General features: G+C 43.6%; 221 protein-coding genes, 2 tRNA genes and 2 other annotated features (1 of these 225 cut by a window edge). Of the genes, 52 read left to right on the top strand and 171 right to left on the bottom strand.

The annotated features are described in order from the left end of the window. From ACO03U_RS01115 to ACO03U_RS01075, 9 genes are all read right to left on the bottom strand, one after another. Positions 1-341, bottom strand: the 5' portion of a protein-coding gene (locus ACO03U_RS01115) for a uroporphyrinogen-III synthase (protein WP_204684727.1). Its footprint begins 361 nt before the window's first position; 341 of the gene's 702 nt are visible here — the first part of the coding sequence; the start codon lies at positions 339-341; its stop codon lies beyond the left edge, outside the window. A 227-nt stretch (positions 342-568) separates the two neighbouring features. After that, complete coding sequence (locus ACO03U_RS01110; protein ID WP_204684729.1) at positions 569-1,396, bottom strand: formate/nitrite transporter family protein; 828 nt, start codon at positions 1,394-1,396, stop codon at positions 569-571. Between the two features lie 65 nt (positions 1,397-1,461). Then, on the bottom strand, positions 1,462-1,770 hold the full coding sequence (locus ACO03U_RS01105) for a nitrite reductase (NAD(P)H) small subunit (RefSeq protein ID WP_204684731.1): 309 nt from the start codon (positions 1,768-1,770) through the stop codon (positions 1,462-1,464). Continuing rightward, the gene (gene nirB, locus ACO03U_RS01100) at positions 1,770-4,208 is read right to left on the bottom strand and encodes a nitrite reductase large subunit NirB (protein WP_204684733.1); all 2,439 of its coding nucleotides are present in this window, start codon (positions 4,206-4,208) and stop codon (positions 1,770-1,772) included. The genes ACO03U_RS01105 and nirB overlap by 1 nt, the downstream gene beginning before the upstream one ends. A gap of 318 nt (positions 4,209-4,526) precedes the next feature. Next, positions 4,527-4,967, bottom strand: a complete 441-nt coding sequence (locus ACO03U_RS01095; RefSeq protein ID WP_204684736.1) for a precorrin-2 dehydrogenase/sirohydrochlorin ferrochelatase family protein — start codon at positions 4,965-4,967, stop codon at positions 4,527-4,529. Beyond that, a complete protein-coding gene (locus ACO03U_RS01090) occupies positions 4,952-5,671 on the bottom strand; it encodes a sirohydrochlorin chelatase (RefSeq protein ID WP_204684738.1) in 720 nt (239 codons plus the stop codon). Before ACO03U_RS01090 ends, ACO03U_RS01095 begins: the two co-directional genes overlap by 16 nt. Before the next feature lie 17 nt (positions 5,672-5,688). Further along, positions 5,689-6,324, bottom strand: coding sequence for a response regulator (locus ACO03U_RS01085; protein ID WP_204684740.1), 636 nt, complete (start codon positions 6,322-6,324; stop codon positions 5,689-5,691). Beyond that, positions 6,302-7,345 (bottom strand): sensor histidine kinase, encoded by a 1,044-nt coding sequence (locus ACO03U_RS01080; protein WP_161869506.1) that lies wholly within the window; start codon positions 7,343-7,345, stop codon positions 6,302-6,304. Before ACO03U_RS01080 ends, ACO03U_RS01085 begins: the two co-directional genes overlap by 23 nt. Beyond that, positions 7,332-7,805, bottom strand: a complete 474-nt coding sequence (locus tag ACO03U_RS01075; RefSeq protein WP_423104369.1) for a GAF domain-containing protein — start codon at positions 7,803-7,805, stop codon at positions 7,332-7,334. The genes ACO03U_RS01080 and ACO03U_RS01075 overlap by 14 nt, the downstream gene beginning before the upstream one ends. A gap of 178 nt (positions 7,806-7,983) precedes the next feature. On the opposite strand from ACO03U_RS01075, the gene ACO03U_RS01070 reads away from it, so the two are divergent. Continuing rightward, a complete protein-coding gene (locus ACO03U_RS01070; RefSeq protein WP_204684744.1) occupies positions 7,984-9,477 on the top strand; it encodes an amino acid permease in 1,494 nt (497 codons plus the stop codon). A gap of 163 nt (positions 9,478-9,640) precedes the next feature. On the opposite strand, the gene ACO03U_RS01065 is transcribed toward ACO03U_RS01070, so the two are convergent. Both ACO03U_RS01065 and ACO03U_RS01060 read right to left on the bottom strand, forming a co-directional pair. Beyond that, positions 9,641-11,386 carry a glycoside hydrolase family 35 protein gene (locus ACO03U_RS01065; protein WP_204684746.1) on the bottom strand — a complete coding sequence of 582 codons (1,746 nt, stop codon included), beginning with the start codon at positions 11,384-11,386 and terminating at the stop codon, positions 9,641-9,643. A gap of 103 nt (positions 11,387-11,489) precedes the next feature. Beyond that, positions 11,490-13,475, bottom strand: coding sequence for a beta-galactosidase (locus ACO03U_RS01060; RefSeq protein WP_204684748.1), 1,986 nt, complete (start codon positions 13,473-13,475; stop codon positions 11,490-11,492). Positions 13,476-13,699: 224 nt separating this feature from the next. On the opposite strand from ACO03U_RS01060, the gene ACO03U_RS01055 reads away from it, so the two are divergent. Beyond that, positions 13,700-14,695 (top strand): AraC family transcriptional regulator, encoded by a 996-nt coding sequence (locus ACO03U_RS01055; protein WP_423104367.1) that lies wholly within the window; start codon positions 13,700-13,702, stop codon positions 14,693-14,695. A 232-nt stretch (positions 14,696-14,927) separates the two neighbouring features. Here the strand turns inward: ACO03U_RS01055 and ACO03U_RS01050 are convergent, their stop codons facing one another. Together ACO03U_RS01050 and ACO03U_RS01045 are read right to left on the bottom strand one after the other, a co-directional pair. Further along, positions 14,928-16,631 carry a DUF6119 family protein gene (locus tag ACO03U_RS01050; RefSeq protein WP_204684750.1) on the bottom strand — a complete coding sequence of 568 codons (1,704 nt, stop codon included), beginning with the start codon at positions 16,629-16,631 and terminating at the stop codon, positions 14,928-14,930. Between the two features lie 42 nt (positions 16,632-16,673). Continuing rightward, on the bottom strand, positions 16,674-18,437 hold the full coding sequence (locus ACO03U_RS01045) for a DUF2075 domain-containing protein (RefSeq protein WP_204684751.1): 1,764 nt from the start codon (positions 18,435-18,437) through the stop codon (positions 16,674-16,676). A 270-nt stretch (positions 18,438-18,707) separates the two neighbouring features. Here ACO03U_RS01045 and ACO03U_RS01040 point away from each other — a divergent pair, with 270 nt between their 5' ends. Beyond that, on the top strand, positions 18,708-19,157 hold the full coding sequence (locus ACO03U_RS01040) for a hypothetical protein (RefSeq protein ID WP_204684752.1): 450 nt from the start codon (positions 18,708-18,710) through the stop codon (positions 19,155-19,157). A 91-nt stretch (positions 19,158-19,248) separates the two neighbouring features. On the opposite strand, the gene ACO03U_RS01035 is transcribed toward ACO03U_RS01040, so the two are convergent. The 3 genes from ACO03U_RS01035 to ACO03U_RS01025 form a co-directional block, all read right to left on the bottom strand. After that, complete coding sequence (locus ACO03U_RS01035; protein WP_204684753.1) at positions 19,249-19,800, bottom strand: hypothetical protein; 552 nt, start codon at positions 19,798-19,800, stop codon at positions 19,249-19,251. 61 nt (positions 19,801-19,861) lie between these two features. After that, on the bottom strand, positions 19,862-20,152 hold the full coding sequence (locus ACO03U_RS01030) for a phospholipase D-like domain-containing protein (RefSeq protein ID WP_204684754.1): 291 nt from the start codon (positions 20,150-20,152) through the stop codon (positions 19,862-19,864). Between the two features lie 130 nt (positions 20,153-20,282). Beyond that, the gene (locus ACO03U_RS01025; protein ID WP_423104364.1) at positions 20,283-20,561 is read right to left on the bottom strand and encodes an AlbA family DNA-binding domain-containing protein; all 279 of its coding nucleotides are present in this window, start codon (positions 20,559-20,561) and stop codon (positions 20,283-20,285) included. Between the two features lie 704 nt (positions 20,562-21,265). Between ACO03U_RS01025 and ACO03U_RS01020 the strand changes: the two genes are divergently transcribed. After that, positions 21,266-21,715 carry a hypothetical protein gene (locus tag ACO03U_RS01020; RefSeq protein WP_204684755.1) on the top strand — a complete coding sequence of 150 codons (450 nt, stop codon included), beginning with the start codon at positions 21,266-21,268 and terminating at the stop codon, positions 21,713-21,715. 158 nt (positions 21,716-21,873) lie between these two features. Here ACO03U_RS01020 and ACO03U_RS01015 read toward each other — a convergent pair whose 3' ends face one another. The 8 genes from ACO03U_RS01015 to ACO03U_RS00980 form a co-directional block, all read right to left on the bottom strand. Continuing rightward, the gene (locus ACO03U_RS01015) at positions 21,874-22,215 is read right to left on the bottom strand and encodes an MmcQ/YjbR family DNA-binding protein (protein ID WP_204684756.1); all 342 of its coding nucleotides are present in this window, start codon (positions 22,213-22,215) and stop codon (positions 21,874-21,876) included. A gap of 94 nt (positions 22,216-22,309) precedes the next feature. Continuing rightward, entirely contained in the window at positions 22,310-22,630 is a 321-nt protein-coding gene (locus ACO03U_RS01010) for a DUF1292 domain-containing protein (protein WP_161869790.1), read from the bottom strand. A gap of 140 nt (positions 22,631-22,770) precedes the next feature. Next, positions 22,771-23,205: a Holliday junction resolvase RuvX gene (ruvX, locus tag ACO03U_RS01005; RefSeq protein WP_161869791.1), complete on the bottom strand. Its 435-nt coding sequence runs from the start codon at positions 23,203-23,205 to the stop codon at positions 22,771-22,773. Next, positions 23,205-23,471, bottom strand: a complete 267-nt coding sequence (locus tag ACO03U_RS01000; protein WP_161869792.1) for an IreB family regulatory phosphoprotein — start codon at positions 23,469-23,471, stop codon at positions 23,205-23,207. Before ACO03U_RS01000 ends, ruvX begins: the two co-directional genes overlap by 1 nt. 235 nt (positions 23,472-23,706) lie before the next feature. Beyond that, positions 23,707-24,732 (bottom strand): lipid II:glycine glycyltransferase FemX, encoded by a 1,026-nt coding sequence (locus tag ACO03U_RS00995; protein ID WP_204684759.1) that lies wholly within the window; start codon positions 24,730-24,732, stop codon positions 23,707-23,709. A 16-nt stretch (positions 24,733-24,748) separates the two neighbouring features. Further along, entirely contained in the window at positions 24,749-25,951 is a 1,203-nt protein-coding gene (locus tag ACO03U_RS00990) for a carboxylate--amine ligase (RefSeq protein ID WP_204684760.1), read from the bottom strand. A gap of 224 nt (positions 25,952-26,175) precedes the next feature. After that, entirely contained in the window at positions 26,176-27,048 is an 873-nt protein-coding gene (locus ACO03U_RS00985) for a TIGR03943 family putative permease subunit (RefSeq protein ID WP_204684762.1), read from the bottom strand. Positions 27,049-27,050: 2 nt separating this feature from the next. Continuing rightward, positions 27,051-28,070, bottom strand: a complete 1,020-nt coding sequence (locus ACO03U_RS00980; protein ID WP_204684764.1) for a permease — start codon at positions 28,068-28,070, stop codon at positions 27,051-27,053. A 232-nt stretch (positions 28,071-28,302) separates the two neighbouring features. Between ACO03U_RS00980 and ACO03U_RS00975 the strand changes: the two genes are divergently transcribed. Beyond that, positions 28,303-28,668, top strand: coding sequence for a thioredoxin family protein (locus ACO03U_RS00975; protein ID WP_204684766.1), 366 nt, complete (start codon positions 28,303-28,305; stop codon positions 28,666-28,668). A gap of 108 nt (positions 28,669-28,776) precedes the next feature. On the opposite strand, the gene ACO03U_RS00970 is transcribed toward ACO03U_RS00975, so the two are convergent. Then, positions 28,777-29,421, bottom strand: a complete 645-nt coding sequence (locus ACO03U_RS00970) for a redox-sensing transcriptional repressor Rex (RefSeq protein WP_161869798.1) — start codon at positions 29,419-29,421, stop codon at positions 28,777-28,779. A gap of 458 nt (positions 29,422-29,879) precedes the next feature. Here ACO03U_RS00970 and ACO03U_RS00965 point away from each other — a divergent pair, with 458 nt between their 5' ends. The 3 genes from ACO03U_RS00965 (at position 29,880) to ald (ending at position 34,008) form a co-directional block, all read left to right on the top strand. Then, positions 29,880-31,820 carry an ABC-F family ATP-binding cassette domain-containing protein gene (locus ACO03U_RS00965; RefSeq protein ID WP_204684768.1) on the top strand — a complete coding sequence of 647 codons (1,941 nt, stop codon included), beginning with the start codon at positions 29,880-29,882 and terminating at the stop codon, positions 31,818-31,820. A gap of 150 nt (positions 31,821-31,970) precedes the next feature. Then, positions 31,971-32,750 carry a C39 family peptidase gene (locus ACO03U_RS00960; protein WP_204684770.1) on the top strand — a complete coding sequence of 260 codons (780 nt, stop codon included), beginning with the start codon at positions 31,971-31,973 and terminating at the stop codon, positions 32,748-32,750. Between the two features lie 145 nt (positions 32,751-32,895). Further along, positions 32,896-34,008: an alanine dehydrogenase gene (gene ald, locus ACO03U_RS00955; RefSeq protein ID WP_204684772.1), complete on the top strand. Its 1,113-nt coding sequence runs from the start codon at positions 32,896-32,898 to the stop codon at positions 34,006-34,008. Between the two features lie 101 nt (positions 34,009-34,109). Here ald and ACO03U_RS00950 read toward each other — a convergent pair whose 3' ends face one another. From ACO03U_RS00950 to ACO03U_RS00890, 13 genes are all read right to left on the bottom strand, one after another. After that, the gene (locus ACO03U_RS00950) at positions 34,110-34,970 is read right to left on the bottom strand and encodes a VOC family protein (RefSeq protein WP_423104362.1); all 861 of its coding nucleotides are present in this window, start codon (positions 34,968-34,970) and stop codon (positions 34,110-34,112) included. A 255-nt stretch (positions 34,971-35,225) separates the two neighbouring features. Then, complete coding sequence (locus ACO03U_RS00945; protein WP_204684775.1) at positions 35,226-35,600, bottom strand: HsmA family protein; 375 nt, start codon at positions 35,598-35,600, stop codon at positions 35,226-35,228. Between the two features lie 9 nt (positions 35,601-35,609). Further along, complete coding sequence (locus tag ACO03U_RS00940) at positions 35,610-36,020, bottom strand: DUF2871 domain-containing protein (RefSeq protein WP_204684776.1); 411 nt, start codon at positions 36,018-36,020, stop codon at positions 35,610-35,612. 85 nt (positions 36,021-36,105) lie between these two features. Beyond that, a complete protein-coding gene (locus ACO03U_RS00935; protein WP_204684777.1) occupies positions 36,106-36,660 on the bottom strand; it encodes a TetR/AcrR family transcriptional regulator in 555 nt (184 codons plus the stop codon). Between the two features lie 420 nt (positions 36,661-37,080). Continuing rightward, the gene (locus ACO03U_RS00930; RefSeq protein ID WP_423104360.1) at positions 37,081-37,539 is read right to left on the bottom strand and encodes a GNAT family N-acetyltransferase; all 459 of its coding nucleotides are present in this window, start codon (positions 37,537-37,539) and stop codon (positions 37,081-37,083) included. A gap of 331 nt (positions 37,540-37,870) precedes the next feature. Next, positions 37,871-38,107: a thioredoxin family protein gene (locus ACO03U_RS00925; protein WP_204684778.1), complete on the bottom strand. Its 237-nt coding sequence runs from the start codon at positions 38,105-38,107 to the stop codon at positions 37,871-37,873. Between the two features lie 22 nt (positions 38,108-38,129). Next, positions 38,130-39,116 (bottom strand): permease, encoded by a 987-nt coding sequence (locus ACO03U_RS00920; RefSeq protein WP_204684779.1) that lies wholly within the window; start codon positions 39,114-39,116, stop codon positions 38,130-38,132. A gap of 23 nt (positions 39,117-39,139) precedes the next feature. Further along, entirely contained in the window at positions 39,140-39,556 is a 417-nt protein-coding gene (gene arsC / locus ACO03U_RS00915; protein ID WP_161869807.1) for an arsenate reductase (thioredoxin), read from the bottom strand. Then, the gene (gene arsB, locus ACO03U_RS00910) at positions 39,553-40,629 is read right to left on the bottom strand and encodes an ACR3 family arsenite efflux transporter (RefSeq protein ID WP_204684780.1); all 1,077 of its coding nucleotides are present in this window, start codon (positions 40,627-40,629) and stop codon (positions 39,553-39,555) included. Before arsB ends, arsC begins: the two co-directional genes overlap by 4 nt. A gap of 21 nt (positions 40,630-40,650) precedes the next feature. Then, complete coding sequence (locus ACO03U_RS00905; RefSeq protein WP_204684782.1) at positions 40,651-40,944, bottom strand: ArsR/SmtB family transcription factor; 294 nt, start codon at positions 40,942-40,944, stop codon at positions 40,651-40,653. A gap of 389 nt (positions 40,945-41,333) precedes the next feature. Further along, positions 41,334-42,536 (bottom strand): site-specific integrase, encoded by a 1,203-nt coding sequence (locus ACO03U_RS00900; RefSeq protein WP_137598500.1) that lies wholly within the window; start codon positions 42,534-42,536, stop codon positions 41,334-41,336. A gap of 59 nt (positions 42,537-42,595) precedes the next feature. After that, positions 42,596-42,799: a DUF3173 domain-containing protein gene (locus ACO03U_RS00895; protein ID WP_048720931.1), complete on the bottom strand. Its 204-nt coding sequence runs from the start codon at positions 42,797-42,799 to the stop codon at positions 42,596-42,598. Positions 42,800-42,940: 141 nt separating this feature from the next. Further along, on the bottom strand, positions 42,941-44,173 hold the full coding sequence (locus ACO03U_RS00890; RefSeq protein ID WP_204684784.1) for a replication initiation factor domain-containing protein: 1,233 nt from the start codon (positions 44,171-44,173) through the stop codon (positions 42,941-42,943). Between the two features lie 161 nt (positions 44,174-44,334). On the opposite strand from ACO03U_RS00890, the gene ACO03U_RS00885 reads away from it, so the two are divergent. Next, on the top strand, positions 44,335-45,147 hold the full coding sequence (locus tag ACO03U_RS00885; protein ID WP_204684786.1) for a helix-turn-helix domain-containing protein: 813 nt from the start codon (positions 44,335-44,337) through the stop codon (positions 45,145-45,147). Between the two features lie 228 nt (positions 45,148-45,375). Here the strand turns inward: ACO03U_RS00885 and ACO03U_RS00880 are convergent, their stop codons facing one another. The 10 genes from ACO03U_RS00880 to ACO03U_RS00835 all read right to left on the bottom strand — a co-directional run bounded on the left by ACO03U_RS00880 (position 45,376) and on the right by ACO03U_RS00835 (position 53,654). Continuing rightward, on the bottom strand, positions 45,376-46,932 hold the full coding sequence (locus tag ACO03U_RS00880; protein WP_204684788.1) for a hypothetical protein: 1,557 nt from the start codon (positions 46,930-46,932) through the stop codon (positions 45,376-45,378). A 97-nt stretch (positions 46,933-47,029) separates the two neighbouring features. Next, positions 47,030-48,046: a D-alanine--D-alanine ligase family protein gene (locus ACO03U_RS00875; protein ID WP_204684790.1), complete on the bottom strand. Its 1,017-nt coding sequence runs from the start codon at positions 48,044-48,046 to the stop codon at positions 47,030-47,032. 57 nt (positions 48,047-48,103) lie between these two features. After that, entirely contained in the window at positions 48,104-48,424 is a 321-nt protein-coding gene (locus ACO03U_RS00870) for a hypothetical protein (RefSeq protein WP_204684792.1), read from the bottom strand. 42 nt (positions 48,425-48,466) lie between these two features. Beyond that, a complete protein-coding gene (locus ACO03U_RS00865) occupies positions 48,467-48,784 on the bottom strand; it encodes a DUF3784 domain-containing protein (protein ID WP_204684794.1) in 318 nt (105 codons plus the stop codon). 36 nt (positions 48,785-48,820) lie between these two features. Next, positions 48,821-49,162 carry a hypothetical protein gene (locus ACO03U_RS00860; RefSeq protein ID WP_204684796.1) on the bottom strand — a complete coding sequence of 114 codons (342 nt, stop codon included), beginning with the start codon at positions 49,160-49,162 and terminating at the stop codon, positions 48,821-48,823. A 306-nt stretch (positions 49,163-49,468) separates the two neighbouring features. Then, positions 49,469-50,542 (bottom strand): ABC transporter substrate-binding protein, encoded by a 1,074-nt coding sequence (locus ACO03U_RS00855; protein ID WP_161869810.1) that lies wholly within the window; start codon positions 50,540-50,542, stop codon positions 49,469-49,471. Further along, positions 50,539-51,384 carry an ABC transporter permease gene (locus tag ACO03U_RS00850; RefSeq protein ID WP_204684797.1) on the bottom strand — a complete coding sequence of 282 codons (846 nt, stop codon included), beginning with the start codon at positions 51,382-51,384 and terminating at the stop codon, positions 50,539-50,541. Before ACO03U_RS00850 ends, ACO03U_RS00855 begins: the two co-directional genes overlap by 4 nt. Then, complete coding sequence (locus ACO03U_RS00845; RefSeq protein ID WP_161869812.1) at positions 51,381-52,190, bottom strand: ABC transporter permease; 810 nt, start codon at positions 52,188-52,190, stop codon at positions 51,381-51,383. The genes ACO03U_RS00850 and ACO03U_RS00845 overlap by 4 nt, the downstream gene beginning before the upstream one ends. 12 nt (positions 52,191-52,202) lie before the next feature. Beyond that, a complete protein-coding gene (locus tag ACO03U_RS00840; protein ID WP_204684798.1) occupies positions 52,203-53,294 on the bottom strand; it encodes an ABC transporter ATP-binding protein in 1,092 nt (363 codons plus the stop codon). A 75-nt stretch (positions 53,295-53,369) separates the two neighbouring features. Continuing rightward, positions 53,370-53,654 (bottom strand): hypothetical protein, encoded by a 285-nt coding sequence (locus ACO03U_RS00835; protein ID WP_204684799.1) that lies wholly within the window; start codon positions 53,652-53,654, stop codon positions 53,370-53,372. Here ACO03U_RS00835 and ACO03U_RS00830 point away from each other — a divergent pair. From ACO03U_RS00830 to ACO03U_RS00815, 4 genes are all read left to right on the top strand, one after another. Continuing rightward, positions 53,654-54,628 (top strand): YhdH/YhfP family quinone oxidoreductase, encoded by a 975-nt coding sequence (locus tag ACO03U_RS00830; RefSeq protein WP_204684800.1) that lies wholly within the window; start codon positions 53,654-53,656, stop codon positions 54,626-54,628. The genes ACO03U_RS00835 and ACO03U_RS00830 overlap by 1 nt on opposite strands. Positions 54,629-54,636: 8 nt before the next feature. Next, on the top strand, positions 54,637-55,401 hold the full coding sequence (gene coaB, locus ACO03U_RS00825; RefSeq protein ID WP_204684801.1) for a phosphopantothenate--cysteine ligase: 765 nt from the start codon (positions 54,637-54,639) through the stop codon (positions 55,399-55,401). A 47-nt stretch (positions 55,402-55,448) separates the two neighbouring features. After that, positions 55,449-56,027: a phosphopantothenoylcysteine decarboxylase gene (gene coaC, locus ACO03U_RS00820; RefSeq protein ID WP_204684802.1), complete on the top strand. Its 579-nt coding sequence runs from the start codon at positions 55,449-55,451 to the stop codon at positions 56,025-56,027. A 99-nt stretch (positions 56,028-56,126) separates the two neighbouring features. Beyond that, on the top strand, positions 56,127-56,771 hold the full coding sequence (locus ACO03U_RS00815; protein ID WP_161869817.1) for an ECF transporter S component: 645 nt from the start codon (positions 56,127-56,129) through the stop codon (positions 56,769-56,771). 84 nt (positions 56,772-56,855) lie between these two features. Here ACO03U_RS00815 and murB read toward each other — a convergent pair whose 3' ends face one another. Continuing rightward, positions 56,856-57,755: a UDP-N-acetylmuramate dehydrogenase gene (gene murB, locus ACO03U_RS00810; protein ID WP_204684803.1), complete on the bottom strand. Its 900-nt coding sequence runs from the start codon at positions 57,753-57,755 to the stop codon at positions 56,856-56,858. A gap of 164 nt (positions 57,756-57,919) precedes the next feature. After that, entirely contained in the window at positions 57,920-58,825 is a 906-nt protein-coding gene (locus tag ACO03U_RS00805; protein WP_204684805.1) for a Gfo/Idh/MocA family protein, read from the bottom strand. Between the two features lie 138 nt (positions 58,826-58,963). On the opposite strand from ACO03U_RS00805, the gene ACO03U_RS00800 reads away from it, so the two are divergent. The 3 genes from ACO03U_RS00800 to ACO03U_RS00790 all read left to right on the top strand — a co-directional run bounded on the left by ACO03U_RS00800 (position 58,964) and on the right by ACO03U_RS00790 (position 61,103). Then, positions 58,964-59,719, top strand: a complete 756-nt coding sequence (locus tag ACO03U_RS00800; protein ID WP_204684807.1) for an exodeoxyribonuclease III — start codon at positions 58,964-58,966, stop codon at positions 59,717-59,719. 405 nt (positions 59,720-60,124) lie between these two features. Further along, positions 60,125-60,586, top strand: a complete 462-nt coding sequence (gene tsaE / locus ACO03U_RS00795; RefSeq protein WP_161869821.1) for a tRNA (adenosine(37)-N6)-threonylcarbamoyltransferase complex ATPase subunit type 1 TsaE — start codon at positions 60,125-60,127, stop codon at positions 60,584-60,586. A 1-nt stretch (position 60,587) separates the two neighbouring features. Further along, positions 60,588-61,103, top strand: coding sequence for a GNAT family N-acetyltransferase (locus tag ACO03U_RS00790; RefSeq protein ID WP_204684809.1), 516 nt, complete (start codon positions 60,588-60,590; stop codon positions 61,101-61,103). 154 nt (positions 61,104-61,257) lie between these two features. Here ACO03U_RS00790 and ACO03U_RS00785 read toward each other — a convergent pair whose 3' ends face one another. From ACO03U_RS00785 to ACO03U_RS00775, 3 genes are all read right to left on the bottom strand, one after another. Next, the gene (locus tag ACO03U_RS00785) at positions 61,258-61,791 is read right to left on the bottom strand and encodes a 3'-5' exonuclease (RefSeq protein ID WP_161869823.1); all 534 of its coding nucleotides are present in this window, start codon (positions 61,789-61,791) and stop codon (positions 61,258-61,260) included. A 176-nt stretch (positions 61,792-61,967) separates the two neighbouring features. Beyond that, complete coding sequence (gene pta / locus ACO03U_RS00780) at positions 61,968-62,954, bottom strand: phosphate acetyltransferase (protein ID WP_161869824.1); 987 nt, start codon at positions 62,952-62,954, stop codon at positions 61,968-61,970. A 226-nt stretch (positions 62,955-63,180) separates the two neighbouring features. Then, on the bottom strand, positions 63,181-63,870 hold the full coding sequence (locus ACO03U_RS00775) for a uracil-DNA glycosylase (protein WP_204684812.1): 690 nt from the start codon (positions 63,868-63,870) through the stop codon (positions 63,181-63,183). A gap of 196 nt (positions 63,871-64,066) precedes the next feature. Here ACO03U_RS00775 and ACO03U_RS00770 point away from each other — a divergent pair, with 196 nt between their 5' ends. From ACO03U_RS00770 to nrdI, 4 genes are all read left to right on the top strand, one after another. Beyond that, positions 64,067-64,936, top strand: a complete 870-nt coding sequence (locus tag ACO03U_RS00770; protein WP_204684813.1) for a Cof-type HAD-IIB family hydrolase — start codon at positions 64,067-64,069, stop codon at positions 64,934-64,936. A 112-nt stretch (positions 64,937-65,048) separates the two neighbouring features. Then, entirely contained in the window at positions 65,049-65,573 is a 525-nt protein-coding gene (locus tag ACO03U_RS00765; protein WP_161869827.1) for an LURP-one-related/scramblase family protein, read from the top strand. Between the two features lie 698 nt (positions 65,574-66,271). Then, complete coding sequence (locus tag ACO03U_RS00760) at positions 66,272-66,637, top strand: hypothetical protein (RefSeq protein WP_204684814.1); 366 nt, start codon at positions 66,272-66,274, stop codon at positions 66,635-66,637. Between the two features lie 208 nt (positions 66,638-66,845). Beyond that, positions 66,846-67,295: a class Ib ribonucleoside-diphosphate reductase assembly flavoprotein NrdI gene (gene nrdI, locus ACO03U_RS00755; protein ID WP_161869868.1), complete on the top strand. Its 450-nt coding sequence runs from the start codon at positions 66,846-66,848 to the stop codon at positions 67,293-67,295. A 69-nt stretch (positions 67,296-67,364) separates the two neighbouring features. Here nrdI and ACO03U_RS00750 read toward each other — a convergent pair whose 3' ends face one another. After that, the gene (locus ACO03U_RS00750) at positions 67,365-68,330 is read right to left on the bottom strand and encodes a TDT family transporter (protein ID WP_204684815.1); all 966 of its coding nucleotides are present in this window, start codon (positions 68,328-68,330) and stop codon (positions 67,365-67,367) included. A gap of 305 nt (positions 68,331-68,635) precedes the next feature. On the opposite strand from ACO03U_RS00750, the gene ACO03U_RS00745 reads away from it, so the two are divergent. Both ACO03U_RS00745 and ACO03U_RS00740 read left to right on the top strand, forming a co-directional pair. Then, positions 68,636-69,457 carry a LysR family transcriptional regulator gene (locus tag ACO03U_RS00745; RefSeq protein WP_204684817.1) on the top strand — a complete coding sequence of 274 codons (822 nt, stop codon included), beginning with the start codon at positions 68,636-68,638 and terminating at the stop codon, positions 69,455-69,457. 17 nt (positions 69,458-69,474) lie between these two features. Next, positions 69,475-71,124: a MutS-related protein gene (locus tag ACO03U_RS00740; RefSeq protein ID WP_204684818.1), complete on the top strand. Its 1,650-nt coding sequence runs from the start codon at positions 69,475-69,477 to the stop codon at positions 71,122-71,124. 308 nt (positions 71,125-71,432) lie between these two features. Here the strand turns inward: ACO03U_RS00740 and ACO03U_RS00735 are convergent, their stop codons facing one another. From ACO03U_RS00735 to ACO03U_RS00690, 10 genes are all read right to left on the bottom strand, one after another. Then, positions 71,433-72,821 carry a glycoside hydrolase family 1 protein gene (locus ACO03U_RS00735; RefSeq protein ID WP_161869832.1) on the bottom strand — a complete coding sequence of 463 codons (1,389 nt, stop codon included), beginning with the start codon at positions 72,819-72,821 and terminating at the stop codon, positions 71,433-71,435. Between the two features lie 6 nt (positions 72,822-72,827). Continuing rightward, the gene (locus ACO03U_RS00730) at positions 72,828-73,805 is read right to left on the bottom strand and encodes an acetylxylan esterase (RefSeq protein WP_204684820.1); all 978 of its coding nucleotides are present in this window, start codon (positions 73,803-73,805) and stop codon (positions 72,828-72,830) included. Then, positions 73,805-74,689 carry an ROK family protein gene (locus tag ACO03U_RS00725; protein ID WP_204684821.1) on the bottom strand — a complete coding sequence of 295 codons (885 nt, stop codon included), beginning with the start codon at positions 74,687-74,689 and terminating at the stop codon, positions 73,805-73,807. The genes ACO03U_RS00730 and ACO03U_RS00725 overlap by 1 nt, the downstream gene beginning before the upstream one ends. A 130-nt stretch (positions 74,690-74,819) precedes the next feature. Then, positions 74,820-75,533 carry a GntR family transcriptional regulator gene (locus tag ACO03U_RS00720; protein WP_204684822.1) on the bottom strand — a complete coding sequence of 238 codons (714 nt, stop codon included), beginning with the start codon at positions 75,531-75,533 and terminating at the stop codon, positions 74,820-74,822. 87 nt (positions 75,534-75,620) lie between these two features. Beyond that, on the bottom strand, positions 75,621-77,843 hold the full coding sequence (locus tag ACO03U_RS00715) for an alpha-galactosidase (protein ID WP_204684823.1): 2,223 nt from the start codon (positions 77,841-77,843) through the stop codon (positions 75,621-75,623). Then, positions 77,824-78,441 (bottom strand): hypothetical protein, encoded by a 618-nt coding sequence (locus ACO03U_RS00710; RefSeq protein ID WP_204684824.1) that lies wholly within the window; start codon positions 78,439-78,441, stop codon positions 77,824-77,826. Before ACO03U_RS00710 ends, ACO03U_RS00715 begins: the two co-directional genes overlap by 20 nt. Positions 78,442-78,465: 24 nt before the next feature. Beyond that, a complete protein-coding gene (locus tag ACO03U_RS00705) occupies positions 78,466-79,290 on the bottom strand; it encodes a carbohydrate ABC transporter permease (protein ID WP_161869838.1) in 825 nt (274 codons plus the stop codon). A gap of 3 nt (positions 79,291-79,293) precedes the next feature. After that, on the bottom strand, positions 79,294-80,211 hold the full coding sequence (locus tag ACO03U_RS00700; protein WP_202625849.1) for a carbohydrate ABC transporter permease: 918 nt from the start codon (positions 80,209-80,211) through the stop codon (positions 79,294-79,296). Between the two features lie 238 nt (positions 80,212-80,449). Next, positions 80,450-81,760: an ABC transporter substrate-binding protein gene (locus ACO03U_RS00695; RefSeq protein WP_204684825.1), complete on the bottom strand. Its 1,311-nt coding sequence runs from the start codon at positions 81,758-81,760 to the stop codon at positions 80,450-80,452. Between the two features lie 142 nt (positions 81,761-81,902). Then, positions 81,903-82,835, bottom strand: coding sequence for a glycoside hydrolase family 113 (locus tag ACO03U_RS00690; RefSeq protein WP_204684826.1), 933 nt, complete (start codon positions 82,833-82,835; stop codon positions 81,903-81,905). A gap of 151 nt (positions 82,836-82,986) precedes the next feature. Between ACO03U_RS00690 and ACO03U_RS00685 the strand changes: the two genes are divergently transcribed. Then, positions 82,987-84,174: an AGE family epimerase/isomerase gene (locus ACO03U_RS00685; RefSeq protein ID WP_423104354.1), complete on the top strand. Its 1,188-nt coding sequence runs from the start codon at positions 82,987-82,989 to the stop codon at positions 84,172-84,174. A gap of 328 nt (positions 84,175-84,502) precedes the next feature. Here the strand turns inward: ACO03U_RS00685 and ACO03U_RS00680 are convergent, their stop codons facing one another. From ACO03U_RS00680 to ACO03U_RS00605, 16 genes are all read right to left on the bottom strand, one after another. Further along, positions 84,503-84,700: a CsbD family protein gene (locus ACO03U_RS00680; protein WP_160232011.1), complete on the bottom strand. Its 198-nt coding sequence runs from the start codon at positions 84,698-84,700 to the stop codon at positions 84,503-84,505. Positions 84,701-85,168: 468 nt separating this feature from the next. Continuing rightward, positions 85,169-85,927: an alpha/beta hydrolase gene (locus tag ACO03U_RS00675; RefSeq protein ID WP_204684828.1), complete on the bottom strand. Its 759-nt coding sequence runs from the start codon at positions 85,925-85,927 to the stop codon at positions 85,169-85,171. A 16-nt stretch (positions 85,928-85,943) separates the two neighbouring features. Continuing rightward, a complete protein-coding gene (locus ACO03U_RS00670; RefSeq protein ID WP_204684829.1) occupies positions 85,944-86,900 on the bottom strand; it encodes a LacI family DNA-binding transcriptional regulator in 957 nt (318 codons plus the stop codon). 27 nt (positions 86,901-86,927) lie between these two features. Next, on the bottom strand, positions 86,928-90,227 hold the full coding sequence (locus ACO03U_RS00665; RefSeq protein WP_204684830.1) for a GH36-type glycosyl hydrolase domain-containing protein: 3,300 nt from the start codon (positions 90,225-90,227) through the stop codon (positions 86,928-86,930). A gap of 16 nt (positions 90,228-90,243) precedes the next feature. Beyond that, a complete protein-coding gene (bglX, locus tag ACO03U_RS00660; protein ID WP_204684831.1) occupies positions 90,244-92,391 on the bottom strand; it encodes a beta-glucosidase BglX in 2,148 nt (715 codons plus the stop codon). A 9-nt stretch (positions 92,392-92,400) separates the two neighbouring features. Continuing rightward, positions 92,401-93,162, bottom strand: a complete 762-nt coding sequence (locus ACO03U_RS00655; RefSeq protein ID WP_204684832.1) for an endonuclease/exonuclease/phosphatase family protein — start codon at positions 93,160-93,162, stop codon at positions 92,401-92,403. 13 nt (positions 93,163-93,175) lie between these two features. Continuing rightward, positions 93,176-94,060 carry an acetylxylan esterase gene (locus ACO03U_RS00650; RefSeq protein ID WP_160232017.1) on the bottom strand — a complete coding sequence of 295 codons (885 nt, stop codon included), beginning with the start codon at positions 94,058-94,060 and terminating at the stop codon, positions 93,176-93,178. Continuing rightward, positions 94,050-94,646: a DUF624 domain-containing protein gene (locus ACO03U_RS00645; protein ID WP_161869848.1), complete on the bottom strand. Its 597-nt coding sequence runs from the start codon at positions 94,644-94,646 to the stop codon at positions 94,050-94,052. The genes ACO03U_RS00650 and ACO03U_RS00645 overlap by 11 nt, the downstream gene beginning before the upstream one ends. Positions 94,647-94,705: 59 nt before the next feature. Beyond that, on the bottom strand, positions 94,706-96,307 hold the full coding sequence (locus ACO03U_RS00640) for a type 2 periplasmic-binding domain-containing protein (protein WP_204684978.1): 1,602 nt from the start codon (positions 96,305-96,307) through the stop codon (positions 94,706-94,708). A 17-nt stretch (positions 96,308-96,324) separates the two neighbouring features. Continuing rightward, positions 96,325-97,206 carry a carbohydrate ABC transporter permease gene (locus ACO03U_RS00635; protein ID WP_161869849.1) on the bottom strand — a complete coding sequence of 294 codons (882 nt, stop codon included), beginning with the start codon at positions 97,204-97,206 and terminating at the stop codon, positions 96,325-96,327. An 11-nt stretch (positions 97,207-97,217) separates the two neighbouring features. After that, the gene (locus ACO03U_RS00630) at positions 97,218-98,129 is read right to left on the bottom strand and encodes an ABC transporter permease (protein ID WP_160232021.1); all 912 of its coding nucleotides are present in this window, start codon (positions 98,127-98,129) and stop codon (positions 97,218-97,220) included. Positions 98,130-98,754: 625 nt separating this feature from the next. After that, positions 98,755-99,528: a tRNA 2-thiocytidine biosynthesis TtcA family protein gene (locus ACO03U_RS00625; protein ID WP_204684833.1), complete on the bottom strand. Its 774-nt coding sequence runs from the start codon at positions 99,526-99,528 to the stop codon at positions 98,755-98,757. A 65-nt stretch (positions 99,529-99,593) separates the two neighbouring features. Then, positions 99,594-101,420 carry an LTA synthase family protein gene (locus ACO03U_RS00620; protein WP_423104353.1) on the bottom strand — a complete coding sequence of 609 codons (1,827 nt, stop codon included), beginning with the start codon at positions 101,418-101,420 and terminating at the stop codon, positions 99,594-99,596. A gap of 424 nt (positions 101,421-101,844) precedes the next feature. After that, on the bottom strand, positions 101,845-102,672 hold the full coding sequence (gene nadE / locus ACO03U_RS00615) for an ammonia-dependent NAD(+) synthetase (protein ID WP_204684838.1): 828 nt from the start codon (positions 102,670-102,672) through the stop codon (positions 101,845-101,847). Continuing rightward, on the bottom strand, positions 102,669-104,150 hold the full coding sequence (locus ACO03U_RS00610) for a nicotinate phosphoribosyltransferase (RefSeq protein WP_204684839.1): 1,482 nt from the start codon (positions 104,148-104,150) through the stop codon (positions 102,669-102,671). The genes nadE and ACO03U_RS00610 overlap by 4 nt, the downstream gene beginning before the upstream one ends. A gap of 329 nt (positions 104,151-104,479) precedes the next feature. Further along, the gene (locus ACO03U_RS00605; protein ID WP_161869854.1) at positions 104,480-104,836 is read right to left on the bottom strand and encodes a DUF1827 family protein; all 357 of its coding nucleotides are present in this window, start codon (positions 104,834-104,836) and stop codon (positions 104,480-104,482) included. A 204-nt stretch (positions 104,837-105,040) separates the two neighbouring features. Between ACO03U_RS00605 and ACO03U_RS00600 the strand changes: the two genes are divergently transcribed. Further along, entirely contained in the window at positions 105,041-105,811 is a 771-nt protein-coding gene (locus tag ACO03U_RS00600) for a MerR family transcriptional regulator (protein WP_204684841.1), read from the top strand. Positions 105,812-106,055: 244 nt separating this feature from the next. On the opposite strand, the gene ACO03U_RS00595 is transcribed toward ACO03U_RS00600, so the two are convergent. From ACO03U_RS00595 to groES, 3 genes are all read right to left on the bottom strand, one after another. Next, positions 106,056-106,919 (bottom strand): AAA family ATPase, encoded by an 864-nt coding sequence (locus ACO03U_RS00595; protein WP_204684842.1) that lies wholly within the window; start codon positions 106,917-106,919, stop codon positions 106,056-106,058. A gap of 413 nt (positions 106,920-107,332) precedes the next feature. Further along, the gene (gene groL, locus ACO03U_RS00590) at positions 107,333-108,952 is read right to left on the bottom strand and encodes a chaperonin GroEL (protein ID WP_161869856.1); all 1,620 of its coding nucleotides are present in this window, start codon (positions 108,950-108,952) and stop codon (positions 107,333-107,335) included. Between the two features lie 115 nt (positions 108,953-109,067). Continuing rightward, positions 109,068-109,352 carry a co-chaperone GroES gene (gene groES, locus ACO03U_RS00585; protein ID WP_161869857.1) on the bottom strand — a complete coding sequence of 95 codons (285 nt, stop codon included), beginning with the start codon at positions 109,350-109,352 and terminating at the stop codon, positions 109,068-109,070. Between the two features lie 257 nt (positions 109,353-109,609). On the opposite strand from groES, the gene ACO03U_RS00580 reads away from it, so the two are divergent. Then, on the top strand, positions 109,610-110,236 hold the full coding sequence (locus tag ACO03U_RS00580) for an NAD(P)-dependent oxidoreductase (RefSeq protein ID WP_204684843.1): 627 nt from the start codon (positions 109,610-109,612) through the stop codon (positions 110,234-110,236). 188 nt (positions 110,237-110,424) lie between these two features. Here the strand turns inward: ACO03U_RS00580 and ACO03U_RS00575 are convergent, their stop codons facing one another. The 7 genes from ACO03U_RS00575 to ACO03U_RS00545 all read right to left on the bottom strand — a co-directional run bounded on the left by ACO03U_RS00575 (position 110,425) and on the right by ACO03U_RS00545 (position 117,765). After that, positions 110,425-111,213 (bottom strand): MBL fold metallo-hydrolase, encoded by a 789-nt coding sequence (locus ACO03U_RS00575; RefSeq protein ID WP_161869871.1) that lies wholly within the window; start codon positions 111,211-111,213, stop codon positions 110,425-110,427. Between the two features lie 115 nt (positions 111,214-111,328). Then, the gene (locus ACO03U_RS00570; RefSeq protein WP_204684844.1) at positions 111,329-112,189 is read right to left on the bottom strand and encodes a two-component system regulatory protein YycI; all 861 of its coding nucleotides are present in this window, start codon (positions 112,187-112,189) and stop codon (positions 111,329-111,331) included. Then, positions 112,190-113,503 carry a YycH family regulatory protein gene (locus tag ACO03U_RS00565; protein WP_204684845.1) on the bottom strand — a complete coding sequence of 438 codons (1,314 nt, stop codon included), beginning with the start codon at positions 113,501-113,503 and terminating at the stop codon, positions 112,190-112,192. Continuing rightward, complete coding sequence (gene walK / locus ACO03U_RS00560) at positions 113,500-115,341, bottom strand: cell wall metabolism sensor histidine kinase WalK (protein WP_204684846.1); 1,842 nt, start codon at positions 115,339-115,341, stop codon at positions 113,500-113,502. The genes ACO03U_RS00565 and walK overlap by 4 nt, the downstream gene beginning before the upstream one ends. Before the next feature lie 7 nt (positions 115,342-115,348). After that, complete coding sequence (gene yycF, locus ACO03U_RS00555; RefSeq protein ID WP_161869872.1) at positions 115,349-116,053, bottom strand: response regulator YycF; 705 nt, start codon at positions 116,051-116,053, stop codon at positions 115,349-115,351. Positions 116,054-116,287: 234 nt separating this feature from the next. Continuing rightward, on the bottom strand, positions 116,288-117,148 hold the full coding sequence (locus ACO03U_RS00550; RefSeq protein WP_161869862.1) for a DegV family protein: 861 nt from the start codon (positions 117,146-117,148) through the stop codon (positions 116,288-116,290). Positions 117,149-117,201: 53 nt separating this feature from the next. Then, positions 117,202-117,765 (bottom strand): DUF1836 domain-containing protein, encoded by a 564-nt coding sequence (locus ACO03U_RS00545; RefSeq protein ID WP_204684848.1) that lies wholly within the window; start codon positions 117,763-117,765, stop codon positions 117,202-117,204. Between the two features lie 669 nt (positions 117,766-118,434). Between ACO03U_RS00545 and ACO03U_RS00540 the strand changes: the two genes are divergently transcribed. Together ACO03U_RS00540 and ACO03U_RS00535 are read left to right on the top strand one after the other, a co-directional pair. Then, a tRNA-Lys gene (locus ACO03U_RS00540) sits at positions 118,435-118,507 on the top strand. Positions 118,508-118,644: 137 nt separating this feature from the next. Continuing rightward, the gene (locus tag ACO03U_RS00535; protein WP_204684850.1) at positions 118,645-119,139 is read left to right on the top strand and encodes a YcxB family protein; all 495 of its coding nucleotides are present in this window, start codon (positions 118,645-118,647) and stop codon (positions 119,137-119,139) included. 143 nt (positions 119,140-119,282) lie between these two features. On the opposite strand, the gene ACO03U_RS00530 is transcribed toward ACO03U_RS00535, so the two are convergent. The 5 genes from ACO03U_RS00530 to ACO03U_RS00510 form a co-directional block, all read right to left on the bottom strand. Beyond that, complete coding sequence (locus ACO03U_RS00530; RefSeq protein WP_204684852.1) at positions 119,283-120,578, bottom strand: aspartate aminotransferase family protein; 1,296 nt, start codon at positions 120,576-120,578, stop codon at positions 119,283-119,285. Between the two features lie 29 nt (positions 120,579-120,607). Then, positions 120,608-122,641 (bottom strand): peptidase U32 family protein, encoded by a 2,034-nt coding sequence (locus tag ACO03U_RS00525; RefSeq protein WP_204684854.1) that lies wholly within the window; start codon positions 122,639-122,641, stop codon positions 120,608-120,610. Between the two features lie 139 nt (positions 122,642-122,780). Continuing rightward, complete coding sequence (locus tag ACO03U_RS00520) at positions 122,781-123,743, bottom strand: ABC transporter substrate-binding protein (protein ID WP_204684856.1); 963 nt, start codon at positions 123,741-123,743, stop codon at positions 122,781-122,783. A gap of 131 nt (positions 123,744-123,874) precedes the next feature. Beyond that, entirely contained in the window at positions 123,875-124,747 is an 873-nt protein-coding gene (locus tag ACO03U_RS00515; protein ID WP_204684858.1) for a UbiA-like polyprenyltransferase, read from the bottom strand. Continuing rightward, positions 124,734-126,179 carry a menaquinone biosynthesis decarboxylase gene (locus ACO03U_RS00510; protein WP_204684860.1) on the bottom strand — a complete coding sequence of 482 codons (1,446 nt, stop codon included), beginning with the start codon at positions 126,177-126,179 and terminating at the stop codon, positions 124,734-124,736. Before ACO03U_RS00510 ends, ACO03U_RS00515 begins: the two co-directional genes overlap by 14 nt. A 353-nt stretch (positions 126,180-126,532) precedes the next feature. Between ACO03U_RS00510 and ACO03U_RS00505 the strand changes: the two genes are divergently transcribed. Beyond that, positions 126,533-127,048, top strand: a complete 516-nt coding sequence (locus tag ACO03U_RS00505) for a helix-turn-helix transcriptional regulator (protein ID WP_204684862.1) — start codon at positions 126,533-126,535, stop codon at positions 127,046-127,048. Positions 127,049-127,077: 29 nt separating this feature from the next. Beyond that, entirely contained in the window at positions 127,078-127,764 is a 687-nt protein-coding gene (locus tag ACO03U_RS00500; RefSeq protein ID WP_204684863.1) for a hypothetical protein, read from the top strand. 242 nt (positions 127,765-128,006) lie between these two features. Here the strand turns inward: ACO03U_RS00500 and ACO03U_RS00495 are convergent, their stop codons facing one another. The 10 genes from ACO03U_RS00495 to ACO03U_RS00450 form a co-directional block, all read right to left on the bottom strand. After that, on the bottom strand, positions 128,007-128,171 hold the full coding sequence (locus tag ACO03U_RS00495) for a FeoB-associated Cys-rich membrane protein (protein WP_161870152.1): 165 nt from the start codon (positions 128,169-128,171) through the stop codon (positions 128,007-128,009). A gap of 1 nt (position 128,172) precedes the next feature. Then, positions 128,173-130,347, bottom strand: coding sequence for a ferrous iron transport protein B (gene feoB, locus ACO03U_RS00490; RefSeq protein ID WP_237583962.1), 2,175 nt, complete (start codon positions 130,345-130,347; stop codon positions 128,173-128,175). Beyond that, the gene (locus ACO03U_RS00485; RefSeq protein WP_161870151.1) at positions 130,347-130,817 is read right to left on the bottom strand and encodes a FeoA family protein; all 471 of its coding nucleotides are present in this window, start codon (positions 130,815-130,817) and stop codon (positions 130,347-130,349) included. The genes feoB and ACO03U_RS00485 overlap by 1 nt, the downstream gene beginning before the upstream one ends. A 295-nt stretch (positions 130,818-131,112) precedes the next feature. Continuing rightward, positions 131,113-132,021: a DUF92 domain-containing protein gene (locus ACO03U_RS00480; RefSeq protein ID WP_204684864.1), complete on the bottom strand. Its 909-nt coding sequence runs from the start codon at positions 132,019-132,021 to the stop codon at positions 131,113-131,115. 512 nt (positions 132,022-132,533) lie between these two features. Continuing rightward, on the bottom strand, positions 132,534-133,496 hold the full coding sequence (nrdF, locus tag ACO03U_RS00475) for a class 1b ribonucleoside-diphosphate reductase subunit beta (protein ID WP_161870149.1): 963 nt from the start codon (positions 133,494-133,496) through the stop codon (positions 132,534-132,536). Between the two features lie 63 nt (positions 133,497-133,559). Beyond that, entirely contained in the window at positions 133,560-135,722 is a 2,163-nt protein-coding gene (gene nrdE, locus ACO03U_RS00470; RefSeq protein ID WP_204684865.1) for a class 1b ribonucleoside-diphosphate reductase subunit alpha, read from the bottom strand. A 99-nt stretch (positions 135,723-135,821) separates the two neighbouring features. Further along, positions 135,822-136,046 (bottom strand): glutaredoxin-like protein NrdH, encoded by a 225-nt coding sequence (gene nrdH, locus ACO03U_RS00465; RefSeq protein ID WP_161870147.1) that lies wholly within the window; start codon positions 136,044-136,046, stop codon positions 135,822-135,824. 555 nt (positions 136,047-136,601) lie between these two features. Beyond that, entirely contained in the window at positions 136,602-137,303 is a 702-nt protein-coding gene (nagB, locus tag ACO03U_RS00460) for a glucosamine-6-phosphate deaminase (protein WP_204684866.1), read from the bottom strand. A 117-nt stretch (positions 137,304-137,420) separates the two neighbouring features. Then, positions 137,421-138,518, bottom strand: a complete 1,098-nt coding sequence (locus ACO03U_RS00455) for a PLP-dependent transferase (protein WP_204684867.1) — start codon at positions 138,516-138,518, stop codon at positions 137,421-137,423. Between the two features lie 88 nt (positions 138,519-138,606). Further along, positions 138,607-139,551 carry a homoserine O-succinyltransferase gene (locus ACO03U_RS00450; protein ID WP_204684868.1) on the bottom strand — a complete coding sequence of 315 codons (945 nt, stop codon included), beginning with the start codon at positions 139,549-139,551 and terminating at the stop codon, positions 138,607-138,609. A gap of 696 nt (positions 139,552-140,247) precedes the next feature. On the opposite strand from ACO03U_RS00450, the gene ACO03U_RS00445 reads away from it, so the two are divergent. Next, the gene (locus ACO03U_RS00445) at positions 140,248-140,487 is read left to right on the top strand and encodes a type II toxin-antitoxin system RelB/DinJ family antitoxin (RefSeq protein ID WP_161869952.1); all 240 of its coding nucleotides are present in this window, start codon (positions 140,248-140,250) and stop codon (positions 140,485-140,487) included. After that, entirely contained in the window at positions 140,484-140,780 is a 297-nt protein-coding gene (locus ACO03U_RS00440; RefSeq protein WP_204684875.1) for a type II toxin-antitoxin system RelE family toxin, read from the top strand. The genes ACO03U_RS00445 and ACO03U_RS00440 overlap by 4 nt, the downstream gene beginning before the upstream one ends. Before the next feature lie 92 nt (positions 140,781-140,872). Here ACO03U_RS00440 and moaA read toward each other — a convergent pair whose 3' ends face one another. The 4 genes from moaA to moaC all read right to left on the bottom strand — a co-directional run bounded on the left by moaA (position 140,873) and on the right by moaC (position 143,262). Next, a complete protein-coding gene (gene moaA, locus ACO03U_RS00435; protein WP_204684877.1) occupies positions 140,873-141,958 on the bottom strand; it encodes a GTP 3',8-cyclase MoaA in 1,086 nt (361 codons plus the stop codon). Between the two features lie 5 nt (positions 141,959-141,963). Then, entirely contained in the window at positions 141,964-142,209 is a 246-nt protein-coding gene (locus ACO03U_RS00430; RefSeq protein WP_204684880.1) for a MoaD/ThiS family protein, read from the bottom strand. Further along, complete coding sequence (locus tag ACO03U_RS00425; protein WP_204684882.1) at positions 142,202-142,618, bottom strand: molybdenum cofactor biosynthesis protein MoaE; 417 nt, start codon at positions 142,616-142,618, stop codon at positions 142,202-142,204. The genes ACO03U_RS00430 and ACO03U_RS00425 overlap by 8 nt, the downstream gene beginning before the upstream one ends. Before the next feature lie 158 nt (positions 142,619-142,776). Then, positions 142,777-143,262 carry a cyclic pyranopterin monophosphate synthase MoaC gene (gene moaC, locus ACO03U_RS00420; RefSeq protein ID WP_204684979.1) on the bottom strand — a complete coding sequence of 162 codons (486 nt, stop codon included), beginning with the start codon at positions 143,260-143,262 and terminating at the stop codon, positions 142,777-142,779. A 108-nt stretch (positions 143,263-143,370) separates the two neighbouring features. Here moaC and ACO03U_RS00415 point away from each other — a divergent pair, with 108 nt between their 5' ends. The 3 genes from ACO03U_RS00415 to ACO03U_RS00405 all read left to right on the top strand — a co-directional run bounded on the left by ACO03U_RS00415 (position 143,371) and on the right by ACO03U_RS00405 (position 147,723). Continuing rightward, complete coding sequence (locus ACO03U_RS00415) at positions 143,371-144,411, top strand: HesA/MoeB/ThiF family protein (protein WP_204684883.1); 1,041 nt, start codon at positions 143,371-143,373, stop codon at positions 144,409-144,411. After that, positions 144,408-145,241: an AraC family transcriptional regulator gene (locus ACO03U_RS00410; protein ID WP_204684884.1), complete on the top strand. Its 834-nt coding sequence runs from the start codon at positions 144,408-144,410 to the stop codon at positions 145,239-145,241. Before ACO03U_RS00415 ends, ACO03U_RS00410 begins: the two co-directional genes overlap by 4 nt. Positions 145,242-145,446: 205 nt before the next feature. Next, positions 145,447-147,723, top strand: a complete 2,277-nt coding sequence (locus tag ACO03U_RS00405; RefSeq protein ID WP_204684885.1) for an alpha-galactosidase — start codon at positions 145,447-145,449, stop codon at positions 147,721-147,723. 269 nt (positions 147,724-147,992) lie between these two features. Here ACO03U_RS00405 and ACO03U_RS00400 read toward each other — a convergent pair whose 3' ends face one another. From ACO03U_RS00400 to ACO03U_RS00315, 18 genes are all read right to left on the bottom strand, one after another. Beyond that, the gene (locus ACO03U_RS00400; RefSeq protein ID WP_204684886.1) at positions 147,993-148,838 is read right to left on the bottom strand and encodes a MetQ/NlpA family ABC transporter substrate-binding protein; all 846 of its coding nucleotides are present in this window, start codon (positions 148,836-148,838) and stop codon (positions 147,993-147,995) included. Between the two features lie 104 nt (positions 148,839-148,942). Continuing rightward, complete coding sequence (locus ACO03U_RS00395) at positions 148,943-149,629, bottom strand: methionine ABC transporter permease (RefSeq protein WP_204684887.1); 687 nt, start codon at positions 149,627-149,629, stop codon at positions 148,943-148,945. Beyond that, the gene (locus ACO03U_RS00390; protein ID WP_161869942.1) at positions 149,622-150,656 is read right to left on the bottom strand and encodes a methionine ABC transporter ATP-binding protein; all 1,035 of its coding nucleotides are present in this window, start codon (positions 150,654-150,656) and stop codon (positions 149,622-149,624) included. The genes ACO03U_RS00395 and ACO03U_RS00390 overlap by 8 nt, the downstream gene beginning before the upstream one ends. Positions 150,657-150,815: 159 nt before the next feature. Then, positions 150,816-151,098 (bottom strand) — a binding site (T-box leader). 117 nt (positions 151,099-151,215) lie between these two features. After that, complete coding sequence (locus tag ACO03U_RS00385; protein WP_161869941.1) at positions 151,216-152,676, bottom strand: peptide MFS transporter; 1,461 nt, start codon at positions 152,674-152,676, stop codon at positions 151,216-151,218. A gap of 668 nt (positions 152,677-153,344) precedes the next feature. Then, entirely contained in the window at positions 153,345-153,683 is a 339-nt protein-coding gene (locus ACO03U_RS00380; RefSeq protein ID WP_204684888.1) for a glycine cleavage system protein H, read from the bottom strand. A 2-nt stretch (positions 153,684-153,685) separates the two neighbouring features. Further along, complete coding sequence (locus ACO03U_RS00375; protein ID WP_161869939.1) at positions 153,686-154,042, bottom strand: arsenate reductase family protein; 357 nt, start codon at positions 154,040-154,042, stop codon at positions 153,686-153,688. 40 nt (positions 154,043-154,082) lie between these two features. Beyond that, positions 154,083-155,282, bottom strand: coding sequence for an FtsW/RodA/SpoVE family cell cycle protein (locus tag ACO03U_RS00370; RefSeq protein ID WP_161869938.1), 1,200 nt, complete (start codon positions 155,280-155,282; stop codon positions 154,083-154,085). Positions 155,283-155,532: 250 nt separating this feature from the next. Then, a complete protein-coding gene (locus tag ACO03U_RS00365; RefSeq protein ID WP_161869937.1) occupies positions 155,533-155,769 on the bottom strand; it encodes a hypothetical protein in 237 nt (78 codons plus the stop codon). 327 nt (positions 155,770-156,096) lie between these two features. Next, a tRNA-Thr gene (locus tag ACO03U_RS00360) sits at positions 156,097-156,169 on the bottom strand. Positions 156,170-156,454: 285 nt separating this feature from the next. Continuing rightward, positions 156,455-157,084, bottom strand: coding sequence for a uracil phosphoribosyltransferase (gene upp, locus ACO03U_RS00355; RefSeq protein ID WP_161869926.1), 630 nt, complete (start codon positions 157,082-157,084; stop codon positions 156,455-156,457). A gap of 282 nt (positions 157,085-157,366) precedes the next feature. Then, positions 157,367-159,049 carry a putative ABC transporter permease subunit gene (locus ACO03U_RS00350; protein WP_204684889.1) on the bottom strand — a complete coding sequence of 561 codons (1,683 nt, stop codon included), beginning with the start codon at positions 159,047-159,049 and terminating at the stop codon, positions 157,367-157,369. After that, positions 159,042-159,806: an ABC transporter ATP-binding protein gene (locus tag ACO03U_RS00345; RefSeq protein ID WP_204684891.1), complete on the bottom strand. Its 765-nt coding sequence runs from the start codon at positions 159,804-159,806 to the stop codon at positions 159,042-159,044. The genes ACO03U_RS00350 and ACO03U_RS00345 overlap by 8 nt, the downstream gene beginning before the upstream one ends. 196 nt (positions 159,807-160,002) lie before the next feature. Then, positions 160,003-161,247, bottom strand: coding sequence for a serine hydroxymethyltransferase (gene glyA / locus ACO03U_RS00340; protein ID WP_204684893.1), 1,245 nt, complete (start codon positions 161,245-161,247; stop codon positions 160,003-160,005). A 406-nt stretch (positions 161,248-161,653) separates the two neighbouring features. Further along, positions 161,654-162,688: an L-threonylcarbamoyladenylate synthase gene (locus ACO03U_RS00335; protein ID WP_204684895.1), complete on the bottom strand. Its 1,035-nt coding sequence runs from the start codon at positions 162,686-162,688 to the stop codon at positions 161,654-161,656. 211 nt (positions 162,689-162,899) lie between these two features. Then, positions 162,900-163,754 carry a peptide chain release factor N(5)-glutamine methyltransferase gene (gene prmC / locus ACO03U_RS00330; RefSeq protein ID WP_204684896.1) on the bottom strand — a complete coding sequence of 285 codons (855 nt, stop codon included), beginning with the start codon at positions 163,752-163,754 and terminating at the stop codon, positions 162,900-162,902. Then, complete coding sequence (gene prfA / locus ACO03U_RS00325) at positions 163,744-164,820, bottom strand: peptide chain release factor 1 (protein WP_204684898.1); 1,077 nt, start codon at positions 164,818-164,820, stop codon at positions 163,744-163,746. The genes prmC and prfA overlap by 11 nt, the downstream gene beginning before the upstream one ends. A gap of 85 nt (positions 164,821-164,905) precedes the next feature. Further along, on the bottom strand, positions 164,906-165,526 hold the full coding sequence (locus ACO03U_RS00320) for a thymidine kinase (protein WP_161869919.1): 621 nt from the start codon (positions 165,524-165,526) through the stop codon (positions 164,906-164,908). Positions 165,527-165,669: 143 nt separating this feature from the next. Next, positions 165,670-167,898 carry a phospholipase D family protein gene (locus tag ACO03U_RS00315; RefSeq protein ID WP_204684900.1) on the bottom strand — a complete coding sequence of 743 codons (2,229 nt, stop codon included), beginning with the start codon at positions 167,896-167,898 and terminating at the stop codon, positions 165,670-165,672. Positions 167,899-168,236: 338 nt separating this feature from the next. On the opposite strand from ACO03U_RS00315, the gene ACO03U_RS00310 reads away from it, so the two are divergent. The 3 genes from ACO03U_RS00310 to ACO03U_RS00300 all read left to right on the top strand — a co-directional run bounded on the left by ACO03U_RS00310 (position 168,237) and on the right by ACO03U_RS00300 (position 172,042). Continuing rightward, positions 168,237-169,658: a TrkH family potassium uptake protein gene (locus tag ACO03U_RS00310; RefSeq protein WP_161869918.1), complete on the top strand. Its 1,422-nt coding sequence runs from the start codon at positions 168,237-168,239 to the stop codon at positions 169,656-169,658. Between the two features lie 301 nt (positions 169,659-169,959). Continuing rightward, the gene (locus ACO03U_RS00305; protein WP_204684902.1) at positions 169,960-171,312 is read left to right on the top strand and encodes a Mur ligase family protein; all 1,353 of its coding nucleotides are present in this window, start codon (positions 169,960-169,962) and stop codon (positions 171,310-171,312) included. After that, positions 171,305-172,042: a type 1 glutamine amidotransferase gene (locus ACO03U_RS00300; protein WP_161869916.1), complete on the top strand. Its 738-nt coding sequence runs from the start codon at positions 171,305-171,307 to the stop codon at positions 172,040-172,042. The genes ACO03U_RS00305 and ACO03U_RS00300 overlap by 8 nt, the downstream gene beginning before the upstream one ends. 118 nt (positions 172,043-172,160) lie before the next feature. Here ACO03U_RS00300 and ACO03U_RS00295 read toward each other — a convergent pair whose 3' ends face one another. Beyond that, positions 172,161-173,048 (bottom strand): endonuclease/exonuclease/phosphatase family protein, encoded by an 888-nt coding sequence (locus ACO03U_RS00295; RefSeq protein ID WP_423104352.1) that lies wholly within the window; start codon positions 173,046-173,048, stop codon positions 172,161-172,163. A 322-nt stretch (positions 173,049-173,370) separates the two neighbouring features. Here ACO03U_RS00295 and ACO03U_RS00290 point away from each other — a divergent pair, with 322 nt between their 5' ends. The 3 genes from ACO03U_RS00290 to ACO03U_RS00280 all read left to right on the top strand — a co-directional run bounded on the left by ACO03U_RS00290 (position 173,371) and on the right by ACO03U_RS00280 (position 178,461). Continuing rightward, positions 173,371-175,641: a glycoside hydrolase family 65 protein gene (locus ACO03U_RS00290; RefSeq protein WP_204684904.1), complete on the top strand. Its 2,271-nt coding sequence runs from the start codon at positions 173,371-173,373 to the stop codon at positions 175,639-175,641. 194 nt (positions 175,642-175,835) lie between these two features. Next, positions 175,836-176,855, top strand: a complete 1,020-nt coding sequence (locus tag ACO03U_RS00285) for a LacI family DNA-binding transcriptional regulator (protein WP_204684906.1) — start codon at positions 175,836-175,838, stop codon at positions 176,853-176,855. Positions 176,856-177,099: 244 nt separating this feature from the next. Further along, a complete protein-coding gene (locus ACO03U_RS00280) occupies positions 177,100-178,461 on the top strand; it encodes an MFS transporter (RefSeq protein WP_204684908.1) in 1,362 nt (453 codons plus the stop codon). Between the two features lie 86 nt (positions 178,462-178,547). Here the strand turns inward: ACO03U_RS00280 and manA are convergent, their stop codons facing one another. From manA to ACO03U_RS00265, 3 genes are all read right to left on the bottom strand, one after another. Beyond that, positions 178,548-179,501, bottom strand: a complete 954-nt coding sequence (gene manA / locus ACO03U_RS00275; RefSeq protein WP_161869912.1) for a mannose-6-phosphate isomerase, class I — start codon at positions 179,499-179,501, stop codon at positions 178,548-178,550. A 69-nt stretch (positions 179,502-179,570) separates the two neighbouring features. Beyond that, on the bottom strand, positions 179,571-180,620 hold the full coding sequence (locus tag ACO03U_RS00270; RefSeq protein ID WP_204684910.1) for a serine hydrolase domain-containing protein: 1,050 nt from the start codon (positions 180,618-180,620) through the stop codon (positions 179,571-179,573). Between the two features lie 160 nt (positions 180,621-180,780). Then, positions 180,781-181,617, bottom strand: a complete 837-nt coding sequence (locus ACO03U_RS00265; protein WP_204684912.1) for a VOC family protein — start codon at positions 181,615-181,617, stop codon at positions 180,781-180,783. Between the two features lie 242 nt (positions 181,618-181,859). Between ACO03U_RS00265 and ACO03U_RS00260 the strand changes: the two genes are divergently transcribed. Continuing rightward, positions 181,860-182,063: a helix-turn-helix transcriptional regulator gene (locus ACO03U_RS00260; protein WP_204684914.1), complete on the top strand. Its 204-nt coding sequence runs from the start codon at positions 181,860-181,862 to the stop codon at positions 182,061-182,063. Positions 182,064-182,115: 52 nt separating this feature from the next. Further along, on the top strand, positions 182,116-182,502 hold the full coding sequence (locus ACO03U_RS00255) for a hypothetical protein (RefSeq protein ID WP_204684916.1): 387 nt from the start codon (positions 182,116-182,118) through the stop codon (positions 182,500-182,502). A gap of 360 nt (positions 182,503-182,862) precedes the next feature. On the opposite strand, the gene ACO03U_RS00250 is transcribed toward ACO03U_RS00255, so the two are convergent. Beyond that, complete coding sequence (locus ACO03U_RS00250) at positions 182,863-183,264, bottom strand: DUF4430 domain-containing protein (RefSeq protein ID WP_204684918.1); 402 nt, start codon at positions 183,262-183,264, stop codon at positions 182,863-182,865. Between the two features lie 363 nt (positions 183,265-183,627). Here ACO03U_RS00250 and ACO03U_RS00245 point away from each other — a divergent pair, with 363 nt between their 5' ends. Further along, on the top strand, positions 183,628-184,152 hold the full coding sequence (locus tag ACO03U_RS00245; RefSeq protein WP_204684920.1) for a hypothetical protein: 525 nt from the start codon (positions 183,628-183,630) through the stop codon (positions 184,150-184,152). A 67-nt stretch (positions 184,153-184,219) separates the two neighbouring features. Here the strand turns inward: ACO03U_RS00245 and ACO03U_RS00240 are convergent, their stop codons facing one another. Beyond that, entirely contained in the window at positions 184,220-185,275 is a 1,056-nt protein-coding gene (locus ACO03U_RS00240) for an aromatic acid exporter family protein (protein ID WP_423104351.1), read from the bottom strand. Between the two features lie 583 nt (positions 185,276-185,858). On the opposite strand from ACO03U_RS00240, the gene ACO03U_RS00235 reads away from it, so the two are divergent. Then, positions 185,859-186,161: a rhodanese-like domain-containing protein gene (locus tag ACO03U_RS00235; protein WP_161869905.1), complete on the top strand. Its 303-nt coding sequence runs from the start codon at positions 185,859-185,861 to the stop codon at positions 186,159-186,161. 281 nt (positions 186,162-186,442) lie between these two features. On the opposite strand, the gene ACO03U_RS00230 is transcribed toward ACO03U_RS00235, so the two are convergent. Then, a complete protein-coding gene (locus ACO03U_RS00230) occupies positions 186,443-187,630 on the bottom strand; it encodes an AI-2E family transporter (RefSeq protein WP_204684922.1) in 1,188 nt (395 codons plus the stop codon). Then, positions 187,620-187,994 carry a PTS glucitol/sorbitol transporter subunit IIA gene (locus ACO03U_RS00225; protein ID WP_204684923.1) on the bottom strand — a complete coding sequence of 125 codons (375 nt, stop codon included), beginning with the start codon at positions 187,992-187,994 and terminating at the stop codon, positions 187,620-187,622. Before ACO03U_RS00225 ends, ACO03U_RS00230 begins: the two co-directional genes overlap by 11 nt. A gap of 351 nt (positions 187,995-188,345) precedes the next feature. On the opposite strand from ACO03U_RS00225, the gene ACO03U_RS00220 reads away from it, so the two are divergent. The 3 genes from ACO03U_RS00220 to ACO03U_RS00210 are packed head-to-tail and all read left to right on the top strand — an operon-like array spanning position 188,346 to position 189,992. Continuing rightward, positions 188,346-189,371, top strand: coding sequence for a lactonase family protein (locus ACO03U_RS00220; protein ID WP_204684924.1), 1,026 nt, complete (start codon positions 188,346-188,348; stop codon positions 189,369-189,371). A gap of 57 nt (positions 189,372-189,428) precedes the next feature. Next, positions 189,429-189,773 carry a hypothetical protein gene (locus ACO03U_RS00215; RefSeq protein WP_161869901.1) on the top strand — a complete coding sequence of 115 codons (345 nt, stop codon included), beginning with the start codon at positions 189,429-189,431 and terminating at the stop codon, positions 189,771-189,773. A gap of 57 nt (positions 189,774-189,830) precedes the next feature. Continuing rightward, positions 189,831-189,992, top strand: coding sequence for a hypothetical protein (locus ACO03U_RS00210; protein WP_202625852.1), 162 nt, complete (start codon positions 189,831-189,833; stop codon positions 189,990-189,992). A 674-nt stretch (positions 189,993-190,666) separates the two neighbouring features. Here ACO03U_RS00210 and ACO03U_RS00205 read toward each other — a convergent pair. The 24 genes from ACO03U_RS00205 to ACO03U_RS00090 all read right to left on the bottom strand — a co-directional run bounded on the left by ACO03U_RS00205 (position 190,667) and on the right by ACO03U_RS00090 (position 213,509). Then, complete coding sequence (locus tag ACO03U_RS00205) at positions 190,667-191,098, bottom strand: hypothetical protein (RefSeq protein WP_204684925.1); 432 nt, start codon at positions 191,096-191,098, stop codon at positions 190,667-190,669. A gap of 201 nt (positions 191,099-191,299) precedes the next feature. Further along, positions 191,300-191,611, bottom strand: a complete 312-nt coding sequence (locus ACO03U_RS00200; RefSeq protein ID WP_423104350.1) for an MGMT family protein — start codon at positions 191,609-191,611, stop codon at positions 191,300-191,302. A 337-nt stretch (positions 191,612-191,948) separates the two neighbouring features. After that, positions 191,949-193,340 carry a Fe-S cluster assembly protein SufB gene (gene sufB, locus ACO03U_RS00195; RefSeq protein WP_161869927.1) on the bottom strand — a complete coding sequence of 464 codons (1,392 nt, stop codon included), beginning with the start codon at positions 193,338-193,340 and terminating at the stop codon, positions 191,949-191,951. Between the two features lie 117 nt (positions 193,341-193,457). Further along, positions 193,458-193,940: a Fe-S cluster assembly sulfur transfer protein SufU gene (sufU, locus tag ACO03U_RS00190; RefSeq protein WP_161869896.1), complete on the bottom strand. Its 483-nt coding sequence runs from the start codon at positions 193,938-193,940 to the stop codon at positions 193,458-193,460. Further along, positions 193,927-195,165 (bottom strand): cysteine desulfurase, encoded by a 1,239-nt coding sequence (locus tag ACO03U_RS00185; protein ID WP_204684926.1) that lies wholly within the window; start codon positions 195,163-195,165, stop codon positions 193,927-193,929. The genes sufU and ACO03U_RS00185 overlap by 14 nt, the downstream gene beginning before the upstream one ends. Beyond that, entirely contained in the window at positions 195,162-196,448 is a 1,287-nt protein-coding gene (sufD, locus tag ACO03U_RS00180) for a Fe-S cluster assembly protein SufD (protein ID WP_204684927.1), read from the bottom strand. The genes ACO03U_RS00185 and sufD overlap by 4 nt, the downstream gene beginning before the upstream one ends. A 14-nt stretch (positions 196,449-196,462) precedes the next feature. Beyond that, the gene (sufC, locus tag ACO03U_RS00175; RefSeq protein ID WP_204684928.1) at positions 196,463-197,233 is read right to left on the bottom strand and encodes a Fe-S cluster assembly ATPase SufC; all 771 of its coding nucleotides are present in this window, start codon (positions 197,231-197,233) and stop codon (positions 196,463-196,465) included. A gap of 625 nt (positions 197,234-197,858) precedes the next feature. Beyond that, positions 197,859-198,173 carry a helix-turn-helix domain-containing protein gene (locus ACO03U_RS00170; protein WP_204684929.1) on the bottom strand — a complete coding sequence of 105 codons (315 nt, stop codon included), beginning with the start codon at positions 198,171-198,173 and terminating at the stop codon, positions 197,859-197,861. Positions 198,174-198,312: 139 nt separating this feature from the next. After that, positions 198,313-199,137, bottom strand: coding sequence for a pyrroline-5-carboxylate reductase (proC, locus tag ACO03U_RS00165; protein WP_204684931.1), 825 nt, complete (start codon positions 199,135-199,137; stop codon positions 198,313-198,315). A gap of 251 nt (positions 199,138-199,388) precedes the next feature. Next, positions 199,389-200,276, bottom strand: coding sequence for a LysR family transcriptional regulator (locus ACO03U_RS00160; RefSeq protein ID WP_204684933.1), 888 nt, complete (start codon positions 200,274-200,276; stop codon positions 199,389-199,391). A gap of 67 nt (positions 200,277-200,343) precedes the next feature. Then, positions 200,344-201,279: a hydroxymethylbilane synthase gene (hemC, locus tag ACO03U_RS00155; RefSeq protein ID WP_204684937.1), complete on the bottom strand. Its 936-nt coding sequence runs from the start codon at positions 201,277-201,279 to the stop codon at positions 200,344-200,346. Next, the gene (cobA, locus tag ACO03U_RS00150; protein ID WP_204684939.1) at positions 201,269-202,270 is read right to left on the bottom strand and encodes a uroporphyrinogen-III C-methyltransferase; all 1,002 of its coding nucleotides are present in this window, start codon (positions 202,268-202,270) and stop codon (positions 201,269-201,271) included. The genes hemC and cobA overlap by 11 nt, the downstream gene beginning before the upstream one ends. 386 nt (positions 202,271-202,656) lie before the next feature. Then, entirely contained in the window at positions 202,657-203,682 is a 1,026-nt protein-coding gene (gene asrC / locus ACO03U_RS00145) for a sulfite reductase subunit C (protein WP_161869876.1), read from the bottom strand. Between the two features lie 13 nt (positions 203,683-203,695). After that, entirely contained in the window at positions 203,696-204,547 is an 852-nt protein-coding gene (gene asrB / locus ACO03U_RS00140; protein ID WP_237583951.1) for an anaerobic sulfite reductase subunit AsrB, read from the bottom strand. After that, positions 204,540-205,601, bottom strand: a complete 1,062-nt coding sequence (asrA, locus tag ACO03U_RS00135) for an anaerobic sulfite reductase subunit AsrA (RefSeq protein WP_204684941.1) — start codon at positions 205,599-205,601, stop codon at positions 204,540-204,542. Before asrA ends, asrB begins: the two co-directional genes overlap by 8 nt. Positions 205,602-205,986: 385 nt before the next feature. After that, positions 205,987-206,793 carry an HAD-IIB family hydrolase gene (locus ACO03U_RS00130; RefSeq protein ID WP_204684942.1) on the bottom strand — a complete coding sequence of 269 codons (807 nt, stop codon included), beginning with the start codon at positions 206,791-206,793 and terminating at the stop codon, positions 205,987-205,989. Positions 206,794-207,072: 279 nt separating this feature from the next. Then, positions 207,073-207,810, bottom strand: a complete 738-nt coding sequence (locus ACO03U_RS00125) for a MucBP domain-containing protein (protein WP_204684943.1) — start codon at positions 207,808-207,810, stop codon at positions 207,073-207,075. Between the two features lie 257 nt (positions 207,811-208,067). Then, positions 208,068-208,544: a hypothetical protein gene (locus ACO03U_RS00120; protein WP_204684987.1), complete on the bottom strand. Its 477-nt coding sequence runs from the start codon at positions 208,542-208,544 to the stop codon at positions 208,068-208,070. A 45-nt stretch (positions 208,545-208,589) separates the two neighbouring features. Further along, the gene (locus tag ACO03U_RS00115; protein WP_204684944.1) at positions 208,590-209,921 is read right to left on the bottom strand and encodes a dihydrolipoyl dehydrogenase family protein; all 1,332 of its coding nucleotides are present in this window, start codon (positions 209,919-209,921) and stop codon (positions 208,590-208,592) included. A 190-nt stretch (positions 209,922-210,111) separates the two neighbouring features. Further along, positions 210,112-210,477, bottom strand: coding sequence for a 50S ribosomal protein L7/L12 (gene rplL, locus ACO03U_RS00110; protein ID WP_161869882.1), 366 nt, complete (start codon positions 210,475-210,477; stop codon positions 210,112-210,114). A gap of 58 nt (positions 210,478-210,535) precedes the next feature. Then, positions 210,536-211,039, bottom strand: a complete 504-nt coding sequence (gene rplJ / locus ACO03U_RS00105; RefSeq protein ID WP_161869883.1) for a 50S ribosomal protein L10 — start codon at positions 211,037-211,039, stop codon at positions 210,536-210,538. Between the two features lie 29 nt (positions 211,040-211,068). Continuing rightward, positions 211,069-211,194: a sequence feature (ribosomal protein L10 leader region), on the bottom strand. Between the two features lie 77 nt (positions 211,195-211,271). Next, entirely contained in the window at positions 211,272-211,961 is a 690-nt protein-coding gene (rplA, locus tag ACO03U_RS00100; RefSeq protein ID WP_161869884.1) for a 50S ribosomal protein L1, read from the bottom strand. 103 nt (positions 211,962-212,064) lie between these two features. Further along, positions 212,065-212,487 (bottom strand): 50S ribosomal protein L11, encoded by a 423-nt coding sequence (rplK, locus tag ACO03U_RS00095; protein ID WP_161869885.1) that lies wholly within the window; start codon positions 212,485-212,487, stop codon positions 212,065-212,067. A 299-nt stretch (positions 212,488-212,786) separates the two neighbouring features. Continuing rightward, positions 212,787-213,509: a glucosamine-6-phosphate deaminase gene (locus ACO03U_RS00090; protein ID WP_204684945.1), complete on the bottom strand. Its 723-nt coding sequence runs from the start codon at positions 213,507-213,509 to the stop codon at positions 212,787-212,789. Between the two features lie 314 nt (positions 213,510-213,823). On the opposite strand from ACO03U_RS00090, the gene sdaAB reads away from it, so the two are divergent. Together sdaAB and sdaAA are read left to right on the top strand one after the other, a co-directional pair. Continuing rightward, positions 213,824-214,489 (top strand): L-serine ammonia-lyase, iron-sulfur-dependent subunit beta, encoded by a 666-nt coding sequence (gene sdaAB, locus ACO03U_RS00085; RefSeq protein WP_204684946.1) that lies wholly within the window; start codon positions 213,824-213,826, stop codon positions 214,487-214,489. A gap of 24 nt (positions 214,490-214,513) precedes the next feature. Then, positions 214,514-215,386 (top strand): L-serine ammonia-lyase, iron-sulfur-dependent, subunit alpha, encoded by an 873-nt coding sequence (gene sdaAA, locus ACO03U_RS00080; protein WP_204684947.1) that lies wholly within the window; start codon positions 214,514-214,516, stop codon positions 215,384-215,386. A 73-nt stretch (positions 215,387-215,459) separates the two neighbouring features. On the opposite strand, the gene ACO03U_RS00075 is transcribed toward sdaAA, so the two are convergent. From ACO03U_RS00075 to ACO03U_RS00040, 8 genes are all read right to left on the bottom strand, one after another. Beyond that, complete coding sequence (locus ACO03U_RS00075) at positions 215,460-216,353, bottom strand: ROK family protein (RefSeq protein ID WP_204684988.1); 894 nt, start codon at positions 216,351-216,353, stop codon at positions 215,460-215,462. An 86-nt stretch (positions 216,354-216,439) separates the two neighbouring features. Then, positions 216,440-217,417, bottom strand: a complete 978-nt coding sequence (locus ACO03U_RS00070) for a LacI family DNA-binding transcriptional regulator (RefSeq protein WP_204684949.1) — start codon at positions 217,415-217,417, stop codon at positions 216,440-216,442. A 187-nt stretch (positions 217,418-217,604) separates the two neighbouring features. Continuing rightward, positions 217,605-219,095, bottom strand: a complete 1,491-nt coding sequence (locus ACO03U_RS00065) for a glycoside hydrolase family 32 protein (protein WP_204684951.1) — start codon at positions 219,093-219,095, stop codon at positions 217,605-217,607. After that, complete coding sequence (locus tag ACO03U_RS00060; protein ID WP_204684953.1) at positions 219,096-220,709, bottom strand: ABC transporter substrate-binding protein; 1,614 nt, start codon at positions 220,707-220,709, stop codon at positions 219,096-219,098. Positions 220,710-220,768: 59 nt separating this feature from the next. After that, complete coding sequence (locus ACO03U_RS00055) at positions 220,769-221,656, bottom strand: carbohydrate ABC transporter permease (protein ID WP_161870286.1); 888 nt, start codon at positions 221,654-221,656, stop codon at positions 220,769-220,771. A 16-nt stretch (positions 221,657-221,672) separates the two neighbouring features. Next, on the bottom strand, positions 221,673-222,608 hold the full coding sequence (locus tag ACO03U_RS00050) for an ABC transporter permease (protein WP_204684989.1): 936 nt from the start codon (positions 222,606-222,608) through the stop codon (positions 221,673-221,675). Positions 222,609-222,972: 364 nt separating this feature from the next. Then, a complete protein-coding gene (locus ACO03U_RS00045) occupies positions 222,973-224,586 on the bottom strand; it encodes an ABC transporter permease (RefSeq protein ID WP_204684955.1) in 1,614 nt (537 codons plus the stop codon). Between the two features lie 28 nt (positions 224,587-224,614). Continuing rightward, positions 224,615-225,496 (bottom strand): ABC transporter ATP-binding protein, encoded by an 882-nt coding sequence (locus tag ACO03U_RS00040; RefSeq protein ID WP_204684957.1) that lies wholly within the window; start codon positions 225,494-225,496, stop codon positions 224,615-224,617. Positions 225,497-225,701: 205 nt separating this feature from the next. Here ACO03U_RS00040 and ACO03U_RS00035 point away from each other — a divergent pair, with 205 nt between their 5' ends. Both ACO03U_RS00035 and ACO03U_RS00030 read left to right on the top strand, forming a co-directional pair. Beyond that, positions 225,702-226,316, top strand: a complete 615-nt coding sequence (locus tag ACO03U_RS00035) for a TetR/AcrR family transcriptional regulator (RefSeq protein WP_204684990.1) — start codon at positions 225,702-225,704, stop codon at positions 226,314-226,316. Continuing rightward, positions 226,313-226,822 carry a GNAT family N-acetyltransferase gene (locus ACO03U_RS00030; RefSeq protein ID WP_204684959.1) on the top strand — a complete coding sequence of 170 codons (510 nt, stop codon included), beginning with the start codon at positions 226,313-226,315 and terminating at the stop codon, positions 226,820-226,822. The genes ACO03U_RS00035 and ACO03U_RS00030 overlap by 4 nt, the downstream gene beginning before the upstream one ends. Positions 226,823-227,058: 236 nt before the next feature. Here the strand turns inward: ACO03U_RS00030 and nusG are convergent, their stop codons facing one another. From nusG to ACO03U_RS00010, 4 genes are all read right to left on the bottom strand, one after another. Then, positions 227,059-227,601 carry a transcription termination/antitermination protein NusG gene (nusG, locus tag ACO03U_RS00025; protein ID WP_161870289.1) on the bottom strand — a complete coding sequence of 181 codons (543 nt, stop codon included), beginning with the start codon at positions 227,599-227,601 and terminating at the stop codon, positions 227,059-227,061. A gap of 100 nt (positions 227,602-227,701) precedes the next feature. Then, positions 227,702-227,872, bottom strand: coding sequence for a preprotein translocase subunit SecE (gene secE, locus ACO03U_RS00020; RefSeq protein ID WP_161870290.1), 171 nt, complete (start codon positions 227,870-227,872; stop codon positions 227,702-227,704). Between the two features lie 29 nt (positions 227,873-227,901). Further along, positions 227,902-228,054: a 50S ribosomal protein L33 gene (rpmG, locus tag ACO03U_RS00015; RefSeq protein WP_161870291.1), complete on the bottom strand. Its 153-nt coding sequence runs from the start codon at positions 228,052-228,054 to the stop codon at positions 227,902-227,904. 108 nt (positions 228,055-228,162) lie between these two features. After that, positions 228,163-228,675, bottom strand: coding sequence for a QueT transporter family protein (locus tag ACO03U_RS00010; RefSeq protein ID WP_204684961.1), 513 nt, complete (start codon positions 228,673-228,675; stop codon positions 228,163-228,165). Positions 228,676-229,455: 780 nt separating this feature from the next. On the opposite strand from ACO03U_RS00010, the gene ACO03U_RS00005 reads away from it, so the two are divergent. Next, positions 229,456-230,439, top strand: a complete 984-nt coding sequence (locus tag ACO03U_RS00005) for a diacylglycerol/lipid kinase family protein (protein WP_204684963.1) — start codon at positions 229,456-229,458, stop codon at positions 230,437-230,439. Positions 230,440-230,686 lie beyond the last annotated feature (247 nt).

Below are 230,686 nucleotides of genomic sequence, written 5' to 3'. Positions count from 1 at the left end.
AGTTCGTCTGCCAGCGCTTTTTTATTTTCTTGCGGACTAATTAGCGTGACGGGAAATCCCGCATTGGCAACTGCTTGAGCCGTTTTTGTCCCTATCGCAGCAATCTGCACCCCCAGCTTGGCCTCTTGTAAGACTGGGATCACTGGTGCTTCGCTTGTAAATACGAGCCAGTCAGCTTGGCGGATTGCTGCTGCCATCGTCGGAGTGATGGGCAAGGGGCAAATGACCGACAAAGGAACGGTCACCGTTTGCCAGCCGACCGTTTCAAACATTTGACGGTCGCCTTGATTCAAACCGGCCCCCCGTGTCAGCAATATCGTTGATGATGATTTCTTAGTCATGAGTATGCTCCTGTCACTATCTTCCCTTTATTGTACCCATTGCCCAGATGCTTGTATAGTTATTTATCGTGTATCAAGGGCCGACGCTACTGTTCAACAGCTGCTCCGCTTTCCTCGCATACAGTCCGATGGCGGCTAGCACCATAGCCTGTCTGCTTTTGGCAGCCAATCCCTGTATTTCACAGCAAAGCCCAGATGATTGTTACCATCTGGGCTCATTGTCATCACTATTTATGCTCTAAAATCCCCGCAACATGGTCTTGTTTAACAGCAGCCGTTGTCGTTGTTTGCTTCATGCCAACTTTAAAAGCTAAGAAATAACTTCCTGCCAAAATTACGCCTCCACCGACAAGATTACCGAGCCAGACGAAAAGCATATTTGTCACAAATTGTTCCCAAGTCGCCCCACCAGCCAAAATGCCAGCAACAATCAAAAACATATTTGCCACCACGTGCTGATACCCCGCAATCACAAAACCGGCGACGGGCAAGAAAGTACCGACGATTTTGCCGATAAAGTCTTTAGCGGCCATGTTCATGTAAACACCGGTACACACCAAAATATTACATGCAATCCCTGATAGAAAAGCTTGTAACGGCGCATCTGCCACCCGACCGACTGCCACTGCAATCGTCCGTTCCACAAATGCCCCTTGCAAGGTACCGGAAAAATAACCAAAGAAAACGGCTACCCCGGCTGCACCAACAAAGTTAAAGATGGTCACTAGAAACATATTCCGAGCCCATTGTTTGAAACTGATTGCTTTGGCATAGAAGGCCATGGTGACTGCTAGCATGTTGCCGGTCACCAGCTCGCCTCCTACCAACAACAAACAAATCAACCCAAAAGGAAACATCAATGCCCCCAATAAATTCACCAAGGTCCCCCACTCAGCTGGCATCGACCCCATCGTGCGGATCATCGCAACACCAGCGATACCGATAAAAACTCCAGCCATAATGGCTAAAACCGCCGTCGTCAACAAGCTGTACTCCGCCTTGGCTTTGCCGCGTTTGATGGCTTCATCTACTAAATCTTTTGGTGCTAAACTCATGCTTTCCCCTCATTTCCCAACATTTAGCTATCGACGTTAAGCCTTAACCAATCTGCTAATGTTCTTTAATCTGCTAGTTCGATATAAATCTTGTCACCTGCGACGCTGACTGGATAAACCGCTACCTGCCCTTGGTCTGGTTCTTGAATTTTGCCATCTACTAAGGAAATTTTATAATCCCGCATCGGCTCAAAGACGTATTCCCCAGCCACCATGCCTTCCAACAGCGGCGCCTCCGTCAAAGGACAGTAGTCGTCGATGGCAAAAATCCGGCCATCGGAAATTTCAAACAGAGCCATTTTTTGATCCCCAATTGTCACGGAACGCCCAACTAAAGGCAGTAATTTACTTTTATTAGTAGCAAAGACTTTCATCAGTGGCTTCCTCCTGTCATCACTTTTTCACGATTGTCCAAGGTGTACATTTTTTCTCGTAAGTCAGGACTGTTGACGATTTCCCCCCAAGGATCCCGACGACCTTTGGCAGCCATGGCAAAGCGTAGGGCTTCCCACAAATCTTTGCGTTTGTTTTCGTCTAGCAAGACGGTTTTGACATTGTCAAAGCCCATCCGGTTAACCCATGGTGCTGTCCGTTCTCCGTAGATGCCTGTTTCTCGATAGTATTGCAAGTAAGCCCCACAATAATCGATGACTTCTTCTTCGGTAGCTACTGTGGTCAACAGTTGGGCTTCCACCAACTCCGTGCCACCGTTACCGCCGATATAGATTTGGTAGCCATTGTCCACACCGATAATCCCGAAATCTTTGACCGCCGACTCCACACAACTGCGCGGACAGCCAGAAACCCCGACTTTAAACTTATGTGGGGTATCGATGTATTCAAAAGCTTCTTCAATTTTGACCCCTAGACCCATAGTATCTTGTGTACCAAAACGGCAAAAGGTTTTCCCAACACAAGTTTTTACCGAACGAAAAACTTTTCCGTAAGCTTGGGCGGCCAACATATCTAGTTCTTCCCAGATTGCTGGTAAATCTTCTTTGTTGACACCATAGAGACCAATTCGTTGTGAGCCAGTGACTTTCAACAAAGGCACATGGTATTTTTCGGCAACTTTAGCGATTTGCATTAATTGTTGCGGAGTAGTTTGCCCCCCACGCATCCGTGGAATCACGGAGAATTTCCCATCTTTTTGGATATTGGCGTGCATCCGTTCATTCACCACGCGGGCTGTCCGTTCGTCCTCATGTTCGGCAGGCCAGGCAACGTTTAAATAAAAGTTCACAGCCGGGCGACATTTTGGACAACCTTCTGGATTGCGCCAATCTAAGGCTTCAAAAACAGCTTTAGTGGAGGTTAAGTGTTTGGCATAAATCTGGGTCATCACTTGGTCGCGATTGAGATCGGTACACCCACAAATCCCGGTAGCTGCCGTCACTGCATCCCCTAGCTCGGCTTCCAATAAAGTTTGGATTTCGCCTTTACACTTGCCACAAGAAGTGCCAGCTTTGGTGACTTTGCCGACTTCGGCGACACTACTCAAGCCTTTTTCACGGATTGCTCGTAGGATTTCGCCTTTGGAAACACCGTTACAGCCACAGACGATTTCATCATCCTCCCACTCCAAGACATCGCCGCCAGCAGCCCCATCACAGCCAGGCGCCGTCAAAACGGAGATAGCCTGCAGATCATCAATGGGGGTGCCTTTTTTCATCATATTGTAATAACGACTGCCTTCATCCGTATCCCCGTACAAGACGATACCGACGATTTTGTCCTCTTCCAAAAAGATTTTCTTGTACTTACGATTGGCGCTGTCGAAGGCTTCGATGGTATCTAGCCCTTCCGTATTGGTGACGTTACCTGCCGAATACAAATCGGCGCCAGAAACTTTCAAGGAGGTAAACGTAGTCGACCCTTGATAAGGCTTGATATCGGCTTGATGGGTCAAACGATCTGCCAAGACCTTTCCTTGTTCAAACAAGGGTGCTACTAAGCCATAGCAAGTGCCACGATGTTCGACACATTCGCCGACACCATACACGTCAGGTACATTGGTTTCTAGATAATCATTCACCAGGATACCGCGATTGATTGCGATGCCAGTGTCTCGCACCAAGGCGACTGCCGGACGAATCCCGATGGACATCACTACTAAATCAGTATCTAAGCTACTCCCATCTTGGAATTTCAAACCGGTTACCCTGTCCTCCCCAAGAATTTCAGTGGTCCCATGGGCCATCAAGAAATGCAAGCCTTGTTCTTCCAATTCAGCTTGTAGCAATTTACCGGCTGTCTCATCCAGCTGGGTTTCCATCAGCCATTCCGCCAAATGGACGACTGTTACCTCCATTCCTTGTTCTTGTAACCCTTTAGCAGCTTCCAAACCTAACAGGCCTCCGCCGATAACGACAGCTTTTGTATATTTTTCTGCCGCCTCCAGCATAGCAGTGGTGTCATCAATCGTCCGAAAAGCCACCACCCCCGGCAAATCTCCCCCAGGTATTGGCAACATAAAGGGATTGGAACCCATCGCCAAGATTAATTTGTCATAGCTGATGGTCTTACCAGAAAGTGTTGTGACCGTTTTAGTAGTCGTATCCAAGACTTGAGCTGGGTCGTGATTGATTAATTCAATCTGGTTTTCGGTATACCAGTCAAGAGGATTCGTGATGATCTCCGCTACAGTCACCTGCTTTTGCAAAACATTCGACAACATAATTCGATTGTAGTTTGGGTATTCTTCCTTACCGATAATGGTCACTTGATACCGATCTGGGTCCCGTGCGATGATCTCTTCTACCGTCCGGACGCCTGCCATGCCGTTCCCGATGACAACTAAACGTTCTTTCATTGCTTTCACCTCATAAATTTGTTGATTCTTACCATGTCGACTTGAAGTGGTCAATTGTGAGTCCCACAGCAAAAAATTGCCAGACCACTTGTTACCTTATTCACAATAATCAAAAAAAGCAGAAACGCCTATTAGGGGATTCCCTAGTTTGTGTAAAACCGAGCAAGAATCATTCTCAATTAATCATAAAATGTCTGGCTTCACGAACTAGCTCCCTTCGGAATTAAAGAGGAACCGACTCATGATAAAGAACATCATGTGTCGGTTCCTCTTTAATTCTCGAGAGCCAAACGAGTTCGTTCAGCCTTTCTAACAAGTCTATTCTGCCAATACTTGGCGGATTTTTTCTTTCCACACTTTGGCGGTGGCTGGTGAAGCGCCAAAAGTCGTGATGCCCACGGTGCCAGCCTCATTTTTCACCAAGGCAAGGTTCATAAAATTGCTCCGCTCCTTGGCCGTGGTATCGTTCACCAATTGGCCGGGGGTACGTTCGGTAAACACTGCCTCATTGACGGCTGGCTGATTGGTAGCGATAAAAAGCATATCAAAACCCACCGTATCCCCAGCTGCAAAAGCTCGCTGATAAAGCTGTACTTGCCCCGTTTTTTGCCACTGGGAAATTTCCGGCGTCACTGAAGGCGCAATGACCGTCGCAGTCGCCCCTTCTGCTAGTAGTCCCGCTAACTTGCGAGTAGCAATTTGGCCCCCACCAATGACCAAAATCTTCAGCTGACTGACATCCACTAAGATGGGATACATCCGGCAGTCACCAGCCTCTCTGTCAATGCTTGTACCAATACCGGACTGTCTTCCAAAGTGGGCAACATCATTGCAGCTGGATGATTTTTGGCAATCCAGTGACTGATTTTTTCTACCAAGTGTCCATGGGTTAAAAAGAAAGGTTGAATCACAAAGCTTTCCGTTTGGTGAGCGGTCAAAAAATCTTGATAGCCATTGGCGCCGATGTAGTTGACCCCGACAATCTGCCGCTGGAGCTCTTGGCTCATACGGGAAACGATTTGTTGCAATTCGGCATCCGGTTCCGGGTAATGAGGGGTGCCATGGGGAAGCAAGATACCGCTGCTTTCAGGATGGGCAGCCAGTCCGATCGCCAAGCGTGTTTTCAATTCTTGATAAATGGCTTCTGTCGTCCCTAAAGGCGCCAAAACAGTCACTGCTACCTCACCAGTTTCTCCTAGTATTTCCCGGGTCCGCTTAGGCAAATCCTGATTGACATGGGTAGCGGCGAACAACAGCAAGGGAACCAGCGTAAAATCATCCACCCCGGCCTCTACCAACTCTATCAAAGCGGTTTCCAAGGTTTGGTGTTCCCCTTCCAGCAGTCCGATACGGTAAGGTAAGTTTGCTTTTTTTAAGACCGGTGCCAGTTGGGCCACAGCTTCAAAATTACTTTTGGCAATACGATCGCGCCGACCGTGTAAAACAAATACAATTCCTTTCATCAAGGGTCCTTCTCTCTTTATTTAAAATCCACCAAATGATGCTTCAAACTATAAGGTAGTAAGTCGGCATAATTGGCAAGTTTGAGCTTTTTGCGAATATTGGCTTTGTGAACTTCTACCGTCTTCACAGAAATAAACAGTTTTTCGGCAATTTTTTTATTGTTGTAACCTAAAGCAATCAAGGGGAGGATTTCTTTTTCCCGCTTGGAAAGACTTTCGTACAAAGGATCCACTTCAGAAGCTACCAATTGATGCAACTGGGCTTCTTCATAACCGTCGAAAAACCGCTCTCCCCGTTGGACCTGGCGAATCCCGGTTAGCAAGGTCTCCTCATTGGCACTCTTCAAGATGAAGCCATCTGCGCCAGCTGCCAGTGCTTCTCTGACATATGTCTCATCATCGTGCATCGTCAAGACAATGACTTTGATTTCAGGATGGGCTTCCTTCAAGCGGCGGGTGGTCTGCAAGCCATTTTCTCCCGGCGGCATGGAAATGTCCATCAACAACACATCTACTGGCAGTTGTTCGGCTTTGACGAAGACTTCATTGCCATCAGCAGCATCCCCGACGACTTCCATATCCGGTTGGGCATTGATCATCAGCGCCAGGGCATTGCGAATCATGGCGTGATCATCCGCGATAAATAGTTTCATCCGCACCACCTCCTAGCTCATCTTGACCTACTGCTTTTTCTGGCTGATCGTCTAAACGGATCAAAATCTCCGTCCCACTACCTAAAGCGGTGTGAATCGATAAGGTCCCTCCGACTGCGGTGATCCGCTCTTTCATATTGGCCAACCCATATCCGTGGGCTTGCTCTGATAAGATAAAGCCCGCCCCATCGTCCTTGATAGTGACCGCCATGTAATCGGCTTGATAATCCAAAATCACCTGTACTTGGTTGACCCCTGCATATTTCAAAGCATTGGCCACCGCTTCTTGCACCACCCGATAGATGGCGATACGCCGGGCCTCGCTTACAGGTTGCGGGGTACCGATTTGCTGCAATACCACTTCAAAGCCAGTCATTTCCAACGTTCGCTGGGCAAACTGCCGCAAAGCTGGCTCCAAGCCAAATTCGTCCAAGGTCATGGGCCGCAATTCCCCTGCCAACTCCTTCACCTCTTGCAAAACTTCCGCAAAATGGCGATCGATGCGTTTCATCTGTTCTGGCTGCTCCTCAGTCGGCAGCCATTTCAAGCCCCGGGTTTCCAACATCAAACTATAGATGCTCTGAGCGATGCCATCATGGAGGTCTTGGGCGATTTGCTTGCGCTCTTTTTCACGAGCATCGTTCAAGTAATCAAATAAAGAATGATCCTCAAAAACCCCATGGCTTCCTCGCTGCGGGGTCAATTGCAACAACTGTTGGCCGGTCTCCTCTGATTGCTGGAGGCTCCCCCAAAAATCATAAAGTTCACCACTGGCATCTTTCAAGACGAAAGGAAAACCAGTGGCATCCACCACTCCCACTGGACAATCCAAACAAACGGCTTTGGTACTATGCAGCAGACAGCCACGACCATGAGCGATATCCAGGACTTTTTCGAGGGCCAAGACGTACTGGCTTTCCATCCGTGTCGCCGCTTCTGTTTTGAGCAACACCTGATCCTGCTCATCTAACAACCAGATGGCCTCTTGTATCAAGGGAAATAAGGCATCAGATAGACTCATGTCCCACCCCTCCTTGTAAAAGTTCTGCGACAGCTATTGCCTGCTGACTTAGCTGAGCGACCTCCTCTGGCGAAAAAAAGCGATTCTGACGATACCCTACCATCAGCACCCCAATCACTTCTTGAGGCTGTCCTTCACGACTAGCAGATGGCCTCAAAACTGGTACCGCCAATGCCGCATCGAGTTTTTCCGTACGGGAGATGGGGTAGGCCATCAGTTTTTCTGGCTGTTCTTGCAAATGCTGTTCACTTTGAGGCCGAGCCGTTTTCCAGACTAGTCCAGCAATGCCGCGACCGATGCGGAGGCGAATCTTTTGGTGGGCCAAATCCTCGGGGCCCGCGGTATAGCGCCAGCGAATCTCTTTCGCCGCTAGTGGTTCAGCGACATTCACCGCAACACCAATAAAATCACAATTCCACAGCTTTTTTTCTTTTTTTAACCAAGTATTTATCGCAGTCACCAAAAAGACTCCCATCTTCTAAAATTTGTGCAAAATTACACAATTCTATTGCAAAATTGCCAACTCATCACTATTATAATAGCAGAAATCAACCGGATAACGAAATCTTGGCCTCAGGAGTAATTGACTCCCAAAGGCAATAATTTTCGATCAATCGATAGAAAGTGAGAAACCTTCCATGCCTCAAAAAAAACACGTCTCGTTCCCCCAACTGGTACTGATCATCACCACCACCGTCTATTCTTTTTCTAGCATGTCCACTGCCTTTTATATGATGGGCATCAAAGCCTTGCCTTGGTTTTTGCTAGCTGGTTGTGGTTATTTTATCCCTTATGCCTTGATCGTCGCCCAGTACACCCGCAAATACGGCGATCGCTCCGGTACGGTCTATGACTGGCTAAAAGAAGCCCTTTCCCCCAAAGCCGCTTTTGTTACCGCCTTTTTATGGTACTGTAGCTACTTTACTTGGATGGTCAGTCTCTTTATGAAACTGGTGATTCCTCTGTCAATTCTCGTTTTCGGCAAAGACATCACGGTAGCAGCTACTTGGTTTGGGATTCCTACCCAATGGTTAGTGGCGGCCTTTGGGATTACAGCAGTTTGTTTACTGACGTTTCTAATTAGCCGGGGCTTTGGCACAATCCTCCGTTTTTTGAAAGTTTCTAGTCTGGCTATGGTGGGCCTGTTGGTATTATCAGCCATCAGTAACTTGACTTTGGTTTTCAATCACCCTGGGGAGGTTTGGCAAAATATCCAGCAGAGTTTCAGCGCCCCTAGCTTTTTTGAAGGTACCGGAGACAATTTATTGAGCCAGCTGCCCTTCTTCATCTTTGCCATCACGGCCTTTGGTGGTTTGGATACCGTCGCTTCTCTTTCTGATCGCACCAAGGACAGTCGGCGCCAGTTTCCACGAGGATTGATTTACAGTGGTGTGATTATCTTATCCTTATACATCGGTGGGATTATTCTTTGGAGTGGTGCCAATGATTTAGGCAGTTTGCGCCAAACAGATCAGATGCATCTAGGCAACTTGATGTACGGTTTGATGGGGAGCCTGGCAGGGGCCATCAGTAAAACCCTCGGCCTCAGTGTTGGCGCCAGCACCATCGTCTACCAAATCTATATCCGCTACACTGCCTTTGTTTTATTTGTTTCCTATCTGGGGTTGTTGTCTTCCATCACTTTTGGTCCGCTGAAAAGCTTGATTCAAGGAACACCAAAATCCCTGTGGCCTAAGCGTTTAACCAAGCTCAATAAACAAGAGATGCCTGTCAAAGCCTTGCACTTACAGGCGGGGATCATCATCTTGGTCATCTTAGCTGTGACGGTCAATACTCCCGTGGCCGGTGAGCTCTTCAATCAGTTGACCTATATGACCAACGTCGCCCGGGCGATGCCTTACTTTGTGGTGGCGGCAAGCTTTCCGTATTTCTTGAAAAAACATATCGTAGCCGATAGCGAGCTCTTCGTTAGCAATCGCCGTCTCAGCACAGGTCTTGCGCTGAGTGTGTGTGCCTGCATCGTCTTTGCCATCGCTTTTCAAATTTGGGAACCTTTTTCTTTAGGTCATTACACCGATGCCTTGACCCTGATCCTAGGGCCAATGGTCTTTGCAGCTGTGGCGCTATACTTGTATCATCGCGGAGAAACCCAGCGTATGTTGCTGGAATAAAATGCTGAAGAAATCCAAAAAACCGGTTAGACTTGTTTCCAGAAAAGTCTAATCGGTTTTTTTGGATATTCGCTTGATGATTTTACTATTTTAATCTCTTTTGAAGGCTACCAAAATTTTTCTAGACCTCAGCAGGCTGTAGTCGTGACTTTATGTCATCTTTTCAACCCAAATCCGGTTGATCACTAAATTCAATCGTCTCCCCAACTTTGCCCTCAGACTCAAAGACGATGATTTCGTTAACACCTGTATTCAATACAGGGGCAGGCACATACAGACGCTTTTGGGGACCAACTTCCCAGAAACGACCTAAGTTGAAGCCATTGATGGTCACAAAGCCTTTACCCCAACCAGGAAGGGCCATAAAAGTATCCCCCACTTCATCGATTTTCAGCTCAAAGCGAGTGAAGCTTGGCTGTCCTGCCACGTATTCACCAGTAAAGTCGACCTGATCCAAATCATCCATCGGTAAGCTGTAGATGTCCCACTCGGATTGGAAAGCACCATTAACAATCACACCATCTTTGATTCCTTTGTGTTGGTGGTTCATCTTGACGGAGTAATTCACCCGCCCCAGATTTTCCACCAGTACCCCCAGTTCATTGGTAGCAGCGGTCAATTGAAATGCTTGTTTTTCCGAGATTTCCTGATCGTATAACGTCATCAGTGGTTGCTCATTGACAAAAAGATTGACCCGATCCATCACCGAAATCAGGCGGAAATCCTTGATCATCCGCGGTCCACCGAGATTGCTCCGGTAGTAAATGTAGCCAGCGCCTTGGTTCAACTCTTCCATGGTCAAGGGATAAGCTGAATGCACGGGAGTCGCCAACTTATCCAAGGTACTGAACAAGGAAACTCGATCACTAGCCTTCACTTTTCCATAAGCCTTCTTCAGGATTTTCGTAGACAATTCAAACTGCGGGATTTCCGCGTACTCGCTGATAATCTTTTGGAAGGCTTCGTATTTTGGTGTGATGTCTCCCCACTCCGTCAACAAGGCATCGTAATCGTAGCTAGTCACGTCTGGCGCGAGTTTTTCATAATAATTAGCGCCGGATGTGAAGCCAAAGTTGGTCCCGCCATGGAACATGTAGATATTGACACTGCCTTCTGCCAATATGTCGCTAAACTCTTTCGCGGCATCTTCCACAGAAGTCGTATGATGATGCTCGTCGCCCCATGCATCAAACCAGCCAATCCAAAATTCCATCACCATCAACGGTTTCTTTTCACCATGAAATTCCCGTAGACGTTGGAACCATTCTTTGATCTTGGAACCACAGTTAATCGTCGGCAAAGCCAGCTCAGGAATCGAGCCATTGTCTAGCATGTTATGCCAAGGACCATCGGAAGTCACTAACGGCACGTCCACACCTTGATCGATCATCATTTGAGCCATTTGCCGCAAGTAATTTTTGTCATTGGCATAGCCGCCGTACTCATTTTCCACTTGCATCATGATGATTGGCCCGCCATGAGTGATTTGCAAGTCCGTCACTTGGGGTAATAGATGGGCGAAATAATTTTCGATTTTCTCCATGAAAGGTCCATAGGTAAAGCGCAGTTTCATCTTCGGATCTTGCAGCAACCAATAAGGCAGACCGCCAAATTCCCACTCCGCACAAATGTATGGCGCCGGACGCAAGATGACATACAAACCGACTTCTTGGGCAATCTCGATAAAGCGTCGCAAATCATTGCCCCCTTGGAAATTGAATTCTCCTTCGTTGGGTTCGTGTTTGTTCCAGGCCACGTAGGTTTCCACGGTGTTGCAACCCATCAGACGCAATTTTTCAAGACGGTCCCGCCAGTATTCTGGCACAACCCGGAAATAGTGGATGGAGCCACTGATTACTTTAAATGGCTTCCCTTGCAGATAAAAATCATCTTTAATTTCGAAACTCATGTGTTCTTTCCTCCAAAATGGTTAAATCAGTTTTACAATCAAGCGACGAGACCAATAGACTAACCGCCTCGGTCCCGTCGCTATTTTTTCGTTTATTTGAAGTTTACATCTTCACCAAATAAGTGGTGTATTTCGCTAAGTCATGCTCTTCCAAAACATGGCCCTTCAAGATATCAGTTTTACCGACAAATTCAGCTGGCAATGGCAGTTCTTCGTCAGTGAAGTTCATGATGAAGAAGTAGCGGTGGCCGTCTTTTTCCCGGACAGCAACTTCTAATTTTGTTGGTTCCGCCAAAACTGGTTTCACAGCAGCGGTAGCATCAGCCAAGATTTTATCCAACAAGGCCGGTTCCAGTTCGGTACCGAAGTAGTAGACTTGCCCTTTACCAAAGTTGTTTTTCGTAACCGCTGGTGAGCCGGCGTAGAAATTGCTAGTGTACTCTGCCAAGCTTTCGGCCCCTTCCAAATGAATGATGTCGCACAAAAGATGGCTCGTTCCCGTCGTCCCATCCGCTAACACGACCGTATTGCTTTGTTCTGGGGCTAAGGCATCGATCTCTTCCGCCCAAATCCCACACATTTCCCGCAATGGCCCCGGGTAGCCCCCCAGATGCACATTATCGGATTGGTCCACAATCCCGCTCATGAAGCCCGTGATCAAGGTACCACCATTTTCCACGAAGGCTTGTAAGGCTTCTTTCATGCCTTCTTTCACCATGTACAAGACCGGTGCGACGATGACTTTGTAGTTAGAGAAATCCGCATCCACCGCCAGCATATCCACGGAGATATTTTGGTCGTAGAAGTACCGATAGTATTTGTGAATTTGATCCACGTATTTCAAATCAACGGAGGGTCCGCTAGTGTATTCCAAGGCCCAGTAGTTATCCCAGTCGAAAATCATCCCCACTTCAGATGGTGCAATGGCTCCGATAATTTCAGACAAGCGAGTCAATTCTTCACCCAGTTCAGCGGTTTCTCGGAAGACCCGCGTATTTTCAGTACCCACATGTTCAATCACCGCACCATGGAATTTTTCACACGCGCCGACACTCCGACGCAATTGGAAAAATTGGATGGTATCGGCCCCGTGAGCGATGGTTTGATAGCTTTGCGCCCGCATTTGACCAGGTTTTTTCAACGAGTTGTAAGCTTGCCAGTTTTGTTGAGAAGGTGTTTGTTCCATCAACATAAATGGTTGTTGATCTTTCACTCCCCGCATCAAATCATGGGTCATAGCGACTTGACTCCAAGGGGTATCGTAGGCTGGGTAATTGTCCCAAGAAACGATATCCAGTTCCTTGGCCCATTTGAAGTAGTCCAAGCCTTTGTAGGTTCCCATCAAATTAGTGGTGATGGCGGTGTCTTTGTCATGCTCACGAATCGCTGCTTTTTCCAATTTGAAGGTCTCTAACCGAGAATCTGACATAAAGCGGCAATAGTCGATGGAAATTCCAGCAAAAGCCGTTTTATCATAACCAATACCTTCAGACAACGCATTTGGCACCACAATCTCGTCAAAGTCGTACAAGGTATGGCCCCAGAATTCCATGTTCCAAGCTTTGTTCACGGCTTCAATCGTCTGGTATTTATCTTTGACCCAAACCCGGAAAGCCGCTTCACATTTTTCGCAGTAGCAGTAGTTGCCGTATTCATTATTGATATGCCAGCAAGTCACATGAGGATTGCTGCCATAGCGTTCGGCTAATTTCCCCGCTAGCCGGGAAGAGTATTTACGGAAGATTTCACTAGACGGACAGTTGTTGTGACGCCCGCCAAATTTGTGGGTACGACCATCGTAATCCACGTGGGCTACTTCCGGGTATTTTTTGTACATCCAGCCAGGCATCGCAGCCGTCGATGTCGCCAAGACGATATCGTAGTTTTCTTTGGATAACATCTCGATAACTTCATCTAGCTCATCGAAGTAATATTCATTTTCGGAAGGCTGAATCTTCGCCCAAGAAAACACATTGATAGTAGCAGAATTGATATTGGCTTCTTTGAAAATCCGCATATCCTCAGACCAGACAGCTTTTTCCCATTGGTTGGGGTTGTAGTCCCCACCATATAAAATACGATCAAACATAAGTTTCGCTCCTTTTTGATACTGACGGGCTTTTGGCGTCCTTGAGTCTCATAAAAAGCAGTCTTTGCCAAAGTCGTCAGCTCTACTTAATATCTATATTGTTGCTGAGGACTCGGATATGTCGCGAGCCCTCATGACCCCTTTATTGTAAACGCTAGCCAAAGATGTTAGTATAGATTCCACAAACAAAAAATATCAGAAATCGAAACAAGAGGTACCCAGCCATGCCCATCTATTTTCAACCCATCAGCGAAAGCCTGCCCTTCTCTTTGGAATCCATCGGCAATCACTGGGGACAAGAAAGCATCTCAAGAAAACAAGGCTATGCCCACTACCACTGGCTCCAAACAGAATCCGGCCAAGGCCAGATTCAAGTAGAAGGCAAACTCGTGACCCTCCACCCGGGAGAAGGCGTCTTGTTGCCGCCATATACCCCCCATGCTTATTTCGCTGATGCGGATAATCGAGGCAGACTGATGGAAAGACCACAGACTTTGCGAGAATATGGAATTCGTTCAGATCATGTCCAACCAAAAGATACTACGAGGGATACCGTGGCAACTCAAGAACAGCTGGCGGCAGGTGATGCGACATCAGTTTCAGGGGAGCAGCCTGCAGAAATTGCCACTGGAAGCGCTGCTACAAGCAATATTTGGCAAACTCGCTTTGTCACCTTCAATGGTCTTTTAGAAGATCACTTCGCTGAAATCCTCGGTACCAACCGGGTGCTGTTTTCTACCGATACCCGCGAATTTTCTTTTTCCCGCTGGATCGATGCCGTCGTCAGCGACCTCACCACCCGCACCCTTGATCCCGCTCAGGCATCGGCGGACTGCTACCGCTTTTTGATGTACCTCTCCAAAGGCTACGAAAATCAACTTGCCACCAGTCATCCGTTGTTTCAACAGTTTGTCTTACCTACCATTGAAAAGATTGAAACCACATTTGGCGAGGATTTGACCGTCGACGTCTTGGCAGCCGAACGCTTCATCACCCCCCAATACTTGACCCGACTCTTCCGCCGTTTCACCGGCAAAACCACGCAACAATATTTGCTGGATTTTCGCCTAAACAAAGCAAAAGAGCTCCTGATGAATCATCAGGAACTCTCAGTACAAGATATCGCGGGGCTGGTAGGTTTTGCCAGCGCTAGCCGCTTTGTGCAGGTCTTTCGGGAGAAGAATGGGCGTACACCTAGGAGGTTTCGGCGGGGGGAGTGAGCACTATGAATCTTGAATATGATTTTCTCCATATAATTGAGTAATAACCCATTCTCTAATGCCTTTTTATTTTTCTACTGTATTTCTGTGTTTTAGGCCTTAATTCCTCTAACCTAACAACTACTTTATGAAAAACTATTTTACTATGTTTCTTCTCCATTTTTTCAATTTCACTAAGTAATCTAGTGATATGACTAGTATAATTTTATTACAACAAAAAAATATAATATTTTCACTCTTCAGTTATCGGACTATCGGCAACTAAATATATGTGTGGCTTAAACCCATTGTCCATTACAAAAGAATACCAATCAATAATCTTTACTTTTAAAAGTAGAGATTTAAAATCTTTAAGTGAAAAAGTCTCGGATATTACAGCATGATACACGTAAGCAGGATCTTTATCAATCAACCACAAGATTCCTGTCTTTTTGCATTCAATTATCTCTTTCACTCTATTCTTTCTAATATTCGGATATTTTTGTACATCCGGGTAGGAATCTCTTTTGTTATATTTCAAAAGCTCATCTTCAACATTAAAATCGTTACTATTTGCTAAAGCTTGAATTGATAATATAGATTGATCAAAACTATATAAAGCGAGTGCTGTTTTAGTTCCTCTTTTTATAGCTAAAAGTTCTTTCGATATTCTAGAATAGACATCAGCGATTTCCACCTTAGTTCCGGAAACATTAATGTTTCTAGTGTGCAGTTTATCATAATTTTTATTGGAACATAGTTTTTCTATATATGCTGCTTCACCTGAAAGAGTATCATTCACTGGATACTCTATGCTATACTCATTTGAAAAATTGACTATCTGAGTGATTTCATCCAGTTTTTCGTCTAGGAGATCACGAAAACGTTGGTTAAATTTCCCCCATCGTCCTCGATCTAAAATATAAGTAAATCCCTCATGAGCTATCTCACAATATGCTACCTCCTTTATCGTTGAAATTTTACTGCTTTGAGTACCGTCTTCATTAATTATCTGAATTCTCACATCATTTATATTATCTATAAAATCCTGATGCTCTATAATAAAATCTGTCAAAGAGTTATTGACGGAATCAATCACACACTCAGTTTGAGACTTATGATTTACAACGTAAGCTTTTACTACTTCTTCTCCTGATAATACTTCTACTCTATTAGCTATGCTATGAATCTTATGCATATTAAGAAAGATTGCTGTCTGGTCGCTATCTGCCTTCAATTCTGTTAATAAGATTTCATCCAAGGTCTGTGAAAGTGAATTAGTAGATTTAATATATTCTATACGAGGAAAATTGGACTTAGATTGTAATACTAATGCATTATCAATTTCGTTAAATAATTGTATAAACTCAAATTGCCTAGGTGATGTTTCAATTTTGAAATTTGTATTAAAATTTTTTGAAAAGTCAACCGCTGTACCACAATTAATACTCGCTCCAAAGATATGTTCATCTACCGGCTTTCCTTGAATGTTAAAAAAGGCCTCGCTTGCTTGCGGAAATTCATTTTGTCCTTCCTTATAATGTGTTACACCACGCACCTTATTTCTTTGCACAAATGATACACCTTTAAGAGAAATATCCCTTTGATAAACGGTCTTTTCTCCAAATCTAAGGCCAAAATCCAATTCACAGACACCTTCTACTGTCCAAAATCCTTGCCCTTTTGGGACTAAAAAAATACTTCTCGTAGTCTCTATGACAATAACAGCGTTTACTTGTTTTGGCTCAAAATCCAAAAAATCTTGAATATCAAACATTTCAAGCATTTCCTCATACCACTCTGGTAATGGTCTGGCATGAACGTCCGTATACAACAAAAGTTTAATAGAATGAGATGGAAAGTTCTTCGTTTCCCCCTTTTGTCTATATTCTTTTTGCTCTAAATGATTTGTTATTTCTTCAAGAGTCTTATTAGCTTTGTATACTTTAACTTTCATAAACTTCCCTTCCATTCGTCAATATACACGAAAGTTGTCATTCTATCTCTTCATTCCCAACAACACTTCCCGCAACTCCTCATCCACCGCATACACATACAACCCATTCACTCCACGAGTCAACAACACATTCAACTCATTACGCAACAACTCATCTGACAGAACTTTCTTACTTCCATCTTTCAAAGTCCGTTGTTGCGTAGCTTTTTTATTTTTACTGGCTTCTCGAACAAATTGGATTTTCCCGTCACGGTAAACGACTGACGGACCAATAATCACACCGGCATAGTTTAAATCGAAGCCTTGAATGGTAAATGTCGATCCCACCTCACCAATCGTCTGAGCCTGTTCCGCCCAAGCTTTGCCACGGTTAGCCTTTTTCTGGTCTTTCGTAGGTTCGATTTGTAGATTCCATGGCGCATGCCAATCACCAATCGTTACATCCCAAGTCTTTGGTTCACTACTACCATCAGCTGGTTCTGGTCGGCGTTTATCGACATACTCCCAATCAAAAGTCGCCAACATTCGTGAAATACCATTTTTTTCATTACTGGCTTTTTCAATAATTTTTGCTTGTAGATCTTCAGGCGACTTCATAATCTGTAAATCATAGTTGTCATCATGGGGAATCGGACCAACTTCTTGCTTATCAATCAGGTTCCGAATCCAGTTCACCGTCTCTTCACTAGCATTGATACGCAACTGGTTTTTCAGTTTGAGATAGCCGCCGTCCAGGTTTGCTTTGTGAATTAGAGTATCCAATTGCTCCTCATCAACATACTGCTCCCGAGATAGGATTTGATGTTTATCAAAAACCGCCACGACTACTCGAGCTCGTTTTAAAATATCTTCTAGCTGATTTTTTCCGCGATAAGATTGCTTTCCTTGCGTCCATAGCAAATGAGCCTCATCGATAATCACGATATCAGCCTTTTCATTTTCGGTATGGTTTGTAATAAAATGAGTCGGCTTATTGACTACATCAAATTTTCGACCATTCCTTATGCCTAATTTTTTGGCTAATTGCTGATAAACCGTCAATTGCTGATCATGATTCACTAAGAGATAATGACTCGCCCCTTGCAAAATCACACTCTCAGAATCTTCTTGAGCTAGCTGATCCAACTCATATAACAAACTACTCATCAAGACCGTTTTCCCCGAACCAGCCTCACCATCTACCAAAATCAGCTGACTTTCTTTATTCCGATTCAAAGCAACTTCGATTCTTTGGACGATCCGACCTCGAGCGATCAACTGTTCATCGGTTAGCTTATGAAATGGCGATGCTTTGAACAAAGCGCTATCTCGAATAACGTGTTCTAAGGGAAACAAATCTTTGTTGCGCTGACGAAGTTTTCGCCAGATTTTGGTAAAAATAGTTTCCATTTCGCTAGCGGTATAATAATCCGACTGCTGATTTGTCCGGCGATTCGTTACCTTCTCCACACTAGGTACACTGGTCATGTAGTGCATCAATTTGTTTTCAATATCCAATGTCATGGATTTGTTAAAATGTTCGTGACCAATGATAAACATTTTTGACGTTTCAGACTGCTCAAAGGCTAGCCAATCTTTTCTGGTAGCAGGATCATTGCTCAAATGCTCAATTGTTCGGCGTTTGATATCCGTCGTTTCACCAATATAGACATTGTACTTTTCGCTAAGCTGATCGTTTACCACATAAACTGTCGGATAGGTCACTAAAAATTTCTTTTTCTTTTCATCAGAAAGGGTACTTTCAATATTTGCAATTTCACTTTTTGAAAAGGGAATCTCATGAATGATTGGTGATGGTAAGTTCATAGACATACACCTCGTTATTTTGCTGCTTCTATTGTAGCATGTAAAAGTTGGCTTGGAAGTGTTAACATCAATGCAAATACGCATTTTCGGTGATTTTATCGAGATTACCTACGTTTTTTTTGAGCATTTATAACCTTCTTACATAATTGAACTTCGAAAAATAGATAAACTATGTTCTTCTTTATGTGAGCGTTATAATTCAATTGTAGATTCTTTTGTGAAAATTCGACTGCTTAAAAAGAACGCTGATAACGAAAGCGAGGTTCTCCCATGAAATTTCTCCTCACCATGAACCAAATCGCCTACTTCAAACCCGAAACCACCGCCCGCCGACTGAAGCACTACTACTATCACGGTGAAGGCAATCCCGTCATCTTCCTAGGGTATTTGCGGCTGATTCGTCATCTTCCTCAGCTGGTGGAACGGGTAAAACCTTTGCAACCAGCCCTATACCGCAAAGAAGTCCGCGAGATTTTTCTCGAGACCAACTGGGAATCGGCAAAAACTTGTTGGCTCCAGCTGTTCTTACGAGAGTTTCGTGAGTTTTTCACTGCAGAAGAATGGCGCAGACTACAAATACGCTATCAGGTGTTGCATCCATTTTTGAGTTGGCTGTTGATTGGATATCTGAGAACAGCTCATTTACTTCAGTTGGTTTCACAGCTTGTAAACGGTAGTGCCGAATCGCTTCGCAGGGAAAGACTTAACCTACTGTGTTAGAATCTCCATCAGCCAATAATTCTATCCACAATAAATAACCCGCGTCTGATAAAGACTCGGGCATTTTGGCGTGCTTGCAAACATTTATTTTTCATGCATCAAACAAATAACCAAAGCTATACTCCAAATCAGCACCATATCCCCAACCAATTCCTTGCGATCGTTGATAAAGCTTTTTTAGTCGAGAAAAAAATAACTTCTCCAACTTACCACTCTCATCTTTGGCCATCAGCGTCACAGCATCCTTAAAAATGGTATACAAGCGGTTGTAATAAGCAAGAGGTATATCCCCCAAGTCAAAAGTATATTGTGTAGCCACTTCTAAATAATGCACTTGCAAAGCCATTACCAGTTCTGGCACGTGACACACTTTCTGAAATTCCTTCAAAAGCTGATTTGCCTGCTTCATATCTGGCAGTTTCAACCTCGGCGTAAAAGATTTTTGATAAAAGATTTTGGTCAGTTTTTCCTGATATTCAGCTAATGCTGGCTCCCAAATTTTTTCACCTAGAAAGATTTCATCAACAGTCAAATGCCCATCTGCTGACGTCTTATAAATCTGTGCGATTAACTGAATCAGTTCCTCTTTGTCCATCGTAGCAAGTTGCTTTTTTAGGACTGGTAATGTTAGTTGCTTTTTCATGGATGACTCCTCTCAACTTTTGGTTTTCTTTTTGTTCAGGATACAACATTTTCCAATTTACTCACCCAAATCGCTTCCGAATCCGTCCCGCAATTTGCTTGGAAAAGATTCGCATCGCTACAATCTCACCATCCCCGCTAGATTGTGGCAATAACCACACTAACTCCTCATCGATTACCGCATAACTTCCCGAAAGTCCGTAGCGCTCATGAATTTCAATCCCAAAAGCCACTAGTTTATCAAGACCTTCCCGATAAGCATTGCGATAGTCTTCTGAAATCTTTTTCAGAGGCGTGATGCCAATTCTTACCTTTCCTCGAGTTTCCACGTCCAGTGAAAGGAGGGACTCCACCAATTCTTCTTTTCGAAATCAAGAGCGAGAAAATAAAACATGGTTGCCATTAAACTCAATGTATTTTAGGTTCTAGCATTCTTTCCAACCAAGAAATAAACGGTTCTCCGCCTTTTTTCTCTGATTCAGGTTAAAAAGGCGTTCCAATGATTTGTTTTTCATCAGAAATCCCCCAAACTATATAGGCATATTGCTTACTTAACATAGCAGCGGAATTTGCCAACGCTGATGCATATTTTCCTATTCGATCTGGATCGGTATTATTTCCTTTGTATTCAAGGATTTCAGATTCACTCTGAGCGATAAGCTCCCTTAATTTTCTTTCGTCCATTTTGTTTCCAAGCTCTTTTCTCCAAACACATAAGAACTCTAAAATTACTGCTACATAGCACTTTACCTTATTTTCCAAATTAAATCCAACGAGGTCAGTCCCATTTATTATTGCACTAATCTTATACTCTACTCTGTCACCATTCCTGCAATGGCCCTTTAATACCCAATAGATTTTTGCTCTCTAAATACAAAAGACTCCTGAAGAAATCTTCAAAACTGATAATCAATAAATGTTCTTAATTTGGAAGTCATTATTTCCTATATCTGGTACTAATCTCAAAAGACTTCCTCATTGGTTGTTATAGTTTTCTCATATACTCTTTCTACCAGTTCCCCTTCGTTAATTAGAACTGGTTTCTCACCCAATCAAAATCTTAATCGGTAACATCAAAACCCAGAAAAATATCTTTACACAAACAACAATATATTGCCAAATCATCCCACCAATGAACGGTAGCGAAAAAATACCGACAACGAGTAAAACGAAAAAAATGATCATTAAACAACTACATCCTGTCTCGATACATCCCCCACTGTTTTTCATCTGTCTCCCCTCGTATGTACTTATGCACTGTCTCACTATTAATGATAGCGCAATCCAGTTAAAATTGACGGCTTCAAATAAACTACCTAGTATCAGAAAATAACCTTCGTTAATTATTGATAAACCGTTATAATAGAACTATAGAAAGCCTTTACATTTTGTGTTAGCATCATTTCCATTGAACCTAACCATAAATCAGATAGTTACTACCAATATCAATGAAAGCGAGGCCCTCCATGAAATTTCTCCTCACCATGAATCAAATCGCTTATTTCAAACCTGAAACCACCGCCCGCCGGCTAAGAAATTACTACTACCATGGCGAAGGCAACCCGGTCATCTTCCTAGGCTATCTGCGGCTGATCCGTCATCTGCCCCAGCTAGCAGAACGAGCAAAACCTTTGCAACCGCAATTGTATCGGAAAGAAGTCCGCGCAATTTTCCTTGAGACCCACTGGGAGTCATCCCCAACCTGCTGGCTTCAGCTGTTTTTACGAGAGTTTCGAGAGTTCTTCACCCCTGAAGAATGGCGAATCTTACAATTGCGGTATCAGGCATTGCATCCATTTTTGAGGTGGCAATTGGTGGAGTATCTGAAAAAGGCTCAACAACTTCAGGTGGTTTCCCAGCTTGTCTCTCTCACCCTTCCTTCTCCCCATAAGAAAACAGTCAAACAACTATGCTAGCTCCTCCAATGGTCAGCGAATCCAGCCCACTATAAATAACCCGCGTCTTCAAAAGACCCGGGTTATTTGGCGTGCATTCACTGATAAGGAATAGCTGTCATATTTCAAAAAATTTTACCCCTACCCAAAAAAGACTTTCTCACCGCGTCAATTTAAAGCTATCTTCCACCAATTGCACGACTTCGGACAATTCCGATAACTGAGATAAATCCAAACTGACCAGTGTTGCTTGTCATATGGTATGCCGCGTAGATGCCGGGTTTATTACGCAAGATTTCCCCGAGTTCGGGATTTATTTTGACATTAAGAATGACGATATCTTCATCATCGGCTTCAGATACATACAACTTGCTTCTAGGAATCTCCATCAATACCCCAAACCACTTGCCGCTGATGGGATGACGAAAGACACCAAAACTGGGATGTTTCTCAAATAAAAAATCTTCAGAAGTTCCAAAATTAGTAGAGATATATTCAGAAACGACCGCTCGTTGAATCATTTAATGCCCTCCTTTCAAAGGATAACCCTACCTCTTCCGCTACGTTAAAAAAGGAGAAACCCTGCTACTACAAGGTTTCTCCCACTTTTTATAACTATTCTTCTTCTTCAGACATGAATGTATTGAAGACTTCTTCAATCATATCCCATTCAGCTTCGGTTTCGATTTGTTGCAGTTCGCCTTCTGTACCTTCTTCATTTTCTAGGTAAGCGTAGGCTTGCAATTCGACGTCTTCCTCTTCCGGTACACCGGCTGGATACAACAAGACGTAATTTTTACCGAATTCTTCTTGGCCATCGACGGTCAATAAGATTTCGTATAACGTTTCATTACCTTGATCATCGACTAAAGTGATGTGTTCATGTCCTTCGTGGTCATGATCGTGATCATGGTCGTGGTGAGTATGTTCTGCCATAATATTAGCTCCTTTTTAAGTGATGGAAACGACTGAGGTCTCCTGTCACAATAATGATAACAAGTGATTGTGAAACAAGTATGAACCAAAAATGGGCTTTTATTGAAACCGCCTCTTTGCCATTGGTGAACCACTGGCAATTAGCCTAAAAAGCCACCACTTTGTTGATCCAAATAGTTCTGTAAAATCATGACAGCGGCTACTTTGTCGATGACTTTTTTACGTTTGGCGCGGGAGGTGTTGGCTTGTTCCACCAACATGCGTTCTGCTTGAACGGTGGTGAGACGTTCATCTTGGTAAGCTACCGGCAAACCAAACAGTTCTTGAATCTTTTCCCCATAGGCCATGGAAGCTTCGGCACGGGGACCGATAGAATTGTTCATGTTTTTAGGTAAACCCACGACAAACTTTTCGACTTCGTATTCTTTCACCAATTCTCCTAAGCGTTCAAAGCCAAAGTTTCCCTCGTCTTCGTTGATGCGGATGATCTCGATGCCTTGAGCTGTCCACCCCATCAAGTCGCTGACCGCGATCCCGACGGTGCGGGAGCCGACATCTAAGCCCATGATCCGCATTATAGCTTAATTCCGTGGTTGCCGAGATAGTAACGGATCAAGACTTCCATGATTTCGTCTCGTTCATGGCGTCGAATCAAGTTACGAGCGTCCCGGTAACGAGGTATATAAGCCGGGTCTCCGGAGAGTAGGTACCCGACGATCTGGTTGATTGGGTTGTAGCCTTTTTCTTCCAGCGCTTGATAAACGATGGCCAACGTCTCGCTGACTTCTTTTTTGCGGCTATCGTCAAAATCAAAACGCACTGTTTCATCTGTATACCCCATGCTTCACACCTCTTTTAATTATTTTTTGAAAAAGTGATGACTCACTTTTTGCGGTATAGGTTATTTATTTTACCTGTATTAATTGTACTTCATCCGTGGGCAAACTACAAACAAATGATGAGGGCCCTGTTGAAGTTCTCAATGCTTTACAGATGGTTTCATCCAAGGTCATCCGTAAAGCTCTCAGGTAGTCTCTTGCAATTGCCGGTTGGTAAAGCGATGCAGTCAAGCTGTCTTATGGCAAAAATTGTTGATAAACTTCTTCATTGAAAACAACATCGATTTCCCCAACAAAACGGGTATAATCATCTTTTCTGACAAAATGCCGTTTAAAGAGATACAGTCCGTCCGATTTTGGATCGGTGGAGAAAATCCCCCCCATATCATATTCTGAGGAGCCACGGCTGATAGCGTATTCGATGGCTTCTTGGTTTAGCTGCGTGCTAGCCCCCATATTACGATGGGTATTGCTGCTTCCAGCGTAAATGTAAAAGCTTTTTTTATTGTAAGAAATGACCATACCTGAAGCCAATACTTCGCCATCAGGATGGTAGGTTTCAAAGATTTTGACATCGTCGAAGGCCGCTGTCAAACGTTTCAAATAATCCAAGTTGCGCAAGGCGATGTCCTCCCGCTCTGCTACGACTTGCAAAAGATCGTTTAACCGTTTTAAAGCTTCAGGAAACTCTGGATCCGCTGCTCCAAACATCTTAGTGGTTAAGCCGTCACGATAGGTTCTTCTGATATTGGAGCGATGTTTTTTCAGATAGGATGCCATCACATCTTCCACCGTCATGCCATCTAAATAAAAGATCATATTGTAGGGAGGATTGCTGTGGTGGCCAGTTGCGGCATCATCTGAACTTGCTCGCATGGTAAAGCCGGCTTCTTTGTAGGCAGCCACCAGTTCTTCTGAATAACGGACTTCTGGATCCATTCGCAACAAGAAGGCGTTGTGTTTTTCCACAACTGGTTGGGCTTCTGCTAGTAAGGCTTTGATTTGCCCAATATCGGTGGGGTCACACACCGGGCCTCGTGGTGCATATAAAAAGGCATGTTCTCCATCATTTTTCACAGATAAAATAGACAAAGCACTATTGATTTTGCCATTTTCATCTTCGGTATACACATAGTCGTGTTCCCAATTGTTTTTGACATCTGACCAAGAACGAGCTTGCATCATGTGCCCATAAGGAGATGTTTCGATAAAGTTATCATATTCTGCCACTTTTTCTGTGTCATTTAAATTTAAGATTGGCATGGGAATCTCCTTTCAATTAAAAACTTGCTTTCAAGCGTTTATCATTGGTTTTAAGATATTTTTTCACTGTTTCCCGGCGTAACAACGAATTGTCCGCGGCATAAGTGATGGTAGTATCCACATTTTTGATGTCTTTGATTTTAGCGTATTCTGTTGGATTGATTTTCGCATACTGATCATGAATAAATTTTTCGGTACAATCTAACCAAAGAAAAGCTTGATCCCCATAAATCACATCTCGATCAATGTCGTGCAAGTCATCCACGACGCTAATCGCATAGTTGGCCCCAGCCACGACTGAAAAGAAGCTTGAGCGGCCTTGGCGTAAGTTGAAGTCAAAGGTCTTGAAGGATTGGGTCGTTTCATCCCATTTGAAATCCATGTTGGCCAAACCAGTAAACTTGATGTCTTCTAAAAAGTGAATGACATCCGCGTACAATTGATCGATTTGTTGACTTGGTTTTGGACTCGTAATCGCTAAATAATTGCCCCGGAGTTCGGAATCCGGATTGTCTAATACAATCTGACCAAGGGACAACAAGCGCACTTTGCCTTTTTTATCACTGTAAACATTTAATACATATTCATCGGTGACGGGACCGGCGACATACTCTTGAACCAGCATGTCATGTTGGTAGCCATTGTTATATACGTCAGCGATGGCTTTGTCGTATTCGGCTTGATTTTGTAAGATATAGGCTTTTTCTTTGCCTTCAAAGGTCAAACTGAAATAATCGGTGCTTTCGCTTGGTTTTAAGATGAGGGGGAAGGTTAAGTTTAACTGACTTAAATCGCTGTTTTCCCGACTCACTTGATAAGCTTTTGGATAAGGAATCCCATATTTCTCACATTCTTGGTAGAAGTTGACTTTGTCGCTATAATAAATCCCCATTTTAGGTTCGGCATAAGGAATATGATAATAATTGGACAAAACATCATAATTGGAGAAAATCCGGAACACATAGTTCTCCCCAGAAGCAAACAAGATTAACTCTGTGTCGGTCATGGTTTTGGCATAGTTGACCAAGGTTTCCACCATCACCTCGTCTTTATAAAAGCCGTCCACAACTGTCGTGGAAACAATTTTGGAATGTTTGACTTGCATTAATTCAGCATTCCCAAACGCCTGACTAGTCACCCCGTGAGCCATATGAAAGGCGCGAGCAACATTGTACGCATTTAAATCGGTCCCAAGAATAACCGGTTGAAAATTCTTCATGATATACACCCATTCTTTAAAAATTTTGAATTGATCTGGATTTGGTTAAATAAATAAATCATTCAGAAAAGCGACCTCATTAAAAGAAAAGAAAGCGTTTCTTCTTTTCAGACATCTTTTCTGCTTATTTTCATATCGAAAACACCTGAAAACAATATGTTTATGTTACCCCATCAATGTTGAAAATACAATAAACAACCCCTCAAAACCGCAAAGGAATCCCATTAAAATGAGCGATAGACATATTGATTGTCCGGCGCTTTGATGGTGGTGATTTTTTCAGCCTGAACCAGTGGCAAGGTGCGCTTGAAAGGTTTATAAAAACCGGACTGGATCACTCCTTCCACCCGGACCCATTGATCATTTTCCGCGGAGGTCTTTTCTGGCATGTGCACCCGCAGTCCAAAGACCCCGGAATCCGCCACACAATGAATGATGCCAAAACGAAAAACAAAATCATCTTGGGCCTCATCTTGTTGGGCATGGAAGATAAATCCTTCATAACTAATCTTCCTACCAATAAAATCACTAGGGTAATTGTAAATCAACTCCATGACTTCCAAATAATTTTCATCGGTAATTTTCAACGTGCCACTATCGCCATATTTTTCTTGAAGTTTGTTCATCTGAGCTTGATAGTCCTCTGCATTGAAATACATGCTGGTATTTGGCTGCAGATACTGGGTCTTCATCTGGTCATCCCCCACTGATTCTTTGGCGAGGGGAAACTGAAATCCCTTGGCCTCAACAATGGTCGTGTCCAAGGAAACCGTCGGAAAGAGACTGCCCACGATGATCGGCAAAGCCAATAAGACGTAGGCGATCCCTCGTTGATATCCTTTGTGAAGACCATGATCGTGCTCGTCTTCCAACTCATGGTGCTGCTGCAATTCATGGTGTTGGGAATCCTTAGCCATTTTTGCAGGATCATCTTTCACCCAAAAATACAGTTGGACCAAAGCCAAGATCAGCGCCAAGACTGTGGATAAGGTAGCCAAATATTGGTAATGAACATTGATGAATTGATTCAACTTGCCAGTAACTTGCAAATAAAGCATCAATTCCACGTAACCTGCCAAGATCAAAACTCGTGCCATCTTTACACCACCGATGCGTAACCAGTGACCACGATCAAAATCAAGCCCACCAGTTTCAGAATAAACTTGCCATTAAAATACCGTTTCATCATCAATAAATTCTTGATATCCACCATCGGCCCAAAAACGAGAAACGCCACGACTGGCGCGGTTCCAAATAAACTCAACAAGGAGGAGCCAATAAAAGCATCAGCTTCTGAACACAAAGACATGACCAGCGCCAGCACCAACATCACCAAAATGGCCAGCAATTTCGATGAACCCAGCGTCAAAAGGGCAGCAGTCGGTAAAAACGTCTGCATGCCGGATGCAATCAGAGCACCAATCATCAAATAGCGCCCGGTATCAAAAAATTCATCCAAACTATGCCGCAACACATGCTCAATTTGATCTTTCACCCTCATTGAATGGGTGTGAGGAACGCTACAAGAAGTTGACGCTTCGACTGCTCCTGTTGAATTTGCAACTAAAAGCGTTTCAGCTGGCCGGGCTTCATTAGCCAGCACCGTTGCAGTAGCTGGCCTCCGCTGCTCTGGGACAGCTAGGATCGTTGACATTTTGGTAGCTGCCGCGCCTTTCAAAATACTTTGCTGGTTGAAAAAGGCCAGCCAATTACCTACCACTAAGGCTACAATCACTGCCCCCAACACCCGCAAGGCTGCATAGCGCCAAGTGTTGCCAAAAGCGATATAGGTAGAAAAAATAACAATAGGATTGACGATCGGTGCCGTCAGCATAAAAGCAAAGGCGGTGTGTGTTGGCACACCTTTTTTGACAAATTGATTGACGATGGGCACGATCCCGCATTCGCAGGAAGGAAAGAAGACCCCCATCACACACCCTACCACGACAGAAGCAAACTTGTTTTTCGGCAAAAAGCGCCGGACTCGCTCCGGTGTCAAAAAGACATGCAATGTTCCTGAAATTAAGCAGCCCAACAAAACAAAGGGCAAGGCTTCAATCACAATGGATAAAAAAATCATCCCCATCTGTAAAACCGAATTTGGCAAACTTTGAAACATTCTCAGACCTCCTGAAGTCACTTTTCTTAATATTTGTCTTTAATGAACAACCGCTATAAGTTCCCTCAAACACTATACCCCCACTCATTTTGACTCGCAAGCAATCTCCTAGTCGCTAAAGAAAAATTAGGAAAAAGTCAAGGAGAAACCAAGATTTTGACTTTCTGGAGTAGGAAGATTACATTGCAGATAGGAGGTTGCTTTTAGCGATCTTTATCAAGGAGGTTGAGCCATGATTTCTGTCGCTGATTTTGATACGGGGGTACAACAGCTACTTGCCGAACCCATTGCCCTCGCTTATCTTTCCATGCCCAACTGTAGTGTCTGCCTCGCAGTCAAACCCCAACTGAGGCAACGATTTCAAGGACAGGTACCTATCTATCATTTTGATGCCCACCAACTGCCTCGGGTCGCTGGTACGTTTCAAGTCATGACCGCACCAGCCGTCTTGCTCTTTATCGAGGGCAAAGAAGTCCAGCGACAAGCCCGTTTTATCGACTTTGCTGCATTGGCAAAAACGATTGACGCTTACCAAGAGAGCCAACAACTGGCACCGGTGGATTATCAAGCGCTGTTTGATCAAATCGAAGGACAATAAGCAAGGCGAGTGAGCTGTCCGCTTAGCTAGTTTGTGGCGTCCCGCTGACAAAAGAAAATCGACCGCGTGCCCCTTTTGAATCAGGGGTATCCTGCGGTCGATTTGTTGTTATTTGTTCTCGTCTTGAGAATTGGCATGCAAGAAGTAAATCAGAGTTTGCAACTCGTTGGTCAGATCGACATTTTGCACCAAGACACTCTTAGGAGCATGGAGTCGTGCTGGCGTAAAGTTAAGAATCCCTTTGATGCCAGATTTGACTAGATCATCCACTATCGGTTGGGAAGATTCCGCCGGTACGGTCAAAATCGCAATATCGATTTGTTGTAGCTTGATTTGCTCCGCCATGTCGCTTAAGGGATACACGGGGATGCCATCCACAATCCGACCTACAATGTCTTCATTGACATCAAAAGCCGCACTAATCCGGATGGAGTTGGATTGGTGGAATTTATATTTCAACAAGGCGCTCCCCAAATTCCCGACACCTACTAACGCGACATTTGACATATGATCGTCGTTTAAAGTCTTGGCAAAAAAGTTCATCAAGGCTTCCACGTCATAGCCATAGCCCCGCTTGCCTAGTTCGCCAAAATATGAAAAATCCCGACGAATCGTGGCGCTGTCGACTTGGACCGCTTCACTGAGTTCTGTGGATGAGACTTTTTGTTTCCCAGAGTTGTTTAAAATCCGCAGATAACGATAGTACAAAGGCAGCCGTTTTGCTGTCGCCTTTGGTATTACTTGGTCTTTCAAGGTAGTTCCTCCTTCTTACTGTTAGATGGGCACAAAGGCTCCCAGATTGGTCACCACCAATTTGTGAAACTTTGTGAGACCCCACTGCTCTTTTTTTGAGAACTGTTTATTTGGGCTGCTGGCTCCCTTGTTGCAAGAACCGCAGCTGGATTTGTGAAATTTTCACTTACTAACGGGATAATAACAGGAATTTTGTGAAAAAACAACAGGATTGCTCAAGTAATCACCTGTTCTCACAGATTCCTTCATTCAAGGCGTCGCGTCTTTTTCAAAAATATGGTAGACTTACCAAGAATCAAGGATTTTGCTTGTCTTTTTATCCGCTCTTTCTCCCTCACTAATAAGCAAAATTCGCAAGGAAAAGCCACGGTTTTTAGCCAAAAAAACGGCAATCATTTTTTCACAAGACCGACGCTATTCACCGCAGCTTCACGACTAATCATAAAGGAATTTTGATCATGATTTTATTACAAGCCAATCAAATCGCCCGGCTGTTTGGAGCCGACGTGTTATTCAAAAATATTCAGCTAGAAATCGCCGACCATTCACGAATCGGTCTGGTGGGTCGCAATGGTGCTGGTAAATCCACCTTGCTAAAAATCATCGCCGGTTTGGAAGCCCCTGACGAAGGCCAAATAGCCAAGAACAAAACCGCGACGATGGGTTATTTAGCCCAAGATACGGGATTGGCATCTGACGCGACCGTCTGGGACGAGATGCTAGAAGCTTTTGCAGAAGTCCGGCAAATGGAGTCTCGTCTGCGCATGTTGGAACAAAGCATTGCTGATGCTCAGGACCATACTTCCGACGCCTATACTCGGCTATTAAAAGAATACGACCAACTACAGCACGATTTCACCGAAAAAAACGGCTACGGCTATGAAACGGAAATTCGCTCTGTGCTCCATGGCTTCCAATTCGACGAAAGCTTCTATGAGCAAGCCATCAACACTCTTTCCGGCGGTCAGAAAACCCGTTTGGCCTTGGCCCGGATGCTCTTACAAAAACCAGATATCCTGATTCTCGATGAACCTACCAACCATTTGGATATTGAAACCCTCGCTTGGTTAGAAAACTACCTCCAAAACTACAACGGTGCCTTGCTGATTGTCTCCCATGACCGCTACTTTTTGGACAAAGTGGTCAGCGAGATTTACGAGCTCAGTCGCCACCGGATGCGCCATTACAAGGGAAATTATAGTCGCTATCTCGATTTGAAAGCAGAGCAACTACAAAGCGAATGGAAAGCTTACGAAAAACAACAACAAGAAATCAATAAGCTTGAGGATTTTGTTGCCCGTAATCTGGTTCGCGCTTCCACCACCAAACGGGCGCAAAGCCGACGCAAACAGTTGGAAAAAATGGAACGGATGGACCGTCCTCAAGGGGATGAAAAATCGGCGCATTTCCTCTTTGACATCGACAAGCCTTCTGGTAATGTAGTCTGCCAACTAGAAAACGGCGCCATCGGTTATGATGAGGAAGTCTTGGCCGCACCCATCGATTTAGATATTCGTCGACAAGATGCCATTGCCTTAGTTGGTCCAAACGGGATCGGCAAATCCACCCTCTTGAAATCCCTGATTGGCGCCTTACCATTATTGCAGGGGGAAGTTCATCTGGGGACCAACGTTTCCATCGGCTACTACGACCAAGGTCAGGCCGATCTCAATAGCCGCAAAACGATTTTATCTGAGCTTTGGGACGAACATCCCACCACACCCGAAGTCACCATCCGCAATGTCTTAGGTGGTTTCTTATTTTCTGGTGAGGATGTGGACAAGCCCATCGCCTTGCTTTCAGGGGGCGAAAAAGCACGGGTGGCATTGGCCAAACTAGCCATGAACAAAGAAAACTTCCTAATTCTCGATGAACCTACCAACCACTTGGATATCGACAATAAAGAAGTTTTGGAAAACGCCTTGATTGACTACCAAGGTACCCTTCTTTTTGTTTCCCATGACCGCTATTTCATCAATCGGATCGCCTCCAAAGTTATCGAACTCTCAGAAGACGGGAGCAAGCTTTACCTTGGCGACTACGACTACTATCTGGAAAAGAAACGGGAAGAAGCTGAAATCGCTGCGATGCTCGCTGATTCCGACAATTCTCAACCCAGCGCGCCTTCTACTGGCAAACAAACCTTCCAGCAAAGCAAAGAACAACAAAAAATCCTCCGCTCCTTACAACGAAAAGTCGCCGAAGTGGAAGACAATCTCGCGACCATCGAAGAAACGCTCCACAACCTAGAAAAAGCGATGGCCGAGCCTGATGTTTTGGAAGATCATGTCCGCCTCACTGACCTCAATTCCCAACTGGAAGCTGCCCAGAGTCAACAAGAAAGCTTGTTAGAGCAATGGGAAACCTTCTCTTTGGAATTGGAAGAATATCAAGGATAACTCAACAACAGCCAAAATTCCCTTGTCATGAGGGGTTTTGGCTGTTTTTCAGACTTTGGACCGATGGCAAGCTTGCCTATTTTTGCTTTAATAAGAGGCAAGACAATCAAGGAAGACTAGTTTTTACCAGCCAACCTAAGGAGGTTCATCATGAAGCTGCGAGTTGCTAACCACCCCGTTTTTAAGAAAAGACGCCTACTCCCTCGTCAAAAAAATCGGATACGCCGACCAGGGCTAGTGGTGTTGGGTATCTTTATGATTTTTTGTGGCATGGGGTTATTGGGAGTCCAAGCCTTTAGCTACAGCACCCATTGCGACTCGACGATGGCCTATGTCGAGCCCGAAAGCACCGGACCTACTTATTACGATAGTGCGACAACCTATGCCCAACAAACCAATGATATGTTGGCAACCGAAAACATCAAAACGCCGCTGCTCCTCCAAACAGACGAAAACTGGAGCTATCAAGATTATGGAACTGATGGGGGGCGCACGATCTACGAAAACGGCTGTGCTATCACCTCTTTAGCTATGATCCGTTCTTATCACGAAAAAACCACGGTCACTCCTCCTGAAATTTTGGATTGGTGTCATCAAGAGTACTATGTCGCCGGTTCTGGTACAGATTGGTCCATCTTCCCCGCCTTTGCCAAAGAGTATGGCTACCAATTTCATGACTTGCAAGATGATTTCCAACAAGCCCAAACCTATTTGAAAAATCAGATTCCAGTGGTGGTTTCTGTCACTGAAGGCGAGTTTACCTCTCGTGGTCACATCATGGTATTAGCCGCAATGCAAGACGGCTTGATCAAAGTCTTAGATCCTGCCGATGATGATGAAAAAAATCACAGCTACAACTGGTACACGCCAGAAGAACTCCAATCACAGATTATTCATTATTGGACATTTACTAAAACAACCGCCCTCTAGCCGAGACCTACTAGCCATCGACACCATCGATGGCTTTTTTTGTTGAGGATAGCTAAATTGAGCACCGAAAAAAGAAAATCCGTAGTCACGCTTGCGATTTGCTATAATGAAACTACCATCAATCACAAGTAAAAGAAGTGGTAACATGAAAATCGGAATCGCAAAAGAAATTAAAAACAACGAGAATCGGGTCGCTTTACCCCCATCTGGTGTCGTAGAACTGGTAGCTTTGGGCCATGAAGTTTTAGTAGAAACCAAAGCCGGGATTGGTTCGGCTATTAGCGATGCCCAGTATCAAGAAGCTGGTGCTAAAATCGTCGCTACACCAGCCGAAATCTGGGCCTGCGAATTGGTCTTAAAAGTCAAAGAACCCGTCAAAGAAGAGTATCGCTATTTCCGCGAAGGACTGACGCTCTTCACCTATCTGCATATGGCGGCCAACCGTGAGCTTGCCGAGGCTCTCCTAGCTGCCAAGGTCAACGCCATCGCTTATGAAAATGTCCAAACCGACGATGGTTCCCTGCCCCTCTTAGCACCTATGAGCGAGATTGCCGGCCGCATGGCACCGCAACTAGGCGCACAATTTTTGGAACGGCAAAGAGGCGGAAAAGGCGTCCTCCTTTCAGGTGTTCCTGGAGTCAAACAAGGCAAAGTAGTCATCATCGGCGGGGGGATTTCTGGAACCAACGCTGCCAAGATTGCCAATGGTTTAGGAGCCCAAGTCACCATCATTGACATCAACCTCAACCGTCTGAAAGAATTGGATAACCAGTTTAATGGTCAAATCCAAACCCTCGCCTCCAACCAAACCAATATTCGAGAAGCTCTGAGAACTGCCGATTTAGTTATTGGTGCGGTATTGTTACCTGGACACAAAGCCCCGCAGCTGGTTACTCGAGAAATGGTTGCCGGCATGTCTGAAGGATCGGTAATTGTCGATATCGCCATCGATCAGGGAGGGATTTTTGCAACTGGTGATCAGGTAACCACCCATGATGATCCCACCTATGTCAAAGAAGGGGTCATCCATTATGCGGTGGCTAACATGCCCGGTGCAGTACCCCAGACTTCGACTTACGCCTTGAGTAATGCCACACTACCTTACATGAAACGTTTGGCAGCAAAACCATTGGCCGAAGTCTTGTCAGAAAATAAAGCCCTCTATCGTGGCGTCAATACTTACCAAGGCCACTTGACTCTGGCCGCTGTAGCAGAGGATTTGGGCCTTCCTTCAAAAAATCTAAATGAATTGATTTAGCTAGATAACCTTAAGAAAGTCGTCTAGCTAACAACAAGCTACCAAATAAAAAATGAGGACAAGCCGCTAAAAACGAAGCGGTCTGTCCCCATTTTTTATAATTACTCAACAGTTATCAACAGCTTAATACCGTTGGGATCCGTCATCCAGAGCTGCTCTCCCTGCCGTTCAAAATGCACCTCAGTCGCTTCCAAATGAGCCACCAATTCTTCAAATGCAGGGTGATTTGGCAATAAAAAGCTGTAATAATCCAATCCTAAGTCAGCGTCACTCATGGCAGGCACGTGACTTCCTAGCCAATTATTTGCTCCCAAGTGATGATGATACGCCCCGGCAGCAAAGAATTTCGCCTGACTACCAAAATTGCTAGTCAAGGTCAATCCCAGTTTTTCGGTATAAAACAGGTCACTGGCTTGCAGATCTGCAACTTTCAAATGGACATGACCAACTGTCGTTCCTAAGCCAAAGCCACTCCATTGAGCTGCTCTTGCCGCCAAGACCCCTTCCGTATCCATCGCCTCCGTGACGCCAATAATTGACCCGTCTGCTCGAATATCCCATTGAGCTCTAGGTTTATCCCGATAGACTTCAATGCCATTTCCCTCAGGATCCGTCAAATACAACGCTTCGCTATAGCCGTGGTCGCTAGCCCCAGTCAAAGGAGCAGAGACGCTTAAATAATGAAACAGTGCATTGCCTAGTTCTTGCCGACTAGGGACTAAAAAGGCCACATGATAAAGTCCAGTTTTGCGAGTTAACGGTAACGGATTGGCAATTTTCCTCAACTGCAATAAGACATCCTCGCCAACCCCCAAACGGCTTTCTTGCTCATTTTGAGTCAATACTTGAAGACCGATCACTTCTTGGTAAAAGCGGGTCATTTTTTCCAAATTAGCTACTTTTAACGCGACATAGCCAATTTTAGTTTCTTTAGCGATTTTAAATTTACTTGCTGTCAGCATCGTCAACACAGCCTCTTTTCATCTTTATTTAGGAACAGCTTAACATCTTACTTTTTGTAAGTTAAGTTTTTTGCTCAGATAACAAAAAATTAGTGCCTAAAGATGAAAAAAGTAATTTAGCGACTGTTGACTCAACTTGCGGGTATCCACCAGCGTTTCAACAGACATCCTACACCAAATCAGTGGGCCGTCGCCAGCTCCTCAAAACTTCGCCATCACATACAATATCACCGCTGAAGAATTTTAAAAGTTCCCTCACATCATGCCGGTAAACATCCCCATTACAAAAGGAATCAGCCAAATTACCCATACCCAAAGACTAAACTTATGAAATTTCACCTGGGCTTGTTGATCTTTTTTCAATAAGATAACCGTCGCCCAAACCGCATGGAAGGCCATTAAAAGAATGGCGATCAGCCCAGTAACTCCGTGAAGAGTCAAAGAAAAGTGCCCGCCGGAAATCCTACTCATCAGACTTGTGCCAAGAGAATCACAAAGGAAGCCTAACCAAAAGATTACCGCATGCCACCAAAGCAAACGCCCTTGTTTTCGCTCGGCAAAGACACCAATTGTATAAAAAGACAGAGCCATCACCATGGCCACGATTGCACCGATTAATAAACTTGACATTGTTGGTCCTCAACTTTCTTGAAGATAGTTTTTTCGAATCGCCAATAAAAAATACACCAAGGAAACTGCTAGTAACAGATGCGACAAACCTGCAATTCCTGACAAAGAGGCATCCAAGGCTTTTGATAGACTGATTGCTTTCACCTGGACAATCCCCCGTAACCCCATCGTTATGATCATCATTGGCAGGGCTACTTGGTAGAGTGTAAAGAAGGCATGAAGATGCTTAGGCTGAGTGTTTTTAAACACAAACGCCACAAGCAAACAGACCCCCGTTCCTAACAGCAGCAAATGCGGATGCAACACCCCTAGTGTGGTTTGTCCTGAAAAATGATTTGCCTTCGTAAACTCACGATAAAAAACTCCCGCACCTAAGGCTAAAATCAAGTAAACCAAGGCGCTATTCATTGCTTTTTTCATCTGATTCCCTACTTTCTAGATTTTTTGATCCCTCTTAGTTTTTCTCAAAAAACAATATGAACACGGTTCACTTTTGTGTAAAAAATTAATACAAGCTGTTTTCTACAAATTTTAATAAACTCTCTGGGGATTTTCCTTCGATGATCACCGTCAAAAACAGCGCAAAGATGTAATCCACAGCTTCTTCTTGGGAAAGTTCTGCAGTAAAAACGCCCTGTCTAACAGTAGTATCCGCCCTCAGTCCTTGATAGAGCTTTTCCTTGAGACGTTCCCGATACTTGGCCATCGCTTGTTGTCCCTGCTGTTTCTCATCAAAAGAAAAAGCCAACGCATGCTCTGAAAAGAAATGCGGATAGCGTTTTTTGCCTTCTGCAACACTTGCTAACAGCTCCCGCAAGTAGTCTGTAAAGCGGGGATAGGTTTGCTCTACATCAGCCAAGTGAAAAATTTCAACCCAAATACTTCCGATAGTTTCAATTAATAATTGATTTTTGGAAGAAAAATAATTATAAACGGCACCTGTAGAAATCCCTGCTTGTTTGGCTAATGATCGGATACTTACCCCCTGTATTCCCTGCACCCTCACCAATTCTTTACATTCTGCTATCAGCTGTTCTTTAGAGCTCACCGCATTATTCATTTGACACCTCCTTATGGACAACATGAACACTGTTCACGACGATAGAATAGCTAAGTTATTTTGTTTTGTCAAGAAGTTGCGCTGCTATAATAAATTTGGTTTGTTATTGTCTAGCTATTCATACAAGATCCTTTTGTACCCTCAAACTCGTGACCATTACTGCTATTTTGTTAAACAAGATATAAAGAGAAGAGGCCTTTGGATATATATAAGACCCAAGTCATCGTACCATTTGACTATTGCTACATATTTAACTACCCTGCAGCGAATAGACAGATGTATACCGCCAGATCTATCCCTATTTCAGTTTTTTAATAGCCTGGTAAAAAGAAATCTTCAGATACTATAGTTCTTAATATTTGCTCTCGCTTTTAAAAGATGAGATTTAGACAATGGTTCGCTACTCTATCCTAGTATAGTTCATGACAGTTCCCGTTCCATTTCAATAAAGGGATACTGTCCACCATTCGTTGTTTGAAGAAAACGCCGGGTTTCCTTAAATCCTACTTTTGCGTACAATTTTTGTGCCCGCACATTAAACTCGGCCACAGCTAAACGAATCTTCGGGGCCGTGTAGTGATTACGAATATAAACGAAAATCTGGTTCCAAAAAATCTCACCAAAACCTTGCCCTGTCAAATCTGGACGTAAGCCTAATCCGATATCCAAAACATCTGAAGTCCCATCAACTACGAAGTAACCAATTAAATGGTGATCTTTGGTTACTTGAAAATAGCAATCCTTACGAGCAAGAGGGTCTATGATTTCTTGGTAGTCTTCTGGATCGGCTTGCAAATCATAAAAAGCGTATTGATCAGGGTAATGCCAAGTATCCGCAATGATACGAGCATTCTCATTACTTAACTGCTTAATATCCATTTTTATCTCCTCATTTCTCTACCGTTTATTTTATCAGTAATAAAAAACTTTTCACAGTATACTCTATCTTCATAGTTTCTTCCAAAAGTCTTGTACATTTAGGACACTTTTCAATGGATAGTTGTCCCAGTTTCCTGTTCTTTGTTAGCCCCCTGTTAGAACCGGGGCTTTATTCCTACAGTCCGGCTGCACCTTCCTGCAATAGACAAAACGCCAGATTGGGTAATTCGCTTGTGGCGAAACCCAATCTGGCGTTGATCTTTACAGTATTATTTTGTACTTCTTTCGAATAGCTCGCAACGTCTAGTGATTTTTATATAAATGACCTCTTTCAAACTTCTTGCAATAACTTCTTAATTTCCTTTGGTTTTGCAACTCGGCCACTAACAACTAATTTATCATCAATAATCAGTCCTGGTGTCTTCATCACACCAGTTTTCACAATTTCAGCCATCTCTTCAACTTTTGTAATTGTTGGTGTCATCCCTAACTCTGATACTGCTGTTTCCACATTTTCTTTTAACTTTTGACAGTTTTTACAACCTGGACCTACAATTTTAATTTCCATAATCATCTAATCCCCTTATTTTTTATAAAGCTACACTATTGAAAGTAAAGCCAATCAATAGAATACCTACAATACAAATTGTAATAAAGATTCCTAACAGTTTAGGTTTAACCACTCTGCTTAACATGATTAGTGATGGCAAAGACAAGGTTGTGACAGACATCATGAAAGTCATCAACGTTCCCACAGGTACTCCTTTTGCGAATAGCGCTTCTGCTATCGGGAGAACACCAAAAATATCTGCATAAATAGGTGCCCCAATTAAGGTCGCGATTAGCAGGCCAAACGGATTATTATTGCCTAGTATGCTTTGAATAAAACTGGTTGGAATCCAATTATGAATGAGCGCACCAATCCCAACCCCAATTAATACATAAAGCCAGACTTTACTGGCAACCTCTTTCACTTGCCCCCAACCATAAGCCATTCTTTTCTTAACGGTATAGGTTTCAACTTGGCTAAGACCTTCCTCCATTTCGCGAATATAATCTTGAATTTCATTCTCTAGGTGTAGTTTATCAATGAGTGTACCTCCAATGACAGCTAGTAGTAATCCTAAAAGAACATAGGCTATCGCAAACTTCCAGCCGAAGAATGACATTAACATGATAATTGACGCAATATCAACCATCGGTGAGGAAATAAGGAAGGAGAAGGTCACTCCTAACGGTAATCCAGCAGTTGTGAACCCAATAAAGATGGGAATGCTAGAACAACTACAAAAAGGCGTAACGGTTCCCAAAAGTGCTCCCAGTAAATTGCCCTTCCAACCTTTTAAGCCACCCAACAATACCTTGGTTCTTTCAGGTGGAAAAAAAGTCTGAACGTACCCCATAACAAAAATTAAGATCGTTAATAAAATAAAAATCTTAATTGTATCAAATAGAAAAAACTGAAGACTTGCCCCTATCTTGCTGTCTAGCGAAAGTCCAAAACGCTCAATTAATTTCCCCATCAAATCATTTAGCCAAACCATTTTTAGTAGCTGGTCGCTAATCCAAGTCCACATACCTTACCCCACCCTTTTTTGAATTACACATTTAACTGCTGCGATAATTCAATCATTCTCTTTTCGATTTCATCTCTTGTATTTCGGAAGGCACTGCTAATTTCTGCCTCAGACCCTTTCGCTTTAGCGGGGTCTACTAAATCCCAATGAAGGTGAGTGCTTTTCTTTGAAATCGTGGGGCACTTATCCGCTGCGTCACCGCAAAGAGTTACAATCATGTCGGACTGATTAAAGTAGTCCAAATCAATCAAGTCAGATGTTTGATTCGAAATATCGATTCCAGATTCTTCCATTACGGCCACTGCTCTAGGATTTAGGCCGTGCGTTTCGACGCCAGCACTTCGAATCTCCCAAGAATCATCTAAGTATTTTTTAGCAAAGCCTTCCGCTATTTGGCTTCGACAGGAATTACCTGTACATAAGAAATAGATTTTTTTCATTCATTTTCTCCTTTTGTTGGAAACCAATCTTTCGTTCCATTGATCAATTTGACTAATAACAACATAACAGGCACTTCTGTCAGAACGCCTACTGTTGTCACAAGTACAACTGGCGAATTGACACCGAAAAGCGTAATTGCTACGGCAACCGACAACTCGAAAAAGTCTGAAGCACCAATCAAAGCTGCTGGCGCTGCCACATTATGAGGCTGTTTTGTCCATTTACAAGTAAAATAAGCAAAGTTTGCGGTAATAATATTTTGTAAGACTAACGGTACGGCAATCATGAGAACGTGAAATGGGTTGTTTAAAATAATATCCCCCTGATACGTAAAAATGATTACCAATGTTAATAACAAGCCAATCGTTGTGATGGAGTCAAACTTTGGTAAGAAGCGATTGTTAAAGTAATCAATGCCCTTCCGTTTTATCATGAAGTATCTCGTCAATGCCCCGCCAACTAAGGGTACTAGCACAAAAAGTAATACCGAGGCGAAGAGAATATTCCATGGCACAAACACATTATTTACTCCCAAAAGGAAGGAAACAATTGGTACAAATAGGACAATGATTAATAAATCGTTAATTGATACTTGAACCAAGGTATGCGCTGGATCCCCTTTGGTAAGATTTGACCAAACAAAAACCATAGCGGTACATGGCGCTGCCCCTAACAAAACGGCTCCAGCCACATAGTCTTTTGCTAAGTCTGCTGGGATAAAATTGCTAAAAACAACATAAAAGAAGAAGGAAGCTAAGCCAAACATCAAGAACGGCTTAATTAGCCAACTTGTAATGCTAGAAATCATAATTCCCTGATATGTTTTTCGAACATTCAGTATTGATTTAAAATCGATTTTCATCATCATTGGGAAAATCATAACCCAAGTTAAAACAGCAATTGGAATATTGGTATTTAACACTTGATAGCTTTCTAATCGGTCTGCGACACTGGGTAAAAACTTCCCGATTAGCATACCTGCTGCCATACATAACAATACCCAAACCGTTAGATACTTCTCGAAAAAATTGATTGCAGGTTTTTCAGTTACTTCCGTAGATCCATTGTTCATTCATAAGACTCCTATCGCTTACTAGCTAATTGATTTTTCTTTGATAAGAAGTTCCTTCAAAATTACTAGGAAATCCTCAACAAAATCTTCCTGTAAAGCGTAATGATGCCATTGACTCTTTTTCGTTACTTTGACAATGCCTGCCTTCTCTAAAAGCTTCATGTGGTGTGATAAGGTCGGTTGAGTAAAGTCAAAATGCTCCAACACTTCACATGCACAAAGAGAGTCAGCTGTAGAAAGTAAGTCAACAATTTTCAACCTTTTTGGATCAGCCAAGGCTTTCATGATGGTAGCAATCTGTTCATATTTTTCCATGGAGGACCTCCTATTTAACTGTATATAGATAATTATCTATATACAATATAGATGAACGTCTATATACAGTCAAGCGTTTCTGTCTTTTTATTTTCAACATCGTCTGGTAAAAATCTCTATCGCAAAGTTTTTCTAGCAAAGTATCTCTGGTAGAAAAACGTGGTAGAAAAAATAAAATAACACAAAAAAAGCGGCTTTTCAGCCGCTTTTGGTAGAAGATTGGAAAACTCAGATAGAAAAAGAAGGATTTTTAGCTCTTTAGAAGGTTGATAAATCCCCATTCTTACTGAGTTTTGCCATTATCTCCTATACATCTTCAACAGGAGCAACTCAACTGAAAATACTGGTGCAAAAGCTTTTGTCTATCTTCTGGTAGAATCGTGGAAAACTCAGACTGGCAATAAATCGTCATTTTTCGAAAGAATAGCGCCCTCTTGAACATAATCAATCGCGTTAACTACTTGTTGATCTGACTTTGCATATAAGTGACCGTAAGTTCCTAAAGTAATTTGAATATTCGCATGGCCCAATCGTTCTTGAATAGATAGTGGTTGAATATTCTGTTCAATTAGAAATGCAACATGAGAATGTCGTAGCGCGTGAAGCTTAATAGGTTTGACGCCCGCTTTTTTAGCAGCCTCTTTTAACCAGTTTGCGAAAGAATAAGGTGGCGTAAAGGTTCCGTCCAACTGAGCAACATATTCAAAATTTCCAATACGTTTTTGCAAGTCATACCACTGTCTGAGCTTTAAGGAAAGCTTCTTCCCCATCCCAATCGTTCGATAAGCACATTTAGTTTTTGGAGTCGAGAAGTACCAATCATTTTTTGTATTATAAATTAGTGTCTTCTCAATCGTTATCGTGTTTTTCTCGAAATCTACATTTGACCAAGACAAAGCTTCAAGTTCTCCAATCCGAATGCCAGTATAAAAGAGCATTTCATACACAATCTTCCGATGATGGGTTTGAATCTTATCGTCCTTCAATTCATTCATCACTTTTAGAAACTCACTGTGTTCCCAAAACTCAACTTTCTTATTCTCAGAGGGAAGCGAAGAAACATCTTCAACGGGATTTTTAGCAATCACCCCCTCTTTAACAGCCCGATCCAATACAATCTTTAAGTGTCCCCGAATCCGATTGATATAAGACTTTGATAACGTTTCGCCATTGACTTTTTTCCGTGAATTACGTGACTCTGTCTGGCTTAGTTCAAATAGCCAATCCTCAATATCGTGACTTGTAATATCTCGAACACGAAAATGATAGAAAAACTGCATTCGCTTTTCGAATATAAATTGCGCATTCTCATATGTTTGACTTTTCACCTGTCTCTCATACCATTTTACAAACCTATCCTTGTAAAACTCTTCGAAAGTCATTTGATTGGTAGAACACAACTGATTAGGAACTGTCTTGTTAAAATCATGCGTTTCCATGTACTTGTCATAAGCAATTTTGGCATCTTTTTGTGAAGCATAGCCTCGTTTAGTCTTCTGAACCTTTCTTCCATTTTCATCTATACCTAGATATGCTCGAAAGAACCATTTTTTTGTTTTTTTGTCTTGATAAATATTTTTAATTTTTGGCATCGTACCATTCCTCTCTATACTCGAGAAAAGCTACTTTAATTGTACCGCGCTTGTACTGTTTATTCCGCAACTTGAACGTGGAAAAGATGTTCAATCACTCGAGATGGCACCACACCAACTTGGCGATTGTTATAAAAATCTATACCTTCAACCCTTGCAAGATACGTTTTGCTCTCTTTAATCATTCGTGCAGCTTGACTAGGTTTAAAGCCCATCTCTATCAAAATTGCACGATTTACCATGAAATCACATTTTGTTTCCATTCTCTCACCCCCTGATACTTTACTCCTTTTAAATTAATCCTCTTTATAATCAATTGTTTCTCATTCAATGGTTGTGTTATACTCGTCTTGTCGAGGCGGAGTACGTTGCACAACTTGTTGTGTAAGCAGTACTTTGCTTTTTTAGTAGCTTGTTTTCTCATTTGATATACTTTGTAGTTTTCGTTCATAATATTCAACCTCCTCCTGATAATACTCCGGGTCTGCCTTCATATTTTGGAGAAGTTTAATTTGTCTTGGATTCATTTCCCCTTGTTCAATAATCAAAGATAACAAGGAAGAATGAAACGTTTGGTCCACCTGTGCAATAAAAGCTAGCGATGGCGAAACGCTGTGAATTAACCAATTCATGCTTTTCTCAAAACTTTGAGGAATGGTCTCTAAAGAGATGGTGATTGCGCTGTGATTGCCAATAAAGGCTGCCCATTTTTTATCAACTTTTGCACCTGGATCATTTGGATCACGGTCATAAAAACAAATTGCGCCATTAAGTAACTCAAAGAACAGTTTGGCTAAATCATGGGTTCTTGAAATAATCTTTGCCAAGCTTTGAGCTTTCTCTTTTCGATACCGTAGTTCAAAGCGATTTTTCACTTCTGCCTCTTCTAAAGGAATTCCTCGTCTTTTGCGTTGTTCATAATCCTTCTGATAAAAACAAAAGCGACACTGACTCTTCTTTGAGCCTAAATACAAGGTCTCGCCATTTGATTCATTGTTTGTGATATCCGTCCCACCATGGAATTCACTCACTTGAAACGTGGTCCACACATGGCCTAGTGTTACCTTACGCTTAAGTTCTGGAATGCTAAGACTCCCCACAAAATCATCTAAAGTAAAATCAATCCGTGTAAAATTTCCCTGATAAGCTAATACCTTACGGAAGAACTCTTGCCAGTTGGATTTTGCGGTCTTCAAACGCATGGCAAGATGTTTACAGCCTTGACCTGAAAACTCCATTACGGTTCCTTTTAACGTATCGTCAATGGAATACCGAATCGTGATTACTTGATTCCACACATATTGCCCAATATAGCCCTTTGGTGCATAATCCAGTTCCTCAAAGCGTTCAATGGGCATGCCAATGATTGCCTCAATCAGTTTTAAATGTTGATTCGAGAAAAAGTGAATGGTTAGATAATCAATCAGAACACGATTAACCGGAACAAGCTCTTCTTGCAAACTATCCAATACAAGATTCAATTTTTCTGCACTTAATTGTCTCGTTCCTTTTTCTACTTTCGATAATAACGATCTCGAAATCCCCACTTTTTCTGCTAAATATCGCTGGGTCCACCCCCTTTCTTCTCGAGAAACTCGAATCGATTCCCCGAGATCATGTTGATTAACTTGATTCATAGAAAAACCTCCTTCTGCTATTTACTTGTCAAAGAACCATTGGACTTATTTTAAGTACACATCAATTGTACGCTTGTATTTATTTTAAGTCAATATGTTTTGACTTTTTTTAAGTACGCACGTATACTAAATTTAAGAATTCATCCTGAGGAGGAGTTTTCATGGAGATAGACAAGCAAGCAGTCGGCAATCGAATTCGGCAGATTCGCCAAGAGTTAAAGTTGAGTATGGAGAAATTTGGCAAACTAATTGGTGATCTACCACGAAGCACTGTCAATAATTGGGAACGCGGGATTAATCTTCCAAAAACCGAGACCCTTCACCAAATTGCAGAGGTGGGTCATGTCACCAACGAATATCTTTTGTATGGTGATCAAGAGAATCAATACATTTTAGAAATGCTTCAAAAGAAGGCAGGTAAGCTTGATCCTAAGATTGAAGGACTGATAGTAGACGAAATGAAACAAGCAGGTCTTGTTAGTGAAAAAGAAATGGATCGAATGCTTGAATTTTTTATTACAAACCTCATTCCACCAACTAAACAAGATCAGTTTACTTTCCAATGTATCGATGAGAAAAAGCAGCTTTACCTTGGTTCCACCAATTTTGGTAAAGAAGCGCAGCTCTATTTACACCATGATAATCAAAACCATATTCTGCACATGATGCCCTTTACCTTCTCCAACTTTAGTGTGGATCGCTTACTCGTCTATTTAGCAACTCAAGAATCCTATTCCTATTTTGGAAAACATTTGCCAAAGAAACTAGTTGAAAAAGCCATTCTTCTATACTCAATCAATCAACCAACCGGCGATGTGCGAATTGCTCCGTTGGTCTATTCAAAAGAAACCGCTTCTTATCAGTACACAGCGGACAATCAATACCTACTAGAACAGCAATATCTCTATCTACCATTCGTGATGGAAGTCGAGAAAGAACGTCTGTTAAACGCAGCGTATCCATCATCAAAATAAAGTGACAAGCTCTATAAGCATGTGACAAAGAAAACACTGCTAGGACACTCCCCAATGGGTAGTTGTCACAGTTTCCTGTTCTTTGTTAGCCCCCTGTTAGAACCGGGGGCTTTATTCATGCAGTCCGGCTGCGCCTCCTTGCAATAGACAAAACCCCAGATCGGGTAATTCGCTTGTGGCGAAACCCGACCTGGAGTTTGTCTTTCTATAAAATTATTCCCGTTAAAACTATTCATCTAGTTTAATATTACCTTGTTTTTTTGACGGATTCTCTCTGGAGATTATTTCATATTCTATTTCTAGTTTTTCTAAATTACTACTAAATAGTAAAGCTGTTGGAAAACTTATACTTGTATATTGTTTCAATTCTTTAAAAGAATACTTTTGAACTATATCACCCTCCTCTTCATATTCTTCATAGCAACTTAACCATTCTTGCATATCAAAATACGTTTCTATCATTGATTCATAGCTTTTTTTATAGCGGTACCCAGATAGGATCGGACTTGAAAAATTTGAATTCAAAGCTCTTGTTGGATAGTCAAATGAATTAATTTCTACAGAATTTACATCTCCAAAAAAGTTTTCTACAAAATCATTTTCATTAATCATTTCAATAATATTTTCCCCCGGCGGATTTGTTTCTTTAAATGGTATATAACCGTTTTTAGGAAACTTCAAAAGTACTGTTATATCCGTTTCAAAAATAGTTCCTTGATTAGATAGACTGAGCCTAACTAAACCAATATCTCTGAAGTGGTTAGCATACTCTAACCACTCTAAGTATTCTGTAATACTTAAAAAAACCTTTTTTACCAGACTTTGCTTATTTTTTGCATCCTGTGATCCAGTAAACTCACGTACCACCCCACCTCCACCTAAGACATTCATATATCCTGGCTTATGTTGAATACATAAATCTCCAACTTCAAAAAAGTTGTCACTTAAAACTATTGATTTTTTTTCAGCAAAGCTTCTTATAACTTCAATGTATTCTTCTGGATACTCATAAGGCGCAGTTTCAAAAATATTAATTCGTACTTCTCCTAAGCTAGTTATTACCTTCTTTTCTTCATGAGTAGAAAGTTCTATTTCATTAACTTGCTGTAAAAGCTCTTTAATAACAGATAATCTGGACGTCAAAAACTCATCTATTCTTAAAGAAATATTTTCAAATACCAGTGAATCTATTATTTTTTTATTTTTAACCCCAGATACCACTATATTGGATTTTTGATTTTTCTGATCGATTAAGCTTCTTTTAGAGGATTCGTTCATTTGTATAAAATATAAATTCAAATCAGTTGTAATAACAGATTTAAACTCCTCTAAATCATTATAAGTCTTGTAGTAAGCAATCTGCATTTCCTGGATTTTTTTCTTGAATTCCCTAACACTCGATAACTGCTCAGCATCGACAGCGTTTATCTCTACAGGTGCATTAGAAAAATACAAAAATACTTGTTTACCTTTTTCAATTGCCTCTAGCATCTCTTCAGCCGTTCCAGACTCGTATCTTTCTGTAGGAGTTCCCATTCTCCCCCAAAATATACAGATAATCATATCTGCATCATCAATAAATTGCTTATTTAATAGATTTTGAGCAGGTTCTCCAGATTGAGCAAATGAGTCTGTTGACCAATGTTTTAAATTTAAGTTTATCGATAAATTATTTCCCACTGTTCTATTAAAATCATCAATCACTTTCTTTATAACTTCTTTTTCCTTCTCGACATCTGTCGGACATGACAAAACTATGTCATACGTGGTTGTACTACGCGCCATTTTTACCTCCTATTTATATACTCAATAGCTCGTGATTTTATAGTTTCTCACCAATATATGTTATAACATTACTAAAATAGTCAAAATAAGAGAAATCCTAGTCATCTATTTGATACTTACATAGTGACAATTCTATTATTTTTTCGCATAATTCCTCATAACTTAAACCTAGAGCTTTCGCTTCTTGAGGTAATAGGCTCTGCGGAGTCATGCCTGGCAAGGAATTAATTTCAATAATATATATTTCATTATCTTCTGTAACAATAAAATCTGTTCTTGAATAAACTTCTAAACCTAATATATTATGCAATTCAACTGCCATTCTCTGTAAGGTACTAGTCAATTCTGAACTTATTAGTGCAGGTACAATCTCCTCAGTCATATCCTTTTGATATTTATTATGATAATCATAAAAACCATTTATAGGCCGAATCTCTATAGCTGGTAAACCCTTGTTGCCTAATACTCCGACAGAAAATTCTCTTCCCTCAATTTTGTCCTCAACCATTATCTTACTTGATTTTGTGTAGTCCTTTGTTTCCTCAATAGCTTGTACTAATTTATCCTTAGTATCAACTAAAACTACACCAATACTTGAACCGTTATCCAAAGGTTTCACAACAGCAGGAAGATTTATCGAAAACAAGTCACTTTTCTCTGAAACTATTGTCCAATTCGCTGTCGGTAAACCATTAATTCGCATAATCTCCTTTGAAAGCTGTTTATCCATTGCTAATAAGCTAGCCTGATAACCTGATCCCGTATACTGAATTCCGTATATATCAAACAGTGCAGCTAATTGACCGTTCTCACCAATTCCACCATGTAAGCCCAGAAAAACAATATCTGACGTCAAACAAATTTCTAACACATTTTCTCCGATTTCATTTCCTTCTTGTTTCACAAAGTTTGAGGAAATAGTTGCATCGTAGTGGCTAGTATAATAGTTAATATAAGCCTCATCGAAATTATTAACGTCAGATACCCCCTGTGATAAGTCAATTAATAAAACTTTATGTCCATTTGCGATTAAAGCATTTGCAATCATGCTACCAGATGACATTGATACATCATGTTCATCACTTTTTCCACCAGCTAACACTACTATTTTCATTCCCAATCACTTCCATTTCAATAATTTAACTTGTCACCATGTCTTTATCACTACAAGTTAGTTTGATAAATAATCAGATAATATTTTGCTCTCCACTGTTGTAGGCAAACGACCGCCTTGTATCAGCTCTTGCCATTCATCCTTAGTCATTCCAACTTTTTCAGCCATCTCTTTTGCTAATAAATTTTCTTGTTTTACTTTAGATTCGACATCTGTCATCAAAATGATTGCTTCTATCTCCTCATCACTTAACGAAGCTGCCTCAGATTGCTCATAGTTGATTAATTCTTTTAATGTGTTCTTACTCAGCATCATTCCTAATCCTCGTGCAAGTTGCTTTACTTGCCGAAGAATAAAATCCTTATCCTCTACTGCCATCATCTGTCCTCCCTCTAAATAAGTAATTAACCCTCAAACTAATTAGTAGCCATCTCTAATCCATTTTTTCAAGCTAGAAACAAGAATAATACTACTTAGAATTAGTGAGATGCCCATTACAATCCACAATAGTACTTGATTATCACTAAACAACAGCCACCAAGCAACAAAGAGACAAATGAATGCTGCAAAATACATCATTATCCCTGTTTTTCTCCCTATTCTAGCTGCGTCTTCTTTAGCTATATCACCGAATGTATTGCCCGCAATTAATCTTAGCCATTTACCACGGCGAAACTGTATTCCTATTAGGGTAAATAGAATCATCAAAACTAACAAAAAGATGCTCGCAATAAACAATCTTCTTACCTCCATATTGAATAAATTTGATAAATATTAGTCTGGCTTTCTAAAATAGTTACCTGCCAAATAAATAATGAATAGTAAAATCCCGAGAATTCCAAATCTTTGCAGTAATACATTCTCATGGAAAAGTAAAAGAATAAACAACGTGGGTTGAATATATTTGAATATGAACGTTGAAATTTTTTCTCCCGTGCGTTTCTCAACCTTCTCATCTGGTAAAACTTTTGAAAATAAAAGTCTCGTGAGATCAGTAAAGACAAATCCGTTATTCAGTTTGGTAACATACGCAATAACACAACAAACAAATGTGAAAGCAATCAAAATGTTCAAGAGGCTTTGATTTACCGAAAATGGAAGCAATTGATTGATCATTTTTTTCACTCCTTATTTTCCTACCAAGTGACTTATCTTCAAAATTTTTTTGTAATTCTTGTCTTCATTCTACTCCTTTTAAATTTTTTTAAAACCGCTTTATTTACCATGCTGAAATATCCCCTACCTCATAGTCTTCTCAGCCACTTTTCTCTGGTAGAAAAACGTGGTAGAAAAAATAAAATAACACAAAAAAAGCGGCTTTTTAGCCGCTTTTGGTAGAAGATTGGAAAACTCAGGTAGAAAAAAGACGTTTTTTCGCTCTTTAGAACGTTGATAAATCCCCATTCTTACTGAGTTTTGCCATTATCTCCTGTACATCTTCAGCTCCAAGAAGAGATCATTGTAAATGCCTAAATACTCAGGTCCCAAATCTTCGTAGACCTCCATGTTTTCCAACATATCATCTGTCGGATAAAACTGGGTGTCGCCGGAGATTTCTTTTGGTAAAAGAGCTTCGGCTTTTTGGTTTGGTGTGGAATAGCCGATGTATTCCGCGTTTTGAGCGGCATTTTCGGGATCCAGCATGAAATTGATAAAGGCATAAGCCCCTTCGACATTTTTGGCAGTTTTGGGGATGACAATATTATCAAACCAAAGATTGGAGCCTTCTTTAGGAATGACGTAGTGTAAATGTTCATTTTCATACATCATATCGGCAGCTTCGCCGGAAAAAGTGATGGCCAAAGAGCTTTCTTCATTGGCCATGTACATCTTGATTTCATCAGCGACAATGGCTTTGATATTTGGCGTCAAGCCTTTCAGATACTCGAAAGCTTCCTGCAGCTGAGCATCATCTTTGGAGTTCAAGGAGTGCCCAAAGCTTTGCAAGCCAATCCCCATGACCTCCCGAGCACCATCGATGACCATTAAAGTGCCCCGGTATTTTTTATCCCAGAGATCATTCCAAGATGTGATGGCCCCTTCGTCGATGAATTTGTCATTATAGACAATTCCAAGGGTGCCCCAAAAATAAGGAATCGAGTAGTGATTGCCAGGATCAAAACTTAAATCCAAGAAATCATCATGGATATTTTCTAAGCCTTTGATCTTGCTGTGGTCCAGTTTCATCAAGAGATTTTCTTTCATCATCTTTTGAATCATGTATTCAGAAGGGATGGTGATATCGTAAGCCGTCCCCCCTTGTTGGATTTTGGTAAACATGGCTTCATTGGAATCAAACGTTTCATAATTGACTTTGTAGCCTGTTTCTTTTTCAAACTTGGTAATGAGCTCGGGATCGATATAGTCGCCCCAATTATAAATATTGACGACTTGGGCACCAGCCATTCCTGTGGCGTGTTCCAGCTGTTTGACACCTAAAAATAAGATGACAATGATGGCCACGATGCCGATTACTAATGATTGTAGTCGTTTCATCGGATTTCTGGCACCTCCATTCCCTTGCGGCGTAGACGTCCCGGTTTCTTAACCCGGTTTTCTTTACTGATGAAGTAGTAGCCAATCACCAGAATCATGGAGAACAAGAAGACCAAAGTAGACAAGGCATTAATTTCCAGGCTAATCCCTTGTCGGGCCCGAGAGTAGATTTCCACAGAAAGGGTGCTAAAGCCATTGCCCGTGACGAAGAAGGTCACAGCGAAATCATCTAAGGAATAAGTAAATGCCATGAAGTACCCTGCGATAATCCCTGGTGTCAAAAAAGGTAAGATGATGTGTTGCAAGACTTGCAGGTTGCTGGCACCTAAATCGCGGGCAGCGTCTACCATCGAATCATTCATTTCCTGTAATTTTGGCAAAACCATCAACACGACGATGGGAATCGAAAAGGCGATATGGCTTAGCAAAACACTGACAAAGCCTAATGAAAAGCCTTTAAACACATTGCCAATCATGGTGAAGAAAATCAAAAAGCTCGCACCGATAATCACGTCTGGTGATACCATCAAAATATTATTAGCAGACAACAAGGCCGTCCGGGTCCGCCGTTTTTTTGTATAATAAATCCCCATCGCTCCAAATGTACCGATGACCGTCGCCAATAAGGCAGACAAAAAGGCTAACATAAACGTATTTAACACGATAATAATCAAGCGCGTATCTGCAAATACTGCCTGGTAATGTTGTAAGGAAAAGCCACTAAAATGGTTCATGGTCTCCCCGGCATTGAAGGAATAAAAGATTAAATAAAAGATGGGTAAATACAACAAGATAAAGACTAGCGCCAAATAGAGATTGGACCAGCGAAATTTCTTTTTCATGCTCGGCGACCTCCTTTACGTTTTTCCCCCGTGAGGAGCATCACGATAAACATGGCGATGATCAAAATCACGCCAATCGTCGAACCCATTCCCCAGTTTTGTGTCACCAAGAAATGCTGTTCGATCGCGGTTCCCAAGGTAATCACTCGGTTTCCTCCGATCAAACGAGTCAACATGAATAGTGACAATGAAGGAATAAAGACGGCCTGCACACCACTTTTCACCCCGTTTAAAGAAAGGGGGAAAATCACCCGCCGGAAAGTCTCAAAGCTATTGGCCCCCAGATCCCGACTGGCAAACACTAAGGAAGGATTCAATTCTTCCAACGCGTTGAAAATCGGCATAATCATAAAGGGTAGCTCGATATAGGTTGCTACCACGAGGAAACTAAAGTCGGTAAAGAGAATCTGCTTTGGTGCGATGCCAAAGAGGCTCAAAAAGTTATTGATCCCCCCGTGAACGCCAAAAATCCCAATGAAGGCATAAGCTTTCAAAAGTAAGTTGACCCAAGTTGGCAAAATAATCAACAACAGCCAAAGGTCTTTGTGTTTCAGTTTGGTCAAAAAATAAGCCGTGGGATAGCTAATCACTAAAGTTAAGATCGTGATAAAAAAGGCGTAAACCACTGAGTTTAAGGTCATGGTCAAATACTTGCCACTGGCGAGATAGGTTTGATAGTTGCTGAAGGTGAAATTGCCATTCATATCAAAGAAAGACTGATAGACGATCAATAACACCGGCGCAATCACAAATAACACCAGCCAGAAAAAATAAGGAACGGAATACCAGCGACGCATTTTGGTCATCTTCGCCACCCCCTACTCTTCATAGCTTTCCAAACGAGCATCGAAGTCTTCTTCTGACTCGTTGAAACGCATCACATGGATGTCTTCCGGCTCAAAGGAAAGCCCCACTTTGCTGCCTTCTTGGGCTTTACGGGTAGAATGCACCATCCATTCGTTGCCGTCTGCGTCATAGCAGATAATCTCGTAGTGAACCCCACGGAAAAGCTGCGTATCGACTTTTACCACCAGCTTCCCTCGGTCGACTGTGGTAATGGACAAGTCTTCTGGACGAAGCACGACTTCCACTGATTCATTGGGACGCATCCCCCCATCGACACATTCAAAGCGCTTGCCGACAAATTCCACCAAGTTATCTTCAATCATGGTTCCTTTGACGATATTGGATTCTCCCACGAAGTCCGCTACAAAATGATTGATCGGTTCATCGTAAATATCCACTGGTGTCCCACTTTGAATAATCTTGCCTTTGTTCATGACAAAGATGATATCACTCATCGCCAAGGCTTCTTCCTGATCATGAGTGACGAAGATAAACGTAATACCTAAACGTTGTTGCAGCTCCCGGAGTTCGTATTGCATATCCGTTCGTAATTTCAAGTCCAGTGCTGACAAAGGTTCGTCTAATAACAAGACTTTCGGTTCATTGATAATGGCCCGGGCAATCGCCACACGTTGCCGTTGTCCCCCAGACATTTCTGAAATTTCACGTTTTTCGTAGCCTTTTAATTGGACGAGACGCAAAGCCTCCATCACTTTCTTTTCGATTTCCGCTTTCGGCAGCTTTTTGATTTTCAAGCCAAATGCCACGTTATCGAAAACATTCATATGCGGGAATAACGCATAATCCTGGAACACCGTGTTTACTAGGCGTTTATTGGCAGGGATGTCATTGATTCGTTTTTGATCAAAATAGACGTCCCCCTCGGTTGCTTCGGAAAATCCGGCGATAATTCGCAAAATGGTGGTCTTGCCACACCCGGATGGTCCTAATAATGTGTAAAATTTTCCTTCCTCGATATCAAAACTGATATCTTTCAGCACCGCATCGTCAGTATCTTCATAGCGCTTGGTCACGTGCTCGAATGAAATGATCGGTTTTGCCACTGTCGTCCTCCCCTTTATCAATGATCTGATGGTCTTCTCTAGTCCCTGTGAGGCACCTGACGATCAGTCATTCGTTTACTTGCATCTGCCGCCTATTTGACGGATTTCAGATACGTTTAAAATTTTTTTCGTACCTTCATAAGCATACTGATTTTGTGCAAAAAAACAAGTAAAATTTAAAGGCCCTGACGAACCGGCCATTATAGTAGTATTTTGCTGTTTGCGACTGCTACTATCCTTGTTTAAGATTCTTTTTTCACAAAAACGTATCCTGTCCTGGGTATCTGGTTTTATGGTATCATTGTTTTGCAGTAAAGCGGCAAATCTTGCTTGCTGCAAAAGGATTTGGAGGTTATCCAATGAAAAATCATTCATTACAAGTAAACACTGCGCCAACTTTTCATGTAGACGTAGTGACCACCCCCGCACCAGTGGCTACAGATGATGAAGTCATCGTCAAAGTAGACTGGTCGGCGGTAAATTATAAAGACGCTTTAGCTCAAACCGAAAAAGGTGGCGTGATTCGCAATTATCCTATGACTCCTGGCATTGACTTGGCAGGGACCGTCAGTCAGAGCCAAGACGCTAACTTTCCCACGGGTACTGAAGTCTTAGTGACTGGTTATGGTCTTGGTGTCAGTCATCCCGGAGGTTACAGCCAGTGGCAGCGGATCCCAGCGGCATGGTTAGTCAAACGGCCTACCACTCTTTCTGCTAAAGAAGCCATGATTTTCGGAACGGCAGGGTTTACTGCTGCTTTGGCAGTCCACCAGATTTTGGCCCAGACCACACCTGCGGATCCGATTCTGATCACCGGTGCTTCTGGCGGGGTGGGTAGTCTTGCTTTGGCTATGTTAGCCGCAAAAGGTTACCATCAATTGATTGCTGTCAGTCGCAAAGAATCTGCTCGTCAATGGTTGTTGGATTTAGGCGCCAGTCAAGTAATCCCTCCCAGTGACTTGATCAGTGAACGGCCCCGGCCCCTTGCCAAACAAACCTACGCCGGCGTGATTGATACAGTAGGGGGCGAATTAGTGTCCCAGATTTTACCTTACGTCGCTTATGGCGGCATCGTAGCCCTCTGTGGCAACGCTGGCGGAATCAAGCTCAATACCACGGTCTTGCCTTTTATTTTACGAGGCATCACTTTAGCGGGAATTGATTCGGTCAATACACCGATGCCCCTCCGGCAAGAAATCTGGCAAGAGCTAGCAGCCAACAAACAAATTTTAGAAAAAATAACGATTGACGAAATTTCCCTTGAGGAAGTCCCTACCATCGCTGCAAACTTGTTGGCGGGTACTCATAGTGGGCGCACAATCGTAAAAATGTAGGTGAAAGTATGCGTATTTTAATCACAGCAGGCGGCACTTCCGAAGCCATCGACCAAGTTCGTTCGATTACCAACCATTCTTCAGGACAACTAGGCGTCGCTTTGGCGAAAGCCGCCCTCGCCCAACGAACCACTCAAATTGACTATCTCATCGCAAAAGGTGCCGTCATGCCGCCGCAAGATCCGCGGATTCGACTACATCCTATCGAAAATACCGCTCAATTGGGTGCCACGATGGCAGAACTGTTAGACAGCAACACTTATGATGCGGTGATCCATGCCATGGCTGTCAGTGATTTCACGCCAGCCATCAGTTCCTCCCAAGAAAACTTCCTTGCCGGCCTGAATCGCTGGCTGACCGCCCATCCCGGTACCGCCATTGATGGGCCTGCCTTCAACGATATTTTGGCAGATATCGCGACCCATACCGTTGCTGAGACTAAGCTCTCCTCTAAGACTGAGCATTTGGTGTTGGTCTTGAAACAAACGGAAAAAATCATTGGGATGATCAAAAGAAAACAACCTCAGACTCTTTTGATTGGCTTCAAACTCTTGGTAGCAGTCAGTGAAAGCGAACTTCTACAAGTGGCCCACGAGAACCTGATCAAAAATCATGCCGATTACGTGTTAGCCAATGATCTGACTGCCATTGCTGAGGGGCGCCATCACGGATATCTCATCGATAGCACAAAAATCGTCGGAGAAGCCGATACCAAAGCAGACATTGCCCAATTGATTTTGGATACGGTGGCTAAAAAAGTCCGCCAAGCCTAAGACAGTCCCTTAAATTGAAATGCCTGTAAAGAAAGGAAGAACGCACGATGAAACAAACCCATATTATTTTAGGGGTCTCCGCCAGCATTTCTGCCTATAAAGCGGCTGACCTCACCAACGAACTCACCAAACGGGGCTATGCCGTGGATGTCTTGATGACAAAAAACGCCACCAAGTTTATCACGCCGTTGACCTTACAATCCTTGTCAAAACGTCCGGTGCACATCGACGTGATGGCCGAAAACCAACCCGATCAAATCAACCATATCGACTTGGCAAAACAAGCCAGTCTCTTTCTTGTGGCCCCAGCGACCGCCAATACGATTGGCAAACTGGCTAATGGGATTGCCGATGATATGGTCTCGACCGTGGCGCTGGCGATTCGTCCTGGAACCCCCCGTCTGATTGCACCAGCTATGAACACTTATATGTACGAAAACCCGATTAATCAAAAAAACCTTGCCTACCTGAAAGAAGTTGGGTATAAAGAAGTAGTGCCTAGAGAAGCAATGTTGGCTTGTGGCGATTTTGGTCGGGGGGCCTTAGCCACGATTGAAGACATCATCAAAGACGTAGAAGCTGCGTTAGCCCAAGCACCAAAGAGCCCACAGACGCCTGAAAACTAGGTTGGTTTCATCAAAGGCGTCTGCTGCTATGGCTTTTGTAGTCAAACACGTTGTTCTCGTTTCCTAGCCACATAAAAAATTTGCGACGGGAGTAAACAAATGAAAAACAAAAAAACCTTTCAAATCGTACTAACCGCCTTCTTTTTGGGCATCATGATTTTGATGTCCGCTGTACCCTTTTTAGGGTTCATCCCCATCGGTCCATTGAATGCCACTATTTTGCACATTCCGGTAATTATCGGCTCCATCGTCTTGGGCCCGCGCCTCGGTGCTTTTTTGGGCACGAGCTTTGGCGTGATGAGTGTCATCAACGCGACCACTCGGCCTAGCGCTCTCTCTTTTGTCTTCTCGCCTTTTATTCCGATCATTGGGACGGATCAAGGAAGTTGGCTTGCCTTAATCGTAGCGTTAGTTCCCCGAATCTTGGTGGGTATCGTCCCTTATTACGTCTACAAACTCTGCCGCCACTTGCTCAAAGAAAAAGCTGACGGGCTTTCCCTATTTGTCGCGGGGGTCGCGGGAGGACTGACCAATACCTTATTGGTGATGAACTTGATTTATTTTATTTTCAAAGATGCTTATGGCGAATTGATCAAGAAAGGCGCCGATCAAGTCTATGGTGCCATTTTGCTAGTCATCGGTACGCAAGGTGTACCCGAAGCGATCGTAGCCGGTGTTTTGACCGCAGCGATTGCCAGTATCCTCTTGCGGTTGAATCGGAAAAATAATACCGAGCATTTGTAATTATAACCAGCTATCGCAACCTAAAACTCAAAAGAACACGTCAGCTTTTTGGCTGACGTGTTCTTTCATTTACTAATTTAACGATTATGCCTCTTCACCGATAATCCGGACCTCGGTTTCCAAAGTCACATCGAATTTCTCTTTAATAACTGCTTGGATATGGGCAATTAGCTCTAAATAATCGGTAGCGGTGGCATTGTCCACGTTGACGATAAAGCCGGCGTGTTTTTCAGAAATTTGTGCCCCACCCCATTTCAACCCTTGCAAGCCGGCATCTTGAATCAGCTTGCCAGTGAAATGTCCTTTAGGCCGCTTGAAAACACTGCCACAAGAAGGGTATTCCAACGGCTGTTTTAACAACCGCAAATCCGTCAATTCTGTCATGCGTTTGCCGATTTGTTCATGATCGCCAGGGGCTAACCGAAAACGAGCCCGCAAAATAATCGCCTGCATGTCTTGGACAGCAGTATGGCGATAGCTAAACGCCATGTCTTCTTTCGTCAGGGTTTTGATTTCCCCGGAAGCCAATAAAAGATCGCAGGATTCAAAGATATCAGAAATCTCGCCATCATAAGCACCCGCATTCATGAAGACTGCCCCGCCGATACTGCCAGGAATCCCACAAGCAAACTCAAAACCCGTCAAGTCGGCATCTAAAGCGACATATGTGGTATCAATCAATTTAGCACCTGCCTCAGCCGTCACCAGATTGCCCTCCACGGTTACTTCCGTCATATCAGTCAACATGATGACCAAACCGCGGATCCCACCGTCTTTGACAATCAAGTTGCTGGCATTACCTAAGACCATCCAAGGAATAGCTAGTTCACGACAAGCGTCTACTAAGGCTTTCGTTTCCTCCGCATTTTTCGGGAAGGCTAGCAAGTCGGCGGCACCGCCAGTTTTGGTAAAGGTGTAATTGGTTAAAGGTTCCTCCACTAAGATGGCAATCTCGGGGAAACGTTCTTTCAGTTCATTGTTCACAGTTAGTTTCCTTTCTCAAATCCTAGCGCCCCTCAGGTAAAACTCAAGCGCTAAGAAGTTCTCGTCAACAGACATCTGGTCTATTTTAGCACGAGACAGTAAAAGGCGCTAGTCTAGGGGAATATCCCTTAAGAAAATCAACAAAATCGGCTAACCCCTCCCTATCAATAGCCGGCCTTTTGTAATAACTGTTCACAAATTTGATGGCTAGTGCGTATATTTGCTTGCCGCAAATTAGTCGCATCTCCAGTAGCTACCGCTGCCAAAAAGGCCTCAATCATCGGTTGAAACCCGCGTTTATGCAACGTACTTTCCCAATCATTTCCTCGGATTTCCTTGCGTTGTTGCTTGCTGGTACTAGTCAAATGGATTAACTCCGACAGATTTTGTTGCCCACTAGCCGCAGTCACTTGATAGTGTTCCACATTGGCCCCACCTACTAAGTCCATATGCAAAAAGGCCGTGGTTTTTGCCGTAGTCAGGCGAACATGGACTTGTTGCAAAAGACCTTCTTGAACCAGAAACTGACCCTCGCTGTTCAACACGGGCTCCTCTAACAAATACACCGCCGTATCCACCAAATGCAGTAACAAATCATAAACCACGAAACGCACCGGTTGGGGTTCGTTGACGCGGTTTTTTTGCAAAATCAGTAGATGCTTATCGGCGGTTTCCTTCAAATTTGCCACCAAAGGCACGAAACGCCGGTTGAAGCCAGCCATCAGAAACACGCCACGTTTTTTGGCTAAGTCCAGCAGTTCTTCAGTTTCTTGGAAGGATTCTGCTATGGGTTTGTCCATAAAGACGTGCACTCCTGCTTCCAGACAGGTTTTTGTCAACTGGTAGTGGACCTTGGTAGCGGCATGAATCATCACGCCATCAGGTTTTTCTGCTAATACTTCCTGGATTGAACCATAGACATTTTGAAATTGATAGTTTGCTTGGAGCAACTGTCTGGTCTCAGGGTTGCTGCTGGCAAATAAAAAGGTCGTCTGATGTCGGTTTTCACTATAGACCGGTAAATAAGCCTTTTGGGCAATCCCACCGATTCCTACTACGCCAATTTTCATCTTTTCCTCCTACCTTCTGACTTTTTGCAAGTCGCGAAGTCCTTTTCTTTCATCTTACCTTATTTTTCGCTAAAATGGACAGAGATATGAGTCTGTACCCGCAAGTCGCAGTCAGATTCATGATAGGAGGATCTTAGGATGAAATTTATTTCTTGGAATGTCAATGGTTTGCGAGCAGTGGTTCAGAAAAACTTCATGGAGGCTTTCCATGAGCTAGATGCCGACTTTTTCTGTCTGCAAGAAACCAAATTGCAAGCCGGCCAAATTGATTTAGACTTACCTGGCTATCATCAATACTGGAACTACGCCGTAAAAAAAGGCTACTCCGGTACCGCCATTTTTGCCAAAGAACCAGCTTTGACCGTAAGCTACGGAATCGGGCTTGAAGAACATGACCAAGAAGGTCGCGTAATCACTTTAGAATATGCGGACTTTTATTTGGTTTGTTGCTATACGCCAAATTCGCAAAGCGAGCTACGACGCTTGGACTACCGCATGACTTGGGAAGATGCCTTTCGCCAGTACTTGCAAGGCCTCAACACGAAAAAAGGGGTCATTCTCTGCGGTGATTTAAACGTCGCCCACGAAAATATCGACTTAAAAAATTGGAAAACCAATCAAAAAAATGCCGGCTTTACCCCACAAGAACGAGGCAAATTCACTGAACTTTTAGAAGCGGGCTTTATCGACTCCTTCCGCTATTTCTACCCTGATTTAACCGGAGTCTACTCTTGGTGGAGCTACCGTTTTAACGCTCGTAAAAACAATGCGGGATGGCGGATTGATTACTTTGTTGTTTCAGAAGATCTCAAAGACCGCTTAGCCGACGCCAAGATTCACACCGAAATTTTTGGCAGTGATCACTGTCCCGTGGAATTGGATTTACTATCATAAGCCCATAACCAATCAAATCGAGGCCCTCCGAAAGTTGGGCCTCGGTTTTTTGCAAATAAAAGACTGCCCCCCATTGAAGCATCAAAAAGACTACTATCAACAAAATAGAAAGACTTGCTACAGGCGCCACCTAGTTTTGTCGTTTTAAAGAAATCCGAGAGCAAAAGAAACTTTTACGCATCTAATCCAGCTAATGTAGCATTCCCTAAGCGGATCTAGCAAAATGACGATGGTTCATTAGCTGGCATTTTCGGTCTTTCTACCATCCTGGGAATCTCCAGAAGCAGGTCACCCTTTTTGCTTACCGGCTTGGCTTTTGCGTTGCTTCTGACAAACAGGTATACTGGCGATAGCACCTGTTTCAGAGGTAAATTTTCAAAACACCAGAGGAGAGGATGATACACTGTGGAATTACATAATCTAACAGAAACGGAAGCCTTTGCCGAAATTATCGGTAAGGTGGCTGCCCCTGGAGATGTATTAATATTGACTGGCGAGCTAGGCGCGGGAAAAACGACCCTTACCAAAGGCATCGCCAAAGGATTAGGGATCAAGCAGCTGATTAAAAGTCCGACATACACCATCATTCGGGAATACAATAGCGGCCGCCTCCCCCTTTACCATATGGACATCTACCGCGTCGAATCCGGGGCAGATGATTTAGGTCTGGAAGATTATTTTGAAGGAGAGGGTCTCTGCGTCGTGGAATGGGGTAATCTGCTAGCAGACAGTCGCCCAGAAGACTATCTGGAGTTGACTTTAATCAAAGACGCCAAGGACGAAAACCAGCGTGAAGTTACCCTTCAAGCTCACGGTCCCCAAGCAAGCGCCTTTGAAACGCGGATTCTGACGAGTTGGGAGCCATAACATGGATATTTCACTACGACTTCCCGAAGCGGCGGATGCTTCAGCTCTTTTGGCCTTATTAGATCAAGTCGCACAAGAAACCGAGTTTGTGGCCTTAGATCGCTTAGGTATGACTCTGACACCAGAGCTCTTGGGTCACCAACTTACCGCCATCGCTGAAAGTCCCAACAATTTACTATTAGTCGCAGAAACAAGTACTGGAGAACTGATTGGTACAGCTTCGGTAACTGCTGATAGCGATCCTCGGACTGCTCATATTGGCGACGTGGGAATTGCGATTTTGAAAGAATACTGGGGCTTTGGAATCGGTAGTCTCCTGTTGGATGAAGTCCTCTATTGGGCCGAAACCAGTGGGCTGATTCGCCGCCTAGAGCTGACTGTCCAAGTCCGCAACCAACGGGCAGTCCACCTCTATCAACGATTTGGCTTCCACACAGAAGCGACCCTCTCCCGGGGAGCCCGCGGTGATGACGGGACTTTTCTTGACGTCTATTTGATGAGCTGCCTGATTGACTAGCGACTTCAAAGCTAGCTTTTCGAACTGTCCAAAATGGCTGTCCGCTTCCTTTATGATTCGAATACTATCGCCTTTTGAAATTTTAAGAGCTTGCACCATCTAAAAAGCGGCCTTTCTCATTTTTGAGAAAAGGCCGCTTTTTAGATGGACGGATTTACTGAACCGTCACCAATTTTTTCAAAGGTGCCACGCCAAATTCATCTTCTTGTCGCAATAAAATCTGGGCACAAGCACGACTATCCTCTAAGGCATCATGGTGATTTAACAAAGGAATTTTTAATTGCTCGCACATCGTGTTTAGGCGATGATTCGGAAACTCTGGATATAGTTTTCGGCTGGAGCGAGCAGTACAAAGAGATAAAAATGGTGGTTGTTCCAAGCCATAATAAGCCAAGGTACCCTTCAACACCCCATTATCAAAAGGCGCATTATGAGCCACGATTAGACTGTTTTCATTATAGTATTGCTGAATCTGTTCCCAAACGGTGGGAAATTTTGGCGCCGTGGCTACATCTCTTGGATGAATCCCATGAATTTGGATATTGCGCCAAAAAAAGTCCGTCTCCGGTTTGATCAACGTATAGTATTCCCCGACAATCTGGCTATTACGCACCATGACCAAGGCCAGTGAACAGGCACTGTAGGGTTTTGCATTCGCCGTCTCAAAATCCATCGCGATAAAATTCACTTCAACGCCCCCTTCACTACACTTCTCAAAGAAATATACCATGATTTCCCGGGAAAAGGCAGACAGATTTCTCAGGCTTTACCGAAACTGAAATTTTTCGATACAAAAAGCCCTCACCAAAAGTGGTGAGGACTATTTCACGACATCTGCTAGCTATTAGGCAATGTAGATGTCAATTATTTTTTGCTATCAAGGGCTTGAGCTGCAGTAATCAATGACAATTTGTAGACATCTTCTTCGTTGGCACCACGAGACAAGTCCGAAACTGGTTGATTCAAGCCTTGCAAGATTGGTCCAATGGCTTCAAAACCACCAAAACGTTGCGCAATCTTGTAGCCGATGTTACCCGCCTGCAAATCTGGGAAGACAAAGACCGTTGCTTTACCAGCTACTGGTGAGTCAGGCGCTTTTAAGGCACCCACTGAAGCCACGTAAGCTGCGTCAAATTGCAACTCGCCATCGATTAACAATTCTGGAGCAATTTCTTGGGCGATTTTGGTCGCTTCGGCAACTTTGTCCACTTCAGGAGCTTTAGCAGAACCTTTAGTAGAGAAGCTCAACATCGCCACTTTAGGATCAATATCGAACAATTCAGCTGTTTTCGCAGAATCCACTGCGATTTCGGCTAGTTCTTGCGCGTTAGGGTTGACGTTAATGGCACAGTCAGAGAACAAGTATTTTTCTTGGTCCCGGCCACGAACCATCAAGAAAGCCCCACTTGTACGGCTCACACCTGGTTTGGTTTTGATAATTTGCAACGCTGGACGGACAGTGTCACCAGTTGAGTGAACCGCACCAGAAACCATCCCGTCAGTAATTCCCATAAATGTCAGCATCGTACCAAAGTAGTTGACGTCTTTTAAAATTTCACGAGCTTGTTCTTCAGTGGCTTTGCCTTTACGACGTTCCACGAAAGCGGCAACCATTTCGTCAAATTTATCATAGTTATTTGGATCAAGAATTTCGAAGTTTTCAACAGAGACACCACGATCTTCAGCGGCTGCTTTCACTTCTTCCACGTTACCGATTAAGATTGGTTCCACTAAGCCGTCTGCTTTCAAACGAGCAACTGCTCCCAAAATCCGTGGTTCAGTCCCTTCTGGAAATGCAATCCGGATGTTTTTGCCATAAATTTTGGATTTCAAACTTTCAAATAATTCCACTTGAAATACCCTCCACTAAATTATTGTTTTGTGATCTTAGTCATCACGAGCCTCGACCATCGCTTTTACTTTTTCATAAAAACGACTGTCAAACGATTTCTTCTTCATCATACACTATTCCACTTGAAAAAAACAGTTTCATTTGCTGTTATACAGAAAAAACATGATTTTCGTTACGCTTTTCACATACTCTTCTTTTTATTGTATAACAGTTGAATCTATTGTATCACAAAACCGGAGCTACATCAGGCAAACACCACACTATCGGAGCTTTTCCCAATTTTTCTAAGGCAGCATTGGCCTTGGAGAAAGGTTTTGAACCAAAAAAGCCACGATAGGCTGATAAAGGACTGGGATGTGGTGCAGTAATCACTGGATGCTTCTTAGTATCAATCATTTTTACCTTGGTCTGCGCCGGTTTCCCCCACAAGACAAAGACCACTGGCTCCTCTCGCTGGTTTAGCTTACGGATGATTTCATCGGTAAACTGCTCCCAACCTTTGCCTTGATGAGAATTGGCGGCTCCGCTTCTGACCGTCAGCACCGTGTTTAGCAATAGCACTCCTTGTTGGGCCCAGCTAGTCAGATTACCATGGGCGACTGGTTGGCAGCCAAGATCCGTAGCCATTTCTTTGTAAATGTTTTGCAAACTAGGTGGTGTTTTTACTCCTGGCTGGACGGAAAAAGCCAGTCCATGGGCTTGATTGGGGCCATGGTAAGGGTCTTGCCCGAGGATTACCACCTTGACATCTTCATAAGGTGTCAAATTCAACGCAGCAAAGATTTGTTCTTTTTTAGGATAAACAGTTTGATGGGCAAATTCTTGTTCTAAAAACTGCCACAGCTTTTGGTAATACGGCTTTGTGAATTCATCTGACAAAATGGTCTGCCAACTGTTAGTCAATAATTTTTCCACTGTTACACTTCCTTTTTGACTTGTGACAAGAGCGGCGCAGGCTGCTTGCCGATTTTCTTTAGTTTACGCTAAATCTCTTCTCCTGTCTTGCAAATCCTGATGCCTTCCCTGTCAGACCACCCTGAGAATGTGGTAAACTAGGAATAACCGGGCTACTAGAATTACCCAACACTTTCGAGAAAAATGAGGAACGAACATGATTAAATTAATCGCATCTGATATGGATGGTACTTTATTAGACAATGATATGCAGATTTCACCAGAAAACGTGGCAGCCATCAAGGAAGCCCAGGCTCGTGGTATCGAATTTATCGTCGCCACTGGTCGCAACCGAGAAGAAGCGGTACCAGCTTTGTCCGCTGCCGGAATCAACTGTGCCATGGTTACCTTAAACGGTGCCCATGTTTTTGACCCCACCGGACAATCCTTATTTATCGTGCCCATTCCCTATGAAGAAGCATGTCGCTTATTTGACCTCTTGGAAAGCCGGGGCATTTATTTTGAAGTCTTCACTAATCAGGGGTTGTATTCAGAAAACCAAGAAGAACGCATCCAACTCTTTGCTGAGCATATCGCAGAAATCATGCCCCATCTGACCCACAAGATGGCCATTGCGATGACAGCGGCTCACCTAGAGCAATTGCCCATCATTCATACTGAAAATATTCGCCAAACGCTGCTAGACGAAGAACTGGAAGTCTTAAAAATTATCTGCTTCCACAATGAAGGTCCCGCAATCTTAGGACCTGTAGCTGCCGAAATCGATCGTTACGGGGATTTGGTAGTCACTTCCTCTGGCACCAACAATCTAGAAATCAACCATAAAAACGCCCAAAAAGGAATTGCCGTGGCCCATATCGCCAAAGATCGCGGCATCGATTTGGCTGACGTGATGACTATCGGAGACAATCTGAACGACCTCAGCATGATTCAACTTGCCGGTGTCAGCTTTGCCATGGAAAATGCCCATCTGGAATTAAAAGAAAATGCTAAATACCATACCGACTCCTACCTCAACTCAGGAGTTGGCAAGGCCATTCTTCGTGCCATCAACGAAGAGCTTTAATCAGCGTAGTCAACTAAACCGGCCCTAGCACTAGTCTGATTTCGCTAATTGCTGCAGAAACCTATGATGGATGAACTTTTGATACACATTTGAAGCAAAGGAGGCGGCTGTTGTGTCAGAGTTTTTTATTCAAGATAAACAATTGTCCAGTATCACACGGACAATCGTCAAAAATGAAGCTGGTAAATCCTTGTTTCTTTTAGTCGGCCGCTGGGGGACCAAAGGGGATGCCCTTTCCTTGTACGCCATGGATGGCCAATTGGTAGCTAGTATCAAGCAAGTCAGTTTCACTTTTGGCACCCGTTTTGAAATCTATCAAGATTTTCAAAAAGTCGGTACCTTACAAAAGATCTTCAATTGGCCAGGAGATTTTTATTACATTCAACAATTACACTGGACCGTCCAGGGAGACATATACAATCACCGCTACGGTATCCGTCACTTTAATCAAGTAATCATGACGATGGATAAAGCCACTTTGTTGACGGGGGATTACTATGTTCTAGATGTCACCCACGACGAGGATGCCCCCTTGTGTATCTGTATTGCCGCCATCTTGGATTATTGGCTTTATAATCGCAAAAAAAATACCAAGCAAGAAGATAACTGGCATTTTTTACCTAGCAATGGCTGCTAACTCAATTGAAGAATCCATTAGCCAGTGCTACCTATTTTTTATAAGTGGCACTGGCTTTTTTATTGATAAAGAACTTATAAAAATTAGACGCCAAAAAGGTTGATAGTTCAGGAATTAAGCGGCGTATCATGCCGTCATTTTGATGTCACAAAAAAGATGAGATTTATCAATCCTACTACACAAAATTCCACCTTATTCACGATAAGCTTGCTTTCTTTTTAAGGAAGAAAATAGCAAGTTTTGGGGAGCAAAGTCAACAATCAATAATAGATAAAACAGGGGGGGACTTGCTGGGGGAGAATTCCTCGGGTAGTAGTGTCAAGGATGTCTGAGTACTAAATGATCGTTGCGCACACAGTTCACCTAAGCAGAGTTCGCTAAGATGAACTAGCAAAACGACAACTGTTTTTGGTTGGCATTTACCGTTCCCACTACCTCCTGAGAAATTCTCCGGAAGCAAGTCTGCTCTGTTTCCTTATCATTAAAAAGTGTTTTTTAATTCTCATAAAAATTCTTGCACAAAGTCGAATATTCTGAATCTTTAATCTTGTGTAAAGCCAGTTAAACTAGCTATACAAACCGCTTTTAAGGCGTTACAATAAGGCTGTGAAAAAGGTTAGAAAAAAGAGTTAATAAATAGAAATCCTTGTTTTCTATCTTCATTTTACATAGACCAGATAATTTTAGGAGGATGTACCATGGAACCAACAGAATATCAAAAGAAAGCCGAACGCAGCCAAACCGCTTTAACCAAAAGTGAGTTTAACCCACAAGATCCCTTGTCTGCTTATTGCATTCCTGCTTTAGCCATCGGATCAGAAGAAGTCGTTCCCAACTACGGTGTGTCGGAGTTCAATCAAGGAACGGTTGCCTTCTTCTGTGGCATCATTGGCTTGGCGGTTGGCATCATCCTGATGGCTTTCGTTTTCCCATTGATGCGTTTTGTCAGCCCTGAATTCTACGGCTCATTGCTTTATCTCTTGCTGAGCATTGGTCTTTCTTGGTATGCAGGCGAACGTGTCGGCCATCTTTTGTGCCAACATTATTACAAAAACCACCGTTAAAAAAGCTGATTGCTAATAGTTAGCCAAAACCGCCCTAGTGAACCATTGCTAGGGTGGTTTTGTTGCCTTGAGGAGTTTAGTTGGCTAACCCTAACCCAAAACTGCTAATGAGCAATTCACCTGAGAAACCTCAAAACTCGTGCTATACTTTTTGCTAACGAGTGAGGCACGTTTTAAAGCTTCACTACTTACAGGAGGTTTCATGATGATCAAAATCCTTTATATTTCCATTTCGGGCAATACCCGTTCCTTTATCAAACGACTGATAGACTATGCCGAAGCTCAGCAAGAAAAAGACACTGAGGCACCACGAGTGTTGGCAGTAGAAATCGATGACAATACCCTCCCCGCTTTGGAAGAAGCTCCCTATTTCGCCTTTGTTCCTACGTACCTTGAAGGTGGCAACGGTGTGGACAATGGCGATCAAGAAATCCTCACCGAAAGTTTACGGGAGTATCTAGCCTATAAAGACAATGCTACTCGCTGTCTGGGAGTCGTTGGCAGTGGCAATAAGAATTTCAATCGCCAATACTGCCTGACTGCCAAACAATATGCCCAAGCGTTTGACGTCCCTTTTTTGGCAGACTATGAGCTACGGGGAACCACTTCTGATATCACACGAGTTTATGATATTTTGAAGGGAATTGTCCTAGCATAATATCTTACGAATCAAAAAACGTCTCCCCCATCACTACAAACCAGTAGTCAATCGAGGAGACGTCTTTGATTATTTTGCTAATTCAGAAAGCTTTTGCGTCAAGGAAATTCTTTGTTTGCGCAGGAAGTTGACATAATGGCCTAAAACATAGAGCACCACCATCGCTGCAATCACGGTTTCAATCCCCGCAACTACGGTCAACCACCCCATGTTGTAGCCAGCAGCATTCAAGAAGCGGCTGGCTGCTGTAATCGCCATCGCCGAAATCACCAAGGGGAAGGTGAAAGCCGCGTAACTTGGATAAAATGGCAAGGTAAAGAGTTTCACAATGCGTGTAATGATGAACCAATACAAGACTTGGGACAAAATCAACAAGGGGACAACCAGCCAAGCTTGCGGCTCAGGGAAAGCTTTTAAATAACCGGTCAAAAGCAAAGAACCAGGGGCTGCAATAATGGTAATCAAGGGCAGCGTTGGATCCGGCATATTTTTGACTTTGAAGACCCGATGGATAATAAATGGTAACAATAACAAGTAAAGAAATAACCCAATCCAGAAGTTGACTTGGCCTAACATTGGGAAGAAGTTCGGACTAGTCACTGAGATGACCCCTAACCCTACATAGACGATAAACCAGCTAGGGTACAAGTGATCGATGGCGACAGATGGCTTGATCAAAAAATGATAGCTAAAATAGAACATCAAGCCGTAATGAATCAAAATGGCGACTAACCAAATATATTTCACCAGTGGCGCAATCGTCGTCAACTGCAGCAGATACGTACACAATACCATAACAGCCATGGTAAATGTTGGCGAGACAGAAGCGACGATGGGATCTTTCAAGGTATCTTTCACATGACCAAATGTTAAAAAAATCTTAGTCAAAATTAAAATCATCAACGCACCAGCGACGATCCCCATCCCATTGCCAATGGTTTGATAGCCGTAGTCTTTCACGAGATTTCCCAAAGAGGCTAACCCTAGAATTAAGCCACACATTGGGATTGGTACAATTTTCAAAAACTGTTTCATGCCATAAACTCCTTCATTTTGGTTTTTAAATTTTCCTTGCTTTGTGAAAAGCAACAACGATAGTTTTTCATTCGCTATTTTCAAAAAAGAACGAACAAAACCTTTCAACATCGACTAGTATACTCCCTTTGTTACATTTCGCAAAATAAATAGTATAAATATTTATGATTAAGGAATATAATGAAAGAGCCATCATTCTTTTTGGTAACGAGCACCTTCAAAGTAGGAATTTTTTCGTGTTTTTTCTGCCTTTGTCTGCTCGCAACTGCACTTATTTCAACCTATTTTCCAAGGAGGAAATCCTGATGTTCCAATTGCTAAAAACCTTTATCACCGTCTATGAAACCCGCAATTTTACCCATGCGGCTGAAATTCTCTTTTTGTCGCAACCCACCATCTCTTTGCAAATCAAAAAAATGGAAGAGCAATTGCAAACGAGCCTCTTTGAGCGTAGTGGCAAACAGGAAATTCGCCCGACAGAAGAAGCCGATTTCTTTTATCCGCGGGCGCTACAAATCATGGCCACCTGGGATGACACCGCAAGTCGCATCAAAGAAAAAGAAAATTTCCGAGAACACATCATCATCGCCTGTTCCCATACCTGTGGCGTCTATTTTGTACCAGCCATCATCGCTTACCTGGTAGCACAACACCCGACTGTCGATTTCACTTTGCAAATGATGAACTCTGAAGAAGTGATTCATCAATTGGAACAAAACAAAGCCGATATCGGTTTTATCGAAAAGGCTGGTCGCAGTGAAACGTTACACCAACAAGAAATTTACCAAGATGAACTCGTCTTGGCAGGAAACCCGGATTCGGCTTATTGGCTTTTACGCGAAGAAGATTCTGGCCTGCGCTTAATGAATGAAAACTACTTAAAACTTCATAACCGCAATCCCCATTTGATTCATGTCAATAATAACGAAATGCTCCTTTCCCTACTGGATCAAGGAGTGGGCCAAGCGATTGTTTCCAAGTTGTCCTTACGCAAGGATAGCACTTGGCAGGAATTACCAGAAAATAATCATCGCTTCTTCTATTTAATGACCCCAACTCACGCATTTCGCGATATAATAAAAAACATCCTGGCCAGTATCGCCACCTACTTGGCCAAAAATAGTTAAGAAAGTCGAGAACTGTTATGAATGAATTAAAAATCGCTCTTGCCATCGTCGCCGGGGTCATTGTCTTGTTCTTTCTCATGGACATCTATGGCCGCCAAAAACTAAAACGCATGGTGGCTTATCGCTGGGGTCGCCAGCCGCACCAAACCCGTCTAGACAAAGAAGAAAGCCTCAAGCAAGCATGGCATACGGAAAAAGCCTTCCGCAAAGCCGATTCCGAGGTAGATGACATCACCTGGTATGACTTGGATATGTTTGCTATTTTTGATTTGATTAATGCCACCTACTCTAGCGTTGGTTCCGAAGCCCTGTACCAGCGCCTCCGCAATTTTGACCTAGGGAAAGCAGATAAAACCGAAGCCTTGATTGCCTTTTATGAAAAAAATCCCCATATCCGGGAAAATGTCCAGTACCATTTTGCCCGCCTTGGCAAACAAGACAACAATTTTACCAAAGATTATCTGGCCAATGGTGTCAAAAAAGAGCTGGGAAATTTTTGGACCTTCCTCCTTCTTGGCTGCCTACCGATTCTCGGGATCTTGTTATTGATTTTCCGCCAAGGTCCCGGAATTTTATTACTGATTGGTGCTATCTTGATTAACGTAGTTTATTATCTAATGAAGAAAAACGAACTGGAAACTGAGCTCAACAGTATGCGCTACTTGGTGCAAACCATCGCCTTGGCGGAAAAAATCGCCAAAGAACCAATCCCTGACCAAGCCGCGATCAAGGAAAATCTGAAACCCTTAAAAGGCATCGCCACATGGGGCTTCTCCTTTCGCCCCAAAGGCACCTCAGAAATCGACATGATTATGGATTATGTCAATATGATGTTTATGATTCCTTTTATTGCCTACAATTTTGTGCTAAAAAAAATCAGTAACCATTCCCAAAAAGCCATCAACCTCTGGGAACTCTTGGGCAATCAAGAAGTCGCTATCGCCATCTTAAATTTTCGGACTTATATGCCACTAAGCTGTATTCCCGAGTTTCGTGACGGTTCTGTGAAAGCAGAATCTGTCTATCATCCCTTGGTCAATGGCGCCATCGTCAACCCAGTGGATTGGCATCAAAACACCCTAATCACCGGCTCCAATGCATCTGGGAAGTCCACCTATGTCAAAGCCATCGCCATCAGCTGTGTCTTATCACAAACCATCAATACCGCGGTGGCGGAAAGTTTTGCCCTACAACCAGGACACGTCATCACCTCGATGGCGATTGAAGACGATATTTTTGAAGGAGATAGTTATTTCATCGCTGAAACCAAGTCCATCAAACGCTTGTTGGATTTAGTGCAAACCAACATCCGCTGTTACTGCTTCATCGACGAAATCCTCAAAGGTACCAATACCGTGGAACGGATTGCCGCCTCTTCCAGCGTGGTGGCTTGGATTGCTGATCACCCAAGTCTGGCCTTTGTCGCCACTCACGATATCGAGCTGACGGAAATTCTCAAAAATAAATGCGCCAATCTGCATTTTTCAGAAACCGTTACCGATGAAGAAGGTGTCACCTTCGACTACAAAGTCAAGGAAGGCCCTTCCACCAGCCGCAATGCCATCGCCTTGCTGAAGGTTTTGCAGTATCCGCAAGCCGTCGTCGCCAATGCTCAGAAAGAAGCGGCTTGCTTTGATGAAGAACGCAGTTGGCAAGTGTTGGAATAAACTTTTCTTGATACAACAAACATCCTAGTATGACCAACATCCTTTTGGTTGCGCTAGGATGTTTTTCTGATTTCCTCCCAATGTTCCCATCGATTAAAGATGATTATGATCGCGAGAGCTAGTAATCCCATACATAAGAAAAACGAATCGCCTTGCTTTTCTCCAATGAAGTTTTTCAATCGTTAACATTTCCCCTTTACTTCCACAAAAAGGGCTCTAAGCAAACAAGGCTGAACCTTTTTTTTACAACAAAATAACCTGACACAGCCGAAAGATTGCGGTTGTGTCAGGTTATTCCTTAAAGGCCGTTAAAACCCATTATTCTCCGCCAACGTCTTGAACCATTCCCCAGATTTTTTAATCGTCTTAATCTGCGTGTGGATGTCATTGGCAATCAAGCCATAACGGTTCCGGTAAGCATTGCTCCAAGACCAGCAATCAATCGGGGTCCATAGATGGTAACCAAAACAGTTGGAACCCTCTTCAATCCCTTGATGCAACCATTGGAGGTGTTCTTTGATAAAGTCGATGCGGTAATCGTCTTGAATCTGGCCTTTATCATCCATAAAGCGTTCTTCCCGAGAAACCCCCATCCCATTTTCGGAAACAAACCAAGGAAGATTCCCATAATTATCGCGAATATTGATGGCAATGTCATAGACTGCTTTGGGATAGATTTCCCACCCTTTGTCAATATTCATACGACGGCCAGGCATTTGGTAGGCATCATAATAACGATCAGGCATCCAGGCCCCCACTGAATTCGGCGCAATATCCGGTGCCTTCACTCGGTTTGGGTGATAGAAATTCACTCCGATGAAATCAACTGTGTTTTCCTTAATCAAAGCCAGTTCGGCGGCGGTTGACTGCCACAATACCCCATCTTTGGTCAGCAATTCGACCAATTCCGCGGGAAACGTCCCTTTGATAGCCGGGTCGAGAAACATTTTATTGTTCCACAGTTCGGCAATGCGGGCAGCCTCTTGATCAGCTTCGGCTTCTGATGCAGCGTAAGTCGGCGTCAAGTTTAACACGGTCCCAATCCGGCCACCGGCTTCTGGTTGCCCCATTTCGCGAAATTTGGCCATCACCTTAGCAGAAGCGAGGTTTAAATTGTACGCTACTTGTACCGCCTTCTTGCCATCCACCAGTTTGGGATAGTGGAATTGGAACAGGTACTCGCCATCCACCACCACCATCGGCTCATTGTGGGTCACCCAGTCTTTCACTCGGTCACCAAACAAAGCGAAGCACTGTTCGGCAAATCCCACAAATAAATCGACCACTTTCTTCGATTCCCAACCACCGTATTTATGGTACAGTTCCACCGGCAAATCAAAATGATGGAGGTTAAAAATTGGTCGGATTCCCTGAGCCAAAAACTCGTCAATCACATGATTGTAAAAAGCCACTCCCGCTGGATCCACTTCATTGGTTTCCAAATCCTTGATGAGACGGGTCCATTGAATCGAAGTACGAAGGGAGTTCAAGCCCGTCTGTTTCATCAATGCGATATCTTCTCGGTAGCTATTGTAAAAGTTTGACGCCGTATCTGGCCCCACTTGGTCATAAAAAACTTCAGGCTCAATATCATACCAATGATCAAACATATTGGCATGTTTCTTTTGAAAACGGCCTTCTGATTGGGGACCAGACGTGGCTGCACCCCACCAGAAATCTTTTGGAAATGTCAACATAGTATTCTACTCCTTTTCTTTCAAAACGTCGGCTAAACATTGCCGCATGTGGTCGCCAAATTTTGGCAAGTATTCATGACCATACTCTGGATAAAACAACATTTCTTTGTCAGCTGCGCTACTTAGCTGATTGTATACAGCAAACTGAGTTTTTGGAGGACAGACGGTATCAGCCAGTCCGATTGCCCAATGCACCTTTCCTTTGATCCAGGGAGCGAAGTATTGCAAGTCAATATAGTCCAAGGTCTCAAAGAATGCTGCTTCTCGTTGGTGCAAGGGGTCTTTAAAGCGAAACCAATAAGCCAACTCTTCATAGGCAGAGTTTTCCACATCCAAGCGATAGGCTTCACGATAATCACTCAAAAATGGGTAGCAAACAAATGCTTCTTTGATTTCCGGTGCAACAGCCGCACAAATCAAGGCCAAAGCCCCGCCTTGTGAGGCACCATAAGCATACAGTTGGCTGGTATCCACTTGCGGTTCAGCCACCATGATTCTTGTCAATTGGTAAATATCGAGAAAGACATTTCGATAAAACAAAGCCTTTGGTCCCGACTCCACGCCTCGGATGATATGGCCTTTTAGACTGGTTTTCGTGATCAAGCCTACATCTTCTGATAACCCGCCTTGTCCCCTGACATCCAATGCCACTACCCAAAAGCCTTCAGCAGCCATCGCGACCTTATCGGACCAGTCCCCAGCATCGGTATGGTACCCATGAAATTGAAATAAGAGGGGGGCTTTTTTTGGTGGATGCTTTGGCCGAATGAGCTGACAATGGATAGTCGCTCCTTGAACACCTGTGAAAGTCAAATCAAAGGCTTCAGCTACGGAAGAAGGCAAGGGATGGGGCTCTAGGTGATAGTCCGTCCCCAAAGCGGCTACTTCTTGAAACCCTGCCTGCCAAAAGTCTTCAAAATCAGCTGGTTTTCGCTGACTTCCTTGATAGCTTTGCCACAATTTTTGGGCATCTGTTGCATACATTAAGCTTGCTCCTTTCGTAAGTAATAGTTAGCCACAGCCCCTATCAGATTGGCATCTTGTTGAAACTGACAAATCTTCACTGTAATCTGTTGGTCCTCTGAGTGATGTTGTTGCTGTAGCAAACGCAATTGGGCTTGTACTGGCGCCAATAAATCTTTCCGCCTTGAGAGACCTCCCCCGAGACAGACGACTTCCGGATCGACTACCAAGCAGACGTTGTAAATACCAATCGCCAAAGCTCGATGCAATTGTTGGACTTCTTGCTGGGCTAATGGATCGCCAGTGGCCGCCAAGTCAAATAGTTCTCGGCCGGTAATCCCCGGTACCAAGCCTTTTTGCGTGGAATAGCGCTTTGCTGCATGAACGGGACTTGCCAGTTCACTTAAGGTTTGACCGTTTTCTGTCAGCATGTAGCCAAACTCGCCACCAAATAAACTCTGGCCCTTGACTAGGTTGCCCTCCAACACTACGGCGCCACCGATTCCCGAACCAATGATGAAAGAAACAGCGCTTTTGGCCCCTTTGGCAGCTCCATAAAAAGCTTCGGCTAATCCGGCACAGTTGGCATCATTTTCCACAAAAACTGGTTTTCCCAATAAGTCTGTCAGTTCTGCTACAAAGGGCATCCGGTGAATATAAGGAATCGCACTATAACCACCAATAATCCCCGCCTCACTATCGACAGCTCCCGGCACACTGATCGTCACCGCTTCAATCGGCTCCTGACTGCAACTAGCCAGATTGTGCAACGTGGCTTTGAGTCCGGCCTTCATCTGCTTCCAAGTCGCAGGTGTCACAAAGGAGCCGTTGCCAGTCAAGGCTTCTGCTTCCCAGAGGGCATATTTGACACCCGTCCCTCCGATATCAATTGCTAAAATACTCAAGAACTTCCCCTACTTTCTCAACCAACTTACCTACCCTATTTTTTATCGTAAGTAGTCATTTAAATTTTAAGTCTATACTTTTTGAATTTGAAAATCAAAAGAAAAAGCGGAAAGGTTGTTTTCCGCTTACTTATTCTCTTGTTAAGACGAACTCCACCGAAAAGCTGTCATAACGGTGAACTGAAATGGAGTACTCAAAAGCGACCCCTGTGTCAAAATAGGCGATTTGCTCCGCCACTGCCACCGGATCCCCCGGTTCCAATTCCAGATACTGTTGTTCGATCTCAGTCGCCTTACGCACACTGATGCGTCGATGACCACTTTGGATTTTTAAACCGAGATCGCCTTCGATATATTCATAGATGGAGCCTTCGATATTGGCTTTTTTTAAGCCTGGAATCAAATCGATAGGCATGTACATTTTTTCAATAACGAGTGGCTTGCCGTCGATGTAACGAGCCCGATAAATATCATAGACAAAGGTATCCTCTTGCATATTCAACTTGTTTTTAACCAAGTCATCCGCCTCTACTACCTTAAACTCCAAAATTTGACTTTTAACTTCTTTTCCTGGATTCAGAGCAGTCGTCCCACGAAATTGATTCGCCACCGCGATGCGTTCCATTTCATCAGTGGCCAAATCTTTGACAAAAGTACCAGATCCACGACGTTTGATAATCAATCCCTCTGACACTAACATATCCAAGGCTTTTTTCACCGTCATCTTACTAGCGTCATATTCCACACAAAGATCTTTTTCGAAGGGAATTTGTTGATTTGCTTGATACACACCTTCCAGTATCTTCTTACGGATATCACTGGAAATAAGGATATATTTTTTCATCGTCATGTTTCCTCCACTTATGGCTTGTCCTAACATCTTATCCTATCTGCTACCGAATGGGAAGAGCCGGCCCCTGTTCTTTTGAGATTATTTACCTACTCGTCGTAAATGATACAGCTGAGATGCATAATCTCCGGGCAATTGCCGGGACCAATAGTCTTGTGGGCGACCGATATAATTGCCTCCCATAAGCAAACCAATGCTGGATAGATCCTTACCAGAACGCAATTGGGGCTGTTGATTGATTTGGTAGCTGGCTTCTAAATCTAAACCAGTCAATAACAAACGGCGATATGCCGGATTCGGTTTACCCAACACTTGATAATCCGCCACCAACGCTTCACTCAAATCTTTTGAAACCACCATCCAACTACACTGCGTATCATCAAAGGGGCTATTCAGGCGATAAAAACGTCCTTCATGGATCAGTTCTCGGTATTCTTTAAAGGTAACAATTGCCGCTTTCACCTGCTGCAGCTCATCATCGGACATCTTGGTAATATCCAGCTCCAGACCATAGGTGCCAAACATTGCCACCTGATTACGAAACGTCAGCCCTGGCGAACGTCCTACTTGATGATTGGGGACTTGCGACAAGTGACTACCAATACTGGCTAATGGATAAACTAGTGAAGCCCCGTATTGGATTTTCAAACGCTCGACGCCATCGGTATCATCACTGGCCCAAGTTTGAGGCGCATAGTAGAGTAAACCAGGATCAAAACGACCGCCACCACCAGCACAAGATTCAATCAACAAATCAGGGTATTTAGCTAAGATTTTTTCATACAGGTCGTAAACACCTAAAATATAGCGATGGAACAACTCCCCTTGATTCCTAGCGGCGAGATAATTGGAAAATGGTTCTGAAATATAGCGATTCATATCCCATTTCAAGTAGCTAATTTTGCCACAGGCGAGAACGCCATCTATTTGCTGAAAAATCGTCGCCACCACATCTGGGTTGCTAAAATCCAAAACAAACTGATTTCGTCCATGGGAGATTCGCTTCTCAGGATTGCCGATTACCCATTCAGGGTGCTCTTGATACATTGGGGTATCTTCAGAAATCATTTCCGGTTCAAACCAGAGTCCAAATGCCAAGCCTAATTGATTGATTTTCGTTGCAAAAGCAGCGATTCCCTCTGGTATTTTGGCTTGTTGTACCTGCCAGTTTCCTAAAGAACCAGCATCACTATTCCGCGTACCAAACCAACCATCATCCAACACGAACAGGTCCACACCGATTGCCGCCGCTTTTTTAGCGATTTGCAATAATTTCTCACTGTCAAAATCAAAATAAGTGGCTTCCCAATTATTGATTAAAACCGGCCGTTTTTTATGAGACCAGCGAGGTGAGATCAGGTGCTCTTGGAAAAAATGATGGAAGCTTTGACTCATCCCATTAAAACCGGCCTCACTGTATACCAGTACTGCTTCCGGTGTCAAAAATGAACTTTCAGGGGTCAATTGCCAAGCAAATTCAAAAGGATTGATCCCCATTTGAATTCGCAAAATATCATACGTATCCAACTGCAAGCGCGCCACAAAATTACCACTATAAATCAAGCTAAAGCCATAAACCTTCCCTTGTTCTTCTGTCGCATTGGCTTCACAAACAGCCAGAAAAGGATTGTGGATATGACTGCTGGCGCCACGAGTGCTGCTAACTTCTTGCACACCATAAGCGATGGGACTTCTACTAATCTGGGTTTCTCTCGCCCAAGCACCGTCCAAATGTAGCCAGTCATAGTGCTGATTTGGAAGATCCAAATTAAAACTCAGACAGTCCAACAGCTCATAAGTCGTCTCACTAGGATTGATGATCTTCATTTGTCTGGTCACCACGGCCTCTTCACCAAACAAAGTATAGTAAAGCTCCACCTGCAACGGGGAATAGCGATCTTGCAAAGTGATAATCAAGGTCTCTCCCGTTTCTCCAAAACTGCCAGGTAAACCAGAAAGGGCCTGTTTCCCTGATTCAATCCGATAGTCTTGATAGGTAAAGTGACTAATGCGATCTCCCTCTGGATAGCGCACCCGTAACATCGGATAGCGAAAATCAGTGGTACCATAAACACCCACTTCTTGTTTGATGTGTTCCAAAGACGTGGTGTAGTTTTGCTTGATCTGGTTGTTAGCGGGTCGTATTTCTCTTTCAATCAAAAAATCATAGTGCTCATAATGAGGAATACTGCTACCAAAATACAGTTGTTCTAAAACCTCTAACTCTTCCATCACTCGAAAAATATAACTAATGTGCTGATTTTTTAGGTGAAATTCTTTTCTTTCAGGATTGACATGAATCATGAGTTTTTCCTTCCATTTCACGATATTTTTGCGCGCCTTTTTTCAGTAAATAAGCCACCCCACCAGGAGCCACTAAGAAAAACAACAGGGGACTAACCGGTAGCAACAGGAGCCAAAAGGCATAGGTGCCCAGGATGAAGCCATTTAGCAAACTGGGCCGTAGCGTCTGAAGCAATAGCTGGTAGCCGATCGCAACAGGAGCTCCCTTCGATTCGTCATCCGCCACGGTCCCTAAGACCCAGTGAGCACTGTAGAGCAAGAAAAGAAGCAGTGATAAGCCTCCTATCACTTTAAAAAGCAAGCCTAGCGAAGTGCTGCCGAGCCAAGCACCAGCTAAAAAGAGGGCCAAGGCCAGAAAGATTCCCACCGAAAGAACTTTTTCCCACAGTTTCGTTGCTGGCAACTTCTCAGTCAAGCGCCAGAGCTTTTCTTGTAAAGCCTCTGGATGATCGACACAAAGGACTAACTTTTTCTGGCTACTAACCCAGCCATAAATCAAGCCACCAGTGACTAACCAGCCCCAAAAATGCAAGGAACACTTCACTAGGACATAGAGTAACTCCACTACAGCTACCAATTTACTGGACTTCTCGGTCATCTGTTTGCCTCCTTTTTCAGCAAGTTATTTCACAGAACCAGCCACACCATTGTAAATGTATTTTTGCAAAGCCAAGAAGACAATTAAAATCGGTAAAATAACAATAATTACCCCGGCTAAGATCACTGGCCAGTTGGTTCCATACGGGCCTTTAAATGCGAAGAGGGCAGTGGAGATTACTTTTAGTTTACGATCAGGCATATACAAGAAAGGATTGTAGAAATCGTTGTAAACACCCACACCACTGATGATCAGCATGGTGACAATCGGCGCCTTTAAGTTGGGCAAAATAATCCGCCAAAAGATACCAAAATAATTGGCTCCATCCAAATAGGCCGATTCATCTAAAGAGACTGGAATTTCATCTAAGTATTGCAAAAAGACATAGATGGAGATCACATCGGTTCCCAAGTTTAGTAAAATAACTGACCAAATCGTGTTGAACAAGCCAATGCCTTCGATGATTTGGAACGTCGCTACCTGACTAGTAATACCAGGAATCAACATCGCCATCATAAACAAAGCCATAATCGGTTTCTTTAGTTTGAAATCAAAACGACTCATGACATAGGCAAACATCGAACCTAACAAGAGTTTTCCCACCATGCTAATAGCAAAAATAAGCAAGGTGTTTTTAAAACCAGTCAACATTTGACCATTGATAAAGGCCGTTTTGTAGTTGCTAAAGTCCAAGGATTTTGGCAGCGACAAGACACCAGTAGACAAGAATTCATTGTTGGATTTAAAAGAGCCAATAAAAACCACCAAGATTGGTAATACGGCAACGACTGCCCCAATGATCAAGATTAAATATTGAACGATCCGTCCAATAGATAACTGTTTTTTCATCTGCTACGCCTCCTTCTCGCTGATAAATTTGCGTTGAATCAAGGTCACCACTAAGACAATCACAAGTAAAATAACGGCCATCGCTGAAGCTAAACCGACTTTATTGTACTTGAAGGCAGTATCGATGGTTTGGATGACAAAAGTCATGGTGCCATTGGAGCCTCCAGTCATAATGTATGGAATATCAAAGACACTCAAGGAGCCGCTGATGCCTAAAATCAAGTTTAGAAAGATGATTTTACGAATACTCGGTACGATGATATAGCGGAACTCATCCCAACGATTCGCCCCATCGATCTCAGCTGCTTCATAAACTTCTGGATTGACCGACTGGATTGCACCTAGAAAAATCAAAAAGTTAAAACCGGTATAACGCCACAAGGAGGTAAAGGCCAAGGAAATATTATTGATGGAGCGATCCCCTAGCCATAGCCGAATTTGACTATCCAACCCTAGCGCTGATAGCACCGTATCCAAAGTACCGCCACCTTTGAAGAAGTACAAGAAAATAAAGCCGATTGCTACCCCATTTAATAAATAAGGGAAAAATAAAATTCCCTTCCAAAAATTGGCAAATTTTACCTTAAAGGACAAAATCGTTGCAAACAATAGCGCGACACCCAATTGTAAAAACGTCGCGAAGAAATAGTACAAGCTAGTTTTGAAAACAGTGAAATATTTGGGATTGGTTAAAACCGTCTTGTAGTTATCTAGTCCGACAAATTTACTATCTGGGGAATAACCATTCCACTCCGTCAAACTGTACTGGAACATCTTCACCAACGGATAATAAGATAACAATAATAACAACAACACCGGAATAATGGTAAAGGTAAAGATCAAGATTCGTTTTTCGGTTTTTTGGCTAAAACGGGATTTTTTCACCGTCTTATTCATGGTCAACTCTCCCTGTTTATTCATGTTGGCTCCTCCTTATTCTAAAACTCCCCATATCGACCACAATCTGCAATCGCTATGTACGCCCCTTTGATCGTATCCTACAAAAGCGTCACTACCAAGGTAAGCTTTTTTGACGACACGATACTTTTGTCTGGCACACGTTGCCAGACAAAAGTGAGTGCCTACCAGCAACACTAGTGGTTACTACCCATCAACCAAAAGTCTTTGACCGACTACTAGGCTGCCTTCTCAAAAATTTTTATTCTCCCACGGCGGCCATCGCATCTGACCAGCGTTTGTTGAAGTCTTTCATAATCGCTTCGAAGCTTTCGTTTGAGTTGCCGACTGCTGCATCGATGATTCGTTGTTTTTCAGCATCGGTAGTGCCCACACCTAATTCAGATTGGTCATTGATAGCGCTAAATAAAGATTCTTTGCCGGCTGGTGCTGGGTTTTCTTCCATTAGTTCAACCCCAGCATCTTGGGCCGCTTTCAATGATTCTGGATAATCAGCACCGATCTTGGCAGACAAGCCCCCATTTTCTTCGGCGTAGTCTGATTCATTGACTAACCAATCGATCAGTTTGCGTGCTGCCTCTTTGTGTTTGCTGTGAACATTGATCCCATAGTTGTAGTCTGCTCCGATTGGCAAGTATTGTTTGCCATCTTCAGCAGTCATTGGAAATGGTTGGAAGATGATGTCCTCAGCAGTATCAGCATTGATGTCTTTGACTTGTGGAACCGCCCAACTTCCCAAAACCATAATCCCGATCTTCCCATTAGCCATATCAACTTTTGATTGTTCCCAATCAGATGTCGTGGGGTCAGCCTCAATCAACCCTTGATTGCTAACATCGTACAAGGTTTTATAAATCGTGTTCATCACTTTACCTGTTGCAAATGGTTCTTTGTCTGAAGTCATCTTATTGGTAAAATCTTTATCCCCAGAAGCGCCACTGCGGACAAAATCCCAGTTTGACAAAGTCCAACCAGCCGCATAGTTCGTGTACAGTGGTGTCACTTCAGCATTTTTTTCTTTGATGGTTTTTAAGGCTGCGACAAAATCTTCAGGAGTCTGCGGAAATTCGTCAATCCCAGCATCTTTAAAGACTTTTTGATTGACTACCATCCCAGTGGCATTCATCTGTGATGGCAATCCGTAGCTTGTCCCATCATAGGAACGATCGTTTAAGCCCATATAATCTTTGCTGAGCTCTTCTTTTTTACCAAGGGGTTCAAAAAAGTTCCCGTAATCTTCTGGCTTGATATCTCCTGGAATCATCAAGACATCCCCGTACTCTTCACTATTCATTCGGGTTTTGATTTGACCAGCATAATCTGTAATCGTTTGAATTTCGACTTTGATATCTGGGTATTTCTCATTGAATTTTGCCATATATTCATCCCATTTTCCGTTGGTTTCCCAGTCGGTTTTGTGGTTGATGAAGGTAATGGTCTCCGTTTTCCCGCCATCCTTGCCATTGGCGGCATCTTTGTTGTTTCCACACGCCCCTAAAACTAAACCTGCTGCCCCCAAGACGACGATTGAACCTAGCATTTTTTTCTTCATGTTACTTTCCTCCTAAAATTAATAAATGAAGTGCTGTTACCAAAAACTGTTCATGCCTTGTTACTAAGTGTGTTGCAAAGAGAAAACGATTACAAGCTCATAATACTATATTTTTTATTTAAAGTATATACTTTTATGAAAATTATTTTGTACTTTTATAAAATTCGCGAATGATCTTCGCCGCCGGTTTGCCATAAACCCCATAATCATCGTCTTTAAGGGCCGCCTCACGAGGATACAGCTGCGCTTTCCAGTCCCAAATACCGAAGCCTTGTACCCAGTTTCTCTTGTCACAAGCAGTAAACATCCTTTGAAACCATTGAGATTGAGCCAACATGCTGACCTCTCCTGGCAACCCCCAATCATTGGGAAGATATTGACTACCCTCACGACTTGGACAACCTGCTTCACAAAAGAAGAAAGGTTTTTGGTGATGCTTCACCACTTTTTCAATTCGATCCAATTCTTGCTCCCATTTGTCAATCGGATAATACCCAGAGGAAGAAATGACATCCACTGCATCCCACCAAGTTAGCTGATCTTCTTGATACTTGTCGCAGTTATACGTCAGAAGACCATGGTAATGCTGACGTATCTGGGAAATGGTTTCACGCCACTGCGCATCCCGGCGATCACTATTAACCAATTCACAACCGACAACCAACATGACACACCCCGTCTCTTCGGCGAGTCGGGCATAGTGATTCAAGTAGTCACGATAGGCGTCAAACCATTGACTCCAAGTCGGTTCACAGGGAACATCGTGATCAAAAAAATTGATATGGGCTCGCCACGTACCATCTGCCACATTGACCATGGGTTTTAAGATAACTTTCAACCCAATTTCCTGCGCATAAGCAATCATCCCTTTCACCTCTGCATCTGATAAAACGCTATCACTTTGCCAATCGATTTTGGTAGCTTGAGGATGAGCTTGGGTGACAGTAATTGGTAATATCACATGACTTACAGCTAATTCTTCTTTCATCTTCCGCAACGATTCTCGGCTCATGGGGTCTTGCCAATCTCCTCGCTGGCTCATAAACCCAAAAGTCATCCCATTGATTGTTTCCATCTTTTCACTTCTCCACCTTTCTTTTTTGTAATCGATTTCAATTCCATATTGTAAAGGAGGGAGTCAAAAAATTCAATATAAATATATACTTTTCATTCTAATGATTTATACAACGTGATATAGTAGGTGTAATAAAACTGGAGGTGTTTTTTTGGATAAGAAGAAATTGTACACACAGCTCACACAACAAATCCTCCCCTTCTGGCAAGGTGAGATGGATCTGATTCACGGTGGTTTTTACGGCCGTCGGAATTTTAACTTACAAACAGATGCCACTGCGAATAAAAGCTGCTTGATGAACGCCCGGTATTTATGGAGTTTTAGTCATTGCTACCGTATTTTGCAAGACACGCCTGTTAAAAAGTCATTTTTGACTAGTCTAAAAGCCGCAGCAACCCACGCCTATGAATTTCTCCGACAAGCTTGTTGGGATCAAGAGAACCAGGGAATTTTCTGGGAAGCAACCGCAACAGGTGCGCTCTTTGCGTCCCATAAAAGCACCTACGCGAATAGTTTTGCCCTCTACGGCCTCAGTGAGTTTTACTTGGCCTTTCAAGATCCATCTGCACTAGCGATGGCAACGACCCTCTTTGATCTGCTGGAAAAGAAGACTTATAATCCTGTGACAAATGGTTACCAGGAGGATTTTGCTCGTGACTGGTCCCCCATCTTTCCCCAATCGATTGGCCATAGCAATTTACCAGAGCTAGCCTTTACCACCAATACTCATTTGCACCTTTTGGAAGCATACACCAATTTCTATCTGACGATGCCAACAGCCCCAGTCAAAGCTGCGCTACAAAGATTACTCACCATTTTTACCGATAACATTGCAACACCAACAGGCTGCTTCCAATTTTTCAATGCTAGTTGGCAGCCTTTAACCCAGGAAATCAGTTTTAGTCACGATATTGAAACCAGCTGGCTATTGCAGCGGACCTTGACTGTTACTGGGATCACAGATATGCAAGTTCGGGCCCTCATCGAAAATCTTGGCAAGCAGGTAGCGGCAAATGGCCTCGATGACAATGGCATCATCCGGGATCATTCAAATGATTTAAAGGCTCCAACTAGAAAAACTTGGTGGGCGCTAGCTGAAGCAATCATTGGCTTTTATAATCTCTACCAATTAACTGGTGACGAGGCTTATCATGAGTTGGCTACTTGCCACTTCAACATGGTACAACGAAACTTTATCGATCCTCGACCCAACAGTGAGTGGTATGCCTATCTGAACAATGACGGGCGACCAGATTTCACTGAAGATATCGCCAACGCCTGGAAAGGACCGTATCATACCTGTCGCATGTATACTGAAATGCTCACACGTCTCCCCTGACAAGAACTCGTTTAGCTGTCGAGAATTAAGGCGGAATCGACACGTGGTAATCTTTATCATATATCGGTTTCACTTTAATTTTAGAAAATGCTAGTTGAATTAAGCAAAAGTCGCTAAATCCAACTGACTGCGGTAGTTGAGCAAGTTTGTGAAGCCAGATATTTTTAGACATGGTATTACGGGATTTTCACTTGTGAAAATTTTACAATATCTTTATCCATCAAAAAAGACTACCCATGATTTTTCATGGGTAGTCTTTTTTGATAGATAATTTAGTTTAACTGTAATCTTGTTACCTCTTGGAACGTGGGATGCAGCACTGGACGACTTATTTTTGATCCTTCTCTTTGAAATCATCCACGATATCGTTGACTTTTTCAGCGACATCATCCGCTGCTTCTTTGACTTTTTCTTTGATTTTACCAAGTCCCTGTTGTGCTTTTCCTTTTAGCTCTTCTGATTCATCTCCAGTGACTTTTCCCTTGAGCTCCGTTGCTTTGCCTTTTACTTCATCTTTGTCAACCATTCTAATATCCTCCTTTAGAAAATAAAATGATCATTCTACTAATTAAATTACCATTACTTCATAAAATAATGAAGTATTCTGCTTATGTCAGATTAGCTTTTCCTAATAGGATAGGTCTTTTGCCTAGTGGCTGATTATTGCAAAAGTGCTGATCTCCAGCAACTAACTTAGAATCGACCAATAAAAACTCCCTTTCCCATCGATATCCAAAAATGGAAAGCAAACCGATAGAATAAAGGCGCTATTTGAGCTATAACCGATGATAGCAGCTAAGAAATATTTTTATCCTCCAACAAAACATTTCCAACTGAATTCATTAGTAGCATTCAAAGCCGTATTTATCATTAGCATTTAGTCGATACAAAAAAAGCCCCCCACGAGTGATTGTTGACTCATGAGGATGGCTTGATATGTCTTGAAGATAGTAAACTTTTTTAGGGTTCTATGCACATTGAGATGATCAATCGTTTATTGGCCAGCGTCCTCTAAGCAATGGGCAAATTTTGCTAGCACGGTTTGAATTTCTTGGTCCCAAAACACCCAATTATGGGTACCGGGATGTTCCTGATACTCATAATTGGCAAATTGTGATTGCCATTGTCGGGCATATTGGCGATTGACTGAAAGCAAAAAGTCTTCGGTACCACAGGATTGATAGAGACAAAGGTTCTGAGCTGTAGCTTGGTGTTTTGCAGTAATCGCTTGTAAGTCATTTTCGCTACCTTTGACAGCTGCTAAACTACCAAAAATTCTAGTGAAACGTTTATCGCGACTAGGATCGTTTTCCCAAAGGTTCACAACATCCAGTGCACCAGATAAAGCTGCAGCACCGCGAAATTGATTAGGATAACTGAGGGCCCATTTGAATGCACCGTATCCGCCCATCGAAAGTCCCGCCACGAAAGTCGCTTCCGGTCGCGGGCTAACAGGAAACCATTGTTGGATGAAGGCTGGTAATTCCTGGGTTAGAAAATCAAAGTAGGCTTCTCCCTGAAACATATTGGTGTAATAACTCAACTCGACTTGAGGCATCACAATGATAAAAGGATACTCATTACCATAACGAGCCAAGGAAGTATTATCCATCCAAGCGTGACAGTCATCAGACCAGCCGTGGAGCAAATACAAAACGGGATAGTGGGCCCGCTTGACTTGCGGTAAGAAAACATTGACCGAGGTACCTTTTCCTAAAATTTGCGATGAAAAATGAATATGGTTGATAGCCATCTTTAGCGGTTTCCTTTCACGGACATGATTTACCAGCGACAAAGGAAGTATAGATGACTTCATCTTCTGCTGGCTTTCCTTGAATCAGTTGCACAATCTTCTCAGCAGCTACCATGCCCCAACGATGCTTGGAGTAGGCAATCGTGGCCAATCGTGGATTCATAAACGTACCCAACTCGATATTATCAAACCCAATCAAGCGAATCTCTTTACCAATCTCTTCCGGCCGGTGAGCAAAATATTTATAAATCCCCACTGCCATTTCATCATTGAAACTGAAAATATCTACCGGAAATGTCGGATTAGTGGCCATGATTTCAGCCGCTGCTTGGTAGCCCGAAGGTTCAGTAAAGTCTCCTTGAACTACCTGATAATCGATACCAAATCGATTTAACTCTTTGACACTAGCCTGGTAACGTTCTTGACTATCATAGCCATCAGGTCCTGTCACGAGAAAGACTTTTTGACTAGCAATATCCGCAAACTTACTAATCGCTAACGTCGCCCCACCTTTATTATCTAAAAGTACTTTGCAGACGGATGCTTGATCAATTTCCCGGTCCAATACCACCAATGGTTGTTTTTGCTTGCCTAGTTGATTGATTTCCGCAGTTTGAAACGTCCAATCAAGGATAATGGCCCCATCGATCATCCGTTCAGGGATGAACAGATGGGAGCGCTGGCCACTACAGACGATCATTTCATAATCAAAAGTGGCCAATCCCCGCTTAATCCCATCCAGTAGTTCCCCATAAAAGCTACCGCCGTAATCGGCTAGGTAGACACCAACAATATTGGTTTGTTGCTTTTTCAGAGTGCGGGCTGCCATGTTGGGAACGTAATTCATCTCGCGAGCAATTGCTTCTATTTTTTTGCGGGTTTGGTCCGTCACTTTAGGGCTCCCATTTAATGCATACGAGACAGTGGAAATGGACACTCCTGCGGCCTTCGCGATATCTTTAATTCCTACCATGTGCTTCACTCCTATAGTTTGTTGCTTTTAGCAATAGATAATCAGCTGTGCGTCAGCAGTTAGCCTAGCTTCTAACTCACCCTTGGCAATGGTTAAGCCTCCTGGACGATACGGATTTTTCTCGATTGTCGTCGGCAACGCTTCACCGTTTAGCTCTAGCCCGCGTTTTCCTTGATTGATACGATATAAAATCGTCACTTGTTCTTTTCCTAGACGGTAGTTTAATTGCAACCCATCCAAGCTAGCCGGTAACACCGGATCAAAAATATAGTGATTACAATCTTGGCGGATGCCCAAAACATTGCTTAGCATTTGGTTCATGAAAATCCCCGGACCGCTGGAATAAATACGCCAGCCACCTTTAACATTTACGCTACCATCTCTTAGTTTATCAAAGTTTTCTTGCGCTTCATACCTTGTTTTGAAATCGCCATCAGAACTTGAAAAATAGACATTGGCTTGTCGCAACATGGCATTAGGTATGTGTTGCTGGATTTGAATCGGATTGATGATTTGCAAAGCATGCCATGTTTCATCAGCTTTTCCTAGTTTAGCCATTGCTTCTGTAAACCGAATGTGGGCATGGACATATTGCAAGCCAATTTCTCGACCAAAGTTTGCCGCTTGTTCCGCACGTTTGAAATAAGTGCTGACACCACCGGCATAAGTTGCCGGGCGATTCATCAAGCGAACCCCATCTGGAAACTGAAGAAATTCCTTAATGACAGCTAGGTGATCCACCGCTTGTTCTGGGGTTAATAATTCGGCAATCATGCTACGGGTCATAGGCAACAAACGATACGTGATGCCGGTTTTTTGATCAGTAGGGTGAATGATAAATTCAAATTGTTGCTCCTCATTTTGCAAGACAAAACCTGGTAAGATGCCTGCTGGTGCCATAATTCTTTGGTAATCGGCTTTAATTCCTGTCGCAAGTTCCTGCAAATGCTGACTATAATCCGGTACCACTGACTGTAACCCTTGCGCCAGCTTCGTGATGACTTGATAAGTCAAGGCTACCGTCCAAGTGCTCGCCATTTGATGTTTCAGACGTTGGTCATTAGGCTGTAACGTATCGTCCCAATCGCCATCCCCATAGCAAGACAGCATCGTCCCTGGCAAGAAATGACTTTCAATATACCCCACTTCTTTTTGCAAATGTTCTAACAAGGAAGCAGTTTGGCTCGTCTTCAAGAAGGTGCCACGATCAGTATAAGGAATTTGTAAATCCAAAATACCGTAATCGCCGGTATAAGCCAGGTAATCAGCGACGACTTTCATCGGCCAAACGATGACATCCCCGTGGCTTTCATCAGCTTTTTGAGTTTCATAGCGATCAAACATAAACCATTGAGGCCAATTGCCATCATCTGCAAATTGATTGGCAAAGACATGTTGGATGATGCTGGCAACAACTTCCGGCCGATCCAAAGCGAAGAAAAATTCCGTCGGTCCTTGTGACACATCCCGTGTTCCCCAAGCGGCACCACCATATTGCTCCAACCCGTGAGGTGACAGATAGTGCACCAACATATTATGACAATACCAGCGGGTCAAGGTATTGAAACTAGCAACTTCTTCATGAGGATGGCTCAGTTGGAAATGACGTAGCAAATCATCAACAAAAGCTGCATAAGCTGCATCCTCAGTCGCTACATCCGTATCTTGTGCTACAAATGCGCCCCCCTCCAAGTTTCCTTGGATGACAATTTCTAAATCTGGGGTATCGTCAAAAACTAGGCAGACTAATTCGGGTGTATCTGCACTGACTCCCAAAATACTTTCATCTGTCACCGTAAAGTCTTGACTGGTTTGGAGGTAAAAAGTCAAGTCTGGGTATTCACTGGCTATCAATGATTCTGATGCGGCAGTAAGTTTCAGTTGCTTATCTTCTTGAGTCAACTGGTAACTTTGGGTTTCGCCAGCTCCCATGATGAAGTGATTGGTCAGGAGCAGTTGATACGAGCGTTGGTTACGACTGGTAAACCGCGTCCGAATTTCACGACCTGCGGCCAAGGTATAAGTGGTGATAGTCAATAAATCACCTTGATACACGTAATACCAAGTCGCCGAATTCAGACCCATTTCAAAGGCTGAAGCCAACCCTAAAAGGTGCCATTTACCCCCGTCTTTTAGATAAATCCGTTGGCCAGAATGCGTCATAGCATTTAAAGAGTTGCGGCTATTACTCATGAGTTTATTGACATTAGTATTGCCTAAAACGATTTGCGAATTAAAGAGCCCAAACATATAGACGGTGGTACTCATCAAAGGTGTATCCACAGTCAGCTCTTCACCACTGAGTAAGATATGCCCGTGGGAACGTTCCATCTGTAATTCTTTTTCTTGTAAAACCACATGATGATGATTCAAAGTGAAAAAGGAATACAGTTGTTCCTCTTGCCATTCTTCCAACTGTCTTTCAGGATAAAGCGTTTCAAGTAGCTCCGCCGTCAGGGGTTCACCACTGATGACTTCCCCCAACTGATCTTTTTTGGCACTGGTGATCCCAGCAGCAACTGCGTCTTGTGGCAACATCGCAGGTCGAGCGGCTTTGACTTGGTCCAATGGCAGTACCAACTCAGAAACAGCAGTTGGATGATCTTCCTGAAAAACGCCATAAAAATCCAAGTCTTGGGGCTGATCCAAAGTCATTTTACCGGTTTGAAAAGCCAAGTAAGCAAACTCATATTGATAGACTTGATTTGGCAAATAAGCCATCGTTAAGGCTTGAGGTTGATGGGTTAATTCATAAGCTTTGCCAAAGAACTGATAGCCATCAGTTGCATAGCCAATCGCCCCTTGCAACAACCCCATTTGAACAACAGGAAATTTTCCGGCTTGGGGTTGATTTTGGCGGGAGACGATATGATAGCCACCTTCGACTTCCAGTACATGGTGATCAATATATTGTGAGACATAGGCTTCGTTGGATTGTACCGCACCTGCTGCAGCATTCCCTAGGTCTTGACCCACTAGCAAGTCTACAGTTTCCCCTTGGCCACTTAAATTGACCGACCAAAACCAAGTATTGTCTGCTCCAAGGCTAAATTGCACTTGGTAGCTGATATTGCCGGCCTTTCCTTGCCAATACAAAGCAGTTTCCGTATGGGAAAAACGGCTAGCGGCATTCGAGCCAATCAGTGGGGTCACCTGCAAACCAGTGTCGGTATACTCCCGCAAATACAGTTGGTTCAAGCTACCATCTAAAGGATTGCCATTTAATTGATTGATCATAATGGCTTCATTTGCTTCTAACAGGTATAAGTCTCCTGATGATAAAAAGGTTGCTTTTAACTCACCTTTTGTTAGGGTTATCTTCGGCATTTTTGATCCTCGTTTCTTATTTAATCAATTGGAAATCGCTGCTGAGACCACTGACACTACTGCCACCAATCGTTAAGGTAAAACTACCAGCATCACTAGAAGCGATTTGATTTGGATGAACATAGCGCAACAAGTCTTCCGTAATCGTAAAACGAACCGCCTTACTTTCGCCAGCAGCCAAAGAGACTTTTTGGAAACCTTTCAGTTCTTTAAGTGGGCGGACCACTTCACCGACTAAATCCCGTAGATACAGTTGGACCGTTTCCACACCAGCTACCGCGCTATCGTTAGTGACAGTGACACTTGCTACCAGACTTTCTGAGGCAGTCATGGTATCGCTGCTTAATGTCAATTGGCTATAGTTGAAATTGCTATAGCTAAGCCCAAAACCAAAAGGATATTTCGCATAATTGCTGCAATCCAAGTATTTGGAAACATATTTTTCATCTGGCGCTGATTCGTAAGGGCGACCAGTGTTGTCCGTATTGTAATAGACAGGAACTTGTCCCACTGATTCCGGGAAGGACATCGACAAGCGACCTGAAGGGTTGACTGCTCCAGTCAGAATATTTTTCAAAGCATGGCCGGCTTCAGTACCAGGGAACCACGCTTCCACAATGGCTTTGGCACCATCCAACTCCCGCAAATCCAAGGGACGGCCATTATATAAAGTCACGATGACATTTTCATTTACTGCTAAGACTTTCTTGAAGAAGTCCAATTGAGCTTGTGGCAATCGTATATCCGTCCGGCTAGCAGCTTCCCCACTCATCCAGTCGGCTTCTCCTAAGGCCACGATCACTTTGTCAGCCGTTTTTGCCAAAGTGAGGGCTTCCGCAACAGCCGCTTCACTAGGAGTGAAATAATCAAAGGTTTCCGTACCACTGACAACGGATTGGTCTTTGGCAAATGCTTGGGATAAGGAGATAGCTTCAGCTTTTTGTCCTTGCCAAGACCAAGCGCCTAAGACATCGTTAGAAGCCGCAGCTGGTCCTACTAACGCAACTTTTTCAGTCGCTTTCAATGGCAACACCGCTTCATTTTTTAGCAAGACAATGGCTTTTTCAGCAATTTCTCGCGCTGCTTGACGATGATCCTCACACAAGATCAATGCAGCTTCAGCCGTTTCATCCGCCCCACGATAAGGATTTTCAAACAAGCCTAGATCATTTTTCAATTCCAAGATACGCAAGACTGCTTCATCGACTAAGCCAGCGTCAATCCGGCCTTCCGCAATCAATTCTGCCAAGTAATGGCTGTAAGTGGAAGTCATCATTTCGATATCGACCCCAGCTTTTATGGCTAATTCGGCAGCTTCTTTTTCGTTCGCAGCCACTCCGTGAGGAATCATTTCAGAGATTGCTCCCCAGTCGGAGATGACCGTGCCTTCAAAACCAAGATCGTCTCTTAGCACATCCCGGAAGAGCCATTTGTTCCCAGTGGCTGGAATACCATCGACGGTATTAAAGGAAGTCATGACCAATTTTGCACCAGCTTGAATCGCTGCATGATAACCTGGAAGGTAGGATTCGCGTAATTGTCTTTCGGACATGTTGACCGTGTTGTAATCACGACCAGCAATGGCTGCCCCATATGCTGCAAAGTGTTTGACACAAGCCGCCACACGCATGAAATCGTGGGTCAAATCCTCCCCTTGGTAACCTTTGACGAAAGCTTCGGCAAATCGGCTATTCAAAAATGGATCTTCCCCGGTGGATTCCATCACCCGCCCCCAACGTGGATCTCTAACTAAGTCCACCATTGGCGAAAAGGTCACGTGAAGCCCAGAAACCGCTGCTTCTTTTGCGGAAATTTCTGCCATTTTTTCCGCAGCCGCCACATCCCAAGTCGCACCTAAACCTAGAGGAATGGGGAAAATCGTCCGAAAGCCATGGATAATATCGGCCATCAACAAGGTTGGTATGTGCAAACGATTGTTTTCCATATAGCTTTTTTGAACCCGAATAGCTTCTTTCGCACCGGAAATCCCTAACGTCGAACCGGCATTTTTGATATTTTCTTCGGTTAAGTCCAGATCTCCCATCGGACCTGTTTTTTCTTCTGCTTTTTCAGAATAAAAAGCTGCCATCAATTGTTGCAATTGATCGATTTTCTCAGCTTGGGTCATCTGTCCTAGTAAATCTTGCAGTTGTGTTTTTTCCATTGTTTTCACCTAATCCTTTGTTTGAATAGTCATTGCTAGTGGAAAATGATCAGAAGGGAAGCGCCGATCACAGGCATCCGTCAGAACGCCTGTTTTCAAAGCTGCAAAACCTTTTAAGTAGATATAATCAATCTCTTCCAAGTCCTGCCAGCTAGTTTCATAATCGAAATTCTGGAAGGTCCCATCCGGTCCATAATGAGGGCTGGGACTGGTCGTCTTGCCGTTTTCAAATTGTGCTTGTACCAAGTGATGGACTTCATCTGTCGGCCAAGCATTGAAATCCCCTAATAAAATCGTAGGATAGTCAGCAATCTTATCCGCCAACTCCGTCAACAATACCTTCATTCCAGACATCCGAGCGGCCTCAGAGACATGATCCAAATGGACGTTGAGGACTAAGAATGGGGCACCCCCTACTTCTTGGAAAAGTCCCCATAAGCAAATCCGCGGATAGCCAGCTTCGGGATGAATACTTGGTTTATCAGGGGTTTCTGATAACCAAAAGAAGCCAGAGTCCAAAAGTTCGAGGGCTGGCCGATACAAGATGGCTAATCCTTCGCCAGTGCCATCGCCATCACGTTCGGCTGCTAGTACTTGATAATCTTTTAAACTAGTCAAATCTTCCACTTGATTCGGGCGTACTTCTTGCACCCCGACCAAATCCCAAGCGTGATAAGTCAGTAAACCCAAGACATAATCTTTCCGATAATCCCATTGCCACTGGCGGTCATAATCGGTATCTACTCGCACATTGTACGTTGCAATCTTCATCCTAATCCCTGCCTTACATGATTTCTTTCAATAATTGTATTTCTTGTGTTAATCGTTTTAAGCCGCCACCTTCATGGCCTTTCCCCCAAAAAACAGTCAGCTGTTTGGGACCAGCTAAGCGCTTATAGGTGGGGAAAAAATCCACCATTGGACAGGTAGTATCGTTGGTCGCGACCGATGCCCAAACTGGATTTTCAATCAGATGAGCGTAATGGCGAATATCAAACATCGCCATTGTTTGAAGTACTTGTTTTTGATCTGTTGGATGGGTGTTCAAATATTCCTTCATCACCCCATAAGACCCCGTCGCCGTCGCAATGCGATGTGGTAAATTCGATTGGCTTGGGACATTGGCAAATGTTCCTTGGATGGCTACTGGGCTCAAGCTGTTTACCATCAAAGCCAACCCACCGCCTTGGGAATTCCCATGGAGATAAACCCGGCTGGCGTCCAAACGTGGTAAGTTCTCTAAGACTTCAAATAAACGTAATTGATCTGCTACCATTCGGCGGAGGTAACTATCTTCCGGAGTCAATAGCCCTCGCCCCAAAGGCATGGGCATCGTCACGGTTTGATAAGGTACTTGGTCTAAAGTTGCACCACCTTGTCCCCGATTGTCGATTACCAAGCACCCGCAACCAATCGCTAACCAATGACTAAATTGTTGTGGGTTTTCAATCTGGGTTAGATAGCCTAAAAAGTCAATCACTACCGGCGTCGGTTGTGAGCTCTTGGGTTGAAGATACAAGCCATGGATGATTTCGCCTCCAAGGCTTTGGTATTGCATCGAAAAAGCTTCACCATTTGTAACTTCCACAGCAAGGGGGGTAAGGGTCAATTGCAAGGGAAGTTGGGCTAGTTCATCGGTTACCTGTTGCCAAAACTGGTTATTGTCCATCTGTTTTCACCAATACCTTATTGAAAAAAGTCACTTGCAAACAAACGCTAATCGCAAATCCGCTGACGAGGCAAAGCATCAGATTAACCTTTGCCAGCAAGAACAAAACCACCGCTGGAATCACAAATAAAATGATGCCATGAGCGGTACTGCTTAATAGTACATAGAAAGCTTCTTGCCCAGCTTCTTTCACCGATAGTGTCGAAAGACTAAAAATCACAGTAAAAATCGTGACAAACAAAAAGCTTAAGGCGGTCAAAACGATAACTAGAAAACCTAAGGCGGTAGAAAGACTCATGAAGACAAAGCCTATCCCAGCTACACCTAAGCCAAAAGCCAAGACGATAGCCGTTAATAAACTACCTCGTTTGACTTCTTGGAGGTTTTGGAAGTATTCACGAATGACACTGGTCTGTTTTTGCTGCAATAAGTTTTGGACGCCTCGATAAAGGGCGATAATCGCCGGTCCGGTAAACACTACCGTCCAAGCTGTCAATAAAAACAAGATATTTAAGATCAATAAATCAGCTAAAAAGGAAAAGGTCCGATAATACCAACCATCAAAGGAGAAGAATTTTTCAATCATAATAAGTAATAGGGGGCAGAACTCAGTTACTGCCCCCCTACCATCCTTTCTATTGGTGACTACTGTAATTTTTCGCGGTTATCAGCCATTTTTTCAGATTTGATGGCTTTAATTTCATCCCATTTATTGTCGTCTAAGAAAGTTTTGTATTCTGACAACGTCTTATCAAAGGCTTTTTCATCAGAAGCCCGAATCATGGAAATGACGCTGCTGTTCAATTTAGTTTCGATTGCTTCGTTTGAACGAGCTTCCGGCGTACCTAGATCTGGATTGATATTTTCAATGACAAAGTGTGGCACTAACTTGCCTTTGCCCCAAGCTTGCATTTGTGTCAAAGCATCTTCTGTTTTAACTTTCAAGGCATTGACCCGGTCGTTATTGAAATAGTTAAAACGGCTAATTCCGTATTTCTTGTTGTAAGCTTCGTTGTCGGTTTGTTCTAATTTAGCAACTTCTGGCAAGTAGTCGATTTTACCTTCATCATTGTAAGCATAAGTGACTCCTTCAACCCCATATTTCGTCAAAATTTGCCCAGGTTTGTCGATCAAGTAAGTAAACAATTGAGTCACTTTAGCAGGATCTTTGGCGTCTTTGGTAATGTAGTTGCTCAACCAACCAGAAATCCCAGTTTGGTTCATCGTCGGTTTCCGGCCACTAGTGCTAGAAGGCCCATCAATGGCGATGTAACGAGTTCCAGATTTCTTATTGAAATCATTGAAGTTCCCCCCTTGGCCGCTAGTACCAGCTACCAAGATTGTTGCATATTGACCACTCTTGACTTTTTCATCGTAAGTCGGGCCATCATCAGTAAAGCTATCATCAGAAATGTTGCCATCACGATAGACTTGATTCAACGTAGACAACCAAGTCAAGTATTCTTCATCCAAATTGCGGTCATAGTATTTTCCATCTTGGTCTTCCAAAGGCACCCCAAGGAAGTCTTGCAATTTGTCAGTGAAAGGACCAGCTGTATCGCCAACAGTCGTGAAGCCCATTGGAACCAAGTCAGGATATTTCGCAGCAATGTCTTTCATAGCTTTGACAAAGTTTTCTGGTTTTGTAATATCCGGTTTTCCGATAGCTTCATACACATCTTCGCGAATTACGAAGTTATCATTGACTGGAATATTGCCACTTTCATAATCAGCAGCTGTATTGGAGTAGTTTGGATAACCGTATGTTTTCCCATTGTCAAGGGAGTACCATTTGAAAGTATCTTTATTGACGACATTCATCAAATACGGATCATACTTTTTGGCTAAATCATTAAGGGAATAGGCCCAACTATCTGCTTTCAAGGCAGCTTGGCCAGTTTTGTTTGTCAAAGTAACGATATCTGGTAAGTCGCCGCCAGAGATCATCGCATTTAATTTCGAGTCATCCCCAGAAATAAATTCAACATCGATATTTAGATCTTTTTTGATTTGAGCGGTAGTGACATCTTCACCAAATGGCAGTGCAGTCCAGTCGGAGTTAATGTACCAAGTAATTTTTGTAGTCTCTTTTTTATTATCCAGTTTCCAAGCAGGCGTTTTTTCATCCAATTCGTAACGATCTTTAATAGAGAAGTCCGCGGAATCTTTGTCTTTGCTCCCACCGCCACAAGCTGCCAAGGCAAACAAGCTAGCTGCTAACAGTGAACCAGTTACTAATTTTTTCATCATTTCTACCTCTTTCTTTATTCTTTAACAGCACCGGCCATCATACCGCCGATGAAATGTTTTTGAAGTAATGGGTAAATCACTAAAATTGGAATAGTGGTGATAACGATGGTGGCCAGTTGCACCCCACGAGTCGTGGCTTGCACCACCACATCGGTACTCCCGCTTTCCGTCATGGTACTCAAATTGGATTGGACGATGATCTCATAAATTTTCATTTGCAAAGGATACAAGTATTCTTTAGTGATATACAATTTCGTGGTCATGAAGTCATTCCATTGGCCAACGCCATTAAACAAGATAATCGTAGCCAAAGCCGGTTTCGTTAATGGTAAGTAAATTTTAGCGAAGATAGTAAATTCTGAAGCCCCGTCGATTTTCGCCGATTCCTCCAAGGAAGGGGGAATTTCTCGGAAGAAGTTCATCAAAATCACCGTATCGTAGTAGCTAAAGAGAGCTGGAATGATATAAACCCAGAAAGTATCCAACAAGCCCAATGACTTAATCAAGAGGTAAGTCGGAATCATCCCACCACCGAAATACATGGTGATCACACCGAGAGTCGTATAAAAACTCCGACCGATCAAATGCGACTTACTCAAGCCATATGCCACAGTCGCACAAAATAGCGTATGGGTTAGCGCCCCTAGCACTGTTTTTAAAACGGAGATACCAAAGGCCCGTGGGATGCTGGCATCAGATAACACCTTGCGATAGTTTTCCAAGGTAAAGGCTCTCGGCCAAAGTACTAAACCACTTTCACCTAATCCTGATGTCGCGGATAAGGAGGATACTAAAATGTTCCAGATTGGCACGATAATGATTAAGGAGAACAGAATCAAAATCAAAGTATTAAAGAAGTAAAACCAGCGATTTTCTTGCTTGCGTTTTTTTATCATATCCTCACCTCCTACAAAATAACCGATTTGCCATTGTTCAAGTTCCGTGTGACGCGGTCAGTAATCACCAGCAAGATCACTGAGATGACCGAAATTCCCAAACCTACCGCAGTGGCGTAGGAGAAGTCCCCTTGCGCTAGCCCCATTCGGTAAACGAAGGAATTAATAACTTCGGATTTGCTTTGGTTTTGCGAATTCATCAAAACTAACGTTTGATCCAAGTTCGATCCTAAAATTCCGCTGACGTTTAAAATCAAGTTTAATGAAATGATTGGGGTTAATAATGGCAAGGTAATTTTGCGAATTTGTTGCAGTTTTGTCGCCCCATCAATCCGAGCCGCTTCGTAAAATGTCGGATCAATCCGCGACATACCAGCTAGGTACAAAATCGTTCCCCAACCGACTTCTTTCCATAAATCAGAAAGTACGGCGATCCACCAGTACTTATGGGGATCTAAGAGATGATTGACTCCTTTGTCCATCAAGCCAACAGACATCAACACTTGGTTAAAGAAGCCGTTGGTGGACAACCAAGAAATCAACATCCCACCCAAAACAATCCAAGAAAAGAAATGGGGAATATAAGAAACCGTCTGAACAAATTTCTTAAAGTGACCATCTTTCATTTCAAAAATCATAATGGCTAAGATAATCGGAATCATAAAACCTAGTCCTAGTTTTAGGAGGCTGATTCCCAAGGTGTTTCGTACCGCTTCCCAAAAATAAGTATCTTCCAGAATAATTTTGAAGTTTGCCAATCCAACCCAAGGAGCTGATGAGATGGTATCAACAATCGTGTAGTTTTTGAAGGCGATGATAATACCGTAAATCGGGATGTAGTTAAACACGATCATAAAAGCTACTCCCGGCAATACCATCCAATGCAGTTGCCGCTGCTTCCAAATTTTAGCTAATTTCTTCATACGCTTGTCCCTCTCCTATATTCAACTTTCATCGACGGCTCCTTTCATTTGGTGAAACGTTTCTACAGTTGGTAGTATAAGCCCCTTGTTAAAAAAATGCAACCCTTTACATAACAAAAATGTTAAATAGCTAAAAAACGCTGTTATATAGGCATTTTTACAAGATAAAAAAATGATTAGAAGGCTATTTCGACTCCTAATCGCTTATTTTTTCACAAGAAACATTTCAAAATCCACTTAGAAATCTATCGAAACGTTTTTATAGAAACGCTTACATCGATACTTTTTCATTAATAGGAGCAACCGCCCTTGCCCCTTATTGCAAGGTAAAGAGCGATTTTTCATCAAGTCTTGTGCATCTATGCTCATGAAAGATTCTTTCAAATAACAAAAAAGCGGCACCTCAATTTGGTCTAGGCGCCCCTTGGAAAACGAACAGCCGTTGGGACAGCATTTATCCCATTGCGAGTTCTAGGCCTCACGTAATAACTTCTACGGGACTGGGTTAGTCTTTGCTACTGTCACCATGACGGCATGATACACCACTTAATTCCTGATGCATCAGGCTTTTTGGAGCTTAATTTTTTATAAGTTCTTTATCCATTAAAAAACTGACCAACAACGGTCAGTTTTTTTGAGTTGCTTTAGTAGTTACCAGACTCTTTTGCCAGAAATTATCTGGCGTACCTTGTTCCATCCCCATGATAAATTTTTCCCGTACATCGGGATATTGTTGTGCGATGGTCCCGACAAATTCTTTGATTTCTTCTCGTTTTGTTTGTTTATCCACGGGGCAAGGGTTGAAAATCACCGGGAGTTCTTCTCGTTTGACATAGCGAATGATTTCTTTTTCTTCAATATAAAGCAATGGACGAATCAACGTGACCCCCGTTTTGGTGAGATAGCTTTTGGGTTCAAAACTTGCAAGCTGTCCATGAAATAAAAAGTTCATAAAATAAGTTTCGATAGCATCATCCAGATGGTGTCCCAAGGCTACTTTTTGACAGCCCAGTTCTTGTGCACGGCGATAAAGAATACCACGACGTAGTTTCGCACATAAGGAACAAGGGGAACGCTCCTCCCGAATATCAAATACAACTTGTGCAATGTTGGTAGGGACCACTTCTAGCTGGTAGCCTAGCGTCTCAACAAAAGCTTGCAATGGGGTCAAATCCACCCCAGCAAAGCCCATGTCCAAGGTTATCGGCTGAATATCAAAATCAAAGCCTAACCGCTGTTGTTTTTTGATGGTATCCAATAAATACAGCAAAGTCGTACTGTCTTTACCACCAGACATGCCAATCGCCACCTTGTCTCCGGGTTGGATCATGTCATGGTTCAAGATTGCCCGACGCATGGGATTAAAATACCGTTGATTGTCTTTTTTCACAAAACTCATTTTACACGACTCCTATGTAAGCTGGCTGTTGCTTTTGGCTACCTCCAGCTGTTTTAATGGGAAAGTTATTGCTGATAAAAATCCGTGGAAAGACTGTACCGTTTTCCCGCCAGTACATCGTATTGGATCATTTGGTAATCATCATAAAGCTTTTGATCCGTTCCCTTCAGAGACAGCGTTTTTTGCCAACTATCGGTGAGATACATCCCAGTTTCAAAAGCTGGCAAAATCGTTTGCAAATTCAGCAACATTTGATAAAAACCGCTAACCGGTTGTTGGGCTTGGGCCATCAAAGTCGGTCCGAAATAAAACGGACTGGTCACATGATCATTAGTGGTATCTTGCAATTTTTCTTGATTGTCTACCATTAAAAATTCCGTCTCATGGAGCTGGGTGCCTGCATTGGCTTGCTGGATCTCATCTGAATATATTCCTGGCAAATGATCCCCCCAAAAAACGACGAGGGTGCGACGAGGAATTTTTTGTAAGGCGTCAACAAATCGTTGCAACGCACTGCTAGCATAGGCGACGTCTTGAGCATAGTTGGCGATGGAAGTGACATTTCCATCAGCAACTGTCACTTGATAGTCAATATCCTCGTATTTCCCCCCGTAAGGCATATGTGTTTGCATCGTTACCAGATGGACAAACTGCGGCTGACTCCCTTCTTGTAAGCGATCCAAAATCTCTTGGTAAGCAGCCCCATCAGAAATATAAGGATTGTTTTGTAGTTTTTCACGATGAGTCATGGTATCTTGATCCAAAAATTCGTCAAACCCTAACACTTGATACACATCTTTGCGTTTGTACATCGACGTATCATAAGGATGGATAGCCGTGGTTTGGTACCCCTGCTCCTTTAACATCGATACTAAGGAAGGCAATTGTTTTAGTTTAGGAACTAATAATGTATAAGGGGTGGTCATTTGGGGATTAAATAAAGCCATCGAAAATCCTGTCAAGGCTTCAAATTCGATATTGGCGGTCCCGCCCCCATAGTTTTGGGATAACATTTGACCACTATATGTCTGATTAGCCACCGCGTAATAATCTTTTAACGGGTCTCCTGCAATATCCACCCCTGTCAGGCGATTGGGATCTGAGAAACTTTCACTCATGACATAGACGATATTTGGAGCCTCTGCATCAGCCAACTTCTCATTGGCCTGGTCCGCTTGCTTTTGATAGCGGGTGACAATTTCCGCTACGGCTTCTTTCGAATAGCCTTCCGGTTCATCCATTGGAATAACTTTCAGATTATACAAAAAGCCGCCTACAAAACCCACATTATAGTAGTTCATTTTTTGTGAATAAGGAATCCACAAAGCGGTACGATTAAACCCTTTACGTAAAAGATTCGTTTCATCATTAAAATTACTAAAGTAACCTAAGGAAACCACACAAAGGAGTAAGACACTTCCTCGAAATATTTGCTGAGAACGAGGGAGTTTTAACTTGCGGATAAAGACCCACAAAACGCCCACCAGCACCACCAAGATCAACAACATCAAGAAAAGAAAAAGCGGCCAGCCTACCAGATCCTTCATCATTTTCAGATTGGCCACCATCTTGAGGTCATCAGGATAGATTGGTTCTTGCCGCATACTCATTTTCAGGTAGTCAGCATAACCTAAGATACCGATAAACAGGCTGTACAAAAGAGCCCCCATCCCAACAGAGCCAACCAAAGCAGCCACAGCACCATAAAGGGTCAGTAATACCAGACAGGCCAGAAAAAATTTTTCCTCATGCCATGAAAAAGCGAATTTCAAAGCCAAATCTAAGGAAAGGTTATTCTGGCAAAATTGGAGATAAAGATTACTCAAAAGGATTAAAAAAAAGATTCCGAATCCTTTGAGAAACCAGCGAAGTTTGCGATGATTCTGTAACAAAGCAGTCATTCCTCACGATTAAATTTAGTCACACCAGACGTTTTTCACGTCAATAGACCATATTTTAGCGGTTTGTCTAATGGATGTAAAGCTATCCTACCTTATGGAAAAGGATTTTAAGAAAGTCAGCTTAATTAAACAGGGGCGCTTTTTTATGACTGTCGGGAAATGATTTTTTCGAGTTGGCAACGTGAACCTAAAGATGCGTCTAACCATACAGTTCATCTAAAAAAAAGCGTCCTATGATCCAGCCCGTCTTTGAGGAAAACACAAAAAAGAGGACCCCAAATGGTATCCTCTAGCCGTTGTTAACGGAGTCTTCCCCAAAACTCCCAACTGAAGTATAAAATAATAAAGGTTATCACGCAACAAAAAACCGCAAAAATCTGCAAATCTTTTAAGAATATTCGGTTTTTACAGTTTTTTATTCCCGCCAAAAGTCATCTAACACGGAAATTGGTAAATGACGTTTGTGCTGTGTTTTCAACCACCAGCCTTCAATCTTTTGGCGCGCTTGCTGGTCAATGGTTTTTCCTTCCAAATAGTCATCGATTTCATCATAGGTAACCCCTAAAGCCACTTCGTCTGCCACCAATGGCTTGTCGTCTTCTAAGTCAGCCGTCGGAATCTTCGTATACAAAGCTGCTGGAGCATTTAATGCCATCAACAACTGTTTGCCTTGACGTTTGTTTAACCGAAACAAAGGCAGTAAATCGGCGCCACCATCACCAAATTTGGTAAAGAAACCAGTAATATTTTCTGCCGCATGGTCGGTACCAATCACAGCTCCGGAGCAAGCCCCGGCGATGGCGTATTGACTGATCATGCGTTGCCGCGCTTTGATATTACCTTTGTTAAAGTCAGAAATATCGAGGCCACAAGCTTCCACAGCAGCTTCTTGGGCATCAACAGCAGCTTTGATATTTACCACGAAGCTTTCATCTGGTTGGATAAAGTCCAAAGCTTTTTGGGCATCCGCTTCATCCGCTTGGGCCCCATAAGGCAAGCGGACTGCGATGAAACGATAGCTGTCATCCCCTGTTTCCTCCCGCATTTCCATCATGGTAATCTGAGCCAATCGCCCAGCTAGCGTGGAATCTTGACCGCCAGAAATCCCTAGTACAAAAGTTTTCAAAAAAGGATATTTTTTCAGATAGTCTTTCATAAAGTCGACACTGACGCGGATTTCTTGTTGGGGATCAATGGTGGGTTTCACCCCTAATTGTTTGATGATTTCTTGTTGAAGGCTCATAGCTCATTGTCCCCTTTCTCAGTCGATTTAGCGACACGTTGCCGCACTTTTTTCATGATGGCCATCTTATGATTCCATAAGTCAGTCGAGAGATCCACTGGGTATTGTTGTGGGTTGAGGTCGCGTTTGTATTCGTCCCAAAGCGAGCTTAAGCAGTCTTGAGCATAAGCTTTGATAACTTCCAAATCTGGGAGGTCATACACCAACTGGCCTTTTTCATAAATCTCGGTCAATACTGGTTGAGCCGAGAAATCACGAACCGTTTTATTGATAAACGTATGCACTGGATGGAACATAAAGATTTCTTTTTCTAGTCGTGGTTCTTCATCAAGCAAGGTGATGTAATCCCCTTCTGATTTGCCATCAGAGTTACGGGTAATTCGCCACACTTGTTTTTTACCTGGGGTGCTGACCTTTTCAGCATTGCTGGAAAGTTTGATGGTATCCTCCATGACCCCTTCATCATTTTCGATAGAAACCAGCTTGTAAACCGCACCGAGGGCTGGCTGGTCATAAGCAGTGATTAACTTGGTCCCCACACCCCAGACATCGATTTTGGCCTTTTGCATCTTCAAACTAAGGATGGTGTTTTCATCTAAATCATTAGAAGCGTAGACTTTTGCATCGGTAAAACCAGCTTCGTCTAGCTGTTCTCGGACTCGTTTTGAGATATAGGCCATATCTCCGGAGTCAATGCGTACCCCTAAGAAATTGATTTTGTCTCCCATTTCCTTGGCCACCTTAATCGCTGTCGGTACGCCCAGCTTCAAGGTATCATAGGTATCCACCAAAAATACGCAGTCCTTATGAGTTTTTGCATAAGCCATAAAGGCATCGTAGTCATTCCCATAAGATTGGACAAGGGAATGGGCATGGGTACCGCTGGCCGGAATCCCGAAGACTTTACCAGCTCGCACGTTACTTGTCGCATCCGCCCCGCCGATATATGCAGCTCGGGTCCCCCAGAAAGCGGCATCCATTTCTTGGGCCCGCCGTGAGCCAAATTCCAATAAAGGATCATCGCCAATCACTGACTTAATCCGTGCAGCTTTCGTCGCGATTAAGGTTTGGAAATTCACCATATTCAACAAGGCGGTCTCGATGAGTTGGGCTTGTCCTAGAGGCCCTTCGACTTGGACAATCGGCTCATTAGCAAAAACCAAATCCCCTTCTTTAGCCGAACGAACCGTACATTTAAACTCAAAATCAGCTAAGTACTGCAAAAAGTCTTCTGGGTAGCCCCCCATTTCTCGCAAATACTGCAAGTCTGACTCACTAAAGTGCAACTCTTCCAAATAATGCACCAAGCGTTCTAAGCCGGCAAAAATCGCATAACCATTTTCAAAAGGCATTTCTCGAAAATAACATTCGAAAACAGCATTGCGGTCAGCTCGACCCAACTCCCAATAAGTTTGCATCATATTGATTTGATAGAGATCAGTGTGTAAGGTGAGGCTATCGTCTGGATATCGTTTCATAGGTAAACTCCCTTTCTATGATTGCGTAGTAGCGCACGTTGGCAATGAACTAGCCCTTGGGTAAAACCACCACAGTTTTTCGGCTACTCCTACTTGCAATCCTTTGCTGTCCTTCATTATATCAAAAAAACCGCATTTCAGCGCCAGCCGGCCACTAAAAATGCGGAAGATTGCTAAATTTCTATAAAAAAGAAACCCGTAAAGCCTTTATCTAGAATAGGCAACTGCGAAATCGCCTATGACGATTGCATCTAGCAACTGCTTTTCTTACAAAAGCTGATTTTGGCTAGATTCACCTTTGAAGAAGCCCTCCAGCGAAAGCCAGTCGATCAGTCTTTGGCAACAGGCATCTTCACAAAAATGATATCCTTGCGGGGAGCCGAAAACTTAATCCCAGCCGCTTCCATTCGTGCTTTGACTCCGACATCGACTTTCACCTGATCACGAGTTGTTTTCAACAGACGATGAATGGCAAAATCGACTTCACTTTTTTTGATTTTTTTCTTGCTATCAATCATAACCAATCCAAGATAATCATACGTATCCACGTAAATGATTTGGATTCGATCCAAGGCGTAGATCTTATAAAACTTGATAGCGGAGTGGTCAAACAAAAATTTGGTAACATTAGGAAAAACGGTTTCTAAATTGAGGTTAGTGTTAATTGGTGATTCGATTAATTTCATGGCATAACCTTCCTTTTTTGTAATTGTTTTTTACTCTTAACTCACTACATTCAGCAAATAAGTGACAGATAAACGTTATTTAATTATATTTTTAGTATAGCACAAAAAAATGAATTTTTTTTGATTTTTTGCTTGACCTTCACGTAACGTCAGCCATTATGCTATCTTTGTGAGAGAAACGCTCCTAAGAAAGAAGGTAGAAGTATGGAATATACCATTCAAAAGTTGGCCCAACTATCTGGGGTCTCCCCGCGAACACTCCGCTATTATCACGAAATTGGTCTCTTAGTGCCAAAACGTCTCAGTTCTTCAGGTTACCGAATCTACGGTGCCGCCGAAGTCGACCGGTTGCAGCAGATTTTGTATTTGAAACGTTTCGGGATTAAATTAGAGGAGATTAAGCAGACCCTCGCTGATCCGACCTTTGATATTCGGCCTCTTCTTACCCAGCAGCGACACTATTTAAGCCAAGAGCTCTCACAATTACAAGAGTTGATTCATCATTTGGATCAAACTCTGGCATATTACGAAGGAGGAACTTCCATGAGGGATCAAGACAAATTTAGTGCCTTTAAGCAACGCAAACTACAGGAAAATGAAATGAAATACGGCGCCGAGATTCGTGAAAAGTATGGCGAAGAAACTATTGAAAAGGCAAATCAGAAATGGCAACAGCTAACACAAGCGGACTATCAGAAAATGCAAGCTGCCGAACAACGGCTCTTTAATGCCTTAGAAACCCTAAGTCAAGACTTAACCACCGTTGATTTGGATTCCCAGTTGGCCCATGAAGCATTTTTAGCTCATCGAGAATGGTTAACCATTACCGCGCCATTTTATCACGAGGCCTATCACCGCGGCTTAGCTGATATGTATCTCGCTGACGAACGCTTTGCCGCCTATTACAACCAAAAGACGAGCCACCCTTCCGCACAACTTTTACATGATATCATTTACCATTACACCGCCGAATAACCTTACAATTAACCAGATAGGCATAAAGGAGGAAAACCTGATGCCGGTTGCTGTTGATTCGTTAGCTTGTTGGTGAAAAAACGTCTATCAGAAAACGGCACCCTGCCTTGGGTTGTCGTTTTTTTACTTGTAACCAAATAGCCCCACCTACTACTAGTAAAAAGCTAGAACGCTTTTGTTACCCATTCTTAGTTGAGACCGTCTTAGAGCCTGTCTACTAAAAAGAGTTCCTCCGCTCCTCCCTTTAGCAATCCTCAAATTCGCCTTGATGTTCTGCGAAAAATTGCCGATACAAACGCACGTTTTCCACCTCTGTCCAAGATTTGATGGTTACAGGGTTTTGGTCCAAGTCATAAACTCTTGCTTCAGGCAACGCCAATAAAAATGGCGAATGAGTAGCGATTACTAACTGACAGCCATCATAACGTACCGCTCCAGCTAACCAGTCGGCGAGCTTTCGTTGTAGAGTAGGCGCTAAGGAATTTTCTGGTTCATCCAATAGATAAAGGCCTTCTGGTGCTAGCTGTTCCACAAAATAACGATAGGCACTCTCCCCGTTGGAAAAGGTACGAATATTGGTCCCCAACTTCTTTTTGACAAATTTCGACTGGGTTTTACTGCGAGCCAGATTAATTTCTCGCAAGCGCTGGTAATCTTCAAAGCCATGAAACTGAAAAGCACGATCATACTTTGCTTCATAATATGCTTCAAAAAGCTCCTCACGCTTTCGATCCACGCCATCATTGAGCCCCCGGACAGTCAACATATAGTCAAAAACATCGTCACTGGTAAGAATTCGACTTTCCTTTGCTTGGTGATGCCCTGCCTGCATATGACAAAGAGCCAAATAATCCGAATAAAAGGGGGAATGATTAAAGTTCGCTTCCCGTTTAGCTGTAATTTTTTCTGCAATGATATTCAGAGCAGTGCTTTTTCCCGAGCCATTGCCACCATAGAGAATCGTAATCGGTGCAAAATCAATCTGGGAAAACTGGTGTCGGGAAAGGACTTGAAAAGGATAAAAACTATCATAGACCTTGGCCCGTGGAACGGTAAAGAAACCCTCTTCTTCTGCTTGCGTTGGAAAATAAAAGCTCTCGAGATACATCTGCGCTCTCCTTTCTCCACCACTGGTATATTCGCGAGCGCTTCAAATACAGCGCTATTTATTTTCAGTTTACTACGGTTCTCCTATCCTTAGTTAGCAAGAATGATTTTTCATCGTGACAAATCATTTGATGCTTATTTTTTTATAAGTCCTTTATTGGTTAGGGTGTACGTTCCTTTGCTAAATATAGTCGTCTTTAATCATAAAAATATGGAAAAAACGACAGCCTTCCGATTAATTTAGGTTTGCATTCCTATTAGTTGGGCTTTTTTGGCCAAAATATGGGATTAAGCTTTTCAACAATTCTAATTTTTTACTTTCGACACCCTAACCTTTAGTTACGAAGCAAAACCTCTCAAACAAAATAGCTGTTTGAGAGGTTTTTGGCGAAACATTTAGTTAACAAAACTTTTTTACATCATGCCCATGCCAGGATCCATTGCTGGTGCAGCAGGTGCAGCTGGTTCTGGTTTGTCAGCTACGACTGCTTCAGTGGTTAACAACAAAGCAGCAACAGAAGCCGCATTTTGCAAGGCTGAACGAGTTACTTTAGTAGGATCCACAATACCGGCTTCTACCATGTTCACCCATTCACCGTTTGCAGCATTGAAACCAACGCCGATTTCAGCATTTTTCAGCTTGTCGATGATGACAGAGCCTTCATACCCGGCATTTTCAGCAATTTGACGCACAGGTTCTTCCAAGGCACGAAGCACAATCTTGATACCAGTTGCGATATCGCCTTCTGCTTCCAATTCGGAAACTTTACCGATGACGTTGACTAAAGCTGTCCCCCCACCGGAGACCATCCCTTCTTCGACAGCGGCCCGAGTAGCATTCAAGGCATCTTCAATTCGTAATTTCATTTCTTTCAATTCAGTTTCAGTTGGTGCACCGACTTTGATGACGGCTACCCCACCAGCTAATTTAGCTAAGCGTTCTTGCAATTTTTCCCGATCAAAATCAGAAGTTGTTTCAGCAATTTGGTTTTTAATCAATTGTACCCGAGCTTGAATAGCTTCAGTGGCACCAGCACCTTCCACGATGGTCGTGTTGTCTTTATCAACAACGACTTTGCTAGCTTGGCCCAAGCTTTCGATTGTCGCATCTTTCAATTCCAAACCAAGGTCTTCAGTAATCACCGTGCCACCAGTCAAGACAGCGATATCTTCCAACATCGCTTTCCGACGGTCACCAAAACCAGGTGCTTTCACAGCGACGACATTGAAAGTCCCACGAATTTTGTTCAAGACCAATGTTGGCAATGCTTCGCCATCCACGTCGTCAGCAATGATCAACAGTGGTTTTGATTGTTGCAAGATTTGTTCCAATAAAGGCAAGATATCTTGAATATTGGAAATCTTTTTGTCCGTGATCAAGATGTAAGGATTGTCCAAAACAGCTTCCATCTTATCATTGTCAGTCACCATGTATTGAGAAAGGTAGCCGCGGTCAAATTGCATCCCTTCCACTACGTCTAATTCGGTTTCAATCCCTTTTGATTCTTCAATGGTAATGACCCCATCATTGCCAACTTTTTCCATAGCATCAGCAATGTATTGACCGACTTCTTCAGAGCTAGAAGAAACCGCACCAACTTGAGCAATCGCTTCTTTAGAATCAACCACTGTTGAGATTTTGTGCAATTCTTCAACTGCGGCTTTCGTTGCCAATTCAATCCCGCGACGGATACCGATTGGGTTCGCGCCTGCAGTCACGTTTTTCAATCCTTCACGAACGATGGCTTGCGTTAACAAGGTAGCCGTCGTTGTCCCGTCACCAGCGATATCATTGGTTTTTGAAGCAACTTCGGAAACCAATTTGGCCCCCATATTTTCAAAATGGTCTTCCAATTCGATTTCTTTGGCGATGGTGACCCCGTCGTTTGTAATCAAAGGTGAGCCATAAGATTTTTCCAATACAACATTACGACCTTTAGGGCCTAAGGTAACTTTGACCGTATCTGCTAGTTTATCTACCCCGCGAAGCATCGCTGCCCGGGCATCTTCTGAAAACTTAAGTTCTTTTGCCATGATTTATTTCACCTCATAATTAGTTGGCTCAGATCGGCTGGGCTCATCTCAAGCTCTTCGTCTAATCTGATACCATTTGTTAAATTGTCATTTTTGGGGAAGTTTGGTAAGCAACCTATTCAACGATGGCCATAATGTCTTTGCCATTGACGATTAAGTATTCTACGCCATCGAACTTGACTTCAGAGCCAGCATATTTTTCAAACATCACTTGGTCACCAACGCTGACTTCAAGAGGTGCTTTTTCGCCACTATCCAAAGTACGTCCAGCACCAACAGCGACAACTTCGCCTGTTTGCGGTTTTTCTTGAGCGGATGAGGCTAAGACGATACCGCCGATTGATTTTTCTTCTTCCTTCGCGACTTTGATAACGACGCGATCACCTAATGGTTTTAACACGTTAAATCCCTCCAATAATGTTGTTACGATTTTGTGTTTTGGGAATTAGCACTCTCATACATCGAGTGCTAACCTACAAAACTTATGATACTCATTTTGACACCAGATGGCAAGTCATTTACTCAAAAAAATCTAGAAGAAATCATGAAGAAAAAATAGTGAATTTTGGAAGCAAACCAATTTGTTGCTTTCCTACCACGGGCCTCGTATGATGAAATCATAGCTCAATCGTAAAGCTGACAAAGGAGGAACTTTTGATGAAGATTGCAATTATCGGTGCGACCGGCCATGCAGGGAGCTTGCTTGTTCAAGAAGGTCTGAAACGTGGGCAAGACATCACCGCCATCATGCACAATGCCAGTAAACTAACAGTTGACGTCCCCTACATTGAAAAAGACTTATTTGCTTTGACCAAAGAGGATTTACTCCCTTTCGATGTAGTCATCGACGCCTTCCGAGCACCGGCTGGCAAAGAAGACTTACACGAAACCAGCCTCGCCCATTTAATCACTATTCTTAGTGGAACTAAGGTACGACTTTTAGTCGTGGGGGGCTCTTCTTCCCTCTTTATTGACGACCAAGATACCCGCATGATTGATCAGGCCCCCACTGATGCGCCGTACTATCCGACAGCTTATCATATGTACCAAGCTTTCCGAGAGTTACCGACCACGACTCAGCTTAGATGGACCTATCTCTCCCCAGCGGCTTTTTTCAACCCTGATGGTGCTGCTACGGGTGAGTATCGTTTCACCGGCGACCACTTGGGTACAGACGCTGCCGGCAATAGTGAAATCAGTATGGCTGACTATGCTGTAGCGATGCTAGATATCGCTGAACAAAACCTTTACGAAAACCAACATGTCGGTGTGGTAGGCAAATAAATAAGTTCTTTATCTACAAAAAAGCATCACTTCCTCTCAGTTACGCCCTGAGGAAAGTAGTGCTTTTGTCATATATATATTTAAGATTAAACCGGCAAAAGTAGTATGAATGTTACGGATAATCAGTCAACAAATGACAGAAAAACAATAAAATTTACGGAGCTATATTTCACCATCTGATTATTTTATCACAACGAAAACAGCTCACAGGCGCGGTCTGGATCGGTGTCATAAACATCAAAATCATACCCCACTCCGAGATCATGTTCTCTTAACGTGTTTTCCATCGTCAAATGAGCCAATTCTTTCAGATTGTTTTCCTTACTCAAATGGCCCAGATAAATCCGTTTGGTTTTGTCGCCGATGATATCAGCAGCGACCAAAGCCCCATCTTCATTAGACAAATGACCGTGGTCTCCCAAAATCCGTTGCTTTAAGTTCCAAGGATAAGGTCCCATCCGTAACATTTCTAAGTCGTGGTTCGATTCTAATAGATAGGCATCCGCATTGCGAATCACGCCACGCACATGATCAGAACAATAGCCCGTATCCGTCAGCATGACAAAACTCTTATCATTTTTGTGAAAACTATAAAATTGAGGCGCTGCCGCATCGTGGGAGACACCAAAACTCTCGATGTCCAAATCCCCTAACGTTAAAACTTTACCCATTTCAAAAATTTGCTTTTGCTCCAGAGGGACATTGCCAATCATGGGGTCCATCGCCGCCCATGTTTTTTCATTGGCGTAGATATCTAACTTGTATTTTCGTGCCATCACGCCGACACCATGGATATGGTCCCGATGTTCATGGGTAACCAAGATGGCATCCAAGTCATCAGGTTTACGTCCGACTTCTGCCAGTAACGAAGTAATTTTTTTACCGGAAAGGCCGGCATCCACTAAGATTTTCTTCTGCTCAGATTCGATGTACAGGGAGTTTCCTGAACTGCCACTGGCCAAAATTGCGATATTCATAGTTGCCGTCGCCGTTGATGTTGTCATTTGATGAAACTTCCCTTCTACTTTGGTGACCCCTGCTGCCGGATTTCTTCAGCGCAGGGTCAAATCGTTTTCCATTATAAAGCCAAGTTTAGTTTTTTTCCACCTTTTGAACGGGAGTATTGGTGAAAACACGATTAGTGATGGCGTTGACTTTTTCCACTTGGAGGCTACTGCCGGTATCAATGGCGACAAACCAAACTGGGATATAGACGTTAGTCCCGCGAAACTGCAAACTCAAGGTATAAGCCAACTGGCGCCAGGCAATCTTGCTCTTCGGCGGAATCCGATTGTTGACATACAGCGTTTCAATGGCATCCCGCTCTGAGTACAAAGCCGTTTGGTCCCGCAATTTTTCAATCTGACTGATATGCGTCTGGGTATAGCGGGTAATTTTCAATAAATCATCCGTATTTTCCAGCTCGATATCCAATCGGCTAGAAGAATCATTGAAAGGAATCTTCTCAAAGGATTGGGCGGCAACGATTTCTGGATACTCCTGATCTTGAAAGGAGAGGTTTTCCAGATAGGTGTACTCCTCTCCAAAAAGCACTTCCTCATCTTGTTGCAAAAATTTAGCCAACGTTGCGGCGGTTTTAGTCGCATCGGTAATACTCGTCCCGTCGGAAATCCGACGGGTCACTTGGTATTCTTCTGTCGTGGTTCCCAAACTAAAAGCGTCACTCTCGTCATTAGCCTTTCGATAATCACTGATGGCTTTCTGCATATTGGTTGGGATACCACTGAGGTAATAGCCTGTCGGTTTGTCAGTAGCAAAATCACCATCATATGAAATACTATCCGCTTTTAAGCGCTGTTCGATGGCAATCTTTTGATTAGAGGTTGCTACGTTGCGTTCTTCATTTTTGGCGGATTGGAAAATTGAAAACAAAAAGAGGTTAACCCCTAAAAAGGCTAAAAAGAAAATCCATTCGATTCGTTTAAAATCCACTTACACCGCCTCCTTTTCCGCTACCAATTCCGCTGCTAAAGCGGCATAAGAATACCAGGTATCATTGTATTTGATATACCACATAGGCACCATATCCACGATACCATCTGCATTTTTAACGGCTTGTCGTTGGTAACCAATCACCATCGACTCCCACAATTCCAAATCGGCACCTTTTTCTGTCAGGTCAGTGATGACTTCTTGACTGGCGGGAAGCTCTACCGTCTCATCGGAAGGAATCGGAATTTGGATGGTGTTCAGGCTGCTGCGAATATCCACTTGCGGCGTTCCCGTGGCACTTGCTTGTAAGGTGAAACTGACTTCCCCTTGGTAGGCATCCCCGAAAACAGGAAAGCCTTCGATAAAGGTACGATAGGTGATACGATCTTTGCTGCGATCGAAAAAGCGCAAGTAGCCGACATTGGTTTCCAACCGACTGACATATTGGAAGCTCTGATCGTAGATATCATCTTCGGCATTTGAGGTCACAGGCCCTTGAAATTCCACGATTTGCTGATCTCCTTGGATGCGCATCGTTTCTTGCCCACCGTACAAAACCGTATCCTGGCTTTCTTCACTACTCTTAACATTTTCGGGATCTTGGAAAAAGGCATTGCGAAAGACCGTATACGTCTGGGTCGAAGCGATGTAACTGTAAAGCTGCAAAGTCACTTTTTCCTGAGTGTTGTATTGTAGATTCTGCAGTCGTTCATCCTTCGCCATGGGGAGCCACTGATCATCGATAGTGAGCAAGCGATTTTCCATAGTTTTCAAGCTAGATTTGACTTCAGCTTGATAAATCTGATGGCGTCGGGGATTGATAAAACGGATGACCTTATTTCTAAAATCCAATTGCACTTTGGAAAAGTACAAATCTTTCCCTTCATCCACATCTTTGAGATCCATTTTTAAATCATAGGTCTTGTCGTATTCGTAAAGCTGAAAGGAGCTAAAATAATTAAACTCTACTGCATCAACGACATCCACATCTTTCAGAAAAGCTTCATCATCTTCATAGGTCTTCACGGTAACTTCCCCATAGCGTCCCTTCACCAATTCCTTGTGCATGGTGCTAATGGCTTTTTCCGTAGAAAGCATCTGAATCTCTTCCTCACTTTTCATCCAGACAAGTCGCGTCGGTAAAAAGACATCACTGGCTTTTCGAATATTGGTCGGATTGGCGACTACTGTCGGCTGGTCTTCTCCCATATAGGTACGAGCATTGGGACTGAGCCAGATCTTATAAGACAAGTAAAAGCTCAAAGCAATCAAGACAATTAAACCGTAACGAATAATTTTTTCGGATACTTTCATTCCCACCAATCCTCCTCATAAGGTTCGTAAGGCAAGGTGATGTAAAAAGTAGAGCCCCGTCCTTCTTGACTTTCCACCCAAATATTGCCTCCGTGGGCTTTCATGACTTCTTTAGATATGGCTAGTCCCAAACCGGTGCCCCCTTGTTTCCGAGCCCGGGCTTTATCCACCCGGTAGAAACGGTCAAACACGCGAGCCAAGTCTTTTTTGGGAATCCCTAAGCCTTGGTCAGTGATACTCAAAACGATGTTATTGTGAGTTTCTGATAGACGCACGGTAATCGTCCCACCATCAGGAGAATACTTGATAGCATTGTTCATGATGTTATCCACCACTTGGATGATTTTGTCGGTATCGACTTCTGCCCACAAGTCCCGTTTGGTGAAATCTCGGCGAATCCGGTATTTTTTACCGCTATCTTGGTTATCGACAATCATATCAAAGCGATCCAACACAAAGCTGACCAACTCATTAAAATTGACATACTCCAGCTGCATCACCGCCTTGCCACTATCCATCCGGGATAGATCCAGCAAATCGTTAATCATTCGAATCATACGGTCCGTTTCATCTAAAGTAACTTTCAAAAAGTTTGGCGCGACTTCTTCGTCTTGCCAAGCCCCATCACTTAAAGCTTCAATATAACTCCGCATACTGGTTAATGGGGTCCGCAGTTCGTGGGAGACATTGGAGACAAAATCCCGCCGTTCTTGCTCGGTTTTTTCCTGTTCAGTAACATCATGCATCACCGCCACAAGACCGGAAATAAACCCAGACTCCCGGCGAATCATCGAAAAGTCCGTTCGTAAAATGACGAAACCGCGATAGGGATTTTCCCGTTCAATCAGCATCTCATCCGGATTTTCCAATAATTTCCGCAAAGTATAATCTTCGTCGATCGCCAGCAATTCCAGAATAGATTCACCGATGACATCTTCTCGTTTGACATTCAACAAGGTCAACGCCATTTCATTGATGGTGATGACTTTCCCACGACGATCAGTGGCGATTACCCCATCGGTCATATGAGACAAGACACTATCCAAGCGGTTTCGCTCAGATTCCATGGCATCTTGCGTTTCAGCAATCCGGTCCCCTAACTGGTTAAACGTCGTTGCCAACTGCCCCAGTTCGTCTCGGCCATAGACTGTGACTCGTCGACTATAATCTCCTCGAGCAATCCGCACTGCCTGTTCCCGCATTTCCACAATTGGCTGGGTGATAGAACGGGATACCAAAACCGCTACAATGATGGAAATCGCCCCAGCAATCAAGGAGGCAAAGACGAAAATCAAGGCGGTATCATGAATTTCTTCATAGCGGTTTTCGATATCACTCTTCATAAACAAAGCACCGATCACCGTATCCCCAGTCGCTGATTGGATGGGTTGGACCACGATATAAACCCTTTTTTGGGTCGTTTCATCATAAGCTGTTTTGGCCACATAGGTCAGATCATTGATGTCTTGATAATCATTTTTCTTGCCGATCAGAGACTTGTCCGTCAAAGGGGTGGCCCCCAGCACGATGCCATTGGCGTCCACTACCCGCATCTCCAAAATATCTGTGGAGACGCTGTTTTCCAGCCGCCGTTGGATGTCTGTCAGCTCTTCGCCAGTCGCTTCCTCACTATTTTTCAAAGTGATATCATTGGTAAACTCTGGTGCGACTCGTGTGGCTTGATCCTTGATATTATCAGTAAAGTTTTTAATCGTGTTACGTTCCAATCCGCGAATAAAATACGCCCCGATAATCTCGATCGAAATCAATAAGATCAAGATAAATGCCAGGGCGATTTTAAAGTTCACTGATTGAAAAAAGCGAACTTTCTTTTTCATTTACGTTTTACTCCTGTTCCGGATTTCGCAAGTAGTAGCCTACCCCGCGACGAGTGACCAAGTAATTAGGATGACTTGGGTTGTCTTCAATTTTTTCTCGAAGACGACGTACCGTAACATCCACCGTCCGGACATCCCCAAAGTAATCATAGCCCCACACCGTTTGGAGTAAGTGTTCACGGGTCATGACTTGCCCTAAGTGCTTCGCCAAATAATGCAATAGCTCAAACTCTCGGTGAGTCAATTCGATGGCGGTACCATTTTTGGTCACCATGTAAGCTTCCGGTAAAATCGTTAGGTCACCAATGGTCAAATCGTTGTTTGCCGGTTCTTCGGCTTCTTTGGCCGCTTGGGAACCCCGGCGCAGATTGGCCTTCACTCGCGCAGCTAGCTCACGATTAGAGAAAGGTTTGGTTACATAGTCGTCGGCGCCAAGTTCTAGCCCTAAGACTTTGTCAATTTCGGAATCCTTGGCAGTTACCATGATAATCGGCATGTCGTAGTTTTTACGGACTTCCCGAGCAACTTCCAAGCCATCGATTTTAGGCAACATCAGATCCAATAAAATCAAATCTGGTTCCACTTCTTTGACTTTCTCCAGCGCTTCCTCACCATCATAGGCGGTGTATACGTCGTAACCTTCTTTGGATAGGTTGAATTTTACGATATCAGAAATTGGCTTTTCATCATCAACCACTAGTATTTTTTTCAAAAAGAGCACCTCTTCTGTTCTTAATTTCGTCTTTTCCATTATACCCCATTTTCACATCGTTTTCACGAAAACCTGAATTTCCAGTGATTCCCCGCTAAATTTTCTTAAGAAAGGCGATTCGCATCCCCTTTATCCCCCTCATAAGGAGACTAGTCCTAAAAGTTAAGTCCCATCGATTTTGCTGTCAAAAAGAGCCTTGTCTTCTTTTGATAGCAAGACAAGGCCCAGCAGATTTTAGTCCAACACTTGGACGCCGATACCGATCAACTCAGGACCAGTATGCACGACTAAAGCAGGAGAAATTTCACCAAAGAGGATTGGTTCGACCGTATGCGGTAGTATTTTTTCCAATTGGTGAAGGATTGCCCGCGCTTCGTCTTCGGCACCAGCATGGGCGACGGCTAGTCGATATTTTTGATGGCTGCCCACTGTTTGTTTCACCAATTCCATCGTTTTAGCTAAGCTTTTGGCACGCCCGCGAGACTTCGCTACGGTATAGTAAACCCCTTCATCATTACAAGAGATGATGGGATTGAGCTTCAGCGCTGTGCCTAAGATGGCTGTCACTAAACCAATCCGCCCACCTTTTTGCAAATATTCTAAGGTTGCTACACTGAAAAATACTTTATTGCGGGGAACTTCATTAGTGAGTTGATCACAAATCTCACCATAAGGCAACCCAGCATTGACTAACTCGACTGCGCGAATTGCCTGTAATCCTGAGGCAATCCCGATATTTTTCGTATCCAAGACAAAAATCTCCAATGAAGGATACTCTTCTGCCATAAGCCGCACCATATTACAGGTCCCAGACAAACCGCTGGAAATCGTCACAGCAATTACTTTTTCATAACCTGCTGCTTTGATTTCATCAAATACCCGGATAATAGCCTGTCCATCAGGTAAAGAAGTCGTAGGGATTTCGCCAGGCATTCGTTGGATAACTTGATCCGTGGAGATTTCAAGCTTGTCGACATACTCCCCTTCAGGATAGATCACTTTCAAAGGCAAGGTAAAGATCTGATTTTCTGCCACAAAATCTTGTGGAACATCACTACCAGAATCCGCTAATATAGCAATTTTTTCTTTGTTCATGGGTTGTACTCCTTTTGTAGATTCTTAATTTTATTCAGTAAAACGGACTGTTGTTAATCATCCGGGTTGTTTATCTTACTTAAATACGCCATTTCCAATTGAATGGCTTTTTCCGCCAAAAGCTTATTGGCAAAGGAAGTGGTGGCTGTCCGCACAGCAAAATACCTCACCGGAAGTGGGGCAACATCTGGCGCTGCAACTTTTCCTTGGGCCATAGCTGCGATGTGAGCAACGGCTTTTTCCGTCTCATCACAAAACAGATCGTAAGCTTGGGAAATACCCTCCACTCGTCCCTGAAATAAGATTCCCTCTTTGATTTCCGGAATGGTCAATACCTGTTTCAACGTGGTGATCGCAATCAAAAAAGCGACATGGTTCTTAGTGTAACGCTTCTTTTTGGGCGCTGGTATCAGGCCTAGCTTGACATAGTTATTCACCATGGATTTGGTCAGCAAATTGTGCTTTTCTGGTTTGATAAATGGGGTCAAATAAACGTCCACTAGGCTGATGACTTGATCCATATAGAGCTCCAGATCTGGCAACTCTTGCCACCTTGGCAAACGACAATTTGCCATTTCAGCCCCCCACTGACTAAGTTCTTCTTTCATTTGTTCCAAGTTTAGCTCACCTCTATATTTCCATAAACCGATTATCTAGTTTTAGAAACTAGATGAATTATAGCACGAAATAAGATCATAAAAAAGCTGAAATAGGGTTTCATTAGCGAAACTTTAGTTATTTTGAAAAACGACTAGCTCCGTCTCCTGTTTCCAAACTATTCCCACTAAACAAAAGGGCAGACGGCTACTCCTCTCTCGATAGCAAAAAAAAGACCTACTGGCGGGGGACCAGTAGGCAGGAGTAAAAATGAAAAAGTGTTAGGGTTTGTCTTGGAATAAGACAGGTTGTTTGTTGGTACACTGTTAATATAACCGGTAAATGTGAAAAAATTGTGAACGGGGTTTTGCATTGTGGTAAACTTTCTTTTACGAAAGTTTTACATTAAAAATTTGACCCCACTTTTCTTTAATGAGCATTAAAAAAAAGTGAAAGTGAATGCCTTTAGCGCTCGCTAATCCAGGCGAAACGACTATATGATCTCAAACGTTGGCGACTTACAAGTAGCTCTTTGTGTTCCCTGCTTAGATAGCAAGAAGGTGCAAGGACTCTTTTTGACTGTGACGCTTATCATTTTTTTGATTGATAAAAATTTTTTACTTTTCCTTCTTGCTTTTTTAAAAACAGAGTGCTAACATAATAAAGTACTTTTCTTATAGGAAAGTTACGGGTTGTTAGCTCAGTTGGTAGAGCAGCTGACTCTTAATCAGCGGGTCGCGGGTTCGAGCCCCTCACAACCCATTGGGTGCCAAACCCACGGAAGGATGAACGCCGGTGCGAAAGCATTTTGAAGACGTTCATGCCTTCCATTTTTTATTTTATCCACCTTCTTGACCCTCTAAGCGCTTGAACAATCTAAACGAAGGCGAGGAACCATCATGGAAACAGCTCTTTTCACTGTCCAAAGTACCTATACCGAAGCAATGATTGCAAACTTGAGTGATGTCGTTTGGAAATATGGCGAGATTGGCCGTCGCTCTCGGCTCTTAATTACGGGCATGGTGGTGGTGCTAGCTGTTTTACTGCTTTTACTGACGGATAAATGGTGGCTGCTCTTTGCGGTTCTCTTAGGCTGGCTTATTGGGTTACGATTGTCTCCCAAAATGTTTGCCAAACAGGCCATTAAAGCTTACCGCAGTAACAAAAGCGTGCAAAACCTTCCGCTGCGCTTTGACTTTTATAATGATTATTTCACCCAGACCTCCAAAAAGGGGGTCACCAAAATTTTCTATCATGACCTTCATCAAATCGTCATTGTTGATCAAATGGCCTACCTCTTTCTCGCTATCAACCAAGCAGCGGTGGTCCCATTAGCGGATTTGACCGCTAGCGAAGTCGCTTTTTTTGAAACGCTTAAACAACAAGCAAAATAGTAAAAAGCCAAACGCCGATGGGTACCACCTCATCAACGTTTGGCTTTTTTAGACTAAGATATTCAAAATTTTCACCAGCAAAAACCGCTAAGTCCAACCAGTAACTTCATTTTCAAGAGTTAAACGAGTTCCCTCAGCCTTTCTTACGATTCCACTTCCGTCAAAACCTCATCCAAATTTTGTAAGAAGAAGGCTACGTCCTCTTCAGTGATAACCAGTGGCGGTTGCATCGCTAAAACATTGCGGTTTTCACCATTTTTTCCCACCAAAATTCCGCGATCTTTCATTTTTTCCAAAATCACATCAACTTGATCTGCAGCAGGGGCAAGGGTCTTGCGATCGGTAACGAGTTCAGCCCCTACCATCAAGCCCAAGCCTCGTACGTCTCCAATCAGAGAATACCGAGTAGCCAGTTCTCGCAAGCCATTTTGCAGTTGTTCGCCACGGGCATTGGCATTTTCCAAGAGTTTGGCTTCTTCTAGATAAGTCAAGACTGATAAACCTGCCATGGTGGAGACGGGGTTGCCTCCCAGTGTCGAAGCGGATGGCCGGGTAAAGGCGGCCGCGATTTTGTCGGTGGTGATATAGGCCCCAATCGGAAAACCATTACCCAAAGCCTTGGCTACCGTCATGATATCTGGCACGATACCGAAATTCTCGATAGCAAACATCTTGCCTGTCCGGCCAAAACCTGTTTGGACCTCATCGACAATCAATAAAATATTGTGAGCTTCTAGCAACGCTTTTAATTTCTTAAAATAGTGCGGTGTCGGGATGACGATACCGGCATTTCCTTGGATTGGTTCCACAATCATAGCCGCAATCTTGCCAGAAGTTCGCCGACGGATCAAACGAGCCACATCCGCCACACATTCATCTTCAAATGCTTCTTGAGTTTGCCCTTGCCCATCTCGATAGAAATATGGATTACGAGCAAAATGGATGCCACCGTTGGGGGTGTCGGTGGTGCGCCACATGCCGATACCGGTGAGACTCATGGTCAATTGGGTACGACCGTGAAGTCCCAAATCCAAAGCGATAAATTCATGGGCTTCGGTATACAGTTGCGCCATCAACAGCGCCCCTTCGTTGGCTTCCGTTCCTGAGTTTACAAAGAAGGTCCGCTTTAAATCCCCTGGGGTTACTTCCGCTAGTTTTTCCGCCAAGTTGACCCCGTTTTCTGTCAAGTAAATATTGCAGACGTGTTGCAAGTCTTGGATTTGGTCGATCACCGGGTTGATGATCGCCGGATTGGAATGGCCGCAATTCATCACGGAAACGCCGGCATAAAAATCCAAGTATTTTTTCCCCTCGGAGTCAAACAAGTACTGCATTTCCCCTTTGACAAACTGAGGTGGATTTTTATAAAAATGATTGATACAAGGTACAAAATATTCGTTTTTCTTGGCAATAACGCCTGCTGGTCCTAGATAACTCATGAAAGATTCATCCTTTCTAAACGTAGTGCTTAGTCAAAAATCAAGGTCTGCAAACTTTGGTCGTGACCGGTGACAGTCGCAAGGCGGTCTGACCAAGCCATCCGGTCTGACAACGTAGCCTCCGTGCTGGCTAAGGCTTCCCGATAGATGGCAATCACTTGTTTCAAGCTTGCCCCATCGTATTCTTTGCCTTCAATTCGGATTGCCCCCACGCCAGTTTGGCGGATTTCCGGTAAAAGAGGAGCATAGTCAAAATCTTTGGTAGGTAACAGATGATTTTTACCATATTGGTCGCAACGAATCTTACGGACAAAACCATTTTCGTCAATTAAGTCCAAATTGTCTCCGGCGTCCCCACCATCGATCCAATCGTTATCGGTACGATCTGCTTGTGCTTTCTTGAAAGAGTGTTCCATATACATCAACGTCGGTGCTCCTTGAACCAAAATTTCGCTTGGTAAAGGCATTTGAGCAGGCGTTGTAGCTAAAATGGTGGCTGGAGCCTCGATGGAAAGAGTGACGGATTCCAAGCCTTGTTCTTGATAAAACTTACCACTCAAATGATTATAGACGTTCAAGCCGTAGTCCCCACGCAACTTCAGACCGGTATGTTGATAACGATGGGTTTCACCAATGTTGGAAACCAACAGACCGGTGATACCCATTGCTGGTAACTGGGCAATCAAATCATCCAACAGCCGAAACTGATTTTGGTCCAACATTCGTGGTAGGACATAATAAACAGGGATTTGAGCCTCATTGGCTGCTGCGGCAATAGCTCGCAAGTCGGCAATACTAAAGGCAGGATTTGGTTCCAAAACTTCGCCGGACAAGTATACACTGTCCACTCCACTGGCAATAGCAGCCATCGCCGCATCCTTGTTATCCACTGTAACCCGAATTTCGATGGCATCATTTGCTGCGGCTGTCGCTTGTGCAACTAACGTCGGCACCCCTACCGAAGCCTCAGTTTGTGCTACAACAGCTTGCTGAGCAGTCGCCGTTGCGGTTTCTTTTGCCAATAACTCTTGTAAATGAGCCGCAACCTTTTCTACACGGCGAGGTTTCATCACTGGTTCTTCCAATGGACGGGAGAAAACCCGGGGTTCCCGCTGCCCGTCCATCGCGATATTGGTTAAGCCAGGTTTGCCAAATGCATAGGCCGTCGAAAGGTCTCGCACCCGATTTTCTTCGAGATAGGCTACTTTGTCCAAATCAGTCTGATAGCTGACAGGATCTGCTAAGAACCGATCGATGGCTTCTCCGTATAAGTTAATCAATTCAATCAAGTAGTCTGCTCCCCGCATCCGACCTTCAATCTTGTAGGAGTTGACCCCAGACATGATTAGTTCAGGAATGTGTTGATACAAAGACATATCCTTGACAGCCATCGGATACACCAAAGCCGCTTTTGGATCGTCAGCTGTCGCATCTTGGTAGGCCCACCGACAAGGTTTCATACACAGGCCCCGGTTGCCACTTTTGCCAAAATAAACACCACTGGCATAACACTGAGCGCCATGAGCAATGCACATATCCCCATGAATAAAATATTCATACTCCAAACCAGGATATTCCCGAACAAATTCTTGCACTTGAGCCAAAGAGGCTTCTCGAGAAATTACACAACGGGTCACCCCTAGCTCCTTAGCAGTTGCCAGCATTTCAGCATTGTGAGTATTAGCCATAATACTTAGATGTAGTTCCAAATTGAGACCTAACTCTTTAATCAACTGAACAGCACCGAAGTCTTGGATGATTAATGCATCTACTTGAGCGGCTTCTAAAAAACGTAGATAGTCCTCCGCATCCGCAAGTTCAGCATCTGTCATCATATTGTTAAAGGTGACATAGACTTTTTTACCCAATTGATGGGCAATCGCTACCGCCTCCAAAATTTCATCATTGGTCAGATTGTGTTTCGGATTGTGCATGCGCATATTGAATTTTTTGCCGCCTAGATAGACAGCATCTGCGGCACTCTGGATAACTTCTTTAAAATCTGCAAAAGTTCCCACTGGTGCCAGCAATTCGATAGAACGTCCTTGGTAAGTTCGTGACATAGTTGATTTTCCTTTCTGGTAATGCTTTTTCCTGCAAAGTTGTTTCTTAGGCTGCAAGATGTGAAACAGCGACCCGCAAAAAGGTCGCTGTCATGGTTATCTTTGACCCCTGATTTTTAAACAGTTACCGGCTGCCGCTTTACTTGAAGTAAACGTCTGACAAAACATCCGCTGGTTTCAAGTCTTTGGTCAACAAGTCATGTTCTTTCGCCCAAGCAAAAGCTGCAGTGATATCTTCATCTGTTGCTTGTTCAGCGTGGGTGTAGTCAGGGACGGTAATTTGTTCTTTCAACGTTTCTGGGAAGCCGACTTCATCGATAAACAATTGAATATAGTCGCTCTTATCATGTTCTTTAATGTAATCGACAGCCTCATTATAAGCTTCATACATTCCTTTAATCGCATCTGCTTTTTCGTCGATGACATCCGCTGGCATCCCCATAACAAAAGGATTGATGCCAATTTCACGAGTAGAATCCAACACCCGCAAACCATCGGCAACGGCCATCGTAACAAAAGGCTCTGGCAAAATAGCAGCTTGGGCCTTTTTATTTTTTAACAATTCCAAACGAGTTGGCACTTGTGGGACTTCACTGACGTTGATATCTGAATCATGTAGGCCAGCTTTTGCCAAAATTTGGGTAACGGCATATTCCGTCCCTGTTTTTTTCGACAAAATGACATCCTTGCCTTTTAAATCAGCGGCGGATTGAATACTATCATCACCGGTTACCAAGTCGAATTCTCCGTAAGTATTCCCGGTAATTTTTACATCCATCCCCGCTTCTTGGTAAATCGCAATCGCCACTAAATCGGTGGAGACCCCATCGACTTTACCGGCTTGGAAAGCGGCATCCCGATCTTTAGCTGCCTTGAAGTTTTCTAATTGAATATCGACTCCATGATCTTTATCGAGGCCTTTTTCATGGGCTAAAACCAAGGGAATGTTATCGGTAGAAGGCATCACACCTAAAGTCAAAGTGGTTACTTTTTCATCTTTGGTAGCCGTACTTTCCTTTGTGTCTTTAGCTGTTGTGCCACATGCGCCTAAAGTCATCGCTGCCAGTGCCAAAATTCCTGCTGTTGTCATCCATTTTTTCATTACTAAAAAACTCCTCTATTCACTTTTTCGTCCTGCTACCCAAATATTTCCGTTCAAACCTATTTCCAATAGTTGGCCTGATTTGCAAGCCACGGTGAAGCTAGTCCGGCAAAAGTCACTTCCTTTTGCGCCTAGAAAAAGACATCCAACAAGCCAATCGCCAAAAAGACGAGACTGACAATTTCGTTGACGTTATATGAAGCAATTTCCGCATGGGCTAAGTGATCCGGACGAACCACCAGATGTTCCAAAATCAATAATGCACCAATCACGGCTAATCCCAAAAAGTAAATCCAACCAAATGCGGGAGTCACCAAGCCTACCATAACTAGACAGATAAAGGTCATTCCATGAAAGATACGCGCAATCAATAAACCATTTTTGACCCCCACTGCTGCCGGAATCGAGTGAATTCCATGGCTGCGATCAAAAGCCACATCCTGGGAACCATAAATAATATCAAAACCTGCCACCCACAGCATATTGGCTCCGGACAAGAAGAAGGCGGTCCAAGAAAAGCTATTGGTGATGGCAATCCACGCTCCCGCTGGTGCCATGGCGCAGGTAAAGCCCAGCACCAGATGACACAAAGCCGTGAAGCGTTTCGTATAGGAATAAATGACCATAAAAAAGATAGCAACCGGTGATAAGGCCAGAGTGACTGGTCCCAAAAGCCCTGCCACAATCACTGTCACGATAAAACACGCAACGCTAAACCACAACGCTTCTTTTTTGCTCATCTTACCTTGGGGAATCTGGCGCACCGCCGTCCGTGGATTGGCTCGGTCGATTTCCGCATCGATAACCCGATTGATGGCATTGGCACCGGTGCGGGCTGCCAATAATCCCACCAACAATAAGAAAATCTTCCGCCAATGAAAGGTCCCATTTGAGGCTAGTAGCAACGAAATAATCCCAAAAGAAAAGGAGAAAATCGTGTGTTGAAACATGACTAACACCCCATAGCTATGGAGTTTGTCAGCGGCCTTTTTAATCCAAACCATAATCAGACCACCGTTTCGTCACTTGTTTTTTCGTCTGTTCATCCATCGTCACATCTTCCGGCCAAGGTCGGGTGTGACCTTCTTCTGGCCATTTGCGAGTAGCATCAATACCTAAGCGCGTTCCAAAAAAGGCATTTGGTGAGGAATGATCCAGCGCATCTAGGGGCCCTTCATTGAAGACGAAATCCCGTTTGGCATCGATGTTATTGAAGACTTTCCAAGCGACTGTCGAAAAGTCATGGGGATCGACGCTATCTTCCACCACGATGATCATCTTGGTGTACATCATCTGCCCTATGCCCCAACAAGTATTCATCACTTTATGGGCATGATAAGGGAATTTTTTCTTGATGGAGACGATCACACAGTTATGAAAGACGCCTTCAAAAGGCATCGCCAAATCCGTGATTTCGGGAGCCATCATCTTAAGCAAGGGTAAAAAGACCCGTTCCGTTGCCAATCCCATATAGTCATCTTCCATCGGTGGTTGCCCAACGATGGTTGCCGGATAGACAGCATCTTTGCGGTGAGTGATGGCCGTGACATGAAAGACTGGATACATGTCTTCCAATGAATAATACCCCGTATGATCCCCAAATGGACCCTCTTCACGCAAAGGTTCAGTGACATCCACATAGCCTTCAATGACAAACTCCGATTCTGCCGGTACATAGATATCATTAGTAATCGATTTGACCATTTTCACTGGTCGCTTTCGCAAAAAGCCCGCCAACATCATTTCGTCGATCATCTTGGGAAGTGGTGCTGTCGCCGCATACGTAATGGCCGGGTCTCCTCCCAAAGCTACGGAAACCGGCATTTTTCCTCCAAGCTTGCGATATTTTTCATAGATTTCCCGACCATCTTTATGCCAATGCCAATGCATACCAGTGGTCTTTTTATCATAGACTTGCATCCGGTACATGCCGGTATTTTGTTGCCCGGTATCAGGATCTTTGGTCATCACCAACGGCAAGGTGATAAAAGGACCACCGTCTTGCGGCCAACATTTGAGTATTGGCAATTTGGTCAGATCCGGATCAGTCATCACCACTTCTTGGCAAGGCCCTTTTTTGACTTTGATGGGAAAAACCGCTGCCATTCGTGAAAGTTTTGGCAATTGAGTCGCGCTTTTCACCCACCCGGCATAGTTGGACATATTGATCAAATCCGCAATCTGTTCCCCCACGTCATTGAGGCTATCCACCCCTAAGCCAAGGGCCATCCGTTTTTCAGAACCCATAGCATTGATTAAAACAGGAAACTCGGACCCGGCAACATTTTCAAACAGCAACGCCGGCCCATGAGCTTTGGAAATTCGATCAGTGATTTCAGTGATTTCCAAATCCGCCGAAACTTGCGCCTTCACCCGCTTGAGTTCTTGTTGCTTTTCCAAGGTTTGGATAAATTCATGTAAATTTTTATAGGCCATCTTCAAGTCCTTTCTTTCTTTAGCTGCGCCTCATATTTAGAGGGCTTGTTATTGTAATAGACAAAAATTGTGCCTTTACTCACAAAACAAACAGGCTTATTTTACCATTAAATGGCTAAAAAGAACATCGTCATTGCTTAATCCGTCGCTAGCCAGTTTCCCTTCGCCAAAGAGCCTCAGAATTTTTTCCTAAATCGCAACCTTTCCTAATTCATTGAAGGGTTCAAAAAAGCCGTCCTTAAGCCATGACAAGAGATTTTGACAAGGAAATCCAGAGAAAAGCCCACCTTTTTGAAAAGGGTCTGCTATCATGAAGAAGTAGCAAGCAATCTTTAAAAAAGGTGGGAAAACTTATGGAACTCAATCAACGGCTAAAGGAATTACGCTTTGAACATCAGCTAACCCAAGAAGAGCTGGCTCAAAAAATCTTTGTCAGCCGCCAAACCATCTCCAATTGGGAAAACGGCAAGGGCCAACCCGATCTCGAAAACTTAATCCTTCTTAGTGAATATTACCAAGTTTCCTTAACAGAACTAGTGGAAGGTCCTTTACCTTCACAAAAACAGCCGAAATTTTTCGTCGCCCGCCGTTTTTTGATCAGCTATCTGGTACTCTGCTTAATTGCTCTGATTTGTCAGATTGTTTTTCAGCCAAAATCCGCACTGGTACCGTTACTGTTTGCGATCGTTTGCGCGATTCAATCCTGTCGTTATTTATTCAAAACCAAACGCGGGGCCAATCTCTATGGCCAAGGTGAAAACATGTATGATATCGGCATCATTATGGCTGGGCTCTTTTATATGATGATCCTCGTCGCCATCGCCCTCCAAGGTATCGTCACTGGCGAAATTCCCCTGCGTCCCTGGTAATATACTCAGCTAAGAAAGGAGCCCTCCTTATGAAAGGCATCATCGTCACCATCAGCCACCAACAAAACAATACGATTCAGTGGACTTGGCAAGATCAGCAGTATTTGCCACGATTTACCAATTATTTGAAACTCACCTATCCTGATTATGATTGGGAAATCATCCCCGGTCATGATTTGACCAATCATGACCTTGGCCAATACCAAGCAGCGGCCCTGCCACCTGTCTCGGAAAAATTTGTCGAAACAATTCGTCAGTTAAATCCTCAAATAAAACTGATCATACCTAAACGGGAAGACTTTATGTATATGATGGCGCCAAAAGCCATGGTGCTGGGTCGCACAACCGGCTATCTGGTAGCCACCGGACCCCAGATTACTACCCGTGGCCTGCCTTCTGAAGCCCGCCAAGCTAAGTTTTCCAACGAAAGTCTCCGGCAATTGATGCGAGACTATCCGACGATTTATTGGAGCGTCGTCACCTTTGAAGAACTAAAAGGTAAATTGACGGAAAATGCCACCGATGTCACAGTCGCGTTGACGCCCCAAGCAATCCCTTACGAAAAATTTATTGCTACTCATTTTTCTGAAGCCACGGTGCTTCATGCCACTCCATCAAAACTAGCTGCCACACCGAAACAACTCGAACTGATGATGATGGGTACCGTACTGACGACGATGTTTTTATTGTGTTTGATGTGTTTGGTAGGGATGTAAGCCACTCCCTCACTCTCCTAGTTAATGCACGAGGCTGACTGGCGTGTTCACAAATATTCCACTGAGATTAGCACAGCAATTTACAACCTAAATCTTACCTTTTCCAAACATCAGCAAAGGCCGCATGATTTGCCGCTGAAGGCCTGATAGGTTAGCCTTTTTGATACTTTTCTTCTTGTAAAACCTTTTTTAAACAAAAAGCCCTTGAAACCGACTACCAGACCGTTTTCAAGGGCTTTTCTTTATTCTTTAAGACGCATATTGCTCTGTTGCAAAAGTGTGTTTTCTTTCACACTACAGCCGCACTTACAGTCTTCACATTTTGAAGAACGGCCGGTGATGCGATTAAAAATTACCCAGCCAGCACCACCGAAAATTGCAATACTCAAGACAATCGTCCAAAACATATTATTTCGCTCCTTCTTTGGCAATGACTTCTGGCATGGTGAGGACAAAATCAGCAGAAGATTTGACTTTGACTTTGCGAGTCAAACTCCAAAGCATAAAGCCCAAGACCGCCAAGGCCGCTACCGTACCAACGTTAAATTGGCCATTTTCAAAAATCAAATGCCCAAATTGATAAATCATCAAGCTGACACCAAAAGCTAACCCACATTGATAAGCAACAGCTCGCAAGGTCCATTTCAGTGCTCCCATTTCCCGATGGATTGCGGCAATCGAAGCAAAACAAGGGGCACACAACAAGTTAAAAGTTAAAAAGGAATAGGCGGCTACTGGTGTCAACGTGGCCCGCAGTGGTCCCCAGATTTCCACACCATTTTCGGCAACTTGGTCCATGCCACTGTACAAGACACCAAATGTCCCGATGACATTTTCTTTCGCCACTAAACCAGTAATGGCAGCAACGGTTTCCCGCCAATTGCCCCAACCTAATGGTGCAAACAACGGAGCAATCAAGCGGCCAAAGCCAGCTAAGATGCTGTTTTCTTCCCCAACAGCTTGCAAAGTCCAGCTGTGTGTGGAGGTAAACCAAATGATGATACTGGAAACAAAGATAATCGTTGCAGCATTTTTAATAAAGGATAGCCCTCGATCCGCGACTTGATGCAAGACCCCTCGCAGTTGGGGTAAGTGATAAGCTGGCAACTCCATAATAAAAGGTGCCGGATCCCCAGCGAATAACTTCGTCTTTTTCAAGGCAATACCGGAAAACACAATCGCTGCTACCCCTAAAAAGTAAGCAGAAGGAGCCACCCAACTAGCATTTGGAAAAAAAGCACCGGCAATCAAGGCGATGATGGGTAGTTTTGCACTACAAGGCATAAAAGTCGTAATCATGGCAGTCATGCGGCGATCTTTTTCATTTTCAATCGTACGACTCGCCATCACCCCGGGCACCCCACATCCGGTAGCCACTAGCATGGGGATAAAGGATTTACCAGACAAGCCAAACTTGCGGAAGATCCGGTCCATCACAAAAGCGATGCGAGACATATAGCCACAATCTTCAAGTAAGGATAGACATAGGAACAAGACCAACAACTGTGGTAAAAAGCCTAAGACCGCCCCAACCCCAGAAATGATGCCATTGAGCAAAAGGTCTTGCATCCAAGGAGCGACATTGCCTGCCGCTAGCCAACCAGCCACATGATTGGGCACTAACTCGCCAAAAAGGACATCATTGACCCAGTCAGTCCCCATCACGCCGACGGTTTGGATGGACAAATAATAGACCCCCCACATGGCAAAAGCAAAAATCGGCAAGGCCAAAATGCGATTGGTCACCACTTGGTCGATACGATCAGAGATGGATAGGCGCAAATCCCCTTCTTGAGTCATGCACAAAGTCATCAAACGACCGATAAATTCATAACGTTCATTGATCAAAATCGCATCGCTGGTATCGTCAAATAGTTTTTCAGTGATGGCGATAATTTCTGCGATGTCTTTTTGTTGAATTTTGGAAAGCTCCAACTGTTCTATGGCTAACGGATCTTTTTCGAAAAGTTTGATGGCGTAGTAACGGGCTTGTTTTTCCGGTACCGTATTTCCTAATACATCGATCATTTCAGTCAAGGCTGCCTCGACCCGCTCATCATAAGATGGAAACAGCGGTTTTTGTGCTCCTTGAATAGCGGTGATCATTTTTTGGACCCCTTGATCCAACCCTTGCTTCTTCAAAGCGCTCATGCCCACCACTTCAATACCCAAGCCATAAGCCAGTTTATCTAAATTGATGCGCTTACCGGACTTTTCTACAATATCCATCATATTGATTGCCAAGACCATAGGCAAACCGATTTCCATCAATTGGGTAGTCAAGTAAAGATTGCGTTCAATGTTGGAACCATCAATGATGTTTAAAATCCCGTCTGGCTGGCCACTAAGCATGTAATCTCGCGTCACCACTTCTTCAGGTGAATAAGGCGACAAGGAATAGATTCCCGGTAAATCTTGGATGGTAATCCCCTTGTCTTTTTTCAGTTTGCCACTTTTACGTTCGACGGTGACCCCTGGCCAGTTCCCGACGTATTGCAACGAACCTGTCAAGGCATTAAAAGTACTGGTTTTCCCACTATTGGGATTACCGGTCAGGGCGATTTGCATTTCTTTTTTTGACATCAGTTGGTGACCTCCCGTTCGACTAAGATGTACTCCGCCTCACTTTTGCGTAAGGATAGTGCATACCCTCTAAGGGACAGTTCGATGGGATCTCCCAAAGGCGCCAATTTTTTCACAGTGACTGCTACCCGCTTCGTCAACCCCATATCCATCAGCCGCCGTTTAATCGCCCCTTCCCCAAAAATAAGGACGACTTGACCAGTATCCCCCACAGACAGTTGATCCAAAGATAAAATTTCTTTACTAATACCAGCAGGCTTGACTTGGATTTCTTCTAAAATACTGTAATCCAAGGCTATCCGGTTATTGTGCAACAAAACAATACCGCTTTTGCTCTGTGTCTTCAGCAAGATCACTTCACTGCCGACAATCAAGCCTAAATCTTGCAAATGCTTTTTAATCTCTGGCTGTTCGGGAACGCCGGTGACTTGATACGTTTGATGCGGTGTGACATCAATTAATTTCCCCATTTAGTTAGGCCAACTTTCCTTGAGCAACGTAACCCAGTCTTTAAGACCCCCATCTCAAGCGACTGATAATCGTTCTCAATTGATTTCTAATTAGTAGAATAAAGCGATTTTCCCGAGAAGTCAATGGTCTTATGGATTTTGTAAGGAAATTCACATGAAAAATAAGCATGGTAAGAATCATGAAACTAAATGATTGAACGCTTTGGAAAATTTGAGGCTAAAAAACGCCGACTTAGAAGCATAGACCTTCCAAGTCGGCGCTAGCCATTTAAGAGAACATAATACCTAAAAAATGTCATAAACCTTGAAGCCAAAAGGCAAGCAACAGCGTCAATAAACCCGTCAATAAATTCACTGTATCATTGTTAAAACCCGGTAAGCCACTGATTTTGGTCGTAAGCTCGCCATGATGCTGCCGTTGTTCAGTGATCTTCCCACAAATGGCACAGCGGTATTTTTGTTGTACAGTCCCTCCCAATAAGCTGTCGATCCAAGTTGCCGCAAAGCCAGCCAAGGCCGGGACCCAGAAAAAAGCACAGGTAGTAGCCTCCGGGCGAAAAAGCTGATTGCCCCCCCACCAAAGGCCTGCGACAATGATTGCGGCCCCAGCACCGGCCATCGTTCCTAATAAACTAACGCCACCAGAAAGCCCTGACGCCAGTTTCCGACCACTTACGATGGACCGCGGCGCTTTGCTAGATAAAACCCCAATTTCGGAAGACCAAGTATCTGCTGCCACTCCAGCGATGACGGCGACTTCCGCCAATAAAAAAGGCAAACTTGCCTCAGTAACAGCCAAACTACTTTGCCCAGATACCAACCAACGTTGTCCCACCAAAACCGCCAATAATGGCCCACAGTTGGCCACTACCTGTCCAGCATCGCGAGCACCAGCTTTTTCAATAATTTCATGGGCATCAGTAGGATTTGGTGGAAGCCCCCACTTTTTCAATCCTTGGACGCCGTAACTCATGGCAAAAAACAATGCCAAAAAACCAGCCATCACCGGTGACAATGCAAATATCATAGAACCCAACAGGACCAGCATCACGGCGCCACTAGTCTGTAACCAATCCGCCAGCCAACTAAAGACTGCCAATAAACTAGTTCCCAACAGTCCTAGCAAGAGTAAGTAAAAAGTAATCACAGCCATCCCTCCATTGGCAATAGTGTAGCATAGTTCCACTAATTCAAGCGCCTTCATATTGGAATAGCCTCGCCTATAAAAAACAGGGCCACCCTGTTTTATCGATAAGGGATGAATTCCCTTTGCTTCGTAAATCTAGCAAATTGTTTTCTTGTAGGTAGCATGAGTACCGTGAAAAGGTGAGATTTAGCAGAGTCGAATTGGATTGACAGTAGCTCTGAAGATGCGTAATGAATTACTTAAATTTGTGGTGCTTGCACCACTTACTCTAAGTTTGAATGCGCAAGGCAAAGCTAAAGGTGCGTCTGCGCATTCAGTTCATCTAAACAAACACCGTTAAGATGAACTAGCAATGACAAATTTGGTCTTCATTTGGCATTTGCCGGTCTAGCTACCGTCAACCCAATTCCTAGGTCGCTAGATTTCACCTTTTGGGCATCAAAATATCGGCATGATAGGCCACTTAATTTCTGATACATCAGTCTTTTTGGAGCTTAATTTTTATAAGTTCTAAATCTAAAAAAAAACCGCCTCTCTTTTCAGAGAAACGGTCTCATAGCAAGGATTGGTTACATCCCTAACAAATAGTCATCATCTTTCATCGCTTCCACCGTCCCCAACAAATAACCGTTCCCCACTTGGGAGAAGAAATCATGGTTGGAGGTACCGGTGGAAATCCCGTTCATAACGATGGGATTGACATCGTCAGCGGTATCTGGGAATAAAGGATCTTGTCCCAAATTCATCAGGGCTTTGTTGGCATTGTAACGAAGGAAAGTTTTGACTTCTTCCGTCCAGCCAATGCCATCGTAAAGTTCAGCGGTGTATTGTTCTTCATTTTCATAGAGTTCATATAATAAATCGTACATCCAGCTTTTTAATTCTTCTTGTTCCGCTTCTGCTAGTTCATTGAAACCTAGCTGAAACTTATAGCCGATATACGTCCCATGAACACTTTCATCCCGGATAATCAATTTGATAATTTCTGCCACATTAGCTAGCTTGTTGTTTCCCAAATAATATAACGGGGTGTAAAACCCAGAGTAAAACAAGAAGGTTTCTAAAAAGACGCTGGCAATCTTCTTTTCCAAAGGGCTACCATTTTTATAGATTTCATTGATTCGTTCTGCTTTTTTCTGAAGATAGACATTGGTGTTGGTCCATTGAAAAATTTCTTCAATCTCAGCAGTCGTATTTAACGTAGAAAAAATTGAAGAGTAACTTTTCGCATGAACAGATTCCATAAACTGAATATTATTTAATACCGCTTCTTCGTGGGGGGTGCGGACATCCTTTCGCAGTTGATCCATGCCACTTTCTGATTGGACGGTATCCAATAAAGTCAAGCCACCAAAGACTTTTCCCACCAGATCTTTTTCTTCGGCAGACAGCTTGCGCCAATCATCCAAGTCATTAGACAAAGGAATCCGGGTATCCAACCAAAATTGTTCGGTCAGCTTTTCCCAAGTGGATTTGTCGATGACATCTTCTATCTCGTTCCAGTTAATCGCTTCATAATAGGTTTCACTCATCAGTATTGCCTCCTTTTATTTACCTCCGCCGCCTATGCTTGCGGGCTTTTATTCGGCCAGTTGCTAAATCACACAACTTTCACATTGATTGGAGCCGATTTCTTCATTGTCATCGGTAAAGGTGCGGACATAATAAATGGATTTAATCCCCTTGTTGAAGGCGTAATGGCGCAAAATATTCAAATCCCGCGTAGTTTGCTTAGCCGTCTCGGTCTTCCATTCGTACAAACCTGCTGGGATTTCCGAACGCATAAATAACGTCAAGCTCATACCTTGGTCGATATGCTTTTGAGCAGCCGCATACACATCAATGACTTTCCGCATATCCATATCATAAGCGGACTTGTAATAAGGTAGCGTATCATTGGACAGATAAGCCGCCGGATAATAGATTTTACCGATTTTCTTTTCCTGCCGTTCCTCGATCATCCGCGTGATTGGATGAAGACTGGCACTGGTGTCATTGATATAAGAAATCGAGCCGTTGGGTGCCACTGCCAACCGATTTTGGTGATACAAGCCCGTCGCTTGGATTTGATCTCGCAAAGCTTGCCAATCAGCTGCCGTAGGAATAAAAATTCCGTCAAACAACGCTTTTACGCGATCTGATTGTGGTTGATGTTGCCCTTGGATATATTCGTCAAAATAGCTACCATCCGCATATTTGGATTTTTCAAAGCCAACGAAAACCGTCTCTCGTTCTTGGGCAATTTTATTTGAAGCCACCAACGTCCAGTAATTCAACAACATAAAGTAAATATCGGTAAATTCAATGGATTCCGGCGAACCGTATTCCAGATGATTTTTAGCAAAATAGGTGTGTAGTCCCATCGCACCTAAGCCAATCGTGTGGGCTTCTTCATTGCCCTTTTCGATGGAAGGCACCACATCAATATGGGAATGATCCGTCACATAAGTCAACGCACGAGTCATGGCTTGGACTGACCGGCCAAAATCGGGACTAGCCATCAAATTGACAATGTTTGTCGAACCCAGATTACAACTAATATCGGTCCCCAATACTTCATACTCTTGTTTGCCATTAATCAATGACGGTTGCTGCACTTGCAAAATTTCTGAACAAAGATTACTCATGATGATTTTACCATCGATGGGATTGCTGCGATTGGCGGTATCGATATTTATCACATACGGGTAGCCAGATTCCTGTTGCAATTTAGAAATTTCATTTTCCAAATCGCGGGCCCGAAGCTTGGTTTTCTTGATGCGAGGGTCCGCCACAAGCTTGTCATATTCCGCCGTGATATCCAAATAAGAAAAAGGAACACCATATACCCGCTCTACGCTATAAGGTGAAAACAGGTACATCTCTTCGTTGTTACGGGTCAATTCGTAAAACTTATCCGGTACTAAAACACCTAGGGACAAAGTTTTGACACGGATTTTCTCATCGGCATTTTCCTTTTTAGCTGACAAGAAATTGATGATATCCGGATGAAAGACATTAAGATAGACCACACCGGCACCTTGTCGTTGTCCCAACTGGTTGGAATAACTAAAACTGTCTTCAAACAGTTTCATCACCGGCATCACGCCACTAGCTGCCCCCTCATAACCTTTGATCGGAGCCCCAGCTTCTCGAAGATTGCTCAAGGTGATGCCCACGCCACCCCCGATACGGGAAAGCTGTAAGGCGCTATTGATGCCGCGGCCAATGGAGTTCATGTCGTCCATGATTTGGATTAAGAAACATGAAACCAATTCTCCCCGTCGCTTCCGCCCAGCATTCAAAAAAGATGGTGTTGCCGGCTGATAACGCTGATGAATCATTTCATCTGCTAGTGTCAAGGCCAGCGCCTCATCTCCTTCAGCAAAATACAAGGCATTCACCGCCACCCGGTCTTCATAAGTTTCCAAGTAGTATTCCCCATCATTGGTTTTCAAGGCATACTGAGAATAAAACTTATAGGCTGCCATAAAGGATTTAAAGCGGAAATGTTGCTCTTCCAAAAAGCGGTAGAGTTTTTCGATAAATGCCGGTGAATACTGGGCCAAAAATTCCGCTTCCAAATACTCATGGTCTACCAAATAAGCTAGTTTTTCATGGATATCCGTAAAGGTCATGGTATTGGGTAAAACATTTTCTTCAAAAAAAGCGGCCAGCGCCTCTTGGTCCTTGTTTAACGGGATTTGCCCATTTACTGGTCGATTGATTTCATTGTTCAATTTATAATAACTGACGTCCGTCAATGTTTTCAGACTCATAGAAATCCTTCTTTCTGTTATCAAATTAAAATGGACTCACCAGCCACAATAGCTGGCAAATCCATTGGTAGCAGTAGCCAACGATGAATTAGTCCATAGTTAAGAAGCAAGTTGTCGCAATTGATCGGGACGGAAGCCGACAATCGCTTTCTCACCTTTCATGATAATAGGCACTGACTGGAAGCCGGCCGCCTTAAGCGTCGTGATTGCTTCAGGTTGTTGGTCGATATTTATTTCAGTAAAAGCAATACTATTTTCAGTCAAGAAACGCTTAGCCATCTTGCATTGCATGCAGTTATTTTTTGAATAGAGTGTGATATTCATCTTCTCGTCCTCCTACTTTTCTCTGTGTAGTCTCAGTATAGCGAAGCCTCCCCTGAAGTCAAAAGTTTTGCTCACAAAAAAACACAAGATATTGTGTTCTTACAATTTATAAAACACTATCTATTGTGTTTCAGTTAAGCTTTTACAACTGGTATATTTCATGAATCCGTTGCCTTTAGCAGAGAAATCGCGAAAAAAGATTAGTAAAAATTGAAAAAAGAGCTTGATAACACAGCTGAAGCAGTGTTATGTGACAGTAGTTCAAAGGCAAAGCTAAAGGTGCATTTGCACATACAGTTACATCTAAGCAGAAACCGCTAAGATGAACTTACAATGACAAATTGCTTTGTATTTGGCATTTGCCAGTCTAGCTATCGTCAGATCAATTATTAGATCGCTAAATTTCACCTTTTTCGTGACATCAAAAAGACAGGATGATACACCACTTAATTCCTGATACATCAGTCTTTTTGGGGCTTGAATTTTTATAAATTCAAGCTAAAAAAGCCGAAAGAATGCTTTCACACATTCCTTCAGCTTCCCACTTATTTGCGCTTATAATTTGGCTGCCGCTGCTTCGTCGACAATGACAATTGCATTGGCATGGTTTTGCAAGACCGATGCTGGCAAATGGTTCGTCACAGGGCCATTGATCATTTCGTTGATCGCGTCAGCTTTGTTGGCACCATAAGCCATCAAAATCAGTTGCTTGCCTTCCATGATTGAGCCGATTCCCATAGAAATTGCTTGAGTAGGGACATCTTCTACTTTATCGAAGAAACGTTTATTGGCTTCGATAGTGGATTCAGTTAAGTGTACCAAAGAAGTTTTCCCTTCAAGATCAGCACCTGGTTCGTTAAAGCCGATATGGCCATTAACACCAATCCCCAAAATTTGGATATCCACTGGATGCTTAGCGATCACATCATCATAACGCAGACATTCGGCTTGCAAGTCACTGGCTTTCCCATTTGGCACAAAAGTTTCTTTAAATGGTTTTTTATCAAAAAGGTTAGTGTTCATAAAATGACGGTAACTTTGCTCATCGTCCCCACCTAACCCGACATATTCATCAAGGTTTACTGAAACCATCTCAGAAAAATCCAAATCCGAGTTAGTCATTTCTTGATAAAGAGTGATTGGGGTACTGCCTGTCGCTAATCCTAAAGTCTTAACTCCTGCCGCCATACCTTCTTTGATTAGTTCAAAAGCTTTTTTGCCGCCTTCTTCAGCATTTTTTACGCGAATGATTTCCATGATCAGCCCTGCTTTCTTGTGTTTTGGTATAGTCCGATTATAGCACCATCTGTTTTTCATGGCAAATGTCTAGACCAGATTAAGGGCAGATTTTTAAGATTTTTTTGTCTCCCCGGTTTACTCAAAAACCGCCAAAGCAGTCTGTAAGTCAGCCAATAAATTCGCCGCCTCCTCGATACCAATCGATAATCGTACCAAATCCGGTGTCAGACCGTAACTTTCTCGCAATTCTTGCGGGATATCTCCATGGGTTTGCGTAGTGGGATAAGTCACCAAACTCTCCACTCCACCGAGACTTTCTGCAAAAGTAAATAGTTTCAAGGCCTCCAGAAAAGCAGGTACCTTGGTCGCATCCCCCACCCGCAAACTAATCATCCCACCAATTCCAGGATACAAGACTTCCTTCACCTGTGGCTGGGCTTGTAGCTGTTCAGCCAAGTAGCGGGCATTGCTCTCTTGCCGCTCCAATCGCAAGGACAAAGTTTTCAAACTTCGAATAAATAACCAAGAATCAAACGCCGCCAATGTGCCACCGGTGGTATTGGCCAACCAAGCCAACGCCTCACCATCTTCGGGGGATTTAGCCACGGCCACCCCAGCCAATAAATCATTGTGTCCACTGAGAAACTTCGTGCCAGAATGAACGACAAAATCGGCCCCTAAGGTTAAAGGCTGTTGCCGCAATGGTGTCAAAAAAGTATTGTCCACAATTAGCTTGGCTCCTTTGGCATGAGCAGCTTCAGCAATCCTAGCGATATCAAAAACTTGCATCAAAGGGTTGGTGGGCGTTTCCAGAAACACCGCCGCCACCTCGTCTCGTTCCAATAAGTCCAACACTTCTTCTTGCGCTTCGAAATAAGTAAAAGTTGCCCCCTGCTGTTCTTCAAGATAGTTAAAAAAACGATAGCTCCCACCATACAAATCACGACTAGCTAGTACTTGAGCCCCTCGCGGCAAAAGACCAAATACTAACTGGATGGCTGCCATTCCCGAGCTGGTTGCCACTGCCTGACTACCAGCTTCCAGCTGCGCTAGGGCTTCTTCCAATACAGTACGAGTGGGATTTTTGGTTCGGGTATAGTCAAAACCCGTGGAGGCACCAAGTTTGGGATGAGCATAGGTAGTCGATAAATGAATCGGCGCCGAAATTGCTCCGGTATAAGGATCACTGTGATTACCAATCTGAGCTAAAAATGTTGCGTTTTTCTTTGTCATAAACTGACACCCTTTCTTCTTTTTATTTTTTTCAACTCAACTGCGCTGCCGCTGCAAGCAAATTAGCGGGCTTTTTACTAAGGGTTGCTCAATGGTCTGCCTGCTTTGGCAACAGCAAGACGCTACCGATTTTCTCAATTTCATATGGAGTTACTTGATAGACATCGTTTAGCCAATTGTGGAAAAATAAGTAGGCGTGCCCGCGCCAGGTGTTTTTGATAGCATCGGTAGGGTAATTGTACTGGAAATAGTTTTCCGGAATTTCTGTCGCCAACCCGCGAGCCACATCTCGTTGGTACTCTTTTTTTAAAGTTTCGGTACTATATTCAAAATGACCTAACACATAGACTTCGCGATGATCGCGACTGACAAACATCGTCCCACCAATTTCTGGGTTTCGGGCAATGGTCATCAGTTGAGAACACCGAGCTAAAGCCTCCTCATCAATCCCCGTGTAACGGGATTGTGGCGTGTAAAAATAATCATCAAAGCCGCGGGTCAGACGATGATGTCCCACCGCTTTGTTGGCAAAAATCCCAAATAACTTTTTCTCATAAGGAACTTTCGCCACCTGATGATAGTGGTACAAAGCCGCCTGGGCACCCCAACAAATATGCAGCCGAATGGTGGTGTGCTCCTGCGCCCAATCAAAAATTGTTGTCAACTCCTGCCAGTAATCCACCTCTTCAAAGGCCAACTGCTCCACCGGGGCCCCCGTGACGATTAAAGCATCGTAACGCTTTTGCGCAATTTCCGGAAAGGTCAGGTAAAACTTGTTTAAATGATGGAGACTAGTATTTTTATGCTGATGAGTGGCAATTCGCAAAAAATCCACATCAATTTGTAAAGGACTTTGCGAAATTAGCCGTAACAATTGAATTTCGGTATCAATCTTGGTGGGCATCAAATTTAGAATCACCAAACGCAAGGGCCGAATATCTTGACTCCTGGCTCGCTTGGAATCGAGGGCAAAAATATTTTCTTTTTCCAAAATGACTTTGGCGGGAAACCCCTCCGTCAGTTTGATAGGCATACAGACTCCTCCTTTTCTAGTTCCATTGCTAACTTATGACTGCAGCCAAAAGCAAAAAAGGGTAAAAAAAAGCCTTCCATACAAAAAATGTATGAAAGGACGACTATTCGCGTGACCACCTTTATTCGTCGGTACATCACTGGACCAACCTCACCAGGTACTGCAACCAAGAATAAGTACTGGCTTGCAAGACCGTGGCGCAATAGCGGGCGCACCCGTCGAGAACTAGCGACTCCACCAAACTTGGTGGGAGGCGTTCGCCCTCGTCTGCTCAAAGACCATCTTCCCAAACGCTTCAAATGCCCCTTTTCACCCCTCGGAGCTCTCTGTAAAAATCCACGCTTCGTACTCTTCTTTTCAAAGCAGTCATTATGTTGTTTTCGTTATTATAGAGAATGGCAGAAATAATGTCAAAAGAATTCTGAAAATTTCTGCATATTTCTCATAGGACACGGGCAAATTCCGAACATTCCTTTGACTCGGCGCTTTTTTTGAGCAGCTTGACAACACTGCCACCCTTCGTCAGAGTAAGTTAGAAAGCCGTAAACAACTCATAAAAGCCTATCTAAAAAAGATGTTTATATGACATTCTCTTATTTAAATATTCTAAGCAAAATATTCATTATTTGGATTCTAGATTTGTTTCATACACCTTTTTGGAGTATAATTGGTGTATGGAAAGTGAGATGAATAACCTTGGCTACTAAAGAAAGATTAAACGTTAATCTAGATTCTGAATTGAAAAAAGCAACTGCTGAAACATTGGAAGAATTGGGCTTGGATTTTACAACAGCAATAAATATCTACTTTAAACAAATCGTAGCAAAACAGAAAATTCCTTTTGAACTATCTACGAAAAAATACTATAGTTCAGAAACTGTAATGGGTAAGGATTGGCGGGAGGATTTGGATCAAGTTGAGGATGGTTGGGAATGACTTTCAAAATCAAATTTACGAAAGATTCACTACAAGACTACGAAAAACTTGATAATAGCCAAAAAATCCACATTCGTAAGTCGATGCTCAAAATTGAGCAATCAGGGATGCAGACAGGCCAGCAATTGCGAGGAAAGCTGGCTGATTGTCGCAAGTTAAAGCATAAAAAGCTTGGATTAAGAGTTGTTTTTAGACAATCTGATTTGGGAATCGAGATTATTGAAATTATTGTTGTCGGCAAATGTGATGATGAAGAGGTCTATCAACTTGCTGAAAGGCGTTTAGGCAGATAATTTCAAAAATGATAACTTAATATTTTTACTGGAAAACTAAACTAACTCAACCACAAACAGCGCCACTCCCCGGAGTAGCGCTGTTTGTTTCTTTATCCACCAATCTGACTCATATGACGCCAGGTGGGCTTTTTGTCTTTGACCTCCTCTTGGCGGGCCAAAGCCATCTCGTGGTTTTTCGGTTTCACGGCTAAAACTTGGTGAACCTTTTTGCTAAAGGCTTCAAAATCGCTGATACTTTCCCGAAGACTGTCTTCATCATCCCAAAAGAGGCAAGATTTCAAACAGCCGTCCGCCGTCACTCTCAAACGGTTACAGCCTTCACAAAACTGGCAACTGACCGGGTGAATTAAGCCAAAACTGCCACGAGCGCCGCGAATTTGGTAGTTTTCCGAAGGGCCATTGCCTGCATAATCAATGGGGGTATAGTCCCAACCATTTTGGCGGCAGATCTCAAAGACGCCCTCGATGCCATAATACTGAGATTCCCACTGTTTACGCTCCGTCCCAATGGGCATAAATTCGATGAAACGGACATTCACGGGATGCTCCAAAGTATAACGAAGAAAAGCTACCAGTTCGTCTTCATTTTGACCACGAATGACCACCGTATTGATTTTAATTTGCTCAAAAGGTAAGGTACTGGCAACCTCCAGTCCCTTCAAGACTTTTGTTAGCTTGCCGCCACGAGTAATAGTTTTATAACGAGCAGCATCAAAGGTATCCAAGCTGATGTTCAGCCGTTTGACGCCCGCCTCCCACAGCGGTTTTGCCAGACGCGACAAGGCTAAACCATTGGTGGTGACCGACAAATCCGTGATGCCTGGCACATTGGCGATGCCCTGTGCAATTTCCAATATATCCCGCCGCAACAATGGTTCTCCACCAGTCAGGCGAATTTTGCTGATTCCCATGTGGGCGAAGTTTTCTACCATCTGAATGATTTCGTCGCCGCTAAGAACTTTATCTGTTGGGAAAAATGGCAGCCCTTCTTCTGGCATGCAATAGACACAGCGGAGATTGCAACGATCGGTGATAGAAATCCGAATATAGTCATGGACCCGACCATAAGAATCCCGCAAAGTCGTCGTTTCTGCGGGCGACGTCAACTCAGCCTGTCCTTCCTGCAAAACTTTTTTAGCAGTCTGGTTACAAACGATTGCTGGTGTTGTTGTCATTTTTGTCATCCTCCACTCACTGGCGGAATCAAGGCGATTTCTTTGATTTCCGCCACTTCGTAGACCTGCCCTTCTGTAGCAAAGGTCTGATTGATTGCCACATTGCAAGTCATGATTTCATTTTTCATTAAAGGAAAACCTTGGGCCACGGCTTCCAGAAGCTGGCTTTTGGTGAAGGTCTTGGGTAGCTGGACCTTGATGGTAGCGCCCAAGGTCTCTGCCAAGTAGGCAAACAGTTTAATGTCAGTCATGGGCTAGCTCCCCTCCCCAGCGCTCACCGGTAGTATTGATTTCTTTCTTCCAAATGGGTACCGCTTCTTTCAGCTGATCGATAATCTGCCGACAGCCCTCAAAAGCCTCTTTCCGATGAGCAGTAGCCACCCCAATAAAGACTGCTTCATCTTCAATCTCCAACGGTCCTAAGCGGTGGACGATCACTACCTTGCCACCAGCTGCTTCAATGGGAGCCGCGAGTTTTCGCAGCTCTTTCACCGCCATTTCTTCATAGGCGGTGTATTCGATAAAGGTGGTCTGGAGTTCCCCCGTCCATTCCCGCACCGTGCCACAAAAAGTCACGATACCGCCAAATGCTGGCGCTTTCATTTTTTGGTAACAAGCCAGTACATCGATGGGTTCGTATTGCAATCTGATAAAAGCCATGTCACTACCTTCTTACTATTTTTTAGTTTACATGAATATTTTTCTTGTCCTCCCCATTATATACGAAAGCCCTTTCTAAATACAGTTGCTTTAATGAAAATTATGGAATAAACTTTGAACTGTATACAAAAACAGCTGCCCGCAAGCAGCTGCTCCAGTTATCCATTAGGCTCTTGAAACTGAAAATGGCCACTTTTGCCGCCTTTTTTCTCCACTAGGTGACAATCGCTGATGATCATGCCGCGATCCATCGCTTTGCACATGTCGTAAACAGTGAGAGCGGCCACTTGAACGGCACACAAGGCTTCCATCTCTACGCCGGTTTTGCCACTGACTTTGGTGGTGGCGCTGATGGTTAGCGTATCTTGATGATTATCTGTAAACAAGATATCGACACCGTTTAAAGGTAGTAAATGACACATGGGAATCAATTCACTCGTCTTTTTGGCGGCCATGATGCCTGCAGTCTGAGCCACCGCTAAGACGTCGCCTTTTTTGACTTGACCAGCGTGGATGCGGGCCAATGTTTCCGGTGCCATGATGACTTTGCAAGTCGCTGTGGCTTCGCGAAAGGTGACATTCTTTTCAGTGACATCTACCATTTTTGCTCGTTGTTGTTGGTTAAAATGGGTCAATTCTTCCATGAACTTGCCTCCATTGATTTTGATAGCTAATGACATTGATTTCTCTCTTCCTACACCAGCTAGTGGGTAGGTTCGACTCTCATTTTACCAGATTGAAAGGAAATTGCTATGTCTCGTTATGATCGCCAAATCCGAGTGGGAAAAGTTGGTCTCACCGGGCAAGAAAAATTACAAGATAGTCGCCTGTTAATTGTCGGGTGTGGTGCGTTGGGGACTTACACTGCTGAACAACTAGTCCGCGGTGGCGTCGGGGAACTGCTATTGGTGGATCCCGATACCGTCTCCTTTACGAATTTGCAACGACAGACCTTATTCACAGAAGCCGATGCCCATACAAAACGTCTCAAAGTCGCCGCGGCTAAAGACGCCCTTTTAGCGATTAACTCCCAAGTAACTATCACAGCCTTGCCGATGTCTTTTGATGAATTACTAGTCAAAGATTTAGGGCACTTGGATTTGGTCTTGGACTGCACCGATAATTTTTTGGTGCGTTCGGCTATCAACACCTTCTGCCTTCATTACCAACTACCTTTTATTTTTGCAGCTTGCGCCGGAACCACCGGCCAAGTGATGGCCCTCCACCCAGCAAAGGGCCCTTGTCTCAACTGCGTCTTTCCCCAAATGGCGGAACTAGCTGAAAAAAGTTGTGAAACGATTGGCGTCATCACCCCCCTGATTCCTTTGGTGTCTAGTCTCCAAGTCGGACAAGCCTATCGCTATTTGCTGGAGCCAGAGTCACTAGATTGGCAACAATTACTAGTAGCCGATGTCTGGCAAGGCCAGGTACAAACCTTTCAGATAACGAAGAATCCGGCTTGTCCTCTTTGTGCAAAGCAACAATCTGTGGCGCTTCCCCAACTAAAAAAAGTTTGCGGACACGTCTTCCAAGGGCAATTACCCGCCCCCATCGATCTAGCTGTCATCGCTCACCATTTGGCAGCCATCGAGGAAAAACCCTTGCAAAATAAGCTCGCCTTACGCGTCGTTTTAACCAAAAAAGGGCCTCATTTGCCCGCAGAACCCCAGCCAAATGTGACGATTTTTAAAACGGGTCGGACATTGTTTTATGATTTTCCCGATTTGGCCACTGCTACAAAAATGTTTGACTGGCTGCTGACTACAAACACGGCGCTGGAGGAAAACCTATGACCCGCCCCCATCAGTTTGACAACCATTTTGTCAAGGAGCGCCTGTTGCAAGATTTTTACTTTTTCAATGTCGGCCATGAAGTTTGTTGGCCGAATCATTCCTTTGGTCCCACCGTCAAAGAAAATTATTTGCTTCACTTTGTCAGCCAAGGTCAGGGGCGCTTTCAAGTTGATGGTCTGACCCTTAACTTGACTGCGCCGAGCTTTTTCCTCATCCGGCCGGGGGAACGCATCTTTTATCAAGCAGATGATACGGACCCCTGGGAATACTATTGGTTGGGCTTTGATGGCACCCAAGCGGAAAACTTGTTGACCACCGCTGCTTTAACCAATGATGTTCACAGTGGGCAGGTCATTGCACCGGAAACAGTGGTGACATTATTTGAAAAACTACTAGCCCTTGATCTTTATCAACCCGCCAATAAATTTAAAGCCCAGAGTCTTTTTTATGGGATTTTCAGTCATTTTGAAAGTAGTCACACGCCAACGGTCACTAGTGGTAACAGCTGGCGCCAAACCTATCAGGATTCCTTTCTACTTTATGTCGCTAACCATTATTCCCGTAGTGATTTGACTATTGCTGAAATCAGTCATTCAGTAGGCTTAAATCGAACCTATTTCAGCCAGTTGATGACTAAACTTTTGGGGCGCTCTCCGCAAGCTTATTTAAAGAAGTTGCGGTTGGAAAAAGCCGCAGATTTACTGCTGACCACTGATTTATCCATAGCCGAAATCGCGCTCCAAGTGGGTTATACCTCGTCGCAAAGCCTTTCCCGAGCCTTCAAAGACTACTTCGGCTGCACTCCCAGTCGCTACGGAAAAAACACCTAAACCTACCAATTTTTGGTAGGTTTTTTACTTACCTGACCTCAACGCTCTTCCCTAAAAAAAGCCAAAACACCTGACACTCTGCTACATTTTACTAAGATTAGGCTATCGCTTTTTATACTTGCGACTCTTACAATATAGGCAACAATAAACCCCTTTCAAAAAATTGCTTAAACATCTGAATTCGGGTTATTTTAAGGAGGAACACATGACAAACTATCCCTTTGCAATTCATTATGAAGCAACTAGCCGCACCTTCCATCTGCAAAATGACAACCTCAGCTACATCATGATGGTCGACGATTACGGCAAACTGCTCCAGCTGTATTTCGGTAAACCGATCCAGCATCGCGAAAATTTCTCCCACCTCTTCAACTTCACCACCCATGCCATGTCGGCTTCAATACTGGAATATGACAGTAGCTACTCCTATGAAAACGTCAAACAGGAATTTCCTGATTTTGGGGCCACAGATTTGCGTTCAGCAGCTGTCAAAATTCGTCAAGAAAACGGCGCCACCGTGACGGATTTCCGTTACCAAAGCCACCGCATCTTTGCCGGGAAGGAAAATCTGGCCGGTCTTCCTGCGAGTTACGTCGAAAATCCCAAGGAAGCTTGGACCTTGGAAATCCAGCTGCTAGATGCCCTTACCAAAGTCACCGCTACCCTCAGCTACACCCTCTTCGCACCGACATTTGGTGGCATTATCGCTCGCAGCGTCAAGTTGTCAAATAACGGAAACGAAAACTTGCAAGTGGAGCGTTTGTTATCTTTGAGTCTAGATTTACCAGACAAAAAATACGAATGGGTGCAGCTTGCCGGCGCCTGGGGTCGAGAACGAGAAATTGAAGAGCGTCCATTGGCCCACGGGAGTCAGGCAATCTACTCTTTGCGGGGACACTCCAGCCCCCATCACAATCCATTTGCGGCCCTCAAACGACCAACAGCTGACGAAACCCAAGGAGAGGTCATCGCCACCACCTTTGTTTATTCTGGTAATTTCTTACTCCAAGCAGAAGTCAATAGTATTGATATGACCCGTTTGCAATTAGGAATCCATCCAGAAGGGTTTAGTTGGCAACTCTTACCAGGTACAAGCTTTCAAGCCCCGGAAGCGTTACTTGTCTATACCGATAAAGGCCTGAATCAAATGAGCGCTACTTTCCACAAGTTGCTGCAGAAACGCGTGGCACGAGGCCGGTGGCGGGACCAAGCACGGCCGATTTTATTAAACAACTGGGAAGCCACTTATTTTGATTTTACAGAAGAAAAACTCCTCGCCATCGCCCAAACGGCTAAAGAAGTCGGGGTAGAACTTTTTGTGTTGGATGACGGCTGGTTCGGCCAACGTACCAGTGATCGTGCCGGTTTAGGGGATTGGACCCCAAATCAAGACCGTCTCCCCAATGGCATTGCCGGTCTTTCGCAAAAAATCGCTGACATGGGTCTAAAATTTGGTCTTTGGTTCGAACCAGAGATGGTCAACAAAGACTCCCAGCTATATCGCCAGCACCCCGATTGGATTATTCACACGCCTCATCGTCAGCAGAGTCAATACCGCAATCAGTACGTCTTAAACTTTGCCCGCGAAGAAGTCGTGGATAACATTTACCAACAGATGGCCCAAATCTTACGAGAAGCAAAAATCGACTACGTCAAGTGGGATATGAACCGGAGTATTTCCGAGGCTTTTGACAGTAGTCGCCCAGCCAGTCAGCAAGGGGAAATCTATCATCGTTACATTTTGGGTGTCTACGCGCTTTACGAACGCCTGACTAGCGAGTTTCCCCAGATCTTATTTGAATCCTGTGCTTCCGGCGGTGGTCGCTTTGATGCTGGGATGTTGTATTATGCCCCCCAAGCCTGGACATCGGACAACAGTGATGCCATCTGTCGTTTGAAAATCCAGTATGGCACTAGTTTAGTTTATCCAGTTTCCGCCATGGGAGCCCATGTCTCCATGACACCCAACCATCAAGTAGGACGCATGACTCCTCTGTCTACCCGGGCAGCAGTGGCCCTATTTGGGACGTTTGGCTATGAACTGGATTTGAATCAATTAACCTCAGAAGAAATTGCCCAAGTCAAAGAGCAAATAGCCTTTATGAAAGAACACCGGAACTTATTGCAATTTGGTCGTTTCTATCGTTTACGCTCACCGTTTGCCACAGTCGCCGGAGGGTTCGGTGATGGCAACGATACCGCTTGGATGGTGGTTGCCCCAGATCAAAGAAAAGCCATCGTCGGTTTCTTCCAGATTTTAAACAAGGTGGATGAACCTTTCAACTGGGTCAAACTAGCTGGGTTAGCTCCTGACAAACACTACACCTTGACCACGGGCCCGACTGGCGAAACCATTACCTACACAGGTGATGAATTGATGGCCATCGGAATCGATACCCGCAAAAATTCCACTACTACTTTTGGCGCACCAGAAACTCAAAGTGATTTCTCAAGTCGGCTATGGATCTTAGAGGCTGAATAAAGACACCCCTGCTTTGCTTCCGTCTATCAAAAAAGATCCTCTAAGTGGGAACTCACTAGACAAAACCAAGTAAAAGTTCCATTTGCGGTTTCGCTTTAACACTCTGGTCTGTTTTTTCAATATTGCCGGAGCTAATTTAACAAATCGCAACATCATTTTGTAAGCCTTGGTAGCTTAATCTTTTAACACAAAAGCAGACCGGCCTTCCCAAGATAGTGGGAAAGCCGGTCTGCTTCCTGTTTTAGTACGCTTTTCAAAAGATAAGTTGCTTAGTTTGCATCCACGATTTTCACAGAACCATGCCATTTTTCATCAACAAATTTTTTCACTTCGTCACTATGCAAAGCGGCGACCAATTTCTTGATGCTATCTTTGTCTTCATCACCACTGCGGACGGCAATGATGTTGGCATATGGTGAGTTGTCAGATTCCAATAACAATGAGTCTTCAGTTGGTGTCATATCCGCACTTAAGACGAAGTTCGCGTTGATAGCGATGAGGGCATCCCCTTCGTTTTCATAAGTTGGAATCAAGACACCAGGATCAATATCATGTTTGAATTCCAACTTTTTCGGATTTTCGGCAATGTCATCGAACGTAGCGGTAGTTTTTTCCACGCCATCTTTCAACTTGATCAAATCAGCATCTTCCAAGATAGTTAAGATTCGGCCCCAGTCAGATTCTGAGTTTGAGGTAATGACTTTGGTTCCTTCTTTAATATCAGCTAAAGCTTTGATATTTTTAGAATAAATCCCCATTGGTTCAATGTGAATTGCGCCAGCATTGGCAAAATCGTAGTCGTATTCATTGACTTGCTTGTCAAAATAAGGAATATGTTGGAAATAGTTGGCATCGATCTCTTTTTCTGACAAAGCTTTATTAGGCATTACATAATCAGTAAAGGTCTTAACCTCCAAAGTGATACCTTCTTTTTCCAAAACCGGTTTGGCAGCTTCTAATATTTCTGCATGAGGACTTGGTGAAGCCCCTACCACTAAAGTTTTGCTATCCTTGTCACCACTAGATGCTTCTGTCCCCTGATCTGCGTTTCCGCAAGCGGCCAAAGCGCCAAAAGCCAATAAAAATGTTGCTGCTAGTCCAATAATCTTTTTCATATCCAGTTCTCCTTTTTTCTTGTATTTGTCAAAAACCCACTATTCCAAAGCCGCGATTTGATTGCTCCGGTGCGGCGAATCCCCAATATTAAATTGTTGCAGGTTTACCGTTTGTCCAACTTGTTAGTCAAGAAATCCCCTAAACCTTGGACGATAAATACGATGATTAAGATGATCACGGTGGCCACCAACGTCACGGTTTGGTTGTTCAACTGGAAGCCTTCTGACCAAGCCAGTGAACCTAAGCCCCCCGCACCGATTGCTCCAGCCATAGCCGTAAAGCCAATCATGGAAACCGCCGTCACGGTAAAGCCAGAGACCAACGCTGGCATACTTTCAGGAATCAACACTTTATACATGATCTGCCAACTGTTGGCACCCATGGCATTGGCCGCTTCGATGACACCAGGAGAAATTTCCCGCAAGGCAATTTCCACCATCCGCGCGTAAAAAGGCGCAGCTGATAAAATCAAAGCAGGCAAGGCAGCCGGCCAATCGATAATCGTTCCGACGATGGCTTTGGTAAAGGGCATGATCAGCACCATCAAAATCATAAAGGGGGTCGAGCGGAAGATATTGCTAATCACCGAGACTAAATTGTATAAGATACTATAGGCCGGACTTTTCTTACGACTAAGGCTATATAACACGAGACCTAATAAGAAACCTAAAATTAAGACAACTACCAAAGAAAATACCGTCATCGCCAGAGTAGCGAAAGTAGCTTCTTGCATTCGTTCCCAGTTTACCTTATCAAAGTTCAAATATAATTCCGAAAAACTCTTATCCATGATGCAATACCTCCACGCCTACTTCTTGGTGATTAAAGAAATCGATTGCCTGTTTGATAGCTTCCTTGTCACCGGTCAATAAGACCGTCAACGTCCCAAATGACCCTTCTTTTCCTTGGCGGATATTTCCATAAACCACATTGACATCCACATTAAACTGACGAATAGCTTGAGAAATTACCGGCTCATTGGCGTTATCATCTTTAAAGGTCAAAGTCAGCAAAGCACCATCGGGATTTTCCTGAATGAATTCTGCTAGCACTTCTTGCGGATCTTCACTTGGTTTCAAATCCTGTTGGACAAAACGCTTGGTGACTTCTTGTTGTGGATGCCGGAAGACTTCCGCTACTGCGCCTTCTTCCACCACTTTCCCTAGCTCCATCACGGCGACTTTATTACAAATCTTGCGGATGACATTCATTTCATGGGTAATCAAAACAATGGTCAAATGCAATTTTTGATTGATATCTAACAAAAGTTCCAACACTTCATCAGTGGTTTGGGGGTCCAAGGCGCTGGTCGCTTCATCACATAATAAGATTTTGGGATTATTTGCCAAGGCTCTGGCAATCCCGACCCGTTGTTTTTGGCCACCGGACAATTGGCTAGGATACGCATCTCCTCGACCTTCCAGCCCCACCAGTTGCATCAGTTCTTCCGCCCGTTGTCGGCGTTGGGCTTTTTTCATTCCAGAAAGTTCTAAAGGAAACTCGATATTTTCCACCACCGTACGGGACCAAAGCAAGTTGAAATGTTGGAAAATCATCCCGATATTTTTACGGAAATGGCGCAAGTCTTTTTTATTCAACGCGGCGATATTTTCGCCATCCACGATCACCTCGCCGGCTGTCGCTAACTCCAACCCGTTGAGCAAACGGACTAAGGTACTTTTACCAGCGCCAGAATAACCGACAATCCCATAAATATCCCCTTTTTCGACTGTCAGATTGACGTCGTCCACGGCGCGAATTTCCTTGCCTTTCACATCAAAAATACGTTTCACATGATTCAATTGGATCAATGCCATTGTTTTGTCTCCATTTCTATCACTGTTAACGGTGGCGGCCTTCCCTGAGACTCTCGCCACCCTCATGGTTTCACTATAGCAGAAAAACCTGCTGAAAAGCGCTGATTTTCCACCTGGAATACCAAAAAAGTCGTCTCGTCACAATCCAGCATTGCTGCTGCAAAGGACGAAACGACTAACCATTTCGTGTTACCACCTTAATTCGTTATTATTTCACAATAATAACCTCCATCGGTACTTGACTTAATCCCATCTCCACCATCTGTGAGGCAGACAAATCGTATACCGTGACGCTATAACGGGCGTCCCCGTACCAAGCTCGCCACGGCTCACTTGATCTGCTCAAAGACCATCTTCCATCTCATCTTCCGTTACCCCTTTTCAGCAAACAGGGCTCTCTGTGTACGGCTCTGACATGTACTCTTCTTTTCAAAGCTTTCAGTTGTATGTTGTTATTGATGATGATTATAGCAAGCTGCCCTAGCGGTGTCAATAAAAAACTTTCAGAAATTTTCGGAGACTTTCCACTAGTTGAGCTTTCTCAACCTTCACAAACCCCTTAATGAATTTCTCCAATCAAATGACGGATAGGTTTGCGAATCAAATATAAGCCAATCCCGACTACCACGGCGATCCCACCGACAACACCAAAGTACATGCCTTCTGTACTTGGCGTGTAGAAGCGTGCGATTTGGGCATTGATTGCTTGAGAAGAAGCATCTGCTAGCAACCAAATAGCGATAGTTTGCGCTTCAAAGGCTTTCGGTGCTAGTTTCGTAGTGACAGATAAGCCAACTGGCGACAAGCACATTTCACCGACGATCATGATAAAGAAACTAGCTACCAACCACATTGGGCTGACCCGTTGATCCACACCGAAGAACATACTTGGGAACATCAACAAAACAAAGGATAAACCGGCGAAAATCAAACCGATTGCAAACTTAACTTCGGTGGTTGGTTGTTTTTTGCCCATCTTCGTCCACAGCCAAACAAAGACTGGTGTCAGTAAGACAACAAACAAAGGATTCAACGTTTGGTACATACTTGCTGGAATATGAATGCCAAACAAGGTTGATTGCGTACGTTCCGCCGCAAACAAGGCCAAAATGGATGAACCTTGTTCTTCTAATGACCAAAAGACAATCGCTGAAAGGAACAATGGGATATACGCCCGGACTTTTTGTTTTTCATCTGGTGTCACATCTTTTGAACGCAACATAGAAGTAAAGTAATAAACTGGCAGCAAAATCCCTAAGACACTGATGGAATTGATGAAGAAGTCCACTGTCAATTGACCTAAGAGAGCTGCTCCACCAAATAAAACAACGACAACTGCGACAGCCACTACCAAACGTTTAAAGAAGGCACTCTTTTCAGCACCAACTAAAGGATTGGTGACTTGGGTCCCGATGTTGTTCAACGTTTTCTTTCCTTGGAAATGGTATTGTAACAAACCAAAGAACATCCCAATCGCTGCAATAGAGAAACCTAAGTGATAGTTCACATTTTGTCCTAAGCCCCCGACAATAATCGGTGCGATCAGGCTTCCGATGTTGATCCCCATGTAAAAGATCGAGAACCCAGCATCTCGTCGCAAGTCTTTAGGGCTGTACAAATGGCCCACCATACTGGAAACATTGGACTTCAACATCCCGGTCCCGATAACGATCAAAATCATCGAGATAAATAGCGCTGGCAAACCAAATGGGGTGGCTAAAACAATGTGCCCGAACATAATCAAGACCCCACCGAAGAAGACCGTTTTGTGAGAACCTAATAAGCGGTCAGAAATCCAGCCACCGACAATACTAGACATGTACACTAAGGAACCATAAATCGACATAATGGCGACAGCCGTTCCTTTTTCCAAGCCTAACCCACCACTAGTCACAGCATCGTACATGTAGTACAGCAAAATTGCCCGCATGCCGTAATAGCTAAATCGTTCCCACATTTCTGTGAAGAAGAGGGTGGATAAGCCTCTAGGTTGTCCCATAAATGTTTTTTCTTTTTCCATTCTACTAACTACTCCTAACCTTTGTTAAAAAGAAAATTTTCAGAAAATTATATTGACTAGCATAGCCCTGTTGTGAAGAAAGTTCAAGTCTAGTTTTCTTAAATAAATTCAGCTAAAAAAAGGAAAATCTCATTTCAGTTTACCGTCGTTTTTTAAATTTTCCCGCAATCATCACTCCTATCAGTTTTCCACTTTGTTCGTTTTATGAAAACTATTTTAATTAACCCTCTTTAAAGAAAAGTAAAAAGACCATAAAAAAGCTGTTTCTCCTTCGCTTTTTTTGAAGAGTCGTCATGGAGGTGTGCATAATCTTTTATTCGCTGCTAAGATTTTTAAAGATTTTCCATTGAGGGGACTGACACGACACTCATAAGAAGCTATCTATAACCCCTCATTCCATCTTATCTGATTCAAAGAAAACCAGGCGAACCACCTTCCGAGAAATCCTCCTTGTTTTATCGATAAGTGATTGCTTTTCTTTAATCATTAACCTTCCTTTGAAAGGTGGCAAGCACCTTTTTCAGGCGTCACAATATCGGCATGATAGGCCACTTAATTACTGATATATCAGGCTTTTTGGAGCTTAACTTTTTATGAGTTCTTTATCTATTAAAAAAAGCCCACAGATTTCTCTGTAGGCTTTACTGGCTTTACTCTAGTAACTTAGTTTACAAATTATCAAATTCAGCCGTATCGACACCTTTTAAGGATAACAACCAAGCGTTCATTTCATCTTCATCATTTAAGACATCGATGTTTTCAGCAATTTTGTCATTGACTGAAGAGATAACCCCAGACAGTGGCGCAACAAATTCTTGGACAGCTTTTTCAGCTTCCACTTCCACCACGGGTTGCCCTTGTTTGACTTCAGTACCAGCTTTAGGCAAGTTCGCAAAAGTGACTTTTCCCAGCTCTTCTTGGGCTTGGTTCGTCAAACCTACGACATACTCTGATCCGTTAAACAGTACCCACAAGTTATCGGTTGTTTTCAAACATTTTTTTTCCATGATTAATTGATTGCTCCTTCGTAATCCATTTCTTTAAACCCGATAGCCAACAATTGACCATCTTTTACTAAAAGCGGACGTTTGATTAACATGCCATCTGTTGCTAACAATTCAGCCGCTTCTGCTACTGAGAAAGTTGGGACTTGATCTTTCAAGCCCATTTCCCGATACTTCTGACCGCTAGTATTGAAAAAGCGGCGTATCGGTAAATCACTCGCTGTCATCCAAGCTTGTAGCTGGCTTGCACTAGGTGGATTTTGAATCATATCCACGGTGTCAAAAGAGACGTCTTGCGCCTCAAGCCACGCTTTGGCCTTCTTACAAGTGCTACATTTTGGATACCAATACAATGTAAACATATGAACCTCCCCTGTCAACTGTTCTCGCTAAAAAATTAAGTTATTCGTTATTTTTGGATGCCCCCGCTTGGAAACGCATAGATAAAATCAGTCCTATGGCAATCATATTCCCCAAGATCGAGGATCCCCCTTTACTGATGAAGGGCAATGGAATCCCGGTCAAGGGCAAGAGACCAATATTAGCGCCAATATTTTCAAAGACGTGGAACAAAAGCATCATGATAATCCCTACCGAAATATAGGTATAAAACTCGTTATTGGTGTCATAGCAGACTTTAACCATTTGATAAATCAAAACAAAATAAATCAATACCACAAAAGCGGAACCTACAAAGCCAAACATTTCACCAATCATGGTAAAAATCATATCCGATTCCCGCACAGGCACATAGATGTCAGACATGTTGAAGCCTTTACCAAACATTTCACCCGAGCCAATCGCCATCATCCCGTAAGCTTGCTGCATCGAGTCTCCTTGGATATCGTGGAAAGGATTTAGCCAAGAATCAATCCGCTTAAATTGGTATTGATGGAAGCCGATTTGGGTCAAAATATCCCGACCAAAATCAGTCATCACTAGCAAAATCAGACCAGCTCCCAGAATGAGCGCAATGCCTACCACTGGCAAGATGATCCGCCAGCTAATCCCTGACATCAAAAAGACACCGCCAAAAATCGCTAGAAAGACCAGCATCGTCCCTAAGTCTTTTTGCAGTAGAACCAACCCAATCGTAGGGGCGGTCACAGCCAAAAGCTTCGCAATCAATATGCCATCAGAGCGTAAGTTGCGATTTTTGTGTTTGACATTGTGAGAGGTCACAACGAGGGCTAACATCATGATATAGGCGATTTTCATCAATTCAGACGGTTGGAAAGTCAGACCTGCACTCACACGAAACCAGTTTTTAGAACCAGTTTCTACAGCCAATTCCTTATCGTAAAATTTCAGCAAGGCGGCCATCACTGCTAAGCCGGCGCCATAAATAAACGGCGTCAATTTCCACAACCATTTGGACTTCAGTTGCATGATGACGACAATCGCTACCGTCCCGATAGCGTACCACAATCCTTGCATCACGACACCCTTAATCACTGACGGCCCAGTAGGATCATGGGACAGTGCTGAGTAAAGGGATATCAAACCAATCATACACAATAAAAAAACGGGTAAAATGACACCATAGTCGATCCGGCTGTCATGAGGGGCCCGTGCTTGTCGTTGGGAAAGATTATTCTCCATCTAGTCACTCATTTCTAATCTACGCATGCGTCACTCGCCAAAAAATACGACCAGGAAGCATGGCAATCACTTATTTTCAGATATACTCAATTATTATAGAGTGTTTCCTCCTGAAAAGAAAGCCTCGCCTTTGACAACCGTAAAAAATCTTAAGAAAACAGTGACCGGAAATGGGTTTCTTTTGCGAAAGTATTTAAAAAGCCGCTGCCAGTTGGCAACGACTTTTTTATGATTGCACGAGCTTGCTAAATTAAAGCATCTGCATTTTTTTGTAATTGATGATCATGACTCCGTTGCTTTGGGTGATCAGTTGCTCATTTTCAGGCGTATGATCCAACTCCACCACCGCAGAATTTTTCAACTGCTTGGTAACAGTACCAGTTTGGGGTTTGCCATAAATCAAGAATTGCACATGGGTTTCGGGTTGAAATTTCTTACCCAAATCGGACGGGACGACAGTATTATCAAACTTTCCAAAAGTAGCCAAAATAAAATACCTCCCTTTATATTACCTATTGTAACACACTTTGTGAAAAAAATCAGGAATCTTCCCTCCGCCACCTCCATCGTTAAGAATTTCTTCACATAGATTGTTTAAAGGTGAATACTTTGAGCGTTTTACGCTACCCTTTTCCTTCAACTACCATCATACAATTACATAAAAGCCACCTAGCCGTCTAACTCATCCAGGTTAACTAGGCCTTTTAACGCTGGACACTCATGAGCCAAGAGTTGATCTCAAACTGTATTTTAACTCTCCCAGCGATGAAAAGTGCAAAAAAAAAGAAACCCCATCAATCAAGGGTTTCTGAGATGCCGACTATAGGAATCGAACCTACGACCTACGCGTTACGAGTGCGTTGCTCTACCTACTGAGCTAAGTCGGCAGTTGCAATAAGTTGCCAACGAATAAAAGTATAGTGAAAAATCGAAAATTTGTAAAGAGAAAGTTTCGATTCTTTTGATTTTCATGAATGAACTAACTTCCGCTCTGCAAAAAAAGTGTTTCCAACCGGTTCTTATCGGTCTAACTTTCAACCTGCTAATTTTTACAGCAGTTTCCACCTGCTTGCTGAAAATGTGCGAACTAATGACTCCGAGATATTTTCATTCAAAAAAAGCCCCCGCTGAAGTCGTCTTCAACGGAGGTTTTGGATTCATTGGGTGCAAACTTATTTGGTGCCAAACAAACGGTCGCCGGCATCCCCTAAACCAGGAACGATATAACCATTTTCGTTCAACCGGTCATCCAAAGCGGCTGTGTAGATATCAATGTCTGGATGGGCGTCTTGCAATGCTTTGACCCCTTCTGGAGCAGCAACTAAGCAAACAAACTTGATGTTAGAAGCTCCCCGTTGTTTCAATGAATCGATGGCCATGATGGCTGAACCACCTGTCGCCAACATTGGATCCACCACAAACAACTGACGGCTAGCGATGTCATCCGGCATTTTGAAGAAGTATTCATGAGGTTCCAAGGTTTCTTCGTCACGGTACATACCGATATGGCCGACTTTGGCCGCTGGGATCAATTCCAAAATACCGTCCACCATGCCGATTCCTGCACGCAAAATTGGCACAACAGCGACTTTTTTACCAGATAACATTTTCTGGGTGGATTTACCGATTGGCGTCTCGATTTCCACATCTTCCAACGGCATATCCCGAGAGACTTCATATGCCATCAGCATCGCGATTTCATCGACAACTTCCCGAAAGACTTTGGTACCAGTGTTTTTATCACGAATGATTGTCAGTTTGTGTTGAATAAGTGGATGATCAATTACTTGAAATTTTCCCATTATAATGCTCCTCTTTCATGGGCTGCGACGGTCACAAAGCTCTGTCGCTCCCAAGTTTTCTTTTATTGTAATGCAAGATAGCATTTCTCACAACTAACAAAATGCTTTCCTTTTAAAGAAATCGATTACTTCTAGTTCCCAACTTGTCAAATCACCATAAAAGGGTTTGTGACAAAAGCATCAGTTTAGTCCTCCGAATCGAACATTACTATAGGTGAGACGTAAGAAAACAGGGCAGCCTTGCTTTATCTATTATCGATTGTCACAAGTCCTATTTTGTGTTTAGTGAAAATATTTTTTGTCAGAAGCTTTTTCTTGATCCCGCCCAGTTTTTGTTAAGCTTACCCGACGCTGCCAATCCAAAGTATCCAATCGGTCCCAAAAAAGACGTTTTACCCCGAAGATAATTCCCAAACAAATCAATAGCAAAGCCCCTATGACGATGGGATTCAGTGGGAAAAATGGTAACGTAAAGGCTGCTACAGCATAAGCGGCAATCGCGGCAAAACCAACCAAAAAACCAACAAAGAGGGTAATCATCATCAAGATGGTCCCGCCACCTCGTTGGAATAACTGCGTCACGGAGGTCCAATTAGTCAAAAGCAAGCGGTGATCTCGAGCAAAGTACAACAAACTCATCACAAAGCTTCCCAACAAACCGCCAATAATCACTGCAATAAACAACAGAGGCGAAAGTTTAAACATAACTCCTGCTACTAGAATCATGACCAACACAATAGCCGCTTGCACACCAAAGCCAATCAAAAATTTCTGTTTCAAGTAAGCTTTTTTCGAAATCGGCAATGTACTGATAAAATCATAGTTTTCTCGATCCAATGAGATGATATTGCCGACAAACGAAGTCCCGTTACACGAAAGAAAAGCCAGAAAAAGACCGGCTAAAAAGGTGACACCCACTAGTTTATCAGGCAGCTGTGCTCCCATCAGTTTGCTTGCAGCCCCGCCACCGGAAATCAACATGACTAAAGGCATCACCACTGAACTGGATAGCACCTGCATCGCCAGATTGGGATCTTTAATCAGCTGAAGATTATAAGCCCGCAACAATTGGTTCATGGTGCGCCCATTTTTACGTTTGCGTGTGACGATGGCTTGCGCAGTGCTGATTTCGGTCAATTGCTCATACAAACGTGGTAAAAAGAAGATTTTGATAATCAACGCCAACAGGCCAAACACGGCGATCAGGCTGCCCCATCCTAACAAACCTTGTAGCGTCAGTGGTCGATTGAGGCTCCAATAAAGCGGTAAAAAGGGAAGGAGGCTCCCGCGGTCAAGTAAGCCGAGATCCGTGGCGGTATGGGACACGTCGCCAGTAGAATTCTGCATTACTAACACCCCCACCACAGCAATCCCAGTGGAGAAAAACATCAAGCCTGTCGTCATCAATTTTTTGTGCTTTTGAAAAAGTTTCGTACGGGTCAGCCCCAAAACGATTAGCGCACAAATAAATAATAAGATACCCACCAATAAAACAAAGCTCAACAGTGCCAACACCACTGCAAAAGGAATCAAAATACCTGATTGCCAAGCAGTCAGCCCAAATAGCACCAATAAAGGCAAAACAAAGGGCACCACCGTCAGCATGACGACCAAAATTTTTGAAGTAAAAATTTCCGACTGGCGAAAAGGTAACGGCAGATAAGCACTTAAATCTTTACTTTCAAAAAAGATGTTGTAAATCACCGAGATTCCCTGTGACATAGCTAAGACGGAGAATAAACCGACATACATCGTGAAATAGCCCGGCATCTGGGAAAAATCCATCATAAACAAAACGCCACCATAAATCACTGTAAAGATGGCCGCCAACATCACAAATTGCAATACTAAAGAACGGGTTAGCTTGGCACCGGCTTTCCCCTTCTTACGCGCTTGCTCCGTATATTGAGGATTGGCAAAACGCAAGGACGTCGTCAGTAACGCTAGCAGTTTTTTCCTACTCATGAGGCGCCTCCTCCAATTGAGCCACCACTTCACTGTCGGATTGGCGACCAGCCATCTTCAAGTAAATAGCTTCCAAGGATTCTCCCGGGGATTGGGCCAATAAATCTTCCGTATTGCCGTTGTATATCAGTTGGCCTTTTTTCAAAATAGCTAGTTCATCACACAGCTGTTGTGCAGTATCTAAGACGTGGGTGGAGAAAATCACGGTATTGCCGCGAGCCGCATGTTTTTTCATCATTTCTTTCAAATCATAAGACGCTTGGGGGTCTAGACCCGTCATAGGTTCGTCTAAGACCCAAATATCAGGATCTGGCAACAAAGCCCCAATCAAAATCGTCTTTTGCCGCATCCCGTGGGAAAAACTTCCAATCGCTTCATCTTGGTGATCCAACATATCAAACAGACCCGCCAATTCCGCCAAACGTTCGGCTTTGGCACTGTCGGTCATCTCATAAGCAGCAGCAATTAGATCCCAGTATTCACCAGCTGACAATTGTAAGAACAAATCCGGTGTATCGGGTACATAGCCGATGCGTTTTTTGATTTCAAGACGATTGGCGCTCAGTTCTTTGCCATCCACCACAATCTTACCGGCTGTAGGTTCAATCACCGATACCAAACTCTTGATGGTGGTAGATTTTCCGGCACCATTATGTCCCAAAAAACCAAAAATCTCTCCGGTTTTAATGGTCAAGTTCAAATCGTTTAACGCTGTTTTGGTATCATACTTTTTCGTCACATGTTGAAATTCAATCATTGCTAGGTCCCTCACTTTCGACATTGGTTCACTTTTACTCCTAGAAACGTCAATCTTTAGGGTTTCTAAAATTCGCCTCAATTGTACCCTTGTTCACAAAGGCTGTCTAGCCTCTCGATTACTAAAAAATAAAAACGCTACGATAGTAAAAGATCGCAGCGTTTGTTTAAAAATCTAGTTTTTACCAAAAGTTAAATTACAAGTCTGGATACAATGGGTACTTTTCAGTTAAGGCCTGAACTTCCTTACGAATTTGTGCTAACGCTTCAGCATCTTCCCGTTCCCGCAAGGCCCGTACGACTAAATTGGCCACCGCCACCGCGTCCTCGGTTGTAAAGCCTCGACTGGTAATCGCTGGTGTCCCCACCCGAATGCCACTAGTTTTGAAAGGACTCAAGGTTTCAAAAGGAATCGAGTTTTTATTCGCCGTAATGCTGACGCTATCCAAAATCGCCTCAGCTTCTTTGCCGTTTAACCCAAATCCGCGGACATCAACTAGCAATAAATGATTGTCCGTCGCTCCCGAAACTAAGCGTGCTTCCGGTGCTTGATTGAAGACTTTGGCCATCACTTGGGCGTTATCGATGACTTGTTGGGCGTAGTCTTTAAAGGCTGGAGCTAACGCCTCTTTGAAAGAAACGGCCTTAGCCGCAATCACATGTTCCAAAGGGCCCCCTTGAATTCCTGGGAAAACAGCTGAATTGACTTTTTTCGCCAATGCTTCATCATTGGTCAAGACCATCCCCCCACGAGGTCCCCGTAAGGTTTTGTGCGTAGTCGTGGTAGTGATATCCGCATAAGGCACTGGTGATGGGTGCAATCCAGCAGCCACCAATCCGGCAATATGCGCCATGTCCACCATCAATTTTGCCCCAACTTCATCCGCGATTTCCCGGAATTTAGCAAAATCAATCGTTCGTGAATAAGCACTTGCTCCAGCGACGATCAGTTTGGGCTGATGCTTCCGAGCCAAAATCCGAACCACTTCGTAATCAATGACTTCCGTACTCGGATCGACACCATAACTTACAAAATTGTAGGTCTTCCCAGAAAAGTTCACCGGCGAGCCGTGAGTCAAGTGTCCCCCAGCGGATAAGTCCATCCCTAGTACAGTATCCCCTGTCTCAATCAAAGCCAAGTAAGCAGCCGTATTGGCTTGTGATCCGGAATGTGGTTGAACGTTGACATATTTGGCCCCAAAAAGTTCTTTTGCACGATCAATCGCCAAGTTTTCCACCACATCAATAAATTCACAGCCCCCGTAGTAGCGTCGGCCCGGATAGCCCTCTGCGTATTTATTGGTCAATACACTTCCTTGAGCCGCCATCACGGCTTCCGAAACGATATTCTCGGAGGCAATCAACTCCAAGTTATTTCGTTGACGGTTTAGTTCGTCATCGATGGCTTGCCATAAATCCGGATCAAAATCACGATAAGTCATTCCAAAGCACCCCTTCACATTTTTGGTTTACACAGGTAAGAAAGTTCTTTCTGATTTGTCGGTAAAAGTCCAGCCAGGTTTTAAGAGGGCTTGCAAATCAGCCCTTTCCTCACACAAACTTGTTAGTCATTCCGAACTGTTTTTCACCTTAAAACCGAGAATAGCAGAAAAAAGCTGTTTTTTGCAACGTATCCGCTTGTGAGTTGCCAAGCATTCAAGTAAAATCCGAACATTTCTGCTAGAACCTTCTAGTTACTGGCATTGTACCACAAAATTGGCAGTTTTTTCGTAAATAGTCAAAATTGTTTGACATTTCAGAGCGTCGAATCGGTCGTCTTATTTTTTCACAAAAGAGCCACCAGCAACCTAAGATTGCCAGTAGCTCCTCCATGTATCTCTTAAAAAATCAATCTGCTTTGGCTTCAAACCAACGTTTCCCAGCTGATTTGCCAAGGCGATTCATATACGCCACCCCCAGGCCAGTTTCCGGGAAGGTTTCCACTAAAATGACATCCAAGGCCAACTGCGGTTCATCCAAGGCCCGGAGCCCAGCAAATAACCCTTTCGCCGCTTGAGTTACTGTATCTTGAGGTAGCATAAAGACAGCCGCCGCTTGATAGCGCATCAATTCAGCGATTTCTGGCCCAGCAATGACCCCAGCACGCACGCCACTCTCCGTGACCCACTGCAAAGCCTGTTCCCAATCCTGCGGGTGTACCATCAAAACTTGGGTATCTGGCGCGTAATGTTTGTATTTCATACCAGGCGCTCGAGGGGTTTCTGATTCTGACACCAAGTGACCATCCACCTCGACAGTTGTCTCTAAAACTGCCATCAAAGTCTCTTGTGTAATCGCTCCAGGTCGCAAAATCACCGGTGGCTGTGAAGGATCACTAAGGTCTAACACAGTGGATTCCACCCCAATTTGCGTCGCCCCACCATCAAGCACTCCAGCGATTTTTCCCCTCATGTCATGAAGCACGTGATCTGCGGTAGTAGGACTGGGTTTGCCAGAAGTATTGGCGCTGGGACCCACCAAAGGCACGCCAGCCTCGCGAATCAATTCCAAAGTCAATTCATGGTCTGGCATCCGAAAAGCAGCTGTGGACAACCCACCAGTCACAACAGGGGCTAAGCTATCTTTTTTTATAGAAAAGATCAATGTTAGCGGTCCAGGCCAGAAGTTTTTGACGATTTTTTCCGTTAAAGGATGAAAGTTTTCCACAAACTCTTTCACTTGCTGAAAGTCAGCCACATGGACGATCAAAGGGTTATCTTGCGGTCGTCCTTTGACTTGAAAGACTTGCATTACCGCTTCCGGTAAAAGTGCATTGGCTCCTAAACCATAGACGGTTTCGGTGGGAAACGCCACCAATTCCCCTGCTTGCAAAAGCTGGGCCGCTTCTGTGATTTCATCTTCGTGGTATCGTTTGGTATCCACAGTTTATCCACACTCCTTTTTGGCAAAATCGGGATTTTATCAACAATCTAGCAGTAGTTATCCACTTTCTGGGGATAACTCATCTGTCAAGTGTGTATAACCTTGTTGAAAAGTCCTTTTTCTGTGGAACAGTCAGTCTGTTAGTCTTTTTTCGCTGTGAAACAAAATAAAAAATTTTTTTTCCACAAGGCGACGTAATAGTTATCCTCGGCTAGTAGACGTGGATGATTCGGTCCAGTCCAGCCATATCTTGCAAAATAGTTACCTGCTTCTCTGGAAAAGCTTCTTGGAACAGACGCTGTACCGCTTTTCCTTGAGCGAAACCAATCTCTAAAAGAATTTGCCCGTCAGTTGCCAAAACCGCTGGGGCTTGGGCAGCTAAGCGCTGGTAAATCGCTAACCCATGATTCTCAGCAAAGAGAGCCGTTTTCGGTTCAAAACGACGAACACTTTCATCCATCAAATCCCATTCCTCTTCAGAGATATAGGGGGGATTAGACAAGAGCAAATCAATTTTTGGCTCATCTGCCAAAAAAGGTGCCAAAGCATCCCCTAAACGAAAACTCACCTCGGCATGTAGCTTGGCAGCATTTTCCTTGGCCACAGTCAGGGCTTCCGGTGAAATATCCGTCGCCACCACTTGCCAGGAAGGTTGGGCCAATTTGATGGAGATGGCAATTGCCCCTGTCCCTGTGCCAATATCCACGACCCGGATTGGCTGACTCGCCCTTGTGTCAAATGCTGCCACTCCCCGCATCACTAATTCTTCCGTTTCTGGACGCGGAATCAAAGTCGCTGGGCTCACCTTAAAAAGATGACCACAAAACTCCTCAGAGCCTAGCAGGTACTGTGCTGGTACATGCCGCGCCAGCTCTGCAGTATCCGCTGTGACTTGGGCCAGCTCTTCTTCTGTCGCCCCACGCCCCATATTGAGCAGCCAGTCAGTCTTCGTCCAACCTTGTCTGCGCAAAAAAACATACAACACGCTATCGCCTTCCACGCCTTGTTCTTCTAAAAAAGAAGAAGCCCTATCAAGGACTTCTCGCAAGGTAGGTTTAGTAGCCATTTTGCATCTCCGCTAATTTTTCCGTTTGATCATAAATAATCAAGGCATCGATGATTTCGTCCATTTTACCAGCTAAAATCTGATCTAATTTTTGAATGGTTAAGCCAATGCGGTGATCTGTCACCCGATTTTGTGGGAAATTAAAGGTTCGGATTCGTTCGGAGCGGTCACCAGTTCCCACAGCGGATTTTCGTTCAGAATCATAGGCACTTTGGGCTTCTTGCTGGATTTGGTCATAGACCCGCGCCCGCAAAATTTTCATAGCTTTTTCCCGGTTCTTCAACTGAGAACGTTCATCTTGCATGGCTACTACAATCCCTGTCGGCAAGTGGGTCAAACGAACAGCCGACGCCGTTTTGTTGACGTGCTGGCCACCTGCACCAGATGCATGATAAATATCGGTTCGGATATCTTTGTCCTCGATATCGATTTCGACTTCTTCAGCTTCTGGCATCACCACCACTGTGGCAGTCGAGGTATGAATCCGCCCCTGTGATTCAGTCGACGGTACCCGTTGCACACGATGGGCCCCAGATTCGTATTTTAGTTTAGAGTAAACATTGTCACCGGTAATCATCATGATGACTTCTTTGTACCCACCGATACCAGTCACGTTAGCGTCCATCACTTCGGTCTTCCAACCTTGGGATTCAGCATATTTTTGGTACATATTGAAAAGATCCCCAGCAAACAACGCAGCTTCATCTCCACCAGCTGCGCCCCGGATTTCCATGATGATATTTTTGTCATCATTAGGGTCTTTTGGTAACAATAAGATTTTAATTTGCTCTTCCAATGCTTCTTTTTCTTTTTTCAAATCGTTCAGTTCTTCTTTGGCTAACTCTGCCATTTCTGGATCCAAATTTTCCCCGAGCATTTCTTCCGCATCGGCAATCCCCTGGACGACTTCTTTGTAACGGCGGTAGACTGCCACCGTTTCCCGGGTATTGGCTTCTTCTTTAGACAACTCCATAAAACGCTTGGTATCCGAAACAACATCCGGATCGCTTAATAATTCCGCCAGCTCTTCATAGCGGTCCTCGATAGATTGTAATTGATCGTACATAGTAAATCCTTTCTATAGTGACTCAAAAGCAAGGCCTTCGTATGCTTTGCTTCCTTAAGGGACAGACAGCAACCGGTCACATCAGCTAATGATGGACACACGTGCAGTCTTCCGAATGTCCGGTGGTCGCTTCGGTCTTAAGCTCTGGATGGAAATAGTGTTTACGACAGACTGGATAGTAAGCTTCATTGCCACCAATTTGCAGCTGATCCCCTTCATAAACGGGCTGACCATCGATATAGTGGAGGTTCATGCTGGCCTTTTTGTGGCAAAACCAACAAATTGTCTTCATTTCCTCAATCTTATCGGCATACAACAACAAATACTGTGACCCCTCAAAAAGTTCGTTGCGGAAATCATTTTTCAGTCCAAAAGCCATCACAGGAATATCGAGTTCATCGACGATCCGAGTAAAAGCCAAAACATGTTCTTTTTTCAAAAACTGTGCCTCATCAATCAGCACACAATAAGGTTTGTATTCCATCTCCACAATCATGCGGAAAATATCTGTATCCTCAAAAATCGGAATCGCCGGCCGTTCCAGACCAATCCGACTAGACACTTGTCCCACCCCAGAGCGCGTATCCAAGCCGCTGGTCATGATGACGACTGGTTTATCTTGCTCTTCGTAATTGTGGGCTACCTTCAAAATCTCGATGGTCTTGCCACTATTCATCGCGCCATATTTAAAAAACAATTGTGCCATGATCTGCCCTCCCGTTTCTTCCTTAAGCATTATAGCGGAAATGCCGTGATTTTTACAGAGGAATCTTCTAGAATCAGATACGTAAACTTTGATATCACCAAAGTTATCATAATCCTAAAATGTTTAAGTTTATTTCTAGACTTTCAACCTTTGAACACTTTTTTCAACCAACTCTTTTTCTTATAAGGATTTTCAACACCAATCCATTCAAAAAATCTATCAGCATAAAGTTCGATATCCATTGAGTCTAAGGATCCAATGACTACTTTAGGCGGCAAGGCTTTCTTATAAAGTACAGAAGGCTTCACTTCACCGTAACGCAACGGCAAATTATTGTCCAAACTAGTAATCTTAAAAATAAGAAGTTGTTCGTCCGGCTGATAATAAAAATCTTCTCGACTAGAGCCTAGATAGAGTTTCCGCCATTTTTCTTGATTGGATTCTTGGGAGTCATCAAAACGACGCGAAGGAAAGAAAACTGGTAGTGGCTGTTCAATCAGTGCATAATACTCTTTAAATATTTCTCGAGTATAGTAAAGAAAATCAATTTTCCCCTTTCCCTCACAAAGTTCCCAGATACTAATTTCTTCGTCTAATTTTTGGGCAAAACGCAACACAAAATCTTGATATAAGTCCGTTGTTATTGTTTTTAACAAATCGTTATATGCTTGATTTGTTTTCCCGCGAAACTCTTCATCGAAAGGTTTATCAATTTTTAGATAGTAGCTACGCCTAGCTGCTCGTTCCGGTAAAGAATAGTTTTCCGTATTAGTTGTTCCGATAAATACAGGAAAAGGGTCACCCCCACGTCCACGATGATTTGTATTGTTCACAATTAGCTCTTCACCGTAAGTTTCCTTAGTAAAAAACTCATTAGGTATCTCATCGATTAGTAATGGGGCAACATTTTCCTCCTGAATCCAAGAAATGATTTGCTGGATAATCTTTGACTTCCGATGATGTTCATTCTTGGGAAGAATGTCATCATAATCTACAAAAGCCAAACACTCCGGTGATACTTTTGTCATTTTTGATAGCACTCTAAGTAAACTAGATTTTCCAGAACCAGCGTTTCCGCCAAGAAATAAAAACTGTGGAATATCATGGGCAGATTCTACCGTTTTTGCTTGTCGTTTTAATTCATAGATAAACGGGGCTGTAAAAATATAAAGCAACGCCTCATATATTCGTGATCCGTATTCCGGTTCATAATTCAACGTGTATGTTTCATAATTTGCTAGTAATTTATGAATCACTTTAAAACTCTCTTGGATTTGAACCAAGGTCGCTTTCTTTCCATATGGGATGGGCTTTTCTTTGTCTAACGGATTTTCAATAAATAACCCTGAATTATCAAGCAAAATATCTCGTTGATTAGGTGATGAAAACAATATTGGTCGTTCTGGTATGTCAGCAGAAGCAGCCTGTTGTATGATTTTCAAAGTGATTTTTTTCTTGATACTTTTTGTTAGGGCTGCTGTATTTTTAAACCTCGGATTTTTTGTAGGACTAGAAACAATTTCCTTTGACAATTCATAAATAGTTTCAGTTCTTTCTAATTGGTCTTGTCTCGATCGCATCAACTCCGTTTGTTCGCGAGGTAGTTCTTTGATATCTGCGTATATTTGTATTGGTAAAACACCGACACTCACTTTTTCGGTAATATCATCTAGTTTTTCTTTGATTTGTTCTTCTTTTAGTTTTACCAAATCATCTGATGTCAAAATCACAGCTTCAATACCATTTGTCGTATTTACTTTTTTTCTCGACTTGACATTCAAAATATTTTTAGGAAAGTAGGGTGTAATCACTTGACTGATATCATCCACATAACGCTGTTTCATCACTTCGAATAAATCGTTGTTATCAAAAATGAGAACCTCTTCTAATTGATTGATTTGATTGCTAAAAGCATGATTGGAAAGATTGGCGGATCCAAAAATAAGACGTGTGTTTGACTTGTCGACGTTCCATAGTAAATAGAATTTTGAATGGATAACATAGCCAATAGAGGCGGCCCACATCTTGAATTTTTGCTGTTGAAAAGCTTCTTGATTTTCAGGGGAAAGATCTCTAAAAAATTTAGGCGGCTCTGATTCTAAAACATTATTTAGTTGCTTTTCATAAGTAATTTTTGTAATTTCGGCATTCGCCTTTTGGAGGTGGCTTTCTTCTGGAATGCCAACAACTATTTCAACAGTTTCAAATCCTTTCAAAAACTGATTTATAAACCGTGGCGAGCAAGAATATGTTACACCAATAAAATGTTGGTATTTTTCATGATTGAAAATTCCCTCAATCGGCAAATTAACTTTTTGTCCATCTAAAACAATATTTGTCCGGGTTATTTCAAAAAGGCTCATATCAATCATCCTTCCTGTGTTTTTATAAGTTCTTCTTCACTTCCCCTTTTATGTAGCTCTATTCTCTTTTAATAATATACGTAAAAAGCTTCCTTTTTGTGTTTCATCTTCGCAATATCCAGCTCAGATTATTTTTCCATAAACAGCGATTCTTAAACCTCGTAACTTGTTACTGTTAGGATTACCAAATGCCTCTGGTACGATAGTCTCGAAACTGCCCTTGGTTTGAACCTTCTTTTTCCTTTTTCTTCTGATATACTTAAGATAAGGTGAATGATGACACTTCTTGACTGGAAACAGCCGGTCAATAAATCACTTGCCCACTACCTAAGATTTGAGGTTTTAGTATGGATCATTATAAACGTTTCTGGGATTTGAAAGCCCGGAAGTTACGTCATTTTATTGCGAACAATGTCAGCTCAATCCAGATTATTGTCACCTATTATGTGATTATGACTGTGATTTCGCTGATTTTATTTTACTTGCCGCTGTTTCGCGAGCCGGATTCTTATGGTCAAGTCACCTTTATGGACATGCTGTTTATGGCGATTTCCACGGTTTCTGTGACGGGACTGTCGACTTTTGATATCAACAGCGTCTTCAATGATCGTGGCGTCATTTTACTTGAGGTCCTCTTTCAAATTGGCGGCCTAGGAATTATGATGATTTCCACTTTCTTTTTCATCGTCTCCAAAAGAAGAATTTCCTTAAAACAACGACAGCTAATTATGACTGACATGAACCAACCCCGACTTTCAGGCATTGTCCGGTTAATTCGCATTACCTTTTCCATGTTGCTAGTAGCCCAGCTGATTTTTGGCGCCTTCTTCTCCATCTACTTTATGGTGCAGGGGCATTATCAAAGTTGGCGAGATGCGATATTTTACGGCTTTTACCAAGCAATTTCCGCCGTCACCAACTCCGGCTTTGATGTCACAGGGGATTCCATCACCCCCTTTGCCCATGATTATTTCTTTTTGATTTGCATCATGTTTTTGATTTTTCTTGGCGGTATTGGCTTTCCCGTACTGATGGATTTCCACGAATGGCTTCATTACAAGCTGAAAAGAAAAAAAGGCCAAGCGCGATTACCTTTTCGCTTTTCCCTCTTTACGAAAATCGCTGTTCTGGCTTTCGTGGTCCTCTTCGTCGGCGGAACGGTGATCATTTGGCTATTGGAAAAAAACCATCTATTCAGCGATTTGTCGGGCTTTGGTGCTTGGGTCAACAGCGCCTTTTACTCCATGACGACTCGTAATGCCGGGTTGCAAATCCATCATTTGACTGATTTTCAGGTGACCACCTTGATTATCTTCGCTATTTTAATGTTTATCGGCTGTTCCCCAAGTTCTGTCGGTGGCGGTATCCGGACCACTACCATGGCCATTATCGGTTTATATATGTTCGCCTTCTTAAAAAGCGAAGAAAATATCAATATTTTTGGTCGGCGAATTCCTGAAATCGATATTCGCAAATCCGTCGTGGTTTTTATGCTATCGATGAGTATGTGCTTTTTTGCGATTATCTTTTTGACTGCCACCGAAGAAGAGCCCTTGATTGCCATCATCGTAGAAGTCTGCTCAGCTTTCGGAACCACCGGGCTATCACTTGGGATTACCGCAGATTTATCTGGGGTGGGGCAAGCGGTTATCGCAGCCTTGATGTTTATCGGGCGGATTGGCATGTTGTATACCTTACTCTTATTTGTACCAAAGGAAACTCGAGATTTAGGTTACGAATACCCTTCCGAACAGATTATTATCGGTTAGTTTCTATATGAAAAATGGCGTTGATGAATTGCATCAGCGCCATTTTTTTAATTAAAAATAGCAATTATGCGGTTTCTCCAAAAGTCCATGATTATTATTGTTTCATAAAGTAGCCCGTTCAATTTCACCATTTTCCTCAGCTAGCCAGCTACCTGAAACAAGGAAAATTTAAAGAATCAGCAAAGGTATTTTTCGTTTTTTTATTCCTATGGTATGATTAACGAGAATTTTGCCGTGCTATCAGGCGGCAATAGACGGCGTTGTTTTGCGCCGGACACTTGTTATTGGAGGCTCAACTAGGATGAGTTTACGCAGTACTATCGCAATCACTGTCGGCAAAAGTGCTCAGTGGTTTTTGAAAACCTTTATGAAGGGCGGCTCCAGTTACCCTGGCAAGCTCGCTTTGAAAATCGACCCGAAAATTCTCGATCATTATTCTGACTTGTACGAAGTCGTAGTGGTCACTGGGACAAATGGCAAAACCTTGACCACAGCTTTGACGGTCAATATTTTGCAACAACAGTACGAGGAAGTGCTGACAAACCCCACTGGCGCCAATATGGTACAAGGGATTGTTTCGACTTTTCTTTCGGCTAAACCCAAGAAAAATCAAAAAAACTTTGCTGTGCTAGAAATCGACGAAGCCAGCCTTGCCAAAGTGACGGAATATATCAAGCCTGAGCTTTTCGTCTTTACCAATATTTTCCGCGATCAGATGGACCGCTATGGTGAGATTTACACCACCTATCGCTTAATCGTCGAAGGTGCGGCTAAAGCGCCAGCTGCCACGATCTTAGCCAATGGTGACTCGCCCATTTTCAATTCCTTAGCGACTGTCAATCCACGGAAATACTATGGCTTTGATCATCAACCGGACCATGAACAGATGGCCCACTATAATACTGACGGCGTCTTATGCCCCGAATGTCACCATATTCTTCACTATAAGATGATCACTTACGCCAACCTAGGCAAGTACTACTGTCCTAACTGTGGCTTTAGCCGTCCTGAACTAGATTACAAATTGACAGAAATGCGAGAAATGGATAATACCTCTGCTCAGTTTGTCATTGATGGTGAAAGCTACGGGATTGAAGTCGGTGGCATGTACAATGTCTACAACGCCCTCGCTGCGACAGCCGTAGCCGAAATGTACAATGTTCCTCCTGCAAAAATTCGCGCTGGACTGGCTTATGATGAAAAAGTTTTTGGCCGTCAAGAAATCATCGATATCGATGGCAAAAAATGCACCCTCGTTTTAGTAAAAAATCCAGTGGGTCTCAATCAGGTGATCGACATGATTGGCCTGTCCCCCTATCCTTTCTCCCTCGTCGCGTTGTTAAATGCTAACTATGCTGACGGCGTGGATGTCAGCTGGATTTGGGATGGCAATCACGAAGCCTTTGCAGAGATGGCTATTCCGGCTGTAATCGCTGGTGGCGATCGTCATACGGATATGGCATTGCGCTTGAAGGTTGCTGGCATTGCTGAAGAAAAACTGACAGAAGTACCTGATTTAGATACCGTTATTTCAGAAATCGCTAAATTACCTACCCAACACGTTTATATTCTCGCTACCTATACCGCTGTCTTACAACTACGAAAAAAACTAGCGGATAAAGGCTATATCAAAGGAGGCATGACTCGTGGCTAACTATACGATGCATTTGGCCCATCTTTACGGCAATCTCTTAAACACGTACGGCGACAACGGCAACTTGTTGATGCTCAAATACTTAGCCAAAAAAATGGGCATCGACCTCACCACTGAAATCGTCAGCATTCACGAAGCGTTTATTCCAGAAAAATACGACTTGGTCTTTTTCGGTGGTGGCCAAGATTTTGAACAATTGATCGTCTCAGAAGATATCCAAGACAAGAAAGCCGACATCACTCGCTATATCGAAAATGACGGCGTGATGCTAGCCATCTGTGGCGGTTACCAACTGCTGGGCCACTACTATATGGGAGCCGGTGGCGAAAAAATCGCCGGTATTGGCGCCTTGGATCACTACACGTTAAGCCAAGACAACAACCGCTACATCGGCGATATCGTGATTCACAATGAAGAATTTGACGAAACTTACTACGGGTTTGAAAATCATAATGGTCGCACCTTCTTAGGAGCCGGTGAACGCCCCCTTGGCAAAGTCCAACAAGGGCATGGCAATAACAATGAAGACGGCTCAGAAGGGGTCATCTACAAAAACGTCTTCGGATCATACTTCCATGGACCAATCCTCGCCCGTAACGAAATCCTGGCTTACCGCCTGTTAAAAACAGCCTTGGCCAAAAAATACGGTGCCGACAAGCTAACGGACTTACCTAGTTATGAAAGGATTGCCGATCAGACACAGCAAGGGGTAACTAGTCCAACTCACTAATAAAAATTAGGTCGTGACAAATTTTTTCGCTTGGACCTCTGAATCAAACATGTACGATACATGAGACGTAAACAAACAGGAGCAATCTGAAGTTTATCCTTCAGGTTGCTCCTGTTTGTTACTTAGATTCCGCTAATTCGGCTAGCACTGTGATGCCAAAATGATCACTTACCACTGGCCCGTTTTTGCCATCAAAGGTTACAGCATATTCACTGACTTTGAAAGTTGGGTCCAACCAGATATAGTCGATTCGCTTTGGCGTATCACTATCATTCCAACCATTAATGGCACCAGGAACCGTCGCCGTACCTCCTCGATGGGTTTTAGCAATCTGGTAGGCATCTACCAGGTTTAATGCCGAATCGGCAATCAATTGATACCCCGCTGTCTCGGCTGGTTGATTGAAATCCCCACACAAAATCAGAGGGGCCTTGGTATGGCCTTGATTGCTAGCCTGAAGTAGCGCTTCCGTCTTTTGCCATTCGTCAATAAAACCGCGATCCCACCAATTGTAATGGGCGCTGACTAATTTTACTAGTTGACCATCCGCTTCAGTCAATCCCCAGAGGATCCGGCGAACATTGTCCTTCACGGGGTCTGAGGCTGCCACTGGTGCCACACTATGGTCTTCAGCAATCAGCGGTTGTTTACTCAAAAGAGCGACTCCTTCTTCAAAACGACCGTAGCTGACATGGGTGAAAGCCCATGTCCAGTAATACTCCACGTCTTTTACTTGCAAGGCTTCCACCAGTCTCAGGGCAAAATTATCTGCTTTGATTTCCTGATCGGTAGTGGGTGGGCAAAAGAAGCCGTCCAACACAGCTTGATGGGCATCGAAGGTTTGGTTGGCTTCCTGCAAAGCCACCAAATCATAATCTTCCTCGGCAATCTTGGTGGCCAAATCATGAATTTGTTGCACCCCGACATTTTCCACCCAGCTATAGGTGTTTAACGTCAAAATTTTCATCGCGTCATCCTCTTCTCTCAACTCTTTACCTTCACTCATCTTACCAGAAGCCGCCTTTTTGCACAAAAATTGTAGCATCAACGCAATCGGTTCCAGATGTGTCAGTGATTTTTTAAGTTCTTATATCTGAAGTCTCAGAATTATTTGTACTATCCTGATTATTAATCGATAAAAAATCATCTAAATACTCTGTCTTATCAGTTTCTTCCACTTATTTTTTGCATCCGCTCAGATTTTCTGCAACAATTAACTTGACTTACGCAATCGATTGCGTTTATTATGGAGATGACGAAAACGGTTTACCGCACAGTCGGTTTGCCTGAACACTACCAAAACGCCTAAAAATCAGGAGGTATTCACTATGAATCATATTCAACGCCTTTTCGACATCGATCCATGGAAAATCACCACAACCAAACTAGATCAAGAAAACCGGCGACTACAAGAGTCCTTGACATCCATTGGCAACAGCTACATGGGGATGCGAGGTAATTTTGAGGAGCGTTACTCTGGTGATCATCATCTAGGCACTTATTTGGCGGGCGTTTGGTATCCCGACAAAACGCGTGTGGGCTGGTGGAAAAATGGCTATCCCGACTATTTCGGTAAAGTTATTAACGCCGTCAACTTCATTGCAATGGATATCATAGTTAACGGAGAACGCCTTGACCTAGCCAAAATTCCCTATCAAGATTTCTATTTAGAATTGGATATGCAAACAGGGATTCTTAGCCGTAGCTTTACCGTGACAGCTGGTGACGCGACGGTACGCTTCAGCTTCCAGCGCTTCCTCTCCATCGTCAAAAAAGAACTAGGCTTGATTAAGATGGCTGCCGAAGTCCTCACTGGCACAGCAGAAATCATTGTCGAGAGTGCCTTAGATTCACACGTAACCAATGAAGATAGCAACTACGATGAACTTTTTTGGGAAGAAATCGACGCAGGTCAATCCGAGGAATACGACTACTTAACCGTCCGCACAATCCCTAATAATTTTGGCATCGAACGCTTCACTGTGACAGCAGCTATGACCCACACCATCAGCGGTGGCAGCTACGAAAAAGCCCCGCTAAAAGTGTCAGAAACCTTCACCTTACAGGCTCAAGCCGGCGAAACTATCGAACTCATCAAAAAAGTCATCATCGTCACCAGTCGTGATATCGCATCCGCTGACCAACTGGCGAAAATCAGTGAACTTTACGCCGCATATAACGCGGATTACGATACTTTAAAAGCAGAACAAATCGCTGCTTGGAAACAACGGTGGGCCTTGGCTGACGTGGTGATTGATGGGGATCCAGCTGGCCAACAAGCCATTCGCTTTAACCTTTTCCAACTTTTCTCCACCTACTACGGTGAAGATGAGCGCTTGAACATCGGACCAAAAGGCTTTACCGGCGAAAAATACGGTGGCGCAACCTATTGGGATACAGAAGCTTATGGCGTGCCCTTGTATTTAGCCTTAGCGGATCCAACAGTCACTCGCAACTTGCTGAAATATCGCCACAACCAGTTGCCAGAAGCTCATATCAACGCCCAAAAACAAGGTTTAAAAGGCGCCCTTTATCCTATGGTGACCTTCACCGGGATTGAATGCCACAATGAATGGGAAATCACTTTTGAAGAGATTCATCGAAACGCCGCGATTGCTTATGCGATTTACAACTACACCAACTACACCGGCGACGAGAGTTACATTCAAAAAGAAGGCTTGGAAGTGTTGACGGCGATTTCCCGCTTCTGGGCGGATCGGGTTCATTTTTCCCAAGCGAAAGGCCAGTACATGATTCACGGCGTCACTGGTCCTAACGAATATGAAAACAATGTCAACAACAACTGGTATACCAACACTATGGCCACTTGGGTCTTGCGTTATACCTTAGAAAATTATGAGAAATTCAAAGATAGCACCACTGTCACAATTTCCGAAGAGGAACAAGCCAAATGGCAAGATATCATCGCCCATATGTACTTCCCGAAAGATGAGGAACGGGGCATTTTCGTGCAACACGATACTTTCTTGGACAAAGATTTGATGCCGGTCACTGACCTCGATCCAGCGAACTTGCCATTAAACCAGAACTGGTCTTGGGATCGGATTTTGCGCTCTTGCTTTATCAAACAAGCGGATGTTATGCAAGGGATTTACTTCCTAAGCCACGAATTTACCGAAGAAGAAAAACGCCGCAACTTTGAATTTTACGAACCCATGACTGTGCATGAGTCTTCCCTTTCTGCTTGTATTCACGCTATTTTGGCAGCAGATCTTGGCCTGGAAGAAAAGGCGATGGAAATGTACGAACGTACTGCTCGCTTAGATTTGGACAATTACAATAACGATACCGAAGACGGCCTCCACATTACTTCCATGACCGGCAGTTGGCTGGCGATTGTTCAAGGTTTCGCCCAAATGAAAACTGATCATGGCCAGTTGCGCTTTGCTCCATTTGTACCAAAAGCTTGGTCGGGCTACAGCTTCCATATCAATTACCGCGGACGGCTGTTATTCATTCAAGTGACACCGGCCGAAGTTTCCCTCCAATTAGTCACCGGAGAAGCGTTGGAATTGCAGCTTTACGATGAAGCAGTGACCTTGACTGATACCCTAAAATTCGCTAATCAAAACCGGTAACTCACTTTGTTTACGCAGTCTTGCCAAATTTGGGCAACCATCCAAGACTGCGTTATTTTTATTTTTACCCGTGGTATCTGAAAGAAGTTTTTGCTATGATAAGAACAATCTGATGAAATCCGCTTGCATCTCTTGGTGTTTTCTACCCCTTGGATACAAGTTTTCATACTTTTTTTGAAAAGAGGTGAACTTTCATGAGTATCACTGTCAAAGATGTTGCAAAAAAAGCGGGGGTTGCCACCTCCACCGTCTCCCGGGTAATCAATGACCACCCTAGTATTTCCGAGGAAACCAAACGGAAAGTTCGCAAAGTGATGGAAGAATTGGGTTATGTACCCAATGTTGCTGCCCGTAATCTGGGTAAACAACAAGCGAGCTCTATCGGGGTCATCTTGCCCCCGTTAAACTCCAAAGAGCGCCTGGGAAATCCTTTTTACTTGGAAACCATCGAAGCGATCAACGAAGAAGCAAGTCTTTTTCAAATGTCAGTGGCTGTTGCTTCGGCGCCCAATTTCGAAACCCTCTTGAAAAACGTCAAACGGATGCACTTGCAAAAACAAATCGATGGCTTTATTTTGACTTACTCTGATAACCATGACCCAGTGATTGATTATTTATACGCCAATAAGATAGCGTTTACCTTGATTGGGCAACCCTATATGCACGAAGAAAAAATTGTCTTCGTGGACAACGACAACCAATTATTAGGAAAACAAGCCACGGAGTTTTTGATTCAGCGGGGGCATCAACGCATTTTATTTGCCACCAACACCACTCGCGAAAATCTCTACTTCGAACGCTATTTTGGTTATCAAAAAGCGTTGATGATGGCTGGTTTAACCACTTATCCGGCGGTAAAATTTGAAGAACCCACGGACTTTATCGATTTTGAAGAGATTTTACACAAGATTAAACCCACTGCTTTAGTGGTCATTGACGACTTATTTGCCATGCGTATCATGCAACTTGCTACGATGTATGGCTACCGCGTCCCTGAGGATTTATCCGTTATCAGTTTCAATAATTCCATCTTTTCTACCTTGACCCACCCTTATATCACCAGTATCGATGTGGACGTGGCTCGCTTAGGAAAACTGGCCACGCAAAAACTGATGGACCAAATCAACCATCAACTGACAGACGGCGTCAAAGTCATCGTCCCTCACAAACTCATCATTCGTGAGACAGTCATTGAAAATGAGGAAACCAATTGAAGGAGTAACGTTTAAGGTATTTAAACGTAATCTCCACAGTCCTTCTTGACCTCAGCAAAAAATTCTTTTAAAATAGCTAACGTAATCGTACAGATAACACCGCTGCCTTAGCAGTTGGTGTCGAGAGAGAGGCGGTTTCTATGAAAATAGAAGCCTTCCTCTCTTTTTTGCGTCTTCACCTCCTGCTACTGCCTTTGAGGCTGGTTATCTGAACGCGAAATTTTCTATGAACGGAAGTGGAACTATGAACAAAGAACTAAAACTTCTCCCGGCTGTGTTGGCCACAGGAATCATGGCCTTCGCTGGGGTTTTGATTGAAACCGCCATGAATGTCACCTTCCCCACCTTGATGACCGAATTTAAAATCTCTACCAGTGGGGTGCAATGGGTCACGACGATTTATCTACTGGTGATTTCCATCATCGTCCCTTTGTCCACCTATCTCTTAAAAAATATTTCCCTAAGGCATTTATTCCTCACAGCTAACCTGTTTTTCATCCTTGGTTTGGTGATTGATTATCGTTCACCGAATTTTGCCTTTTTGCTGATTGGCCGTTTAGCCCAAGGAATCAGCACAGGCATTGCCTTACCGTTGATGTTTCATATCATCTTGACCTATTCCCCTTTAGAAAAGCGGGGTGCCATGATTGGTCTCGGAAACTTGACTACTTCGATAGCGCCAGCAATTGGCCCGACATATGGTGGCATCCTGACCTCCACGACAGGGTGGAAGGCAATCTTCCTTTTTTTGATTCCGATTCTTTTACTGGCTTTAGTAGTCGGTCTAAAAGCGATTCCCTCACTACCCGTCAGCAAAACTAGCACCATGGACTGGTTCAGTCTCTTAGGCATCGCTTTGATGTTCAGTGGCTTCTTACTATTTTTAGAGCAACTGACAAGTTTGACCGGAATCGTCGCTCTACTTGTTGGGATTGGCGGCTTCATCCTCTTTTATCAGCGGTCTGTCAGCGCACGCAATCCCCTCATTCATTTGCAAGTCATGAAAAACGCCGCCTATCGTCGTTTCTTGCTAGGCTTTCTCCTTTGCCAGTGCTTATTATTAGCCATCAGCTTTGTCTTACCAAACTTCGTACAAATCGTCTTAAAAAAAGATGCCTTTACAGCTGGTTTAATGATGTTGCCTGGTGCTGCTGTGGGCGCCATCTTAGCGCCTCTTTCCGGTCGTCTGTTAGACCATATCGGCCCCAAAAAGCCGATTATTAGCGGCTTGCTTTTGGCAGCTATCGGTTGGTTCGGCTTGCTTTGGCTCGTCGGCAGTCCTGTCTTGCTGGGGTTTGTAGCAGGTCATGTCTTTTATATGATCGGGATTGGCCTTTCCTATAGCAATCTGATGACCACCGGTTTAAGTGCCTTGCCACAAGCTGCGTATACAGACGGCAATGCCATCTTCAATACCTTACAACAGTTTGCCGGTGCAGTAGCTACTGCCCTCGCTGCTACCGTCATCAATCAAGCACAACGCCATGCCACAGACTTCCAACAAGGAACGATTTTCGGCTCACAACTCGTATTAGGCAGCTTATTGGTCTTGTTACTACTAGTTTTACTCCTAGTTACCATACAATTTCATAAACATCCTCGCTAAGAATGGCTAAACACAATAAAAAACTCGCCTCACCTAAACGCTTACGCAAGCCTAGGTGAGACGAGTTTTTTTAGAATAATAGAAAATTATGCTTTCATACCAGGTTCTGAAGCAATAATGTCGCAATTGCCTTCGATTTTCCAGTTAGCAATGCCATTAGGAATGATGCAACTCGTCCCTTTTGCCATATCGTAGCTTTGACTGTCAATGACTAATTTACCAAACCCATCAACCACAGTCATCAAAGTGTAAGGTGCCCCAGCTTTCAAATCCAAACTCCCCCGCACTTGCCATTCGTAGACATTGAAGAAGTCCGTTTGTAAATAAGTCACTACTGAAGAAGCCCCGTGTTTGACTTCACTGATGTTCAGCTCAGGGGTGCGGGCAGGAACTGTCGTTACGTCGATGGATTGTTGGATGTGCAATTCCCTTAGATTGCCTTGATCATCCCGCCGATCATAGTCGTACACGCGGTAAGTCGTATCAGAACTTTGTTGCGTTTCCAAAATCATGATCCCTTTGCCGATAGCATGGATTGTTCCAGATGGCACGTAGAAGAAATCGCCTTTTTTGACTGGCACGCGGGTCAACAAATCATCCCAACGCCCTTCTTCAATCATGGCTGCCAACTCTTCTCGGGTCTTTGCATTGTGGCCATAAACGATTTCAGCACCCGGCTCAGCGTCGATGATATACCAGCATTCAGTCTTGCCAAGTTCTCCTTCATGTTGTTGACCATAGGCATCGTCTGGGTGAACTTGTACCGATAGTTCATCTTCCGCGTCCAAAATCTTGATTAACAATGGAAAGACTGCTTCAGGTTGGTTGCCAAAAAGTTCTTGATGATTCTTCCACAAATCATCCAAGCGTTGGCCGGCAAACTCCCCATTTTCGATGACACTGACCCCATGAGGATGAGCAGAAATTGCCCAATCTTCACCAATTTTTTCAGAAGGCAAATCAAAGTTAAAAACCGTATGAAGTTTGTTGCCTCCCCAGATTTTTTCTTGGAAAACAGGTTTCATAAATAATGGTTCCATGTGCTTAAAAACCCCTTTCAAAATAACGCCGCAAACTACGACTTTTTCTCGTTAAACAAATCCAGTCCATTATAGCACTTTTTCGCTAAATGCACCCCGTTCTTTTTGATACTGGGCAATTATTTCATCCCGTTGAACAATATAGGCCTCTCGTTGGTCTTGCAAGTGGACGCGATTGCTCAGAAAAACAAATGCTTCACCACTAGCGACATCCACCAGCAAAAAAGTACCAGTATAGCCAGTGTGAAATAACGCCGGCTGACCAGTAGCCGCTCCACCAGCTCGCAAATCCCATCCTAAGCTACGATGGCCTCGCCCATCAGGTGTTTGGTCTTGTAACAACATTTGGATGGTATCAGGTTTTAAAAACTGCGTCCCATCTGGCAACACCCCCTTAGCTAGAAGCATCCGACTAAAAATCAACAAATCGTCAACATCAGTAAACAGTCCCGCATTGCCAGCATGTTCTTCTAAAACCCGAGCTTTGGGATCATGGGTCACACCTTTTAACAAGCGGCCATCTGCCAACAGCGCAGTCGGCACCACATCTGCTAGTTCCTCAGCGGTTGGTAAAAAGCCACTATGATGCATCCCCAACGGTTGCAACACTTCCTGACGAAAAATCTCAACTACCGGTAATCCACCAAAGATTTCCTCCAACATAAAGCCCAGCAAAATCGTCCCAGCATCCGTGTAAACAACTTTTTGACCCAAATCTGCTCCTGGTTCCAGCTGCAAATAGGCTGCCCGCAAGCCCCTTTTATCCAGCTGATCCCGCTGCGGAATCCAAGTCCGAATATCAGAAGTATGCGTTAGCAGATGACGAATCGTAATCTGGTCATTACCAAAAGCTGGCAAATAATGTCGCAAGGGCTGATCCCAATCAATCGTTCCCGCTTCCCACAATTTCAATAAGACTGTTGTCGTACAGATGACCTTCGTTAATGAGGCCACATCGAAGCGTTTAGCCGCCGTCATGGTGACTTCTTGTTCTAATACCTGAGCCAGACCTTCTGCTACCACCTCTTCACCAGCGCCGTTGATAAAACCATAGACGACACCTGGATAGACGCCACGTAACCGCTTGTCAGTTATTTGTTTTCTGGTTTCTGGATACATCGTCTTTGCTCCTTTGATTCTTCTTCACTTATCTTCTTGACGTTTGAAACGTTAGCCCTTCGTTATCAAAAAAAACTTAGCCAGCATCAAAGGGCAAAACTACCGTAAACTGTTAAACACGGTGAGTTCTGCCCTTTTCATCATTATGCCAAGTCTTTGATTAGTTATTTACAAACCACCATTCAACACCCGTAGGATCATAAACAGTGACGATTGACCCTTTTTTGTCTTTATAAAAAGGTTGACCAGCGGCAGTTAAATGTTGTGCTAGTGTTTCAATGTCTGCTGCCGTCACACGAAACTTCAAAAAGTCCAAGCCCAAGACTTGATCCGTTGGTAGCTCCACCGTACCACCATGGGCTTCACTCAAACCTACATGAAAACGCCCTTCGTTCAGCACATGGATTCCCCGACTCTCATCCCGAATCGCAAAGCCTAAGATATTTGCTAAAAAGTGGCCTTCCTCTGCCAAATCAGCAGTATTCAAGTGTACTTTATCGAAATAAACCGCTTCGGATAAGACTGGGTATTCACCAGTAGCCTTGGTCATAAGCTTAGCCACATCCAAAGGCTCGGGGTTAATCACCGTGTTTTGCTCTTGCTCAGCCCCGTAGTATAATTCCAACTGATTCCCTTCAGGATCTCCCAACAAGATCCCCATCACCCCTTCATCATACAAAGCATTTTGAATCGGGTAATCCGCTTGTTTAATACGGCCTAAAATATCCTCTAATTCTGCTTCAGTAGGAATTACCAAACAGAAGCGGCGTAATTTTTTCACTTCGCCAAAATGGTCCTCAGCCCGGGGGCTTTCTTCAAGCCATAAACTTTCATTTTTGGCTGCGCTATTGCCCATGATGGCTAGCTCATTTTCTTCTCGTTTCAACGTGAATCCGATGATATTCCGATAAAAATCAATCATCTGATCACGGTTTTTTACACGTACTGCAACTGTTTCAAGCTGCGTTTCCTTCCCCAATTTAAATTCCACGGTCATCCACGCTCCTCTGCCTTCATTCTACATGACAATTTCCCATTCCGGCAAATTTAAACCCTCGCTCTCCAGGCAGCGACTAGCAATCGACAACGAAAGTTATTTTGTAAAGATATCTTTACACCGATTTTTTGTTATGTTATGCTTTTTTTGTAAAGATATCTTTGCAATCAAAAAAGTCCCACGTATAGTAAAAGCATCACCAACTTTGAAACTAGCTTGCATGTAATTGGAGAGGAAGACAGATGGCTGTTATTAATTTCATTAAAGAATACCGCAAAGAACTTGGGCTGTCGCAAGAAGAATTGGCCCTTGCTGTAAATGTCTCCCGCCAGACCATTTACGCCATCGAAGTAGGGAAATACAATCCTAGCCTGGAACTATCCTTAGGGTTAGCCCGTTTTTTTGGCGTCACTGTCGAAGCTTTGTTCAAACTAGAAGATGAATAACCATTCGCAAGATAACTAAAACCAAATAAAGATTAGACAAGGAGGATTCATGATGAAAATAATTCATACTATGGTAAGTCGACTCTATCCAGTAGTATTAGGTGCGGGGATTGCCTACATACTTTTCCAGCCAAACAGTCGTTTTTTCTTAAATCCGTTCTATTGGATTGCTCTATTGATATCCGCTTTTTTAGTCGCCTTCCGTCAGCGGAAAAATCCTGTCAAGCCTCCACGTTCCCAAGATGAGCGCTATGTGCAAAAGAGTAATCAATTGTTGACTTATTGGACCTTGACCGCTCTCACCATTGCGACGTGGCTTTTGGTCATGGTAGCGAATCAAGGCACCAACGTTATACCGATCAGTTATTTTGCCTATGGAGTAGTAGCATATGTCGCCGGTTGGATAGTGATAGAACTTTATATTCACTTTGTTCCTTAACCACAAAAGCTAGACTCGTTCGTAAAGCCAAACATAATACCCTAGTCTAAAAAGTAAAACGAGCTTACTTTCAGAAATGCCTCCCTGTGATTTTTGGTACATTAGTCTTTCGGGAGGTTGTAACGTTATAAAACATAGACTATGAGCAAGCCGGCCGGTCTAGCTACCGTCAACCCAATTCCTAGGTTGCTAAATTTTACCTTTTTCAGGCTTCACAATGTCGGCATGATAGGTCACTTAATTACTGATACTTCAGGCTTTTGGAGCTTATTTTTTATAAGTTCTTTATCTATAAAAAAGCACTAGCCCCTGTTAAGATAGCGACTAAGACGTCATCTTAACAGGGGAACTAGTGTTTTTTTACATTTTTTTCAAATCAAAGACGACTTGATCACCAGCTTTTAAAAGATAGTCTTTGGCCCCTACGACCGCGTCTTTGCCATTGACTTGGTAAAGCCAATACTTCCCTTCATCGGCATTTTGACTTTCCCCATCGATTTCAGTGATGAAGCCCTCGTTATCCTGGATTTCAAAATTAGCTGATAAAGCTTGATAAACCGAGGTTCCAGTGGTAACAGTCACTTGCTTGCTAGCGAATTCTTTACCTTCTACTTGCAATGTCAACGTGACCGCCAACTCTTGGGATCGCTGGCTTGTATTGCTGGTAACTTCCGTTGTTTGTGGACTTCCCCCGGTACTACAAGCAGATAAGACGCTAAGCACCAACAAACTTGCTACCGCAAATCGTGTTTTTCTTTTCATGGACTCCCCTCCTTTTTGGTTATTGTACTCAAAAGCTTGCAAAAGAGCCAGTCCCCCATGGAAAAGCGCCGCTGCTCCCCATAAATTTCATCAAAGCTCCCAACTTTATTCACGCTTTCTCCTCCCTTGGCAATTGCATTTCTCTTGGGCAATGGTAAAATGAAGAGACCGCTTTGAGGAAATCTAACCTGTTTGCCCTGCTTTTTTCCTATGATTGGCAATAACGTCCTACTTCGGGAAAAGCTACAGCGGTGGAGCCAATAGCTCGGTTAATTGACAGTAAAGTAAAATCAGGACCGCCTTGCCAGGTGGCCTGAGTTTTCTACATTGAATCATCCATACATCCGGAAGAAGGAGTCAAAAATGAAAACCGTCATTAAAGAAACCCTTGCCCAAAAGCATGGCAAAGATAAAGTGAGCTATTTTTTCTACGCTTATAAAGGTGTATTTATCGCCATTATTGGTGTCTTATTGGCAGTTGGGTTTATCGTCTATAGCTATGCCACAAAACCCGTCACGATTTTCAATGCAAGAGTCATCACCGAAGCCAGTAAGGATGCTTCCTTAGTTCCTGCTTTACAAGAAAGTTACGACAGTTTATTGCAACCAGTAGGCAAAGAGCAGATTACAGTTGAGTACACCAATATCGATGATGTCCAAAGCAATCAAGTCTTCGCCAATCAACTGGCGGCCCAAGAATTTGATATCATTTGGATGGAAGAAAGTCTTGTGACTGATTTTGTTAGCCGTTACGATACCGACAACGTATCGGCAAGTGACCTGACTTTTCAACAGGATGGTAAAACCTACGTTGGTCGGATCATGCCTCACGCCCCCCATCCAGAAGCCCTTGCAAAAATCAAAAAGCTGTATCAAACCGAAAAATAACCAGGCTTCAGTCGAAGGAACGTTTTCCTTTGCTGAAACCTGGTTGTTTTTTTATAAATACAGTTACTTAATTGGGTACTTTTTCCCGCAAGGATGACAACCCACTGCTTTCTTGTTGCTGTTGTTGCGGAGTCTCTAAGCCAGCTACAAATCGCTGTTTGAATTTCAAAAACTCTTCCAAGTCCATCAAAATATGATACAACCGCGCTTTACTAACAAACTCTTCCCGGGATTCTGGTAAGTTTTCCTCTTGAATTTTTAAGACCAAATCATCCAAGTGATGCAGCTGCGCTTTGGGTGCCGCCACCACAGGGAGATGTTCGTTTATTTCTCCTAAAAAATCAGCGATAATTTGCGAATCACTTTGAAATACGCGAATCTTCTTTATTTCGTAGTGTAGATTGTGCAAGACACTACATTGTTGCAAACGCATTTCAAAATAATCAACATAAAAATCATCTGTTAGCGGGAGCCGATTTTGTTGATAGTCAAAAGCTGATTTAGCATAGGTCAGGAGGTCTTTTTCCAATTGAATGATGTCTTCCCAAACGTGATTATCCAGCTCAGGATCCCTTAAATAAGCAGCTAATTTAGTCAAAACCCGCTGCATCCTCAAATCTATAGCTTTGACCGACTGCTCTAGGTATTTCTTTTGGGATTCATAATTTTGAAAATAATTCACCACAATCGCAATCACCAAACCAATCGCCAAGAGTAACAGTTCATTGAGAATCGCCTCATTATTGATGGTGCGCTCAGGATTGTGCAACAAATGACTTACCACCACCGCATTGACTGAAAGGGTGGCTAGTAAATTGCGCACATTCAAGAAAAAAGTGACCACCACCATGACAATCCCGTAGCTAATCCACTCAGAACCCACAAGCCCTTGCATCAGCCAACAGAGGAAAACCGTCGCCAGAAAAGTCACGATCCGATATAAGCCAAGGCGCAACGTTTCTCTTTTGGTACTAGCAATGGTTAGTAAGGTGATAATCCCTGCCGAAGAAGAATATTCCAATTGCAGTAATTCCGCTAAATAGATGGATAAGCCACTGCCAATTCCAATCTTCAAGGCATACCACAGGTGATTATCAATCGTTAAACGTCGTAAAAACATCATCAAAAAAGGCCTCCATTTCTTGGGGGTCGCCGGCGTCTAGCACAACTTGTGACAAAGGTTACATAGGTCTACTTCTAGTGTACTCGATTTTTAAGTTGATGAACAGAAATTTACAAGCGCTTTCAATTATTTTTTATTTCTATATTTAAACAATTGGTCTATTCCATAAAAGACCTCAACCAAAATTTCCTTGCCTTTTTTACTAAAGAAAGCCTCCTTCTGACCTGCTCCTCATCAAAGAGAGAAAACGTCCCAGTCCACTTACAGGAAGGGTGGGGATTTTAAAAATTCCTTAACCCCAATGACAGGATCGTAATTCAAATATTGCAGAATCTAAAAAATTGTGTAAAACACTCGTAGGCATATCATAGCGTTTAAAATGGTGTGCTTATCACCATTTTCATTTTCTATAGCTTTTTAAGACAACCCCTTTCGTTTATTTTTAACCATTTTTTATCAAAAAAATAATAAGATATGATGATAAAGCTTGCCATCGATTTATTAGAATGCATCAAAACAATTGAAATATTTGCCAATCTGAAATAAGATTTGGTCATCATATGAGAAGAAAGTTGGGAATAAAATGAATTCAATTTCAGTGCAGGACTTCGCATTGCAAATGAACAATCCAGACGTGGTCATCTTGGACACTCGCGACCATGGTGCTTTTGAAGAAAATCATTTGCCACAGGCAGTTTCTATGCCAGCGACAAGTTTACCAAATCGGTTATCAGAACTAGACAAAGACAAAACATATTTTATCTTGAGCCATTCCGGCCGCCGTTCAGAAATCTTGGCAAACTTTTTGACAGATAACGGTTTTAACGCTGTGCACGTGATTGGTGGTATGCGAGCTTACCGTCACGTTGCCGCCACAGTGGCCTAAATCAACAAATGGGAAGCCACTGTTGCTGACGCTAGGAAGCTCGGCTACGACAGCACTCGACTTTCCCTTAGTCTAGCAATATCAGATGCTAGACCAGCTACACAACTGACTGATTATTCCATAATTGAGTCGGTATTTCAGGACTGCGATCTCGGCTAGGCATACGCAGTCTCAGCCTATTACGCTGCCTTAACTAAGTACACCCATCGATCCACTTAATAATCAAAAGACCGCAAGCATCCTGACTTAGATATCAGTCAAAGGATGCTTGCGGTCGATTTTTATTGCTCTTCTTTCAGCGGAGGGGTTTCTTCCTCTTCTTTGTAATAATACTGGGAAACTTCTTGATACCATTCAAAAAGATGGGTAACTAACACTTTGGCTGCTGCATAGACGGGAATCCCAAAGACCACACCCACCAAGCCAAACAACTTGCCAGAAGTCAATAATACCAATAGGATGGTCACCGGATGAATGGCCAACTGACTGCCTAATACTAACGGTGAAATAAACCGACCTTCCAGAGTCTGTTCGATCACAAAAACAATCGCGACTTTCAAGATCATAAACGGTCCTGCCACAATCGCTAAAAAGACTGCCGGAACCATCGCCAGAAACGACCCCAAGTACGGTATCAAATTCAAAATTCCCGCCACAATGCCGAGGGTTACTGCATAATCCAAACCGATAATTGAAAAGCCCAAAATGAACATCAGAGCCACCGCAAAAGCGACGGTCAGTTGCCCGCGAATGTAAGAAGAGACTTGCCCATTCATCTCGGTGATCACGTTTAGAGTCGGTTTGCGCCAATTATTTGGTAAAAACTGCACCACATAAGGCGCTAATTTCCGCCCATCTTTCAACAAATAAAATAAGATGAAGGGGAAGGTCATAATTGCTACCACCACAGAAGCTACGGCACCAACAAAGCGACCAATGCCACTGATGGTACTCTTGGAAAAGTTTTGGATGAAGTCCGTCAACCAACTCATCAAACGATCAGAATAACTTTCGATTTGCGTCTGAAACTGTGAAAAAATTGGATCGCTGAGAATCTCCCGCGCTTTCTCATCAATGGTATCCAAATAGTCTGGTAAATTATTGGCAAAACTGACACTTTGCTCCTGGATTTTTGGCACGATGACCACTACTCCCCAGACAATCAGCCCGATAACCACTAGAAACAATAGGATAATGCCATAAATCCGCTTCATCCCTTTTTTCTCTAGATAATCCACCGCTGGATTCAACAGGTAATAGAAAATACCTGCTAAAACGATTGGCAAGGCCACTACTGCCATAAACTGCCAGATTGGATCAAACAGATAAGAGACTTTCGTAAAGGCATTCAAAATTAAGAGCACCAGCAAAATAATCAATAGTGCTGTCACTACTTGATTGTTCAAAAACCATTTCCAGAACCAGGAATTTTTGCGAGCTCCTAATCCTTCTCGTGGCTTACGCTCCATGATTCACACCTCCTGGATAAACAATCTGGTCCCCCGCCTTCAATTGTGGCAATGCATAAGGGAAAAGATAGATACCATTAGGGATATTCACTTCTCCGGGTACCGGTGCAAAAAGCAATACCGTATGGGCGATTTCTTGCAGATTTTTTGCTGCCAGTCGTCCCACGTGTTCAATCGTATAGGTCTGCTCTCCCAACACCAAGGAATCCCCCTCTTTTAGTGAAATCCCATATCGATCAGGTATTTCCTGAATAATAGCGTACGGTTTCAACCCAGCTGTCGCTTTCGGTCCGAAAAGAATCAACATGTTATCTTCTGGCTGATACGCCTCATTGCCGATTTCAATAATTTTTGCCTCAATCATGCACGACACTCCTTTGTTACGCGTTATTTCATTTTCCCACTTTATCGTCGTTGCGCCTTTATAAAAATGGCTGTTGCTCCTTCGCCTCTAGTAAGTAGCCTCTGACGATAATTCTTATTTTGCCATAAGCAATTATGTCAACGTTTTTCTTGCTATTTTTAGTATAGCACAAGGACACTTATATCCGGCGTTTTCAGCTAATTATGTTACAATAATGGAAGAAAACAACCGAAAGTTCTTGTTTTTGAAGCAACGTCACTTAGTTGGCTATACCTTCAGCTAAGACGCTTTCAAAGATTTTCTCCAACTCTTACAAGAATTTTCAATGACATTAAAAAGGAGCTTCTCAATATGAAACAGACTCTGATTTTGGGCACCTATACCCGCCGCAAAAGCCAAGGAATTTACCAGATTACCTTGGATACTGACGATGAAACACTGACTGACCTTCAGTTAGTCGTACCAGAAACAAGTCCTACTTACTTGACGAAAAGTGCCGCTGGTCGCCTTTACTCCGTCACCTCTGTGGAAGACAAAGGCGGCTGTTCAGCTTACGACACAGATATGCATTTTTTAAATGCGGTCACTGAAGATGGCGCCCCTTTGTGTTATGTCGCCGTCGATGACAAACGTCACCTGGTCTATGGCGCCAATTACCACAAAGGGGAAGTCAATGTCTACAAACTAATGGAAGACGGCCGCTTAGTCGCTGCTGACTCGTTGTATCATGATGAACCTTGTGGCAGTCATGAAAACCAAGACAAGCCACACGTTCATTACACCGACTTAACACCAGATGATCGCCTTGCCGTTTGCGATTTGGGAACTGATCGCGTCTATACCTACGATGTTTCTTCTGAAGGCAAATTGACCGAAGTCGCCGTTTATATCGCTGAGGATGGTACTGGACCGCGACACCTGGCCTTTCATCCTAACCATGACATCGCCTATCTCTTTGGGGAACTCGACAGCACCGTGACAGTCTTACGCTATGAAGCTGCCACTGGTAGTTTCACCCAATTACAAAAAATTTCCACCTTACCAAGTGATTTTAACGACTTCAATGGTGGTGCGGCAATTCGGGTGTCTTCTGACGGACGCTTCGTCTATGCATCAAACCGTGGTCACAACTCCATCGCAGTCTTTGCCACTAACACTGACGGCACCCACTTGGAATTACAACAATTGATCGCTACAGAAGGGGATTTCCCACGGGATTTCAACTTGGATCAAACAGAAAACTTCCTCATCTGTGCCAATCAAAATAGCGACAACCTAACTCTTTATCGCCGCAATCCAGAAACCGGTCAGTTAGCTCTCTTGGAAAAAGATGTTTTCGCTCCCGAAGCTGTCTGCGTCTATGTTCCCAAAGTCTGATTGCCTCTGCTGATATCTCTAGAGAAAACTTGTATCATCCAATAAAGGAGGAAGTCCATGTTTACAAAAACACCTAGCGAATTGTTATTGAAAGATTTTTCCAACCTACTGAATAAATGTCAATCTTGCTATGATTTGGTCACCAATCGTCGCTACAACCAATATTTGGCCATCTTAACCACAGCTGAAGCCTATGCTCTCGCAGAAAAAGCCTACATTCGTTGTGACCAAAACCTAGAACTTCAAACCAAAGAAGTTGCAAGCTTTGTCAACGCCTTCGATGAGTTTTACTTTGAACTAAAACAAATCCTCTTTCATGACAATGATGACTTTGAGACTTTCCGTACCAGCCTCGAACTGATGCAGCGAGAATATGAAACCTTGACGGCAGTTTTTAGCTAATTTAAACTATGATTGTCCGTTCCAAAAAAGGATAAACCAAAGATGAGGTGAAGCACTATGGATCAAACAGAAATCCGCCAACGACTAAAAGAAGACTTGGGTATCCCTCGCTTTGAAGGAAAGCTGGAAGACAAAGAGTATACCGAAGAAGAATACCAAAAGTTAAAAGCTGATTTACTCCAGTACTTCAAAGATTATATCCACGATACCGAACATTAAACGATACTTTTCTATTTGGTTACCCGACCAAAGAAGAAAGGCTGAAAAAACTCCTTCTGCTTTCAAAAATTCATAGATACTCGACACATGATGCACGATACCATGAGACGATTTTGTATGAACGCAAAAAAGAAGGAGTTTGTGAAGTCCACCCTAGTTAGAACCTTAAAAGGACAAGTCCCCAGATGACTTGTCCTTTTTACTTTTTACTAGACAATTATTTTAGATCCCGCAGCTTTCTTCAGATGGTTGTATTTTATGAAAAAAAACGTTTTTTTATCTTTTTCTAACAAGTAAATAGAATTGCTAAAGATAAAACATAAAAAAATCATTTATTATCCCTATGAATAACATTTATAAAACTAATAAAAAAATCTTTTTCGCAATATATCCCAATAATTTTTGTAATTATATATTCATCATCTCGCTATCGAGTTAACTTGTTGCTCTTATCCAAATAAAGCCCCATACGCTCTTAATATATCTAGTATAAGATTCTTTTGGACACAAAAAAACCACCGGGTTGGTTAGGTCCGGTGGAAAAAGGAGTAATTACTCTTTAACGGAGTAAAATGAAAAATAAAAAGGTTGTTGTTGGTTATGTATCTACTATAACCGGCAACCACCTTTTTTTCATAAAAATAACGTTATATTTAAATTAGATAACTCTCGTTTTAACGACCAAGCAACAATTTTGTCATCCGTTGAATAGCAAAACTGATTTCATCTGTCGCATCATCTTGTTTTTTTTCAGAAGCATCAAAACTTGTGACATCAATTGTTTCACCTTGCAAACTGGCAATCATCTCTTCGCAGCCAGCCACATACTTCTGATACGAACGCTCGAATTTTTTATGGATACCCAATACTTTTGCTGGTGGTCGTAAGCGGGTAATTTTTTCCAGCATCGCTTGATATTTATCCGTACCTTCACGGAAAGTGGTTAACGTCTGTGCCATTTGTTCAGAAGTCAGCTCTTGCAGTTTATTCTCATCAATGGCTTGGCGAATCACTTCGTAGTCTGGATTCATAGTTTCGCCGATCTTTTCGGTATCTTGAACAATATCATTGATGGTCTGTACATAGTAGCCCAAATTTGGTCTCACTGATTAATCCCTACTTTCATTAAGATAGTTTCATTGTAGCGTTTTTTTCTCCCACTGGAAAGCCCTAGATAAAGGATCGTTAATTCAACGACTAGTTTTGGATTGACTCCGATTCAGCTTTTATCCTTATCAATCTGGTTTAATTTGACCACAGCAATCTTTGTCTTATTAATCAGATGATGCTTTCTTACTATTCACCTATTAAAGATCACCTTGCCACTGATACTGCTTTAAATCGACCTGCCTATTTGATTTAAAGCCAACCCCTTCTCCAGCTAATAAATCAGGCTGCTGTGGCCAACTCGAAGCACACATCCCCTGACTATTGACCACTCGGTGGCAAGGATAACTTCCATAGAAATCAGCTTGGTGTAGGACTCTCCCAACCAGACGCGCATTTTTTGGATAACCTGCCAGTTCAGCAATTTGGCCATAAGTAGCAACCTTACCCGAAGGAATCTCTGCAACGATTGACAATATTAAAAAAGCAAAATTTTCATCCATTTTTGCCATCAACTCATCCTCCTACGAATTCCATTATAGCTGATATTTACCAACCGAGTGCTCCAACGTAATTGAAAAGTATCAATAGCTCTTCTTACACAAATCTTCGCTCAGAACTCACACAGATTCTAGAATATCCCATCATAGATTCTGTAGAAACGTTCGCTACTAAAGGGCACTTATTATTAGAAAAGGTCAAGCTTATTTTTGAATAGGCACTGACAGTAGAGGAGGGATGAGATTTTCTTCTTTCACTCAAAAAAGCTAGGATTGGCCTTATCCAGCCTCTCCTAGCCCTTCCAATTAAGATGATAAGTCCCTTTTATCGTATAAAAATACTCCGAGGTTAGCCCACGCTACCTTCCATCTCCATACTTATCAACCGATTCATCTCGACTGCGTATTCCATCGGTAGTTCTTTCGTAAAGGGTTCCACAAAGCCCATGACAATCATTTCAGTGGCTTCTTGTTCGCTGAGGCCACGACTCATAAGATAGAAAAGCTGATCTTCGGAAATCTTAGAGACTTTAGCTTCGTGTTCCAAGGTCACATCGTGGTTCAAAATTTTGTTATAAGGAATCGTATCTGATTTCGATAGATCATCCATAATGATGGTGTCACACTCGATGTGAGATTTTGAGCCAGCTGAGTTTTCAGCAAAGCGGACTTCCCCACGATAGTCCACCTCGCCCCCATCTTTGGAAATCGATTTAGAAATAATGGTGGAAGAAGTGTCTTCAGCGTTATGGATCATCCGGGCACCGTTATCCAAAACGATTCCTTTACCGGCGACTGCGATACTCAGCATGGTCCCACGAGCACCGCGACCGTTCATATAAACGCTTGGGTATTTCATGGTTGCTTTAGAACCGAGGTTGCCGTCCACCCATTCCATCGTGGCGTTTTCGTAGGCCACGCCACGTTTTGTTTCAAGAGAGTAGACGTTATTAGACCAGTTTTGGATGGTGGTATAACGCATGTAGCCGTCTTTTTTAACAAAGACTTCCACCACAGCGGCATGGAGTGAATCGCTGGAATAAGTTGGCGCTGTACACCCTTCGACATAGTTGATGCTGGCACCTTCGTCGACGATAATCAAGGTCCGTTCAAACTGTCCTGTGTTGGCAGAGTTGATCCGGAAATAGGATTGAATCGGGATTTCAGTGCGGACACCTTTTGGTACATAGATGAAGGTGCCACCAGACCAAGCTGCGGAGTTCAAGGCAGCTAGTTTGTTGTCTCGGGGAGGAACCAAAGTGCCAAAGTATTCTTTGAAGAGTTCCGGGTATTCTTTGAGGGCCGAATCCGTGTCGGTAAAGATGATCCCTAATTCTTCAAACTCTTCTTTCATATTATGGTAGACCACTTCCGATTCGTATTGGGCAGAGGCCCCAGCGAGGTAGGCCCGCTCGGCTTCGGGAATCCCCAAACGTTCGAAAGTGTTTTTGATATCTTCCGGTACATCCTCCCAGTTACGGGCTTTGTTTTCAGAGGAACGGATAAAGTAATTGATTTTATTGAAATCCAATTCACTGAGATCCGGACCGTATTTAGGCATAGCCATTTCATTAAAAGCTTCTAAGGACTGCAAACGGAAGTCCAGCATCCACTCAGGTTCGCCTTTTGCGGCGGAAATTTGGCGGATGACTTCTTCTGACAAGCCATCACCAGTAGTAAAGACCGGTGTGACATCATCGTGAAAACCATATTTGTATTCTTCTGATTCAGGTAAAATCATGTCAGCCATGTGCTGTTTCACTCCTTCAATAAACGACGGCTTAACTGTCTGTCATTTGCTTTCTCGGGTTGATTTCAACGTTTTTTAACGCCAAACATCAACCACTATTTTTGAAATTTAAGCCTCTTCGTTATGGTTATGGAGATGACCGCTGTCGGCCACTCCGCTTTCTGATTCGTTCACGGCTTTATTCAAGGCTTTCCAGGCCAAGGTAGCACATTTGATCCGCGTTGGAAACTTGGATACACCTGCCAAAACTTCAGCTTCACCAAGACGTTCAGCCTCAGGAACCTCTTTGCCTTGGACTAAATCGGAAAACATCAAGGTTAAATCACCAATTTCATCGACTCGTTTACCAATCACGGCATCCGTCATCATGGAAGCACTGGCGGTAGAAATCGAACAACCTGAGCCGTCAAAAGCGATGTCTTTAATCACACCATCCGCCACCTCTACTTCTAGATGGATGACGTCCCCACAAGTCGGATTGTTCATTTGCACAGACAAGGTAGACTTGCCTAATGAGCCCCGGTGATGGGGGTGACTGGAGTGATCAAGGATGACTTGGCGGTAGAGATTATCAAGTTTAGAGAGCGCCATATTGGAAAAACTCCTTTGTCGCAAGGATGGCGTCGACTAAGCGGTCGGCGTCGTCTTTGGTATTGTATAAATAAAAGCTAGCTCGCGCAGTGGCGGGCACTTGCAGATAGTTCAATAATGGCTGGGCACAGTGGTGACCCGCACGCACCGCCACCCCTTCCATATCCAATGCGGTAGCGACATCATGAGGATGCAGGCCGTCGAGATTGAAAGCCATGACACCTGTGTGCTTAGCTGGATCTTGAGGGCCATAAATGGTCACCCCTTCGATGGCTTGCAATTTCGGCAAAACATACGCTACGAGTTCTTGTTCATATTCGTGGATAGCGGTCATCCCGATCGCATTTAAGTAATCAATGGCACGTCCTAAGGCAATAGCACCAGCAATGTTGGGGGTACCGGCTTCAAATTTCCATGGCAATTCTTTCCAAGTACTGTCATAGAGATTGACGAAATCGATCATCTCGCCACCAAATTCCACTGGTTCCATCTGCTCCAACCATTGCCGTTTGCCATACAAGACGCCGATTCCGGTAGGGCCACACATCTTGTGGCCGGAAAAAGCATAAAAATCACAGTCCAACGCTTGAACATCCACTGGCATATGAGGCACAGCTTGGGCCCCATCCACCACCATCACAGCGTCATGGGCATGCGCCAAAGCAATCAGCTCTTCTATCGGATTGATGCCACCTAGCACATTGGAAACATGAGCGATGGCGACGATTTTAGTTTTCGGACCAATTTTACGTCGAGCATCGGCCATATCTAAAAACCCTTCTGGCGTCACATCGATGTAAATGAGTTTGGCTTTTTTGGCCTGTGCCAGTTGTTGCCAAGGAATGATGTTGGCGTGGTGTTCCATATAGGAAATCACGATTTCATCCCCTTCTTCAACAAAGGCATCCCCAAAGCTACGAGCCACCCAGTTTAAACTGGTCGTCGTCCCACGGGTAAAAAGGATTTCGGCGGTTTCTTTGGCATGGATAAACTGGCGAACTTTTTCTCGAGCGGCTTCATAAGCTTGCGTCGCCCGCTCGGCTAAGGTATGCACCCCCCGATGGACGTTGGCATTGTCATGATGGTAATAATCCATCAAAGTTTGCAAGACCGCTTCCGGCTTTTGGGTGGTGGCGGCATTATCCAAATAAACTAAAGGTTCATCATTGACGATTTGATCTAAAATCGGAAAATCACGACGAATTTTCGTAGCATCTAAGGTCATGCGTCCAACTTCCCTTCAATAACATCGATTAATTCCTTCTGGGCTTCTTTCATCGGAATCGCCGTCAAAACGGATCCCAAGAAGCCACGAATTACCAAACGTTCGGCTTCTTCTTTGTGTAACCCACGACTCATCAAGTAGTACATTTCATCAGGATCTACCCGCCCGACAGAAGCGGCGTGGCCGGCCGTTACTTCATTTTCATCAATCAATAAAATCGGGTTGGCATCTCCGCGAGCGCCGTCTGATAACATCAGAATTCGACTTTCTTGTTGGGCATCGGCTCCTTTTGCCCCTTTGATGATGTGGCCGATTCCATTAAATACCAAGGTACCATGACCACGAATCACCCCGTGTTGCAAAATATGGCCGATACTGCTCTTACCAGAATTAGTCACCCGGGTATCGATGGCTTGCACTTGCTCACCGCCGGAAATCGCAACCACTTTGATTTCTGAGTGGGCACCGTCGCCAACTAAATCGGTATCGAAATCCGCCACCACGTTACCTTCATTCATCACGCCAATCGCCCAATCCACCATGGCATCCCGCATCAGATATCCCCGACGGTTAAGATAGGTGGTCAGGTTTTTGCCTAGACGATCCACTGCCGAAAACTTCACCTGAGCGCCACTTTTGGCGATGACTTCCACCACGATATTAGCGGAAACCGGGGTCGTGTTGCTTTCATCAGATAAGAATCGTTCCAAATAAGAAAACTGACTATTTTCTTCAGCCACGATCAGGACATGATGGAAAAAGTGACTCGTGCCGTTTTGATAAAAGAGCGCTTCGACAGGTTCTTCCAAAACGACATTTTTGGGAATATACAAGAAGGCACCACTGTTTAAAAAGGCGAGGTGGGCCGCTGTCAGCTTGTCTTCTTCTGGCTTCACTGCTTTGGTCATAAAGTAGGCCTGCACCAGCTCGCTGTGTTCCTTCATCGCCGTAAATAAATCTGTGAAAATCACCCCTTGATCGATTAACGACTGGGGCAATTGTTGGGCGACGGTGATGCTGCCGTACTGCACCAAAAGAGGGTGGTCCTGCATCTCATCAAAGCCAATCACCCCTACAGCATCCGGTAGTTCCGCTGCTTCCATGGTCTCTTCACCCACAGCCAATAAAGGCCAGTCAAAGTATTTCACTTGGTCGATCCGTGGCAAACGCATTTCGTCCACTTTGCTTAAGGCGTCTTCTCGCAATGCCAACATCCAAGCCGGTTCTTCCTGAGTGGCAGAGAACATTTTCACGGCGGAAAGATGGTCTTTCAATTGTGTCATGTCAAATGCCTCCCTTACACTTCTTCTTTGTATTCGATACCTAATTCTTCACTGATGCCGGCATAGCCTTCTGCTTCCAGACGTTTTGCAAGGTCAGCACCGCCTGTCATCACAACCCGCCCTTCCATCATGATATGCACGACATCTGGGGTGATGTAGTTTAGCAAACGTTGGTAATGGGTGATAATCAAGGCGCCGAAATTGTCCCCGCGCATTTCATTAACCCCTTTGGCAACCACTTTCAAGGCATCAATATCAAGACCTGAGTCGATTTCATCCAGGATGGCAAATTTAGGTTCTAACATCAATAATTGCAGGATTTCATTGCGTTTCTTTTCACCGCCAGAAAAGCCTTCGTTCAAGTAACGTTCCGCCATTTCTTCTGGCATGTTTAACAAGGCCATCTTCTTATCTAGTTTCTTCAAAAATTGCATCACACTGAGTTTGTCATCTTCTTCTCGTTTGGCATTGATGGCTGCTCGCATAAATTCCGCATTGGTGATTCCAGGAATTTCTGACGGATATTGCATCGCCAAGAACAAGCCCAGCCGAGCCCGTTCATCGACAGCCATTTCCAAGACATTTTCGCCATCTAATAAGATTTCCCCTTCTGTCACTTCATAGTTTGGATTGCCCATGATGGCTGCTGATAACGTGGATTTTCCCGTGCCGTTTGGTCCCATGATGGCATGGATTTCGCCAGTATTAAGGGTTAAGTCCACCCCTTTTAAGATTTCTTTGCCTTCGATGGATACGTGCAGATTTTTGATTGCTAACGTTGACATAAATTTCCCTCCATAAAATGCGTGTTAAGGCGTCTTTAGCTGAAAGCGAGATTGCCAAGAACTGAGTCATCTCATTTCTTGTTGAATCCTTGCTTGCAATTTATCGCGCCTTCCAAAAAAGAAGTATTCCGATGAAGCATTCACCAAGTAATTCTTCCTTCTCATTCTCACTCATTTTACGCTAATTGAGAATGATAAGCAATGTGTTGAACTTATTATTAGCTTCCTTTAATCAGAATTTATCGCGAAAGCTCCCACTTGTGAAATAAAAGACATGAAACAGACGCTAAATCCTAACGATTATCGAAGCGCTTCTCTTTAAAATTGTTTTAGTTTAATTCCTTAAATGCCTTCCTTATCCCCTTTTTTCTTTACTCAAAAAAGATTGCAAGCTGAGCCGGCTATCCGTGAGGCGCCACGAAGTTTGTTCAATTTTTTCTAGGGCAGCAAATAAAAACTAAGACAACCTTAATTCTTTTAATCTCTATGAAAAGCGGGCAGACGTACTTTGTCGATAATCGATTGATTAGCTTTGTTTCTTAATTCCTGATACATCAGCTAAAAAGCCACCTCCCACTAGGAAGATGGCTTCTTTGGCGGACTTGATTACCTGCCTTAGCGTGTCTTATTCCTGCTCTGGTACTGGAGCACACAAGGGAACTGCCTGGATACTTAGTCGTAGATTTAAAGGTAAGAGTAGCTTTTGCATGGTAAATAAAGACGGTTCCCAGAGACCATTTTCAATATCAGCAATCACCGCTTCCTTTTCCCCTACCAAACTGGCAAAGTGTTTCCGACACAGTCCCTGCTCCTGCCGCAACGTTTGTAAAAGTTCTGAAAATTCCAAGCGTAACAATTCTTGTCGATAGCCCTGCTGAAACTCAGGGGCATCCTTCTCGATTTTTTGAAAGTCCATTTGTAGCTGACAGCTTTCCTTCATATTTCTTCCTCCGTATCTGATTTCGAAGTCTCCAGTGTGGGATAACCGACACTTAGTCTTCAAAAATACATACGCAAAACCCTCGCTGACTACGGCACAGCCAGCGAGGATTTTTAAAACATCAAACGCTTCTTTTTAGTTACTTGTTACTTGCGGCGCTTTTTTCGGCCATTTCCCGATTTTTTTCGGCTGCGACTTGGACGGCTTGGATGACTGCTGCTCGGAAGCCGGCTTCTTCAAGGGTTTTGACAGCAGCGATGGTGGTCCCCCCTGGTGAACAAACCATATCCTTCAGCTCACCGGGATGTTGGCCTGTTTCCAGAACCATTTGAGCGGATCCCATCACGGTTTGAGCCGCAAACTCATAGGCTTGCGCCCGGGGCATGCCTTCCATGACAGCGCCGTCCGCTAAGGCTTCAATAAAAAGATAGACATAGGCAGGTGCCGAGCCAGAGACCCCGACCACCGCATCGATCAAGGATTCTGAGACGGCTTCTGCTTTACCGAAACTAGCAAAAATGGCTAGTACTTCGGCCAATTCTGCTTGTGTGACTTGGTCATTTTGCGTCACCGCAGACATCCCCATGCCGACCAAAGCCGGTGTATTGGGCATCACCCGCACTATTTTGTGATCCGCTCCCAGGATACTTGCCAGTTTTTCGAGGGAAATCCCTGCAGCCACTGAAATTACCACTTTATCCGCTGTGACTTCAGGGACTAGTGCTCTTAAAACAGCCGGTAAAACGTTGGGCTTGACTGCAAAGATGATCCGGTCACAGGCTTTTACTAATGCTTGTGGGGTCTCCGTGCTTTGAATCCCTAAATCTTGCGCCAATTCTTTGGCGACGGCGAGGTTCCGGTCATAAATATACAAATCCTGTTGCTGGTACAACCCTGATTGGGCCAACCCCTTCACCATCGCACGTCCCATATTCCCCGTTCCGATAAAACCAATTTTTGCCATTTTGAACGCTCCTCTTTTGTCGATTCAACATACTTAACCAATTTTTTTCTAGGTCTAGTGTGCAACAAAAATGTGCAAACGTCCACTAACTAGGAAAAAACAACCCAACACTTACCGAGAATTCTTCGTGGTTTCGCTGAAAAAAACGGATCGCCTTACTTTTTGGAGAAGCCTTTCACTAGTAGTGGGACTAAGAATGACTAGCTTACACAGACCCGCGTCACTGGATTTCAGTCAAGCAAGTTTTTCACTTACAAAAAAGGTGATTCTTCAAACAAATCGTAATTGGCTAAAATGCGTTCCACCGCGGCATTGGGTCGTTTGTAGATAAAGTACATTTCCGGTGCCGGTAAGGGGGTATCAAAGTGCAATTCTTTCAAAGAACCATTGGCAATCTCCTTCACTACCGCAGAGCGATATAAAAAAGCCACCCCTAAACCGTTCATCACAAATTCCTTGATCACTTGGTAATTACCGATATGGCTCGTATTTAAATCAGATAAGGACAAGTTGTGAGCTGATAACAAATCCTCCACCAAACGTCCTAAGCCCGAACCGATTTCCCGCGTAATCAATTGATGGTCCCGTAAATCTTCCCACGAGACTTTTTCCTGTCCTACCAAAGGATGCGTCGGAGCAGCGACAGCTACCAAGGGTTCCCGCCGATAGAGACGATGCTGGTACTGTTTATGGTCGAAGTGCCCTTCGACAAACGCACAATCCACCTGATCCAAACTCAGATCCCGCAACAACGTCCGGGTGTTTTCCACCACTAGATTCAGTTGTGTATTGGGAAAGCGTTGCAACAATCCCATCAGAGGCTGCGCAATCAAAAAATTGCCGATGGTAAAGGTACAAGCCAAACTGATAGGTAACGGCCGGTCATCATCGAATATCGAGCTTAACCCTAAGTCCCCTTCTTTTTTCATATGGGCGACTAATTTATACAGGTATTGGCCTGCTTCCGTCAGATAGAGCCGTTTTTGCTTGTATTCCAACAATGTCACGCCCAGCTCTTCTTGTAACTGGGCAATATGTTTGGAAACTGCCGGCTGAGTCAAGTTCAGCCGTCTCGCCGCCTCCGTATAATTCAACGTCTCACAGACGGTCAAAAACGTCAGATAATGGTAATCCAGCACGATGATACACTCCTTGTCTAATGACTCCCTGCAAATCCCAACCCATCATTTGCAGTCGGCGCTTGCCCTATTCTGGCAAGAAATCCGCTTGTTCTAAGATGGCATGCGCCACACTTTCTCCCAGTTCGGTGGCTGAAAAACCGCCAGCCTTCGTGGAAGAAGCGCCTTCAATCGCTTCTCTGGTGCGTTCATTGCCTAATAATCCGGTAAAATGCAATTCTGGATTTGTCCCGGTTGACCACTCCGCATAGCCCGCCAAAGGAACATTACACCCCAGTCCGAAAACCGCTAAAAATGCCCGTTCACAAGTTAACGCCTCACGAACTTTGACATCATCAATAGCCTGCAAAAGTGTCGCTGCTGCTGAATCTTCCAAGCATTCCACCGCAATCGCTCCTTGGCCAATGGCTGGTAGAAACGCCGGCAGTGGCAAAGGAAATTCATGTAACCCTTTTTCTTGAATCGGGAGGCCATAGCGTTTTATTCCCGCTTGCGCCATCACGATGGCATCATACTCGCCACTCACCAATTTTTCTAAACGGGTATCGATATTGCCTCGTAATGAGCGCAACTGCAAATCCGGACGCTGGCTAGCCAATTGAAAACGGCGCCGGCGACTACTTGTGCCCACCACTGCTTGTACTGGTAAATCAGCTAGACTCTGGTAGGGTTCCCGCAAAATCAAACTGTCGGTCACCGTCAAACGTTCGGGAAAGGCACCAATTATCAATCCTCGTGGTTCTACAGAGGGCAAATCTTTGGCACTATGGACCGCCATGTCAAGCGCTCCTGCCAAGAGAGCCTCTTGAATCACTTTGGCAAAAACCCCTTGGCCTCCCATCTGCACCAAATCCGTTTTCCGGTCCAAATCCCCTTTGGTCTCCATCAATACCTTGGTAAAGCGGTATTCTGGAAAAGCGGCGGCTAACTGTGCTATCACCCGGTCGGTCTGAATTTGGGCCAATTTACTTTTCCGAGTGCCAATTTTGAATTCAGTTTTCATGATTTGCCTCCATTACTGACGCTTGCAACTGTTGAAATAACACTTCAGCGGCTGGCCCATGATAGCTGATTTGAGTTTGTGGATCTGCCAAATATTCTGGGAGCAAGCGCTGATGCAGCGGCGTAAACCGTTCATCTTGTGCTGCCCCTACCAAAACCGGGTAAAAATCCGCTCCCTCATCGGTAAAGTCCAACATCTCATCAAAGGATAAAGCCGTTTCTGTCACATACACCTGTCGTTGCCCAAAATTGGGTAATTCTTCAAACCAAGAAGTCGCTGCCGCGTACTGCGCCGTGGGTCCCAAAATGATTAAGGCGGGATTCGTCAGTCCATGATCTGCCACTTTATTGGCAATATCTGATAAGTTTCCCACGACTTTTTCCTGTCGTCCCCAAGTCCCCCAGCGAATCACCGCCACCGGCAAATCGGCTTTGGCTCCTTGTTCTAAAATAATCTGGGTCAAATCGGCTAAACGTTCCATCCCCATATAGATGACCACCGTGCCACCGGCGGCAATCTGGGCGATTGGTTCACTAGCAAATGCCTGTAATTTGGCCGTCGGGGTCACGATCAGACACTTTTCCGCCAAGTGGCGATGGGTTACTGCAAAACCAGCGTAAAGACTGGCACCACTGGCACTCGTCACTCCTGGGTAAACCTCATAAGGGATGTTGGCCTCAGCTAACGCCACCATTTCCTCCCCTACACGACCGAAAAAGCCCGGATCGCCCCCTTTTAAACGTACCACCGTCTGACCGGCTTGGGCCGCGGCAATCATAGCAGCTTCGATGGCCTCTTGTTTCATGGCGTGTTGATCAGGCGCTTTGCCGACAAAGACCAACTCGGCCGTTTTTGGCGCCAAATACAACAACAGTGGATTCAACAGCCGATCATAAAATACGATATCTGCCTGAGCCAAAGCCCGGCGTCCTTTGATGGTCAATAACGCGGGGTCACCGCTACCAGCCCCCACCAGATAAACTTTACTCATAGTCTGCTCCTTTGCCTTTGCTTAGTTTCCACTACAAAGGCCTTTTCTTTCTCTATATTAGCGGTTTTCTCCTTAAAAAGAAACCAACAGGCCAACCACCGCGTTCGTCTCTTGGCACCCACAAAAAAATCACTACAACTTGTTCTGTTTACCAGACATTTCTTCCGGTAACTTCTTTTAAAGATATGGCCTCACTTCAAAAAAAACCACTTCGCCATCCTCTGAATAGCAAAAGTGGTTTTTCAGCCTCACCTAAGGACTGCTTATCAGGCTGGCATCGTGAAATGGTCAACCAGGGTCCAAGGCGGGCCCGCAGTCCATCAGGTTAAGTCAAAATTGCTTCCTCATCTGGGCAAAACAGCAACTCAAAGTGACCGTTTTCTTGCTTAAGGTTGCACGTTCATATGACGATCCAACGATTTCAAATGGATATTGCTCCGGTATTCTTGCTCTGCCCAATAAACATTATCCGCAATCAACGCTTCTGGATTCAATTCGACATCTTTAAGCATGAAGTTCTTGAAGTTATGGTAACCTGCGCGGTCGATCAAGTGACCCCCGTGCAAGTATTCCGCTTTCCCACCAAGAGCCATGTCAGAAAATGCCGGCCAGTTTTTAATAATGGCCAAAACAGCTTCTTCACTCAACCAGTTGGCAAACATTTTGCCCATCCGTGGGTATTGTTTCCCGGAACGGCCACCGATATAAATCTTATAGAAGACTTTTTCTTGACGGCTCCAAGCCCCTGTTGGACAAGCCGTGACACATTCCCCACAGCCGACACAGCAGCACAAATCTTTGGCTACCCGTCCGCGACCATCTGGTTCCAAAACGCCAGTGGCAGCTTTTTGACATTTTTTGATACACGCGCCACAAGAGATACAACGGTCAGCATCATAGACAGGCATCGTCACACCAACAATCCCGATATCTTGGAATTGAGCTTTGACACAGTCATTGGGACAACCTGCTACCCCGATTTTTACATGGTAAGGATTTGGGTAAATCAATTTTTCGACTTTATGAGCCATTTCTTGGGTGTTGACGTTGGCTTTGATACAGTGAATCCCACCAACACAGGCCACCACATTACGAGGGCCGATGTATGGATAGCCATTTTTGGTATCCATTTCAACGCCACACATATTTTCTTCCATTTCAACGATGAATGGTTCGATATATTTGTTGACTTCTGGTACTGATTTTGCCTTGATTCCAGGGATGTCAAAAGTTAGGCGGGTTCCGATGTGGAAATCGCCGTTGCCCCAAGTTTGGCAGACATGTTGCACCATTTCCAACCATTTTGCATCCATATAGTTACCTGCACAGCGCAATTGCAATAAGAATTCACCGGGAATCTTAGACTGGCGGTAACACATTTGACGAAGTTCTTTAATATTGATATCTTCCATTTTGGTTCCCTCTCTAGTCGTTCAGATTTTTGGCAAAGGCATAGTTGAAGACTGGCCCATCGACACACACATAAGTCGAATCGATACGGCAGTGACCACATTTGCCGATACCACAAGACATGTTGCGTTCATAAGACACCCAGATTTTTTCATCAGGAATGCCTGCTTCGCCCAAGCTCATGGTTGCAAATTTCATCATGACAGGCGGTCCCACGACGACACATTCGTAGTTGTCGCCAAAATCAGCAAAAGGTACCCGTTCCACAAATTTGGTAACTAGACCCGTTTCCCAGTCTTGGTATTGATCGCGATCCAAAGTGTAGATTGCATGGAAGTTTGGTGCTTCTTTCCATTTGTCGATGGTCTGGCGGAACAAGATGGATTCCGCATCTTTAAAGCCAAAGATCAAGTAGATATCGCCGTACGCTTCTGGATTGGCGAAGAATTTTTCGACCAAGGTTTTGATTGGTGCAACCCCAGTCCCACCAGCGATGACGAGCATATTTTTCTTAGCAAATTTTGCCACTGGCCACCCATGACCATAGGCTCCCCGCATAAAGATCGTATCCCCTTTGCGGAGGTTAAACAATTCGTTGGTCACTTTACCGACGTTACGGATGGTAAAGTCACACCAACCGTCGCCATAGCCCGAAACAGAAATCGGTGCTTCCCCCACTCGTGGAATCGACAATTGCATAAATTGACCATCTTCAATCGGCAAATGGTTTTCCATGCGGAAGGTCCATTCTGTCGCCGTTTCTTTGATGATATCAATGATTTTATGAGGTGTTGGCAATACCGGATTAGCTTCTTTGGTCATTGTTGCAGTGCCAGCGTGGTTGTGGTTTTGACAGTTATCACACATTAAACGGCACTCCTTCCTTGATGTCTTGGCGAATTTCCGCCAAGGCGTTGTTAATTTTTTCCAATGTTGCTGAGTAGCTGATCAGTTCTGGACAGTCAGCGTCACAACGGCCACAACCCGTACACATCGGGCCTGTATGGAAACGCACATCGTGAGCATAAACTTTGTGTAAAATCTTGAAACGGTAGCGTTCTTTGACAGATTTACGGAAGCAATGGTCACCGGCCATCGTATCGAAGCCTTCGATCATACAAGAAGCACAGCCCCGACGACGTTCGCCGACATTGGCATTTTCGCCGTAGAAAATATCCGTCGTAGTGAAACAAGTACAAGTATTACAAGCAATCGTACATTTGCCACAAGCGATACAACGTTTGTCATATTCATCCCACATCGGGTGAACTTGCAGACGACGGTACTCTTCTTGCGTTTCAATATGAGGGAAATCAACTTTCAAGTCATTTTCTTCCGGGAAGCTGACTTCAAACAAGGTTTCATCATTTTCAGTGAAATATTGTGCAAACAAATCAGAAGTCAATTGAATCTTGGCCCCATCTTCAGCGAAAGCGACGCCTAAATCATGCAAATCAGTGACATTGGTTCCGAGACTGCAGCAGAAACAACCATCAAATTGTTCATCACATTGCATCAATGCAAAGTGGGCTTTTTCCCGCAGGCGTTTATAGAAGTAATCTTCTTCGCCACCGTTTTCCAAGAAGATTTGGTCTTGGATTTTGACAGAATTCAAGTCACAGGCACGGCCAAAGATCAAGATATCCCGTTCATCTTTGACTTTTGCTTCTTTAAATTCGTCTTCTGTAAAATAAAACAAGGTTTGGCTTAAAGGCGTCAAGACTTCTTTCATGGAGAAGATTGAGCGTTGTTTCCATTCGATATCGGAATACTTGGTAACCTCTTTGTAAAGGATCGTGTCATCCAAGGCGTAACGACCGCCGTTGTGCAGCCGTGTCGGTGCATAGATGGCATAACGTTCTGACAGTTTCGCGAATAATTGATCCATTTCAGCGACTGTCAGTGCATAACTCTTAGTCATGGTAGTGGCTCCTTTTTTATTAATGTGATAAGTTGAACTTATTCGGTCGATCTGACCAGCTTCTACAACCCTGATAATAAGGGAATCCCCTATAAATAAGAAATAATCATTCGTTATCCAACTATAACGCTAAGGAATACTTCACAAATCCTGTGCCTATCGCTGTTCCATGAAGCGAGTTAAAGCAAATAACACAAGCCTTTCCCAACACTTTTGGAAAAGACTTGTGTTATAAATGTGTTTTTTATCACAAACTAAACGAAAAAGATTCTCATTTGCGTAAGGGAGACTGATGAAAAGAGCTAAAGCAATTCTTAAATATCTCCGTTTATTATTAAAAAAATGCGCGTCAAAATAACGGAAAACCGCAAAGAAACAGGCGAATCTAGTAGTCCCTCGCGTCAGTCCACGCTTCTTGCCAGAGACCTAGCGCAACACAGGCTGCCCAAATCCCGTGGTTTCCCACCGTTTCCGTCACATGCCCCGCCTTGGCTTTCAGCGCCTCATACGCATTGCCCATCGCTACCGGCAAGCCCACCACTTCAAACATCGCCAAGTCATTTTCTTCATCACCAAAAGCGAGGGCCTCAGCTGATGAAATGCCGACCTTTTGCAAAATCTCTTGAATCCCGGTGGCTTTCGAAACCTGCGCCAGATGAATATCCACGACTGCCGGAGCGACTTTTTCCGCCTTCACTTCCACTGGCAAGGGGTCCAAGCTTTTCCCATCCACACCACGACAACTGACTTGTAAAATCAAATCAGCCTGTTGTCCCAACTCCGTCACCGGTAAAAGGGGCTGTTCCCCTTTTTCATCAGCAAAAAGTCGCAAATCTGAGACATAGAGGGCTGCCGCTGACTCCAGCATGTACGGACGTTGAGTGGCGCTCACTCGTTTTCTCACCGCAGCCAAAGTAGCCGGCCCCAAAGGATGCGTGACAAGCAGTTGGCCTTGGTACACCACATGTGCCCCATTTGAGGAGATAATACTTGTCACTCCCAACTGCGCAGCCAAGGGGGCAATCACCTGATGACTCCGCCCGGTAGCAATCACTGGTTCGATTCCCAACTCCTGTAGCTTCACCAAAGCCGCTTTAGCAGAAGCGGGAATCCGTCGATAAATCCCCATGTCAGCAGGCAATTCATTGTCCGCCAAAGTCCCATCAATATCAAAAAAAGCGATTTTATACATGTTAACTAGACCATCCCTCCACTATTTTTTTCAGGTATGTAACCGTTAAAAGTCTCCTCACAGCAGTCAAAATAAGGAAAATCAATCTACTGTCAATTCAATTCTACGGAGCTAAATCCCCCTTTTTTGTAACAGCAAAATGATGTCATGATCCCCCTCTTAATTCCCGATACATCAGCCTTTCTGAAGCTGAATTTTTTATAAAAAAGGACTCCTCCCAAAGGAATGAGTCCCTCTTTCAAAGAGCCTTTCTTCGCCAACAGCTCCCTTGCCCAATGACTAGCGCCTACCATGATGTTGACGCGTTGGAGAATGGTGGGGAGATTGAGGGTGAATCCGTTGCTGCCGTCTAGTCTGAGACCCAACAGCAGGATCTGCCGATTGGCTTCCTTCAGCTGGCTCGGCAGGTGTCTGAGGCGAAGGTTTTACTTGCCCCGGCTTTGTTTGATTGTCATGCTGTCTTCGCTGCTGTTGTTGCCCCCCTAGTATACCTTGATTAGCATGCTTGCGGGGAGGTTGCTGTTCTTCGTAGATACAGGTAAGGGTTTGCCGTCTTGCGGAAAATTGACCAGTCGGGGACCCTTCAGTTGCCACCAAACAAAAATTCCGGAATCCATCTCCTTTGATTTGATACGCCGTGCCAAGTTTCCCCGTCAAAAGGCAGTCTGGAAGCAGTTGTTGCCCCTCCCGATCAAGGTGACGAACCAGTACCTGCCCCTGTTTTTGTGACTGCAGCTGCGCCGTGGTTGCCCAAAGCTGCTCTTTAAATACTTTGTTAGTCCCCTCTTTTGCCTCCGTTACTTGAGTGACATCGAGACGACAAAACCTAAGTACCTCCTGTTCCTCCGCCTTAAAAAAGCGGGAATGGTCCAACGTCTCGGCGTTACTAAAAAGGCCACCAACCATCAATGACAAAAAGACGAGAACTCCTCCCAAGACCAAGTTGACCCAACTCAAACGCCGTCCCCCACGCATTTGCCCCCTTGCGACTTTCCAAGACCCGTAATCTGTTTTCATGGTTTTCTCCTTTGATTTATGACGCCCTCAGCCGCTACACATACCCTTGCAACAGTCACTTTACACCTGACTTTCCCTATAAAATGACACGCTACAGCATAAAGAAAACGCTTCCTTCAACTTAAGTATATCGGCTTACTCACCTCTTTGCAATCTGCCACAGCTTAAGATACTCTAAAGAATCCCGAAGAAGCTGAGAGGGATCACTTACCAGATACTAGCTAGATGCACCACCGCAACAAGAAGCATCCACACGTTTATTTACGATCACACAGAAGATGCTTTTTATAAAGGACAAATCTTGCCAGAGGCTGTGCAATGCATAACTCGACAAAAAATGAAATACTGAAATTTCTTGGCCATAAAAAGAACTGCTCAATCGGCATAAGTGAGAATTGTCTCATACCAATCCAAGTAGCAACAACCGTTAAAATAATTGACATCATCACCACAATAATCAAACAATTGACAATCATTTGGGCAGCAAAACGGTCCCCTTTGCCAATGACTTTGGCTGTCAGTTTTGAAGCGGGCTCGTGGGTAAGCAAAACTAGCAAGATGACCACAAGCCAGATAAAAGGCAGCACTTCAAGGGTCTGTCGCCAAGTCGCTAAACGAACCCCCATTTCAAAACAAGTGATTAGTGGGGCTATGATATTCACCAATAACACCGAAACAATCGCCACAAAAAAAGCGCAAAGACACTTTTTATCGTGTACTCTGCGCTGAACCATTATCCGCAGTACTCGCCATCCCATACGCTTGAAATGTCAAACAGCTCAAATGTATTTCATATAAGAATGGGCGAGACTAGGAAAGATATAGATTAGCTCTTCTTGATCAGGGGCTTTGATTTTTTGATTCATCACGTCCAATAAGCCATTCACCGTTTCTACAGCATCTGGGCCAAGATTGGTTACCCCTACTAAATAGCCTTCCTGATCATGAACAAAAGTAATCAGGTTCAGTGGCTCATTGCCCACTTGATGAAACCAGTCTTTCGCAGCATAGTCCACAGACGTCACGGTGTAACGATCAGGATGGGCTGCGGCAACCATCGGGCTCACACCAGCTGTGGCAATTCGTGGAGAGGTAAAAACAGTTTGAGCGATGATCGGATATTGAATGGGCTCTGTCGTTTTTCCAGTGAAAAGTCTTGCCAGGTATTGCGATTCATAGGCTGCTACTGGCGTAATTTTGGGAACCGTTTTCACTAACACATCCCCTGTCCCATAGATATGAGGTAAATTAGTTTGCAAATAGCCATTGACAGGAATTCCCTCCGCCGTAGTAGCCAAGCCAATTTTTTCGAAGTTCATCCCTTCCAAACGAGGCAAACGGCCAGTAGCATCTACCACATAATCGGTTAAATGACGATAGCCATTGGCACCCCTTAATTCAATGCCTTGACTGGTTTCTTGAGCTTCCTGAAGGGTTTCATTGAAATGAAATTTCACGCCTCGTTGTGTTAAATCTTTGACGACTTCCTCCACATAAGGCGGATAGAAATCCCGTAAAGCCTGTTGTCCCCGCAAAATAACCGTCACATCCGCCCCAAAAGCATTCGCAATTGTGGCAAATTCCATGGCGATATAGCCACCACCAATCAAGGTTACCCGTGCAGGCATCTGCGGCATCGCAAGAAAATCGGTACTATCATGAAATAGTTCATTGCCAGGTATCGTCAGTCGATGGGGTAGCCGCCCAGTAACCAAGACGATTTTTTCAGCAGTGTAGCTTTGTCCGTCAACCACGAGGGTATGTTCATCCTGAAATACCCCATGACCAATTATCGTTTTGACACCCGCTGCGATTAATTTTTGTTGATTCGCCGCCGCCAACTGATCAATCACGGCATGTTTATGAGACATATTATCTTCCCAATTCAACTGGGGCACCCCGGTGATGCCTTGCCCTTGCATTGCTTCGATTTGTCTAAGCAAAGCGACAGGACGATCTAGTGTAATTTTGGCATTGCAGCCACGATTTGTACACACGCCACCAAACAAGCCTTCTTCAATAACCCCGACCCGCAGTCCGGCTTTTGCCATCGGGATGGCACCATTCCAAGCCCCTTGACCACTTCCTAAAAATAAGACATCAAAATCCATCCGAATCCCCTCCCTTTTCTTTACCATACCATTTGTTTCAAAAAAAGAAAAAGAAGGTGGTCCACCTCCAGCACCTTCCTTCAATACGAATAAATCAAAGGCAAAAATACTCAAACGATTCTCTCAAGAAAAAAAAAGACCGGCACCTGGTGAAACCAGGAATACCGATCTTCAACACTTGTTAAAGTGATTATTTCAAAGTTACAGAAGCGCCTACTTCTTCCAAAGATGCTTTCAATGCTTCAGCTTCTTCTTTAGAGATGCCTTCTTTAACTGGTGCAGGAGCGCCATCAACTACTGCTTTAGCTTCTTTCAAGCCCAAGCCAGTTGCTTCACGAACTGCTTTGATAACTTTAACTTTTTGGTCGCCAGCTGCAGTCAATTCAACTGTGAATTCAGTTTGTTCTTCTTCAGCAGCAGCAGGGCCAGCAGCCATTGCTACAGGAGCTGCAGCAGATACGCCAAATTCTTCTTCGATAGCTTTAACTAAGTCGTTCAATTCAAGGATTGTCGCGCCTTTAAGCTCTTCGACAATGTTTTCAATGTTCAATGCCATGATTGATTTCCTCCATTTTAGGTAAGTTTTATTGGTTATTACTCATGCTACGCTGCGATTAAGCTGCGTCGCCGTCTTTTGATTCGATAACAGCGTTGACTGCGTATGCAACATTGCGGACTGGCGCTTGCAATACAGACAGCAACATAGAAAGGAGACCTTCGCGGTTTGGAAGTTTTGCCAATGCGATCATTTCGTCGACTGATGAAACTTTACCTTCGATGATACCACCTTTAATTTCCAAAGCTTTCGCATCTTTTGTGAATTCGTCGATGATTTTCGCAGGGGCTACGACATCTTCGTTACTGAAAGCAACGGCAGTCGGACCTGTGAATACTTCGTCTAATCCGTCAAGACCTACTTGTTTGGCAGCGCGAGAAAGGATAGAGTTTTTGATAACTTTCATTTCCACACCGTTGTCACGCAATTGTTTACGTAAACGAGTCACTTCATCTACAGTCAACCCACGATAGTCAACTACGACTACAGATGCGGCTGCTTGAAATTTTTCAGCGACTTCGTCAACTAATTGCGCTTTTTTAGCGATAGCTGCTTCACTCATTTGTATTTCACCTCCAAGATTTGATGGGTTAGGGCAAAAAAATAACCCCATGCCACCGTAGACATAGAGGGACCATTGACTGTTCTCAACGTTGTCCTCGGTAGGAAATTAAGACTTGCGTCACCTACTGTCTTCGGTACAGTTAAACTTTAACCTTGACTACCTTATCATAGAAAAGGCAGTCAAGTCAAGTTTAGCTTTTAAATTTATTTGGACATTACACTTTTTTCAATTAGAAAGAAGCGCTATCTACGTGGATACCAGGTCCAAATGTTGTTGTGATGGAGATGTTTTGCATGTAAATCCCTTTAGCTGCAGAAGGTTTTGCCTTCACTAAAGTGTCATGGATGGTTTTAAAGTTTTCAACTAATTTTTCATTGTCGAAAGAAACTTTACCAATCGGCACATGGATGTTACCAGCTTTGTCAACGCGGTAAGTTACTTTACCAGCTTTTACTTCGTTAACAGCTTTGGTTACGTCCATTGTTACGGTACCAGTTTTAGGGTTTGGCATCAAGCCTTTAGGACCCAAGACCCGACCTAATTTACCGACTTCGGCCATCATGTCAGGAGTTGCTACGACGACATCAAAGTCGAACCAGCCACCTTGGATTTTTTGAACCATATCGCCTTCGCCTACGAAATCAGCGCCAGCAGCTTCTGCTTCTTTTGCTTTTTCGCCTTTAGCAAAAACCAAAACTTTTTGAGTTTTACCAGTTCCGTTTGGCAGTACAACTGCACCACGGATTTGTTGGTCAGCTTTTTTAGGGTCAACGTTCAAGCGGTAAGCCACTTCAACCGTTGCGTCGAATTTTGCGATGTTTGTATCTTTAGCCAATGCAACAGCTTCTTCTACAGAGTAAGCTTTGCTATTGTCAACTTTTTTCAATGCATCTTGCATTTTTTTGCTCTTTTTAGCCATTTTGTTTCCTCCTTGATGTGGTTATAACGGTAGGACCTCCCACGTCTTTCCATATCTTTCAATACAGAACCAACTGAGAAGCTACGTAATCGGGGTGACGAGCTTAGTCGACAGTAATCCCCATGCTTCGTGCAGTTCCTTCAACCATGCGCATAGCTGCTTCAACGTCAGCTGCGTTTAGGTCTTCCATTTTCAACTCAGCGATTTCTTTAACTTGATCGCGAGTAACTGATGCAACTTTAGTTTTGTTTGGTTCGCCTGAGCCTTTTTCAATCTTAGCCGCTTTTTTCAACAAGACTGCTGCTGGCGGTGTTTTGGTAACGAAGGTGAATGAACGGTCTTCGTATACAGAGATCACTACAGGGATGATCAAACCTGCTTGATCAGCGGTGCGGGCGTTAAATTCTTTGGTGAAGCCCATGATGTTAACCCCTGCTTGACCCAATGCAGGACCTACTGGGGGAGCTGGTGTTGCTTTCCCTGCAGGAATTTGCAGTTTAACGAGTTTTTCTACTTTTTTTGCCACGAGACATACCTCCTTGAGTCCGTGATGTGGTTAATTGGGGATCAAGATTTCCCCTCCCACGTATGAAACCTTGGTGCTTATGCGTGTGCGCCATGGCAACACAAAAAATAGTGTTGACACACACCAAAATATTATAGCATCCTCGAGGAAAATTGCAAGTAGTATTTACTTTTCCTATTTGGCACAATAAAAAGCTGGTCGGCCCCTCTCTCGGTATACCCGACCAGCTTTTATCAATCTTTTCTATCAATAGCTAACAATAGCTAATTTTTCCGCTAAACGAAACTACGCCATCGCTATCAATACAACAGCGGTAAAATCTCTGCCGCCGCTTCTTCATCTAAAATGACTGTCAGATTGGGATGGAGTTGCATCACCGATGATGGGACTGTTTCTGTGACCGGGCCAAAGAAGGCTTGCTTGATGATTGCGGCTTTTTTGGCACCATTAGCAAATAAGACGAGTTGACGGGCTTGCATCACGCTACGAGGCCCCATCGTCACGTAGAAGTCTGGCACTTTTGTCTTGTCGCCCCCCACTTCTTCCGTCAATAAGTTTTGCATCTCTTCATCCACGTCTACGCGACTAGTCCCGTCACCAAAATGAGTCGTCCCAGGCAAATTCCCACAAAAATGCCCATCTGCACCGATTCCCATCAAAATCAAGTCCAAACCGCCAGCTTCCGCCAAGCGCTGATCTTGTTCTTGCCAGTTTGTTTCATTTAATTCGTGAATATTTTCCTTTAGTACAGCAGCTGGCTCAAAGAAGAGGTCGGTCAAATGTTGCATCGTAACCCCTAGCTTCGACCCACGAATTGGAATTTCATCAAAATTATAAAAATGAACATTGCTTAAGTAGTCCCGTCCTTTAACCTCTGGGATCAAGATGTCATACATTCCTTTAGGCGTGGCCCCTGCAGTAATCGCCAGATTGACGCGACCTTGGCTATACATCTTCCCCAACAACAGATTGGCTGCCACCCGACTCATGCTTTGGTAATCTTTTTCGATAATCAATTTCATCGCTAATGCCCCCGTGTCTTATTTTTTTGCAACAAGATAAAACGTTTACATTCATTGTATAACACTCTTACGAAAGTCGCCAAGTCAAACAAGCGTCATTTATTGGCTATAAGCTTTTTTAGATAACTATTTTATTTTAAAAAATCACGGTGATTCGCTAATTTTTTCTTTAAAAAGGGACATTTTAAAAAGCAAATCCTGTCATCTGGACCAACTTGTGTTACACTACCTCTGAAATAGTCAGCACCAGCTTTATTAACTACTATAATTACAGCATTTATCACAATCATTCTAACCAACGAGGTGTATCTGCCATGGATCAATTAAAATATAAAAGTGTATTCGACATCATCGGCCCCATCATGGTGGGCCCGTCCAGTTCTCATACGGCTGGCGCTGCTCGCATTGGCAAAGTCGTTCGCAGTATTTTCGGGGAACAGCCAGATTCTGTCGACATCTATCTCTATGAATCCTTCGCCAAAACCTATCGTGGACACGGTACCGACGTAGCTTTGGTCGGTGGTCTTTTGGGAATGGCTCCTGATGACCCCCGGCTAGCAGATTCCCTCAAAATCGCTTACGAATCCCAGATGGAAGTCTTGTTTGTGCCTCGCAATGAAAAAGCCGAACATCCTAATTCAGTGAAAATGCTTCTAACTAAAGGTGATCGCAAAATGACCGTGACCGGCATTTCCATCGGCGGAGGCAATATCCAAATCAGTGAATTAAACGGCTTTAAGATTTCCCTAACCATGGGCACCCCTACCTTCATCACCGTCCATCAAGATGTCCCAGGCATGATTGCCAAAGTCACTCAGCTTTTTTCCGAAGCGGCGGTGAACATCGGCACCATGACCGTCACCCGAGAATCCAAAGGGGAAAAAGCCATCATGATCATCGAAGTGGACGAACCTCGTCCAGATATCAAAGAAAAACTTAAACAACTAGATCATATTTACAATGTTACTTATTTCGACTAAACCCACGAAAAAGGAAGGAATCTCATGTTTTTTTCTATTGCTGAACTTGTAACCCAAGCCAATCACTATCCTAACGTAGCAGAATTAATGATCGCCACTGAAATGGAAATGACCGGTCGGAGCCGTCAACAGATTTTGGGTCTGATGGATAAAAACTTAACCGTCATGGAAAACTCGATTGCAGAGGGTGTCGCTGGTGTCCGCTCCGTGACTGGCCTAACTGGTGGAGATGCCCCCCGCCTCAACGCTTATATTGAAGGCGGCGAATTTTATAGCGGGAAGACCCTGCTTCAGGCTGTCCGCAATGCCATTGCCGTCAACGAAGTCAATGCTAAAATGGGCTTGATTTGTGCCACCCCTACTGCCGGAAGTGCCGGTGTGGTTGCTGGCGTTCTAGTAGCTGTCCGAGAAAAGCTAGGACTGACTCGTCAACAACAATTGGAATTTCTATTTACAGCGGGCGCCTTTGGATTGGTAATTGCCAACAATGCCTCAATCTCTGGTGCTGAAGGAGGTTGCCAAGCCGAAGTTGGCTCAGCGGCAGCTATGGCAGCGGCGGCTTTGGTTACTGCGAAAAACGGAACCCCACACCAAGCCGCCCACGCCTGTGCCATCACTATCAAAAATATGATGGGCTTGATTTGTGATCCCGTCGCCGGTCTAGTGGAAGTCCCTTGTGTCAAACGCAACGCTCTAGGTTCTTCCCAAGCGATGGTTTCTGCTGATATGGCGTTGGCAGGGATTGAGAGCGTCATCCCTCCTGATGAAGTCATCGCTGCCATGTATCAAGTCGGACGCCAAATGCCGACAATCTTTAAAGAGACCGCTGAAGGTGGCTTGGCTGTGACCCCAACTGCACAACGATTGCAAAAAGAAATATTGGAAAAGCAAAAGTAATTTCATATAAAAAAATGCAAAGGTCCCTCTGATAGAACTTGGAGCAAGACCTTTGCATTTTTTAGTTTGATTCTTAGAGCACTGACGTAGAAGGTACTGAGGAGTCAGCAGCTTTCTTCGCCAAAGCAAAGCAGCCGGTTAAGCCAGCATTGTCACCTAAAGCCGGCGTTTTCAAATACTCATCGATGGCTGGAATCGCTACGTATCCTTGGAGTTTTTTCAAAAAGGCAGCCTTCACTAATGGTAAAAGCTGGGGTTGTTTCATCACGCCGCCCCCAAGGATAATTTGCTCAGGAGCATACATCAATGTCGTGTTATAGACACATTGAGCTAAATAATCTGCTTCGATTTTCCAAAATGGCTCTTCTGGTGCCAAAGTCTGTGCTTTCACTCCCAATCGTTTTTCAATGGCTGGCCCGGCCGCAAGACCTTCAAGGCAGTTGTGATGGAAGGGACAGTTGCCGGCAAAATCATCATCCGGGTGGGGTTGCATCAACATATGGCCCATTTCCGGATGGCTGAAACCTGACAAAAATTCCCCTTGTACGACTGCGCCACCGCCAACACCAGTCCCAATTGTGTAATAAATGACACTCTCCAAACCTTGACCATGACCAGCAACATATTCGCCATAGCACGCAGCGTTGACATCCGTCGTCCAAGCGATTGGTAAGTCATAAGCTGCCTTCAAGGTCCCGACAAAATCATATTGTTGCCAAGGCAATTTAGGTGTAGAGGTAATATAGCCATAGGTTGCGGAATTCTCCTTGATATCAATCGGGCCAAACGAACCGACACCAATCCCTTGCAATTGTCCTTGATATTGATCGAAAAACGTCAAGACTTGTGCCATGGTTTCTGCCGGCGTAGTCGTTGGAAAACTCACTCTTTCAATGATTTGCAGCTGTTCATCGCTGACGCCACAAACAAATTTTGTGCCTCCTGCTTCAATTCCACCAAATAACATTTTCATCACGCTTCCTTTACTCTTCTCACAAAAGAGCACTCCCAATACTTATCGGAAATGCTCTTTTACGTTGTTTTTCTTTTAACTCAGGTTAATTCTTTGGTCGTACCCCCTGCCCCAAAACTCACTGGTAAAACAGTTCGCTTTTCAACAGTTTCTCCATTTATCACTGCTAAAAGCTTAGATACCGCCGCTTCGGCCATCATTTTGGTAGGCTGAACGATGGTGGAGACGAGATAACCATCTCCTTCAGTCATTTTTTGACCGTCAAACCCAATCACTTGAACATCCTCAGGAACGCTTTTTCCCATTTGTTCAAGGACCGCAACCACTGACAGCGCCATTGGATCATTAATGGTAAAAATCCCCTCAATATCTGGCTCTTTTTCCAAGAAAGCTGCCACTTTTTCCGGAACATGCTCCAACGGCTCCAGCATATCCAAAGATTCATAAGCAATCCCTAGTTTGCGACATTCAATTTCAAAATATTTTCGGCGACTTTTGGTCTCATTGGGCGTTTCTTGGTATCCGCCAATATATGCTACTTTGCGGCAGCCCCGCTTAGCCAGTTCGTTAGCAGCTAAGCGTCCCCCCGCTGCATTGTCAGCCGTCACATAGATTACGTCTTCCGTAAAGTAGCGGTCAATGCTGACAAAAGGAAGATTGCTAGAAATATATTCATCAATATCCGAATAGGTGATGCCAATGATGCCATCGACCTTGTTTTGCGTCACCATCTGGATATATTCTTGTTCTTTGGCACTATCCCCACTGGAATTACACAAATACAACTTGTAATGCCGCTGAGCCAATGCCGTCTCCACGTGATAAGCAAACTCACCAAAGAAAGGATGCCACACAGTAGGTAAAATCAAGGCGATGGTCTGGGTATGTTTCATCTTCAAGCCACGGGCATAAAAATCCGGTTGATAATTCAACTGGCGCATCGCTTCTTCTACCTTGGCGCGGGTAGCAGGCTTCACGGCGCCGTTATTCAATACCCGGGACACCGTTCCCACACCAACTCCTGCCAATTTGGCGACTTCTTTCATCGTTGCTTTCATCCTGTCTCCTCACCTTTCTCGTTTCTTTAGTATATTGAAAAAATCAGCAAAATACTATGCTTTTTCCAAAATACCAAGACCTCGTTGATAAAAGCAAGAGATTTTAAAATGAAGGCCGTTGCTGCTTTGAGAAAGAAACTGGTAGCTCATCCTGTGGGATTTGCCCCGAAGTCAAGTCCTAGTTATCTTACGCTTCTTTAATCGTTGCCGTTTCCAAAGCCAAAATCCGCATATCTCCCACCCCGCTGAAGACGAGATCACGCCCTTTGACCACTTCATAAAAGGTCCCAGTCATCACTTCCAAACCATTGATAAAGATTTCCAGTGATGAGGTATCGCGGAAGATTTCCAAGACTAGCTGCCCATCGATTAATGGCACTTTAACTTTACGAGAATTCACCGGTACTTTTTCTGACCCAATCAATGGGCGACCAAAATTTTCTCGATTCATTTCAAAGGTTTCACTAAAGACATCATAGGTCAGTTGCAAAGCTTCTTTAGCGGAGGACATCAAGCCAATCTGAAAGACTTCCCCGTGGCTTAAATCTGCTACCAAATGCAAGTAGGTTTGATCACTCAAGGCATTGCGAAAGACTACCGGCGTTTCTCCCACCTGAATGTTTTCCGTGCCTTGTTGATAAATCAATTGGCTGTACACCGTAGACACAGGCTTTTGCACTAGGCGGTCTTTCTTGACCCGGAGCTCCCGGGGCAACGTCATAGACCCCGCCCATTGATGCCCCAAATCATGGGTTGGTAGCGTGCGGTCCCACATCTGCATCCAAGCGACCATGATACGCCGGCCTTGTGGATCTTCCGTAGTCTGGGGAGCATAAAAGTCCATTCCAAAATCAATCTCATGGAAATTTGCCACCTGCATCTTGCCTGTCTCCCAATCGACTTCACCAATCCAAGCCACAGTAGAGCTGATATTATGATACTCCAAGCCTTGTTGTTGAATTTGAATTGGGGACATAATTAAGACATCTCGGCCATCCAATGAAAAGAGATCGGGGCACTCCCACATAATCCCTTGTTCCGCCGTTCCTTCCAATAAAACAGAGAAGAACCGCCACTGGAACAAGTCTTCAGATTCAAACATCACGATGCGGCCCCGACTATCCGCGGTTTTTGTGGCCACGACCATATAGTAGCGCTCCTCATGGCGGATAACTTTCGGGTCCCGAAAATCTTGAATGGCTCCATAGTCGCCAAGTTCTGCCTCAGCTACGATCGGATTGGCCGCAAACTTCGTGAAATGGATGCCATCGGAAGACACCGCCAAACATTGATGTTGATGCACCACGCCGCAAACTTCCTGACAACCGGTGTAAAACAAGAACAACTTTCCTTCTTTTTCGATGGCACTACCTGAAAAGCACCCCCCTCTGTCATAAACTTGGTCAGGTGCCAACGCCACTGGCAACTCTTCCCAATGAACCAAATCCCGGCTGCGGGCATGCCCCCAATGCATGGGCCCCCACTTGCTATCGTAAGGATAATACTGATAAAAAAGGTGATAGTACCCTTGAAAATAGACAAAACCATTTGGATCATTAATCCAGCCGACTGGTGCCATCAAATGGTATCCTTGCCGATATTCCGGATTGACTTTGCCTTGCATCATTTCGATATAGCGATCGGCTTTATCCAAAATCGCAGTTTCTTCAACTAACACTTATTGCGCTCCTTCCACAAAGCTATCATAGCCTGCTTGTTTGATTTCTAGCCATTCTGGTAGGCCTACTCGGTTTAATTCAGCCAAATACGCGTCCCACTCTGCCTCGATTTGGCCATTGGTAATCCATTCTGCTCGCTTGCGGTAAATAAAGTCCCACATATCCGTTTCAATTTTCGCCAGCCGGTCCGTATCTTCTTTTGACAAAAAAACTTTTGGATAGATAGTGTCGTCTGTGATATATGGCAAGTAAGTTTCGTGCATCAAATCCAAACGCCATTTGGCATCATCTGGCATGGTGGTGACGGTGTCGTAGTAGGAATCCAAGACCGCCAAAGGACCGGCCGCTTCAGTTTTTTGCCGTAGTTCTCCTGGTGCCGTTCCCTCTAATGGTAAGTGCTTGAGCATGCCATCTTGCAACTCAAAGATATTGGCTTGTTCAGTATCTCCATATGTGCCCCAGTTATTTTGGACCGATTGCAACGGTTCATACATTTTGTCCACCCATTTGGCGGTCAATTCCAAGTTTTTATTGGCGCTGGTGATGACAAAGCGATCACGGGAGAAGCCCATGCCGTTAGTCCGCGTCACATGTTTGGTACCCGTTGGTCCGGCCAAAACTGGCAAAACATCGTAGCTATCATCCGCACCCGTGATATTGGCTTTGTCCCAAGTGAAATAGACGCCGTATTTGTGTTCTTTCCCTTTGGCAACATAGGTGTTCCAATCTTGTTCAAAAGCTTCGTTGTCGATTAGCCCTTTTTCATACATGGTATTGAAGTATTTCACTGCATCTTTGTAACCCTCTTTGTCGGCGGTAAACTGTACTTTACCGTCATTGTCCACGATGAGGTGATCGTCATTGTCTCCTAGCCCGAAAGCCCCCATCAGAAATTTCAAATCTTCATTTCCGCCATTGTTGATAAAGCTAAAAGGAATTTCATCGGCTTCCCCATTGCCATTGGGATCTTGGGTTTTGAAGGCTTCTAAAACCGTCAGCAGTTCATCAGTAGTTTGCGGCATCTCCAACCCCAACTTAGCCAGCCATTCTGTATTAATCCACGCCATATCATTGACGGTGTGAATTGATTCCTTGTCTGCTCCTAATTCTTCAATCCAAGGAAAAGAATAAATGTGACCATCTGGAGCAGTGGACAACTGTCGGTATTCAGGATTTTCCTCAAAGATTTTTTGCAAGTTTGGCATATATTGATCGATTAAATCTTCTACTGGAACAATGACACCACTTTCTGCCCAATTTAGTAAGTCATAGTCTCCAGCAGCGGCATTGAAAATAGCATCAGGTAAATCCCCACTGGCAATATCCAAATTGCGTTTTTCAGCAAAATCAGCATTGTAGTTGGTCCAATCAATGTGGAGATTGGTCTCTTCTTCCAACCGTTGAAAAATCAATTTATCATTGGGATCTTTTGGGGCCAAAGCCGCACTTTGGGAGATCATCTTTAAACTCGTTTTTTCTGCCAAGGGAAAGCTGACATTTTTTAATTCGTAATCGGGACTAGACTTGGCATTTTCTTTTTTCGAGCCACCACAAGCTCCTAAAACCAAAGTGCAAGCCAAAATTACTGGGACAAACCATTTCGTTGTTTTCATTCCTTTTGCTCCTATCTTCATTTAATGTGTTCTGACAATATTTGCTACAAACGGTGAGTTTAGCCTTTGACCGAGCCCACCAAAACCCCTTTATCAAAATATTTTTGGAAGAAGGGATACATCACAATCAAAGGCAAACTACTAATGACGATGGTGGCATACTTGATTAATTCAGCAATCTGCTTCATTTCAGCCATCGCGGTATTGGCCCCCACCATGTCTTGGGAAGGTTGATTTTGAATCAGGATATTTCGTAAGACTAACTGCAGTGGTTGCAAATCGGGATCCTTGATATAAATCATGGCATCAAAGTAGGAATTCCATTGACCGACAAAAGCATACAAGAATAAGACGAACATAATCGGTTTTGCTAGTGGCAACATCACTTTGAAAAGAATTTGCAAATCATTGGCGCCGTCAATCGTCGCTGCTTCAGACAGCTCTTTTGGTAAAGCGCTAAAATAGGTCCGAGCCAAGATGATATTCCAAACATTGATCGCGCCTGGGACGATCAAGGCCCACACCGTATCTAACATCCCTAGATTTTTCACCAATAAATAAGTCGGAATCAAGCCGCCACCGACAAACATCGTAATGACGAAAAAGGTCATGATGATTCCTTTCCCAGCAAGATCAGGTTTTGACAAAGGGTATGCCGTCAACATGGTGATAAAGACGGTCAATAAGCTAAAACTAAAAGAGTAAAATAGGGAATTTAAAAAGCCACGGATGATGGAATCATCTGCGAAAACCCGCTGATAGCCCTGGACCGTCCAATCTTTGGGATTAAAGCTCAGCCCTTTATTGATCAGAGTGGCTGGATCCATAAAGGAAGCGATCACCACATAGACTAAAGGAATGATGGTAATCAATACTAGAAAAGCCACGATGATGCGATTGACCCACAAAATACGTTGATCAAATTTAGAAAAAGCATTGGCGTTCATATTGTGTTCCTCCTTTTTATAATCCTTCGCCCTCATTTAGACGTTTGGTAATATTGTTCACCAGCAACAACAAAATCACGTTGATAATCATATTGAACAGGCCCACCGCTGCCGAATAGGCATAATCCCCAGATTGCAAACCAACTTTATAAACATAAGTTGAGATAATTTCAGAAGTTGGGATATTCATCGACGTTTGCATCAAATAAGCTTTTTCATAGCCGACATTCATGATATTACCAGCGGAAAGGATAAAGTTGATGACCATCACTGGCTTTAAGGCAGGCAAATCAATATGCCAAATCTTTTGCAAAATGTTGGCTCCATCAATGTTGGCCGCTTCATACAAATCCGTACTAACTCCAGCCAAAGTTGCGGTATAAAGAATCGATGCCCACCCCATGCCTTGCCAGATCCCCGACAAAATATAGATGGTTCGAAAATAAGCAGGATTGGACATAAACATGATGGGTTGACCAGTGAACTTGGCTACCAAACCATTGATTGGCCCGTTGGCAGATAAGAACAGAAACAACATCCCGACAATAATTACGACAGAGATAAAATTCGGTGCATATAGAATCAATTGCAGCTTTTGCTTGATTTTTTTATTGAGAATCTGATTGAGACCCAGCGCCAATAAAATCGGCGGGAAGAAACCAAGCAGTAAACCATAGACACTGATTTTCAACGTATTGCCTAAAAGCATCCCAAAATTTGGTGAGCCGATAAACTCTTTGAAATGGGCTAACCCCACCCACGGACTTTCCATAATTCCCAACATCGGGTTGTAATCCTTAAAAGCAATAATCGCACCGTACATCGGCACGTATTTGAAAATCACCGTCAAGACAACACCTGGTAACAATAAGGCGTACATCCACTTATCTCGGCGTAGGCGTTTCTGCAAATTACTCCATTTTGAAGTTTTCCCCATCGGCTTCACCTTCATCTTTCTTCCTGGTTCAAGGGTCGCTTTCTCCAACTTAATTCCCTCCCACTATTATTTTAGAAACGTTTCCACTTTGTTCCAAAAAAAGGGATGCCTGGCATCTTATACGGACTGGAAACGTTTCCGATTTCACGAGTAAAGAATAGCACGAATGACTGAATCGGTCAATAACTTTCGGAAAATTTTTTTTACCTTAAAACACTACCATCACTCCAACTGTTTTTCCATCATCAAGAATCTCAATCAGAAAGCGACGTCTCGAAATAGAGGCTGTTTTAAAAAAAGAAAAATTTAATCCGCTTTTAGGTGCTAAAAAAGGCTCGCAGAAATTTTTCTACGAGCTCAAAAGCTATTTGTCTATTAATCAGGCACCCTCTTTTAAATCTCGGTTACGATAGCCAATTGCCCCCATGATGATCATCACCAGGCTGACTGCCAGGGTTAGCGCAAAGGGCACCCAATCAAAGTCTTCCATCGGCATCCGAGCAGGCCAATTTAGCGCAGAGGTTTTGTTCACCCAAGTCGGTAAATCCAAAATCCCCCCAAAATAACTAATCGCAAAAGAATAACCCAAGTAAGCATAGATCAGTTTACCTAAGCCTGGTGCAAAGCCTAAAACCAAGCCTGCCAACCCCATAAAAAACAGAATCACCGGTAAATAATTCAGGCCGGCTTCCATAAAACTAGCCATCGTCAACGTCGTTTTGGTACTCATCACCGCTAAAGCTGAACCGCCGAGGCCCCCTGCGGAAATCAAAATAGCCAACAAAGCAAAGAGAAAAGCTAAAATCATATTCCACCAGTATAATTGACCTCGCGAAACTTTAGTGGCAAAAATTTGACTAAGATAGAGGCGCGTTTCAGCAGCGTAGAGTTTGTTAATGACCACCACTGGTAAAATCACCGCTAAGCCAATCATTACCATCATAATCGTCGCCGTAAAGGAAGCTTCCAAAGAAATGCCGCTATGGGTAAACATTTGTTTCATCAGGTCATTGCCTTCCATAAAAGTTTGCATATCCCCATAAATTGAGCCATAAGCTAACCCCATTACACCGTAACCAATCAACCAACCTAGCGCTACTCCACGATTATTGCGGAAAAGCAAGCCTGGCACTGACAACAAAGACCGCGGTGCTTTGCCACGACCTTCCCACTCTGGGAGATAGCCATCACTTAAGTCCCGATTGCCTTCCAACAAAAAGGCAATCAGCGTCACTACAAGAGCAAAAATCACTCCAAAGACTATTGGATACCAACGATTTTCTGTGAAAGGATAGGTTAAGTACGTCCAGCCCATAGGATTGACCATTGACCATTGGACATGCGAGACATCCGTCACGGCCCGAAGTAGATACAACACCCCAACTATGGAGAGGGCACCACCCGTAGCTCCTGCTGAAGTCGCCATGATTTGGGCGACCAATAAGCCTAAAACCCCACCGAGAATACCTGCTAAAGCAATCGAAGCAGCAAATAGGAGACTACCGGTAACATCAATGCTACTCATATCAAAACTAATCAAAAGTGCCGCTGTCCCTACGCCAACCAGTACATTAATCAGGGTATTTTCCAATATTACGGCAAGGGAATTTGCTTGGCGCCCCACGCGAAATGAGCGAATCAATTCTTGCAAACCCAGGTCTTCTTCTTTACGAGTGTGCCCCACCACGTGTAAGACGGAAATAATCATCGCAAACAAGCCACAAAACAATAACATTTCGTTGGCGTACATGGCCCCGATGGTATAGTCGCCACTATTCGTAATCGGAGTCGGCCCGACCATTGCCATCATAGCCGGATTCTGCATGGTTTCATACATTCCTACCAAGCCAGAGCCCTGAGCGATATCATCAAAGTAAGGGGCAAATCCACCACTAAAGGCTGCTAAGCCCACCACCCAAAACAAGATTTTTTTCCAATCTCGCTTGATGTATTCTAAAAACAATAAATACCACAATGCAAATTTCTCTTTCACCAGTCGTCACCCTTTTCCTTTCTCCTACTTAATGCTCATAATGGCGAATGAACAAATCTTCCAGAGTCGGAGGCACGACTTCAAACTTCGTCACCTTAAGTTGACTACTAGCGGCTAACAAGGCATTCAGGTGTTGATTATCAATCGAAAATGTCGCTTGTTGCCCTTTTTGGACAAAGTCATGGACCCCTTGCACTTGTGCCAATACCGCAATATCTCCTTGAGTCGCTACCGTCACCGTCGAGCGAGTCAAATGACGCATTTCATCTAGTGTACCGCTTTCCACTACTTTACCTTCACGAATGATCACGACTTTATCCGCCAAACGTTCCACTTCACTGAGTATATGCGAGGACAACAAAATTGATTTGCCCGCCTGCTTCAATTTTTCGACTTCTTCTTGGAACACAGCTTCCATCAACGGATCTAATCCCGAGGTCGGTTCATCTAAAATATACAATTCTGATTCCACCGACAAAGCTGCAATCAAGCCCACTTTTTGCCGGTTACCTTTGGAATAACTCTTGGCTTTTTTCTTAGGGTCCAACTCAAATTTTTGGATCAGCCGCTCGCGAGTTGCCTGATCGCCACCACCATGGAGTTTCATGAACAAATCAATAATTTCGCCACCAGTGAGATTGCCCCACAAAGCCACATCCCCTGGGACATATGACAAGTCTTTGTGAATTTCAATGTTATCTTTCCAAGCATCTTTGCCAAAAACCGTCACTTCACCAGCATCTTTTTTGATAATCCCAAGAATCGTCCGGATCGTAGTGGATTTACCAGCACCATTGGGTCCAATAAAGCCAACAACTTCCCCACGATTTACTGAAAAGCTGACATCTTTTAACGCTTGAAATTTACCAAAACTTTTTTGTAACCCAACAACTTTGACAATCTCTTCCATTTTTAAAATCCCTCACTTTTTTAATTAAACTGGATCGGCTATCGGCAGAAGTTTTAAACCGAAACTTCTTTTCGGGTCCAATATTATGCTTGTTTAGACCCTTTGTCAACGAATATGAGCCATAATTTTAAACTATTTTTTCTTTGCGGTTCAGAAAAAACGCGTTATAATATAGGAAGAATAAATGAATGAGAAGGTGACGTCTTTGAACGGCTTTGAAAAGCGTACCGCTAAAAAGAAAGCTCAAGTTCTCCAAGCTGCTTTCGAACTGATGAACACCCCAGCTGGCGTTGCAGGTTTGACTATGAGCGCCGTTGCTGAACGCTCCCACACCGCCAAGGCAACGATTTTCAAATATTTTGAAAGTAAGGAAAATCTGATCCAAGAAGTTTTTCTGCACTTTATCGAACAGATGCGTGCCAAAGCGACAGAAGAACTCGCAATCCCCCGTCCCTTTGAAGAACAGCTGATGACCATGGCGCGTCTAAAAACTGAGATGTTGGAACAAGCTGGTGACCAATTTTACCAAGATTTAATGAGCTACTATACCAAAAAGGATGCTTCTCCATTTGCCCAAGCGATGGAAGAGTATACCCAAAATTCTTACAATTTGATGTTGGACCTTTTCCATCAAGGTCGCAAAGAAGGTAAAATTGACCTTAAATATTCCGATGAATTTCTGATGATTTATATGCAAGCCATGATTGAAGGGGTGACTCAACCAACGATTTACCAAAAGATTAAAGTCAACTACACAGAAAATTGGACTGAGATGCTATTAAAATCACTTGCTCCAAGTCCTCGAGGTAACCAAAAATGATTCCCCCTTACCAACTTCGTGCCATGACGGCATCCGATATTTCTGCAATCGACAACCAATTTCTAAAGCAACATTGGGGTTCCCGTCATGAAAGCTTGACCGACTATTTTAAGCAACAACAAACTGGCCAGCGCTGGGTCTTTGTCGCTGAAACTGCAGGGGAAGTCGCAGGTTATGTCACTTTGCTCCCCTCCGCCTTACATGGTCCTTTTGAAAACCGCTACCCCGAGATTGCTGATTTTAATGTTTTCGAAGCCTTTCAACGACAAGGAATCGGTAATCGACTACTACAACAGGCGGAAAACACCGCTAAAAGCTTTTCTGACATAGTCACTTTAGGTGTCGGCCTCCATCCTGGCTATGGCCCAGCGCAACGTCTCTACTGTAAACGTGGTTACCTTCCCGATGGCTCTGGCGTCTGGTACCACAACCGCAGACTAGCTATGGGCGAGCCTTGTCGCAACGATGATGACCTAGTCTTATATCTCGCTAAAAGACTGCGGTAACTCAATTATTTTAAGTCAAATTTCACCTTTTTCGGGCATCACAATGACGGCATGATAAGCCACTCAATTCCTGAACCAGCAGGCTTTTTGGAGCTTAATTTTTTGTAAGCTCTTTATCTATGAAAAAACAGCTTTAGCTCCTCAATTTCAGAGGTAGCTAAAGCTGTTTTTAACATATTCAGTGATTATTGCCTATCATTTCACAACCAATAAATCTCCGTGGAAAAGAGTACTTCTTACAAGCTATCGACTTGATCAAAGTCTAATTCGGCACTGGTTTCCCGGCCAAACATTTCCACCGCAACTTTTAGTTTTTGGCGTTCTTCATCAACTTCCGTCACTTGACCTTCCATACCAGCGAAAGCCCCTTCGATGATTTGGACAGTATCCCCGACAGCGACATCCAAATCGCTTTGACGGGTGCTCATGCCGATTGTTCGCAAGATGTGGTTGATTTCTTCTTGCAATAATGGTGCCGGCTTACTACCTGCCCCATGAGAGCCGACAAAGCCAGTAACACCAGGGGTATTACGGACAATATACCAAGACTCATCAGTCATTACCATTTCCACCAAAACATAACCTGGGAAAGTTTTATGCACGATTTCTTTTTCTTTGCCGTTTTTAACTTCTTTTTCCGTTTCTTCAGGTACTACCACTCGGAAGATGTAGTCCCCCATCCCCATACTTTGGGCCCGGGATTCTAAGTTAGCTTTGACTTTATTTTCATAGCCAGAATACGTGTGCAACACGTACCAATTGCGTTCAAATGATTCCATTTGTAGGACTCCTATCCTTGGGAAAATAAAAAAACCTCAGTCACCCGAAGTTTTTCTTCACTGGTATTATAGCATCCTTTAAGAAAACTCGCCAGTTAAATTATTTTAAAATCAGACCGAACAAGGCTTGAATCGCCGAGTCCATAATAAAGAACATCAACCCAAAGATGATGGATGTCTCAATGACCACTAGCGTATCTTTACGCAATTCTTTCTTGGTTGGCCATGTCACGTTTTTCATTTCCGCGATGACGCTTTTCAAAAATTTCATCAGTAAACCTCCCACAAGGCAAATAAATGTTATTTTGTTTCCCGATGCAACGTATATTGGTTGCAATATTTACAGAATTTATTAATTTCGAGGCGTTCGCCTTTTTTGCCTTCGCTCACAGATTTTGTATAGTTCCGAGAGCCACAGACAGAGCAGGCCAAAGCTGCTTTTTTTGTCGCCATATCGTTTCCTCTTTCTTCAAACCAAAAGTACCTAAACCGCTACAATTAAAAATACCACGAAAAAAAAGAAGCGTCAAGGTAAGCCCGACGCCGCCATTTAAAGATTTCTTAAAATCGATCAGCAAAATGTAGTTTACTATTTAGCAAATACATCAAAGGTGCCGTAAGTACCAGTACGATTGCTTCACTTAAGGCCAACGTTCCATAAGTAGCCCAAAATGGTGCCGCTGCAGTGATGTGCAACATGATTGCAATCAAGAACATACTAGCTGTGAAAAACAACGTGTTAGCTGCTAAGCGTAGTTTTGGATTAGCGATTTTCTTTTGCAAAAGGCTAGTCGCTGTCAAGGCCAACAATGTCTGCCCCCCACCAAAAAGCACATCCATCATGCCGTAGCCAAACAAAGCATTGTATAGGACACAGCCCAAAAAAATTCCCCATAAAAATTTCTTGTTAAAAACTACCAAATGATTGAGGGCCTCAGAAATTCGAAACTGGACCGGTCCAGCAGCAAAAGGCGTGATCAAGGACAGCGCGACATAAAGAGCCGCCACCACCCCATTGATGGTTAGCACACGGACGTTTGAGAGCGTGCCTGTTCGGTTGATTTTTTCTTGCATTGTTTTTTCCTTCTTTCTCCTAGTTTTGATAACGCGGGATGGTAGTTAAACGAACCGCGGGGACATCTCCCAATTACGAAAGCCAGTATAGCAGATTTATGCGGGAAAAGAAATCTTTTCGCCAATACTTTACGACAGACTCCCTTAATAGTTAAAAAAACTAAAATGGCTTTTTTAATTAAAAAACAGTTCAAACGCTCACTTTACTCTAGCTAAGCGACGGGCTATTGTTTAAATTACCTTTAAGCATCTCTGCACGCTTTTGTAAGGGGTTGCAAAAAGTCTTGGAATATGGTATAAAATAGGTGTAAGGGGTCATAGGAATTCCCAGTAAGTGCAGCAAGCAACAAAGGCACCAAATAAACTGCAAGAACAGAATTGTTATGAACGAACAAAAAGCAAAGGACGTGGGAATTTGAGTAACTCCTTACTAATTGAACCGGTCTAGTGAGTGTAGCCAATTGATACAAGTGGACATCAGAACCTTGTAACAAAAAAAGGCAAGTACCGAAGAAACACCAAAACACACTCACTAGGCTATTTTTGTACCCAAAATTGCTAAATTCGCTCATGAGATTCGCCTGACCTACTGGGGTAAGGAGAATCTTTTTCTTTGAAATCTGAAAAACCTCTGTTAAAATACATCCACGTAAGGCTAGGCACTTTTTTTATGTCCAAAGCATGATCTATCGGTATTTTTGGCTCGTTTTTTCCTGATTCTCCCCGCTTTGAACAGTGTCGCAAGCCTATCGATGAATGAGAACGGAGACTTAACCGACCATGAAATTTCATTTTCATCTATTGATTAATCAGGCTTCCGGCAGTGGTCGGGGTCAAAAAATCGGTGATAAAATCATCACCCTTTTGCAAGAAAATCAATTTGAACATACCTTATACTACACAGAATACGCTGGCCATGAACAAGAGATTATTCGCCAATTGGTCAACACTGAGACACTACAAGCTTGGGACCCCCAAAACCCAGCACTAACTGCTGACCAGCCATTCCCCCTATTGATGGTGATAGGTGGCGATGGCACACTTCATCAAGTACTTAATGAACTTTATCACCTCGGCGTCGACTATCCTGTCAGTTACATTCCCGGCGGTTCAGGGAATGATTTCGCCCGAGGGATTGGCCTCTCCCGTCAACCAGAAAAAGCCTTCTGGCAAATCGTCAAAGCCCAAGAGCCTACCAAAATCAATACACTCTTTTATAACGAGGAAATCCAAGCTGAAAAAGGCGTGGTAATTAACAATGTCGGGATCGGTTTAGATGCAGCCATCGTCAATGCGACAAACACCTCCTTTGCCAAAAAAGAACTTAATAAGTACAACCTTGGCTCTTTAGCTTACATTTCATCGATTCTTAAAGTCTTATTCACTCAAAAAGGCTTTCCCATTTTAGTAGAAGTCAATGGCACTGAGCATAGTTTCAAAAAAGCTTTTTTGTGTACCACCACCAACCATCCTTACTTTGGCGGAGGAGTAGCCATTGCCCCCATGGCCAAAGCGGATAAAAATAATATCGATCTCGTAGTTATCGAGCGTATCGCCATGTTTAAAATCTTTTGGCTGATTATCAAATTGATTCGCAAAACCCATACCAACTCAAAATACTATCATCACTTTAACAGTAGCAAATTGCGTATTGTTTCCACCATCCCTCAATACGGCCAAGCTGATGGTGAAGTCATGGGAGAACGACCTTTTGATATCACCTTCACCACTAGTCCACAAATGATTTGGTATAAAAAAGAGTGACCCTAAGAAAAGCTGAACGAACTCGTTCCACTCTCGTGAAACCAGACATTTCTAGACTAAGGCGGCCGGACTTGCTTCCGGAGAATCCCTCAGGTAGTAGTGGGACCGAGAAACACTAACTCAACTTCACCCACTTTACTCAACCTAAAAAAACCGGACTGCAATTTTGCGAAGCTGCTGAAAATCTCTAAGAATTATGTTTCTAATTTTAAATGATAGACAAAAAAATAGGACTTCAATTCAATTT

The sequence above is a fragment of the Enterococcus diestrammenae genome, from assembly GCF_049384045.1.
GTDB lineage: Bacteria > Bacillota > Bacilli > Lactobacillales > Enterococcaceae > Enterococcus_C > Enterococcus_C diestrammenae.
Note: the sequence above shows the minus strand (reverse complement) of the source record. Positions and strands in the feature narration are given on the sequence as shown.

What these genes read in the sequence shown, in the direction of transcription:
- ACO03U_RS00885 (WP_204684786.1), top strand. Translation starts at nt 44,335, where the DNA reads ATGGAGATAGACAAGCAAGCAGTCGGCAATCGAATTCGGCAGATTCGC.
- ACO03U_RS00635 (WP_161869849.1), bottom strand. Translation starts at nt 97,206, where the DNA reads ATGATAAAAAAACGCAAGCAAGAAAATCGCTGGTTTTACTTCTTTAAT.
- ACO03U_RS00600 (WP_204684841.1), top strand. Translation starts at nt 105,041, where the DNA reads ATGGAATATACCATTCAAAAGTTGGCCCAACTATCTGGGGTCTCCCCG.
- ACO03U_RS00930 (WP_423104360.1), bottom strand. Translation starts at nt 37,539, where the DNA reads ATGGATATTAAGCAGTTAAGTAATGAGAATGCTCGTATCATTGCGGAT.
- ACO03U_RS00265 (WP_204684912.1), bottom strand. Translation starts at nt 181,617, where the DNA reads ATGACCGTGGAATTTAAATTGGGGAAGGAAACGCAGCTTGAAACAGTT.
- rplL (WP_161869882.1), bottom strand. Translation starts at nt 210,477, where the DNA reads ATGGCATTGAACATTGAAAACATTGTCGAAGAGCTTAAAGGCGCGACA.
- nrdE (WP_204684865.1), bottom strand. Translation starts at nt 135,722, where the DNA reads ATGAGTCTGAAAACATTGACGGACGTCAGTTATTATAAATTGAACAAT.
- ACO03U_RS00440 (WP_204684875.1), top strand. Translation starts at nt 140,484, where the DNA reads ATGACTTTCAAAATCAAATTTACGAAAGATTCACTACAAGACTACGAA.
- ACO03U_RS00005 (WP_204684963.1), top strand. Translation starts at nt 229,456, where the DNA reads ATGAAATTTCATTTTCATCTATTGATTAATCAGGCTTCCGGCAGTGGT.
- ACO03U_RS00400 (WP_204684886.1), bottom strand. Translation starts at nt 148,838, where the DNA reads ATGAAAAAGATTATTGGACTAGCAGCAACATTTTTATTGGCTTTTGGC.
- manA (WP_161869912.1), bottom strand. Translation starts at nt 179,501, where the DNA reads ATGGAACCATTATTTATGAAACCTGTTTTCCAAGAAAAAATCTGGGGA.
- ACO03U_RS00185 (WP_204684926.1), bottom strand. Translation starts at nt 195,165, where the DNA reads ATGACCTTAGATGCTACGAAAATTCGTCGTGATTTTCCGATTTTAGAT.
- ruvX (WP_161869791.1), bottom strand. Translation starts at nt 23,205, where the DNA reads ATGCGGATCATGGGCTTAGATGTCGGCTCCCGCACCGTCGGGATCGCG.
- ACO03U_RS00395 (WP_204684887.1), bottom strand. Translation starts at nt 149,629, where the DNA reads ATGGATAAGAGTTTTTCGGAATTATATTTGAACTTTGATAAGGTAAAC.
- sufU (WP_161869896.1), bottom strand. Translation starts at nt 193,940, where the DNA reads ATGGCGCTCTCTAAACTTGATAATCTCTACCGCCAAGTCATCCTTGAT.
- ACO03U_RS00750 (WP_204684815.1), bottom strand. Translation starts at nt 68,330, where the DNA reads ATGAAACAGTTTTTGAAAATTGTACCAATCCCAATGTGTGGCTTAATT.
- ACO03U_RS00700 (WP_202625849.1), bottom strand. Translation starts at nt 80,211, where the DNA reads ATGAATAAACAGGGAGAGTTGACCATGAATAAGACGGTGAAAAAATCC.
- ACO03U_RS00485 (WP_161870151.1), bottom strand. Translation starts at nt 130,817, where the DNA reads ATGGGGAAATTAATTGATGTCACACCGCATCAAACGTATCAAGTCACC.
- ACO03U_RS00625 (WP_204684833.1), bottom strand. Translation starts at nt 99,528, where the DNA reads ATGAGTTTTGTGAAAAAAGACAATCAACGGTATTTTAATCCCATGCGT.
- ACO03U_RS00940 (WP_204684776.1), bottom strand. Translation starts at nt 36,020, where the DNA reads ATGAAAAAAGCAATGAATAGCGCCTTGGTTTACTTGATTTTAGCCTTA.
- ACO03U_RS00605 (WP_161869854.1), bottom strand. Translation starts at nt 104,836, where the DNA reads ATGAAATTAATCGAATCACCAATTAACACTAACCTCAATTTAGAAACC.
- ACO03U_RS00710 (WP_204684824.1), bottom strand. Translation starts at nt 78,441, where the DNA reads ATGACCGAGAAGTCCAGTAAATTGGTAGCTGTAGTGGAGTTACTCTAT.
- ACO03U_RS00715 (WP_204684823.1), bottom strand. Translation starts at nt 77,843, where the DNA reads ATGATTCATGTCAATCCTGAAAGAAAAGAATTTCACCTAAAAAATCAG.
- ACO03U_RS01090 (WP_204684738.1), bottom strand. Translation starts at nt 5,671, where the DNA reads ATGAAAGGAATTGTATTTGTTTTACACGGTCGGCGCGATCGTATTGCC.
- ACO03U_RS00760 (WP_204684814.1), top strand. Translation starts at nt 66,272, where the DNA reads ATGGAACCAACAGAATATCAAAAGAAAGCCGAACGCAGCCAAACCGCT.
- ACO03U_RS00075 (WP_204684988.1), bottom strand. Translation starts at nt 216,353, where the DNA reads ATGTTATTTGGTGGAATTGAAGCAGGAGGCACAAAATTTGTTTGTGGC.
- ACO03U_RS00645 (WP_161869848.1), bottom strand. Translation starts at nt 94,646, where the DNA reads ATGATTGAAAAATTCTTCTCCTTTGATGGTTGGTATTATCGGACCTTT.
- ACO03U_RS00665 (WP_204684830.1), bottom strand. Translation starts at nt 90,227, where the DNA reads ATGCCGAAGATAACCCTAACAAAAGGTGAGTTAAAAGCAACCTTTTTA.
- ACO03U_RS00920 (WP_204684779.1), bottom strand. Translation starts at nt 39,116, where the DNA reads ATGTGGACTTGGATTAGCGACCAGCTACTAAAAATGGTTTGGCTAAAT.
- ACO03U_RS00455 (WP_204684867.1), bottom strand. Translation starts at nt 138,518, where the DNA reads ATGACAAAGAAAAACGCAACATTTTTAGCTCAGATTGGTAATCACAGT.
- ACO03U_RS00055 (WP_161870286.1), bottom strand. Translation starts at nt 221,656, where the DNA reads ATGAACGCCAATGCTTTTTCTAAATTTGATCAACGTATTTTGTGGGTC.
- ACO03U_RS00070 (WP_204684949.1), bottom strand. Translation starts at nt 217,417, where the DNA reads ATGAAAGCAACGATGAAAGAAGTCGCCAAATTGGCAGGAGTTGGTGTG.
- ACO03U_RS00950 (WP_423104362.1), bottom strand. Translation starts at nt 34,970, where the DNA reads ATGCTGACAGCAAGTAAATTTAAAATCGCTAAAGAAACTAAAATTGGC.
- ACO03U_RS00425 (WP_204684882.1), bottom strand. Translation starts at nt 142,618, where the DNA reads ATGGCTTTTATCAGATTGCAATACGAACCCATCGATGTACTGGCTTGT.
- ACO03U_RS00315 (WP_204684900.1), bottom strand. Translation starts at nt 167,898, where the DNA reads ATGATTGATATGAGCCTTTTTGAAATAACCCGGACAAATATTGTTTTA.
- ACO03U_RS00050 (WP_204684989.1), bottom strand. Translation starts at nt 222,608, where the DNA reads ATGAAGGTGAAGCCGATGGGGAAAACTTCAAAATGGAGTAATTTGCAG.
- ACO03U_RS00260 (WP_204684914.1), top strand. Translation starts at nt 181,860, where the DNA reads ATGGCTGTTATTAATTTCATTAAAGAATACCGCAAAGAACTTGGGCTG.
- ACO03U_RS00090 (WP_204684945.1), bottom strand. Translation starts at nt 213,509, where the DNA reads ATGAAATTGATTATCGAAAAAGATTACCAAAGCATGAGTCGGGTGGCA.
- ACO03U_RS00345 (WP_204684891.1), bottom strand. Translation starts at nt 159,806, where the DNA reads ATGATTGAATTTCAACATGTGACGAAAAAGTATGATACCAAAACAGCG.
- ACO03U_RS00125 (WP_204684943.1), bottom strand. Translation starts at nt 207,810, where the DNA reads ATGAAAACAGATTACGGGTCTTGGAAAGTCGCAAGGGGGCAAATGCGT.
- ACO03U_RS00630 (WP_160232021.1), bottom strand. Translation starts at nt 98,129, where the DNA reads ATGAAGAAATTAGCTAAAATTTGGAAGCAGCGGCAACTGCATTGGATG.
- ACO03U_RS00680 (WP_160232011.1), bottom strand. Translation starts at nt 84,700, where the DNA reads ATGGTTGACAAAGATGAAGTAAAAGGCAAAGCAACGGAGCTCAAGGGA.
- ACO03U_RS00900 (WP_137598500.1), bottom strand. Translation starts at nt 42,536, where the DNA reads ATGCCAAAAATTAAAAATATTTATCAAGACAAAAAAACAAAAAAATGG.
- ACO03U_RS00675 (WP_204684828.1), bottom strand. Translation starts at nt 85,927, where the DNA reads ATGGCTATCAACCATATTCATTTTTCATCGCAAATTTTAGGAAAAGGT.
- ACO03U_RS00980 (WP_204684764.1), bottom strand. Translation starts at nt 28,070, where the DNA reads ATGTTTCAAAGTTTGCCAAATTCGGTTTTACAGATGGGGATGATTTTT.
- ald (WP_204684772.1), top strand. Translation starts at nt 32,896, where the DNA reads ATGAAAATCGGAATCGCAAAAGAAATTAAAAACAACGAGAATCGGGTC.
- proC (WP_204684931.1), bottom strand. Translation starts at nt 199,137, where the DNA reads ATGGCAAAAATTGGTTTTATCGGAACGGGGAATATGGGACGTGCGATG.
- coaC (WP_204684802.1), top strand. Translation starts at nt 55,449, where the DNA reads ATGAAACAAACCCATATTATTTTAGGGGTCTCCGCCAGCATTTCTGCC.
- ACO03U_RS00350 (WP_204684889.1), bottom strand. Translation starts at nt 159,049, where the DNA reads ATGAGTAGGAAAAAACTGCTAGCGTTACTGACGACGTCCTTGCGTTTT.
- ACO03U_RS00735 (WP_161869832.1), bottom strand. Translation starts at nt 72,821, where the DNA reads ATGTTGACATTTCCAAAAGATTTCTGGTGGGGTGCAGCCACGTCTGGT.
- ACO03U_RS00480 (WP_204684864.1), bottom strand. Translation starts at nt 132,021, where the DNA reads ATGAAGGCGCTTGAATTAGTGGAACTATGCTACACTATTGCCAATGGA.
- ACO03U_RS00285 (WP_204684906.1), top strand. Translation starts at nt 175,836, where the DNA reads ATGAGTATCACTGTCAAAGATGTTGCAAAAAAAGCGGGGGTTGCCACC.
- ACO03U_RS00925 (WP_204684778.1), bottom strand. Translation starts at nt 38,107, where the DNA reads ATGGAAATTAAAATTGTAGGTCCAGGTTGTAAAAACTGTCAAAAGTTA.
- ACO03U_RS00670 (WP_204684829.1), bottom strand. Translation starts at nt 86,900, where the DNA reads ATGGTAGGAATTAAAGATATCGCGAAGGCCGCAGGAGTGTCCATTTCC.
- ACO03U_RS00975 (WP_204684766.1), top strand. Translation starts at nt 28,303, where the DNA reads ATGATTTCTGTCGCTGATTTTGATACGGGGGTACAACAGCTACTTGCC.
- ACO03U_RS01055 (WP_423104367.1), top strand. Translation starts at nt 13,700, where the DNA reads ATGCCCATCTATTTTCAACCCATCAGCGAAAGCCTGCCCTTCTCTTTG.
- ACO03U_RS00655 (WP_204684832.1), bottom strand. Translation starts at nt 93,162, where the DNA reads ATGAAGATTGCAACGTACAATGTGCGAGTAGATACCGATTATGACCGC.
- ACO03U_RS00310 (WP_161869918.1), top strand. Translation starts at nt 168,237, where the DNA reads ATGGATCATTATAAACGTTTCTGGGATTTGAAAGCCCGGAAGTTACGT.
- ACO03U_RS00815 (WP_161869817.1), top strand. Translation starts at nt 56,127, where the DNA reads ATGAAAAACAAAAAAACCTTTCAAATCGTACTAACCGCCTTCTTTTTG.
- nagB (WP_204684866.1), bottom strand. Translation starts at nt 137,303, where the DNA reads ATGGAAATCATTCGCGTAAAAAATGCTGAAGAAGGCGGCAAAAAAGCT.
- arsC (WP_161869807.1), bottom strand. Translation starts at nt 39,556, where the DNA reads ATGAAAAAAATCTATTTCTTATGTACAGGTAATTCCTGTCGAAGCCAA.
- ACO03U_RS00530 (WP_204684852.1), bottom strand. Translation starts at nt 120,578, where the DNA reads ATGAGTTATCTAGGACCAGCAGGCGTTATTGCCAAGAAAAACGAATAT.
- ACO03U_RS00500 (WP_204684863.1), top strand. Translation starts at nt 127,078, where the DNA reads ATGAAAGGCATCATCGTCACCATCAGCCACCAACAAAACAATACGATT.
- ACO03U_RS00410 (WP_204684884.1), top strand. Translation starts at nt 144,408, where the DNA reads ATGACCCGCCCCCATCAGTTTGACAACCATTTTGTCAAGGAGCGCCTG.
- ACO03U_RS00550 (WP_161869862.1), bottom strand. Translation starts at nt 117,148, where the DNA reads ATGAACAAAGAAAAAATTGCTATATTAGCGGATTCTGGTAGTGATGTT.
- walK (WP_204684846.1), bottom strand. Translation starts at nt 115,341, where the DNA reads ATGAAAAAGAAAGTTCGCTTTTTTCAATCAGTGAACTTTAAAATCGCC.
- ACO03U_RS00250 (WP_204684918.1), bottom strand. Translation starts at nt 183,264, where the DNA reads ATGAAAAGAAAAACACGATTTGCGGTAGCAAGTTTGTTGGTGCTTAGC.
- ACO03U_RS00320 (WP_161869919.1), bottom strand. Translation starts at nt 165,526, where the DNA reads ATGGCACAATTGTTTTTTAAATATGGCGCGATGAATAGTGGCAAGACC.
- ACO03U_RS00520 (WP_204684856.1), bottom strand. Translation starts at nt 123,743, where the DNA reads ATGAAAAAATGGATGACAACAGCAGGAATTTTGGCACTGGCAGCGATG.
- ACO03U_RS00510 (WP_204684860.1), bottom strand. Translation starts at nt 126,179, where the DNA reads ATGGCCTATAAAAATTTACATGAATTTATCCAAACCTTGGAAAAGCAA.
- prmC (WP_204684896.1), bottom strand. Translation starts at nt 163,754, where the DNA reads ATGGCTACTAAACCTACCTTGCGAGAAGTCCTTGATAGGGCTTCTTCT.
- ACO03U_RS01105 (WP_204684731.1), bottom strand. Translation starts at nt 1,770, where the DNA reads ATGAAAGTCTTTGCTACTAATAAAAGTAAATTACTGCCTTTAGTTGGG.
- ACO03U_RS00730 (WP_204684820.1), bottom strand. Translation starts at nt 73,805, where the DNA reads ATGTATGCAACAGATGCCCAAAAATTGTGGCAAAGCTATCAAGGAAGT.
- ACO03U_RS00380 (WP_204684888.1), bottom strand. Translation starts at nt 153,683, where the DNA reads ATGGAAAAAAAATGTTTGAAAACAACCGATAACTTGTGGGTACTGTTT.
- ACO03U_RS00515 (WP_204684858.1), bottom strand. Translation starts at nt 124,747, where the DNA reads ATGGTTTGGATTAAAAAGGCCGCTGACAAACTCCATAGCTATGGGGTG.
- ACO03U_RS00565 (WP_204684845.1), bottom strand. Translation starts at nt 113,503, where the DNA reads ATGAAAGTATCCGAAAAAATTATTCGTTACGGTTTAATTGTCTTGATT.
- ACO03U_RS00290 (WP_204684904.1), top strand. Translation starts at nt 173,371, where the DNA reads ATGAATCATATTCAACGCCTTTTCGACATCGATCCATGGAAAATCACC.
- ACO03U_RS00990 (WP_204684760.1), bottom strand. Translation starts at nt 25,951, where the DNA reads ATGAAGAATTTTCAACCGGTTATTCTTGGGACCGATTTAAATGCGTAC.
- ACO03U_RS00610 (WP_204684839.1), bottom strand. Translation starts at nt 104,150, where the DNA reads ATGAAACGATATCCAGACGATAGCCTCACCTTACACACTGATCTCTAT.
- asrC (WP_161869876.1), bottom strand. Translation starts at nt 203,682, where the DNA reads ATGGAAGATATCAATATTAAAGAACTTCGTCAAATGTGTTACCGCCAG.
- ACO03U_RS01020 (WP_204684755.1), top strand. Translation starts at nt 21,266, where the DNA reads ATGAAATTTCTCCTCACCATGAATCAAATCGCTTATTTCAAACCTGAA.
- ACO03U_RS00230 (WP_204684922.1), bottom strand. Translation starts at nt 187,630, where the DNA reads ATGGAGCGTAAGCCACGAGAAGGATTAGGAGCTCGCAAAAATTCCTGG.
- ACO03U_RS00235 (WP_161869905.1), top strand. Translation starts at nt 185,859, where the DNA reads ATGAATTCAATTTCAGTGCAGGACTTCGCATTGCAAATGAACAATCCA.
- rplA (WP_161869884.1), bottom strand. Translation starts at nt 211,961, where the DNA reads ATGGCTAAAAAGAGCAAAAAAATGCAAGATGCATTGAAAAAAGTTGAC.
- ACO03U_RS00945 (WP_204684775.1), bottom strand. Translation starts at nt 35,600, where the DNA reads ATGTCAAGTTTATTAATCGGTGCAATCGTGGCCATGGTGATGGCTCTG.
- sdaAB (WP_204684946.1), top strand. Translation starts at nt 213,824, where the DNA reads ATGGATCAATTAAAATATAAAAGTGTATTCGACATCATCGGCCCCATC.
- ACO03U_RS00270 (WP_204684910.1), bottom strand. Translation starts at nt 180,620, where the DNA reads ATGTATCCAGAAACCAGAAAACAAATAACTGACAAGCGGTTACGTGGC.
- ACO03U_RS00255 (WP_204684916.1), top strand. Translation starts at nt 182,116, where the DNA reads ATGAAAATAATTCATACTATGGTAAGTCGACTCTATCCAGTAGTATTA.
- ACO03U_RS00960 (WP_204684770.1), top strand. Translation starts at nt 31,971, where the DNA reads ATGAAGCTGCGAGTTGCTAACCACCCCGTTTTTAAGAAAAGACGCCTA.
- ACO03U_RS00525 (WP_204684854.1), bottom strand. Translation starts at nt 122,641, where the DNA reads ATGTCACGAACTTACCAAGGACGTTCTATCGAATTGCTGGCACCAGTG.
- ACO03U_RS00405 (WP_204684885.1), top strand. Translation starts at nt 145,447, where the DNA reads ATGACAAACTATCCCTTTGCAATTCATTATGAAGCAACTAGCCGCACC.
- ACO03U_RS00295 (WP_423104352.1), bottom strand. Translation starts at nt 173,048, where the DNA reads ATGAGTGAAGGTAAAGAGTTGAGAGAAGAGGATGACGCGATGAAAATT.
- ACO03U_RS00640 (WP_204684978.1), bottom strand. Translation starts at nt 96,307, where the DNA reads ATGAAAAAATTAGTAACTGGTTCACTGTTAGCAGCTAGCTTGTTTGCC.
- ACO03U_RS00880 (WP_204684788.1), bottom strand. Translation starts at nt 46,932, where the DNA reads ATGGCGCGTAGTACAACCACGTATGACATAGTTTTGTCATGTCCGACA.
- ACO03U_RS00305 (WP_204684902.1), top strand. Translation starts at nt 169,960, where the DNA reads ATGAGTTTACGCAGTACTATCGCAATCACTGTCGGCAAAAGTGCTCAG.
- ACO03U_RS00935 (WP_204684777.1), bottom strand. Translation starts at nt 36,660, where the DNA reads ATGAATAATGCGGTGAGCTCTAAAGAACAGCTGATAGCAGAATGTAAA.
- ACO03U_RS00985 (WP_204684762.1), bottom strand. Translation starts at nt 27,048, where the DNA reads ATGGCACGAGTTTTGATCTTGGCAGGTTACGTGGAATTGATGCTTTAT.
- rpmG (WP_161870291.1), bottom strand. Translation starts at nt 228,054, where the DNA reads ATGGCGACAAAAAAAGCAGCTTTGGCCTGCTCTGTCTGTGGCTCTCGG.
- moaC (WP_204684979.1), bottom strand. Translation starts at nt 143,262, where the DNA reads ATGGAAGAATTGACCCATTTTAACCAACAACAACGAGCAAAAATGGTA.
- ACO03U_RS00995 (WP_204684759.1), bottom strand. Translation starts at nt 24,732, where the DNA reads ATGCCAATCTTAAATTTAAATGACACAGAAAAAGTGGCAGAATATGAT.
- ACO03U_RS00170 (WP_204684929.1), bottom strand. Translation starts at nt 198,173, where the DNA reads ATGAAGGAAAGCTGTCAGCTACAAATGGACTTTCAAAAAATCGAGAAG.
- ACO03U_RS00855 (WP_161869810.1), bottom strand. Translation starts at nt 50,542, where the DNA reads ATGAAACGACTACAATCATTAGTAATCGGCATCGTGGCCATCATTGTC.
- ACO03U_RS00535 (WP_204684850.1), top strand. Translation starts at nt 118,645, where the DNA reads ATGGAAACAGCTCTTTTCACTGTCCAAAGTACCTATACCGAAGCAATG.
- ACO03U_RS01015 (WP_204684756.1), bottom strand. Translation starts at nt 22,215, where the DNA reads ATGATTCAACGAGCGGTCGTTTCTGAATATATCTCTACTAATTTTGGA.
- ACO03U_RS00695 (WP_204684825.1), bottom strand. Translation starts at nt 81,760, where the DNA reads ATGAAGAAAAAAATGCTAGGTTCAATCGTCGTCTTGGGGGCAGCAGGT.
- nrdF (WP_161870149.1), bottom strand. Translation starts at nt 133,496, where the DNA reads ATGAGTGAAACCTATTATGAAGCGATTAACTGGAACGAGATAGAAGAT.
- ACO03U_RS01110 (WP_204684729.1), bottom strand. Translation starts at nt 1,396, where the DNA reads ATGAGTTTAGCACCAAAAGATTTAGTAGATGAAGCCATCAAACGCGGC.
- ACO03U_RS00210 (WP_202625852.1), top strand. Translation starts at nt 189,831, where the DNA reads ATGGATCAAACAGAAATCCGCCAACGACTAAAAGAAGACTTGGGTATC.
- ACO03U_RS01060 (WP_204684748.1), bottom strand. Translation starts at nt 13,475, where the DNA reads ATGTTTGATCGTATTTTATATGGTGGGGACTACAACCCCAACCAATGG.
- ACO03U_RS00010 (WP_204684961.1), bottom strand. Translation starts at nt 228,675, where the DNA reads ATGCAAGAAAAAATCAACCGAACAGGCACGCTCTCAAACGTCCGTGTG.
- ACO03U_RS00770 (WP_204684813.1), top strand. Translation starts at nt 64,067, where the DNA reads ATGATTAAATTAATCGCATCTGATATGGATGGTACTTTATTAGACAAT.
- nadE (WP_204684838.1), bottom strand. Translation starts at nt 102,672, where the DNA reads ATGAGCCTTCAACAAGAAATCATCAAACAATTAGGGGTGAAACCCACC.
- ACO03U_RS00720 (WP_204684822.1), bottom strand. Translation starts at nt 75,533, where the DNA reads ATGAAAAAATATATCCTTATTTCCAGTGATATCCGTAAGAAGATACTG.
- moaA (WP_204684877.1), bottom strand. Translation starts at nt 141,958, where the DNA reads ATGACAACAACACCAGCAATCGTTTGTAACCAGACTGCTAAAAAAGTT.
- ACO03U_RS01050 (WP_204684750.1), bottom strand. Translation starts at nt 16,631, where the DNA reads ATGAAAGTTAAAGTATACAAAGCTAATAAGACTCTTGAAGAAATAACA.
- ACO03U_RS01095 (WP_204684736.1), bottom strand. Translation starts at nt 4,967, where the DNA reads ATGTATCCCATCTTAGTGGATGTCAGTCAGCTGAAGATTTTGGTCATT.
- rplJ (WP_161869883.1), bottom strand. Translation starts at nt 211,039, where the DNA reads ATGAGTGAAGCAGCTATCGCTAAAAAAGCGCAATTAGTTGACGAAGTC.
- ACO03U_RS00225 (WP_204684923.1), bottom strand. Translation starts at nt 187,994, where the DNA reads ATGATTGAGGCAAAAATTATTGAAATCGGCAATGAGGCGTATCAGCCA.
- ACO03U_RS00130 (WP_204684942.1), bottom strand. Translation starts at nt 206,793, where the DNA reads ATGTATAAAATCGCTTTTTTTGATATTGATGGGACTTTGGCGGACAAT.
- coaB (WP_204684801.1), top strand. Translation starts at nt 54,637, where the DNA reads ATGCGTATTTTAATCACAGCAGGCGGCACTTCCGAAGCCATCGACCAA.
- ACO03U_RS00745 (WP_204684817.1), top strand. Translation starts at nt 68,636, where the DNA reads ATGTTCCAATTGCTAAAAACCTTTATCACCGTCTATGAAACCCGCAAT.
- prfA (WP_204684898.1), bottom strand. Translation starts at nt 164,820, where the DNA reads ATGTACGATCAATTACAATCTATCGAGGACCGCTATGAAGAGCTGGCG.
- ACO03U_RS00120 (WP_204684987.1), bottom strand. Translation starts at nt 208,544, where the DNA reads ATGGTTCAGCGCAGAGTACACGATAAAAAGTGTCTTTGCGCTTTTTTT.
- ACO03U_RS01035 (WP_204684753.1), bottom strand. Translation starts at nt 19,800, where the DNA reads ATGAAAAAGCAACTAACATTACCAGTCCTAAAAAAGCAACTTGCTACG.
- ACO03U_RS00650 (WP_160232017.1), bottom strand. Translation starts at nt 94,060, where the DNA reads ATGGACAATAACCAGTTTTGGCAACAGGTAACCGATGAACTAGCCCAA.
- ACO03U_RS00965 (WP_204684768.1), top strand. Translation starts at nt 29,880, where the DNA reads ATGATTTTATTACAAGCCAATCAAATCGCCCGGCTGTTTGGAGCCGAC.
- ACO03U_RS00875 (WP_204684790.1), bottom strand. Translation starts at nt 48,046, where the DNA reads ATGAAAATAGTAGTGTTAGCTGGTGGAAAAAGTGATGAACATGATGTA.
- ACO03U_RS00895 (WP_048720931.1), bottom strand. Translation starts at nt 42,799, where the DNA reads ATGGAAACAAAATGTGATTTCATGGTAAATCGTGCAATTTTGATAGAG.
- asrA (WP_204684941.1), bottom strand. Translation starts at nt 205,601, where the DNA reads ATGACTAAGAGTTATGCACTGACAGTCGCTGAAATGGATCAATTATTC.
- sufD (WP_204684927.1), bottom strand. Translation starts at nt 196,448, where the DNA reads ATGACACAATTGAAAGACCATCTTTCCGCCGTGAAAATGTTCTCTGCC.
- feoB (WP_237583962.1), bottom strand. Translation starts at nt 130,347, where the DNA reads ATGTCAAAAAAAGAAATGCAAATCGCCCTGACCGGTAATCCCAATAGT.
- ACO03U_RS00430 (WP_204684880.1), bottom strand. Translation starts at nt 142,209, where the DNA reads ATGACTGACATTAAACTGTTTGCCTACTTGGCAGAGACCTTGGGCGCT.
- ACO03U_RS00805 (WP_204684805.1), bottom strand. Translation starts at nt 58,825, where the DNA reads ATGAAAATTGGCGTAGTAGGAATCGGTGGGATTGCCCAAAAGGCTTAT.
- ACO03U_RS00690 (WP_204684826.1), bottom strand. Translation starts at nt 82,835, where the DNA reads ATGGAAACAATCAATGGGATGACTTTTGGGTTTATGAGCCAGCGAGGA.
- ACO03U_RS01080 (WP_161869506.1), bottom strand. Translation starts at nt 7,345, where the DNA reads ATGAGTCTATCTGATGCCTTATTTCCCTTGATACAAGAGGCCATCTGG.
- ACO03U_RS00495 (WP_161870152.1), bottom strand. Translation starts at nt 128,171, where the DNA reads ATGTTTTGGACGATTGTCTTGAGTATTGCAATTTTCGGTGGTGCTGGC.
- ACO03U_RS00415 (WP_204684883.1), top strand. Translation starts at nt 143,371, where the DNA reads ATGTCTCGTTATGATCGCCAAATCCGAGTGGGAAAAGTTGGTCTCACC.
- upp (WP_161869926.1), bottom strand. Translation starts at nt 157,084, where the DNA reads ATGGGAAAATTTCAAGTAATTGATCATCCACTTATTCAACACAAACTG.
- ACO03U_RS00905 (WP_204684782.1), bottom strand. Translation starts at nt 40,944, where the DNA reads ATGGAAAAATATGAACAGATTGCTACCATCATGAAAGCCTTGGCTGAT.
- ACO03U_RS00040 (WP_204684957.1), bottom strand. Translation starts at nt 225,496, where the DNA reads ATGGAAGAGATTGTCAAAGTTGTTGGGTTACAAAAAAGTTTTGGTAAA.
- secE (WP_161870290.1), bottom strand. Translation starts at nt 227,872, where the DNA reads ATGAAATTTTTGAAAAGCGTCATCGCGGAAATGAAAAACGTGACATGG.
- ACO03U_RS00245 (WP_204684920.1), top strand. Translation starts at nt 183,628, where the DNA reads ATGAAAACCGTCATTAAAGAAACCCTTGCCCAAAAGCATGGCAAAGAT.
- ACO03U_RS00870 (WP_204684792.1), bottom strand. Translation starts at nt 48,424, where the DNA reads ATGGCAGTAGAGGATAAGGATTTTATTCTTCGGCAAGTAAAGCAACTT.
- ACO03U_RS00060 (WP_204684953.1), bottom strand. Translation starts at nt 220,709, where the DNA reads ATGAAAACAACGAAATGGTTTGTCCCAGTAATTTTGGCTTGCACTTTG.
- ACO03U_RS00215 (WP_161869901.1), top strand. Translation starts at nt 189,429, where the DNA reads ATGTTTACAAAAACACCTAGCGAATTGTTATTGAAAGATTTTTCCAAC.
- ACO03U_RS00575 (WP_161869871.1), bottom strand. Translation starts at nt 111,213, where the DNA reads ATGAATATCGCAATTTTGGCCAGTGGCAGTTCAGGAAACTCCCTGTAC.
- sdaAA (WP_204684947.1), top strand. Translation starts at nt 214,514, where the DNA reads ATGTTTTTTTCTATTGCTGAACTTGTAACCCAAGCCAATCACTATCCT.
- arsB (WP_204684780.1), bottom strand. Translation starts at nt 40,629, where the DNA reads ATGAACAATGGATCTACGGAAGTAACTGAAAAACCTGCAATCAATTTT.
- ACO03U_RS00860 (WP_204684796.1), bottom strand. Translation starts at nt 49,162, where the DNA reads ATGATCAATCAATTGCTTCCATTTTCGGTAAATCAAAGCCTCTTGAAC.
- ACO03U_RS01070 (WP_204684744.1), top strand. Translation starts at nt 7,984, where the DNA reads ATGCCTCAAAAAAAACACGTCTCGTTCCCCCAACTGGTACTGATCATC.
- ACO03U_RS00390 (WP_161869942.1), bottom strand. Translation starts at nt 150,656, where the DNA reads ATGGCATTGATCCAATTGAATCATGTGAAACGTATTTTTGATGTGAAA.
- ACO03U_RS01040 (WP_204684752.1), top strand. Translation starts at nt 18,708, where the DNA reads ATGAAATTTCTCCTCACCATGAACCAAATCGCCTACTTCAAACCCGAA.
- ACO03U_RS00705 (WP_161869838.1), bottom strand. Translation starts at nt 79,290, where the DNA reads ATGAAAAAACAGTTATCTATTGGACGGATCGTTCAATATTTAATCTTG.
- bglX (WP_204684831.1), bottom strand. Translation starts at nt 92,391, where the DNA reads ATGGAAAAAACACAACTGCAAGATTTACTAGGACAGATGACCCAAGCT.
- ACO03U_RS00220 (WP_204684924.1), top strand. Translation starts at nt 188,346, where the DNA reads ATGAAACAGACTCTGATTTTGGGCACCTATACCCGCCGCAAAAGCCAA.
- ACO03U_RS00375 (WP_161869939.1), bottom strand. Translation starts at nt 154,042, where the DNA reads ATGTTTACATTGTATTGGTATCCAAAATGTAGCACTTGTAAGAAGGCC.
- ACO03U_RS01045 (WP_204684751.1), bottom strand. Translation starts at nt 18,437, where the DNA reads ATGAACTTACCATCACCAATCATTCATGAGATTCCCTTTTCAAAAAGT.
- ACO03U_RS00450 (WP_204684868.1), bottom strand. Translation starts at nt 139,551, where the DNA reads ATGCCTATCAAACTGACGGAGGGGTTTCCCGCCAAAGTCATTTTGGAA.
- ACO03U_RS00030 (WP_204684959.1), top strand. Translation starts at nt 226,313, where the DNA reads ATGATTCCCCCTTACCAACTTCGTGCCATGACGGCATCCGATATTTCT.
- ACO03U_RS01000 (WP_161869792.1), bottom strand. Translation starts at nt 23,471, where the DNA reads ATGGGGTATACAGATGAAACAGTGCGTTTTGATTTTGACGATAGCCGC.
- asrB (WP_237583951.1), bottom strand. Translation starts at nt 204,547, where the DNA reads ATGTGTGATAACTGTCAAAACCACAACCACGCTGGCACTGCAACAATG.
- nirB (WP_204684733.1), bottom strand. Translation starts at nt 4,208, where the DNA reads ATGAAAGAACGTTTAGTTGTCATCGGGAACGGCATGGCAGGCGTCCGG.
- nusG (WP_161870289.1), bottom strand. Translation starts at nt 227,601, where the DNA reads ATGGAATCATTTGAACGCAATTGGTACGTGTTGCACACGTATTCTGGC.
- ACO03U_RS01065 (WP_204684746.1), bottom strand. Translation starts at nt 11,386, where the DNA reads ATGAGTTTCGAAATTAAAGATGATTTTTATCTGCAAGGGAAGCCATTT.
- ACO03U_RS00280 (WP_204684908.1), top strand. Translation starts at nt 177,100, where the DNA reads ATGAACAAAGAACTAAAACTTCTCCCGGCTGTGTTGGCCACAGGAATC.
- ACO03U_RS00890 (WP_204684784.1), bottom strand. Translation starts at nt 44,173, where the DNA reads ATGAATCAAGTTAATCAACATGATCTCGGGGAATCGATTCGAGTTTCT.
- ACO03U_RS00790 (WP_204684809.1), top strand. Translation starts at nt 60,588, where the DNA reads ATGGATATTTCACTACGACTTCCCGAAGCGGCGGATGCTTCAGCTCTT.
- ACO03U_RS00595 (WP_204684842.1), bottom strand. Translation starts at nt 106,919, where the DNA reads ATGTATCTCGAGAGCTTTTATTTTCCAACGCAAGCAGAAGAAGAGGGT.
- ACO03U_RS00505 (WP_204684862.1), top strand. Translation starts at nt 126,533, where the DNA reads ATGGAACTCAATCAACGGCTAAAGGAATTACGCTTTGAACATCAGCTA.
- ACO03U_RS00370 (WP_161869938.1), bottom strand. Translation starts at nt 155,282, where the DNA reads ATGGAGAATAATCTTTCCCAACGACAAGCACGGGCCCCTCATGACAGC.
- ACO03U_RS00740 (WP_204684818.1), top strand. Translation starts at nt 69,475, where the DNA reads ATGAATGAATTAAAAATCGCTCTTGCCATCGTCGCCGGGGTCATTGTC.
- hemC (WP_204684937.1), bottom strand. Translation starts at nt 201,279, where the DNA reads ATGAAAACTGAATTCAAAATTGGCACTCGGAAAAGTAAATTGGCCCAA.
- nrdH (WP_161870147.1), bottom strand. Translation starts at nt 136,046, where the DNA reads ATGAATATCACACTCTATTCAAAAAATAACTGCATGCAATGCAAGATG.
- sufB (WP_161869927.1), bottom strand. Translation starts at nt 193,340, where the DNA reads ATGATTTTACCTGAATCAGAAGAATACAAATATGGTTTTCACGATGAT.
- cobA (WP_204684939.1), bottom strand. Translation starts at nt 202,270, where the DNA reads ATGAGTAAAGTTTATCTGGTGGGGGCTGGTAGCGGTGACCCCGCGTTA.
- ACO03U_RS00385 (WP_161869941.1), bottom strand. Translation starts at nt 152,676, where the DNA reads ATGGAAAAAGAAAAAACATTTATGGGACAACCTAGAGGCTTATCCACC.
- ACO03U_RS00580 (WP_204684843.1), top strand. Translation starts at nt 109,610, where the DNA reads ATGAAGATTGCAATTATCGGTGCGACCGGCCATGCAGGGAGCTTGCTT.
- glyA (WP_204684893.1), bottom strand. Translation starts at nt 161,247, where the DNA reads ATGACTTATCGTGATTTTGATCCGGATTTATGGCAAGCCATCGATGAC.
- ACO03U_RS00845 (WP_161869812.1), bottom strand. Translation starts at nt 52,190, where the DNA reads ATGACCAAAATGCGTCGCTGGTATTCCGTTCCTTATTTTTTCTGGCTG.
- ACO03U_RS01085 (WP_204684740.1), bottom strand. Translation starts at nt 6,324, where the DNA reads ATGAAACTATTTATCGCGGATGATCACGCCATGATTCGCAATGCCCTG.
- ACO03U_RS01010 (WP_161869790.1), bottom strand. Translation starts at nt 22,630, where the DNA reads ATGGCAGAACATACTCACCACGACCATGATCACGATCATGACCACGAA.
- ACO03U_RS00240 (WP_423104351.1), bottom strand. Translation starts at nt 185,275, where the DNA reads ATGATGTTTTTACGACGTTTAACGATTGATAATCACCTGTGGTATGCC.
- sufC (WP_204684928.1), bottom strand. Translation starts at nt 197,233, where the DNA reads ATGTCAACGTTAGCAATCAAAAATCTGCACGTATCCATCGAAGGCAAA.
- ACO03U_RS00200 (WP_423104350.1), bottom strand. Translation starts at nt 191,611, where the DNA reads ATGGCAAAAATGGATGAAAATTTTGCTTTTTTAATATTGTCAATCGTT.
- groL (WP_161869856.1), bottom strand. Translation starts at nt 108,952, where the DNA reads ATGGCAAAAGAACTTAAGTTTTCAGAAGATGCCCGGGCAGCGATGCTT.
- ACO03U_RS00800 (WP_204684807.1), top strand. Translation starts at nt 58,964, where the DNA reads ATGAAATTTATTTCTTGGAATGTCAATGGTTTGCGAGCAGTGGTTCAG.
- ACO03U_RS00850 (WP_204684797.1), bottom strand. Translation starts at nt 51,384, where the DNA reads ATGAAAAAGAAATTTCGCTGGTCCAATCTCTATTTGGCGCTAGTCTTT.
- ACO03U_RS00115 (WP_204684944.1), bottom strand. Translation starts at nt 209,921, where the DNA reads ATGGATTTTGATGTCTTATTTTTAGGAAGTGGTCAAGGGGCTTGGAAT.
- ACO03U_RS00830 (WP_204684800.1), top strand. Translation starts at nt 53,654, where the DNA reads ATGAAAAATCATTCATTACAAGTAAACACTGCGCCAACTTTTCATGTA.